Raw genomic sequence first — 228,937 nt, 5'->3', positions numbered from 1 at the left:
ATATCATATGGCTTCGTGCAAGAGCATGGACGTACAATCCTTGAAGTTAGATCTGGTGAAATATACAGTAGAAATGATAGTCTTTTAGACGAATTCAACAGATTGGTGGCTAGCTGAAAAATGAGATTTGCGGAGTTTTTTGCTGGGGTGGGATTAGTGCGGGAAGGGCTTGAGGGCTCTGGTTGGCAATGTGTATGGGCCAACGATATTTCTGCCGATAAAATGAGCACTTATGTGGAAAACTATGGTGATGATCATTTCCATCTGGAAGACATCTGGAAGGTAGCGGCTGAACCTGAAAAACTTCTTCCAGAAGACGTTTTCCTTTATACGGTTTCATTCCCTTGTACCGACTTATCCGTGGCTGGAGCCAGAGCCGGGCTTGCAGGGGAAGAGTCAGGAACGCTTCACGCTGTTTTAAAGATTCTTGAGCAAAAAAAGCTTGCGAACGATTTACCCAAAATGGTCATGTTAGAGAATGTATCAGGCTTCTTGACGTCGCATGGCGGGAAAGATGTTGTTGAGACAGTCAAGGCATTGTCAGAGCTTGGGTTCGTCGTTGATATCATTGAACTGGACGCTGTTCTTTTCACTCCGCAGAGTCGGCCTCGTGTTTTTTTGATTGCAGTAATAGACACTATTGCAACGAAATTTATGCATGTAAAAAATGCTGGGGGCCTTTTCAATTCCTGGTGGCAGAAGTTTGATGAACAGCCAAAGCTCCGCTCAGCCAGACTGAAAAAGATCATCGCTTCTCATGAAGATTTACATTGGGGATTATTTGATATTCCTCTTCCTGAGCCAAGGACAACAACACTGGGTGATATCATTGAACATGATATCCCGGATGATTCTTCCTTATGGTGGTCAGATGATCGTAAACATCATTTGTTTGCTCAGATGAGCCCTGCTCATCAGACAAAGTTACAGGCAATGATGGATAACAAATTCTTCTCATACGGTACTGTATTCAGAAGAATGAGAGCAGGAGCCTCTATGGCTGAACTGCGAACTGACGGTATCGCTGGATGTTTAAGAACTCCCCGAGGGGGCTCCAGCAAACAGATATTGATACGAGCCGGGAACGGCGGATGGAACGGGCGATTGCTTACTCCCAGAGAATATGCTCGTCTACAGGGGGTACGTGATAGCTTTGTGTTACCAGATAATGCTAACAAGGGATATTTCGCAATGGGAGATGCCGTTTGTGTGCCAGCGATTGAGCATCTTTCAAAATATGCACTTACTCCTGCCTATGATTTTTCACGGTAAAATCAACATCCTATCAAGACATTATTGGGGCAATGCAACGCCCCATTGGTGAGTACGTTCCGGTGTCGAAGAATCTGGCATCCGATAAAACCAGCTCCACCTGCTAACCGCCAGGTGGGCATGTTTTACTGAGCGACCCAGCCGCCATCCATATTCCAGGCTGCACCGCGCACGTGAATGGCATTCTCGCTGCATAAAAACAGCGCCAGTTCACCCAGCTGTTCAGGCGTAACAAACTCACCTGAGGGCTGTTTTTCCGCCAGCAACTGCTCGCGTGCGTTTTCCGGAGCTACGCCGTCCGCGATACGGCGGTCAATTTGCTGTTGCACCAGCGGTGTTAAAACCCAGCCAGGGCAGATAGCATTGCAGGTAATGCCGGTGCGGGCGGTTTCCAGCGCGAGGGATTTGGTGAATCCAATTACGCCATGCTTGGCGGCAACGTAGGCAGATTTCTCTTTTGACGCGACCAGTCCGTGAACGGAGGCGATATTGATAATTCTCCCCCAGTTTTTTTCGCGCATGCTGGGCAGCGCGAGCCGGCTGGTGTGAAACACGGACGAGAGGTTAATGGCAATAATGTCATTCCATTTGTCCACCGGGAAGGCATCGACAGGGGCGACGTGCTGTATCCCGGCGTTATTAATCAGAATATCCACGCCGCCAAAGTGAGCGTCGGCATAGCGCATCATGGCCTCGATTTGTAACACGTCCCGTAAATCCGCATCGTGATAGCCTGGTGTGACCCCTGACGTTGCTATTTCAGCTCTTGCATGCTCACTGTCACCAAAGCCATTGAGTATGAGTTGTGCGCCCGCCTTTGCCAGCACGCGGGCGATCCCCAGACCAATCCCGCTGGTGGAACCCGTCACAAGCGCCGTTTTACCGTTCAAATTCATTTTATTCTCCTTACACAATGCCGGTCAGATAGAACACGGCAATGACAAAAAGCACCGCCAGACTTTTAATGATCGTAATGGCAAAAATACCGCCATAGGCCTGGCGATGGCTAAGACCTGTAATTGCGAGCAGCGTAATCACGGCACCATTATGGGGCAGTGTATCCATACCGCCGCTGGCCATCGAAGCCACGCGGTGTAGCACCTCAAGAGGTATATTGGCGGCGTGCGCGGCGGCAATAAAGGCGTCAGACATTGCCGCGAGCGCAATACTCATCCCCCCGGAGGCGGAACCGGTGATCCCGGCGAGGACGGTTACACTGATCGCTTCGTTTAACAGCGGGTTTGGGATCGCGGCCAGCCCTTTGGACAGAACCAGAAAACCAGGCAGCGCGGCAATAACGGCCCCGAAACCATATTCAGACGCCGTATTCATGGCCGCCAGAATCGCGCCACTGACCGCCGTCCGACTGCCTTCGGCCAGGCGTCCGTGAATATTACGAAAGCCGAAGATCAGCACCAGCAGGATGCCGGAGAGCAGCGCGGCCTCCACCGCCCAGATGGCGGTGATTTTGCTGACTTCGGTCACAATCGGCTTCGCCAGACCCGGCAGCGTCAGTTCATGGCTCGTGCCGTACCAGCCGGGGATCCAACGGGTAAACAGCAGGTTCAGTATCCCGACGACCAGCAGTGGGGCAATCGCAATAAGTGGGTGGGGAAGGTTAATATTATCGGGTGTTTCAGGTTCGTTTTTCAGATCTGAACCATAGCCCTCATTGTTATTGAGTGCCTTACGACGCTGGCGCTCCAGCCATAGCAGACCAAAGCAGATAATAAACAGCGAGCCGATAACGCCAAGCCACGGAGCGGCCCAGGCGTTGGTGCCGAAAAAGCTGGTGGGAATAATATTCTGGATCTGCGGTGTGCCAGGCAGGGCGTCCATCGTAAACGAGAAAGCGCCCAGCGCGACGGTGGCGGGGATCAGTCGTTTCGGTATGCCACTCTGGCGGAACAACTCTGCGGCGAAAGGGTAAACCGCAAAGGCAACGACGAACAGCGACACACCGCCATAGGTGAGCAGAGCGCACACGACCACGATCACCGGGATCGCGTGGCGACGTCCCAGTATCTGAATGGCCGCAGCGACAATCGAACGGGAAAAGCCGGAGAGTTCAATCAGCTTGCCAAAGACCGCGCCCAGCAAGAACACCGGGAAGTAGAGCTTAACGAAGCCGACCATTTTTTCCATGAACAGGCCGGTAAATGTCGGGCCAACGGCACCCGGGTCGGTGAGTAGCACTGCCCCCAGTGCTGCGATGGGGGCAAACAAAATAACGCTGTATCCGCGATAGGCTGCCAGCATCAGCAATGCCAGCGCCGCCAGGGCAATCAACACACCCATTACGACTCCTCACTATCATTGTTATATTCGGGTACAAACGAGATGTCCGGGCAGGTTTAGCGCGCGATGGTCAACGCGATCCCTTGTCCGCCGCCTACGCACAGGGTGACGAGCCCTTTTTTGACGTTACGACGCTGCATTTCATACAGTAGCGTCACGAGGATCCGACAGCCGGACGCACCGATGGGATGCCCCAGCGCGATTGCGCCGCCGTTAACGTTCACTTTGCTGCTTTCCCAGCCGAGCGCTTTGCCGACTGCCAGCGACTGCGCGGCAAAGGCTTCATTGGCTTCAATTAATTCCACTTCTTCCAGTGACCAACCCGCTCGCGCCAGCGCCGTCTGACAGGCGCTGACGGGGCCAATGCCCATGACTGCCGGATCGACGCCCGTGACCGCATAGCTCACGATCCGGCCCAGCACCGGTAAGCCACTTTCCCGCGCTTTTTCACCGCTCATCAACAACACTGCCGCCGCACCATCATTCAGGGTTGAAGCATTGCCCGCTGTCACCGTGCCGGTGTCCTGACGAAAAGCCGGACGCAGTCGGGAGAGTTGATCGGGGGTTGTTCCGGGTCGGGGCTGTTCATCACGGTCGATAATCAATGGCGGTTTTTTACCCTGCGTCACCGTGACGGGGGAAATTTCAGCCGCAAACCGATCTGATTCGATAGCCGCCGCCGCTTTTTGCTGTGACAAAACGGCGAAAGCATCCTGCTCCTCGCGTGAAATGCCATACTGCCGGGCGACGTTTTCGGCAGTGATCCCCATGTGATAATCGTTAAATGCATCCCACAGGCCATCGACAATCATGCTGTCCTGCAGGCCTGCATGACCAAAGCGCAGCCCGGCCCGTGCGCCGTCCAGCAGGTAGGGGGCATTACTCATGCTTTCCTGGCCACCTGCGATAACAACGCTGGCATCACCGCAGCGGATCGCTTGTGCCGCCAGTTGCACGGCTTTTAACCCTGCGCCGCAAACCAGATTCACCGTGACCGCCGGGACGCTGGCAGGTAAACCGGATGTGATTGCTGTCTGTCGCGCCGGGTTTTGCCCACAGCCTGCCGTCAGCACCTGACCAAATATGAGTTCGTCAATTTCACCTGCGGGAAGCTGGCTCTCTTCAAGCAGGCGACGTACCGCGACAGCGCCCAACTCAACCGCTGAAAGGGGGGAGAGTGCACCGCGAAAACTGCCAATGGGGGTTCGCGTTGCCCCGACAATCATGACCTCTTTCATAGGGCGTTCTCCATGAAGCACATTTCGCGAACATCGTCCGCAACGATGATTTTCCCGGCCGTTTTGCGGACGATATCGTCAATGCTGACGCCCGGCGCATACTCCCGGAGAATGAACGCCCCGTTTTCTATCTCCAGCAGAGCCAGATCGGTTAAGACCCGGCGGATACAGCCCACGCCCGTAAGGGGCAGGGTGCAGCGCTGCAGCAATTTTGATTCGCCGTTTTTCGACGCGTGGGTCATCACCACAATGATGTTCTGCGCCCCGGCGACCAAATCCATCGCGCCACCCATGCCTTTCACCATTTTCCCGGGGATCATCCACGAGGCGATATTGCCTTCGATATCCACCTCAAACGCCCCCAGTACGGTCAAATCCACATGGCCACCGCGGATCATGGCAAACGACTGGGCCGAGTCGAAAATGGCGGCACCTGTTCGTGCGGTCACGGTCTGCTTCCCGGCGTTGATCATGTCGGCATCGAGGCTCTGCTCATCAGGAAACGCTCCCATCCCCAGCAGGCCATTTTCGGACTGAAGCATCACGTCCATCCCTGCCGGGATATAGTTCGCCACAAGCGTAGGGATGCCGATCCCCAGATTGACGTAGTAGCCATCGTGCAGTTCTCTGGCAACGCGCATAGCCATCTGTTCACGGGTTAACATAGTCAGACTCCCTCTGCGCGCAGCGTGCGCTGTTCAATGCGTTTTTCAAACTGGCCGACAATAATCCTGTCGACGTAAATCCCCGGGGTATGAATGGCAGACGGGGGCAGTTCGCCCGACGGGACAATTTCCTCCACCTCCACAACCGTTATCCGGCCTGCGGTTGCCATCAGGGGGTTAAAGTTTTGCGCGGTATGTCGGTAGATAACGTTGCCGTACCAGTCCGCTTTCCAGCCCTTGATGAGCGCGAAATCTCCGGTGATGGCCTCTTCCAGGATGTAGTGCTTACCTGCAAACTGGCGCACTTCTTTGCCAGCCGCGACGGGAGTGCCATATCCGGTTGCCGTGTAAAATGCCGGAATACCGGCTCCGCCTGCGCGCACCTTTTCTGCCAGTGTCCCCTGAGGTGTCAGCTCAATCTCCAGCTCACCGCTCAGCACCTGTTGCTCAAATAACGCATTCTCGCCCACGTACGACGCCACGACCTTGCGCACCTGGCGTGTTTCGAGCAGGATCCCGAGACCGAAACCATCCACACCACAATTGTTTGAAACTACAGTCAGACCCTGCACCTGACGGCGTCTGACTTCCGCGATCAGATTTTCAGGAATACCGCACAGGCCGAAGCCGCCCGCCAGCAAGGTCATCCCGTCCGTCAGCCCATCCAGCGCCTGCGCATAGCTACCGACGCGCTTATCCAGTCCCGCCATAGTTATCTCTCCCGTTATCTGTGTCGGTATCATTAGGGGCGGTGACTCATTTGTTAATTTTGAATTTGTGACCCATTCATTTGGTTTTTTTATTAATTTGTTGTTAACTAAATTTTTTCAATTAGTTAACAAGGTGAAAAATGAGAATGAGTGTCAAACAGTTACGCGCGTTTTTAGCGGTAGCTCACACTCTGAATTTCGCGCATGCCAGCGAACGGTTGAATCTTTCCCAGCCAGCATTGAGCCTGACGATTAAAGGGCTGGAGGATGCGCTGGGAGGTCCGCTGTTACAGCGGAGCACACGTAAAGTTGCTCTGACGCAGGAGGGGGAGACGTTTTTACCGATGGCGCGGCAGCTGCTTGCCGACTGGGATAATGTCGAAGAGGCCATGCACCAGTGTTTTACGCTACAGCGTGGCAAAATCTCGGTTGCGGCGATGCCGTCATTTGCGGCTAACGTGCTGCCCGAGGTTCTGAAAACCTTTCGCGATCGCTATACCGCGATCAACGTCACCGTGCACGATGTCATCAACGAGCAGGTGATCGAGATGGTGCGGGAGGGACGGGTGGAGATGGGGATCGCCTTTGAGCCAGCGCCGACCCACAACCTGCTGTTTACCCCGCTGGGTCTCGATCGTTTTGTGGCGATCGTGCCGAAAGAGTCGGTTCTGGCTGCCCGAAAAAGCCTGTCCTGGGAGGAGTTGCTGACGCTGGATTTCATTACTCTGCAGCGCCCCTCGGCGGTACGTCTGATGATGGAAGAGGAACTGGCCCGCAGCGGTCGCAGGCTGGATGTCGCGCTGGAAAGTCACCAGCTGGTGACGGTTGGTCGAATGGTTGCCAGTGGGCTTGGCGGCAGCGCCGTCCCGGCTCTGTGCGCGTCGCAGATGACGTCGCTGGGTGCGGTCTGTATTCCGCTGGAGAACCCGTCGATTGAAAAGTGCATCGGTGTTATCCACCCTGGGCATACGCAGCTGTCTAAAGCGGCACATGCCCTGCTTGAAACACTGAAACAGTTTTATTGACCCGTTTCTGTTGATTAATGCACGGTGGTGCTTTCTTTCCTGAGAGCGGATTTGAAGGATGAAAAATACCGGGCGATGGAAAAGGCAGGGTGGGGTGTTTGCGGTTTGTATGATCAGATATTTACCAGAACCCCAAAAGCAAAAAACCAGCCCGTAGGCTGGTTTCTCTAAATAGTGGTGCCCGGACTCGGAATCGAACCAAGGATTCGTTGTCATAGCAACGAAATCACCGAATAACAGTAAGTTACCTTTACGCTTCGATTCCGAATGTACCACTGTTTTGTACCATATTCAACGGCATGGATGTTGACGAGCTGGCAATTAATCCTTACTGGATTTAGCAGCTTTGAGCTTGTCGTAGATATCCTTGGCATCGAATATGGTCGAGGCATCCACCTTACCCATAACCTTTTCGGCTAAGGCATCAACATGCTTGTCTAACTCACCATCAAGCTTAAGATTGTCGTTAACCAGTTTCTTTGCTTCATGCTTGATGATTTTTTCTTTTGCAGTATCAGGCAGTAGCTTATTCGCTACCCTAGTCAAAAAGCTCATCGACCTTCTCCTTTGCTTTGCCTTTAACCGCATCGTCTATGCAATTTGCCACTGCTACAAGGGCAGCCGCTATTACAGCCATGTCATCTGTATACCCAAGGATCGGCGTTAAATCGGGGATAATATCTATCGGTGACACTAAGTAAGCCAGCGCCCCGTAAATGGTTGCTCTGTTTTTAGTTGTGCAGTTGTCACTTTCTAAGCCGTAATACAGACGGAATACCTGCTCAAGGGAATCTTTCCCGATAGCCTTGCAATATTTTTTAGTTTTTGACCAAAAACCGTCTTCGCTAAAGTCCTCAATCTCGATCTTGCCAGTCTCATCCATTAACATTTCCTCACATTAGTGTTTTCATATCACTTATCTAACAGCTCAGGACGTTCGTTCCGAACAATCCGGTAAATACTTGTGATCCCAATACCTAACTGCCGGGAAATCTCCGGTTTACTCAGTCCTTGGGCCAGCATGTCGATAACTTCTTGAGATTTGCTTCTGGCAGTCGCTTTCCGGCCTTTATACTTACCCTTGAGCTTTGCCAGTGCTATCCCTTCGGCCTGACGTTCCAGCATCATTTCACGTTCGAACGTGGCGATAGCCCCAATCATGGTGAGCATGAGCTTTCCCGTTGGGGTTGCCGTATTGATGCCGATGTTGAGTATATTCAATGCTACACCTTTATTCTGTAGATATTCAGACACTTCTAGCAGGTGGCGGGTGTTGCGAGCCAGCCTGTCCAGTTTCGTGACCTGCACGGTGTCGCCTTCACGGACGAATTCGAGCATCGCCAGCAGTTCTGGACGGTCGTCTTTTGCCCCACTGACTTTTTCCCTGAATATCTTCTCGCATCCGGCGAGGGTAGCGAGTTGTGCATCCAGACTTTGCCCGGAAGTTGAGACGCGAGCGTAGCCGACTGTAGCCATGTGAACTCCTTACCCTGCCAATAGACTCATCGCCCTTGTTAAACCTGCCAAAACGCCAAAACAACTCTTTGGCATGGCCTTAGCGGGCATTCCAGCGTTGCATTGATGGCAGATCTTTAGGACATGGGCTATTGGTATGGGTCTAGCGGTAGTAGGGGATTAGAGGAAATCTTCTTCTGAGGCGTAGCGTGCTGCCATTCCCCGGAAGAAGACGGTTGCAAAGGTTGTCAGAGCCATTATCAGGGCTTCAACAAGTAAGGATTTCCAGTTCATAGCCAGCCCCTTTCTGCGAATGAAACTGTTTGACCGCCGCCCACGACGATGTGATCTACCAGTCGGACTTCGATTAGCTCCATAACTTTCTGAATGTTGAGCGTTATCGCTTTATCCTGAACGGATGGCTCGGCGTTGCCAGATGGATGATTATGGGAACAGATAACAGCTGCGGCGTTGAGCTTAAGCGCCTGCCGGGCAATCTCGCGGGGGTAGACTGGCGTTGTTGCTATACTGCCGTGGAACATTTCCTGATAGTTCAGGACGTGATTCCGGTTGTCGAGGAATATCACGCTGAACACTTCCTGCTCCCGATCGCCAAGCTGTAAAGCCAGATAACTCGCAGTGTCCTTCGGTGATGCCAGTGTGTCGGTACGGTAGAGCCGTTGAGTGAGAATTTCGCGGGCCTGATTGATGATTTCATCATGCATGATTCATCCTCCTGTGGTGATCTGCATATTTCTTGTACCTGCGGAGCGGGGAATCTTGGAAAGGAGGTTTGGGCGAGTGGCTTTAGATGCCTGCCTGACGATCTGTACGGGCCTGTGAGCTGCGTTCAGGAGTGATTCATACCTAGAATGCAGAAAGGCCGTGAGAGGCCTACACGGCGTCTGGTGACTTCTGACGTGAAAAGAACTTTTGGGGAGTTGAGGCTACAAAATCATTAAGCTGTCGCTCAGTTCGACGTATTGATACGGCGGGAACTTTGCACTTTTGGTAAATGCGAGTTAGCGTTGATAGCTTAAGGATTATTATCTGTAGGATGCTATGAGTAAGATGAATTTGAGTAATAAAAATTGATAGAACCCTATAAATCTATATAAGTGTCTTGGGGTTAGGTTTCAAAGGTTGCAACGTTTGGACAGGTAGAAAAGCCTAATCCCTTAGGCTTTTGTTGTAACTTTTGATGCAACTTTTCGGTTTATATGCCGTATGACCTCAATTTCGCACGTTGGAAGTATATGTCCCTGCGTTTATCAAAGGGGATTGTCAGCCTGTCCAGCAGTTTACCCATCTCACTTAGAGGCTGCCGTGGGCTTTTTAGCAGGAAAATGCATTCGTTATGGGCTGCATCATAGGCTTTTCGGGCTGACTCGCTGCTTATCTTTAGCGTGGAGTCTGAAAGGCTGATACAGGCCATTCGCAGGCAGTGGGAATAGCAATCCTCCAGACTGACGAACCGCTTTAGCTGGCGGACCGCTTCCAGCCATACTTCCTGTTCTGCATGTCTGACCCTGATTAGCTTTGTACCGTGCAGATTTTTCCGTAACCACCGATCCCGTCGTTTATCGTTGAACTGATAACGTGTCGTTCTATGAGCCTCCTCATCAAATTCAATGATGAACTGGCGTTTAGCGGTTTTTCCTTTTGCCATATCGGTGTACCACTGCTCAGTGAGGAAGAAATCTACTCTGTAGGGACCGATCTGCTTTTGCCGTTCGAGTTCATAGCTTGTGAATCGTGGTTGTTGCCTTAGTTCGACGATCAAATCGTGTAATTTGACGCCAAATTGCCCTTCAAGACGGCTTTCACCGGACCTAACTGGCAGTTTCAAACCAGATTTAAGCTCAATTGCATCAATGAGAAGTCCGTTCTGGCTGGAGTGGATGCTGTAAGTCAGCAGGGCAAGGGCATCGCCAGCGGGAATCCAGCCGTTTTTGTCGGGAATTTCACCGTCAATCAGGCCGGATGTGCAGCACGACAGGACATTTTCGGGAGCCTTGAGCAATTTGGCATGTGTCCGCTGTGCCCATTGAGTAAATCTTGTTGCCTGAGGCGTCATTTTCCGCAAGAAAGCAACGGAAAGCTGGGGGACCCCGTCAACGGTCTGCCAGTCTGAGTCAGGAATTCTTAACATTTTGATAATCTCCAGTAAGTTACTGTGCCTTATACCGCTGAAAGTCAGTTTTCCAGCCGCTTTAGCTCCAGTCTGGGGATCCTCTCAATGAGCACCCGGCTTGTTTCAATCAGATAGCTGCCATAACGCCGTGGAACGGAGCCGGGAACATGTCCGAGAATGTTGTTCTGCGTGTCTTCGCGGACGTCCAGAGCACGGCATTGCGTAATGAAATAGTGACGGAAGCTGTGGGAGGGTTTAACTTCCTTACGGATGCCGTGCTTACGGATCAACCGGCCCCACCAGCGGCCATAGTTGTAGGCGTATTTATCGTTAACGACAGATTTCTCAGCAAAGAGCTGGCCTTCTCTGGTATTGACGAAATCCATAAAACCCAGCTCCAGTATATGGCTGTGTATCGGGACGTAACGCACGGAGCCAGCCGTTTTGACTGATTGCTCTTTCCCCATCTGGATTTTGAAGCAGGGAACACCGAAAGCATCCACGATATCGGCCCTGCGTAGCTGTCCGATTTCCTCAACGCGAGCCCCGGTGTAGTAAAGGATTATCGGCATCCAGTAGGCCATTTCGCCATAGAGAGATTGCTCCCCGTGGAACAGTGGTAGCCGGAACATCACCCTGATTTCGTCGTCGGTGAACGGGATATCCTCATTGATCGTCTGCACTTTTTTACGCATTTTGAAACTATCGAAGGGATGTTCATCCACGAGGTCGTCTTGGAGTGCAACAGTGAACATGGCCGAGAGGTGCATGAAGTTGTTTCGCACGGTGTTGGCGCTGAGTTTCTTGCCCTGAGCTTTGGCCTGATTCTCCAGCGACAGCAAGTTGACGGCCTTACTGCGGTTAGCCGGGGTCAGCTCCAGGAGCGTACGGAACGCCGCGAGGTCACTCTTCGAGATGTCCCGGATGGGTTTATCACCGATGAATTTGATGAATCGGTTAGCCGATGGTGTGTAATCCCGTATACGTGACTCAGCTCTGTCCTTGTCGGTTAGCCGGATATGTGCTTTGTAATGCTCGAAAAGACTGGCGAAAGTCATGCTTTTCTTTTGTTGCGTGGCGTTGATGGCGGTGTAGACAGGTAGTTCATCAATAATATACATTTCTGCCGTACTGAGCCTGTACTCCGCCAGACGCCATGCGAGCTTTTGTCTCCATGCGGGCGTCAGTACTGCTGGCGTCCACCGAAGAGCCTCTTCGAGTTCAGGCTGCATAAGTTGGGTGACAAGCTGCAAATCTGCCTCGTCTGCCTGCTCTCCCTTACGCAGACATTCGCTTAATTGCACGTTATCTGCGGTCAGGCCATAACCATAATCGTCTTGCCGTACATAACGTGCTTTGATGGTTTCTGGCTGCTGGAGGATTCTGGTCATCCATACCGAAGCGATCACCTCTGTATCGTCCTGCGTTACGGAGCGCTCTGCTTTGGCGTTCTGGATGATAGCGTTAATTTTTGCCAGAGCGACAGGGGCTTTGAGCTTGGCTTGTCCGAGGTCTTTCGTCTCAAGGGAACGTTTTAGTTCGCCTTTGCCGATGGCTGAACGCAGCTCCAGAGGAACCGCTTTGCGGATGTAGTAGGTGCCGTTTCGGTCTTTGGTAGGCTTTATCATAATGCCCATTTTGTACCACCTTTCTGTACCACCGGGAAGCGGGGCCGGAGGAAATTAAAAAGAGGTAACTACCGATAAACCAACAAGTTGTTGACTCAGAAAGCAAAAACCCCCGCCGAAGCGAGGGTTATAAATGAGTGGTGCCCGGACTCGGAATCGAACCAAGGACACGGGGATTTTCAATCCCCTGCTCTACCGACTGAGCTATCCGGGCAACGGGGCGCATTAAACCCGATTCACCCACCGCCGTCAACGAAATTTGTTGTTTTCGTTACAGACTGCACACTCTCTCACCAGTTCGCCGTAATCTTAAGCGAAAAGCGCGTCCAGTGTGCAGACAGCGGTATGGTGACCACGGCAAACCGCTTAATCCCGTAGATTTCAGCTCTGTTACCAGCATCAGGCTGCAGTCCAGTCATTAATAGCCAAAGAAACACCCTGTTATTTACTCACTGAGAATGCATTATTATTAAGTTTCGCTTCAGGCTGGTGCTAAGTCTGGGGTGGTTTAGTGCATACTGATTCCTTCTTGCACCCTAAAATAAAAGATGACATGATTGCGCGAATTTTCTCCTTTCAGTGTACGGAGCCGCCAATGATGATGATGTCTGTCGCTGCGCGAATGCTCACCCGTATCAACGTAATCTACTCCTGTCTCACCGTTCGGTGAGGGTAACTGCGCTTATGAAAACCATGAAAATCGCCGTCAGCCGCGAGCTGGTCTCTGCTGTGTCCACGCACCGGGAAAAGGTGACGCTGGACAATACCGATTTTACCGATGTGGCGGCTGTCGTCATTACGGTCGCTGAAAGCTGTAGCGGTATCCTTGCGTTGCTGAAACGTACAGGCTTTCAGTTACCGGTGTTTATATTCTCGCAAGAGCCGATGGATGTTCCTGAAGGTGCCACTGCCACGATTACTGGTAAAGCACAAGAGTTCCTGGAACTGGAGTCTGCCGCCAGCCGTTACGAAGAGAACCTGTTACCGCCATTTTTTGACACCCTGAGTCAGTATGTGGCGATGGGCAATAGCACCTTTGCCTGCCCGGGGCACCAGCACGGCGCATTTTTCAAAAAACACCCTGCGGGGCGGCAGTTCTTTGATTTCTTTGGTGAGAATGTTTTTCGCGCCGATATGTGCAATGCCGATGTGAAGCTGGGGGATCTGCTGATCCACGAAGGCTCAGCCAAGCATGCACAAAAATTCGCTGCAAAAGTGTTTAACGCAGATAAAACCTACTTCGTGCTGAACGGCACTTCCGCTGCCAATAAGGTCGTCACCAACGCGCTGCTGACCCGTGGTGATCTGGTGCTGTTCGACCGTAACAACCATAAGTCCAACCACCACGGGGCGTTAATCCAGGCGGGGGCAACGCCGGTCTACCTTGAAGCGGCGCGCAACCCGTTTGGTTTTATTGGTGGAATTGATGCGCACTGTTTTGATGATGCGTATCTCAGGAGCCTGATCCGCGACGTTGCACCGGAAAAAGCCGATGAGGCTCGCCCGTTCCGCCTGGCGGTTATCCAGCTTGGCACCTACGATGGCACGATCTACAACGCGCGTCAGGTGATCGACAAGATCGGCCATCTTTGCGACTACATTCTGTTTGATTCTGCGTGGGTGGGCTACGAACAATTTATCCCGATGATGGCGGAAACGTCCCCGCTGTTGCTGGAACTGACCGGGAACGATCCGGGCATTTTCGTGACCCAGTCGGTGCATAAGCAACAGGCCGGGTTCTCGCAAACCTCGCAGATCCATAAAAAGGATGACCACATTCGTGGTCAGGCGCGCTTCTGCCCGCACAAGCGGCTCAACAATGCATTTATGCTGCATGCCTCGACCAGCCCGTTCTATCCGCTGTTCGCGGCGCTGGACGTGAACGCCAAAATCCACGAAGGGGAAAGCGGGCGCAGGCTGTGGGCGGAATGCGTGGAGCTGGGCATAGAGGCGCGCAAGGCGATCATTGCCAACTGCCATATGATCAAACCGTTTATTCCACCAGTGGTGGCGGGGAGGCCGTGGCAGGATCACCCAACGCACGCCATCGCCAGCGAACTTCGTTTCTTCAGTTTTGAGCCGGGCGCAAAATGGCACGGTTTTGAGGGCTATGCCCACGAGCAGTATTTTGTCGATCCGTGCAAATTGCTGCTGACCACGCCGGGTATTGATGCACAAACCGGTAACTACACTGAGTTTGGTATACCGGCGACCATTCTCGCGCACTACCTGCGTGAAAATGGCATCGTGCCGGAGAAGTGCGATCTCAACTCGATCCTGTTCCTGCTGACACCAGCCGAAAGCCACGAGAAGCTGGCGCAACTGGTGGCGATGCTGGGTCAGTTTGAACAGCATATTGAAGACGACACGCCGCTTGCAGACGTGCTGCCGACCATCTACCAGAAATATCCGGTGCGCTACCGCGATTACACCCTCCGTCAGCTGTGCCAGGAGATGCACGATCTTTACGTCAGCTTTAACGTTAAAGATCTGCAGAAGGCGATGTTCCGCCAGGAGAGCCTGCCAGCTGTGGTAATGAACCCGCAGGATGCGAACCAGGAGTATATTCGCGGGAACGTGGAATTAGTGCGCATACGCGACGCGGAAGGTCGCATTGCCGCTGAGGGCGCGCTGCCGTATCCGCCTGGAGTGCTGTGCGTGGTTCCGGGTGAAATCTGGGGTGGGGCGGTGCAACGTTACTTCCTTGCGCTGGAGGAGGGTATCAACCTGCTGCCGGGCTTCTCGCCAGAGTTGCAGGGGGTTTACAGCGAGAAGGATGCGGACGGGATTAAGCGATTGTATGGGTATGTTTTAAGATAGTGCGGGCTGTTGCCCTCACCCTAACCCTCTCCCACAGGGAGAGGGAACGTTTCATCAAACCACACTACGCTTATACATCCTCCGCGGATGCCCAATCTTCCCGTACAGCATCTCCACGCTCAGAAACCCCACCTCTACGCAGTGCTCCAGATAGCGTCGGGTAGTGGTTTTACTTAAGCCTGTTTCGCTCACCACTTCATCCACCGAGAAGCAGTGCGTCGCGTTGTCATTAAACAGCATCTGCACCCGCGCCAGCGTGTTTTCCTCAATGCCTTTGCTGCCGTTATCCTGGCGGTAGTTTTTCGCCTGCAGTTGATACAGCGAATCCACGTTCTGCTGGTCGACAATCTTCCAGACGCGTTGCTGTTCGGCGAACTGCACAAAGCGTTCAAGCGACTGGCTGAGCCGCTTCCAGGAGACTGGCTTCAGAATGTAATCAAATGCGCCGTTGCGAATGGCCTGGCTGCAGGTATCCATGTCGCTGGCGGCAGTGATGAAAATCACCGAACAGTTGGCGCGGGCCAGCATCGGGTTACTGATCAGGGTGATCCCCTTGCCATCCGGCAGGTAGTTGTCCAGCAGCATGAGCTGCGGTTGTTTGCTTTCAAGCTGTGCCTGTGCGTCAGCCAGCGATGAGGCCACCCCCACCAGCCGTAGTCTGGGATGTTTACTGATAAGCTCCGCGTGAAGTTGCGCCAGTTCGTTCTCGTCTTCAACGATCAGTACGTCGATAAGTTCATGTTGCATAATCGGTATCTTCCAGTTCCTGTGCGGGACGTCGCGCGGCTCCCGTCGCGGGAATAAACAGTGAGAAAATGGCACCGCGGGGCGTGTTATCGGCAATTTCTATTGCTCCGCCAGCCTGCGTGACATAGCTTTCGATCAGATACAGGCCAATGCCATGATCGCCGCGTGTTTTGGTGGTGATGCCGCGCTCAAATATCCTTTCACGGATCTCCGGTTTGATGCCAACGCCCTGGTCGGCCACTTCAATGATGAGTTCCTGTTCGTTCAGTTTTATTAGCACATTGACCGGCTCGTGCGGAAGCGGTGCGCGCTGCGTCGCTTCGATGGCGTTATCCAGCAGGTTGCCAATAATTGAAATCAGTTCCGATTCGAGCAGAGGCTGGAAGGGTTTATCCATCCGGCAGGCCGGGTCGAAATTCAGCTCAACCCCTTTTTCGCGGGCACGCGCCGCTTTGCCCAACAGCAGGCCGCACAGCGTCGGGGAGCTAAAGCGCGATGAGATAAAGTCCAGCAGCTCCTGTGCGTGTTCCGATTGCGCCTGAATGTAACCTATTGCCTCTTCATAACGCCCCATATGCAGCAGACCGGACAGGGTCGTCATACGGTTGAGCTGTTCATGGCGCATAATGCGCAGGTTGTCGACGTAGCGTTTAACCTGGCTGAGCTGTGTGCTGAGAGTGTCGATTTCATTGCGGTCGCGGAAGGTGATGACCCAGCCCTGAAGTGAATCTTCCAGCATAATCCGCACACGGCTGGCAATGACCGTGAGATCGTTAAACCGGCAAATCTCATCATGGGTATCTTTCGCCAGCATAGCCGGTGTATTGAAAAACGGGACGGGGTCGATAACCTGGCTAATCAGTTGCCCTCGCAGCTCCCGCGCTGGCTGGCTTAACCCCAGTAATTTTCTGGCAGCCTGGTTGATGACCTCAATGCGCAGTTCATCATCAATGGCAATCACCCCTTCATAAATAGACTCCATCATCGCCTTTTGCTGGCGCACCAGCAGGCCGATTTCACGTGGCTCCAGAGAGAAGATCTGCTTTTTAATACTGCGGGTGAAAAACCACGAGAAGATGAACAGGGCGAACAGCAGCAGCACGGCGGCAATCAGAATGTTGACCACTTTATTGACGGTGATGGTGTCAAGATAGCTGGTGAGATACCCCACCGAGACAATCCCCACCACCTGCCCGGCATCGTTAAAGATGGGCGCTTTGCTGCGCAGCGAAATACCCAGGCCCCCTTTGCGGATGGTGGTGGTGCTTTTGCCGTGTAAGACCTCTTCGTTGTCCCCACCGACCAGCGTTGTACCCACTTTGTCAGCAAACACGGAATGAAACAGATGCAGCCCCTGATTATCGCCAATCACAATAAAACTGGCGTCGCTGTGGGCCGCTATTTTTTGCATAAAGGAATGGATTGCTTTGATATCTTTTTGTTCGACTTCATTACGTAAAGTCGGAATAATTGCAATTTCTTCCGCCTGTATTTTTGCGCGTGTGCTCATCTCCTGATAAAGCTGCCTGCCGACATCGACATAATAATATCCGCCCAGTAATGCAAACAGCACTGAGAAAAAGGCGACCAGCGAAACAAACAGTTTGATCTGAAACGATACTTTCATCACTATCACGCGAGGTATCAAGGAAGGACGCCAATATATCATCTTTTTTTGTACTGACGTCTGCTTTGCCGAAAACTTGTGATCCCTTGCACAGCACGGTCTGTAAAAGATTTATCTGAAAGGAACAGGCTCAGTTCAGAAATGTTATTTGTTTGTTCGGTTAAGAAAAGAAACCATAAAAACCACGGCAATAAATAAGGCGTAAATCACATTAAATAAAAGAAACCATTAAAACCATAGTGGCCATTAAAACTTCGCTTTTAATATGTCATTCCTCACATAAAGTAAGCCTTTGTGACTCTAAGCTGAACGCACAAAATAAATAAGGGGCTTATTATGAGCACAACTGACGATTCATTCTCTGTTACCCACGACCCGATTGATATTCAACGGCCATCACTCAAAGAGCGCTGGTGGCATATTATGGATACCTGGAAAATTGGGATTATTCCACTGCCGCTGTTCGTGCTGGCAGGCGCGCTGATTGCCATTGATTGCCTGGGCGGAAAGCTGCCGAGCGACATCGTGGTGATGGTAGCGACGCTGGCATTTTTCGGTTTTGCCTGCGGTGAATTCGGTAAACGTCTGCCGATTGTCGGCAAGCTCGGCGCGGCGGCGATTTGCGCCACCTTTATTCCCTCCGCGCTGGTCTATTATGGTCTGCTGCCGGATGTGGTGGTTGAATCCACCACCAAATTCTACAAATCCACCAACATTCTTTATCTCTACATCTGCTGCATTATTGTCGGCAGCATTATGAGTATGAACCGCACCGTGCTGATCCAGGGCTTCCTGCGCATCTTCTTCCCGATGCTGTGTGGTGAAATCGTCGGCATGATTGTCGGGATGGGCGTGGGCCTGGCGCTGGGTCTTGAACCGTTCCAGATCTTCTTCTTTATTATTCTGCCAATTATGGCCGGCGGCGTGGGCGAAGGGGCGATCCCGCTCTCCATCGGTTATGCCACATTGTTGCATATGGACCAGGGTGTGGCGCTCGGTCGCGTGTTGCCGATGGTGATGCTGGGTGGTCTGACGGCGATCATTATCTCCGGCTGTCTGAACCAGCTCGGTAAACGTTATCCGCACCTGACCGGTGAAGGCCAGCTGATGCCAAACCGCGCTAATGCCGATGCCACCGTCTCTCAACCTGCGTTTTCCGGTAAAGCGGACGTTACTACTATCGCCTCTGGCGCACTGCTGGCGGTACTGCTCTACATGCTGGGTATGCTCGGCCACAAGCTGATTGGCCTGCCTGCACCGGTTGGCATGCTGTTTATGGCGGTGCTGGTGAAGCTGTGCAACGGTGCTTCTCCGCGTCTGCTTGAAGGTTCTCAGGTGGTCTACAAATTCTTCCAGACCTCTGTGACCTACCCAATCCTCTTCGCCGTCGGCGTGGCGATCACCCCGTGGCACGAACTGGTCGCTGCATTCACCGTCAGCAACCTGCTGGTTATCGTCAGCACCGTTTCCGCACTGGTGGCAACCGGGTTCTTCGTGGGTAAAAAGATTGGTATGCACCCGATTGATGTCGCCATCGTTTCCTGCTGCCAGAGCGGCCAGGGCGGTACCGGTGACGTGGCGATCCTGACCGCAGGCAACCGCATGAGCCTGATGCCCTTCGCCCAGATAGCTACCCGTATTGGCGGCGCGATTAACGTCTCCGTCTCACTGCTGATACTGGGCAACTTCCTCGTTTAAGTTTTCAGGAAAGAACAATGAAACTCGCAAGCTTTTTATACCAGGGTAAACGCAGCTACGGCATCGTGCAGGCCGACGGCGTGATTGATTTAGGTCGCCGTCTGGGCGACCGCTACAGCGACCTGAAAGCGCTGTTGCAGGGCAACGGGCTGGTGCAGGCCACCCGTTATCTGAACGATGCAGTAGATGTGCCAATGAGCGCCATCACCTTCTTACCGGTGATTGAGCAGCCGGAAAAAATCCTCTGCGTGGGCATGAATTACGCCGACAAGCGCAAGGAGTTTGACCAGCACAACCCGGCACCGACGCTGTTTGTCCGCTTTCCGGATTCGCAGACCGGCCACAACGAACCGGTGCTTAAGCCGCGTCATTCCAGCGAGTTCGACTATGAAGGCGAGCTGGCGGTGATCATCGGCAAAGGCGGGGAGAACATCAGCCGCGACGATGCGTTGCATCACGTGGCGGGCTACAGCTGCTACATGGATGGTTCCGCCCGCGACTGGCAGCACACCTGGTTCACGGCAGGGAAAAACTGGCGTCAGACCGGGGCGTTTGGCCCGTGGATGGCGACGGCAGATGAGATCCCGGACCCGCACCAGCTGGCTATCCGCACCTGGCTGAATGGCCGCATGGTACAGGAAGACAACACCAGCAGCATGATCCACAAGGTGGCGGAGCTGATCGAATACATCAGCACCTTTACGCGCCTCAGCCCGGGGGATGTGATCATCACCGGATCCCCAGGCGGTGTGGGTAAAAAACGTAACCCGCCACTGTTTATGAAAGAGGGCGATCGTATTGAGGTGGAGATCGAGCATATCGGTCATCTGAGCAATGTGATCATGGAAGCGCCAGCCGCCGGGCTTGCGGCAGCACACTGAGTAAGGCGGCAGCATGCAATCACAACCCATTGATTTTCGTCACACCCTTGTGGCGAAACACCCGGAACGCTTAAGCCAGATCCGTTACCTGCTGGCAGACAGCGGTCTTGGCCTGGACAACGACATCACGCTGTTTGTCGAAGCCTGGGCTGGCACACAGCTGGTGGGTTGTGCCGGGCTTGCCGCCAACGTCATCAAATGTGTGGCGGTAAACGAGCAACTGCGCGGGGAAAACCTGAGCGCACGTTTGCTGGCAGAGGTGGAGAATGCGGCGCTGGAGCGCGGCCATTTTCACCTCTTCCTCTGCACCCGGCCTTGCAACAAGGTACGTTTTGGTCGCAGCGGTTTCTGGCCAATCGCCCAGAGCGGTGATAACGCGGTGTTAATGGAGAACACCCCGCAGGGAATTGAACGTTACTGCCGCTCACTCAGCACGATGCGCAAGCGTGGGGAGAAGATTGGCGCGATTGTGATGAACGCCAACCCGTTCACCCTCGGCCACCGGCATCTGGTGGAGCAGGCGGCACAACAGTGCGATGCGCTGCACCTGTTTGTGGTGCGTGAAGACGCCTCGTTCTTCCCGTTCAGCGCACGCCTGGAGATGGTGCGCGCGGGTGTGGCGCATCTGGCGAACGTGACCGTACATGAAGGATCGCAGTACATCATTTCCCGCGCCACGTTTCCGGCCTATTTCCTGAAGGAGAGCGGCAAAGTGCAGCAGGCGTGGAGTGAGATCGACGTGCTGATCTTCCGCGATTACATCGCCCCGGCGCTGGGGATCACCCATCGCTTTATCGGCTCGGAGCCATTTTGCGATATCACCCGCCAGTACAACCAGACGCTGCACGCCCTGCTTACCTCACATATTGAGGTGGTGGAAATGCCGCGCATTAAGGCCACCGGTAACGCTATTTCGGCATCGGAAGTGCGCCGTTTACTCAAGACACAGCAGTTTTCCCGGATCCGGGAGATTGTCCCGGACTCCACCTTCGCGCATCTCGAAACGCATTACCGCGCGAGTGCGGAAGTCGCATAACTATCAGGAATTTATCATGAAAATTGTAAGGGAGGCGCTGGCCGGTACGCAGGAGTCCAGCGACCTGATGGTGAAAATCGCCCCCGCTCACGACGAGCTGGAGATTGTCATCCACAGTGAAGTGATTAAGCAGTTTGGCGAGCAAATCCGCCAGGTCGTGAATGACACATTGCGCGCCATGAACGTGCACCAGGGATTAATCATTATTGAAGACAAAGGTGCGCTGGACTGTGTGATCCGCGCCCGCCTGCAAAGCGCGCTTCTGCGTGCCGCTGATGAACAGGCCATTAACTGGGGGGCGCTGAAATGAGCAAACTCCGCCGCAGTATGTTGTTCCTGCCGGGCGCGAATGCCGCCATGCTCTCAACGGCGTTTATCTACCGTCCTGACTCCATCATGTTCGACCTTGAAGATGCGGTTGCCCTGCGTGAGAAAGATACCGCGCGCATGCTGGTGTTCCACGCGCTGCAGCACCCGATGTATCAGGATATCGAAACCGTGGTGCGCATTAACCCGCTGAGCACGCCGTTTGGCTTGCTGGATCTGGAAGCTGCCGTGCGGGCCGGTGTGGATGTGATCCGTCTGCCGAAAACCGACACGCCGGATGACATCTATGAGCTGGAAGGCCATCTGGAACGCATCGAGCGTGAATGCGGACGCGAGCCAGGCTCAACCCGCGTAATGGCAGCGATTGAATCGGCGATTGGCGTGATCAACGCCGTGGCGATTGCCCGCAGCTCCCCGCGTTTAATCGGCATCGCACTGGCGGCTTTTGACTACGTAATGGACATGCAGACCGAGCGTGGTGATGGCACCGAACTGTTCTATGCCCGCTGTGCGGTGCTGCACGCCGCCCGCGCCGCAGGCATTGATGCCTTCGACGTGGTGTGGTCAGACGTTAACGATGAGGCCGGGTTCCTGCGCGAGGTCGACTTGATCCGCAAGATGGGCTTTAACGGCAAATCGCTGATTAACCCGCGCCAGATTGATCTGCTGCATAACGCCTATGCGCCAACCCAGCAGGAAGTGGATCACGCGAAACGGGTGATTGAAGCGGCAGAAGAGGGCGAACGTAACGGCCTGGGCGTCGTGTCGCTCAACGGCAAAATGGTCGACGCCCCGATTATTAACCACGCGCAGATGGTGCTGGAACGCGCGGCAGCTTCCGGCGTGCGTCGTTAAGGATTACACAATGAACCAGACAGAACTTCTCCATGTGAATTTTCCCCATCTGCGGGATTTAAAACCGTTTGATACCGCCCATAGCGCAACGCCGTGGCTGAATAGCCCTGACGAAAAACATACCCGCAAGCTGTGCGAGTCCGTTGAAGAGGCCGTGTTACGTAGCGGCCTGCAGGACGGGATGACCATTTCGTTTCACCATGCGTTTCGCGAAGGCGACCGGGTGATCAATAACGTTGTGGCGCTGTTGGCGAAGATGGGTTTCAAAAACCTGACGCTGGCCTCCAGCTCACTGATGACCTGCAACGACGCGCTGATCGAACATATTGAGAGCGGCGTTATCACCCGGATTTACACCTCGGGCATGCGCGGCAGGCTGGCGGATGCCATCTCTCACGGGCTGATGGACGAGCCAGTGCAAATTCACTCCCACGGTGGGCGCGTTAAGCTGTTGCAGGACGGTGAGCTGAATATCGACGTGGCGTTTCTCGGTGTACCGTGCAGTGACGAGTTTGGCAATGCCAACGGCACGCACGGCAAATCAAGCTGCGGCTCGCTGGGCTACGCGATGGTGGATGCTCACTTTGCCCGTAAGGTGGTGCTGCTGACCGAAGCGCTGGTGCCGTTCCCGAATATGCCTGCCAGCCTGGTGCAGGATCAGGTGGATTACATCGTGCAGGTGGAAAGCGTCGGCGATCCGGCGAAAATCAGCGTTGGCGCGGCACGCGTGACCAGTAACCCGCGTGAGCTGATGATTGCCCGCTATGCGGCAGACGTGATTGAACACTCAGGTTATTTCAAACCTGGCTTCTCTATGCAGACCGGCTCCGGTGCAGCGTCCACCGCCTGTACCCGCTTTATGGAAGAGAAGATGGAGCGCAGCGGCGTGAAGGCGCGATTTGCGCTTGGGGGGATCACCGGCAGTCTGGTGGATCTGCACGAAAAAGGGCTGATCGAAAAACTGCTCGATACCCAGTGCTTTGACGGCCAGGCGGCAGCCTCACTGGCGCGTAACCCGAACCATGTGGAGATCTCTACTAACGTCTACGCCAACCCTGGCAGCAAGGCGGCATGCTGCGACCAGCTCGATGTGGTGATCCTCAGCGCCCTGGAAATCGACGTCGATTTCAATGTCAACGTCATCACTGGATCTGATGGCGTGATGCGCGGTGCATCCGGCGGTCACTGTGATGTGGCAGCGGCTGCCAATCTGACCATTGTGGTTGCGCCGCTGTTGCGTAGCCGCATTCCCACGGTGGTGAAACGCGTGACCACACGCCTGACGCCGGGGGAGAGCATCGATGTGCTGGTGACCGATCACGGCATCGCGGTCAACCCGGCACGTCCGGAGATCCGCGAGCGCCTGCTTGCTGCGGGCCTCCGCATTGTGGATATCTACGCGCTCTTTGAGCGTGCAATTTCACTGACTGGTGTACCAAAACCCATTGAATTTACCGACAAAATCGTTGGTGTTATCCGCTACCGTGACGGCAGCGTGATAGACACCGTGCGACAGGTGAAGGAGTAACGATGACTATAGCGACACCCGTGCGGGCGGGTGTCAGCCTGGATGAACTGCTGGCGGCGAAAGAGCGCCGCGCAGCGCGCCAGACTGACTGGCTTACGCACTATCAACAACCAGTGATTTCTCTCACCCTGGTGACGCCAGGGGAAATTAAGGACAGCCTGCGCTATCGCAACACGATGGGCGTGGCATTACAGATGTGCGATCAACTGCTGTGGGAAAACCGCTGGCAGGTGCTGGACAGGCAGGTGCTGTGGCTGCCCACCGGGCCAGAAGCGTTGTGGTGTGTAGCGCATCAGGCTGCGGAAATGAAAGCGCACTGTGCGGCGCTGGAGCAGACGCATCCGCTTGGCCGGTTGTGGGATCTGGACGTGATCTGCTCTGAAAATGGTCATGTGGGGCGTCAGTCTCTGGGTTCGCATCTGCGTCGCTGCCTGATTTGTGACGAACCTGCTCACGCCTGTTCCCGCTCGCGAAATCATCCCGTTGAGCAGGTGGTGGCCCGGGTGGAGAAGATGATTGATGACTGGTTTGCTCGCGACTAAACCGCGTCCGGCGGATGTCCCCGGGCTTGCCGAAGAGGCGTTATGGCATGAACTGGAACTGACGCCAAAACCGGGGCTGGTGGATAAGCTTAACAACGGCGCGCATCGCGATATGGATCACACCCTGTTTGTTCGCAGCATCAGGGCGGTTACACCGTGGTTTTCCCGCTTTGCCGAGCTGGGGTCAGAACATGCGGGTAAACCGGTGGCTGAGCAACTGCGCCTCATCCGCCCAATGGGCATTGCCTGCGAGCAGGCAATGTATGCCGCGACGAACGGGGTGAACACCCATAAAGGGGGGATTTTTGCCCTCGGTTTGCTCTGTTTCGCCTCCGGGCGTGTGAACAATGTGTCCGCAGATAGCCTCTGTTGTGAAGTAAGTAACATCTGTCGTGGGATGGTGGCGCGTGAACTGGCCGGGCGCAGCGGGCAGGCAACCGCGGGCGAGCGGCAGTATCAGCAGTATGGTTTAACCGGCGCGCGCGGCGAGGCAGAAAGTGGTTTTAGCACCGTGCGTAAGGTGCTGGAGCAGTGGAGTGGACATTCGCTTCACGGTCTGCTGTTACGCCTGATGGCGGTGAATCAGGACAGCAATCTGGTGTCGCGCGGCGGTATGGAAGGGCTGCGTTACGTACAGGGGTATGCGCGGGAAATGTTGGCCAGCGGTTGGGATCGTGATGCGTTACTTAAGATGGATACCGCGTTGACTGAACGTAACTTAAGCCCCGGAGGCAGTGCGGATTTATTGTCGGTAGGATGGGTCATTTCGAAATGTAGGCCGGGTAAGCGTTAGCGCTACCCGGCACAACAACATCCGCTTATGTCGGCCCGGTAAGCGCAGCGCTACCGGGCGAAAAGGCATCAGGGATTAATGCGCGATTGGCTGTGTACCATGCGTTTCGCGAACGTGCTTGTACTTGAACAGCGCGATGAACGCGAAGAACAGTACCAGCGAGTAAGCGGCGAAGATGAGCCACACGGGATGCCAGTTGGTGATGCCGTTGGTGGTGTATATCTCGACCACTTTACCGCTCACTACGCCGCCCAGAATACAGCCGAAGCCGTTGGTCATCATCAGGAACATACCCTGCGCACTGGCGCGGATTTCAGGCTTCACTTCTTTTTCCACAAACACCGAACCGGAGATGTTGAAGAAGTCGAAGGCGCAGCCGTAAACAATCATCGACAGAACCAGCAGCACGGTGCCGAACGCGCTTGGATCACCGTAGGCGAACAAGCCGAAGCGCAGCATCCACGCCGCGATACTGATCAGCATGACGTTCTTGATGCCGTAGCGGCTCAGGAAGAACGGGATGGTCAGGATGAACAGTGTCTCAGAGATCTGAGAGATGGACATCATCACCGACGCGTGCTCAACGATAAAGCTACCGGAGAACAGTGGGTTGTTATCGAAGCTGTGCAGGAAGGTGTTGCCGAACATGTTAGTGATCTGCAGCTCTGCACCCAGCAGCATGGAGAAGATGAAGAAGATCGCCATGCGTTTGTTTTTAAACAGCGCGAACGCATCCAGGCCGAGCATGGTGCTCCAGCTCTGGTTTTTTTGCTGGTTAGAAACAGGAATATGCGGCAGCGTCAGGGTGAACAGCGCCAGTACGACAGAGAGTGTCGCCCCGATGTAAAGCTGCATATGGCTCAGTTCGAAGCCTGCGAAGCTCACGCCCCACATGGCCATGATAAAGCCGATGGTGCCCCAGATACGGATTGGCGGGAAGTCGGTGATGATCTCCATACCGGCTGATTTCAGGCGGTAGTAAGAGATGGTGTTGACCAGACCAAGCGTTGGCATATAGGCCAGCGAGTTAAACAGGATCACCATAAACATCGCCCCAGGCGTGGTCACCTGGGCCGCCATAAACAGCGTCCCCGCCCCCACCAGATGGCAAAGCATGTACAGCCATTTTGCGCTGAGCCATTTATCCGCCACGATACCCAGCAGCGTTGGCATAAAGACAGCCGCAATACCGAGCGAGCTGTATACGGCACCAATAGACGCACCATCGAACTTGAGCGTCACAAACATATAGGAACCGAGAGTAGTCAGCCAGCTACCCCACAGGCAGAACTGCAGAAACGACAATATTTTAAGCTGCAGCTTAAGGTTCATGTTACTTTCCTCACAAGTGAGCGGGAGATATGTTGTTATAGGAACATTCAGGGTTGTTATTTGATGCAATTCTATCAGCAGACGATGTTATGTTTTGTTACCTCCCGCAAAAAAATGCAATCCACATTAATTTGCAGTTTAGATTGTGATGCAAATAACATTTTCGTATGGGAAGGGTCTGTGAGGTCTACTCCCCTAACCTTCTCCTTTGGGGCTGAGGGTTCCCCAGTAATTTTGTTCTTCTTAAGCAATTAAACTATTTCATTGAAATATAAGACTTATAGCGACTCCATGGTCCGGCTGAAAATCGCCGAAGCGTTTCCGTAAGGCCGGGGCGAGGCGCAGGGATGCGCCGAGAGGGCATTGCCTGCAGGGATGCAGGCTAATGCCCGACCCGAAGCCTGAAGGAATAAGCTGAGGGTACCGCGCAGCGGCGATTTTCCTGCCGGGAGCCCGGGTTGCCAGGGCGGTGGCGGTGAACCGCCCTGGCACGTTCACCTGTATTGTCGTTACAGAGTAGCAATCAACATAAAGTGAACGGAATAACCACTACTGCTTTATGTTCCCCCTCACCCCAGCCCTCTCCCTCAAGGGAGAGGGGGTATTCTGTGCCAACCTGTAATTTGTGGGGATCCCTCAACCTTTGGGGAGAAGGGTGGGGCAGGGGCTAACGACGGCGATACCCTTTCTGTGCCGTATTTACCTTGTAAAGATAACGACGGGATTCTGCAGATGGGTGGCGGGTCGTCAGGGTTGAGTACACATCCCCTGGTGCCATGCTGTTGATGATACTGGCTGCCTGCACTTTGTCATTTGAGAAGACGCGCAGCACGCTGCCAGCCCCACCGTTGTACGCAGTGATAACGGCATAGCGGCGCGACGTTGGGTTATCAATTCCGCTCAGATAGACGTTATTCAGCATCGCCAGATACGCAGTGCCGGTATCAATATTACTCTGCGGGTCGAACAGATAGTTTCGGCTCGGCGTACCGGATTTACCCTGCGCGCGGAACACGTCTTTCCCGGCGCTGTGCTGGACAACCTGCATCAGCCCCAGCGCGTCAGAACGGCTCACCGCGTAAGGGTTAAAGGAGGATTCGGTCTGCATAATCGCCAGGATCAGTGACTCATCTACGCCATATTTACGCGAAGCCTGACGCACCATACCCACGTACTTATGCGCACGTTTGTCGAGGTGGTTTGGCACCAGGTTGATGGTGACGCTGTAGATAATGCGCAACCCGTTGCTGCGGCTCTTCAACCGGGTTTGCAGCAGGTAGTCGGCAAATTTAGTGGCGCGACCTTCCCAGCGGATCGCCTGGCCGGTCTGATCGACCACCTGACCGTACAGGAACGGCTCTTTGGAGATAGTGATGTCGTCGGCATCGGAATAGAGATCAATAGAACCCGGATCGTCACCCATCAGCAGGGTTTTCACGATCGCCTGACGTAAGCGTGCAGCAGGTTCGGTACCTGCGATGGTTTCAACGGTGATCGTACCGTCATCAAAGTTGATGTGGCTACGGGTCTGATAGGCGTCGGTGTACTTAACGTAGTCCTTAGGGCCAGCAATAAGAACTTCGTTAAATCCCCAAATATTTTCGATGTTATGGGCAAACTGCCCCATCAAAATGTCAAAACCGTTGGTGTCCTTGACCCAGGCTTCGTTGTACTCATCGCCTTTTTTTGAAGAACAAGACACAAGCAGCGGTGCAACAAGCGCGAGCGCTAAAAATTTTTTCATCATTCCGGGAGTGCGTGTTGTGTTTGCTTTAACGGCGGAGTTGCCCCCGCACGCTGTTATTTTTCCGGTGGCGTATAGCCTTCGATGTGTACGTCTTTGCCTTCGAACAGGAAATTCACCATCTCCTGCTCCAGCAGTTTGCGGTGTTCCGGGTTCATCATGCTGAGTTTTTTCTCGTTAATCAGCATGGTTTGCTTGTGCTGCCACTGCGCCCAGGCTTCTTTGGAGATCTCGTTATAGATACGCTTACCCAGGTCACCTGGGTAGAGCTGGAAGTCCTGGCCTTCAGCATCGCGCTGCAGGTAATTACAAAAAATAGTTCTGGCCATACTCATTCCTCTTTTTCAGGCCGATGCTAAACCATTGCACCGGCACGTAATTGCTGTAACAGGCGCTCCACTGGAGCTGCCAGCCCGACTGATGGCGGTTGCGCTAAGTTATACCAGAGAGCGGTTCCTTCATCCATGCAGGAGGTGAATGAGGACACGGGAAGCCACATTGGCACAATATCCAGATGGAAATGGCTGAAAGTATGACGAAACGCCGTCTGTTGCGTAAGGTTATCGGCAGCAATTCCGCGCTGTTTAAGCCATTCCCGAAGCGTGGTTTCATCTTCAAACTGTGGGAAGCAGTATAGCCCACCCCACAGACCGCTTGGTGGGCGCTGAGCCAGGAAAACCTCATCGCCGTGCTGCATCAGCAGCATATATCCGGTGCGCTCTGGCAGCGTCTGCTTCGGCTTTTTGCCTGGGTACTGCGTCCACGAGTGGTTGGCATACGCCACGCAGAGATTATTCACCGGGCAAAGTTCGCATTTCGGTTTTGAGCGCGTACACACCATCGCACCGAGATCCATCATTGCCTGATTAAAACGATCAACACCTTTGGCGGGCGTAACGTCTTCACTGATTTCCCACAGGCGCTTTTCAACCTCTTTTTTCCCGGGCCAGCCGTCAACTGCATAGCAACGGGCAAGCACGCGCTTCACGTTGCCGTCGAGGATCGGATAATGCTTGCCTAACGACAGAGAGAGGATAGCGCCTGCGGTTGAGCGCCCGACGCCGGGTAAATCCGCCACTTCGTCGAAGGTTTCCGGGAATGTGCCGTTGTGGCGGGTGGCAACGTGCTGTGCCGCTTTGTGCAGATTACGCGCGCGGGCGTAATAACCCAGGCCCGTCCACAGGTGTAATACTTCGTCCAGCGGTGCATTAGCCAGATCGGTCACCGTCGGGAAGCGCGCCATAAAACGCTCAAAGTAAGGAATGACCGTGGCAACCTGTGTTTGTTGCAACATCACTTCAGAGAGCCATACTTTGTAAGGCGTTTTTTCAATTTGCCAGGGCAGGGTTTTACGCCCGTATTTGTCGTACCAGTCCAGCACCTGGGCTGAAAATTGAGAGGCTTGCATGGTCATCGATTCGTATAATCAGGGACGCAGATTGCAGCACAGCGTCAATCTGCTGTAAACCGGATCTTTCCCATGCTTGCATAGAAGCCTTAACTTTGGATAATGCCCGTTTCCCGAACATTCTCACAAGCAGACAACTCTTTTATGAAAAACGACGTCATTTCACCGGAATTTGATGAAAACGGTCGCCCGCTGCGCCGTATTCGCAGCTTCGTCCGCCGTCAGGGCCGCCTGACAAAAGGGCAGCAACACGCGCTGGATAACTACTGGCCGGTGATGGGCGTTGAGTTTACTGAACAGCCTGTTGACTTCACCGAGCTGTTTGGCCGCGATGCGCCTGTTACGCTGGAGATCGGCTTTGGTATGGGGTCGTCACTGGTCACGATGGCGAAAGCCCGCCCGGAACAAAATTTTCTCGGCATTGAAGTACACTCACCAGGCGTAGGTGCCTGCCTGGCAACGGCCCATGAAGAGGGCGTTGAGAACCTGCGCGTGATGTGTCACGACGCGGTAGAAGTGCTGCACAAAATGATTCCTGACAATTCTTTGAACATGGTTCAGCTCTTTTTCCCTGACCCGTGGCATAAAGCACGTCATAATAAACGCCGTATCGTTCAGGCTCCATTTGCAGAGTTGCTGAAAAGTAAGTTAAAACTGGGCGGTGTCTTCCACATGGCGACCGACTGGGAACCTTATGCGGAACATATGCTGGAAGTGATGTCGTCTCTGGATGGTTATAAAAACCAGTCTGCAAGCAACGACTATGTACCGCGTCCGGATTCACGTCCGTTAACGAAATTTGAACAGCGTGGTCATCGTCTTGGCCACGGTGTATGGGACTTAATGTTCGAGAGGGTGAAATAATGGCAAAGAATCGTAGCCGTCGTCTGCGTAAAAAAATGCATATTGAAGAATTCCAGGAAGTGGGTTTCTCCGTTGCATGGCGTTTTCCGGAAGGTACCAGTGTAGAACAGATCGACCAGGAGGTTGATGCGTTCATCAACGACGTTATCGAGCCAAACAAACTGGCCTTTGACGGCAGTGGATATCTGGCGTGGGAAGGTCTGATCTGCACGCAGGAAGTCGGTAAATGCACCGAAGAACATCAGGCTCTTGTGCGCAAATGGCTTGAAGACCACAAACTGGAAGATGTCCGCATCAGCGAACTTTTTGATGTTTGGTGGGACTAATAAAGAAGTCATGGGCCAGCATTAGCTGGCCCATTTTGTCTGAGGGAATGTTTATGATGCGCAAAACGTTGCTGGCTGTTGCACTAATGGCAACCGGATTCACCGCCCATGCGGACTATCAATGTAGTGTCACCCCGCGTGACGATGTGGTGTTAAACCCGCAAACTGTGCAGGTCAAAGGCGAGAATGGCAATCTGGTGATTACGCCAGAAGGTAACGTCACGTTTAACGGTAAACCGCAAAACCTGACTGCCGCGCAGCGTGAACAAGCGAAGGATTACCAGGCCGATTTGCGTGCCTCGCTGCCGTGGATTGATGAAGGTGCGCTAACCCGCGTCGAGAAGGGGCGTGTGGCGCTGGACAAGATCATCACCAAAGAGGTGGGTGAGAGCAGCAATATGCGTACCCGCCTGACTAAGCTGGATAAACAGCTGAAAGAGCAGATGAACCGTATTATTGAGCATCGCACCGACGGCCTGACGTTCCATTACAAGGCTATCGATCAGGTGCGGGCCGACGGCCAACAGCTGGTGAACCAGGCGATGGGCGGCATCCTGCAGGACAGCATCAACGAGATGGGGGCTAAAGCCGTGCTGAAAGGCGGCGGTAACCCACTGCAGGGGATATTAGGTAGCCTGGGCGGGCTGCAGACCTCGATTCAGAGCGAGTGGAAGAATCAGGAAGATGATTTCCAGCAGTTCGGTAAAGACGTGTGTAAACGCGTGGTGACGCTGGAAGACAGCCGTAAGGCACTGGTGGGGACGCTTAAGTAAGATCTCCGCTCGCTGGGGCCCTCTCCCGTGGGAGAGGGTTAGGGTGAGGGCATCAGGCATCGCAGTCGTTGCAAAATAGCCATCAGCACGTTCTCTTCATTGGTCCTGAATTCATTATTCCAGAACCGCATAACTTCCCAGCCATTCACTTTCAGAAATTCAGAACGATGGGAATCATAGGCCTGTTTGTCCTGATGTTGTCCACCGTCCAGCTCAATGATTAGTTTCGCCTTAAAACAGGCAAAATCCACGATATACGCCCCAACTGGCATCTGGCGGCGAAACTTATATCCAAAGAAGCGGCGACCTCTGAGCAAATACCACAGACGTAATTCTTCGGGTGTCATTTCTTTGCGGAGTTGTTTTGATTTGTCCATCCCCACACTCTGCCAGCCTTTCCCTCAGCCGGCAGAACGGGATGCAAAATCCTGAAGCCGCCTTCAGAGATCTTCGGCGAGGAACAGCTCAAGAAGGGAGTTTAAGAACAGTTTGCCGTGCTCGGTGATCTGCCAGTATTCATCACACTCGGTGAGATATCCCTTCGCCAGCGCGTCGTCAATCTGTGGGCGAATCACTGACTCCGGCAGCCCGGTATACCGCGAGAACTCCGCACGCGGTGCGGCTTCAAGCAAACGAAAACGGTTCATAAAGAACTCAAACGGCTTATCCACCTCCTCGACATCATGCTGACGTTCAAGGTAGCGGCCTTCCATGTACCCACGCGGGTGGCGAGTTCTGGCGGTGCGCAGAATGCGCCCGTCCGGGAACGTTACTTTGCCGTGTGCGCCGCAGCCAATTCCCAGATAATCACCAAAGCGCCAGTAGTTCAGGTTGTGCTGACACTGGTACCCCGGCTTTGCATAGGCGGACGTTTCGTACTGCAGATAGCCTGCGGCGGTCAACAGCTGGTGACCTTGCTCAAAAATATCCCACAGCGCGTCGTCGTCCGGCAGTACCGGAGGGCGAGAACCAAACAGCGTGTTAGGCTCAATGGTCAGTTGGTACCAGGAGAGATGCGGCGGGTTTAGCTCAATCGCCTGGCGCAGGTCGTCCAGCGCCTCTTCCAGTGACTGATCCGGCAGGCCGTGCATCAAATCGAGGTTAAAGCTACGCAGGCCAAGCCCCGTAGCCAGGTTCGCTGCGCGCTTTGCCTCTTCCGGGCCGTGAATACGGCCCAGACGTTTTAACTTCGGCTCGCTAAAGCTTTGCACGCCGATGGAGATACGGTTCACCCCCGCACGCTGATACTCGACGAAACGGTCAGCCTCAACGGTGCCAGGGTTGGCTTCCATTGTAATTTCTGCATCTGCTGCAAGAGTAAGGCGCGCCCGCACGCCATCCAGCAGCGTTTGCATCGCCGGGCCTGAGAGCAGGCTCGGCGTACCGCCACCAATAAAAATGGTCTTAACTTCACGTCCCTGTGCGTAAGGTACATCAACATCCAGGTCGGCCAGCAGATGCGCAACGTAATCATCGTGCGGCACTTCACCTTTCAGCGCGTGCGAGTTGAAATCGCAGTACGGGCATTTCTGCACGCACCACGGGATGTGAATATAAAGACTCAGAGGTGGCAAATTAGCCATTACGTAATGCTTCCAGTAACAGTTTCAGCGCACGTCCACGGTGGGAAATCGCGCTTTTCTCTTCGCGGGTGAGTTCCGCAGCAGTTTTGCCCTCAGACGGGACAAAGAAAATAGGGTCGTAGCCAAAGCCGCCGTTGCCTGCTGCCTCACGGGCAATCACACCCGGCCAGCTACCGTGGCAGACGACTGGCGTTGGGTCTTCTGCATGACGCAGATAGACCAGCACGCAGTGGAACTGTGCGGTGCGCTGGTCGTCGGGGGCATCTTCCAACGCGACAAGCAGCTTTTCCAGATTCTGCTGGTCGGTGGCGTCTACGCCGGAATAGCGTGCGGAGTAGATCCCCGGCGCACCACCAAGAAAATCCACGGCCAGGCCGGAGTCATCGGCTATCGCGGGCAGACCCGTGATCTGCGCGGCATGGCGCGCTTTCAGGATCGCGTTTTCGATAAACGTCAGCCCTGTCTCTTCGGCGGGATCCACGCCAAGATCGGTCTGGGCAACCACATCCAGCCCAAAATCATTTAATAACGAGGCCAGCTCGCGCACTTTACCGGCGTTACCGGTCGCGAGAACAACTTTCTGCATGGGTTTAGTCCTGTTCTGTCAGAGCCGCGACTTCCGTCGGGATGGATTGCGGGTTGAGGATTTTTACCTGTTTATGCCGCCCAAGTTCACCTTTTTCAATGATGACCTGGCTTTTGGCGACGCGAAACTGTTTTGCCAGATATTTGGTCAGATGTGCATTCGCCTGGCCATCAACCGGTGGGGCAGTGATGGCGACTTTTAATTCGTCGCCATGCAATCCAACAATACTGTCGCGGCTGGCTTTCGGCTGAATATACAGCCGTAAAACCAGCCCGTCGGCGCAGGTGCTTACTGCACTCATAACGCCATCCACAGCCCCGGCAGTAACATATCGCCAGTGGACTGTAACAGCTCAGCGATCCCCATATTGACGACGTACAACAGCAGTACGAGGATCATCGGCGAGAAGTCGATACCGCCCATTGACGGGAGCAGGCTACGAATCGGGCGCAGCAGTGGTTCAGCTAACTGGATCAGCGCGTATTCCACCGGGCTACGACCCTGGCTAACCCAGCTCATCAGCGCCATGACCAGCAGCACCCAGAAAATCAGCGACCCGACGGTTTTAACCAGAATCAGGACGGCGGCGATCCAGATAATCGGCTGGAAGGTGATGACCATAAACAGCACGATCGCTTTGATAACGCTCAGAATAAATGCCACCAACAGAGACGAGCTATCAACAGGACCCATTGCCGGAATAATGCGACGCAGTGGTCCTACAACAGGTTGCGTGATTTTCACGACAAACTGTGAGAACGGATTGTAAAAATCACAACGAGCCCACTGCATCCAGACGCGCAGCAAAAGCGCCATCGTATACAGCTCAAGGACCGTTGAGAGCAGGAATGTCAACGTCTTCATGGCGTTCCTCAGGTTTCCTTATTATTTGGTGTAGTCGCGCGCACCGAAAATTGCCGTGCCGATGCGCACCATCGTGCTGCCTGCCGCGATTGCGGCTTCCATATCATCCGACATGCCCAGAGACAGTGTGTCTACCGTCGCATAGCGCGCTTTAAGCGCCTCAAATGCTACAGCCATTTGCTGTGCCACGGCAAACTGCCTTTCATAACTTGACTCAGGTGCCGGAATTGCCATTAAACCACGCAGGGTTAAACGTGGCAGCGCCGCCACGTCTGCCGCCAGCGCATCCAGTTCGCTCAGCGCAATACCGGATTTGCTGTTTTCGTCACTGATGTTGACCTGAATCAGCACGTTTAGAGCAGGTAATTCCGCTGGACGCTGTTCGTTCAGCCGTGTGGCAATACGCAGACGGTCAATGGTATGGCACCAGTCGAAGTGCTCTGCTACCAGACGGCTTTTGTTCGACTGCAATGGGCCAATAAAGTGCCATTGCAGACCGGTATTTCCCTGCTCCTGGAAGTGGCGAATTTTATCCACGCCTTCCTGCACGTAGTTTTCACCAAACGCACGATGGCCAGCGGCAATGGCTTCTGCGATGGCGCTCGCAGGCTTAGTTTTGCTGACTGCAAGTAACGTAATTTCTTCTGAAGCACGGCCGCAACGTGTTGCAGCGGCTGAGATTTTGTCCCGGACCTGTGCCAGGTTATGCGCAATGTCGTTCATTTTCCGAGGAGAGTTGTATGGTATTGGAAGAAATCGTGGCCCTTAGTGTAAAGCATAATGTCTCCGATCTACACCTGTGCAGTGATTCGCCACCGCGCTGGCGCAGGTTAGGTTACCTTGAACCCGCACCATTTTCTTCTCCTGACGTTGAAGCCTTATTAAAAACCTGGCTTAGCGATGAGCTGCAGGGGGTGTGGTGGGCGAACGGACAGGTGGATTTTGCCGTCACGCTTGCGGGAAATCAGCGTCTGCGCGGGAGCGCATTTACCCACATGAAAGGTATCTCGCTAACGCTGCGGTTGCTGCCGCTTGCCTGTCCACAACTTGCCTCACTGGGCGCGCCGAGAGCGATCCCGGAACTGTTGTCCAATGACAATGGGTTGATTCTGGTGACGGGCGCGACCGGAAGCGGAAAATCTACCACCCTCGCAGCGATGGTGGATTTTCTCAATCATCATACTGACGGGCACATTCTGACACTCGAAGATCCGGTGGAGCTTATTTACCAAAGCGAGCGCTGTCTGATCCATCAACGGGAGATAGGTAAGCACAGTCCGTCATTTGCCGAAGCACTACGCAGTGCATTACGTGAAGATCCGGATGTGATCCTGTTGGGTGAATTGCGTGACAGCGAAACGATCCGTCTGGCGCTGACGGCTGCAGAGACCGGGCATCTGGTGCTGGCAACGCTGCATACGCGTGGTGCATCGCAGGCCATCGAGCGGCGTGGATACCTTCCCGGCCCGGGAGAAAGAGCCAGTACGCAATCAGCTGGCAGGCAGCCTGCGGGCTGTACTGGCACAAAAACTCCGTCAGGATGCGCAGGGCGGGCGTGTGGCACTTTATGAGCTGCTGGTGAACACATCGGCGGCGGCAAATCTCATCCGCGAAGGGAAAACGTGGCAATTGCCCGGCATCATTCAAACCGGTCAACAGGCAGGTATGCAGAATTTTGAGCAGAGCCTGGCCGAGCGGCGGGCGCAGGGGCGGTTGTTATGACGCCGAAGTCGGGTAGCCGCCAATGGGCTACCGTCCGGTATCCGTCTGAAGAGGGTCAGTAACCCTGTTCGAAATAGCTTTCGAGGATAATAACGGCGGAGGCCGAGTCAATGCTGCCTTTATTAAGCGCCCTGAAACCACCGTGTTCAAACAGGCCTGCGCGTGCTTCTACAGTGCTCAGTCGTTCGTCGTGCAGTTTAACTGACACGCCAAAGCGGCCGTGGATTTTATTGGCAAACTTTCGCGCACGGGCGGTGAGCGGCTGTTCGGTGCCATCCATATTCAGCGGTAATCCAACGATTACGTCGTCCGGCTGCCACTCTTTGAGCAGGCGCTCTATCAGCGTCCAGTCTGGTGTGCCGTCGTTGGCTTTTAGTGCCGTGAGTGGGCGGGCGGTGCCGGTGATGCGTTGACCAACGGCGACGCCGATACTCTTCGTGCCAAAATCAAAGGCAAGCAGTGTTCCGCTCATTATGCGTGCCCCGCTACGCCAGGCATGGTCAGAATATCAATGCCAATCAGTTTCGCTGCCTCGCGCCAGCGTTCGGCGATAGGCGTTTTAAACAGGATGTTCATATCGGCAGGGGCCGTGAGCCAGGCATTATCCAGGATCTCTTGTTCGAGCTGGCCTTTTTCCCATGAGGAATAGCCCAGGGCAACCAGCACTTCAGAAGGCTGATTCGCGGTGCCCAGTGTTTCGAGTACGTCGCGAGACGTCGTGATAACGGTGTTATCAGAGATACGAATACTGGAAGAGAACGCCGGAGGCGTATGCAGGATAAAACCACGATCCTCTGCGAGTGGCCCGCCCAGCATCACCGGTTTATCAAGACGGATTTCCGGTAAACGCTCTTCAGCTTCGATTTTCAGCTTTTCCAGAATCCCTTCAACCTGCAGGTTTTCCAGAGGCTTGTTGATGATAATACCCATCGCGCCGTCTTCATTGTATTCACAGATATAAACTACGGAGCGACGGAAAATGGGATCCTGGAGAGCAGGCATGGCAATAAGAAAGTGATGCTGTAAATTCATTGTCAGAGGTTCTGTTTCCTGGTTTAAAAAGCGACAGCGTCCAGTATGCGTAGAAACGATAACGCTGTCACTCATTGGGAAGTTAATTCTGTAAACGTTTTTCGATGGCGTCCATCAGCATTCCGGTGATCGAGACCGGGAACTCCGCTTCGATTTCACGAATACAGGTTGGACTGGTGACGTTCACTTCAGTCAGACGATCGCCGATGATATCCAGGCCGACAAAGATCAAGCCTTTGGCTTTCAGGGTAGGGCCCACGCGGCGGGCAATTTCCCAGTCGCTTTCGGTTAATGGACGCGGTTCGCCACGGCCACCGGCCGCCAGGTTACCACGGGTTTCGCCACCCTGAGGGATACGCGCCAGACAATAAGGTACCGGCTCGCCATCCACGACCAGAACGCGTTTGTCACCGTCTTTAATGGCTGGCAGATAGTTTTGTGCCATGCAATAACGTGTACCCAGCCCGGTCAGCGTTTCGGCAATCACCCCGATGTTCGGATCGCTCTCTTTCACGCGGAAAATCGACGCGCCGCCCATACCGTCCAGCGGTTTCATAATGATATCGCCGTGCTTCTGCCAGAATGCTTTCAGCTGTGCCTTGTTGCGAGTCACCAGCGTTTCAGGCGTCAGGTCAGAGAACCATGCGGTGTAGAGCTTCTCGTTACAGTCGCGCAGGCTTTGCGGTTTGTTAACGATCAACGTTCCTTTCTCTTCTGCACGTTCAAGGATATAGGTGCAGTAGATGTATTCGGTGTCGAACGGCGGATCTTTACGCATCAGGACAACATTGAGGTCGGCAAGCGCGATATCCTGCTCGGTACCAAATTCATACCATTTGTCGTAGTTCTGCTCGACGTTAACGATGCGAGTGCGTGCGCGGGCTTCACCGTTGATCAGGTAGAGATCGTTCATCTCCATATAGTGAAGTTCATAGCCGCGACGCTGCGCTTCCAGCAGCATAGCGAAGCTGGAATCTTTCTTGATGTTAATGTTTGCGATGGGATCCATCACGATGCCGAGCTTGATCATGTTCTTCTCCGTTAATGGGTCAGGCTTTGCTTCAACCCAGATCGCCAAACCGTACCTGTAGCGCGGTAATGGCGGTGAGTGCCGTTGTCTCAGTGCGCAGAACGCGAGGTCCCAACAGAATATCAGTAAACGCATAACGTGCCGTCATGGCAATTTCGTCAGCTGACAGACCACCTTCCGGGCCAATCAGCAGGCGTACACGTTCAACGGGCAACGGTAGCGTATTGATGCTGGCACTGGCGCGCGGGTGAAGATTGAGCTTCAGCCCGGGTTCCTCTTCAGCACACCAGTCCTCCAGATCCATCGCCGGGCGGATCTCCGGAATACGGTTGCGGCCGCTCTGCTCACAGGCCGCAATGGCAATTTTCTGCCACTGCTGGATCTTTTTGTTCAGACGTTCCGCATCCAGTTTAACGCCACAACGTTCAGAAAAAAGTGGCGTAATGAGGCTTACACCCAGTTCAATGGATTTCTGAATCGTGAATTCCATCTTCTCACCGCGCGACATCACCTGGCCCAGATGAATGTGAAGGGGGGATTCACGATCATCGACTTCGCCACGCAGTATGTTCACGTGCACGCTTTTTTTATCGGCACGCGTAATTTCAGCGTCGAAAACCTGATTGGAGCCATCAAACAGCTGAATCGCCTGGCCTGCACCCATACGCAGAACGCGGCCTACATGGTTAGCGGCTTCATCAGACAGGGCGATTTCGCGGCCTGCGGTAATCAGTTCAGGGTGGTAGATGCGAGGAATGCGCATAGTCAGAAATTCCGTGTGTAATACGATGTAAGCGAATTGCCGCTAGTGTAGGTTAGCTCTTTTGCGCCTGGCAAGCCCGCTGGACATAAGGGTTATGATTCCCCTGTACTTTGGCGATGCGTTCGTCGCGTTGGCATTCCCACTCCGTCACCGGATACTGCTTGTCCCAGGCATTAAATAGCTGCGTTTGCTGGCGGGAAATAGTGAGCTCGTAACGGTCGCGCATATAGAAATAGGTGCGGGCAATGCTGCCCCGTGCGCGGGCTGGCGGTTCGGCGACTTTCTCTTTGAAATCCACCTTCATGGTACACTGACCATACTGTCCTTCGCCCCCGTTCCACTGGCTGTACATAAAATTGCCGCGATCGCCATTTACTTCGCCAACCGCCGGTTGCAGGTTGTGCATATCGCTTTCCATCTGGCGGTATACTGGATCTTTGGCACAGTTTTTACGGCCACCGTCCTGCCAGCACTGACGCTGGTGACCAAACTGCCATGCCGGAACCACGTGTTCCCATTCGATTCGGCTGGCGCGGTTCTCATTTTTGCGAACTTTATAACCGCAGGACTCGAGATCAACGACCCCTTTTTTGCCCTGCCAGTTAATTTTACAGCCGCAGTAGAAATCGCCCGGCACGTCAGCGTTAACCTTAACGCCTGCGGTTTTGGCCTGAGAGAAACTGTTGATACCGTCGGCCAGAGCATGGCCGGAGAATGCCGTCGTCAGAAAGGCGACCGCGAAAGAGAAATTACGGGACATCTTACACTCCGTGTCAAAACGAGCCCGCAACGTAACGAATGTTGTTCCCGTATGCAATCAGTCTGGTCAGGAAAGTTCTTGATAGTTCAGTTGATTATTCCGCAACCAGCGGTTCTCCGCATTTAACACAGCGGTAGGTCGCCTCGCCGCGCACCACCCGGTTATGACGGCGAACGGTCAGCTGATGTTGCTGGCACTGGCAGCGGTAGGGGAAGGTATTGCGGCGCACCGATTCCAGCTCGAACTGATGGGTTCTGCTCGCCGGAACGCCGAGCACCGCCTCCATCATCCACTTCCACTCTTTACCGTGCGGTGCCACGCGGCCAAAGTGTTTCCATACCAACAGATGTGCCAGTTCGTGTGGAACAACCTCGTCGATAAACGCCTGTTGGTTTTCCAGCATCAATACCGGGTTCAGGCGGATTTCATAGGATTCCAGCCAGGCCGTACCGGCAGCTGTGCCGCGCTGCTGATAGACCAGTTTAGGTTCTGGATAAGTTCGGCCAAGCTTCAGGTTTGCCTGGGCGAGTTTTTCCCGCAGGCTGCGCATAACGGCTTGTTGAATGGCGATAGGGAGACGGGGAGCTTTCATAAGGGCAGAGCATAAAACGCGAAGCGGGGAGGTGCAAGGGGCACCTCCCGTCAGAGGATTAGTCGTGCGCGCCAATCTCGCGCAGCGGACGACCTTTCATCAGGTTACGTTCAATGTGTTCCAGCGACACGTGTTTGGTTTCTGGAACCAGCCAGACGGTCAGAATAATAAAGAACAGGTTCAGACCGGAGTAAACCCAGAAGGTGTTGGCATTACCCAGGCTGTTGAGCATGGTCAGGAATGTTGCGCCGACAATCATGTTGGCAATCCAGTTGGTTGCGGTAGAGCAGGTGATACCGAAATCACGCCCTTTCAGCGGCTGGATCTCAGAGCACAACACCCAAATCAGTGGGCCGGCGCTCATCGCAAAACCAACGATAAAGATCAGCAGCATGGCCACGGCAAAGTACTGTGCGCCTGGTGAGTGAATGCCTACATGCATCATGGTGCCGAGTACGCCCATACCAACGGCCATGACCAGGAAGCCCAGCGTGAGTGTCGGTTTACGGCCCCAACGGTCTACCAGCCCGATGGCGATAAAGGTCGCCAGTACGTTGGTCAGTCCCACAATGACGGTGCCCCACATCTGCTCTGTGGTGTTGGTGTAACCGGCCAGTTCAAAGATTTTTGGTGCGTAGTACATGATGACGTTCATCCCGGTGAACTGCTGCATCACCTGCAGCAACACGCCCAGGAACACCGCACGGCGGAAGTTGCTGTTCTCTTTGAACAGTGCCCAGCCAGACTGTTTGACCTTCAGGCTTTCGCGGATCTCTTCCAGCTCGTTTTTTGCTTCTGCACGGGTATCACGCAGGCGCAGCAGCACGCGTTCGGCATCCACGAAGCGACGCTTCGCGGCAAACCAGCGCGGACTGTCTGGCAGGAAGAACACGCCAATCAACAGCAGAATGGCAGGGATGATGATGACGCCGAGCATCCAGCGCCATGCGCCGCTGTAGCTGAAAGCGGTATCGGAAAGATAAGCCCCCAGGATCCCGATGGTGATCATCAGTTGATACATCGAAATCATACTGCCGCGGATTTTCTCCGGCGCGATTTCGGAGAGGTAAAGCGGAGCGGTATAAGACGCAACACCGACGGCCAGACCGAGTAATACGCGAGACACCAGCAGTACTTCAACGTTGGGTGCCGCAGCAGAGAACAGTGAACCGGCAACGAACAGAATGGCACCAATCATCAGGCTCTTTTTGCGGCCCAGTTTGAAGGAGAGCCAGCCACTGCCGATAGCACCGACCGCCGCACCGAACATCATGGAGCTCACCACCCATTCCTGAGTGTGTGCGCTTATCTGAAACTCATCGGCGATGAAAGGTAATGCACCGGCAATCACGCCGATATCCAGACCAAAGAGTAATCCAGCCAGGGCGGCGAGGAAGCAGACGAAGAATGTCATCGCCTTGTTGGACGTACGCCCCTGTTTTTTATTGTCAGGCATTATGCCCTCCAGTTGGGTTATCAGTTTTATCAATGCAAAGGGTAGGTGAGTGAACCGTAAAAATATGAGATGCAAATCACATTAGTGTAATCGGTTACATTGATGTGTTGATGTAAATGAAATTAACATATTGAAAATATAGAGATAAAAAAGCTTACACGCATCCCTCTTGAGCTTATTTCAGACTTAACTCAAATTAAATGTAACGATGGGTGAGGTGGCGTTGCTGAAAGGGGAGAGGATGAAGTAGATGCTTATTTATTATGGTGTAATCGGTTTCAGTTGAGGTCATGCATTTTGCCGGGTGGCGGCTACACCTGACCAGGTCTACAAAACGGCAGAACCCGCAGGTTTTGCGCAAGCGAAGCAGCACTGGGCAACGTTGCGTGCAAAAATGCAAAAGGCCAGCGCTAAGGCTGGCCTTTTCAAATGCAGATGGCAGTCGGTTATTTCAGACCGGCAGCTTCACGCAACTGAGCGGCTTTGTCGGTTTTTTCCCACGGGAAATGTTCACGACCAAAGTGACCGTATGCAGCGGTTTCTTTGTAGATTGGGTGCAGCAGATCCAGCATCTGAATCAGGCCATATGGGCGCAGGTCGAAGAACTCACGTACCAGCAGAGTCAGCTGCTCGGAAGGCACTTTTTCAGTACCGAAAGTTTCAACCATGATGGAAGTCGGTTCAGCCACGCCGATGGCGTAAGAAACCTGGATCTCACAACGGTCAGCCAGACCCGCAGCAACGATGTTTTTCGCAACATAGCGTGCAGCATACGCAGCAGAACGGTCAACTTTAGACGGATCTTTACCGGAGAATGCACCACCACCGTGACGTGCCATGCCGCCGTAGGTATCAACGATGATTTTACGACCGGTCAGACCGCAGTCACCCATTGGCCCGCCGATAACAAAGCGTCCGGTTGGGTTGATGAAGTATTTGGTGGACGCACTCAGCCACTCTGCTGGCAGAACCGGTTTGATGATCTCTTCCATCACGGCTTCCTGCAGGGATTTCTGATCAATCTCTTCAGAATGCTGAGTGGACAGAACCACGGCATCAATGCCGGCGATTTTGCCTTCGTCGTACTGGAAGGTCACCTGGCTTTTGGCATCCGGACGCAGCCACGGCAGGGTGCCATTTTTACGTACTTCGGCCTGACGCTGCATCAGACGGTGCGCGTAGGTGACAGGTGCTGGCATCAGCACGTCGGTTTCGTTGGTTGCATAGCCGAACATCAGGCCCTGGTCGCCCGCACCCTGTTCCAGTGGATCGGCACGGTCAACGCCCTGGTTGATGTCCGGAGACTGTTTGCCAATTGCGCTCAGTACGGCGCAAGAGTTGGCATCAAAGCCCATATCAGAATGTACATAACCGATCTCACGAACCGTGTTACGGGTGATCTCTTCGATATCAACCCATGCGCTGGTGGTGATTTCACCGCCAACCAGAACCATGCCGGTTTTGACATAGGTTTCACACGCTACGCGCGCTTTTGGATCCTGGGTCAGGATCGCATCCAGCACCGCATCGGAGATTTGGTCAGCAATTTTATCAGGATGTCCTTCTGATACGGACTCGGACGTAAACAGGTGTTTTGCCATGTTTTATTTCACCTAAGGAGAATTTGGTTAGCTCGAACTGCTGTGTGGAATAGCCAAAGGAGAGTATTCTACCAAGGCCGGTTGCTTTTTGACACTGGCAGTCTGAGTGTTAATCGGTATGGATGGATTAACATCTGGATGGCTATTTTAGGTCACTTCTTCGCCCTATTTCCAGTTTTTTTTGACTAACCTCTCACTGCGTTGAATTCTCTGGTGGAAATTTTTCCTGACGGCGCTGGCAACGCGCGCATTTATCTTTTGCATTTTGGCTACCTTCTCGGTATAAAACGCGGCGCGCGGCTCATATAAAAAAGCGCTCGATGAACTCATCGTGTCGCCACTTCCAGCCGGGTTAAGCAGTGAACTATTAGCTTTGGCTTGTGGTCCGTTTCAGCAGGAGCGGCCGTGGAGGTGATACGAGATAATGAACCATCGTTTTCCGCTAATTCAGCGCAGCCGTTCTGGCGCGTATTTGATTCCCGCAACCCGCAAATCTAGTCTGCAAACCTGCCGATGTTATACCCATCTCGGCGCTTCTCAGGATCCCAGGGCTGGTCACGCCTTGTGAAAACTGAACAAGGGCGCTCTTGTTAATACAAGAGTTTTCTCGTGGTTTCGCCGAACCTTGTCATACAGAGTTCGGATACGTGTTTTACAATGATATGAATAAGAAACCGGTCGCACGGTCTGAATTTCAGCATACTCTGCTGGGAGACAGGGCCGTTTATGGGTTGTTATCGCCGTGTAACGCTGCGATAGTAGTCAACTGTTTTACACTTAATACAAAGAGTTGAGGTTCGCTATGTCTGACGACATGTCTTCGGTTTCGCCTTCGTCAGCAGGCGAACAGGGTGTACTACGTTCTATGCAGGAGGTTGCGATGAACTCCCAGGAAGCCAGCAAGATGCTGCGCACTTACAATATTGCCTGGTGGGGCAATAACTACTACGACGTCAACGAACTGGGCCACATCAGTGTTTGCCCGGATCCAGACGTTCCTGAAGCGCGCGTGGATCTCGCCAGACTGGTGAAAGCACGCGAAGCGCAGGGCCAGCGTTTACCTGCACTGTTCTGCTTCCCGCAGATCCTGCAACACCGCCTGCGTTCGATTAACGCCGCGTTCAAACGCGCACGTGAATCTTACGGTTATAAAGGCGACTATTTCCTGGTTTACCCCATCAAGGTGAACCAGCATCGCCGCGTGATTGAATCCCTGATCCACTCCGGCGAACCGCTGGGCCTGGAAGCAGGTTCGAAAGCGGAACTGATGGCCGTTCTGGCGCACGCGGGCATGACCCGGTCAGTGATCGTCTGTAACGGTTATAAAGACCGTGAATACATTCGTCTGGCGCTGATTGGCGAGAAGATGGGACACAAGGTCTATCTGGTTATCGAGAAGATGACCGAGATTGCTATCGTGCTGGAAGAGGCCGAGCGTCTGAACGTGGTACCGCGCCTCGGTGTGCGTGCGCGTCTGGCGTCGCAGGGTTCCGGTAAATGGCAGTCCTCCGGTGGCGAAAAATCTAAATTCGGCCTCGCGGCAAACCAGGTGCTGCAACTGGTAGAAATTCTGCGTGAGCGTGGTCGTCTGGACAGCATTCAGTTGCTGCACTTCCACCTCGGTTCACAGATGGCCAATATTCGCGATATCGCTACTGGCGTGCGTGAGTCGGCCCGTTTCTACGTTGAGCTGCACAAGCTGGGTGTCAACATTCAGTGCTTCGACGTGGGCGGTGGCCTGGGCGTGGACTATGAAGGCACGCGCTCGCAGTCTGACTGCTCCGTCAACTACGGCCTGAACGAGTATGCCAATAACATCATCTGGGCGATTGGTGATGCCTGTGAAGAAAACGGCCTGCCGCACCCAACGGTGATCACTGAATCCGGTCGCGCGGTGACCGCGCACCATACAGTGCTGGTTTCTAACATCATCGGCGTTGAGCGTAGCGAAAATACCGCAGCCACACCTCCGGCAGACGATGCCCCGCGCGCGCTGCAAAGCATGTGGGAAACCTGGCAGGAGATGCACGAGCCGGGTACGCGTCGTTCTCTGCGCGAATGGCTGCATGACAGCCAGATGGATCTGCATGACATTCACGTCGGTTATTCCTCAGGCACCTTCAGCCTGCAGGAGCGCGCGTGGGCAGAGCAGCTTTATCTGAACATGTGCCATGAAGTGCAGAAGCAGCTCGACCCGAGCAACCGGGCACACCGTCCGATTATCGACGAGCTGCAGGAACGTATGGCGGATAAGATTTACGTCAACTTCTCGCTGTTCCAGTCGATGCCGGATGCCTGGGGTATCGACCAGCTGTTCCCGGTACTGCCGCTGGAAGGGTTGAACCATGCTCCGGAACGTCGTGCGGTGTTGCTGGACATCACCTGTGACTCCGACGGTGCTATCGACCACTACGTTGATGGTGACGGCATCGCAACGACCATGCCAATGCCGGAATATGACCCGGAGAACCCGCCAATGTTGGGCTTCTTTATGGTCGGCGCGTACCAGGAGATCCTCGGTAACATGCACAACCTGTTCGGGGATACCGAAGCGGTTGATGTGTTTGTCTTCCCTGACGGCAGCGTGGAAGTGGAGTTGTCCGACGAAGGGGACACCGTGGCAGACATGCTGGAATACGTGCAGCTGGATCCGAAAACTCTTCTGACCCAGTTCCGCGACCAGGTGAAAAACACCGGTCTGGACGATGCCCTGCAGCAGCAGTTCCTGGAAGAGTTTGAAGCGGGTCTGTACGGTTACACCTACCTGGAAGATGAGTAATTCCTTTTCCCTCTCCCCTCTGGGGAGAGGGTTAGGGTGAGGGGCAAAGACCGCACAATCCCCTATACTCACTTGAACCCGTATGAATTAACGGCGATAATTCGTCCCAATTAGCGATTTACGAATCAATCCCTTCCTCGTCGGGTTTAACGACGCGGAGGGGATTTTTTTTCATCTGTTTTTAATGTATCGACTTTAAAAGAGGTCAGGACATGAGCACTTTAGGTCATCAGTACGATAACTCTCTGGTATCTAACGCGTTTGGTTTTTTACGTCTCCCGATGAACTTCCAGCCATACGACAGCAATGCTGACTGGGTGATCACTGGTGTTCCGTTTGACATGGCAACCTCCGGCCGTGCCGGTGGCCGTCATGGCCCGGCAGCGATCCGCCAGGTGTCGACTAACCTGGCCTGGGAGCATAACCGCTTCCCGTGGAACTTCGACATGCGTGAACGTCTGAACGTAGTGGACTGTGGTGACCTGGTTTACGCGTTTGGTGATGCGCGTGACATGAGCGAAAAACTGCAGGCCCATGCCGAGAAACTGCTGGCAGCAGGTAAGCGTATGCTCTCTTTCGGTGGTGACCACTTTGTCACTCTGCCGCTGTTGCGCGCCCACGCCAAACACTTCGGTAAAATGGCGTTGGTACACTTTGATGCGCATACCGACACTTACGCGAACGGCTGTGAATTTGACCACGGTACGATGTTCTTTACCGCACCGAACGAAGGCCTGATCGATCCAAACCATTCAGTACAGATTGGTATCCGTACAGAATTCGACAAAGACAACGGTTTTACCGTACTGGATGCAGGCCAGGTGAACGATCGCGGCGTGGACGATATTCTGGCTCAGGTTAAGCAGATCGTCGGTGATATGCCTGTGTACCTGACCTTCGACATTGACTGCCTGGATCCGGCGTTTGCACCGGGTACCGGAACTCCTGTGATCGGCGGCCTGACGTCCGATCGCGCCATCAAACTGGTTCGTGGTCTGAAAGATCTGAACATCGTTGGTATGGATGTGGTGGAAGTGGCTCCGGCTTATGATCAGTCAGAGATCACGGCGCTGGCAGCGGCTACTCTGGGGCTGGAAATGCTTTACCTCCAGGCCGCGAAAAAAGGCGAGTAAGTTGTCAGCCGGGTAGGGCGAAGCCGCCACCCGACTTTCGTCTATAAAAAAGGAGGCAAATATGCCTCCTTTTACATTATTTGATTCCGTCAGCGGCCATGCGATCGCGAATATGTTGCGCACGCTCTTCTGAGGCTGGGTGGTCGTCAAACATGGAGCTTTGGCGTCCTGCTTCCTGCTTTGCCAGTTTCTCGAAGCTGGTGGCTAAACCTGATGGGTTAATCCCGCGTTTGCGCAACAAATCGTAAGAGTAGTCATCCGCTTCAGATTCCTGGCGTTGGGAGAACTGGGAGTTGACCAGTTTTTCACCGACGTCGCCAAGCTGAGACTGGGAAAGGCTGCCTACGATCCCACCAGCAGAGGCTGCCGCCGCGCGGATCGCGTTAGTGCCCAGCGCAACCTGCATTCCTTTCTTCACGTGGCCCAGTGCAACGTGGCCCATTTCATGGCCGATCACCGCTTCGACTTCGTTGTCGTTCATCATGTCCATCAGCCCGCTATACACACGGATGCAGCCGTTTGCCATCGCGAAGGCGTTCACATCCTTCGCCATGTAGACCTTATAGTTTACCGGCTGTCCGTTGATGTTATCGCCCAGAGCGGACGCAATCTTATTCAGACGCTGCGTGTAGGTACTATTGTCCGGGGCAATGGTGGCTTTTCCATCCATATCTTTACAGGACTGGTCGCTCAGCGCTTTAACCTGTGCGTCGCTCAGGGAATACGCCTGAAAAGCTTCTGCGCCTGAGGTCATCAGACCGTTAGAGTCCATATTCTGACAGCCGCTCTGCAGGAGCGTTGTACCCAGGGCCAGCACTATTGCACGCATTTTCATGATGTTGCTTCCGTACTCGTTAATCTGAATAAAATCTTAAAAGTATACCGCCAGCGAAGCCGGGGGCTGGCTAAGTATAAGGAATATCAACAGGGCCGGGCGAGCAGATTGCGCAACATGCGAGCATGATCCAGAGATTTCTTAAGCTGCAAAAGAATGCTCCATGTACATGCCTTGCTGCTTGGGTTACATTGTTGGCACTTTTTTCCGGCGTAGCCCAAAACGCGCTGTCGTCAAGGGCATGGCCTTTAACAGTCCGATCTGGAGTTAAAATGTCCTCACGTAAAGAGCTTGCTAATGCTATTCGTGCGCTGAGCATGGACGCAGTACAGAAAGCCAAATCCGGCCACCCGGGAGCCCCTATGGGTATGGCTGATATTGCCGAAGTCTTGTGGCGTGATTTCCTGAACCACAACCCGCAGAACCCGGCATGGGCTGACCGCGACCGTTTCGTCCTGTCTAACGGCCACGGCTCTATGCTGATCTACAGCCTGTTGCACCTCACTGGCTATGATCTGCCAATTGAAGAGCTGAAAAACTTCCGTCAGCTGCACTCCAAAACTCCAGGTCACCCGGAAGTGGGTTACACCGCTGGCGTAGAAACGACCACCGGCCCACTGGGTCAGGGTATTGCTAACGCAGTGGGTATGGCGATTGCCGAGAAGACCATGGCGGCGCAGTTCAACCGTCCTGGCCACGATATTGTTGACCACTTCACTTACGCGTTCATGGGCGACGGCTGCATGATGGAAGGCATTTCTCACGAAGTGTGCTCCCTGGCAGGTACCCTGAAGCTGGGTAAACTGGTTGCGTTCTATGACGATAACGGTATCTCCATCGACGGTCATGTTGAAGGCTGGTTCACTGATGACACCGCTAAACGTTTTGAAGCCTACGGCTGGCACGTTGTGCGTGGTGTTGATGGCCACGATGCTGACTCGATTAAACGCGCAGTAGAAGAAGCACGCGCCGTGACGGACAAACCGTCCCTGCTGATGTGCAAAACCATCATCGGCTTCGGTTCTCCGAACAAAGCGGGTACGCACGATTCCCACGGTGCACCACTGGGTGACGCGGAAATTGCACTGACTCGTGAAGCTCTGGGCTGGAAACACCCTGCGTTCGAAATCCCATCTGACATCTACGCGCAGTGGGATGCAAAAGAAGCAGGTCAGGTTAAAGAAGCGGCCTGGAACGAGAAGTTCGCTGCCTATGCGAAAGCCTTCCCACAGGAAGCAGCTGAATTCACCCGTCGTATGAAAGGTGATATGCCATCTGATTTCGACGCGAAAGCGAATGAATTCATCGCTAAACTGCAGGCGAATCCATCTAAAATTGCCAGCCGTAAAGCATCTCAGAACGCTATCGAAGCGTTCGGTCCACTGCTTCCAGAATTCCTGGGTGGCTCTGCGGACCTCGCACCATCCAACCTGACCCTGTGGTCTGGTTCTAAAGCGATCAACGAAGATACCGCCGGTAACTACATCCATTACGGTGTACGTGAATTCGGTATGACTGCTATCGCGAACGGTATCTCCCTGCACGGTGGTTTCCTGCCGTACACCTCTACCTTCCTGATGTTCGTCGAGTATGCACGTAACGCCGTGCGTATGGCTGCGCTGATGAAACAGCGTCAGGTGATGGTCTACACCCACGACTCTATCGGTCTGGGTGAAGATGGCCCAACTCACCAGCCGGTAGAGCAGGTCGCATCTCTGCGCGTGACCCCGAACATGAGCACATGGCGTCCATGTGACCAGGTTGAATCCGCGGTAGCGTGGAAATACGGTGTTGAGCGTCAGGACGGCCCGACCGCGCTGATCCTCTCCCGTCAGAACCTGGCACAGCAGGAGCGTACTGCAGAGCAGCTGGCGAACATCGCTCGCGGTGGTTACGTACTGAAAGATTGCGCGGGTCAGCCTGAGCTTATCTTCATTGCAACCGGTTCTGAGGTTGAGCTGGCTGTTGCGGCATGGGACAAACTGTCTGCCGAAGGCGTTAAAGCGCGCGTGGTTTCCATGCCGTCTACCGATGCATTCGACAAGCAGGATGCAGCATACCGTGAATCCGTACTGCCGAAAGCTGTCTCTGCACGCGTTGCAGTGGAAGCAGGTATTGCAGACTACTGGTTCAAATACGTAGGTCTGAACGGCGCTATCGTCGGTATGACCACCTTCGGTGAATCTGCTCCGGCAGAACTGCTGTTCGAAGAGTTCGGCTTCACCGTTGAGAACGTTGTCGCGAAAGCGAAAGAACTGCTGTAATTGCTAGTTGGGTGCGGGCTGGTGCCCTCACCCCGGCCCTCTCCCACGGGAGAGGGTTCCAACACTAAAAACGGTAACCCTGGGGTTACCGTTTTGCTTTCACCACGCCACCCGGTTTTTTTGTATCTGCTATTCCTGATCCTTGTAACACCGCTGTAAATTATTCCATTGAAAATGTGACGCAAGTCATATAGCTGTCTTATTGCTCTGGACAGACATTCCTTTTATTCCCTGATTCGCTTATTCTAGCTGAAGCGTTTCAGTCGATTAAATGTTCGACAATTGACCAATCAGTCGCAGTTTGTGACAGGCAAGGATTCCCCTTCGGGCGTAGCTGGATTACTCTTTCAGCCACCTCAAATTCAGGGATAGCTTTGCAGGAGATCTATGACCGTACGCGTAGCGATTAATGGCTTCGGTCGCATCGGGCGTAACGTGGTTCGTGCTTTATATGAATCCGGGCGTCGTGCGGAAATGACCGTGGTGGCAATCAATGAACTGGCTGATGCTGAGGGCATGGCACATTTGTTGAAATATGACACCAGTCACGGGCGCTTTGCCTGGGATGTTCGCCAGGAAGGGGATCAGCTGTTTGTCGGTGATGATGCCATTCGCGTGCTGCACGAGAGAAGCATTGCCGGGTTGCCGTGGCGTGAACTGAGGGTGGATGTGGTGCTTGACTGTACCGGTGTGTACGGCAGCCGCGAACACGGTGAAGCGCATCTGGCGGCAGGTGCGAAAAAAGTCCTGTTCTCCCATCCCGGCAGTAACGACCTCGACGCCACCGTCGTCTTTGGCGTGAACCAGCATGAGCTGAAAGCCGAACATCGCATTGTTTCCAATGCTTCCTGCACCACCAACTGCATTATTCCGGTCATTAAACTGTTAGACGATGCATATGGCATTGAATCCGGCACCGTGACCACGATCCACTCAGCCATGCACGATCAGCAGGTGATCGATGCCTATCATCCGGATCTACGCCGCACGCGTGCGGCGAGTCAGTCAATCATTCCGGTTGATACAAAGCTTGCTGCAGGGATCACCCGTATTTTCCCGCAGTTTAACGACCGTTTTGAAGCGATTGCTGTACGTGTACCGACTATCAACGTTACGGCAATTGACCTCAGCGTCACGGTGAAAAAACCGGTAAAAGCCTGTGAAGTCAACCTGTTGCTGCAAAAAGCGGCACAGGGTACATTTCATGGTATAGTTGACTATACGGAATTACCGTTGGTCTCAGTAGATTTTAACCACGACCCGCACAGTGCCATCGTTGATGGTACACAAACGCGCGTCAGTGGTTCACACCTTATCAAGACGCTGGTCTGGTGCGATAACGAATGGGGCTTTGCTAACCGAATGCTCGACACCACGTTAGCAATGGCCGCTCAAGGTTTCAGGTAAGACGCATCGTGCGTCTGCAAAACTTTAAGAATCAACGAGAGGATTCACCATGTCTGTAATTAAGATGACCGATCTGGATCTGGCAGGTAAACGCGTTTTCATCCGTGCCGACCTGAACGTACCGGTTAAAGATGGCAAAGTGACCAGCGACGCGCGTATTCGTGCATCTCTGCCAACCATCGAGCTGGCCCTGAAGCAGGGTGCAAAAGTGATGGTAACCTCCCACCTGGGTCGTCCAACTGAAGGCGAGTACAACGAAGAGTTCTCTCTGCTGCCAGTTGTTAATTACCTGAAAGACAAACTGTCCAACCCGGTTCGTCTGGTTAAAGATTACCTGGACGGCGTTGAAGTTGCTGCCGGTGAACTGGTTGTTCTGGAAAACGTTCGCTTTAACAAAGGCGAAAAGAAAGACGACGAAGCGCTGTCCAAAAAATATGCTGCACTGTGCGACGTATTCGTAATGGATGCATTCGGTACTGCTCACCGTGCGCAGGCATCTACCCACGGTATCGGTAAATTCGCAGACGTAGCGTGTGCTGGTCCTCTGCTGGCTGACGAACTGGAAGCGCTGGGTAAAGCACTGAAAGAACCTGCTCGTCCAATGGTTGCTATCGTTGGCGGTTCTAAAGTGTCTACCAAACTGACTGTTCTGGATTCCCTGTCCAAAATCGCTGACCAGCTGATCGTTGGCGGTGGTATTGCGAACACCTTCGTTGCTGCTCAAGGCCACAACGTGGGTAAATCTCTGTACGAAGCAGACCTGGTTGACGAAGCTAAACGCCTGCTGACGACCTGCGATATCCCGGTTCCAACTGACGTTCGCGTAGCAACTGAGTTCTCCGAAACGGCGACCGCGACCCTGAAATCTGTAAACGACATCAAAGATGAAGAGCAGATCCTGGACCTGGGCGACGTTTCTGCACAGAAACTGGCTGAAATCCTGAAAAACGCAAAAACTATCCTGTGGAACGGCCCTGTTGGCGTGTTCGAATTCCCGAACTTCCGCAAAGGTACTGAAATCGTTGCTAACGCTATCGCAGACAGCGAAGCGTTCTCTATCGCAGGTGGCGGCGACACTCTGGCAGCTATCGACCTGTTCGGTATCGCTGACAAGATTTCCTACATCTCCACTGGTGGTGGCGCATTCCTCGAATTCGTGGAAGGCAAAGTGCTGCCAGCAGTAGCAATGCTCGAAGAGCGCGCTAAGAAGTAAGCCATTCAAGGGCAGGGAAACCTGCCCAATTTTCAGCGCGCTTTTAAGAGCTCGCACCTTTTCTAACGGCCGAAGATACAGGACTAAGCAACATGTCTAAAATTTTTGATTTCGTAAAACCTGGCGTGATCACTGGTGATGACGTACAGAAAGTGTTCCAGGTAGCTAAAGAAAACAACTTTGCTCTGCCAGCAGTTAACTGCGTGGGTACTGACTCCATTAACGCCGTACTGGAAACCGCTGCAAAAGTTAAAGCGCCGGTTATCGTACAGTTCTCTAACGGCGGCGCTGCGTTCATCGCAGGTAAAGGCGTGAAAACTGACGTTCCTCAGGGTGCTGCAATCCTGGGTGCTATCTCTGGTGCGCACCATGTACACCAGATGGCTGAACACTACGGTGTTCCTGTCATTCTGCACACTGACCACTGCGCGAAGAAACTGCTGCCGTGGATCGACGGTCTGCTGGACGCAGGTGAAAAACACTTCGCGGCTACCGGTAAACCACTGTTCTCTTCTCACATGATCGACCTGTCTGAAGAGTCTCTGCACGAAAACATCGAAATCTGCTCCAAATACCTGGCGCGTATGTCCAAAATGGACATGACCCTGGAAATCGAACTGGGTTGCACCGGTGGTGAAGAAGACGGCGTGGACAACAGCCACATGGACGCTTCTGCACTGTACACCCAGCCAGAAGACGTTGATTACGCGTTCACCGAGCTGAGCAAAATCAGCCCACGCTTCACCATTGCAGCGTCCTTCGGTAACGTACACGGCGTTTACAAACCAGGTAACGTTGTTCTGACCCCAACCATCCTGCGTGATTCTCAGGAATATGTTTCTAAGAAACACAACCTGCCGCACAACAGCCTGAACTTCGTCTTCCACGGCGGTTCCGGTTCTTCTGCTCAGGAAATCAAAGACTCCGTGAGCTACGGCGTAGTGAAAATGAACATCGATACCGACACCCAATGGGCAACCTGGGACGGTATCCTGCAATACTACAAAACCAACGAAGCTTACCTGCAGGGTCAGCTGGGCAACCCGAAAGGCGAAGACCAGCCGAACAAGAAATACTACGATCCACGCGTATGGCTGCGTGCAGCACAGACCTCTATGGTGACGCGTCTGGAGCAGGCATTCAAAGAACTGAACGCGATCGACGTTCTGTAATTTGAGCTGCTAACAGCATCGGAGGCCCGCAAATGCGGGCCTTTTTTTTGGGCTTTTCAACAGCCTGCCCATCACCGTTTTGTGATCTGTTTGGCAATATCTGCGCTTTTTGTTTACCCTTTACGGATCTGCCTGTTTCCACGGGGGATGGATTTTTGTGTTTGGGTTTATCAAAAGGAAGAGTAAATGGAACAGTTTGATGTCGTTGACAGCATCAATAACGCCGGTACCTGGCTTGAGCGCAACCAGGAATTATTGCTGAGTTATGCCGTAAACATCGTTGCGGCTATTGCCATCATCATTATCGGGATGATCGCGGCGCGAATCATATCGAATACCGTTAACCGGGTGATGCTGGCACGTCATATCGATGCCACGGTTGCGGACTTCCTTTCTGCGCTGGTGCGCTATGGCATCGTCGCCTTTACCTTGATTGCCGCACTGGGACGTGTAGGTGTACAGACCGCATCGGTGATCGCGGTGCTCGGTGCAGCCTGTCTGGCTATTGGTCTGGCGCTGCAGGGTTCGCTCTCGAACCTGGCGGCAGGTGTGCTGCTGGTCACCTTCCGTCCGTTCCGCTCAGGTGAGTATGTTGATCTGGGGGGCATTGCCGGAACTGTACTGCAGGTGCAGATTTTCTCAACGACCTTGCGTACCGTCGATGGCCGTATTGTGGTAGTGCCGAACGGGAAAATTATCGCGGGTAACATTATCAATTTTTCCCGCGAGCCAGCGCGCCGTAATGAGCTGATTATCAGCGTGGCATACGACTCCGACATCGATCAGGTAAAATCGCTTATCGCGGGTATCATCGCTTCTGACGATCGCATTCTGAAAGATAAAGAGCAGATCGTCCGTCTGAACGAACTGGGCGCGTCATCCATTAACTTTGTGGTGCGTATCTGGAGCAAAAGCAGCGATCTGCAAAACGTTTACTGGGACGTGCTGGAACGCATCAAACGTGAGTTCGATGCTAACGGCATCAGCTTCCCGTATCCACAGATGGATGTGAACGTCAAAAAGGTGAAAGAGACCGAGTAATCCTCTTTCGCCGTAGGCCCGGTAAGCGTTAACGCCACCGGGCTTTTTTATTAGCGTGACTAATCCCCGATTAATATTATCAATTTCCTCTAATGTCACTCTCGCAGTATAGTCAGCTCCCAGGACAACTCCGTGAGAATTTCGTCATGTTATCTTATTATTTTCAAGGTCTTGCGTTAGGCGCGGCCATGATCCTGCCCCTCGGCCCGCAGAATGCGTTTGTGATGAACCAGGGTATTCGCCGCCAGTATCACCTGATGATTGCGCTACTGTGCGCGGTCAGTGATTTGCTTCTGATTTGCGCCGGGATATTTGGCGGCAGTGCTTTACTGATGCAGTCTCCGTGGCTACTGATGCTGGTCACCTGGGGTGGGGTGGCATTCCTGTTGTGGTACGGCTTTGGCGCATTGAAAACGGCACTGAGCAGCAATCTTGAACTGGCGAGTGCGGAAGTGATGAAGCAGGGGCGCTGGAAGATTATCGTCACCATGCTGGCGGTTACCTGGCTTAATCCGCATGTCTATCTTGATACCTTTGTGGTGTTGGGTAGCCTGGGTGGACAACTGGATGTTGAACCGAAGCGCTGGTTCGCGCTGGGTACGGTTAGCGCTTCATTCCTTTGGTTCTTTGGTCTTGCCATGCTGGCGGCGTGGCTGGCACCGCGTTTGCGCACCGCCAAAGCACAACGCATCATCAATACGCTGGTGGGAATAGTGATGTGGTTTATCGCTTTTCAACTGGCGAAAGAGGGCGTTCATCACGTTCAGGGATTACTCAACTAAGTGTTGTCTTATGGACAACTGAGCAAGACCCGCTAAGCTTGCTGGCATGTGCTCTGTTGATGGGGCACTCTTCGCAACATGGAGGAATGACAGTGAAGTTTAAAGTGATGGCCCTGGCGGCATTAGTGAGTTTAGGTGCGGTGTCGGTACAGGCGAATGAGTTGCCTGCCGGTCCGCACATTGTCACCTCAGGCACGGCGAGCGTGGATGCGGTACCGGATGTCGCGACCCTGGCAATTGAAGTGAATGTGTCTGCAAAAGATGCTGCTTCAGCCAAGAAGCAGGCTGACGATCGTGTTGCGCAATATCTCTCTTTCCTGGAACAGAATGGTGTCGTTAAAAAAGATATCAATTCTGCCAACCTGCGTACCCAGCCGGATTATGACTACCAGAACGGCAAAAGTATCCTGAAAGGTTACCGTGCCGTGCGTACCGTCGAAGTGACTGTGCGCCAGCTTGATAAGCTGAATTCGCTGCTGGATGGCGCGCTGAAAGCGGGACTGAACGAAATTCGTTCCGTTTCACTGGGCGTTGCGCAACCGGAGAAATACAAAGACGAAGCACGTAAAGCGGCGATTAATGATGCCGTCCATCAGGCGCAACAACTGGCTTCCGGCTTTAACAGTAAGCTTGGCCCGGTGTATAGCGTGCGCTATCACGTCTCCAATTATCAGCCAGGCCCGATGGTTCGTATGATGAAGGCCGATGCTGCGCCAGTTTCCGCTCAGGAAACCTATGAGCAGCCGACGATCCAGTTTGACGATCAGGTTGATGTCGTGTTCCAGCTGGAGCCTGCTGCAGCAGAGCAGAAACCCGCTCAGTAACCTGTAGGCCGGGTAAGGCGTTGCCTTCACCCGGCTTATTTTTTAATCCTGTCTCAACACCTTATGCCCGTAAGCCAGCAGTGCGTCGGTGACGTTGCGCATCATACGGCTTTCCGGTGCAAAACGGTGCCAGTAGAGCATCCGGCGCTGATATAATCCCGGCGTCAGGTCAATCAGCTCACCGCTTTTCAACTCTTTTTCAAGCTGCAGATGCGGGATCATGCAGCAGGTGGTTCCCTGACGGGCAAGCTGCACAAAGGCTTCGGATGAGTTCACGATATGACACGGTACGCTGCCTGGCGGCAGGTCGAAGTTTTGCTGCAGGAAAGCCTGATGCATATCATCCAGATGGTCGAATGCGACGGCTGGGGCCTTAAGCAGCGCGGCGCGGGTAACGCCATTCGGGAAATAACGCTCAGCAAAGGCTTTTGAACCGACAAACAGATAATCCAGCGCGCCCAGCTGATCCACCAGGCAACTTGGCAGTGCCTGAGGCTGGATACTCACCGCCCCGACCACTTCACCACGACGCAGGCGCTCCTGGGTACGCGTTTCATCTTCAACCTGCAGATTCAGGCGGATAGGGGAGTCGGCAAGCACCGGCGCAAGCGCGGGCAGCAGCCAGGTTGCCAGACTGTCGGCGTTCACTGCCAGCGACAGCAACAGCGGCGTGGAACCTGTCTGTTCATCACCCAGCCACTCGTCTTCCAGCAGTTCAACCTGACGCAGCAGGGCAAGCAGTTTTTGTCCTTGCTCTGTGGGACGCGGTGGCACGGTACGCACCAGCAGTGGTTGCCCGAACATGTTTTCAAGCTGCTTGATACGCTGTGACACGGCGGACTGAGTAATGCACAACTTCTGCGCTGCGCGCTCAAAACCGCGTTCACGAATAACAGCATCAAGTGCCTGTAGTGTTCTGTAGTCCGGACGTTTCATTGCTATAGCTGGCTCCTGAATTTTGCTTATTCTGCACTATGACACAATTTTCCTTTTGTGGCAGACGAATTCCACCTGACGTGTTCTATAATGCGCCCTAAGTTTTCATACCACAGGCAAACGATCATGACGCAGGATGAACTGAAAAAAGCAGTAGGATGGGCCGCTCTCCAGTACGTGCAACCCGGTACCATTGTCGGTGTTGGCACCGGATCGACGGCGGCACACTTTATCGATGCGCTGGGCACGATGAAGGGGCAAATCGAGGGCGCGGTTTCCAGCTCTGATGCGTCCACGGAAAAGCTGAAAAGCCTCGGCATTACCGTTTTCGACCTGAACGAAGTGGACCGTCTGGGGATTTACGTTGATGGTGCGGATGAAATCAACGGCCATATGCAGATGATCAAGGGCGGTGGCGCAGCGCTGACGCGTGAAAAGATCATCGCCTCCGTTGCAGACAAATTTATCTGTATTGCCGATGCGTCCAAGCAGGTGGATATTCTGGGTAACTTCCCGCTGCCGGTCGAAGTGATCCCAATGGCACGTAGTGCCGTCGCACGTGAACTGGTGAAACTGGGTGGTCGTCCGGAATACCGCCAGGGTGTTGTGACCGACAATGGTAACGTGATCCTCGACGTTCACGGTCTGGAAATTCTGGACGCTATCGCGCTGGAAAATGCCATCAACGGCATTCCGGGCGTAGTGACAGTAGGGCTATTTGCCAACCGTGGCGCGGATGTGGCGCTGATCGGCACGGCTGACGGCGTGAAAACCATCGTAAAATGATCTGACGGGGGGAGACTCCCCCCGCTAAAAAATTTTTGAAAAGCTAAATTCGGTGACTTGTGTCACGTTTTTGTGCCTCTTTTGCCGATCCTGCCGTATTCGTAAAATTCCGTAGCATTTTCCTCTGTCATTTTGCTCTGTATGACTTTTCTTCAGGGAGCCGACGCAAACGTTCATATTGCTGCAATAGTTTTTTTTGATATGTTGACTACAGCGGATTTAAATCCAGCACAACATCAGTTCAGACAAAAACAGGGTCGGGTAAATGGCAAAGGTATCACTGGAGAAAGACAAGATTAAATTCCTGCTTGTAGAAGGCGTGCATCAGAAAGCACTCGATAACCTTCGTGCGGCAGGTTACACCAACATCGAATTTCACAAAGGCGCGCTGGACACAGAAGAGCTGAAAGCGTCCATCCGTGATGCCCACTTCATTGGCCTGCGATCCCGTACTCACCTGACTGAAGATGTTATTGCTGCGGCGGAAAAGTTGGTTGCTATTGGCTGTTTCTGCATCGGCACCAACCAGGTAGACCTGAGTGCAGCGGCAAAACGCGGTATTCCTGTCTTTAACGCCCCGTTCTCCAACACCCGTTCCGTGGCGGAGTTAGTGATTGGCGAACTGCTGCTGCTGCTGCGCGGTATTCCCGAGGCGAACGCCAAAGCGCACCGCGGTGTGTGGAACAAACTGGCTTCAGGTTCCTTTGAAGCGCGTGGCAAAAAACTGGGTATCATCGGTTACGGCCACATTGGTACACAGCTGGGTATTCTGGCTGAATCGCTGGGGATGCATGTTTTCTTCTACGACATTGAAAGCAAGCTACCGCTGGGTAACGCGACTCAGGTTCAACATTTGTCCGACCTGCTGAACATGAGTGACGTTGTCAGCCTGCACGTTCCGGAAAATGCGTCCACCAAAAACATGATGGGAGCGGGAGAGCTGGCGCTGATGAAGCCGGGTTCACTGCTGATCAACGCGGCACGCGGTACGGTTGTTGACATCCCGGCGCTGTGTGATGCGCTGAAGCGTAAACATCTGGCAGGTGCGGCCATTGACGTATTCCCGACTGAGCCGGCAACCAACAGCGATCCGTTTAACTCTCCGCTGTGCGAGTTTGACAACGTGATCCTGACGCCACACATCGGTGGTTCAACGCAGGAAGCGCAGGAGAACATCGGTCTGGAAGTTGCGGGTAAACTGAGCAAATATTCCGACAACGGTTCTACGCTTTCTGCGGTGAACTTCCCGGAAGTGTCTCTGCCGTTGCACGGTGGTCGTCGTCTGTTGCATATTCACGAAAACCGCCCGGGCGTGCTGACCGCCATCAACAAAATCTTTGCTGAGCAGGGCGTGAACATTGCCGCGCAGTACCTGCAAACGAACTCTCAGATGGGTTACGTGGTTATTGATATTGAAGCGGATGACGACGTTGCCGAGAAAGCGCTGCTGAGTATGAAGGCGCTTCCGGGGACGATTCGCGCGCGTCTGCTTTATTGAGATGATTGCCGCCTGATGCCCTCTCCCCTGTCGGTGAGGGGGCAAGCACTACAAACGGTAACGGCTGTTACCGTTTTTGCTTTTATCTCCACTCCCACAGTTTCGATGGCGTCACCACCGCAGGCAGTGGAATATCCCATTTCTCCACCGGCAGCGCTTCTACGCCCTGACAGTCATGCGCGTATCCTACCGGTTGTAGCCTGTGCTGCCGCCAGTTTTGCAGCGTTCTGTCGTAAAAACCGCCCCCCATTCCTAAGCGCTGACCTTGCTGGTCAAACGCCACGAGCGGCGTGATCAACACATCCAGCGTGGCAACCGGCAGTACGTCCCGGACGTCGAGTTTGGGTTCGGTGATTTTCAGTCGATTCACCACCAGCTCGCTGTGCGGATGGTAGTGCAGAAACAACAGGTTTCCTTCGCTAAACGGATGTAACACTGGCAGGTAAACTTTCTTCCCGGCGCGCCAGAGCTGTTCGATGAGCGGCTGAGTATCCAGCTCGCCATCAAACGAGAGAAACAGGGCGACCGTGTGCGCCATCACTACAGGCGGATACGCCATCATTCGGGCGGCGGCATGCTGCGCAAAATGCACTTGCTGTTCGGGGGTTAACGCGCGACGACGTTTACGGATTAACTGACGGATGTCCTGGCGTGAGGCAGAAACTTCAGAAAGTAGAGTCATGGTAGTTGGTAGAAGAAGAAAGAGGGAATCTCCGAGATGCCGCCGCAGGCTGTAACCCTTGAACCCTTGGTTCAAGGTGAATGTGTCGTCATAGTTTTAAGGCTTCTCGGACGAACCGAGCATGCTCACCAACCACGGAGCGCCACATTCTTGTGGTATGAAATATCGGCTCAGGGGACTGGCCCGCTTGCGAACATCTCAGAGAAATTTTGTCTTCACAGTTACTCTACCATAGTCAACTGCAAAGTGTTATTCAAACTTGGGTCCCGGTCTTTCGGGATTGCGACCTTGATCAAGCAATGCCTGTTCAATGGTCTGCTGAAGCATCTTAATGCGCTGCTCCATGCTTGCCGCGTAGTCGCGGGTTTTCGCCTTTTCCTGAGTCAGCTCATAGCTGATGTTCAACGCGGCAATAAAGACCAGCTGCTCAGTATTTGTGACTCTAGTGCGTTCTTTAAGATCTTGCAACCGCTGATTCAAATCGTCCGCAGCCTGATTCAAAGCATCCCTTTGTTCAGGTGGACAATTCACTCGCAGTGAACGGCCAAAAATCTGGAGATCGACGGGTTGTGCAGACATGCCACCTTCCTGCTGATTGACTGCGCTGCCTTCGCTTACTGCCCCGGGGGCTGCGAAGGGGCGACACTATAGCTACCCTGATGTGAAGATACAAGCCCTTTTCTGGTATCACCAGGGTCCAAAGTGGTAGCATATCATGAATATTCCTCCCTTTGATGACGAATGCGTATGTCTATACAGAACGAAATGCCTGGTTACAACGATTTAAACCAGTTACTGAACCAGCAGGGAGTGGGTTTAACCCCTGCCGAAATGCACGGTCTGATCAGTGGCATGCTGTGCGGCGGAAACAGCGACAGCTCCTGGCAGCCGCTGATCCACGACCTGACGAACGAGGGGCTGGCGTTTGGTCACGAACTGGCGGAAGCGCTGCGTAAAATGCACGCGGCAATCAGCGATTCGCTGGAAGATGATGGCTTCCTTTTTCAGCTTTATCTGCCTGAAGGGGACGACGTCAGCGTGTTCGATCGCGCCGATGCGCTCGCAGGTTGGGTAAACCACTACCTGCTGGGGCTGGGCGTGACTCAGCCTAAGCTCGATAAAGTGACCGGCGAAGCGGGTGAAGCAATCGACGATCTGCGTAACATTGCGCAGCTCGGCTACGACGAAGATGAAGATCAGGAAGAGCTGGAAATGTCCCTCGAAGAGATCATCGAGTACGTCCGCGTTGCCGCGCTGCTGTGCCACGACAACTTTACGCGCTCGCAGCCAACCGCGCCGGAAGTACGCAAGCCAACCTTACATTAAGAAAAACAACGCACAGGAGGGTGTCATGGTTATCTCGAATCAAGAGTATTCTCGCCGTCGTCAGGCGCTGCTGGCTAAAATGCAGCCGGGAAGCGCCGCGCTGATTTTTGCCGCCCCTGAGGTGACGCGCAGTGCCGACAGTGAATACCCCTATCGTCAGAGCAGCGATTTCTGGTATTTCACCGGGTTTAACGAGCCGGAAGCGGTACTGGTACTGATCAAGAGCAATGACACCCACAACCACAGCGTGATTTTCAACCGCGTACGCGATCTGGCTGCCGAAATCTGGTTTGGCCGCCGTCTGGGGCAAGAGGCCGCACCGGCGAAGCTGGGTGTTGACCGTGCGCTGGCGTTTAGCGAAATCAATCAGCAGCTCTATCAACTGCTCAACGGCCTTGATGTGCTTTATCACGCGCAGGGCGAATATGCGTATGCTGATGAGATTGTCTTTACCGCGCTGGATAAGCTGCGTAAAGGCTCGCGTCAGAACCTGTCTGCCCCCGCTACGCTGACGGACTGGCGTCCGGTGGTACACGAAATGCGTCTGTTCAAGTCCGAAGAAGAACTTAACACGATGCGTCGCGCGGGTGAAATCAGCGCACTGGCGCATACCCGTGCGATGGAAAAATGCCGTCCCGGTATCTTCGAATATCAACTTGAAGGCGAAATTCAGCATGAATTTAATCGCCACGGCGCGCGTTTTCCTTCCTATAACACCATTGTGGGCGGTGGGGAAAATGGCTGTATCCTGCATTACACCGAAAACGAAAGTGAACTGCGCGACGGCGATCTGGTACTGATTGACGCGGGTTGTGAATATCAGGGCTACGCGGGTGACATTACCCGTACGTTCCCGGTGAACGGTAAATTCTCCCCGGCTCAGCGCGCGGTCTATGACATTGTGCTCGAATCCCTGGAAACGGCGCTGACCCTGTATCGTCCGGGGATCTCCATTCAGGAAGTCACCGGTGAAGTCGTGCGCATCATGATTACCGGTCTGGTTAAACTTGGCATTCTGAAAGGCGATGTGGATACCCTGATTACGGAGAATGCCCATCGCCCGTACTTTATGCACGGCCTGAGCCACTGGCTGGGGCTGGATGTGCATGATGTGGGGGCTTATGGCCCTGAACGCTCACGTGTGCTGGAGCCGGGTATGGTTCTGACCGTCGAACCGGGGCTGTACATCGCACCGGATGCTGACGTGCCAGAAGCATACCGCGGGATTGGCATTCGTATTGAAGACGACATCGTCATCACTGAAACCGGTAACGAAAACCTGACCGCTAGCGTCGTGAAAAAAGCTGACGACATTGAGGCGCTGATGGCAGCGGCACGCGTATGAGCGTGATCATCGTTGGCGGTGGTATGACCGGGGCCACTCTGGCGCTGGCAATCTCGCATCTGACACAAGGGCAACTTCCGGTGCATCTGGTGGAGGCCGTTGCAGCACAGGCATCAGATCACCCCGGTTTTGATGCCCGCGCCATTGCGCTGGCGCAGGGAACATGTCAGCAGCTCTCGCGTATTGGCATCTGGCAGGCGATTGCAGACTGTGCGACGGCGATTAACACCGTGCATGTTAGCGATCGCGGCCATGCTGGTTTTGTGACCCTGGACGCGCATGATTACCGTATTGATGCCCTGGGTCATGTAGTTGAATTGCACGATGTTGGGTTACGTCTGTTCCGGTTGTTACAGGATGCCCCGGGCGTGACGTTGCACTGTCCGGCGCGTGTTGCCAGCTTTAGTCGCAGTGAAGATGCGGTTCGCGTCACGCTGGAAAATGGTACAACTCTTGACGGCCAGCTTCTGGTCGCGGCGGATGGTTCGCGCTCTGCACTGGGTACTCAGTGTGGCGTGGAGTGGCGGCAACAGTCTTATGGTCAGGTGGCGGTCATTGCGAATGTCTCAACGGCAGGCCCACACAATGGCCGGGCATTTGAGCGGTTTACGCAGTATGGCCCGCTGGCGATGTTACCGATGTCGAACGGGCGTTGCTCGCTGGTGTGGTGCCATCCACAGGAGAAGGCGGACGACGTGCTCTCCTGGTCCGACGAACGTTTTTGTACCGAGCTGCAAAAAGCCTTCGGCTGGCGGCTGGGGCGAATTACCTATGCGGGAAAACGGACGGTTTACCCGCTGTCACTGACGACGGCATCTCAGTCCATCTCTCATCGCGTGGCGCTGGTGGGCAACGCCGCGCAGACGCTACACCCCATTGCGGGGCAGGGGTTTAATCTTGGGCTGCGTGATGTCATGAGCCTGGCGGAAACGCTTTCTCAGGCATGGAACGAGCAAAAAGATTGTGGTGCGTATTCGGTGCTAAGCCATTACCAGAAACGACGCCAGGCTGATAAAGAGGCGACTATCGGTGTCACCGATGGTCTGGTGCATCTGTTTGCCAATCGCTGGGCTCCGTTGGTTGCGGGTCGCAACCTTGGGCTGATGGCGATGGAATTATTCATTCCGGCACGTGACGTGCTGGCGCAGCGGACTCTTGGTTGGGTCGCGCGTTAAGGAGTTATCACCGTGCAAAATGTTGATGTCGCCATTGTTGGCGGCGGAATGGTAGGACTGGCGCTGGCCTGTGGGTTACAGGGAAGCGGCCTGCGTGTGGCCGTGCTGGAACAAAAGCAGCCGCAGCCCGTAGCACCTGATGCGCCGCCGGAACTCCGTGTGTCGGCAATCAATGCTGCCAGCGAAAAGCTCCTGACGCGCATTGGCGTCTGGTCAGGTATCGTCGCGCAGCGTGCCAGCTGCTATCACGGTATGGAAGTGTGGGACAAAGACAGTTTTGGTCATATTGCGTTTGATGACGAAAGCATGGGCTATAGCCATCTGGGCCATATCATCGAAAATGCCGTGATCCACCATGCTTTGTGGCAAAAAGCACAGTCCTGCAGCGATGTTACGCTGGTGGCACCCGCGCAAATCCAGCAGGTGGCGTGGGGCGAAAACGAGGCGTTTATCACCCTGCAAAGTGGGGACATGTTGACCGCGCGTCTGGTGGTGGGTGCTGATGGCGCTAACTCCTGGCTGCGTAACAAGGCAGACATTCCGCTGACTTTCTGGGATTACCGCCACCATGCGCTGGTGGCGACGATCCGCACTGAAGAACCGCACGGCGGTGTCGCACGTCAGATTTTCCACAACGACGGCATTCTGGCGTTCCTGCCGTTGAGCGATCCGCATCTGTGCTCCATTGTCTGGTCTTTAGTGCCTGAAAAAGCGCAGCTCATGCAGGAAGCCACACCGGAGGCATTTAACCAGGCGCTGTGCATGGCGTTTGATAATCGCCTGGGCCTGTGTTCGCTTGAGAGCGAGCGCCAGGTATTTCCGCTAACCGGTCGTTACGCGCGTCAGTTCGCGGCGCACCGTCTGGCGCTGGTGGGGGATGCGGCGCATACCATTCATCCGCTGGCCGGACAGGGTGTTAATCTCGGCTTTATGGATGCGGCTGAACTGGTTGAAGAGCTGCGTCGTCTGCATCGTGAAGGCAAAGACATTGGTCAGCATCTCTATCTGCGTCGCTACGAGCGTAGCCGTAAGCACAGTGCGGCGATGATGCTGGCGGGCATGCAGGGTTTCCGCGAGCTGTTTGCCGGGGCTAACCCGGCGAAAAAACTGCTGCGCGATATCGGTCTGAAACTCGCCGACACCCTCCCTGGCGTCAAACCTCAACTCCTTCGTCAGGCGATGGGTCTTAACGATCTTCCTGACTGGTTACGTTAAACGCTAATATTGACCCCCATCACACTTTATTTTCCCGGCCTCTGTGCCGGGGAAATTCGCTCGTTTGAAATATTCTAATTTTACGTCATTTTTCGCATTAGATTATCTAATCTGGCTATTTTTCTGATACGGAAATTTTGTCCGTTTTTCCGCATGAAATATCACCATGTGCTAAATCCTGTTAGAGCAATGTTAATTTTATGCGGGTTTAATCGCATTTTCACAGTGAATAACTCTGTAGGCTTTTCAGCGTTTTTTGGTCATAAGCTAATGTGATGGCCTGTTTTACCTTATGGTTAATCGCCGGTTTCGGTGGTAAGTTCAGGTAAAAGAGAACGTTTGCGTCGATGCTCACAAGCGAGGTCGACGCCGGGTTTCGCGGCAGTTTTTATGCGTGCGAAATGCAAGATAGCCCTGCTTATTCAACGAGGAAAAGATGGCTCAACAGACTCCTTTGTACGAACAACACGTGTTATGCGGCGCACGCATGGTGGACTTCCACGGCTGGATGATGCCGCTGCACTACGGCTCACAAATTGATGAGCACCACGCGGTGCGCACCGATGCCGGTATGTTCGACGTGTCCCACATGACCATTGTCGATCTGCGCGGTAGCCGCACCCGGGAGTTTCTGCGTTATCTGCTGGCAAACGACGTCGCAAAGCTGAAAGTGCCAGGTAAAGCGCTCTACACCGGCATGCTAAATGCCTCCGCTGGCGTGATTGATGACCTTATCGTCTATTACTTCACTGAAGATTTCTTCCGCCTCGTTGTAAACTCCGCCACCCGCGAAAAAGACCTCTCCTGGATTTCCCAACACGCCGAACCGTTCTCTGTCGATATCACTGTCCGTGACGATCTGTCGTTGATCGCCGTACAGGGGCCGAACGCGCAGGCGAAAGCGGCCTCTCTGTTCAGCGATGAACAGCGTAAAGCCACTGCCGGGATGAAGCCATTCTTTGGCGTACAGGCAGGCGATCTGTTTATCGCGACCACGGGTTATACCGGTGAAGCGGGATATGAAATTGCCATGCCGAATGAGAAGGCGGCTGATTTCTGGCGTGCGCTGGTGGAAGCGGGCGTTAAGCCAGCCGGTCTGGGCGCACGCGATACGCTGCGTCTGGAAGCAGGCATGAACCTCTACGGTCAGGAGATGGATGAAAGCGTTTCTCCGCTGGCGGCCAACATGGGCTGGACCATCGCGTGGGAACCTGTTGACCGTAAATTTATTGGTCGTGAAGCGCTGGAAATGCAGCGTGAAAAAGGTACGGAACAGCTGGTTGGCCTGGTGATGACCGAGAAAGGCGTGCTGCGCGGTGAGCTGCCGGTGCGTTTTACGGATACCGACGGTAACCACCTCGAAGGCGTGATCACCAGCGGTACCTTCTCCCCGACGCTGGGTTACAGTATTGCACTGGCACGTGTTCCGGCAGGTATTGGCGAAACGGCAGTGGTGCAAATCCGCAATCGTGAAATGCCGGTCAACGTGACCAAACCTATTTTTGTTCGCGCCGGTAAGCCGGTCGCCTAATCATTTTTATCAGGAGAACTTCAATGAGCAATGTGCCAGCAGAACTGAAATACAGCAAAGAACACGAGTGGCTGCGCAAAGAGGCGGACGGCACTTACACCGTAGGGATCACCGAGCATGCGCAAGAGCTGCTGGGCGACATGGTGTTTGTTGACCTGCCTGAAGTGGGCACAACCGTAAGCGCGGGTGATGACTGTGCTGTGGCGGAGTCCGTAAAAGCGGCCTCTGACATCTATGCCCCGATTAGCGGTGAAGTTGTTGCCGTGAATGACGCGCTGAGCGACTCTCCGGAGCTGGTGAACAGCGAGCCATATGAAGGTGGCTGGATCTTCAAGATCAAAGCCAGCGACGAATCGCAGGTTGCCGCATTACTGGATGCAACCGCGTACGAAGCCCTGTTAGAAGACGAGTAAGCCATTATCCCTCTCCCCTTTGGGGAGAGGGTAGGGTGAGGGGAACAGACGACACCCTCACCCCAGCCCTCTCCCTAAGGGAGAGGGAGAAAACACATTCACTGCACGTTTCAGGAACCATCGCTCATGACACAGACTTTAAGCCAGCTTGAAAACCGTGGCGCTTTCATTGAACGTCACATTGGGCCGGATGCTCAGCAACAGCAGGAGATGCTGAATACAGTTGGCGCGGATTCACTCAATGCACTGATCGGCCAGATCGTGCCAAAAGACATCCAGCTTGCAACGCCACCTCAGGTTGGTGACGCGACCACTGAATTCGCCGCACTCGCGGAGCTGAAGGCGATTGCCAGCCTCAACAAGCGCTATAAGTCTTACATTGGCATGGGTTACACCAACGTGCAGTTACCGCCGGTGATCCTGCGCAATATGCTGGAAAACCCAGGCTGGTACACCGCGTATACCCCATATCAGCCGGAAGTATCTCAGGGCCGTCTGGAAGCGCTGCTGAACTTCCAGCAGGTGACGCTGGATCTGACCAGCATGGACATTGCTTCCGCCTCCCTGTTAGATGAAGCGACTGCTGCTGCCGAAGCGATGGCAATGGCGAAGCGTGTGAGCAAGCTGAAAAATGCTAACCGTTTCTTCGTGGCGGCAGATGTACACCCGCAGACGCTGGATGTGGTTCGCACCCGTGCAGAAACCTTCGGTTTTGAGGTGATTGTTGATGATGCCGATAAAGTGCTGGATCACCAGGATGTCTTTGGTGTGCTGCTGCAGCAGGTGGGCACTACCGGTGAAGTACACGACTACAGCGCACTGATTACCGAACTTAAATCCCGCAAAGTGGTTGTGAGCGTAGCCGCTGATTTTATGGCGCTGGTACTGCTGACCGCACCTGGCAAACAGGGTGCGGATATCGTCTTCGGCTCTGCACAACGCTTCGGCGTGCCAATGGGTTACGGCGGCCCACACGCTGCGTTTTTCGCTGCAAAAGATGAATTCAAGCGCTCTATGCCAGGCCGTATTATCGGTGTCTCAAAAGATGCCGCCGGTAACACCGCGCTGCGCATGGCGATGCAGACTCGTGAGCAGCATATCCGCCGCGAGAAAGCGAACTCCAACATCTGTACCTCACAGGTGCTGCTGGCGAACATCGCCAGCCTGTATGCTGTATTCCACGGCCCGGTCGGCCTGAAACGCATTGCCAGCCGCATTCACCGCCTGACCGATATTCTGGCCTGCGGTCTGCAACAGAAAGGTCTTAAGCTGCGTCACGCGCACTACTTCGATACCCTGTGTGTGGAAGTGGCTGATAAAGCGGCTGTTCTGGCTCGCGCCGATGCGGCAGAAATCAACCTGCGTAGCGATATCCACAATGCAGTGGGCATTACGCTGGATGAAAGCACCACCCGTGAAGACATCCTGCACCTGTTTAACGTGTTACTGGGCGATTCACATGGCCTGGGCATTGATACGCTCGACAAAGAAGTCGCGCTCGACAGCCGCTCCATTCAGGCAAGCATGCTGCGTGACGACGCGATTCTGACGCACCCGGTCTTCAACCGCTATCACAGCGAAACCGAGATGATGCGTTATATGCACTCTCTGGAACGTAAAGATTTGGCTCTGAACCAGGCGATGATCCCGCTGGGCTCCTGCACCATGAAGCTGAACGCCGCGGCAGAGATGATCCCAATCACCTGGCCTGAGTTTTCTGAACTGCACCCGTTCTGCCCGGCTGAGCAGGCGGAAGGTTATCACCTGATGATTAACCAGCTCTCCGACTGGCTGGTGAAACTGACCGGCTATGACGCGCTCTGCATGCAGCCAAACTCCGGCGCACAGGGTGAATACGCGGGCCTGCTGGCGATCCGCCATTATCACGAAAGCCGCAATGAAGGGCATCGTGATATCTGCCTGATCCCAAGCTCCGCGCACGGCACCAACCCGGCCTCTGCACAGATGGCGGGGATGGAAGTGGTGGTGGTTGCCTGCGATAAGAACGGAAACATCGATCTGGCCGATCTGCGTGCCAAAGCCGAACAGGCGGGCGATAAGCTCTCCTGCATCATGGTGACCTACCCGTCCACCCACGGTGTGTATGAAGAGACGATCCGTGAAGTGTGTGAAGTGGTGCATCAGTTCGGCGGCCAGGTGTATCTTGATGGCGCAAACATGAATGCTCAGGTGGGGATCACCTCTCCGGGCTTTATTGGCGCGGACGTTTCGCACCTGAACCTGCACAAAACCTTCTGCATTCCGCACGGCGGTGGCGGCCCGGGTATGGGGCCAATCGGCGTGAAAGCACACCTGGCACCGTTTGTTCCGGGTCACAGCGTGGTGCAGATTGAAGGGATGCTGACCCGTCAGGGTGCGGTTTCTGCGGCACCGTTTGGTAGTGCTTCTATCCTGCCAATCAGCTGGATGTATATCCGCATGATGGGTGCGGAAGGGCTGAAGCAGGCAAGCCAGGTGGCGATCCTGAACGCCAACTACATTGCTACCCGCCTGAAGTCTGCCTTCCCGGTGCTCTATACTGGCCGCGATGGTCGCGTGGCGCACGAGTGCATCCTCGATATTCGTCCGCTGAAAGAGCAAACTGGTATCAGTGAACTGGATATTGCCAAGCGCCTGATCGACTACGGTTTCCACGCGCCAACCATGTCATTCCCGGTCGCGGGTACGTTGATGGTGGAGCCAACGGAATCTGAGAGTAAAGCCGAGCTGGACCGCTTTATCGACGCGATGCTGGCCATTCGTATGGAGATCGATCGCGTGCAGGACGGCGAGTGGACGCTGGAAGATAACCCACTGGTCAATGCGCCACACACGCAGAACGAGCTGGCGGCAGAGTGGACTCACGGTTACTCCCGTGAACTGGCTGTCTTCCCGGCCGGTGTGGCAAACAAATACTGGCCGACGGTGAAGCGTCTTGATGACGTTTACGGTGACCGTAACCTGTTCTGCTCCTGTGTACCGATGAGCGAATACCAGTAAATATTCCGCTGTAGTAATGTAGGCCGGGTAGGCGTTAGCGCCACCCGGCTTTTTTATTGGGAGAATGCGATGGCAATTGCTCTTGTGACGGGTGCCAGCCGCGGTATTGGTAAAGCTACCGCACTGCAGCTGGCCCGGGAAGGTTACACTGTGGCGGTGAACTATCACCACAACATTAAGGCGGCAACGGACGTGATTAATCAGATCGTTGACGCAGGTGGTAAAGCGCTTGCCGTGCGCGCGGATATCAGCGATGAAGCGCAGGTACTGGCGATGTTCGACAGCATTGACCGCGAAGGTGAGCCACTCACCGCGCTGGTGAATAACGCCGGGATTTTGTTCGAACAATCCACCATTGAAAGCCTGTCAGCCGAGCGGATCAATCGTGTGTTGTCCACCAACGTGACGGGGTATTTCCTCTGCTGTCGTGAAGCGGTTAAACGGATGTCGTTTAAACACGGGGGTAAGGGTGGGGCGATTGTGAATGTTTCATCTGCAGCGGCACGCCTTGGCTCACCTGGTGAATACGTTGATTACGCGGCATCGAAAGGGGCTGTGGATACGTTGACCACCGGACTTTCTCTGGAAGTCGCGGCACAGGGTATTCGGGTAAATGGCGTGCGTCCTGGCTTTATCTATACCGATATGCATGCGTCTGGTGGTGAACCGGGTCGTGTCGATAGGGTTAAATCAATATTGCCGATGCAGCGCGGTGGCCAGCCGGAAGAGGTGGCCCAGGCGATTGCCTGGCTACTGAGTGAGAAAGCCTCATATGTGACGGGGAGTTTTCTTGAGTTAGCGGGCGGGAAGTAAACGCCCGGTAAGCACAGCGCCACCGGGCAAAAAATCACAGCGTCTCGCCGTTGCTGGCAATCACACCTTTATACCACTCGAAGCTCTTCTTACGGGAACGGGACATGTCACCGGTGCCGTCGTCGTGTTTGTTCACGTAGATAAAACCGTAGCGCTTGCTGTACTGGCCGGTAGTGAAAGAGACGCAGTCGATACAGCCCCACGGTGTGTAACCCATCAGATCCACGCCGTCATAGGTGACTGCTTTCATCATCTCTTCCACGTGGGCGCGCAGGTAGTCGATGCGGTAGTCATCATTGATACTGCCGTCGGCTTCCACTTTATCGTAAGCGCCAAAACCGTTTTCCACGATGAACAGCGGCTTCTGATAACGTTCGTATAGCTCACACAGAGAATAACGCAGACCCACCGGGTCAATCTGCCAGCCCCAGTCGGATGCTTTCACGTGTGGGTTTGGTACGCTGCCTTCAAAGCCAGAAATGGCATCGCCGGTACCGCCTTCCGCTTTTACCGCGTTGGTCATGTAGTAGCTGAAGCCTAAATAATCGCAGGTGCCTTCGCGCAGGATTTGCTCGTCACCGGCCTCCATTTTGATGGAGAAACCACGGCGTTCCCACTCGTTCAGCACATACGTTGGGTAGTAACCCCGCAGCTGAACGTCGGTAAACACATAGCGCTCGCGCATGGATTCCTGAGCGAACATTACGTCTTCTGGTTTGCAGGAGAATGGGTATAGCGCAACCATCGCCAGCATGCAGCCGACTTTCATGTCCGGGTTAATACGGCGTGCCGCTTTCACCGCCAGTGCGCTGGCCACGAACTGGTGGTGTAGCACCTGATACATGGTCTCTTCCGGGTTGTCATGCCCGGTATAAACCACGCCGGAGCAGCAGTAGCCAAACAGTGGCGCACGCCAGTTACGCTGGTTGTTGATTTCGTTGAAGGTCATCCAGTATTTGACCTTGCTCTTGTAGCGCTCGAAGACCACCTCTGAGAAGTGTACAAAGAAATCAACCACTTTGCGGTTGGTCCAGCCGCCGTATTCCTGCACCAGGTGCAGCGGCATTTCGAAGTGGGAGAGGGTGATCACTGGCTCGATGTTGTACTTCAGCAGTTCATCGAACATGTCGTCGTAGAACTTCAGCCCTTCTTCATTTGGCTGGGTTTCATCGCCTTTCGGGAAGATGCGGGTCCAGGCGATAGAGGTGCGAAAACATTTGAAGCCCATCTCAGCAAACAGCTTAATGTCTTCTTTGTAATGGCCGTGGAAGTCGATGGCTTCATGGTTCGGATAGTATTTACCCGGCACCACTTCCTGCGTGATTTCGCGTGGTACGCCGTGGGCTCCACCGGTCAACACGTCACAAATGCTCGGCCCTTTGCCGCCTTTGTTCCAGCCGCCTTCAACCTGGTGAGCGGCAACCGCGCCACCCCATAAAAAGTCTTTTGGTAAGGTGAGTTTTTTCATTATTGCTATTCCCAATAAATGGCTTATTGGTATCGAGTCTAGCAAAGCGAAATTAAATGTCACGATATAACAATTTACGGGAAATGTGATTTGTTACATCGAAAAAACAGGGTGTTTTATTCCGTTAATTTCTTCGCCAGCTTACGCCCCAGCGACTCCAGAATATAGATGACGGGGATCTGGGTGGTAATATCGTAAACACCCGCAATACGCATTTGTGGAACATGCCAGGAGAGGTTAAAGTCCGCCAGTTTTGCCAGACGGGAGTGTTCGTGGCTGGTAATGGAGAGCACCTTACAGTGGTGCAGGCTGAACTGGCTGGCGAAACGCAGGATCTCTTCCGTTTCACCGGAGACAGACAGTACAATCGCCAGCGCATTTTTAGCCATATCATTAGTGACCGGGAAATACGGGTCATCGATATGATTGCTGAATTTACCAATATTTGAAAAGAAGCGTGCGCCATATTTTGCCAGTGAACCAGACGTACCTGCGCCGACAAATATAATTCGTTCAGATGATAAAATAATATCTACCGCGTCATCCAGTAACGCATCGAACTCTTCATTGTTAACACTTTTAAAGAAGCTGATAATTTCACTGGCACCGAAATTCGCCTGCTGGGGTTCGTTCTGCTCTAAATAGAGTTTAAAGCGTACGCGGAATTCAGAGTAACCTTCACAGTTGAGCTTGCGGCAAAAGCGTAAGATCGTGGTGGTTGAGACGCCAGCCGCATCCGCCAGCTCGCGGATGGTCATGTACGTCACTTTGTCACGATTTTTAATGACATAGTTGTAGACCATCATCTCCAGGTTATTGAGACTGGCAACGGCGGAATGGGAGAACATGCTCACAATGGCTACACTCACTCATCAGACTTTTCTTCAGGGAATAATAACATGCAGTCAAACGACATCACTTTTTTTCAGCGTTTTCAGGATGACATTCTGGCCGGGCGTAAAACTATTACCATTCGGGACGCAAGCGAATCACATTTCAAAAAAGGTGATGTTTTGCGCGTCGGGCGTTATGAGGATGACGGTTATTTTTGCACCATTGAAGTGAGGGCAGTCTCCACCGTCACGCTGGATACACTCACGGAAAAACACGCTCAGCAGGAGAACATGCCCCTTGAGACACTCAGGAGTGTGATAGTTGAAATCTATCCAGATCAGACTCAGTTTTATGTGATTGATTTTAAATGCGTTTAATGTAATGTGGAACATGTGTTAGCTGAAATGAAAATGTAATCATATGATTGTAAATTGGAAATGTTACTTTTAACTTTATTTTAGCTAACAGGTGTTCACTGGAATCATTCTCAGTTAGCATAGTCAGGCGATGAATAATCATCTTTAGTTTTCCCGGAGTTACTTATGGTGAGCAAGCCATTAATCGCACAGGGATATTCGCTGGCTGAGGAAATAGCCAACAGCATTAGCCACGGCATTGGCCTGGTTTTTGGGATTGTCGGTTTAGTGTTACTACTGGTACAGGCTGTGGATACCAACGCCAGCGCGATGGCGATCACCAGTTACAGCCTGTATGGCGGGAGTATGATCCTGCTGTTTCTGGCGTCGACGCTGTACCACGCTATTCCGCATCAACGGGCTAAGATCTGGCTCAAGAAATTCGACCACTGCGCTATCTATCTTCTTATTGCAGGCACTTACACGCCTTTCCTGCTGGTGGGGTTAAACTCGCCGCTGTCGCGTGGCCTGATGATTGTAATCTGGAGCCTGGCCCTGCTGGGGATCCTGTTTAAGTTAACTATTGCACACCGGTTTAAGGTGCTGTCGCTGGTGACCTATCTGACGATGGGGTGGTTGTCGCTGATTGTGGTTTATCAGCTGGCGATTAAGCTGGCGGTAGGGGGCGTGACGCTTCTGGCGGTGGGGGGTGTGGTTTATTCGCTGGGCGTAATTTTCTACGTCTGCAAGCGTATTCCGTACAACCACGCCATCTGGCACGGCTTTGTGCTGGGCGGCAGCGTGTGCCACTTCCTGGCGATTTATTTGTACGTAGGGCAGGTGTAGTTTAATGCGGCCTGATACCCTTTCCCACGGGAAGAGGGTGCAAAAATAAAAAACGGTAACCTTTTGGTTACCGTTTTATTTTTATCTCACCACCGGGCGATACCGCATCACTCTTCCAGTGAATATGGCAGTGGCTCGATGCTCAGGGTATTGGCATCGTCACGCACGCGGAACACGCTGTCGGCTTCCATATCGTTATTCATCACGGCCTGAACCAGAAGACGGCCATCATCCAACTGCACTGCGGCTAAAACGGTGCCGGTACGACGCCAGTTGTCACCCATCTTCAGCTCTAAATCTTCGCCCGCTTCCGGGACGCGACTGGCGTGGCCCGCCAGCGTCCATAATGCACGCTTGTTTGCTCCGCGGAATTTCGCACGCGCCACCATCTCCTGACCGGTATAGCAGCCTTTCTTAAAGCTGATGCCTCCCAGCGCCTGCAGGTTGGTTGCTTGCGGAATAAACTGCGCGCTGTTCGCTGCGTCAATCACCGGTAATCCTGCTTCAATGTTCAGCGCCAGCCACTGCTGGCTGTTGTTGAACTGTGCTTCACCGCGAAGCGCCTCGGTGACGCGTTCGGCAGTGGCGGCATCCGTCACCAGCAGGAAACGCTCCGCCGGGTGTTCAAACCACAGGATGGATGTTGCGCCCTCGCTGACCAGCTGTTTTTCCGCATCCGGCAGCTCGCTGAACAGATTTTTCAGCGCCGCGCGTGCCTGGAAGCCTGCCACACCGAGCAGGACATGCTCATCGTCCGGTGCAATAGTGACTTTGGAAAAGACTGCGTATTTTTTCAGTTCGGTCAGTTGGGCATCGCGCAGGCTGCGGCGCTCAATAAAGGCAAACCCGTCCTGACGACGGAACAGACGCAGGTTGCTCCACATTTTGCCTTTTGGATCACAGTGCGCGGCCAGCAGATGCTGGTGTTCGTTCATCAGGCTGACGTCAGCGGTCACCTGGCCCTGCAGATACTTTTCGCTGTCGGCACCGGTGAGTGTCGCCAGCGCCCAGTCATCAAGAGAAATAAGCGTCAGCGGCAAACGCGCAGAGGCGGCGGGCTGGCGAGGAGAGAATGGAATAAAAGCCATAGTGATATCCTGAATTGCTTAACGCTTTGATAATGCCTAATGGTAAAAGAGACTGTAATCATTGCAAGCGCTTTCAGCAGGCCATTCGTGCCATAACGCAGATATGCGTAGCGCCACGCAAAACAGAGTAATCCACTATCCTGGTAGGGTTTTTTTCTGGAGTCCTGCTTCAGGTTCGTAATATTCCAGTAAAGAAACGGTCGAAAACACGTTACACTAGTTTGTGTCCCCGCAGAGAAATAAAGAACACTGGACGGGGTGCCAACTGTGCCAAACGTAATGCAGGAAACAGAACATGGATATTAACAACAAGGCCCGTATTCACTGGGCGTGTCGACGTGGTATGCGTGAACTTGATATTTCTATCATGCCTTTCTTCGAGTATGAGTATGACAGCCTGAGCGATGACGATAAGCGTCTGTTTGTACGCCTGCTTGAGTCTGACGATCCTGATTTATTCAACTGGCTGATGAATCACGGTCAACCCGCCGACACCGGGTTGCAACGGATGGTGGAATTAATTCAAACACGGAATCGGGAACGTGGTCCTGTGGCAATCTGATCTTCGCGTCTCGTGGCGCTCACAGTGGATGTCGTTATTACTTCACGGCCTGGTTGCGGCATTTATTTTACTGATGCCGTGGCCGCTTAGCTATACACCTTTGTGGCTGCTGTTGCTGTCATTTGTGGTTTTTGACAGCGTGCGCAGCCAACGCCGAATTAACGCCTGTCAGGGTGAAATCAAATTACTGATGGACTCTCGCCTGCGCTGGCAGGGTAAAGACTGGGATATTATTGGTATGCCCTGGATGCTCAATTCCGGCATGATGCTACGGTTGCGCAAGGTAGATGGCGGGCGTCGCCAACATCTGTGGTTGTCAGCAGACAGCATGGACACTGCAGAGTGGCGAGATCTGCGCCGGATGATATTGCAGCAGCCGACGCAGGAATAAATGCACGTCAGCTAAACTTTTCTGCCATCTCACCCAGAATCTGTTCGCACCAGTTTTGCAGGCGTTCGTCGCTAAGATCGTACTGGTTGGTTTCATCCAGCGCGAGCCCGACAAACAGCTGGCCGTCTGCGATAATCGGCTTTTTGCTGGTGAACTCGTACCCTTCGGTTGGCCAGTAGCCGATAAACGTAACGCCTTTCGGTGCCAGTTTGTCGTGCAGCATGCCGAGCGCATCCAGGAACCACTCACCGTAACCCAACTGATCGCCCATGCCGTACATGGCAATGATTTTGCCGTCGAGGCTGAACGTATCGAGCTGTTCCCAGATGGCTTCCCAGTCTTCTTGTATTTCGCCGAAGTCCCAGGTTGGGATACCGAGGATCAGTACGTCGTACTGTTCCATCAGCGTGAGTGCGTCATCTTTCAGGTTATGCAACGTCACCAGTTCCGGGCCAATGATGTCGCGAATTTTTTCTGCCGCCATTTCGGTGTAGCAGGTGCTGGAACCATAGAACAGACCAATATTCATCGCGTAACTATCTCAATTCTTGCGTTGACTTTGCGCGTAGTGTACCAGAAACCGGTAACAATCAGGCATAATGCCCGTATTGCTGAATTAAAGGGGCCGCTGTGGAAAAGGATCTCGCACTCATCGAACAGTTTCTCGATGCGCTTTGGCTGGAGAAAAACCTGGCCGAGAATACGCTCAGTGCCTACCGGCGCGATCTCACCATGCTGGTGGAATGGCTGGCACACAGGGAACTGTCGCTTGAGAGCGTACAACATGACGATCTGCAGACATTACTCGGCGAGCGTATGGACGGGGGCTACAAAGCAACCAGCTCCGCACGCCTGCTAAGCGCTATGCGTCGGCTGTTTCAGCACCTTTACCGTGAGAAAGTTCGCGCGGACGACCCCAGCGCACTTCTGGCCTCACCTAAACTCCCCCAGCGGTTGCCGAAAGATCTCAGCGAAGCACAAGTTGAGAGATTATTACAGTCGCCTGCAGTTGACCTGCCGCTGGAGTTACGCGATAAAGCCATGCTTGAACTATTGTATGCTACCGGCCTGCGTGTTTCTGAGTTAGTAGGGCTAACGATGAGCGACATCAGCCTGCGTCAGGGCGTGGTTCGCGTGATAGGTAAAGGGAACAAGGAACGGCTGGTACCGCTGGGCGAAGAGGCAGTCTACTGGCTGGAAACGTATCTGGAGCACGGTCGTCCGTGGCTGCTTAATGGCGTTTCGATTGATGTCTTGTTCCCCAGCCAGCGTGCGCAGCAGATGACGCGGCAAACGTTCTGGCATCGCATCAAGCATTACGCCACACTGGCTGGCATCGACAGTGAAAAACTGTCACCGCACGTTCTGCGTCATGCGTTTGCGACGCATCTGTTAAACCACGGCGCTGATTTACGCGTGGTACAGATGTTGCTGGGACACAGCGATCTTTCAACGACGCAGATTTACACCCATGTCGCGACGGAACGCCTGCGGCAGCTACACCAACAGCACCACCCACGTGCGTGAGTGCCGACGAATTGTAACAGGATCAACTATGAAAAAGTCTTTTGCGCTGTTCACCCTGCTGGCAGCTTCATTTACCGGTTTTGCCCATGCGGATGACGCCGCCATTAAACAGTCTCTGACGAAACTGGGTGTCACCAGCAGCGATGTTCAGGCTGCGCCAGTTGCAGGTATGAAAACCGTATTAACTGACAACGGCGTGCTGTACGTGACCGAAGACGGGAAGCACATTATTCAGGGGCCAATGTACGATGTGAGCGGCGCGCAGCCCGTGAACGTGACTAATCAGCTGCTGATGAAAAAACTGAACGCGCTCGACAAAGAGATGATCGTCTATAAAGCGGCGCAGGAAAAACACGTCATTACCGTCTTCACCGACATCACCTGCGGCTATTGCCACAAGCTGCATGAAGAGATGAAAGACTACAACGCGCTGGGGATCACAGTGCGTTACCTGGCCTTCCCGCGAGCGGGCGTACAGAGCCAGCCTGAGCAGGATATGAAAGCTATCTGGTGTGCGAAAGACCGTAACAAAGCCTTTGATGACGCGATGAACGGCAAAGGCGTACAGCCAGCTTCCTGTGATATCAATATTGCCAACCACTATGCGCTGGGCGTGCAGTTTGGTGTGAACGGTACACCCGCGATTGTGCTGAGCAATGGCTATGTTGTACCGGGTTATCAGGGACCAAAAGAGATGAAAGAGTTCCTCGACGCGCACCAGAAACAGTTTGGTGGTAAATAATCCGCGTGAAAGCCCCGATAAAACTGCGCCGCCGTGAAGCGGTTGAAACGGCTGATTTACCCGCCGATCTTTCTCCGCTGTTAAAGCGGCTCTACGCGAGCCGTGGTGTGCGTACGGCGGAAGATCTTGAACGTGGCGTCAAAGGGATGCTGCCCTGGCAGCAGCTTAACGGTGTCGAAAAAGCCACTGAAATGCTCTACAACGCGTTCCGTGATGGGACGCGGATTGTGGTGGTGGGGGATTTCGATGCCGATGGTGCAACCAGCACTGCGCTGAGTGTGCTCAGCCTGCGCGCACTGGGCTGCGATAACGTCACCTATCTGGTGCCAAACCGGTTTGAAGATGGCTACGGTCTTAGCCCGGAAGTGGTCGAGCAGGCACACGCGCGCGGTGCACAGATGATCATGACCGTGGATAACGGTATTTCCTCTCATGCGGGCGTTGAGCGTTCGCACCAGTTGGGGATCCCGGTGCTCGTGACCGATCATCACCTGCCGGGAGAGACTCTCCCTGCCGCCGAAGCCATTATTAACCCGAACCTGCGCGACTGCGATTTCCCGTCGAAATCGCTGGCGGGAGTAGGGGTAGCGTTTTATCTGATGCTGGCGCTACGCACGCTGCTGCGTGATAAGGGCTGGTTTGAATCCCGTGGGATCGCCGTGCCGAACCTGGCCGAGTACCTCGATTTGGTGGCGCTTGGTACCGTGGCAGACGTGGTGCCGCTGGATACCAACAACCGCATTTTGACCTGGCAGGGCTTAAGCCGTATTCGGGCGGGCAAGTGCCGTCCGGGAATTAAAGCGCTGCTGGAGATTTCCAACCGTGACCCGCTCAGGCTGGCGGCAAGTGATTTAGGTTTTGCCCTCGGGCCGCGTCTGAACGCTGCCGGAAGGCTGGACGATATGTCCGTTGGCGTTGCGTTGCTGCTGTGCGACAACATTGGTGAAGCGCGCGTGCTGGCCAACGAACTGGATGCGCTGAATCAAACCCGCAAAGAGATTGAGCAGGGAATGCAGGCTGAAGCGCTGACCCTGTGCGAAAAGCTGGAGCGTAGCGGTGATACGCTGCCGGGCGGCCTGGCAATGTATCATCCCGAGTGGCATCAGGGTGTGGTGGGCATTCTGGCGTCGCGCATTAAAGAGCGTTTCCACCGCCCGGTGATTGCTTTTGCCCCGGCGGGCGACGGCACGCTGAAAGGTTCTGGTCGCTCAATTCAGGGGCTGCACATGCGTGATGCGCTGGAGCGTCTGGATACGCTTTATCCTGGCCTGATGATCAAGTTCGGCGGCCACGCGATGGCAGCCGGTTTGTCGCTGGAGGAAGCGAAGTTTGATGAGTTCCAGCGCCTGTTCGGTGAGCTGGTGACCGACTGGATTGACCCGGCTCTGCTGCAGGGCGAAGTGGTTTCCGACGGCGCACTGTCAGCGGCAGAAATGACGATGGACGTGGCACAGATGCTGCGCGATGCAGGCCCATGGGGGCAGATGTTCCCTGAACCGTTGTTCGATGGCCGTTTCCGTCTGTTGCAACAGCGCATTGTGGGCGAACGCCATTTGAAAGTGATGGTTGAACCGGTTGGCGGAGGCCCACTGCTGGATGGCATTGCTTTTAACATCGATACCGCCATCTGGCCGGACAACGGCGTGCGCGAGGTGGAACTGGCCTACAAGCTTGATATTAACGAGTTTCGCGGTAACCGCTCCCTTCAGATCATCATCGACAATATCTGGCCAATTTAGCGTCAGTAAAGCTACAAAAAAGGGCGTGGATTCGGTACAATCCCGCTCTTATCACCGCATTTTGACAAGTCCATAAAAGAAAACAGACCATGTTTGAAATTAATCCGGTAAAAAACCGTATTCAGGACCTCACGGAGCGCTCTGACGTTCTTAGGGGGTATCTTTGACTACGATGCCAAGAAAGAGCGCCTTGAAGAAGTAAATGCCGAGCTGGAACAGCCGGACGTCTGGAACGAACCTGAACGCGCTCAGGCGCTGGGTAAAGAGCGTTCCTCTCTCGAAGCTATCGTTGATACCCTCGACCAAATGTCTCAGGGGCTGGAAGATGTTTCCGGTCTGCTGGAGCTGGCTGTAGAAGCCGACGACGAAGAAACCTTTAACGAAGCCGTGGCAGAACTCGACGGTCTGGAAGAGAAGCTGGCACAGCTTGAATTCCGTCGCATGTTCTCTGGCGAGTATGACAGCGCTGACTGCTATCTGGATATCCAGGCCGGTTCTGGCGGTACTGAAGCGCAGGACTGGGCAAGCATGCTGACGCGTATGTATCTGCGTTGGGCAGAAGCGCGCGGCTTCAAAACCGAAATCATCGAAGAGTCTGAAGGTGAAGTCGCGGGTCTGAAATCCGTCACCATCAAGATTATCGGCGATTACGCCTATGGCTGGTTGCGTACTGAAACTGGCGTTCACCGCCTGGTGCGTAAGAGCCCGTTCGACTCCGGTGGTCGTCGCCATACCTCCTTCAGCTCCGCGTTTGTCTACCCGGAAGTGGAAGACGATATCGATATCGACATCAACCCGGCCGATCTGCGTATTGACGTTTATCGCGCATCTGGTGCGGGTGGTCAGCACGTTAACCGTACGGAATCTGCGGTGCGTATTACCCACATTCCAACCGGGCTGGTAACGCAATGCCAGAACGACCGTTCCCAGCATAAGAACAAAGACCAGGCCATGAAGCAGATGAAAGCGAAGCTTTATGAGCTCGAAATGCAGAAGAAAAATGCTGAGAAACAGGCGATGGAAGATAACAAGTCTGACATTGGCTGGGGCAGCCAGATCCGTTCTTACGTCCTCGATGACTCCCGCATCAAAGACCTGCGTACCGGGGTTGAAACCCGTAATACGCAGGCGGTGCTGGACGGCAGCCTGGACCAATTTATCGAAGCAAGTTTGAAAGCAGGGTTATGAGGAACCAAAATGTCTGAACAACAAGCACAGGGCGCTGACGTAGTAGTTGATCTTAACAACGAACTGAAAACCCGCCGCGAGAAGCTGGCTGCACTGCGTGAGCAGGGCGTGCCGTTCCCGAACGATTTTCGTCGTGACCACACCTCAGACCAATTGCACGCAGATTTCGGCAGTAAAGAGAACGAAGAGCTGGAAGCACTGAACGTTGAAGTGTCCGTGGCTGGCCGTATGATGACCCGTCGTATCATGGGTAAAGCCTCTTTCGTCACGCTGCAGGACGTGGGTGGCCGTATTCAGCTGTACGTGTCCCGTGACGACCTGCCGGAAGGCGTCTACAACGAGCAGTTCAAGAAATGGGACCTGGGCGATATCCTGGGTGCGAAAGGTAAGCTGTTCAAAACCAAGACCGGTGAACTGTCTATCCACTGCACCGAGCTGCGTTTGCTGACCAAAGCGCTGCGCCCGCTGCCGGACAAATTCCACGGTCTGCAGGATCAGGAAGCACGCTACCGTCAGCGTTACCTGGATCTCATCTCTAACGATGAATCCCGCAAGACCTTCAAAATTCGCTCCCAGATTATGGCGGGTATCCGTCAGTTCATGGTTAACCGCGATTTTATGGAAGTAGAAACCCCGATGATGCAGGTGATCCCTGGCGGCGCGTCTGCGCGTCCGTTTATCACCCATCACAACGCCCTGGACCTGGACATGTACCTGCGTATCGCGCCGGAACTGTACCTGAAGCGTCTGGTTGTGGGTGGTTTCGACCGCGTATTTGAAATCAACCGTAACTTCCGTAACGAAGGCATCTCCGTTCGCCATAACCCAGAGTTCACCATGATGGAACTCTATATGGCGTATGCAGATTACAAAGATCTGATCGAGCTGACCGAATCCCTGTTCCGTACCCTGGCGCAGGACGTTCTGGGTACCACTGAAGTGCCTTACGGTGAAGAGGTCTTCGATTTCGGTAAGCCGTTCGTCAAACTGACCATGCGCGAAGCGATCAAGAAATACCGTCCAGAAACCGACATGGCTGACCTGGATAACTTCGGTTCTGCGAAAGCGATCGCCGAAAGCATCGGTATCAAAGTTGAGAAGAGCTGGGGTCTGGGCCGTATCGTGACCGAGATCTTCGAAGAAGTGGCAGAAGCACACCTGATTCAGCCAACCTTCATCACCGAATACCCGGCTGAAGTCTCTCCGCTGGCGCGTCGTAATGACGTGAACCCGGAAATTACCGATCGCTTTGAATTCTTCATCGGTGGCCGCGAAATCGGCAACGGCTTTAGCGAGCTGAACGATGCAGAAGATCAGGCGCAGCGTTTCCAGGACCAGGTTGATGCGAAAGCGGCAGGGGACGACGAAGCGATGTTCTTCGACGAAGACTACGTGACCGCGCTGGAGCACGGTCTGCCGCCAACAGCAGGTCTGGGTATTGGTATCGACCGTATGGTTATGCTGTTCACCAACAGCCATACCATTCGTGATGTGATCCTGTTCCCGGCGATGCGTCCGGTGAAATAAGTCGTTAAGATGTCAAAAAAGCCCCGAAAGGGGCTTTTTTATTGCGCCGCGAAGGCTCTGAGCGCCTCGCGGGCGGTTGTGGCTTCCATGACCATCCACGGGCTAAAGGCCCACGGAGTGGCATCCAGCGCGCGGAACAACGCTTCCAGCTCAACCCACTGATATTCCATCACCTCATCGCGATTTATTGTCACATTGTTCGTGATGCGGGCTGCGAATACCGGGCAAATCTCGTTTTCAACGATCCCGGATGGATCAGATTCCCGATAACGAAACTCCGGTGCGACGGGGGTGATATCTGTGATTTCTGCGCCCACTTCAAAGCGGCAGCGACGGATAACCGCCTGTGTTGTTTCTTCGCCGGACTGCGGGTGACCACAGACGGAGTTTGTCCAGACGCCCGGCCAGGCTTTCTTGCTTAATGCGCGGCGGGTGATCAGACATTCACCTTTGGCATTAAACAGCCAGGAGGAGAAAGCCAGATGCAGCGGGGTATGCGAGGTGTGTGCGGCGTATTTTTCCTGAGTGCCAAGCACCAGTCCCTGGTCATCTACCAAAATAACGTGTTCTTGAATACTCATTCTTGCTCCAGTACAAGGACCGCCGGGTAGTGCTGCACTTATTCAGACCCGCACTACCATCAGCGGCATTATTATACTGCATTCTTAATACGAACACTTTGACCCGCAGAGCGGAAAAGGGAATGACCCATATCAGTTTCGGCTGCTATCATAGTGCGCCATTCACGCTGACCGAGGATCTGTTTTGTTTGCAGGAAGCCTGACTCGAAACCCCATCACTGCCGTTTTCTGCCTGACGCTGGCGCTACTTCTGGCGGGATGCTCGGGAAGTAAATCTTCGGATATGGGCAGCTATTCCGGAGCGGTGTATACCGTGAAGCGTGGTGATACGCTGTACCGTATTTCGCGTATGACGGGCACCAGCGTGAAAGATATTGCGTGGATGAACAATATCCCGGCACCGTACACCCTCGAAGTGGGGCAACAGCTCAGGGTTAACGGTAGTTCTTCCTCTTCAGCCAAAAAATCAACCACCTCAAAAGGTAAGACCGCCAAAGTCACGCCATCCTATGCGGTACCGCAGTCCTCCTGGCCACCGGTCGGGCAGCGCTGCTGGATCTGGCCTGCCAGTGGCAAAGTGGTGGTGCCATACTCATTGTCTGAAGGTGGTAACAAAGGTATTGATATCGCGGCAGCGCGCGGCACGCCGGTCTACGCATCCGGCGCGGGAAAGGTGGTCTACGTTGGTAACCAGCTGCGCGGGTACGGTAATCTGATCATGATTAAACATGGTGAAGATTACATCACTGCTTATGCCCACAACGATACGATGCTGGTCAATAATGGGCAGAACGTGAAGGCAGGGCAGAAGATTGCGACAATGGGGAGTACCGGTACAGACTCGGTAAAGCTGCACTTCCAGATTCGCTATAAGGCGACGGCCATCGATCCACAGCGTTATCTTCCTGCGCCCGGCAGTAAACCGAAGTGCTAAGTGATTATTTAATCGCCACTTAGTTATGCAGAGGCTTGTCTGAAGACGCGTAAGGTCTATAATGCTTTACGCACCTCAAAGCGGGCGTAGTTCAATGGTAGAACGAGAGCTTCCCAAGCTCTATACGAGGGTTCGATTCCCTTCGCCCGCTCCAGAATCTCCCCAGGTGGAACCGTTCGAAAAACTCCGGTTCTTTCAGCATGTTACGCAGTAGTGCTTACTAACATGCTTAGGCGTTCTACCATAGTTCACTACTTTGAGACTTGTCACGAATGGTTACTCGGTGAAATGAGAGTGTAGCTAATCGTCGGCGGTGGTTTCAAGTTCTTACCGCGATAGTCCAACAATGAACGCAAAGCCTACACCAGGCAGCGACGGATCGCACTTCTCATAACCTTACAGTGAAGCGCATTTTTGCCGATGCTCCCACATGCCACACGTCGCGATGACGTTGCAGGGAATAAACAGGTTTTATGGTGGTGTTCGTACCTGCACACGAAATGCAGGCTCTGCCAGCGGTTCGGCCTCGCTCCTTCGGGTACATGGTCATCCTGATAAACTTCATTGTCTGACATATCCTGATGTTGTCGCCTAACGGCTCCGCACGTTGTCTTACCACCAACGGGCATTAAGGCTTGTATTGTCCAAAATCTGCGCTACGCTACCTTTGATTACCCACAGCAAAGGATAAATAAGATGGAAAAAGAACACTTTAAGGCTCATGTTCAGTATGACGACTGGAAGGGAAGCGTTGCAGCAGACAGCGCTGATCAGGAAGACTTTAGCGACTTTCTGAGAGGCAAAGGGGTATTAAAAGCAGGTGAGATTGTGAAAGGCATTTCCTTCTACTCAGCAGAGCGTTTCTTTGATGTTGAAGCATTTGTTTCAGACGATGAACATGGGTTAAGAAGGGAAAAAGTCAAAATGACGCTTGAGGAGTTTTTCAAAACCTTCAAACGTTTTTCAGTCAAGATTTCTCGCAATGGGGAACTTGATGATCAAGAAATCGAGTTCAAAGAGTAAGGAATCATTATGAGCATTTACTTTAATGAACATGGCAGCGCGATTGGATACCAGGTAGAGGGGCGTTGGACGATCAAGGGGGATTATTTGCAGGTGAACCATGGCCCCAACATTCCAGGCGGTTTATACAAAATCAACGATAACAAAGTGAAATTCCCATTCGATTACAAAGAAGCGGAAGGAGTGATCGACACAGAGAAACTCACTTTCACCGTGAATGGTCAAGCGTACCCAATGAGGAAAATGAAAACGAATCCGTGGGATGTATAGCGGTAAAGGGGGACTATGCCCCCTTATGTTATTTCTTTAAGTCACCAGTACATTGATACTCCATAGTGACCATTGTTTCCATACATCCGCTTGAGGATGGTTGAGAACAAACTGAGGTATAGCCACCGAATGGCTCAGCACCAGAATAGCCCCATGCAGCGCAACGCTGTGCTGCTGCTTGAGCGCCTTGCTGAACGTTCACTTTAGGGGATTCGAACATCCCGAAGGAATAGCTCATTTTTACAGTCCCATCGGCCTTACTACCACCAGTCGGAACCAATTGTTTCTGTACAGCACACCCAGAGAGAAGCAGAGTTGTAGCTACCAACACTAATAAACCTTTACGCATAGAAATCATCCCGATTGATTGTTTTATTTAAAAGCGCTTGCAATCTTAAAACATAATTTCATTAAGATTAAGTGGATTCTGATTGCTGTTTGTCACGAATTGGGGAGTTGCCTTAAGGTATTGAGCCATTGCATCAGTAATTTAAGTTGGCTTCCTGTCATAGCTGGTACTTTAACCGCTTGACCTCGTTCTACGTTGCACAGCGCGAGCGCTAACGCCATAATGCTGCTGTTCTGCATTTCCTTCTCTCCGTTGGGAATGTTGAATACGGCGGGGGCGGGCTTCTTGGTGGTTGGCTGCCCCTGCCACTTGTTGATCAACTGCTTTCCTAAGATTGGTTGGTAACAGGTGACGCTGTATTGTCGTCCCTGCAAACTTCACTACCCGCGTATAAACGCACACCGTAGCCCCGTTCCGCATAAAGCTAATGATCGGCTCTTCCTCTTTTTTCACTCTTCCGAATCCTCTGTATTGAAGGTTTTCGCATACGGACATTTCCCCTTAGTTACGAAAGTGAACAGGTAATTGCTGTTCTGGTATGTGCAGAACGTTTTCCCATTCTCCGTCTGTTCCTCCTCTGGGTGAGTCATCGTAATTTGTCCGGCATTCGCCAGGACTGGCATTACTGTTAGCGTCAGCACAAGCAAGCGTTTCATGCGTATCTCCTTATAAGTCCATCTCATTGATCACACGGCTAACGGCTTGCTTGTCTAAATCCAGATAGCGCCTGGTGTCGGTGATGTTGCTGTGATTAAGCACGGTCATAGCTAACGCGATGTTGTTTGCAGAGCGCTTGTAAATGGCATTGCCGCCAGCTTTGCGGAAGCTGTGCGCCGATACAGTGCCATGAATCCCGATAGCTTTCGCGGCTTCTGCGATTTGCTTGCTCACTTCTTCGCGTCGTACTGGTGCTTGCTTGTTCATCGAGCGGTTGCGCTGGCTCCTGAACACATGCACATCATGCGGAAACTCAGCACGGCGACGTGCGATCATCTGCACCACAGGAGCCGGAAGGGTGAGGGCTTTGCGCTTCCCTGTCTTCTGCTCTTCTATGTCAATCTCACCGTTGATCACTTCGTCGAAGCGTAACGCGACGGCATCCCCCACACGCAGTACGGCGGCTTGCATCATTAACGTAACGTCAGCTATCAGGCTCTTGTTATGTGCGTTGAGCCACTCCCTGATCGCTTTGGCTTGCTGTTCGTCTAACACTATTGCTCTGTTCAATTTACCCTCCTGTAAAGTCACACATCTAAACCGATGAAATAAACATTATGATCAATTTCAGTAAGTTGCAAGATAAATGATCAAAAGTTGATCTTTGTTGTGTGTGGTAAATGGCGCGGTTGTGTCCAGTGCTGAACGCAAAGAAGCACGGCCTCCTGTTCGAAATTCGAACCATTTTTAAATATCTTTAACAAAATCATGAGGTTGGCATTTATAAACATGTGTTTGAACATTGCCAAATCCTCAACTCTGCACGAAGAACGGCGGCAACAGCGGAACATCACACTACCAATGCTTGTGTGTGGTTATTGTCTATCTAATTGATTTAAAGATGATAAATGTAGATCCGTTAGGCGAGGGCGGCGCTAACCTGCCTTTATGCACTGATTATGCGGAGTTTATGCACTTGAAACTGATTGCGTAATAAAATGATTAGAATGCTAATCAATTGGCGGATTTTGGCATTGTAAATCAGCGGAGTAATCTTTCGAGAATACTCGTTCAGTACATTGCACCTACCATGAAAGTGTACATTGTGGACAATGATCGCTGTGAGCCGCACGGCGCAAGGCTTTCGTATAAGTGATGAAACATACTTTGAAAGTGAGAAAGGCGCTCAGAGAGCGTTACAGGCTGGTTATTTAGGATGGAATAAGCATTGCTATACCTGGTATTTAGAATGTATTTAGCGTGGGATTTTTCCGGCGCTATGGAGGCGAGTATTCGCGATTAACACGCAATCATGAGTGAAACGAGGGATGTAGGGTTAATTCTCCATAAAGTGAACTGTACAATTTGATATGCGCGTGATCAGCGCATGGAAGATAGCTACACAGGAGAGTTACCTTTGCATAGAGTTATTGTTGAGAAGTGTTTCTCCTGTTAAAGATAACTTGTCATGTTCGCTTCACTCACTGACAGAAACCAACTACTAACTACCCTTAATTAAATTAAGGTTATTAATTATCTCTCTTATGTTCTCGTATTCCTTGAACATACATCATTGTGCAAGATGATCATGAACAGATACTTTTTCATGCAACATTCACCCGCTGATCGCTGGTTCATTGTGAGCCTACACTTTCCGAAGGTATCAAAATAAATGTAAAAGGGTTTATCATTTAAAATGATACCCCCTCTTACGTGATACCCTCGTAATCAGCTTGATTGTGCAAATGGCGTAGCCATAAGATCGGCTCACTCGCATGAAGAGCCGGAAATGATACCCTCCCTTGAGTTGCCATCTTCTCAACTCACAAAAGTGATTGACATGAAATTTATTTTGTGATAGGGATTGACAGGTGGGTAGGAAAAATGTTATAGTACCCATATCGCATAAAACTTTATCCACATAATCCAATCAACGCACTTCGAAACCATCAGGTTTGCGAGGTGTTTTTGTTAATACACCTAACCAAGGAGACTCAATATTGAGATATTTCGACGTTGAAGACACACTTCAACAATTAAAAGATGGAACTACCACCCGTTACCACATCCAAGCATTACGTAATTCCTGCCGCGCTCGTGGATATCAGGAACGGGAAGATTTCTTCACCGAAGTATTGAAGCGATGGGATACAATCCGCGCTTCTACAACCGAACAGACCAAATAGAAGGAATAGAAAATGAAAATCAACTTCACCCCTGAGACTTATCAGGCGCTGATCGCGCGTGCCAATCGTGAAAATAAAGCCGCCGCCGCACTGGTGAGCGAATTAATAACAACAGTCCTTAACAAAGAGGAAACCAATGAACCAAAGAAGAAAAGTAATAACCTACGTTGATGCAATTTGCGGATCTGGAAAGTCCACCACGTTACAGCACTACATCAAGTCAAGTTTATTAACAAATTCCGAAGCAATTCCCCCTCGTTATCTTCTCGTGATGCCAACACATGAATTATGTGGACAGGTGAGGGAAGAACTCACAGGACGGCGGGTTAAGAGTTTCCATGTGGACACCGAAACAGAAGCGGTAAATCTCCTAATTTCCACCCTGGAATACGATTTCCAGCATTCGGTTATTATCTGCACACATCAATGCTTTATTCATTATTGTTATCGTGCAGCGCTTGAAACGGAACTTCAAAACCTTCTCCGTAATTTCAGTATATTTGTTGATGAAATCCCTGATGCAATGTTTGGCGCTTACATCAAAGTGCAGCATACAAATCGGACGGAACAAAATTTCCCATTCCTGGATTGGCTGGAAGAGCGCGACGGATTGTTATTCCTGAGTGAGGATAAGCGTGAAGATTTCTACGCATACTGGCATGAAAAACAGTCGAGTGGAGTTGAGTTAAAGCGCCTACTTTGGGCGATAATGCAGGGTGCAGGACTTCTCTACGAAGAGAATAAACACCTGTTTGCTTTCACTGCTTCACCAATTATCAGATCTGTAGAATGGGCTGAACAACTTACACTCTTAGGTGCTGGCTCTTCTCGGAGCTTGTTTGTCTGGGCTGCTGAACATCTGACGAAATACGAAGTTGAGGAAGCTGGTGAAGATTTACAGCCGCCACTTGAAAGACGTAAACATAAGCGTGTACTGATCTCCCTGGTCGCCGTATGTGAAAACAGATGCACCTTGACAGCATTACAGAAAGTGTTTCACGAACATCTCCAGGAAATCATCCAGCGCGTGCCTGGTGAATTCATCTTTGCCACTAACAGAGATAAATCCCTGTGTCAGTTTACTACGATAGGGGATGAAATTCTTACCGATGCTTCCCGTGGTATCCGTGTTTCAATGGCTTCCTATGGACTGAACCATTACCAGCACATACACAATGCTGTATTTCTCGGATGCAGTAATCTTGATCGAGATTTCCAGGGTAAATGGCGGCAGTATGCGGAGATTAACGGATGGGATGTGGAAGAATTTGAACAGAAGCAACGCGCCGCGATGAACTATGAACGGTGCTACCAGTTTATTAGCCGTACATCTATCCGTAATGCTGACACTGATCACCCTCTGGCGTTCGTAGTGCCGGATCTGGCAACTGCTGAATACATCAAAGAGCATTATTTCCCTGGTGCAAAGATTGAATGTCTGAAATTTGGGAAAGTGAGAAAGAGACGCGATACAAGTAAAGGCGACAACACCCGCGCCGAGGTGCAGAAACATAAAGCCAGTGGGCTTACTCAGAAAGAAACTCAAGAAGTTATGAATGTTGGAATAGCAACAATCAAACGAAACTGGAACTAATCAGGAGACCTAATTGATACAATATATAAAACTGAACAACACAAACCAGATACAGATCAACGATAGCGGGAAGGGTGTTTATTATGCGCTTATTTGGTTCTGGAAAGGAAGGAAAACCAAAATTTCCTACAGCGAGCTATCTGATAAATCCGGTGTAAGTGATAACGGGATCAGATTCTGGCTTCGTGCGCTGCGCAACATTGGTGTGATTGAGATAGACGATGAAAGCCATTATCTATCATTCACGCTGAAACACATCGAACGAGACAATGTAGAATTCATCTACACTAATTTCTGAAACACACAATCGGGAAACTTTATGATTACTGCTTTATGTTGGTTCACCATATTCTATGGCGTTTACGTTATAACCAGACAAGGAGTTTCCCTCTCTACGAGGAATGAATGGGACGAAAAGAACGAAATCCAATTAAACGGATAGAACAAGCAACACGCATCAGCAAACGTAAATACACCTCTTCTCTACAAGACCTCGCACGAGAGTCTATTCCTGATGAGATGGTGACAACTATTAAAGAATATCCCGCAGTAGTACCAACTGGATTAGAGTTTGAACTATTGCAGGATGTTCTATCGTCAACGGATGACGTTTATTACAAACCACGATGCAGACGCGAATATATTATAGATAGTAGCCATCTCAAGAAATGGCAAATAGCAGGATTTGAACATTACGCCGATTATATTGGGTATTGTCAAACCTGGGGACTATCCCAGCACACACAAGACTTTGATATTCTCTTTGACGACAAGGAAAACAATGAATAATAAAACTATGGACACCGTGAACACCCTAATTAACTCCTTCCACGACAACTGGCATTTACCAACCTTACAGCTTGTTAATGCAGCGTGGCGTGAGAGAACGCCCTCCGCGCTTCTGGAAGCGGTGCAATACACTGAACAGGCAATCACCGCCCTTGAACATCTGCAAACGTCTGTAGCTCGTTTGGTGCAGCGTGACGGCAGTACGATCACACCAGAAGATGCGTGGCGTGTAGCTAATGACCTTGAGGAGCTGGCTTGCTCTCTGCAATACATCACTGTTGAACTCGGAGAGCTTGCCATCCAGATCGCGGAAGAATGTGCCTTAACATAAAAGTTACGAAATGTCTTGACAATATGTGCTATATGTGTCATAATGAGTTATAGGGTAAGTATTCGAATCACTTCACCCTCGTATGTCAATACGCACTCCTTGAGAATGCCGTTCCCATAGCGGCATTCTCTCCCTCTGAATGCTATTTCTGAAAGTGTTGGTTCTTTCCTCTTTGTCTTGTTTAGTTCCGAAGGAATGCGCGGGATGTAATATCTCGTTGTGTTGGTATTGCATCGCAATCACCGCGCATCTCCGACTTTTTCAGAAAGGGCATTCGCTCTTTACTCATTCATTCCGTTAGGATGAATGTAGTAATCTCTTATTACTTTTCCAGTGGTGATATTGAGATTCCATTCCCACTTCTCGCCATGACAGAAGGGCTTCTGTTTTGAAGTGGGGCAATGACGGGCGATCCTACTTCTGTTATTCGTAACAGTTGCGCCCTTCATTTTTTCAAGAAACCATTCTTTAACATCATAATCCTCCGAAACGAAAATGATTTTAACAGAATGCTTTCTAACAAGGGCATATTCTCCAGGGGCTTAATCGCCCCTTTTTAACAATCTGCATGTAACACTTCCGTTATTAATGGAAGGATGAACGCAGTTATAACGCGAAGGAACAACACAATGTTTCTATTAAACAATCGCGACCGAATCCTAAAATACAAATCCGAAGTGATTCAAGTTAATCCTGAGTTAATAGCTAAAGTGGCTGAAATGGCAGGATGTACCGTTGAAGAAATTGAAAAAGCTGTAGACCAGTATTTCCCTTCTGAGGACACACCTCAACTTAGTATGCAGGAACGGATCGCAATCAAATCCAAGGAAATCAAACAACAATGATTGTAGACCTAACCGAACTTTTCCCAATTCGTAAGAGTTTCACTGACGTAGTGAGCTACGCCACTGATTCTTTTGCAGTCGTAGAAGGCCGTGTTTTCGACCTGCCAGCAGATATTGAATGCGGCGATGTTATCGGCGCTGATGGCGCTCTATACACCTCCGGCGATGATGCCTTTGTGGTGGTAAGTGATTTCGTGAGTGCTGGCGACGGTAAAACCGTGAATGTCCTACGTGCGCCTAATGTTGGTAGCTTCGTAGCACTGAAAGCCGACAACCTGCACGCAGCTAATCACGCCGCAGCTATCACCACGCTCGAATCCAAAGGGTTCGTATGCCGTCCATTCTTCACCTCTTAATCAAGGAAGATAAATAATGAGTAAAATCGCAATTGGGCGTGAGATGGTCGATTTAGCGCCAATCTTCCAGGCTCTGCCGGAACGTAACTATCTTATGAATGCCCTCGACCTATTTGATGGGGTAGGTGTTCAGAATCCGAAAGTGGTGGTGACACAGCTTCTGGATGATAACTACAGCCTGTTTAACACCCCGCAGAGCCGTTATTCATCAAACCACGACACTACCGCGCGTCAGAATGGGAAAGAATACCTTATCGAGATTCCTTGGTTTGCAAGGGAAGATGAGTTTAAACCTGTAGACGTACAAGGCCGCAGAGTGCAGGGAACGGACTACGAGCAAACCGTTACCGACCTGTACACCGAATACACTGGCAAACATAAGATTGCTTATCTGCGTACCCGTGAGTCTTACCTGGCCCGTGCTCTGTTCAAAGGTGAAGTTTATACGCCTGCAACTGATGACCTACTGATCTCTTATGCTGAACTGTTCGGTGTGGTGCCAATGACAGCCAGCGTGAGCACAGCGACAGCGGCACAGGATTTTGATGCGATCTTAGACAAAGTTCAGGCTGCCGCAGGTGGATTGGCTGGACAGATTGAACGAGTGATCGTATTCGCTAAACCTGCTGCATTTAGCCAGATTCGCTTCTCTGACAGTATGTCTAAGGCGTTCCAGTATGTAGCGCCATATGATGACCGTAACCTATTCTACCAGCGTCACGAGCTTCTCCCTGGTGTTAGTACGTTTAGTCTGCCTGGTGCGCCGATCGACATTGTTAAAGTGACAGATCCGCTGATCCTTGCACAGATGCCGGACGATGCCGACATGGTGGCGGTTCCGGTGTTCAGTAAAGGCACAAATGCTTATCAGAACATCTACGGCGCTGCCTCTGGTAACTTCGCGCTGATCGATGCAGCACCTGCTGAATACTACTCTTGGGGCTACCTGAGCGAGCGCGGCGATGCTTACCACGTTATGCACGAAAACAGCGCATTACCAGTGAACCATGCGTTAGGTATGCAGGTGAAGATCACCATCACTGCTTAATGAGCAAGCGGGAGCCTGACCCGCTGGAAATAATCAGGCTTTTGAATAGGGCGTGTGAACGTTGGGAACATCTCCCCAGTGTTCCCGCCCTTTTTTATTTCCAGAATGAGGAAAGATGAAATTGGAACTTATCCTAAAGAGTCGAGGCTTGCACTTACAACTAAATGATACAAGTGCAGAGCAACTACTCAATTTAGCAGCCGTATCGAGAGCACTTGATGTGAGCTATTCACATTTAAGACAACTTATTTTCAAAGGAATGAGTGTATCAGATGCACTTAATTATCTTGTGAACGAAAAGAAAGGGTGTGAATAATCATGCTTGAAATTCAGACCAGTAAAATTAATAACACCGTGACATTCAGCGTTGATCGTAATTCAATGAAGGAAGCTATGGACGCTTTCGACCAAATTCAGAAGAAAGCCAAAGGCATTAAAGACCCCACGTTGAATATGAAAAAATTCAGCCAGGGGCTAAAGTCTGCTGAAAGAGAATTAGATAAGCTGAATAAGAAAGCGTCAAAGCCACGTAATAGCGATGAACGAGAAAAGGCAAGGGCAGCTAAGGCGCAAGTCCGTGTAGAGGCTCAAGCAGCGAAAGAGGCCGCAAGAAACGCACAGCGCCGTGAACGGGCTTCGCTAAAATTGCTCGATACAGCTTCGAGTTTCAAAAATATGCAGCACCTTACCAATGTTGAACTTACACAGGCAGCGCTTGCAGCGTCACGGATCACCAAAGCCTATGCAGCAGGAACTATCTCTCTACAAAGACAGAACAGCGAGATCAAACGACTCCAGCAGAGCTACAGACGCATTAACGCAGAGCGTAGGGCAGCAGCGAAGGCGGGAGGGGCTAACGCTCCTGGTGGCGGTGGTAAGGCTACAGGGGCTATCTCTGGCTCTCTAATGGGCTTAGGCACTGGTGCGCTTGCTGGCGCTGGGATTGGTGCGGCGGCTTATGGCGCTTATTCATGGGGGAAAGAGGCTGTAACAGCACAGGAAGAGCGTAGCGAGATTGTGCAGCGTGCCAGATTAGGGAACGTTGATTACAACGCGCTACAAGCACAAAGCCAGTATGCGACGGCTAACGGGATCGACTCAGGAATGGGCATTCAGGGAATGAGGAAACTCCTTGATAATTATAAGGATATTCAAGATCGCATTGGTCAAACTCTCAATGAGGCTAAATACGATAAGAAATCTGGTCAATACAAAGGTGGAGATCAGGGGATTCTGTCAGCGGTGAACACTGCCGGATTCACTTTGAAAGATTTGCAATCCTACCAAAAGAACCCGATGGGCTTCGTCTCTGCCTATACCAATACGTTAGAGAAGCAGGGCAAATCACCAGAGCAAATCCTCGCATCGTTGGAACAGTTAGGTGATGACCTGGGCCTATACCATAAAGCGTTTATGAATGGTGGTAAGGCTCTCACTGATCAGGTGGACGTGCTCAAGCGTAACGGGCAATGGTTGAACCAGGAGCAGCAAGATCAGCTTGTAGCCTATCGCAAGTTTAATCAGGAAATGGACATTCTCAACGATAGCCAGAAGTTGGCCTTCTTTGAAGGTTTCATGGAGTCTCTCGACCCTGCGACGGTGAAAGAGTTTAAGGAAGCGATGCAGGAGGCGTTACCCTTCTTCAAGGGGGCAGGGGCAGCAGCCGGTGATCTTGTATCCGGCCTGATGAAGCTAACCAACTGGATCACAGGTAAGCTGAATCTCCTGAATGGGGATAACACCTCTAAAGAAGCTGTTAGCCAGCATTACGGCACTACGTCAGCACCTGTACAGGCTGGAAGTAACCCTGTGGCTAACGCCTATGGAGCCAGCCAACCGAATCAGGACGGCACACATCAGCCTAATGTGTTCGATACGTTCCATGATTGGTGGAACGGGACAAGCAACGCTAAAGACGTTAGCAGCTACGCGCAGAGCACCAACGGAAATTACTCTCCTGTTTCGATGTTGAAACAGAGTGCAGCAGCGCCAGCTAAGCCAGCCAGTGCTCCGATCATGCAGCCTGTGGTGTTGCAGAATCAGCTACCGGAAGGGCTTATTCATCTAACTATTTCCCCTGATCCAACGTTTGGAAACATGCTTAATGCTACCGTTGATCAGCGTATCAATGACAATAATCAGCGTATGGTGCTGGCTGTTTCATCTGGACAAGGGGCGGGGGGCTAATGTCCCTCTTTATAAGGAATAAAATAAAATGGCAACACCAGGAAGTTTAACAATCGGTGGCGATTCCTCCCGAATCAATTCAACTCAGAACAGTAATAACAGCAGTGCTACGCGTAATAAAGGTGAAAACGGATTCACTATTCTTGCTTCTGTTTATAATCCAGCTTCTGATAGCTACATTCAAAACTATCAGGCGATAGTGTTTGATGCCGTGACAGACACGGGAATACGCAGACAGGCGGAAATTACAAGCTATCCCGTTGAGAGCGGGGCAGAAGTGAGCGATCACGTTCAGATTAAGAATAATACATTCAAGCTATCTGGGATTATTACCGAAACTCCGGTAAGGCTTGAGAAAGATTTATTATACAGTGCTGGCGTTAATGGTACTCGTATTTCTCAGGCTATCCAGTATCTTGATAAAATATTTGATGGTCGTCAGCCTATTACATTAGTGACAGAGCACAAAGTGTACGAGAATGTTATTCTCTCGGGCATCTCCTACGATTATAAATCTGAATACGCGATGCAATTCGATCTTGAATTTGAACAGATCAGACTTGTTAGCACTGCTACAGTTAATGTAATTGCTACTAAAACGCAGGGGAATAAATCTGTAGGCGGTACGGTGAAACAAAGGGTGGTGAACAATGCACCTAAGAAAACCGAAGGTGATACGGTTACTACGGAGTTTAAGAAATAAGGGGCTTACGCCCCTTTTTTCGTTTCTGGAAAGATGATTTCTGGATAATCCACCATTTCCACATAGTCGGATAGCTCTTTCATGGAACACCCCGCGCTGTAGGTCTTGAATGCTTCTGTAGAAGCGGCTTGTGAAGAGTGCCCCGTGATGTAGCCTATACGCTGTTCGGGTACTCCGGCACGGTCAAGACACGTGATAAAATGCCCCCTCAAACTGTGAAAGCATTGGCGGTCTGTAGCCATAGGCACTACGCGACGCCGTAAGCGGGTGAATGCTTGGGAATAGAATGGTCCTTTCTTACCGTCTTTGCGTTCAATCTTGTTAGCCTGTGGTAACAAGAAATCTCCAGTGTTCAAACTCAGATAATAATCCACCATGCCGATCAGAAAAGCGTGGATAGGGATGTGTCTGATACCAGCTTTCGTCTTGGATTTGCTAATGTAGAAAGTACGTATCCCTTCCACCATAACGATCTCTTCTTTCTTCAAGCTGGCTATTTCGTCCAGCCTTGCACCAGAGAATAAACCGATCAGAATAACTGCACGTAGCTCTTCGTCTGCTTCGTTGAGTAGTGTAGATAGCTGATGCCATTCAAACGGCTGATAGCTTTCAATGGTGCGCCGGGCTTCAAGGTTGTGACCATGAAACGGATTTAGGGGGGCTATAGCGTCATAGCGGCGTTTGGCGAACTCGTAGAGGCTACCTAACGATGTAAGCCAGTTTTGCACCGTCTGGGGTGCTACATCGCGTTTCTGCTGTTCTTCTATGAAGTCTGTAACTAATCGGCGTCCAATCTGATCCAGACTGATATCAACTTTCCCAATACTCTGGAGAAACACTTCTACCGCTCGCGCCGATTTGCTCAATGTGGACAGTGAACGCCGATCTCGGTAAGCGGTGGCGTATTCGTCACGTAATAGGCATAAGTGAGGAATAGAACTTGCTCGTTCCTCAATCAGTGGCTTGTTTTTGTTCTTTCGGATCTGAGAGTGCAGGGAAGTGATCGCAAGCTGAATGCGCCTATCCTCCGTATCCGGCTTGAACTGTTCTTTCAGGTTGTTCCACTCTACCAGCATGTGATTGCGGAAGTGACGCGCCTTGTAAATGTCTCTCGTGCCTGTACTTTTCCTGTAAAGACGCTTACCGCCGAACATGTGGCGCATGTATGCCGGAACGTAGATCTGAAACTGCCAAACGCCGTCCGGTGAAAGATAAAGATACTCCTGGCCCTTGATTGTCATGAGACTGATCCTCTAAAATCTCGCAATCAAGTATCAATAATAGTTACTATGTTGATTCGATGATCGTCGCGTTGCGGAAATTATGAAACAGAGTTTCGATTCCCTTCGCCCGCTCCAGAATTCCCCTAACTTTATTTTCCCATTCGCCCAGGAACAAAAAACGATACAATTTCGGTGCAACTGGCGCGGTATCTTTGTTTCGCGAAAGAGCTTCCCGTCTGCTTTGCTCATAGCTTGAAATTATTGTATTTCGACCATTTTTAATCTTCCGCAGGCATTGGGCGAGCAGACCATGCTGATTCCATTGACAATCCTTTACTGGCGTTAATAGTTTTGCGTATCTTGCCCGCCGAAAATATTCGCGCGACTGGTTGAGGGCTTACCGTTGCTGTAGTGAGTATCCTGACCATTAAAAATATTGGCCCGACTGCTAGACTGGGTGCCGTCGTTGTAATGGGTATCCTGACCGCCAAAAATATTGGCTCTACTGCTGGATTTTTTGCCATCGCTGTAATTCGTATCCTGTCCACCAAAGATATTCGCTCTGCTGGTTGCCTTCCTTCCGTCGCTGTAAGTGATATCCTGTCCGCCGAAAATATTGGCCCGACTGCTGGATGTTGTGCCATCGTCATAGCGACAGTCCTGCCCATCAAAAATATTGGCTCGGCAACTATCCGCCATAGCAGTATTCAACGAACCCGCAAAAATAATAAATACTAAAACCCACTGTAAGTATCCCGGTAAAACGACCCATTCACTTTTAGAGATCTTCCGACATACTGATTATGTCCCCTGAGGAGGTCGCTATGCGCAAGATCCGATTCACTGAACACCAGATCATCGCCGTGCTGAAGTCCGTCGAAGCCGGACGAACCGTCAAAGATGTGTGCCGGGAGGCCGCGATATCCGAAGCCAGCTATTACAACTGGAAGGCGAAATATGGCGGGATGGAAGCGGCCGATATTAAAAAAATCAAAGATCTGGAAGATGAGAATCGAAGGCTTAAACAGATGTTTGCTGATCTTAGCCTTGAGTGCCGGGCACTTAAAGACGTCATCGAAAAAAAGCTTTAAAACCAGCGATAAAGCGTGAACTCGTCAGCTATCTGACGGCGCAATTTGCCATGAGTTTACGCCAGGCCTGCAGGACGTTATCGCTGAGCAGGACAGTGTATTTTTATCGGCCCGATACCCGGCGTGATGAACCGGTGATCCATGCACTGACTGAACTGGCTGAACGCTATCCGCGCTACGGTTTTAAGAAGCTGTTCCAGCTGCTGCGCAGGCAGGGCAATACCTGGAACCATAAGCGCGTTCACCGGATTTACTGCCTGCTGAAACTGAATTTTCGTCGCAAGGGAAAACAGCGGCTGCCAGTGCGTAATCCAGCACCACTGGCGACGCCGCAAGCGCTAAACCAGAGCTGGTCCATCGATTTTATGCATGACGCGCTGCTTTGCGGCAGACGCTTCCGGACCTTCAATGTGGTGGATGATTTTAACCGTGAAGCACTGGCGATAGAAATCGACCTGAATATCCCGGCTCAGCGAGTCATCCGGGTGTTGGACAGGATCGTAGCAAATCGCGGCTACCCGCTGAAGATGCGGATGGACAACGGGCCAGAACTGGTCTCACTGGCGCTGGCACAATGGGCCGAAGAACATGGCGTGCAGCTCGAATTTATCAAGCCGGGTAAACCAACACAGAATGCTTTTATCGAACGGTTCAACCGGACATACCGGACAGAAATTCTGGATTTTTACCTGTTCAGAACACTGAATGAAGCACGGGAAATTACCGAGCGCTGGCTGATGGAATATAACAACGAGCGGCCTCATGAATCCCTGAACAACCTTACTCCGGAAGAGTACCGGCTGATGGCTGAAAAACCGGAAATCTCAAAAAGTGCGTGGAACTAAAACAGGTGTGCTTACACCACGTCTTAGCGTTCATGGCTATTCTCTGAAAATGAATGGGAGCAACGGTAGCTATACTATGCCTGATAGTGTAACGCGGGAGGTTATGTTGTCCTAATTTTCGCAACAAAATGTGGGCACTACATCGGTGAGGCTTTGTTGAATAAATAAGATTCCGTGCGAACGTCCTTGTTGCGGGTCGGATTATCAGGCATCACGCACGCTTTCTGGCATACCTGCCTTCGTCATTTTGTTCAGTGCACGTACCATGGCCAGAGCCTCTGCAACCTGACCATCGTAGTCACGTAATGTCAGTGAACCTCCGAACAGCTGTGATACATGGCCGTTTCCGCTATAGCGCGACGGTAATATTCCGTTGTCCATTTCCACCGTGCATTGCTTCCGCTCAGCCGCTGATTAGTAACAGCACGGTTGCGGTCCGCATACTCATCTGGCCAACGCAGCGGAACGCCCATCAGGGTAAAAATGGAATCAATGAAGCCCTGTGCAGCCCGCAGGGTCAGCCGGAATACGCGTTTAATCACCAGAACGGTAGTGATGGCAAGGTCAGAATAGCGCTGAGGTCTTCCGCGTGCTGAAGGCGGGCGGTGTCATACCACGCCTTAATTGTTTCATCGTCCAGCCAGAAAGTCATGGAGCCACGGTTGATACGCGCTTTGTTATAGGTGTGCCAGTTGGTGATTCTGATCTTCTGCTTTGCCACGGGACTGCTTGCGTTGTCAGGGAATGCGTAATCGGATCCTTCAACTCAGCAAAAGTTTGATTTATTCAACAAAGCCCCTTCTGAGCCTGTTGTTTCTGGCTCAGATAGTTATTCTCAACAACAACCAAGCCCTATGATTTGTATTTTTTCATTTTCAAGAATAAATTCACAAAAAACATGAGCGTACCAAAAACAACCCCATTGAAAAAACTAAAGTTAAAGTCATCAAGGAAATTAGTAATCGAATAAGAAGGCCAATGTCCTTCTATCAGTAAAACAGGCAATCTGCTAAACACTGAAACTAAAACACATCCGGCTAAAATGGTGACGAAACCCATAAGTAAAAAAAGAAGAAAGTAAAAAAGTATTTTTTTCATTTCAGTTTCCCCTTGGCATAATCTTCGCCTGCTTTTCCCGCTCTCTCAGATAGATAGCCACCTGCTATTACTGGTAATTGGTTTACTTTAGGTGGCTCTATTATTGATGGCATTCTCGAATTTTGATAATCTTTAAATCCATTACTCCAAGGATTCCATACCTTATTATCAACCTTCTGAACACCCAACCCAAACAAATAACCTAACGTAGCCCCACCTGCAGCCCCGATCATAGGCACAGTTGGACTCTTACCATCAATAAGACTACTTATCCCTGCTCCTGCGGTGCTCACTGCTGTAGTTCCAACATATTTCATACCAGTTGTAGCTGCTCCAGTTATCATTGCTGTGATAAGACTATTCGGGCTAAATACCTCACTTGGATCATTATGGATATTGTACGCCTGAGACGTGGCGTTTGCGATTCCACTTGTAGCCGCTGAAACACCTCTTGTTGCTAATGTTGAACTGCCAATCAAGTCCGCAACAGCAGGAGCAACGGCACGACCAAGAATCGGTATTGAAAGAGAAATCGTTGCGATAGCTGCTTTAGGTATGTTGTTTGATCGCTGCATCTCGTCATAGTTATCAATCACTGGCGACAGCTGATTAATGCTGTACTGTGCCAGTTGCTTACAATCTGCATCACAACCCGGTGATTGCATTAGCTGGATAAGGTCATCCTGTTGTTTAACAAGATAATCCTTACTGATCTGTGTGTTCAGCGCTTTTTGCTGTTGAGCCGCATCCGCTTTGCTCGCAACATCCACCAGTTTCTTACGCTCTTCATCCGTTGATGCCGATTTATATTTCTCAAGCCATGAGGTGGTCTGGTCAGCGCTGAGATAATTATTCTCAACCGCATTCTTCCCGGCACTGGCCCCGGCCGCAGCACCCGCCGTATTTCCCCCGGCAATCCCGCCAGCCATGCCCGCTGAAACAGTCGCCAGCGTACTCACGGTTTGCTTCTGGTCTTCCGTCAGCTTCGACGGGTCTGTGTCCGGATAGAGCTGTCTGGCAATCGCTGTCGCTACCAGTTCTCCGGATGCCGCCCCCACTGCGCCCGCCGCGGCACTGTTGCCCTGAAGGGCTGCGGTTACGCCGCCGAGGATGGCATGGGCAATCGCTTTTGCCGCCGTGTTGTCATCGATGCCTGCATGGTGGCCGATGATGTTCGCCAGTTCCGGTGCTGAAGCGCCCGCCAGCGCGCCCCCGATATTGCCGCCCGCCAGTCCCTGCAGCGCTGCCGTGGCCGCCTGGATACCACGCTGCATGTTGCTGCCGGTTCCGTACGTCACCATCACCTCTTTGTATGCCTGCGTGTCACGCAACTCCGCAAGATAGTTCTGGCGTTCTTTTTCTGTCGCGTTTGCGGGGAGTGTTGTGCCGGATGCTTTCTGGGCCGCTTTCAGCCCGTTCAGGTCACCCTGAGTCCTGGCAATATCCGCCACCTGGCTGCCAATATCGCTGATCATCCCGACTGCTTTCAGGCGGTTCTGCTCTTTCTCCTTGTCGAAGATCGGGCTGATGCTGTCGTTGGCATGTTCGGTGTCGCGGCTCAAATCGGCCACGTCCTGCTTCTGGTTTACCTTGTCGCGGAGGGTGAGGGTGCCTTCTGCCACGGCGGCCTGTGTGGTACCTTCCGCATGGCCTTTGTTGCCAGCGGCGGAGATCATGCCACCCGGCAGGTTGCCCTTGAATTTATCCCCGAAGCTACCGCCGCCGCTCAGGCTGATACCGGAGTGCGAGGTTTTAAAGTCGGCTTCGTTGTGGATGTCGCTGAAGCCCAGCGTCCCGGTATCGAGGCTGTTTTTGTCCGGTGTGGCGGTGGAGGCGATAACCGCACCGTCAAGCTGGGTGTGATGACCCACGGTGATATCGAAGCCGCCGTCCCCGGCATACAGCCCGGTTTGTTCGGCAACGGAATCAAAGCGGCTCTTCATCTTGTCCTGGCTGGCGTTGATATAGCCTGAACCGGACATGGTGCCGAAGGTGAAGCTGCCACCCGCAGCAACGCTGGTCTGCTTGCCGTCATAGTCATTGTTGTTCTGCTGACTGCGCATCAGCAGATCGTGACCGACATCTGCCACGATTTTATTGCCGTTACCGGAACACCGGGAACAGGCACCGCAAACGTATTATTCTCAACAACTACAGCACCACAAGTGATGCTGTAGTCTGGGATTTATACATCAATTAAGAAGTTCCGTTGATACGTTGCCAATATCGAAGAACTCTTTAAAGACCCTGACAACAAGATCAAAATCTTTTGTCAGTTGTCGCTCAGGCCAGTAATCCCCATAAATCTGTATTTTTTTCTCCATACCAGATTTCGATTTATCCCAATAGGAACGAACCGTTAAATCAGATTCCGAGCACTCTAAATAGCTGCGCCTAATACCGCTACACTTTTGCCTGACCATGTTTTCCTCCGGGGAATGGGCTGGCGGTTTCCATAAAATGGCGGACCTTTTTCAGTAACTGCCACATTGAGCGGCACTGATGATTACGGGTTATCGTGTCATGAAGTGCCTGCCATAGCCGTTCCACATGATTCACCCACGGCGAGTAAACCGGCTGGTAAATTACCCTGAACTTGGGATTTGCTTTCAACCAGCGCTGTGTTTCGCGGCTTTTATGGATAATGTAGTTATCAACGATCAGCGTGATTGTTTTCGCCCGCCGGTAAGTGGCTTTCAGGTGCTTTAGCAGAGCGATAAACAGCGCTGAACTTTTGCTGTTGCCGCCCACGTAGCTGACTTTACCCGTGCCACTGTGCAGTGCGCCGGCCAGATAGTATTTTTCGTTCTGCCCCGGCGTCACTACCCGTTTCTGCTGTCCGCGCAACTGCCAGTCCGCACCGATTTTAGGATTAAGGTGGATATCCACTTCATCTTCATAAAATACCGGATGCTCTGCGCTGCATTCATCCAGCGCTTTGTGGATTACCGCCATCTTTTCATCTTTATGTGGGTCACGGATACGCAGAGTTGGCGCGGCCCTGCGCCATACAAGCCCCGCAGATGGCAACCAGCGGCGAACGGTTCCTGCATGTAACTGGCAACCGGTTATCTCATTGATTTTTATTGCCAGTAATTCGGTGCTCCAGCGTGAACGTTGATAACCAAAATCGCCGGGAGAATGCTTTATCAGCTCACGTAACAGGGTGCAGATATGTTCAAAAGGCCAGCGTCGGGAGCGCCCTGCGGGTAAGGATTTCAGGCCTTCAATACCTGAGTGCGTAAACCAGTTAATCCAGCGACCAACGGATGAACGGGCACAACAGAGAGTTCTGGCAACATCGCTGACCCGTTCACCCCGATGAAGCATTAGCATGGCCGTGAGTCTGCGGGCATGATTTTTATCACGCGTTTTATGAATAGCTTTCTGCATCAGGCGTCGTTCGCCACGGGGTATTGGTACTATGATCGGCATCGCTCAGTCCGGTTGGTGATTTTGGTTGGTTTGGCGATTGATCAGATCGCACAATCCGGGCTGAGTTCCCTTTCAGTGATCTACTATTCCGCGCAGCTATTTAGTAACGTCAAGAGATAGAAGCCATCATCTGTAGATACTTCTAAATTCATCGGCCCAATATCAGGTTCGGGGACAATGCGGAGTCTTACACCACCTGTATCCCCCCTCAATTTCATCAGGAATTCTTCTACATCATTCCACTTGGGGCCACGAACCCGTGAAAAAGAGTTTCTGGCGTACAGATAGAAATCGACTTCAAACTCATCTTTCATAAGTTTCTTTCCTGGTGAGTTTTTTCATCCCTTTTTCCCAATACAAAGTATCTCCGCTTTTCTCTTCAAAAATAGTAAGCGATTTCAAGCCAGATTTTTCAGCCATACTTTTTATATCGCTGAGACAGTAACCGCAAACTGGCTTACCAAATACTTTCATTTCCATGCTACGACCCGTTGTCATACCCTGCTCGTAGGCTTGTTGGATAGTACCAACTTCAGCATGAGCGGTAGCATCAGGCAACACAACTGGTCGATGTGTAAGTATCCCGGTAATAGCGCTATAAAAAAGGCTGCATTACGCAGCCTTTTTTGGGGAACCCATTCAGTTCTTCGGGAAAATCCAGACGTGTTTTGCTGGCAGTGATAAATGACAATGCTGCGGGTCGCGAACGTCGTGGCCATAGGCGCGGATCACAAAGTCATCGCCTGCCGTGCGGAACAAGTATTCCCAGCGGTCACCCAGATACATGCTGGTGAGCAGCGGCAGTTCAAGCTGATTTTCACCCGGGCCGTCCACCACCTCGACGCGCTCGACGCGGATCACCGCGGTGGCCTCCTGACCGTTTTGCACGCCTTCACCGGCCTGCCCCCACAATACCCAGTCTTTTCCCTCAATGCGTGCTTTGCCATCGCGCACCTCTGTCACTTTGCCGTGCAGGCGGTTATTGCTGCCCATAAATTCTGCCGTAAACAGGGTCTTTGGCGAACCGTACATCTCCTGCGGTGTGCCTTGCTGCTCAATCTTGCCGTTGTTGAGCAGCAGAATGCGGTCGGAAATGGACATCGCTTCATTCTGGTCGTGCGTCACCATCAGTGCGGATAAGCCCAGCTTGATAATTAACTCCCGCAGGAACACGCGGGCCTCTTCACGCAGCTTGGCGTCGAGGTTAGAGAGTGGTTCATCCAGCAGGATCACCGGTGGGTTGTAAACCAGGGCCCGGCCAATCGCCACGCGCTGCTGTTGTCCACCGGAAAGCTGGTGTGGGTGACGTTTACCAAGATGACCTAACCCAAGTTGATCCAGCACATCCTGTACCCGCTGGTTGATCTCTTTGGTTGCGACTTTACGCAGTTTTAACGGATAGGCCACGTTCTCAAAAACGGTTTTGTGCGGCCACAGCGCGTAGGACTGAAATACCAGCCCCAGATTACGCTCTTCCGCCGGAATTTCGCTGCGCGGCGTGCCGTCGTAAACTTTGTTTTTGCCAATCACAATTGATCCCTGAGTCGGCTTTTCCAGCCCTGCCACCGCGCGCAGCAGGGTGGTTTTCCCGCTGCCCGATGGCCCCAGCAGAGAGACCACTTCACCGCGCTTCAGGTTCATGGAAACGCCTTTCAGCACCGGGTTGTCGCCGTAGGTTAAGTGCAGGTTGTCGACCGCTAATTCAATCATGTAATTTGACTCCGAAACGAAGGGCAATGCCCAGACCTACCACGACCAGCAGGATATTAATAAAGGAGAGCGCTGCCACGATATCAATGGCACCAGCTGCCCACAGTGAAACCAGCATTGAACCAATGGTTTCCGTACCGGGAGAAAGCAGGTACACGCCCGTTGAGTATTCGCGTTCAAAGATCAGGAACATCAGCAGCCAGGAACCGATAAGACCGTAGCGGGACAGCGGAATGGTCACGTGGCGCGTAATTTGCCCGCGCGTTGCTCCTGTACTGCGGGCGGCCTCTTCAAGCTCTGGCCCTACCTGTAACAGCGTGGAGGAGATAAGCCTCAGTCCGTATGCCATCCACACCACGGTGTAGGCCAGCCAGACGCTGAAAATGGTGCTGCGTAATGAGCGCAGCCAGACGATCAGGTTTTCGCGCATCCAGTCAGACCAGACGAACCCGGAAAGCCAGCCTGATTTCAGCGAGTTATCCAGCCACATCGGCAGGAACAGGAAGACCCACAGGAAAGCCAGACCCGCGAGCAGGCCTGGAACCGCGCGCGGCACCAGTACGCTGTAATCAAGAAAGCGCGTGGTATTGTCCGGTTTGCGGTGCATTGCGATGCCAACAAACAGGTAGCACGCCACGGCCAGCGCGCCGCCAATCACGCCGATAGACATTGAGTTGACGATGGCGCGTAACAGGTTCGGTTGTGCCCAGATGGTGCGGAAGGTATCGAGTGAAAGCTCATCCCACAGCGAAACACCCACCCCCCAGTTAGAGATAAACGCGCGCAACACCACGCCAAGCAGGGGGACACCGATAGTCACGGTCAGCCAGGCGGCCACCACTGCGCCGGCCACCCAGCGCCATTTACCCAGCGGTAAGGCACGCGCCTGCGACGCTTTCCCTTTCATGGTCACGAAGCGGTTGGCGGTACGCATCAGACGACGCTGCAGCATAACCAGTGGAATAGTGATACAAATCAGCACCACGGCAACCGCTGCCATCAGGTGATAGGACGGGGTACCGAGCTTGTTGGTGAGCTGGTACAAATAGGTTGCCAGCACCATGTTGCCTTCCGGATCGCCGAGCACCAGCATCAGGCCGAAGACTTCCAGCCCAAGGAAGAACAACAGCACGATGGCATACAGAATCGACGGGCGCACCATCGGTAAGCTGACGGACATCATCACCTGTAAAGGTGATGCCCCCGCAGTGCGTGCGGCCTCTTCGACATCGGAACCTACGCTGCGCAGCGCGGAAGAGATATAGAGATAGGCGTGTGGAACATGCGTCAGGCCCGCAATGACCACGATGCTCGACATGTCGTAGATATTCCACGGGACAAAGCCAATCAGCGCTTGCGCCCACAGGGATAAGAAACCCACCGGACCTGCCGCCACCACATAGCCAAACCCCAGCACCATCGGTGAAACAAAAATCGGCACCAGGATCAGCGGCTCAATCAGACGACGGCCAGGTAAATCGGTACGTACCATCAGAAAGGCCAGCACACCGCCCAATGGGATGGCGATGACGACCAGGCCAAAGGCGAGAATAAAACCACTTTTCAGTGCCTTATAAAAATCAGGGTCGGTGAAAATAAAGCCAAATGACTCAAGGCTCCACTCTTTTGCCGGAGAAAAGAACGGGGCGGATAAAAAGCTCTGTATCACGATAAACGACAAAGGCACGTAGATAACCAGTGCGGTTATCAACACGACAATACCGCGCGGCAGGCTTTGCCATTTTCTGTGTAATGTATTCATGGGGATATCCCTGGTGTTGCAGCCCAGAAAAATGAACTCAGGTCGTTGAACAGGAGCGCGGCGACATGCGCCGCGCTCAGATGCTTATTTGGCGGCGGCTGCACGCCACTGTTTGATGTAATCCAGACGTTTTTTCGGCTGCAGATATTCCAGCAGGCTTTCATCAACCGGGATCGGTTTCAGCGCAGTGCCCAGAATTTTGGTCAGACCGTCGATATCATTTTTACCTTCAATATCGTTACGAATGGACGGGATATCCGCCTGGTTTGCCAGAATGCTTTGCCCTTTTTCTGACAGGACATAATCCAGCCACAGCTTAGCGGCATTGCTGTTCTGCGCCTGCTGGCTGATGAAGGAAACGCGCGACAGAACCAGGGTGTAATCTTTCGGGTAGGCGATCCCAAGTGACGGATCGTTCTTCGCCCGGGCTTCAGCGTAGGAGCCCAGAATGTTAAAGCCAATCAGGTTTTCGCCCGATGAGACCCTCTCCATCATGGTACCGGTGGAGGACTGCACCGCTAAGCCGCCTTTGGCGACGTCAGCCAGCGTTTTGAAGTAGTTGGGATCGGCCTTGTGATCCTGCACGGAGAGCATGAAACCCAGACCCGACTTTTCGATGTCGTAGGTGGTGACTTTGCTCTTAAATTTGTCCGTCTGGCTGGCAATCAGTTTCGCCAGGGCTGCATGGGAATCCGGTACGTCACCCGCCGGGATCAACCGTTTGTTGTAGATGAATACGACCGGCTCGTAGGTGGTGCCATAAGCTTTATCATGCCAGACCGCCCATTTTGGCAACTGGCTTTGTTCCGGAGATTTGTACTCCATCGCGTAGTCGGTTGCGAGCTTCAGCCCGGTATCCATTGATGAGCTCCAGACCACATCGCCGCTACCGCCACCGGAGGCCTGTTCGCTGATAAAACGGTTGTACAGCTCGGTGCTGTTCATGTCGTTGTATTCAACTTTAATGCCGGGGTAAGTCTTTTCGAAGCCCTCGATCAGCGGCCCGGCGGCTTTGGTATCGGTGGTGGAATAGATAACCACCTTGCCCTCTTTGGTCGCGGCATCCACGACTTTTTGATACTCAGCAGGGTAGCCCTGCGGCAAAGCAGACATTGCGGAGGTTGAAATCAGTACAGTAGCGGTAAGCAGAGAAATTCGGAAAGTGTTCGACATTATAATTAACCTTTTAGTTACATTTGAGGAACTAATGGTCAACATAGCTTATGGGTTAGGGCAAACAATAGGGTGATGAGGGTTCCGGTTCTGAAGTGTGATTGTCGGCGTTGTTTCGGCAATTAACACCATTAAATCCGCGAACATTCGCCAGCGAACGGTTTCGGTTTATGCCTTATCGGGGGCTTTACGATACAGCCTTCTGGGGTGACCAATGTTGCCATACAGCATTTCGATGCTGATAAATCCGCTTTCCACACAATATTCCAGATAGCGACGCCCCGTGGTTTTACTGATCCCAACGCTCTCCACCACCTCTTCCACCGACATCGTGCTTTCGGGGTTATCGGCGAAAAATCGCTTAATACGTTCCAGCGTGTTGGGTTCAATTCCCTTGGTGGAGGGGGCAAGGGAAGACTCTGCGGCGGGCAGATTAAACAGGCGATCCAGAGCATGCTGGTCGACAACCTTAACCTGTTGCACGGTGTGGATGAAGCGCATAAACCGCTCCAGAGAGGCGTGCAGGCGCTGGAAAAAGACGGGTTTAATCAGATAGTCAAACGCGCCGCTGCGCATGGCATGGCTACAGGTTTGCATGTCGCTGGCGGCGGTGATGAAAATGACTGAGCATTCAAAACTTTTCAGCAGCGGATGGTCGATTAACTCCACGCCCTTACCGTCCGGGAGATAGTTATCCAGCAGGATAAGCCGCGGCTGATGTTGGCGGATCAGGCTATGCGCCTGTTCAATCGACGTGGCTATGCCGACCACGCGCAGGTGAAAATTCTGCTCGATATACTCACGATGCAGTTCTGCAAGGTGCGGTTCATCCTCAACAATCACAACATCTAGTGGTCGGGTCGTGGTCATACGTTAGCCCTGCCGAACGGGTTGATAGTAGGGAATAAACACAGAGAAAACGGTGCCCTGCGGGGTGTTATCGGTGATTTCTATACTGCCGCCCGCCTTATCGACATATCCTGCCACCAGAAACAGACCGATACCATGCTCTGCGCCCACTAATTCGTTACTGCTTTCCGGTTTACTGCTGAATCCCTGCCTGAAGATATGGGGCTTCATGGCGTCATCCACTCCACAACCCCGATCGGCCACCTCTATCAGCAACTCCTGGTTCCTGTCGGAAATATAGAGTTCGACGGGGGCGGGAACCGGGGCTTTCAGGGTCGCATCCACGGCGTTATCCAGCAGGTTGCCAATCACGGACACCAGTTCCGTTTCGGTGAGGGTACCGGGCATTCGGGTGAGATGGCAGGCGGGGTCAAACAGCAGCTCAATGCCTTTTTCCCGTGCGCTGACGTACTTTCCCAGCAGCAGTCCGCACAACGTCGGGGAGGCGAAATGGGCAGAGACGAAGTCCAGCACTCTTTGTGCCCCTTCCGATTGTACCTGGATGTAACGGATCGCTTCGTCATAATGTTTCATCTGCAACAACCCGACGAGTGTTGCTGTCCAGTTCAGCTGTTCATGGCGCATGATGCGCAGGTTATCCGCATAGCGTTTGATCTGGCTTAGCTGACTACTGAGGGTGTTAATGTCGTTTTTGTCGCGAAAGCTATAGACCCAACCACTTTCGACACCCGGCTCCACCTCAATCGCCACGCGGTTGACGATCACCTCACGCTGGTTAAATACCGCAACCTGGTCGTGGCTGCCGCGGCTTACTGAGGCATAGCGTTGAGATAAAAAGCCCGGTGGCGTTTGCAGAACATCCTCCAGCGGTTTGCCAATAAGCTCTTCCTCGCTTTGATGAATGTCCAGCAGCTCTCTGGCAGCACGGTTAATTAACATCAGCTGCTTTTCATTGTTGACCGCAAATACCCCTTCATACATAGCCTCAAGCAACGCTTTTTGCTGCAACACCAACTGGGCGATATCTTTCGGCTCAAGCCGGAACATCTGCTTTTTAAGATTACGGGTGAACAGCCAGGAGAAAATAAACAGTAACAATAAAAGACCAATACCATATAACCCGGACTGCCAGAGAATATGGGCATTAATATTGGCAATATACGAGGTCAGATAACCGACCGAGACAATTCCAATCACCTGATGTTGGGCATTAAAAATAGGGGCCTTGCTGCGTAATGAAACCCCAATGCCTCCCTGGCGCACGGATATAATCGTTTTTCCCTTTAATACCTCGGCATTATCCCCACCAATCATGGGTAAATTCAGGCGTTCCGGCGATTCTGAGTGATACAGATGCTGCTCCTGGGTATCGCCAATGACAATATAACTGGCATCACTTTCAGCACGCAGCGGCTGAATTAAACGGGCAATACCGGGTATATCTCTGGCTGTGACTTTTTCAGCAAGACCTGGCATTAACGCTATTTCACTGGCCTGCACGCGGGCGCGCTGACCCAGATCGTGGTGCAACTGCCGGTCAATAAAATGAAACAGGATGGTTCCCAGCAAAGCCAATAGCAGGCAGGAAAAGCACACCAGCGCTAAAAAGAGCTTCACCTGAAAAGAGAATCTGCGTTTCATTACAACCTGCAAAAGCCATAGAAAAGGACAACGTTTATGGAGCCTAACATGCAGCCATGTCAGGTGTAATTGGGCAAAAGCAGAGTTGTGAGCTGGCTTTTCGTTTTCGGTGTTATAGCCATCGGGATCCCGTAAGGCTATGCTTCATTCAGCACGATAATAACGACAGAGGCAATGTTATGGATAAAGATTTACTGGAAGCAGGATACCGGGCCTATACCGGGGAGAAAATCGACGTCTATTTTAATACCGGGATCTGCAAACATTCAGGAAACTGCGTACGCGGCAGCGCGGCGTTGTTCAACCTGAAGCGTAAACCGTGGATTGTGCCTGATGAAGTGGATGTGGCAACCGTCATCCGCGTGATTGATACCTGCCCGAGTGGTGCGCTGAAGTACCGTCAAAAATAAGCGAGGAACCATGAATATTCTGGAAGGCCATAACAAGTTTTATGTGAACGATGCAGAAGGAAATCAGGTCGCGGAGATTGTCTTCGTACCGACCGGTGAGCACCTGAGTATCATCGAACATACCGATGTTGACCCGAGCCTGAAGGGGCAGGGAGTCGGTAAGCAACTGGTGGCGAAAGTGGTGGAAAAAATGCGCGGTGAGAACCGTAAAATCATCCCGCTGTGCCCGTTTGCTAAGCATGAGTTTGATAACACCCGGGAATATGACGATATTCGTGCGTAAAGCACGCGCCCGGCATGACGCCGGGCACAATGACGATTAACCCACAAACATCACCGACACGCACAATACGCCAACGATCAGCGTCAGCAGGTTGCCGATGGAGCGATACTGTCTCAGGGACGGGATCAGGTATGTCGACAACGTCGGCATGATAAACAGGATCAAGGCGATAAGCGGGCCGCTAATGGCGTAAATCATTGAGATAGCATTCGGGTTGATGCAACACACCGTAAAGGTGATCACCGATACGCCAAGAATCGACACGGCGCGGTTAAAGGCGCGGCTCTTCTTCACACCCACCTGATGTAGCGACGATTTCACTATCTCCGTTGCCCCTTCAATCACCCCAAAATAGGTGCCGAGGAATGATTTTGACATCGCAATAATCGCCACAATCACCCCGGAAATGCCCAGCCAGGCTGGAGAAGAGGGCATCATAGACAGCGCCGACAGGATCGTCACGCCTTCCTCTTTTGCTGCCACGATGTATGACGGCGGAATAGACAGCAGGCAGCTAAATACAAAGAACAGCACGCTCAGACAGATGATCAGGTATGCCACCTTCATGATTTTCTTGCATTTGCTGATGGCATCTTCGCCGTACTTCTCGCGACGGTCGACGACGAACGTCGAGATAATCGGGGTATGGCTAAAAGCGAAAACCATCACCGGGATCGAAATCCATACCTGATGCAGCGTATGTTGGTTGAACGCCATCTGGCTGGTGAGCAGCGAGGGTTGCCAGCTTCCCGTCAGGTACAGCGAAACAAACAGGAAATAGGCGATCAGCGGAAATACCAGGAACCCCATCACTTTTATCGTGATATGTCGTCCCATCAGGAAGATCAGGTTCAGGACCAGCACCACGCCAAAGCTGACCAGCACCCGCACGGGGGTATCCACCGTCATCCGTTTTGCCAGTTGCTCGGTTAGCGAGTTGGTTATTGCCACGGCGTAAATCAACACCACCACAAAGAAGGCGATGAAATAGAGTGTCGTGATCAGATTGCCGATTTTCTTGCCGTAGTAATGGGAAACGGCTCCGGTGATCCCTTCATTCCCTTTTGTTTTCGACGACAGGATAAATTGTGCCAGCGCTCTGTGTGGCCAGTAGGTTAATGGGTAGGCCACAAGGGCAGTGATAAGCAGGACAATCGCGCCTGCGGAGCCAAGCTGAATGGGCAAGAACAGCGTTCCCGCGCCCACGGCTGTACCATAGAGGGCGAAACTCCAGAGAGTCTCTTCTTTTGACCAAATTTTAGACATTAGAGCAACGCATCAACCAGAAAACCAACACAAAGGAGTGCAATTTACCATAATTATGAGCTGAGAGCGCAGTTGCTTCGAAGGTGTCTGGCCGGAGCGGGCGTCCGGCCAGAGAGGGATTAGCCTGCGAGGGCGCGTCGTTGCTGGCGACGCTTGAGAAATTTCTCGCGTAGGGTGTCGTAGGCCCAGTTATAGAACATGGTGTACGGCAGGAAGAACAGGAAGAAACCTATTTCCAGTGTGAATGCCTGAAGCAACGTGACGCCCAGAACGGCGGCAACAATGGACACACCGATCACAATAAACCCGCACTCAAACCCCAGCGCATGCAATGCGCGAACTTTTGCCGTACGTTTTACCCGCTGTACTGGCCAGAAACGGTCAAAACCGAAGTTATAGATAATGTTCCAGAGCATCGCCGTGGTTGCCAGAATAATGGTCAACCCTCCCATTTCGACAACGGAACGTTGCATTAACCACGCTGCCGTTGGGGCAAGGATCGCCGTGGCAATGCCTTCGAAACAGACGGCATGAAAGATCCGCTCTGGCAATTTACGTTGGAGTGCATCCTGATGCTGCATAGTGACCTCATTAATTCGCCAGTATGGGCGGTGTTGTGGCCTATTTTTATTGTTAAAGATGATATATAAAAGATAGTATCCATCGATAAAATAGATACATCATGCGCTATTCTCCCGAAGCCCTCATTGCGTTTGTCGAAACGGTTTCTGCTGGCTCTTTTTCCGCCGCCGCGCGCCGCCTGCGAAAAAGCCAGTCCACTATCAGTACCTCAATTGCGAACCTGGAAGCTGATCTGGGGTTTGAGCTGTTTGACCGCTCGGCGCGCCAGCCAGTCTTAACCGCTCAGGGTGAACAGGTGCTGGGCTATGTACAGTCGATCCTTGCCGCCAGTGCGCGGCTTGATGAGCTGGCGGTGTCGCTCACGGCACAAACGGAGGCTCGCCTGACGTTTGTGCTTTCCGATACGCTCAACCCGGACGTGCTGGAAGATCTCATGAACCAGTTCGATCGACGTTTTCCACATACGGAATTCGAATGCCTGATTGGTGAGGAAGAGGACGTTATCGATCTGCTGCAGAAGGAAAGGGCGCAGATTGGGCTGACGGAAGCACGAGACAGCTACCCTCCCGGGATTGGGGTCACACGGCTTCCGATGCAGACCCGGATGGCCATTTATGTCTCTACCACCCATCCCCTGGCAGAACAACACGAAACTCAGGCCGGTGAGCTGCACGGCTGGCGTGAACTGCGGCTGAATACCTACCTGGAGCGTGAACCCTCGCTGGCGCGAGGGCCTGTCTGGTCAGCACCGAATTACCTGTTACTCCTGAGTATGGCGGTGCAGGGATTTGGCTGGTGCGCGTTGCCGTGTGCGCTGGTGGATGAATTTGCCGCCGCGAAATCACTGGTGCAACTGAATGTTCCCGGCTGGCCGAGAACCATTGCCATCGATCTGCTGTGGAACAAGCGATCCCCGCCAGGCGTCGCCGGAAGCTGGTTGCGCCAGTATTTGCAGGATGCACGCTAATCCTGTGACTAAACTCACTTTTTATAAACAATTGCGTCAACTATCGATAACAATACTCTACTATCGTCATGTCATTTAACACAGAGGTCGTGATGAAAGATGTCGTTATAGTGGGTGCGCTGCGTACAGCTATCGGCTGTTTTCAGGGGTCGCTTGCGCGCCACTCGGCTGTTGATCTGGGTAGCGTGGTGGTTAAAGCGCTGGTGGAACGCAGTGGGATCGCAGCACATGAAATTGATGAGGTGATCCTGGGCCAGGTTCTGACTGCCGGAGCCGGGCAAAACCCTGCCCGACAGGCGGCGCTGAAAGGCGGCCTGCCCAATACCGTATCCGCGATTACCATCAACGACGTCTGTGGCTCTGGTTTAAAAGCGCTGCATCTTGCCACGCAGGCCATTCAGTGTGGCGAGGCAGATGTCGTGATTGCGGGCGGGCAGGAGAACATGAGCCGCGCACCGCACGTATTGACCGACAGCCGTACCGGCGCACAGCTGGGAAACAGCCAGCTACTCGACAGCCTGGTACATGACGGCCTGTGGGATGCATTCAATGACTACCATATGGGCGTGACGGCAGAGAACCTGGCGCGTGAGTACGGCATCAGCCGTGAACTCCAGGACGCCTGGGCGCTGAGTTCACAGCAAAAAGCCCGTGCCGCGATTGATTCCGGGCGTTTTCGCGATGAGATTGTCCCTGTCAGCACCCTGCGTCAGAATGGCGAAGCCGTTACGGTAGATACCGACGAGCAGCCTCGCACCGACGCCAGTGCCGAAGGGCTGGCAAGGCTTAACCCGGCATTTGAAACGCTCGGTTCGGTTACGGCGGGCAATGCCTCTTCCATTAATGACGGTGCAGCGGCCGTGATGATGATGAGCGAAAGTAAAGCCCTGGAACTGGATCTTCCTGTGCTGGCGCGCATTAAAGCGTTTGCCAGCGTGGGCGTTGATCCTGCGTTAATGGGGATCGCACCCGTTTATGCTACCCGCCGCTGTCTGGAGCGCGCAGGCTGGCAGCTTGAGGATGTGGATCTGCTGGAAGTCAACGAAGCCTTTGCCGCTCAGGCGATTTCGGTTGGCAAAATGCTGGAGTGGGATCCGCTGCGGGTGAATGTTAACGGTGGTGCGATCGCACTGGGTCACCCTATCGGCGCGTCTGGCTGCCGGATCCTGGTATCATTGGTTCACGAAATGAAAAAGCGTAACGCCCGCAAGGGGCTGGCGACGCTGTGTATCGGTGGCGGACAAGGCGTCGCGTTAGCCATCGAGCGTTAATTCCTCGCAACATCACTCTTCATGCCGGGTCAGCGTGAGCATCACCCGGCAAAAGCATGCCCAAAAACCAACAGCATCCTCCTTAATAACCGTGATCAAAATGCTATTTTCAGCATGTTTAAATGCAAAAATGAAACATTGTTTTAAATTGAGTTGAAAACATATTTTGCTGTGGATACTATGTGTTTACCAACAAAATGGAACGCTGTTTCGTTAATTTTTCTTTTGGTTACGATCGACTGGTGCTGAAAGAGTAAGGAGCCAACATGATTCTCGATGCATTTTCTCTGCACGGTAAAGTGGCGGTGGTTTCCGGTTGTGATACCGGCCTGGGTCAGGGGATGGCATTAGGTCTGGCGGAAGCGGGTTGCGATATCGTGGGTATCAACATTGTTGAGCCAACTGAAACCATCGGGCGCGTGATCGCGCTGGGTCGCCGTTTCCTGAGCCTGACCGCCGACCTGCGTAACATCGACGCGATCCCGGCACTGCTGGAACGTGCTGTCGCGGAATTCGGTCATATCGACATTCTGGTGAACAACGCTGGTTTAATTCGTCGTGAAGATGCGATCGACTTCAGCGAACGCGACTGGGACGACGTGATGAACCTGAACATCAAGAGCGTGTTCTTTTTGTCTCAGGCGGCAGCGAAGCACTTCATCGCTCAGGGGACAGGCGGCAAGATCATTAACATTGCTTCCATGCTCTCCTTCCAGGGCGGGATCCGTGTACCGTCTTACACCGCGTCAAAAAGCGCCGTCATGGGCGTGACCCGTTTGCTGGCGAATGAGTGGGCGAAGCACAACATTAACGTCAACGCGATTGCTCCGGGCTACATGGCAACCAACAACACCCGGCAGCTGCGGGCTGATGAGCAGCGTAACGCGGAAATCCTCGACCGTATTCCGGCTGGTCGCTGGGGTTTACCGGGCGATCTGATGGGGCCGGTTGTGTTCCTGGCATCTCCGGCATCTGACTATATCAACGGCTACACCGTGGCGGTTGACGGTGGATGGCTGGCACGCTAATTCCGTTTTCAGACAGAACCTCTGCCTCCGCGTGGAGGTTTTTTTTGCTCAAAAATCGTCATAGTCCATATCTGTAAAGATGAAAAATCCATACCAAAAAATCATATATGACGTAAATCACAAATTTAATTATTAAAAATAAACACGTTAATAAAAACAGGTGAATATTCATCATTAGTTGAAATTGTAATGTCCATCACAGAACGCTACATGGCAGTCAAATAATCCATGTTTTCACGAATTACGGCCTGACACTTTTTCTCGCTATCTCGTAATTTCAGTGGACAAATTTCGCTGTTCAGGCAGGAAACTATGACCTCTATAAATGACTCTACCCTCATGCCCGGCGTACTGCGTGATACCCGCCGCATGAATCAATTTGTCTCTATTGCGGCAGCCGTGGCCGGTTTACTGTTCGGTCTGGATATCGGCGTCATTGCCGGGGCGCTGCCGTTTATTACCGACCACTTTACGCTGAGCAGTCGCCTGCAGGAGTGGGTGGTGAGCAGTATGATGCTCGGTGCGGCTATTGGGGCGCTGTTTAACGGCTGGCTCTCGTTCCGTCTGGGGCGTAAATACAGCCTGATGGTAGGGGCGATCCTGTTTGTGGCTGGCTCTATTGGCTCCGCGTTTGCGGCAAGTATTGAAATATTGTTGCTTTCCCGCGTGTTGCTCGGCGTGGCGGTGGGGATTGCCTCCTATACCGCTCCTCTGTATCTCTCTGAAATGGCGAGTGAGAACGTGCGCGGCAAGATGATCAGTATGTATCAGCTGATGGTGACGCTTGGTATTGTGCTGGCATTTTTGTCCGACACCTACTTCAGCTACAGCGGTAACTGGCGTGCGATGCTGGGTGTACTGGCGCTGCCTGCACTGTTGCTGATTGTGTTAGTGGTTTTCCTGCCGAACAGCCCGCGCTGGCTGGCGCAAAAGGGCCGTCACGTGGAGGCAGAGGAGGTGCTGCGTATGCTGCGTGATACCTCTGAAAAAGCACGTGACGAGCTGAGTGAAATCCGCGAAAGCCTGAAGCTGAAACAGGGTGGCTGGGCGCTGTTTAAGATCAACCGCAATGTACGCCGTGCGGTGTTTCTCGGTATGTTGCTGCAGGCGATGCAGCAGTTTACCGGGATGAACATCATCATGTACTACGCGCCGCGTATTTTCAAAATGGCCGGTTTTACGACCACGGAACAGCAGATGATCGCCACGCTGGTGGTGGGGCTGACCTTTATGTTCGCGACTTTTATTGCGGTGTTCACCGTCGATAAGGCCGGGCGTAAACCGGCACTGAAAATTGGTTTCAGCGTGATGGCGATCGGCACGCTGATCCTCGGCTACTGCCTGATGCAGTTTGATAATGGCACTGCATCCAGCGGGCTTTCCTGGCTCTCCGTTGGTATGACCATGATGTGTATTGCCGGTTATGCAATGAGCGCCGCGCCGGTGGTGTGGATCCTGTGCTCTGAAATTCAGCCGCTGAAATGCCGTGACTTCGGCATCACGTGTTCCACCACCACTAACTGGGTGTCGAACATGATCATAGGTGCGACGTTCCTGACGCTGCTGGATGCAATTGGCGCGGCGGGTACCTTCTGGCTCTACACGGTGCTGAACGTGGCGTTTATCGGAATTACGTTCTGGCTGATCCCGGAAACCAAAGGCGTCACGCTGGAACATATCGAACGTAAGCTGATGGCAGGGGAAAGGTTGAGGAATATCGGCGTGTAATTTTATTGCCCGGCGAAGCAGCGCTCGCCGGGTTTTTTTTATCTCTGCAGCAGATGTGCCGTGCCCGTTTATTCTCCGCTGAACGTCAGTGTTACTTCATTTAACTTTATTTAATGACGTTATTTTTCCGTTATCCTGACGACATGCCATCAAGGGATTTACTACAAATTCTGATAGGTGGCACATAGTTAGACTTATCCGGCATTCAGATAATTCTTATTATCTTGTATTATTCTGATTCCATGAACCAGTCAGGCAGAAATTTACTGCACCCTCAAAAGTAGAACAGTTATGTCAGCTATGGATTTCAAAAAAAACACGGACCTCGATTTTCCCCACTATGCCATCCCGGCAGCCAATACTAAAGAGATAGATCTTCTGGGATTGTTGCACGTCCTGCTGGCGGCAAAAAAACGTATTATCGCCATTGCCTTTACCTTCGCGCTGGTAGGTCTGGTCATCACGTTTCTGATGCCGCAAAAATGGACCAGTAAAGCCGTGATCACCCCGGCAGAACAGACCCAGTGGAACCCGCTGCGCCAGATGATGGTTGAGCTACAGGTGCTCGGTGTAGACGCAAAAATTTCACGCCCGGATGTGTTTAATCTGTTCATCAAAAGGTTTCAGTCGCAGTCGCTGCTGGAAGAGTACATGAAGAACTCACCGTACGTGATGTCTCAGTTAAAAGGCACTGATATTGATCCGCTGGAGCTGCACCGTGCGGTGGTGAACATCGCAGAAAAAATGACAGCAACGGATAACGTCCAGGCAAAAGATGCTGATAAAGCACCTTATGTCTCCTGGACGCTGAGTTTCTCCGCTCCGACGGCGGGTGATGCTCAGACGGTTCTCGACGGCTACATTGACTATATCTCCCGCATGGTAGAGCAGGAGACGATGCAGAACATTCGTAATCAGATCGTGTTGAAAACGAAAGAGGTACAGCAGCAGCTGGAACTGGATCGTGTGCGCCTGACGAATATTCATAATACTAACCTGCAGCGTCTTAACTACTCGCTGGAAGTGGCCAACGCGGCGGGTATCAAGAAGCCGGTCTACAGCAATGGCCAGGCAGTCAAAGACGACCCGGATTACTCTGTTGCGCTCGGTGCTGACGGTATTGCGCAAAAGCTGCAGATTGAAAAAAATCTGAAGGATATCTCTGAACTGAATGCAGACTTCCAGAACCGTGAATACTATCTGACTCAGCTGCAAAAGCTCTCCTTTAAAGACATCACGCTTGAGCCGTTTAAATACCAGCTCTCTCCTTCCATGCCGGTGAAGAAAGATGGCCCGGGTAAGGCCTTAATTGTGCTGCTGGCGGGGATTCTGGGCGGTTTTTTTGCCTGTGGCAGCGTGCTGCTACGTGACGCCATGCGCTCACGCGATGCACTTCTGGAGCCAGTGGCAGAATAATTCTGTGGTGATGAAAAAAGGGCGCTGAATACAGCGCCTTTTTTTATCCGGGGAAGCGCCAGCCGGATAAATCAGGCGGGTTGCAAAAGCGGTGACGGGACAAAGAGCTGGAAACGCGATCGCAAGTTTGCTTCACTGGGATAAACGCATAAGGAGGGATGATGAAAACGATCGGCCTGTTAGGTGGGATGAGCTGGGAATCAACAATCCCTTATTACCGCCTGATTAATGAAGGGGTGAAGCAGCGTCTTGGTGGCCTGCACTCCGCCAGCCTGTTGCTGCACAGCGTGGATTTCCACGAAATTGAAGCCTGCCAGTCGAGTGGCGAGTGGGAAAAAGCCGGGGAGATCCTGGCGCAGGCGGCGCTTGGGCTGGAACGTGCCGGAGCCGAAGGCATTCTGCTCTGCACTAACACCATGCATAAAGTGGCGTCACAGATAGAAAACCGCTGCTCGCTGCCGTTCCTGCATATTGCCGATGCGACGGGACGCGCGATAAGCGCATCAGGGATATCACGCGTGGCGTTGTTGGGTACGCGCTACACGATGGAGCAGGATTTCTATCGTGGGCGGTTGAGCAGCCAGTTTGGTATCGAAAGCCTGATCCCGGAAGAAGCCGACAGAGAACGCATTAATCAGATTATTTTTGACGAACTTTGTCTGGGCACTTTCAGCGGATCTTCCCGTGCCTGTTATGTCCGCGTGATTGAGAAACTCGCACAACAGGGTGCAGAAGGGGTCATTTTCGGCTGTACGGAAATTGGTTTGCTCGTACCGGCTGAGCAAAGCCCGATTCCGGTATTTGATACCGCTGCCATTCATGCTGCCGACGCCGTCGAATTTATGCTCTCCTGAGCGGGCTTGCGCCGGGTATGTCCCGGCTCAGGCCTGCGCGTTGGCGGCGTCGTAAGCTGATTGCGCCGCGACAATCGCATCCATATTACTTTCCACCCAGTGCGCCAGTACGGTGACCGTTTCGGTTAAGGCCTGCCCGAGCGGTGTCAGGCTGTATTCCACTGTCACCGGCACCGTCGCGAAAACTTCCCGCGCAACCAGCCCGTCACGTTCCAGCTTGCGCAGAGACTGGGTCAGCACCTTCTTGGTGATCCGCTGAATATCGCGTTGCAGCTGATTAAAGCGCATCGGCCCGTTCTGGAGACGCGCAAGGATCAACAGCGCCCACTTATCGGCAATACGCGCCAGCACATCGCGTGTCGGGCAGCGTTCATCGAACACGTTATAAGGAGGCATCTCCTTTTTCAGTATTGCAGTATCAGTCATGGTGGTTCCCTCAAGGTAACCAGGTGAGGTAAAGGTGCCTTCTTACACCCGCGTTTGTTTGCGTGTATAAAACGACTTAAGGTTTCTATTTGATACCAGGGAACCGAAAATGGCAACTGACTCGCAGAGTAATGTCCGGACATATTTAATCGTTTGATTAACAAAGTAATATTGCATCAGGAGAGATACGATGAGCGTTGTAGTTATCTATTATTCTGGCTACGGCCACACCAAACGCGTTGCTGAAACGGTCGCAGAGGGTGCGCAGGCTGAACTGATCGCGATTGACAGCAATGGCGATATTCAGGAAAGCGACTGGCAAAAACTGAATGATGCGAAGGCAATCATTTTTGGCGCGCCAACCTACATGGGGAGCGTACCGTGGCAGTTTAAAAAGTTTGCTGATGCGACCTCTAAAGCCTGGTTCGTACGTAGCTGGCAGGACAAAGTCTTTGCTGGCTTCAGCAACAGCGCAAGCCTGAATGGTGATAAGCAAGTCTCGCTGCAATACCTGCAAACGCTGGCTTCTCAGCACGGCGGGATTTGGGTGAGCCTGGGTCTGCCACCGTCGAACACTCAGGCGGCAACCCGCCAGGATATCAATAACCTGGGCGGTTCTGTTGGACTGCTGGTACAGTCTCCGTCAGATGCAGACGCAGGTGCCATTGCGTCAGGCGATCTGGATACTGCAGTGAAATTTGGTGCGCGTGTGGCTGCGGTCGCAAAACGTTTTAACTGAGTCTTATGATGCCCGCCGTTTAGTCGGGCGTCTTTTCAAGCACCTTCTCCAGCTGTCCGGTCAGCGCAGATACTCCCCCTTGCAGATGCTCACTGAACGCGTCCACCAGCGCGGAAGCCGGGCGATGCAGCGGGCGGATCAGGCTCACGGTAAAAGGTACTGAAACGCTAAAACGGCGAACCACAATTCCGCTACCCGCGTAATCCAGCGCCGTGAGCGGATTGACCACCGCGACCCCAACCCCGGCGCGCACCATTGCGCAAATTGAGGCGGCACTGTGCGTTTCCACCACCATCCGCCGTTTCACCTGATGCTCGGCAAAGAGCGTGTCCAGCAGCTGTCGGTAGCTGTCGGTCTGGGAGAGGCTAATGTAGTTTTCACCGTGGAAATCAGCCGGCGTCAAAACGCGTTTGCGGGCAAGTGGATGCCCGGCAGGCAGTACGCAGACCTCATCTAACGCGAGCAGTTCTGCACGCTGTGTTCCCGCTGGTGTGGCGAGGGTCTCGGTCAGACCCAGATCGTGGCGCTGAGCGGAGAGCCACTCTTCAAGCAGCGGTGACTCCTGCGGCACGATGGTGAGGTTTACCTCAGGATAACGGGTCAGAAAAGGCTGTATCAGCATCGGCAAAAACGACTGCGAAAAGACGGGCAGGCAGACAATGGACAGCTCGCCCTGGCGAAACTCGCGCAGGCTTTCTGCCGCGCTGACGATCCGATCCAGCCCGTACCAGGATCGCTGAACTTCCTCGAACAAACGCAACCCTTGTACCGTCGGGTGCAGCCTGCCGCGCGTGCGTTCAAACAGCTTCAGCCCCAGCACCTTTTCGAAACGCGCCAGCTCGCGGCTGACTGTCGGCTGCGAAGTGTGCAGCATCTGTGCGGCCTCGGTGAGATTGCCGGTAGTCATCACGGCGTGAAAAATCTCGATATGGCGTAAGTTGACGGCTGGCATGGCGCACCTGAGGGTTGAGGGCTATCCATATCATTTTTGCATAGACTCACGATAAAACGATATTTTTTATTCTCTTTGTGCTGTGGCGTAATCAGTAAAAATTGTGACGACCCGGAGAAGACCATGCCACGCCCGCTTAACCAGACCGATACCGATTTGAACGCCGACAACCTGCTGCGTCTGCCTGCCGAATTTGGCTGCCCGGTGTGGGTCTATGACGCGCAGATCGTGCGCGAGAAGATTGCCGCGCTACATCAGTTTGACGTGGTGCGTTTTGCTCAGAAGGCATGTTCCAATATTCATATTCTGCGCCTGATGCGCGAGCAGGGTGTGAAGGTTGACTCCGTTTCGCTGGGAGAAATCGAGCGTGCGCTGGCGGCCGGGTTTGATCCGAAGACCGACAGCGATGCGATTGTCTTTACCGCCGACCTGATCGACGATGCAACGCTTGCGCGCGTACATGAGCTGCAGATCCCGGTTAACGCGGGTTCTGTGGATATGCTGGAACAGCTCGGACAGGTTTCGCCTGGCCATCGCGTCTGGCTGCGTGTCAACCCGGGTTTTGGTCACGGCCATAGTCAAAAAACCAATACCGGTGGCGAAAACAGCAAGCACGGGATCTGGTACAGCGATCTGCCAGCCGCCCTTGAGGTGTTGCAGCGTTACAACCTGACGCTGGTGGGTATTCATATGCACATTGGCTCCGGTGTGGATTACGGTCACCTTGAGCAGGTATGTGGCGCGATGGTACGCCAGGTTGTCGACTTTGGTCAGGATCTGGAGGCGATCTCTGCCGGTGGTGGTCTTTCTATTCCTTACCGCGAAGGTGAAGAGGCGATCGATACCGATCACTACTACGGATTGTGGAGCACCGCGCGCGATAAAATTGCCGCCCATCTGGGTCATGCAGTGAAGCTGGAGATTGAACCGGGCCGTTTCCTGGTGGCAGAGGCCGGTGTGCTGGTGGCGCAGGTACGCAGCGTGAAAGAGATGGGATCGCGCCATTTCGTTCTGATTGACGCAGGCTTCAATGATCTGATGCGTCCGTCCATGTACGGCAGCTATCACCACATTACAGCGCTGGCTGCCGATGGCCGTGATTTAACCCACGCGCCGCGCGTTGAGACGGTCGTCGCTGGCCCGCTGTGTGAATCTGGTGACGTGTTTACCCAGCAGGAAGGGGGCAAAGTGGAAACCCGCGCGCTGCCAGAAGTGAAGACGGGTGATTACCTGGTGCTGCACGATACTGGAGCTTACGGGGCGTCTATGTCGTCTAACTACAATAGCCGCCCGCTGCTGCCGGAAGTGCTGTTTGATAACGGTGTGGCGCGACTGATCCGTCGTCGCCAGACCATTCAGGAGTTGCTGGCGCTGGAACTCGTCTGATCAAAATACGGCCCCGTTGTGACCGAGTCGCGTAATACCAGCGTGCCGGTAAACGGTGGGATCGCTTCAACCGGCTGGTTTTTTGCCAGCCGGATAGCCTGATCGATGGCCGTGACAATCATATTGTCGATGGGCAGATAAACCGACGAGAGCGCAGGCTCCAGCCATTTGGCGCAAGGCGCATCATCGAAACCAAACAGCGAAATATCCTGTGGGATCCGCCGCCCGGCCTGGTGTAAGGCTTTGGACGCACCCAGCGCCATATCATCGTTACAGGCAAACAGGGCGCTAAACGGAACATTTTCGGCAATAAGCTCCTTGCACAGCTCATACCCCTGGGTCATACCCGCATCGCCGTATTTGATCAGCCGCTCGTCCAGACGAATGCCGTGCTTCTCCAGCGCTTTACGGTAGCCCATCAGACGCGCTTTCCCGGTTGGCGTGTGAATAGGAACGGTGATACAGGCGATCTCACGGTGGCCCTGGTTTATCAGATAATCCACGGCTTTAAAGGCCGCATCCTGCTGTTCGAAGAAGACGCAGCGATCGGCTGCCTGGCTGACTTCGCGGTTAATGACCACCAGCGGCGTCTGCACGGAATTCATCAGCTTCATGATCGTCTTTTCGCTCATGTACCGCGTGTAGAGCACGATGGCATCGCACTTGCGATCGGCCAGCATCTGCACCGCCTGTTCTTCCTGCTCGGGGGCGTCGTGACCGTCGGTGACGATCAACTGCTTTCCGTGCGTCTCGGTCTGCCGCGAAGCCTGCTGCAGCAGGCGACCAAAGTAAAAACCGTCGAAGGTGGAGACCACCAGACCAATGCTGTTGCTGGTCTGGTTGGCAAGCGACTGCGCGAGAAAATTCGGGCGGTAGCCCAGCTCTTCCATCGCCGCGAACACCTGCTGACGCGTACTCTCTTTAACCTGACCTGTGCCGTTCAGTACGCGCGATACCGTGGCTTTAGACACGCCCGCCCGTAGTGAGACATCCAGCATTGTTGCCATTAGAAATTCCTGCTTCCACGTAATGGTCTGCAGTTTAACACAGACCATCCGGCGCATAAGCGATGCGGGAAGGGCAAAATCCCCATCACGATCACGCTTTTCGGTAACGATCCGTCAGCCGGGAATAAATGACGGAATGTGGCATGCCAAAATGCTATAACTCATCGCCTGTAATCTCTCTGGCGGCGTTGGGTTCGTCGTCACAGAATCGCGCCTCTCTGAGGCCACCTTTTCAAACCAGCACCTGGTTTTCGGGGAAAAATGAAGTGAATATTCTGCCGTTGTACGCCGCACCACAGTATGCGGAACAGGTTATCGACTGGATCTGGCACGCCTTTGGTGACGGGCTGCCCCGGGAATTTTTCCAGAGTATTGTTGAGCACAGTCAGACGCCGGGCGCATTACCACTGACCTTTATTGCCGTTGAGGGCGAACAGCTTCTCGGTACCGTGGGGCTCTGGCGCTGCGATCTCATTACCCGTCAGGATCTTTATCCCTGGCTGGCGGCACTGTATGTGGATGAAACGGCGCGAGGAAAAGGGCTGGCGGGGCAACTTCAGCAGCATGTCATCGCCTGTGCCGCGCGTATCTGGTATACCGAGCTACACCTTTGGTCTGCCTGCCGTGACTTCTACGAACGTTACGGCTGGCAGTACATCGGCGATGGGCTGGAATACCCGGATAAAATGGTACACCTTTATCGCTATTCGTTAGATGTCTCAGCGGGTTGTACCACGGAGTGACGGCGTACTAAGGTTGGACTGAACAGATGCGTAATATCCGGCGGCTGGCGTTTTTCCGCCAGTGCCAGCGCCAGCTCCGCAGCCTGCGTTGCCATCGTGACAATCGGGTAGCGGACGGTGGTCAGGCGAGGGCGTACGTAGCGTGAAACCAGCACATCATCGAAGCCAATAAGGGAAATTTCCGCCGGAACCTCAATCCCGTTGTCATTTAACACCCCCATTGCGCCAGCGGCCATCGAGTCGTTATAGCTGGCAACTGCGGTAAAATTCCGCCCGCGCCCCAGCAGCTCCGTCATTGCCTGTTCGCCACCGCTTTCATCTGGTTCACCATACGCGACCAGGCGGTCATTGCATGGCAGACCGTTTTCACGCAGGGCATCGTAGTAGCCCCGCAGACGGTCTTCCGCGTCGGAAATAGAATGGTTAGAGCAGAGATAGCCGATACGGGTATGGCCTTGTTGAATCAGATGGCGGGTGGCAAGCCAGGCACCGTAGTGGTCGTCGAGTGCCACGCAGCGTTTCTCAAACCCGGGAATAATACGGTTGATTAATACCATACCGGGGATTTGTTTCATCAGATGAATCAGTTCGTCATCGGGGAGCATTTTGGCGTGGACAACCAGCGCAGCGCAGCGGTGGCGGATCAACTGCTCAATGGCCTGACGTTCTTTTTGTTCATTATGGTAGCCATTGCCGATCAGCAAAAAATTGCCTGTCTGATAAGAAACCTGTTCAACGGCCTTAACCATTGCGCCGAAAAAAGGGTCAGAGACATCGCCCACTACCAGCCCGATGGTGTCTGTCGACTGCTGAGCAAGCGCACGGGCGTTAGCATTGGGGTGGTAGTTCAGGGTTTCCATCGCGTTCTGTACTGCCTGGCGTGATGCGTCACTGGCTTTTGGGGAGTCGTTTATCACGCGTGAAACAGTCGCAACGGAAACACCAGCCAGACGAGCTACATCCTTAATTGTCGCCATTTAATACCTTCTTAGTAGGGGTAAGCGTTTACACACTCGCTAGTGTTGCGGAAAAGTAATGTGCATTCAAGGGGAGTGGGTTTTCACAATCGACAAACGTGACGCAGAACACCCCCGGCAGTGTAAGCGTTACACGGGTAACCATGTCAAAATAATGTCAATCCGAACCTTTAGTTACACTTTGCCTCAGGCTGTTGCGATTGTCTGATAGCGAGAATGACGACGGGATTGATAGAGTCGAGATCCCAGAGGTATTGATTGGTGAGAATTCTTAGTACGCATCTCGTACTCATCTCTTGCACCAACCTGCGCGGATGCGCAGGTTTTTTTTCGTCCTGTTTTAGCTATCGCTCCTGCTGCACTTCTCGTGTAATCTGCCACCATTTAACGTAGCCCTTCACACTGGTTGGCAAAGGGAGTTGAGATGCTTTTTGGGTTCTTCCGTATACTTTTCCGTATTCTCTTTCGTATCCGTGTCACTGGCGATGCTCAGACGCTTCGCGGCGAACGCATACTCATCACACCTAACCATGTTTCTTTTATCGACGGCATTTTACTGGCGCTGTTTCTGCCCGTGCGCCCGGTGTTTGCGGTCTATACCTCAATCAGCCAGCGGTGGTTTATGCGCTGGCTGGCACCGTTGGTTGATTTTGTGCCGCTCGACCCGACAAAACCGATGATGATCAAACATCTTGTGCGCCTGGTTGAGCAGGGGCGTCCGGTGGTGATTTTCCCGGAAGGGCGTATTTCGGTAAGCGGTTCGCTGATGAAAATCTACGACGGCGCGGGGTTTGTCGCGGCGAAGTCAAAGGCAACCGTCGTGCCACTGCGTATTGAAGGTGCGGAGCTTAGCCATTTCGGTCGCCTGAAAGGGCTGGTGAAACAGCGCCTGTTCCCGAAAATTACCCTGCATATTCTGCCGCCAACGTCACTGCCGATGCCTGAAGCGCCGCGTGCGCGCGATCGCCGTAAAATCGCCGGTGAAATGCTGCATCAGATTATGATGGAAGCGCGTATGGCCGTTCGCCCGCGTGAAACGCTGTATGAATCTCTGCTGTCGGCACAATATCGCTATGGCGCGAAGAAAAACTGTATTGAAGACATCAACTTTACGCCAGATACCTATCGCAAGCTGCTGGCCAAAACACTGTTTGTGGGCCGTATTCTTGAGAAATACAGCAAGAAGGGCGAAAAGATTGGCCTGATGCTGCCTAATGCGGGGATCAGCGCGGCAGTGATTTTCGGCGCGGTTTCTCGTGGCCGTATTCCGGCGATGATGAACTACACGGCAGGTGTTAAAGGGCTGACCAGCGCCATCACTGCGGCACAAATCAACACTGTCTTCACCTCCCGCCAGTTCCTGGACAAAGGCAAGCTGTGGCACTTGTCGGAGCAACTGACCCAGGTTCGCTGGGTCTTCCTTGAAGATCTGAAAGCGGACGTTACGACGGGTGACAAGCTGTGGATTTTTGCTCATCTGATGATGCCTCGTCTGGCACAGGTTAAACAGCAGCCGGAAGATGACGCGATTATCCTCTTTACCTCCGGCTCTGAAGGCAACCCAAAAGGGGTTGTTCACAGCCACAAGAGCATTCTGGCAAACGTAGAGCAGATCAAAACCATTGCTGACTTTACGGCGAATGACCGTTTTATGTCGGCGCTGCCGTTGTTCCACTCCTTTGGCCTGACGGTCGGTCTCTTTACTCCGCTCCTGACTGGCGCAGAAGTGTTCCTGTATCCAAGCCCGCTGCATTACCGCATTGTGCCGGAGCTGGTGTATGACCGTAACTGCACCGTGTTGTTCGGGACGTCAACCTTCCTCGGTAACTATGCTCGTTTTGCTAATCCGTATGACTTCTACCGCGTGCGGTATGTGGTGGCCGGAGCGGAAAAACTGCAGGACAGCACGCGTCAGATTTGGCAGGACAAGTTTGGCCTGCGTATTCTGGAAGGTTATGGCGTCACAGAGTGCGCACCCGTGGTATCCATTAACGTGCCGATGGCGGCGAAACCGGGCACGGTTGGCCGCATTCTGCCGGGGATGGACGCGCGCCTGCTGGCGGTACCGGGCATTGAGGATGGCGGGCGTCTGCAGTTGAAAGGGCCAAACGTGATGAACGGTTATCTGCGGGTGGAAAACCCGGGCGTGCTGGAAGCGCCGACGGCAGAAAACGTTAACGGGGAAATTGAGACAGGCTGGTATGACACGGGCGATATTGTTCGCTTCGACGAGCAGGGCTTCGTGCAAATCCAGGGGCGGGCAAAACGCTTCGCCAAAATTGCCGGTGAAATGGTTTCTCTGGAGATGGTTGAACTGCTGGCGACGGCGGTATCCGCCGACAAACTGCATGCGACGGTTGTGAAGAGCGATGCCAGCAAAGGTGAGGCACTGGTGCTTTTCACCACCGACAGCGAGCTTAAACGTGACAAGTTGCTGCAATATGCGCGCGAGCACGGCATCCCTGAGCTGGCGGTGCCGCGTGATATTCGCTACCTCAAACAGCTTCCGGTGTTGGGTAGCGGTAAGCCCGACTTTGTGACCCTGAAAGGCATGGTTGAACAGGCGGAACAGCAAAATGCGTGAGTCAGTACACACTAACACTTCACTCTGGTCAAAGGGCATGATGGCGGTGATTGCCGCCCAGTTTCTCTCTGCTTTTGGTGACAACGCCCTGCTGTTTGCTACCCTGGCGCTGTTGAAAGCCGAGTTTTACCCCGACTGGAGCCAGCCGATCCTCCAGATGGTGTTTGTGGGTGCTTACATTATTTTTGCGCCGTTTGTGGGGCAGGTGGCGGACAGCTTCCCGAAAGGCCGGGGGATGATGTTTGCTAACGGCCTGAAGCTGCTGGGCGCGGCCAGTATCTGTTTTGGCTTCAACCCGTTTATCGGCTACACGCTGGTGGGCGTTGGCGCTGCGGCTTACTCCCCGGCGAAGTATGGCATCCTGGGGGAGCTGACGACCGGTGATAAGCTGGTGAAAGCTAACGGTCTGATGGAGTCTTCCACTATCGCGGCGATCCTGCTCGGCTCTGTCGCGGGGGGCGTGCTGGCTGACTGGCACGTGCTGGTGGCGCTGGGCGTTTGTGCGGTGGTGTATGGCGGGGCGGTCATTGCCAACCTGTTTATCCCGAAACTACCGGTAGCACGTCCTGGTCAGTCCTGGCGTTTTACGCCGATGACCGGCAGCTTTTTCAACGCCTGCCGTGTATTGTGGCGTAACGGTGAAACGCGTTTCTCGCTGATGGGCACCAGTATGTTCTGGGGGGCGGGTGTCACGCTGCGCTTCCTGCTGGTACTGTGGGTGCCGGTGGCGCTGGGCATCACCGACAATGCCACACCGACCTATCTTAATGCGATGGTGGCTATTGGGATCGTCGTTGGTGCGGTAGCGGCGGCAAGGCTGGTGACGCTGGATACCGTTGCCCGCTGCATGCCGGCGGGGATCCTTATTGGAGTGGTGGTACTTCTTTTCTCGCTGCAACACGCACTACTGCCCACGTACGCACTGTTGATCCTGATTGGTATCCTGGGCGGTTTCTTCGTGGTGCCGCTGAATGCGCTGTTACAGGAGCGTGGAAAGCAGACCGTCGGGGCGGGTAATGCCATTGCTGTGCAGAACCTCGGCGAAAACATGGCCATGCTGTTGATGCTGGGGCTTTATTCTCTGGCAGTGAAAGTGGGTGTACCAGTGGTAGGCATTGGCGTCGGGTTCGGGGCGCTGTTTGCGCTGGCGATTGCCGGATTGTGGGTCTGGCAGCGTCGCCGTTGATATGTGCGGCCTGATGCCCTCACCCTAACCCTCTCCCCTGTACAGTCCGGGGACATAGTGAACACTTGTTCGGGGACATGGTAGACACTTACAACTAAGGCATAAGAACCCGTTTATGGAGTCACTTATGCCCTGGGATGCGAGAGATACCATGTCATTACGTACCGGGTTTGTTTTGTTTGCCTCGCAGGACGGGGCGAACATCCGTTCCCTGTGCCGTCACTACGGCATTTCGCCTGCCACTGGCTATAAGTGGCTTCAGCGCTGGGCTCAGGAAGGCGCATCCGGCCTTCTGGACCGGCCCCGTATACCTCATCATTCCCCGAACCGCTCATCTGATGACATCACAGCTCTGCTGCGCATGGCACATGACCGTCATGAACGCTGGGGCGCACGCAAGATTAAGCGCTGGCTGGAAGACCTGGGGCACTGCATGCCCGCTTTCAGCACCGTCCATAACCTGATGGCCCGCCACGGTCTGCTGCCGGGCGTTTCACCGGGCATTCCGGCCTCAGGGCGGTTCGAACATGATGCGCCCAATCGCCTCTGGCAGATGGATTTTAAGGGACACTTTCCCTTTGGTGGTGGCCGCTGTCATCCGCTCACCCTGCTGGATGACCACTCCCGCTTTTCCCTGTGCCTGGCACACTGCACCGATGAACGGCGTGAGACCGTACAGCAGCAGCTGGTCAGCGTGTTTGAACGCTACGGTCTGCCGGACAGGATGACGATGGATAACGGAGCGCCGTGGGGCGACACCACCGGCATCTGGACGGCACTGGAGCTGTGGCTGATGCGCCTGGGTATCCGGGTGGGGCACTCCCGGCCATATCATCCGCAGACACAGGGCAAGCTGGAGCGTTTTCACCGCAGCCTGAAGGCGGAAGTGTTGCAGGGGAAGTGGTTCGCGGACAGCGGTGAACTGCAGCGTGCATTTGAACACTGGCGCACCGTCTATAACCTTGAACGACCGCACGAGGCGCTGGGTATGAACGTTCCGGCCTCCCGGTATCAGCCGTCCGCACGACAGTACAACGGCAACACAATCCCACCGGAATACGATGAGGGGGTGATGGTCAGGAAAGTCGATATCAGCGGGAAGCTGAGCGTGAAAGGAGTCAGTCTGAGCGCAGGCAAGGCGTTCAGGGGGGAACGGGTAGGGCTGAGGGAAACACAGGAAGACGGCTGTTATGACGTGTGGTGGTACAGCACGAAAGTGGGGGTGATCGACCTGAAGAAAAAGTCGATCACCATAGGTAAAGGATGTTAAAAAGTGTTCACCATGTCCCCGAACACCTGTCTACCATGTCCCCGGACCGTACACCCCAAAGGGGCGAGGGAATGATGTGCTGCCACATTAATTTGTGGGGAACCCTCAGCAAAAACGGCAACAGAGTTGCCGTTTTTGCGTTTATTACGGGGCCGGATAGGTATAAACCTGATGCACCGCTTCAATCTCCGCTAACACCTCTTCGCTCAGGTTCAGATGGAAACTCTCGATGTTGGTTTTCAACTGTTCCATTGTTGTCGCACCCAGCAGGGTGCTGGCAACAAACGGCTGACGGCGCACGAAGGCCAGTGCCATCTGTGCGGGATCAAGACCGTGACGCTTCGCGATATCAACGTAGGCTGCAACGGCTTTCTGGGTCAGCTCACTGCTGTATCGGGTGAAGCGGCTGAAGAGGGTGTTACGCGCACCGGCAGGTTTCGCGCCGTTCAGGTATTTCCCCGTGAGCGTACCAAAGCCCAGGCATGAGTAAGCGAGCAACGGCACTTCTTCATACTGTGTCACTTCGGCCAGACCCACTTCGTAGCTGCGGTTCAGCAGACTATAGGGGTTCTGGATAGTGGCGATGCGCGGCAGATCGTGCTTATCTGCCAGGTGCAGATAACGCATCACGCCAAAGGCCGTTTCGTTAGAGACACCAATGTAGCGGATCTTACCCGCACGCTGGCACTCCGTCAGCGCTTCCAGTGTTTCCAGCAGGGTCACGACCGGTGCGCTCTCATTCCAGCTGTAGCCGAGCTTACCGAAGCAGTTGGTTGGACGCTGCGGCCAGTGAACCTGGTAGAGATCGAGATAATCGGTTTGCAGGCGCTTCAGGCTGGCATCCAGCGCGGCGCGGATATTCTTGCGATCGAGGATCTGATTTGGACGGATCCCGGCATCGTTGTTGCGCGCGGGGCCGCTGACTTTCGAGGCCACAATCAGCTTTTCGCGGTTACCGCGTTTTGCCAGCCAGTTACCCACGTAGGTTTCGGTTAACCCCTGCGTCTCCGGGCGTGGAGGTACGGGATACATCTCTGCAACATCAATCAGGTTAATCCCCTGGCTGACGGCATAATCGAGTTGTGCATGGGCATCGGCTTCGCTGTTTTGTTCACCAAATGTCATCGTGCCCAACCCCAGTTGACTTATCTCCAGAGCGCTGTGGGGGATACGGTGATAAAGCATAGTCGACTTCCTTCAATAGACATGTAGATACGTCATCCATCAAGCTGACTTGCTGTCCTGATGCAACTTGAATGATTTTGTGTACAGACCGCGTCAGGAACCTCCCGACAAAGGAATATAAACATGGCAGAGGGGAAGCAAAAGGGGAAGGAAAAAATCAAAAAGGCCAGCAAGCCACTGACCTTTATCTGTTTATCGCTCGATAATTTGCGAAACTTCGTCACGGTTGATTTGCATTTTATTTCCTTCCTGGTCGCGGTAGCTCACCAGTCCGGTATCATCGTCGACTTCGGGTTTGCCGTCGGTCAGGATCATCCTGCCATCCTTCGTCGCCATAACGTAATCGCTGCTACAGCCCGATACTGCAAACGCTAAACCGACTGCTGAAATTAACACTGCCCATTTTTTCATCGTTATCGTCCTCACCTGGCTTGTATCACATCATAGTGTAGTAATAACCCGATATTCCGACAGGAGGAAGCAGTAAAATCTTAAAAACCAGCTAATTGTGTTTAATAGCTCTCAAACTTCGTTAAAAACTATGTTTTTAGTAAAAAATGGCGTGCGAGCAGCGCACCGGTGAAATTCTTTTTAAGATAAAAGCCGCGTGGCAAGGTCAGTATCGGTTCGCCCTGTGCGCCTATCGCCTCGGTGAGCGCTTTACTGTTGGCCGCTTTCGGACGCAGCTGTAACACTTCACCGTGTCGGGCGGTGATGCGCTCTACATGACCCAGCACGATCATATCCATCAGCTCTTCCCAGTCCTGGCATAGCTGTCTCTCTTCGCTCTCATCCGGGCTCCAGAGCAGCGGTGTGCCCACGCGACGTTCAGCCAGTGGGATCTGGCGTTCACCTTCTACCGGTACCCATAGCACTCGCTTCAGCTTATGGCGAACGTGGCTGGTTTCCCACGTTACGCCGGTATTGCCGGTTAACGGTGCGACACAAACAAAGGTGGTTTCCAGCGGTTTCCCCTGGCTGTCGACAGGAATGGTTTTCAGCTCGACACCCAGAGCGGCAAAATCTTGCTCTGGCTTACTCCCCGCACTTGCACCCAGCCACAGCTCCAGCAACATGCCGATCCAGCCTTTATCCCGCTTCAGATCGTTAGGGATCGGCAAACCTGCCAGTGCCGCCAGGTCGCCGAGCGAAAAGCCAGCGAGACGCTGTGCCTGGTCCAGCAGTTGGGTTTCGCTGGAAGGGGGAGAAAGTAAGGGTGCAAGCGGGTGCATGAAGGTAACCTTTTGATTAAAAAATGAACTAAGAAATTATCCCCTGTGGATAGAGTTTAACTTTTTCTGTACGAATATGCCATGTGCATGATTTATAGGTTGTTTTGGATGGCGAAAATTCTTCCTGTACAGCCATAAAACAGGTTGTCCAAATCTGGTCACTGACAATAAACAGGATCTTACACCATGTTATCCACAGAAAAGTGGGATAACTGGGAATAACCCGTACTACTGTTTCAATTTACAGCCTTGACGTGCGATGAAAATCGAATTTTCAGACAATTTGTGCCTAACTTATTGGCACAATCTGTGGATAAAACCGACGCTGTTCGATCTTTCATCAGTATGACGATCGCTGATGTGATGATCATCACGTTATTACGTTTTATGGCGATGGGATTAAGGTTAACGTGATGAAAATAATAATATTATTTTTATGGGGATACGTGGCGTTCTGAACGGGGATTCAGGTTGTTCATCGGTAATTCCATACTTCTTCACAACTATATCCACAGAAAAGGTGAATAAAATTGCCCTTACGGCAACTCATCTGTTTATAACTCAGCGTATATTTGTGAGTTATTCAAATGTTATTAGGTTGCAGGCCTGTAAGAGAGTGGTTTACCGCCTCTCTGTAGTGTGAAACAATCGTTCATATATAAGGTTTAGTTTGGGGTAGTCCGGTGATTGATGACGATGGCTACCGCCCGAACGTAGGAATAGTAATTTGTAATCGTCAGGGCCAGGTCATGTGGGCCCGACGATATGGTCAGCACTCCTGGCAGTTCCCGCAAGGCGGGATCAACCCGGGAGAGTCCCCAGAACAAGCGATGTACCGGGAGCTGTTTGAAGAGGTCGGTTTAAGCCGAAAAGATGTTCGCATTCTGGCTTCGACCCGCAACTGGTTGCGTTACAAGTTACCGAAACGTTTGGTGCGTTGGGACACAAAGCCGGTTTGTATCGGCCAGAAACAAAAGTGGTTTCTATTGCAGTTGGTGGGCAACGATTCAGATATCAATATGCAAACCAGCAGTACGCCGGAGTTTGATGGCTGGCGTTGGGTGAGCTATTGGTATCCTGTTCGTCAGGTCGTGTCATTTAAGCGCGATGTTTACCGTAGGGTGATGAAAGAGTTCGCAAGTGTTGTTATGCAGCTTCAGGAGATCCCACCTAAGCCGCAAAGCGCACCTGCCTGGCGACGTAAAAGAGGTTAAGCTACGCAAATCATGCTCACCCGCTTGCGAGAAATAGTCGAGAAGGTGGCCAGTGCGCCTCGTTTGAACGAGGCGTTGAATATTCTGGTCACTGACATCTGTCTTGCGATGGAGACCGAAGTCTGTTCGGTGTATCTGGCCGACCATGACCGGCGCTGTTATTACCTGATGGCGACCCGTGGTTTGAAAAAACCTCGGGGCCGTACCGTTACGCTCGCGTTTGATGAAGGTATCGTGGGTCTGGTGGGGCGGCTTGCAGAGCCCATCAACCTTGCGGACGCGCAAAAACACCCCAGCTTTAAATACATCCCTTCCGTAAAAGAAGAGCGTTTCCGCGCATTCCTGGGCGTGCCGATCATTCAGCGTCGTCAGTTGCTGGGTGTTCTCGTTGTTCAGCAGCGAGAACTGCGTCAGTACGACGAAAGTGAAGAGTCTTTCCTCGTAACGCTGGCCACGCAGATGGCCGCGATCCTCTCCCAGTCTCAGTTGGCTGCACTCTTTGGTCAGTATCGTCATACGCGCATTCGCGCACTTCCGGCGTCTCCGGGCGTGGCGATTGCCGAAGGCTGGATGGATGCCACGCTGCCATTGATGGAGCAGGTTTACGAAGCCTCCACGCTTGATGAAGCGCTTGAGCGCGAGCGCCTTACCACCGCGCTGGAAGAGGCGGCGAACGAGTTTCGTCGTTACAGCAAGCGTTTTGCGGCGGGAGCGCAAAAAGAGACGGCGGCCATTTTTGACCTCTACTCGCACCTGCTTTCCGACGCGCGTCTGCGCCGTGAGCTTTTTGCTGAAGTTGATAAAGGCTTCGTAGCGGAATGGGCCGTTAAAAAGGTCATCGAAAAGTTTGCTGAGCAATTTGCCGCACTGACCGATGGTTACCTGAAAGAGCGTGCCGGGGATTTACGCACCCTGGGGCAGCGTCTGCTGTTCCACCTCGATGATACCATTCAGGGGGCGAATGCCTGGCCAAAACGGTTTATCCTGGTTGCCGATGAACTCTCGGCGACAACGCTGGCTGAGCTACCGCAGGATCGGCTGGCGGGCGTAGTGGTGCGTGATGGCGCAGCCAACTCCCATGCGGCCATTATGGTACGTGCTCTCGGTATTCCTACCGTGATGGGCGCTGATATCCAGCCGTCGGTGCTGCACCGACGCACCCTGGTGGTGGACGGGTATCGCGGTGAGCTGTTGGTCGATCCTGAGCCGGCTCTGCTCCAGGAATACCAGCGCCTGATCAGTGAAGAAAATGAATTAAGTAAGCTGGCGGAAGATGACGTCAACCTGCCCGCGCAGCTCAAAAGCGGCGAGCGGATCAAAGTTATGCTTAACGCCGGTTTAAGCCCCGAGCACGAAGAAAAACTCGGTAGCCGCATCGACGGTATCGGTTTATATCGCACAGAAATCCCGTTCATGCTGCAAAGCGGCTTCCCGTCAGAAGAAGAGCAGGTTGCGCAGTATCAGGGGATGCTGCAGATGTTTAACGACAAACCTGTCACGCTGCGTACTCTGGATGTCGGAGCCGATAAACAGCTGCCGTACATGCCTATCAGCGAAGAAAACCCGTGCCTGGGCTGGCGTGGGATCCGCATTACGCTCGATCAACCGGAGATCTTCCTGGTTCAGGTGCGTGCCATGATGCGCGCGAATGCGGCGACGGGCAATCTGAGCATCCTGCTGCCGATGGTCACCAGTATTGATGAGATCGATGAGGCTCGGCGGTTGATCGAACGTGCAGGGCGCGAAGTTGAAGAGATGATTGGCTATGCGATCCCTAAACCACGGATCGGCGTCATGCTCGAAGTGCCTTCAATGGTCTTTATGTTGCCGCAGCTGGCGAGCCGGGTCGATTTTATCTCTGTCGGGACTAACGACCTGACGCAGTATATGCTGGCTGTTGATCGTAACAACACACGCGTTGCCAGTATCTATGACAGCCTGCACCCGGCGATGCTTCGGGCATTAGCGATGATCGCTCGTGAAGCGGAACAGTGCGGTCTCGACCTGCGCCTGTGCGGTGAAATGGCCGGAGATTCAATGTGCGTTGCGATCCTGATTGGTCTGGGGTTCCGCCATTTATCCATGAACGGCCGTTCTGTTGCGCGAGTGAAATACCTGTTACGTCATATCGAATTTGACGATGCCCGCGAGCTGGCGGAGCGCAGTCTTGAAGCCCAGCTGGCTACTGAGGTTCGCCACCAGGTCGCTGCTTTTATGGAGCGACGCGGCATGGGTGGTTTGATCCGTGGCGGTCGTTAGTCTGTCCGTCTCCCTCTCGCTGTGGGAGAGGCAACACGCAGCACCATCCTCTATACACATCTTTTACATCTCAGGCGCATCCTCAGCGCCTGCCTTATGCTATGATTCGCAACTTTGGAGCTTCTGCTAACAACAGAAGCGCATGTCTACCGCTGTCCACTTTCAGCGGAATAACAACATCTTGTGGTGACAGATGAACAGTGGTTATCTGCATTTTCCGGAATTCGATCCGGTCATTTTTTCTGTTGGACCTGTAGCGCTTCACTGGTACGGCCTGATGTACCTGGTGGGTTTCATTTTTGCTATGTGGCTGGCTGGCCGTCGCGCTGGTCGTCCGGGTAGCGGCTGGACGAAAAACGAAGTAGAAAACCTGCTGTATGCGGGCTTCCTCGGCGTATTCCTCGGTGGCCGTATTGGGTACGTTTTGTTCTATAACTTCCCGGTGTTCCTGAGCGATCCGCTCTATCTGTTCCGCGTCTGGGATGGCGGTATGTCCTTCCACGGCGGCCTGATTGGCGTGATCCTGGTCATGGTGATTTTTGCCAAACGTACCAAACGCAACTTCTTCCAGGTCTCTGATTTTATTGCTCCGCTGATCCCATTTGGTCTTGGTGCGGGTCGTCTGGGCAACTTCATTAATGGCGAACTGTGGGGGCGTGTCGATCCGAGCGTTTCCTTCACTATGCTGTTCCCTGGCTCCCGCGCAGAGGACATGGCACTGTTACCGTCTCACCCTGAGTGGCAATCCATCTTCGATACCTACGGCGTTCTGCCGCGCCATATGTCCCAGCTTTATGAGCTGGTATTGGAAGGCGTGGTGCTGTTTATCATCCTGAATCTGTTTATCCGCAAACCGCGTCCAATGGGGGCTGTCTCCGGCCTGTTCCTGATTGGCTACGGTGCGTTCCGTATCATCGTCGAGTTCTTCCGCCAGCCGGATGCGCAGTTTACTGGCGAGTGGGTTCAGTACATCAGTATGGGGCAGATCCTCTCCATTCCGATGATCGTAGCGGGTGTCATTATGATGATTTGGGCGTATCGTCGTCGCTCACAGCAACAACTTTCCTGAGGAACCATGAAACAGTATCTTGAATTGATGAAAAAAGTGCTCGATGAGGGCACGCCGAAAAATGACCGTACCGGCACCGGCACGCTCTCCATTTTTGGCCACCAGATGCGCTTCAATCTGCAAGAAGGCTTCCCACTGGTGACGACAAAGCGCTGCCACCTGCGCTCGATCATTCATGAACTGCTCTGGTTCCTGCAAGGCGATACCAACGTTGCTTATCTGCATGAAAACAATGTCTCTATCTGGGACGAATGGGCAGATGAAAACGGCAACCTGGGCCCGGTTTACGGTAAGCAATGGCGTGCATGGCCAACGCCTGATGGCCGCCATATTGACCAGATCACCACCGTGATGAACCAGCTGAAAAACGACCCGGACTCGCGCCGTATTATCGTTTCTGCCTGGAACGTGGGTGAACTGGATAAAATGGCGCTGGCACCGTGCCATGCGTTCTTCCAGTTTTATGTGGCTGACGGCAAACTCTCTTGCCAGCTCTATCAGCGCTCCTGCGACGTGTTCCTCGGCCTGCCGTTTAACATTGCCAGCTATGCGTTGCTGGTTCATATGATGGCACAGCAGTGTGACCTGGAAGTGGGTGATTTTGTCTGGACGGGTGGCGATACCCACCTGTACAGCAACCACATGGAACAGACGCATCTTCAGCTGACCCGCGAACCGCGCGCACTGCCGAAGCTGGTTATCAAACGTAAGCCGGAATCGATCTTCGATTACCGCTTTGATGATTTTGAAATTGAAGGATACGACCCGCATCCTGGCATCAAAGCGCCCGTTGCTATCTGATACGGCAAATACTCACACAACCGGTGCTTTTTAGCGCCGGTTTTTTTTCGCCTCTGCTTTGTTTTTCGGGGCTGCATCCAGAAATAATGCAACGTCCTGCAACCGATAACATTCTCTGGATAACGGCTCGTAAAGCCCTGATTTACAACTCGTCACGTTTCCCGTCCTTCGCCACACTTCCGGCATGAAAAAAGAGAACGGCTTTACGCTTATCGAAACCCTGGTCGCCATCTCGCTGGTCGTTATTCTTAGTGCCTCAGGGCTGTATGGCTGGGACCGCTGGCAACGGCAGCAGCGGCTGTGGCAAACAGCCGGACAGGTACGTGATTACCTGGTATTCCTGCGCAACGATGCAAACCGGCATAACCGCGATCACCTGATCACACTTCAACAGGATGGGGAACGTATCTGTTTAATGAGTTCTGTCGTGCAGGGTTGCGAGAAAGGTAACCCTTTTGTGTTCAGAATGCTCTGGCCTGATATCACGGTAAGCGAGATAACACCCTCATTAGGATTTTATGGGTTAAGGGATACGGCCTGGGCGGGACGAGTACGGGTACAAAGCCGGGCGGGGGAATGGTTGATTACCGTCTCAAATGGGGGGCGTATCAGGATGTGCAGTAGTGCAGGAGAACGTTTATGTCGATGAGCCAACACGGTTTCTCGCTTACAGAAGTCCTGATTGCCACTGCAATCAGTAGCCTTTTGTTGTTAAGTGCATCGCGCTTTTTACCCGGATTACAGCGGGCTACATTACTGCAATCAGGCCAGCGGGATCTTGAAGAGGAGGTCTGGCAACGCCTTTTTTCCATCGGCAAACAGCTCCAGCGTGCGGGATATTGTGCGGGAAGCTGTGAGGGGCAAGCTCTGGTGATTGGAGAGCAGGGAAGTTGCGTGATTGTGCAGTGGGATGCAAACAGCAACGGTCACTGGGATACCTCTTCGTCGGAACCCGAGAGTACGGGGTTTCGTCTGGGATCCGGAGCGCTGGAAACTTTGCGTGGGGCAACCTCTTGCGAGGGGAAAGGATGGGAAAAATTGACGGATCCTGGCAGCGTTGTGATCCAGCAGTTTGCGGTGAGTCGCGTTGAACACTCCGGTTTTGCGCCGCAGCTGAATATTGAACTGGCCGCCATCCGCACAGGTAAGCAGGGTGTACCTTACCAGGTTAACTATAGCGTTACGGGGTTTAACTTATGAACCGTCAGCGTGGGATGTCGTCACTGGCGCTGGTTCTGCTTTTGCTGGTGCCTGGCACGTTGATCCTCTCCGGCTTTAATCAGCAACTGACATCCTTTAGCGCGCTGGTTGGCGGCGAAAGCCGCTCGATTCAACAGCAGGCTTCTGTGCAGTCAGCGCTGGAGTGGGGGCGCGTTCAACGCTGGGCGTTACAGCCAGAGGTCCAGTGCAAGCAGGTACAGACGTGGCGTGTCTGCCTGCGTTTGCTGAGCGAGGCGCGAGTTTTGCTTATTGCCGGAAGCAATGGCCTGCTGTTGTGGCGTGGAGGGGAGGTTGCTGAAGGACGTATACGTTTTGCAGTTCACGGCTGGAGTGATTTTTGCCCGCTCAAGGAAAAGGCGCTATGTCAGTTACCCTGAACAAAGAAAAGGGATTTAGCATGGTAGAAGTATTGCTGGCGATGATGCTGCTGGTGACGATTGTGACGGCACTGTCTGGTTATCACCGGGCGCTGGCAGCCCGGTTCACCATGTTTAATCAATATCGCCAGCTCTGGCACCACGCCTGGAACCAGACACAGTTGGGTACCACTGTTCTGCCAGGCGGCTGGCAGATAAACCGGGTGCAGACAATACAGTCCGGATGTGTCAGCATCACAGTTACACTTATTTCTCCTCTGGGACGACGCGGTGAGATGACGCGTCTGCATTGCCCGGTCAGCCAGTAGTCGGGAGCGTCTATGTTAAGGGTCTACCACTCAAATCGTCTGGATGTGCTGGAAGCGCTGATGGAATTTATCGTTGAGCGCGAGCGGCTTGACGATCCTTTTGAGCCAGAAATGGTGCTGGTGCAGAGCACCGGTATGGCGCAGTGGCTGCAGATGTCGCTTTCCCGGAAATTTGGCATTGCGGCGAACATTGATTTTCCGCTGCCAGCAAGCTTTATCTGGGAGATGTTCGTCCGTGTACTGCCGGACATTCCTGAGCAGAGTGCGTTCAACAAGCAAAGTATGAGCTGGAAGCTGATGGCTCTGCTGCCAGGTATGCTGACACGCGATGAATTCACCATGTTGCGCCACTATCTCAATGACGATACCGATAAGCGCAAGCTGTTCCAGCTGGCATCGCGTACCGCTGATCTCTATGACCAGTATTTAGTGTACCGCCCGGAATGGCTGACAAGCTGGGAAACGGGGGCGCTGGTGGAAGGATTACCAGACGCGCAAATCTGGCAGGCACCGTTGTGGAAAGCGCTGGTGGAATATACGGAGACGCTCGGCCAGCCAAAGTGGCACCGTGCCAACCTGTATCAACGGTTTATCTCAATACTGGAAAACGCATCTGAGCGGCCTGACAATCTCCCGTCACGCGTGTTTATCTGTGGTATTTCGGCTTTACCTCCGGTCTATCTGGACGCGCTAAAAGCGCTGGGTAAACATATTGATATCCATATTCTCTTTACCAATCCCTGCCGCCACTACTGGGGTGATATTCAGGATCAGCGCTGGTTTTCGCGGCTGGTGACCCGGCAGCGTCGACGGCTCTTTGAAGAACGTTCCGTCCCGCTGTTTAAAGACAGTGCGACCGCCGCGCAGCTTTTCGATGAAAACGGCATTCAGAACCTGCCGAACCCGCTGCTTGCCTCGTGGGGCAAACTGGGGCGCGACTATATTCATATGCTCTCTGACATTACCTCGTCAGGCGAAGGTGATGTGGACGCGTTTGTTGAGATCCCCCCGGACAGCCTGCTGCACAATATTCAGTTGGACATTCTGGATCTGGAAAACCGTGCGGTCATGGGCGTGACGGTCAAAGAATTTGAACACAGTGACGGTAAGCGGAAGCTGGATCCTGACGATCGCAGTATCACTGTGCATGTTTGCCATAGCCCGCAGCGTGAGGTTGAGATCCTGCACGACCAGTTGCTGGCCATGCTGCAGGACGATCCTGAGCTGACGCCGCGTGACATTGTGGTCATGGTGGCAGACATCGATAGCTACAGCCCCTTTATTCAGGCTGTTTTTGGCAGTGCGACAGGCGAGCGATATCTGCCTTACGCCATTTCTGACCGTCGTGCGCGTCAGTCTCACCCGGTACTGCAGGCATTTGTCAGCCTGCTGTCACTGCCGGACAGCCGGTTTATCTCTGAAGATGTGCTGGCTCTGCTGGATGTGCCTGTGCTGGCCGCACGCTTCAACATCAACGAAGAGGGGTTACGCTACCTTCGCCAGTGGGTGAATGAGTCTGGTGTACGCTGGGGGATAGATGACGATAACGTGCAGGAGTTTGAGCTTCCACCAACGGGTCAGCACACCTGGCACTTTGGTTTGACGCGAATGCTGCTGGGCTATGCGATGGAAAGCAGCCAGGGAGAGTGGAATGAAGTACTGCCATACGATGAGTCCAGCGGGTTAATCGCTGATCTGGTCGGCCATCTGGCGTCGTTGCTGATGCAGCTAAACCGTTGGCGGCGTGAGTTGATGCAGCCTCGTCAGCTTGAGGAGTGGCTCCCGGTTTGCAGGGATTTGCTCAATGATTTCTTCCTGCCGGACAGTGAAACTGAAGCGGCGATGGCGCTTATTGAAAAGCAGTGGCAGGCGATTGTTGATGAAGGTGTCAGTTCGTACTATACCGGGACCGTGCCTTTGTCACTGCTGCGCGACGAGCTGACCCAACGTCTCGACCAGGAGCGTATCAGCCAGAGTTTCCTTGCCGGGCCTGTCAATATTTGCACCCTGATGCCCATGCGTTCTATTCCGTTCAAAGTGGTGTGTTTGCTCGGTATGAATGACGGTGTTTATCCGCGAGCATTACCTCCGCTGGGCTTTGACCTGATGAGTCCAACACCAAAACGAGGTGACCGTAGCCGTCGTGATGATGACCGCTATCTCTTCCTTGAGGCGCTCATTTCCGCTCAGAACAAGCTGTATATCAGCTATATTGGCCATTCGATTCAGGACAACAGCGAACGTTTTCCGTCTGTTCTGGTACAGGAGCTGGTGGACTATATTGGGCAGAGCCACTATTTACCGGGCGATGAACAGCGTAACTGTGATGAAAGTGAGCAGCGGGTGAAAGCGCACATCACCTGTTGTCATACTCGTATGCCGTTTGATCCGACGAACTATGTAGCCAGTGAATATCAGAGCTATGCCAGCGAGTGGCTCCCGGCGGCGAAGAATGAGGGGAGGGCGCATAGCGATTTTATTCAGGAGCTTGAACCTCTCGTCATTGAAACGCTGACCTTTGAGCAACTGCAGCGTTTTTGGGCACACCCGGTACGTGCCTTCTTCCAGCAACGATTACAGGTCAGCTTCCGTTCTGAAGAGAGCGAAATTCCTGATGCAGAACCCTTCACCCTTGAAGGGCTGGAGCGTTATCAGTTAAACCTCCAGCTGCTGAATGCACTGGTTGAACAGGAAGATGCCGACAGGCTGTTTCGTCGCTATCGGGCAGCGGGGCAGTTGCCTTACGGCGCGTTCGGGGAAATTGCCTGGGATGTACAGTGGCAGGAGATGAAGGCGCTTGCTGACCGCGTGATTGAATGCCGACAGCCTGGAAAAAGCATTGAAATCGATCTCGACTGTAACGGTGTGCAGCTAACGGGCTGGCTGAGTCAGGTTCAGCCGGATGGGCTTTTGCGCTGGCGGCCCTCTATGCTCAGCGTTTCACAAGGTTTGCAACTCTGGCTCGAACATCTTGTCTACAGCGCTGGCGGCCATAAAGGTGAAAGCCGGATTTTTGTGCGTAAAGAGGGCGAATGGCGTTTCCCGCCGATGGAGCCTGAGCAGGCGTTACGCTATTTGTCACTGTATATAGAAGGTTACCGTCAGGGGATGAACAAACCTCTGCTGTTGCTGCCGGAAAGTGGTGGCGCGTGGATAAAAAACTGTTATGACGTGCAGAATGATGCCATGTTAACGGATGACGCTTCGCTGCAAAAAGCACGGAGTAAATTTGTGCAGGCCTATGAAGGCAACATGATGGTACGTGGTGAGGGGGAAGATGTCTGGTATCAACGTTTATGGCGAACGCTTGAGCCGGGATCCTTCAGAGCCATCACAGAAGAGGCACAACGTTACCTGTTACCGTTGTTTAAATTTAATCAGTCCTGAGTGCTGTATAAAAATTGCACAGTATGGGGTGTTCATTTATTATGCACTTCTTATCACGGACTGATGTACCCAAAGAAAGAGATGCTGGCGCGTCCAGCACGCAGTTTGTTAATGATGTAGCCGTGATAAAGAGGTCGTAATGCCAGGCAGCACCTTGTTGAAAGCGTTTGTTTTGTTTGTCGCCCTTTGGGCTCCCATCACTCAGGCAGACTCCGGTTGGCAACCCGTCCAGGAAACTATCCGTAAGAGCGAAAAAGATACCCGCCAGTATCAGGCTATTCGCCTTGATAACGGGATGACTGTGCTGTTGGTTTCCGATCCGCAGGCGGTAAAATCGCTCTCGGCGTTAGTTGTGCCGATTGGGTCCCTGGAAGATCCGGAAACCCATCCTGGGCTGGCGCACTATCTCGAACATATGACGCTGATGGGGTCAAAAAAATACCCACAGCCGGATAGCCTGTCCGAATTTCTGAAAATGCATGGCGGTAGCCACAACGCCAGTACGGCACCGTATCGCACGGCGTTTTACCTCGAAGTTGAAAATGATGCGCTGGAAGGTGCGGTTGACCGTCTGGCGGATTCTATTGCTGCGCCACTGCTGGATAAAAAATATGCTGACCGTGAACGCAATGCCGTCAATGCCGAGCTGACCCTGGCCCGCACGCGAGACGGTATGCGCATGGCGCAGGTCAGCGCTGAAACCATCAACCCGGCACACCCAGGCTCACGTTTTTCCGGTGGTAACCTCGATACCCTGAGCGATAAACCAAACAGCCCTGTGCTTGATGCTCTGCACGCATTCCGCGACAAATACTATTCCGCCAACCTGATGAAAGCGGTTATTTACAGCAACAAACCGTTGCCTGAGCTGGCCAGCATGGCGGCGCAGACATTTGGCCGGGTACCGAATAAAAACATAGACCAGCCGCAGATTAACGTGCCGGTGGTGACTGACGCGCAAAAAGGGATCGTTATCCACTACGTTCCGGCATTGCCGCGTAAAGTGTTGCGCGTTGAATTCCGCATTGATAACAACACGGCGAAATTTCGCAGTAAAACCGATGAACTGGTGACTTACCTTATTGGTAACCGGAGCCCGGGTACACTTTCTGACTGGCTGCAAAAACAGGGGCTGGTGGAAGGAATTCGTGCTGACTCCGATCCTGTCGTGAACGGCAACAGTGGTGTGCTGGCGATTTCCGCAACCCTGACGGATAAAGGGCTGGCGCACCGTGATGACGTGGTCGCGGCGATCTTCAGCTACCTCTCTTTGCTGCGCGATAAAGGTGTCGATAAACGTTATTTTGACGAGCTGGCACATGTGCTGGATCTCGATTTCCGTTACCCGTCTATCACGCGTGATATGGACTACGTGGAATGGCTGGCGGATACCATGATCCGTGTGCCGGTGGAACACACGCTGGACGCAGTTAATATTGCCGATCAGTATGACGCCGAGGCGGTGAAAGCGCGTCTGGCAATGATGACTCCACAGAACGCCCGTATCTGGTACATCAGTCCGAACGAGCCGCATAACAAAACGGCTTATTTCGTGGATGCCCCTTATCAGGTTGATAAAATCAGCCCACAAACCTTCGCGGACTGGCAGAAAAAAGCCGGAGAGATCGCGCTGAAGTTGCCGGAACTGAACCCCTACATCCCGGATGATTTCTCGCTGATCAAAACGACGAAAGACTATCCGCACCCGGAACTTATCATTGATGAGCCGACGCTGCGTGTGGTCTACACCCCAAGCCGTTATTTTGCGAGTGAGCCAAAGGCTGATGTCAGCGTCGTTCTGCGTAATCCAAAAGCGATGGACAGTGCCAAAAATCAGGTGATGTTTGCACTTAATGACTATCTGGCGGGTATCGCGCTCGATCAGCTCAGCAATCAGGCCTCCGTGGGGGGAATTAGTTTCTCGACCAACGCGAACAACGGTCTGATGGTCAATGCAAACGGTTATACCCAGCGTTTGCCGCAGCTCTTCCAGGCGTTGTTGAAAGGCTATTTTAGCTATACGCCGACAGAAGAGCAGCTTGAGCAGGCCAAGTCCTGGTATGCGCAGATGATGGACTCTGCGGAGAAGGGTAAAGCTTACGATCAGGCGATAATGCCGGTACAGATGCTGTCCCAAATTCCGTATTTCCAGCGCGAAGAACGCCGCGCGCTTCTGCCATCCATCTCGTTAAAAGATGTGCTGGATTACCGTGACTCGCTGAAAATCAATACCCGTCCTGAGTTCCTGATTGTCGGGAACATGAGTGAGGAACAGGCCAAAACGCTGGCGCAGAACGTGCGTGCGCAGCTGGGTTCAAAAGGTAAAGAGTGGTGCCGCAACCAGGACGTGCTGGTTGAGAAAAAACAGAATGTGATTTTTGAAAAAGCGGGAAACAGCACGGATTCGGCACTGGCGGTGGTGTTTGTGCCTAAAGGTTATGGTGAATTTGCCAGTTCAGCCCAGAGCGCTGTGCTGGGACAAATTGTTCAACCGTGGTTCTACAACCAGCTGCGCACGGAAGAGCAGCTTGGCTACGCGGTCTTTGCATTCTCTATAAACGTGGGTCGTCAGTGGGGGCTTGGTTTCCTGTTGCAAAGTAGCGATAAGCAGCCTGCTTATCTCTGGCAGCGTTACCAGGCTTTCTTCCCGAAAGCGGAGGAAAAACTGCGTGCCATGAAGCCAGAAGAGTTTGCTCAGATCCAGCAGGCCGTTATCGCACAGGTGATGCAGCCGCCACAGACGCTGGGTGAAGAAGCGTCCCAGCTGAGCAAAGATTTTGATCGCGGTAATCTGAATTTTGATTCGCGTGATAAAGTAGTGGCCGAGATAAAACAGCTGACGCCTCAGAAGGTTGCCGATTTCTTCCATCAGGCGGTGGTTAAACCGCAGGGAATGGCCATACTGTCTCAGGTTTCCGGTAGCCAGAGTGGGAAAACGGAATACGTTAACCCGAAAGGCTGGAAGATCTGGAAGAGCGTCAGTGCCTTGCAGCAATCTATGCCCTGGAGTAAGAAAGAATGACCGATACCGCTGAGTCCCTTGATCCCTTACGTTTACCTCTGCAGGGTGAACGATTGATTGAAGCCTCAGCGGGAACAGGAAAAACCTTCACCATTGCCGCGCTCTATCTGCGTCTGCTGTTAGGGCTCGGCGGTAATGCAGCGTTTCCGCGCCCGTTAAGCGTGGAAGAGCTGCTGGTGGTGACCTTTACCGAGGCCGCCACCGCCGAGCTACGCGGCCGTATTCGTACCAATATTCATGAGCTGCGCATCGCCTGTCTGCGCCAGAGTACGGATAACCCTCTTTACGCGAGCCTTCTGGAAGAGATTGCCGATAAGCAACAGGCAGCCCACTGGCTGCTACTGGCTGAGCGGCAAATGGACGAAGCGTCGGTCTTCACTATCCACGGCTTTTGTCAGCGCATGCTGAGCCTGAATGCGTTTGAATCCGGCATGCTGTTCGAACAACAGCTCATTGAAGATGAGTCTGAGCTTCGCTATCAGGCCTGCGCAGATTTCTGGCGTCGTCATTGCTATCCATTGCCTCGCGATATTGCCGAAGCGGTTCACGCGTTGTGGAAAGGCCCGGAAGATCTTTTACGCGCCATTGACCGTTATCTGCAGGGGGAAGCACCGGTTATTAAATCCCCGCCATCAGCGGATGAAACGCTGGCCTCACGCCATGAGAAGATCGTCGCGCAAATTGCCGCCTTAAAGCAAAAATGGAATGAGTCAGCCGGCGAGGTTGAGGCGATCATCGAAAATTCCGGGATCGACAGGCGCAAATTTAACCGCGGTAACCAGGGCAAATGGATCGACAAGATCAGCGCCTGGGCGCAGGAGGAGACGCGCGGCTATCAGCTCCCGGATGCACTGGAAAAATTCTCTCAGCGTTTTCTTCTTGAGCGTACCAAAACCGATGGCGTTGTCCCGGAGCATCCTCTGTTTGTTGCCATCGAGGCCTTGTTGTCAGCGCCATTAACCCTCAACGACCTGATGATCACCCGCGCCATGACGGAGATCCGCGAGGCTGTAGCGCGTGAGAAACGTCGCCGGGGAGAACTGGGCTTTGACGATATGCTGAGCCGTCTGGATACGGCGCTGTGCAGTGAAAATGGCGAAGCGCTTGCCGCCGCTATCCGTGCCCGTTTCCCGGTGGCGATGATTGACGAATTTCAGGACACCGATCCCCAACAGTACCGTATTTTCCGCCGTATCTGGCGGCAACAGCCCGACACCGCACTGTTGCTGATTGGCGATCCTAAGCAGGCCATCTATGCCTTCCGTGGTGCCGATATTTTCACCTATATGAAAGCCCGCAGTGAAGTTGATGCCCACTACACGCTGGACACTAACTGGCGCTCATCCCCGGGTATGGTTGAGAGCGTCAATGCGTTGTTCAGCCGCATGGATGCGGCATTTATGTTCCGGGAGATTCCTTTTCAGCCCGTGAAATCCGCCGCGAAAAATACCGCCCTGCGCTTTGAATTCAATGGAGTCGTGCAGCCTGCGATGAACTTCTGGTTGCTGGATGGCGAAGGTTTCGGTGTTGCTGACTATCAAAATGCGATGGCGCAGCACTGTGCCGCGCAAATCCGCGACTGGCTCAGTGCTGGCGCACGTGGCGATGCGGTTTTGTGGAAAGGGGATGACCCGACTCCTGTGAAAGCATCGGATATCACGGTGCTGGTGCGTAGCCGCCAGGAGGCAGCGCTGATCCGCGATGCACTGACGTTGCTGAACATCCCATCTGTTTATCTCTCAAACCGGGATAGCGTCTTTGAAACGCTGGAGGCCCAGGAGATGCTGTGGCTGCTCCAGGCCGTGCTGGCTCCTGAGCGTGAAAGTACACTTCGTAGCGCGCTGGCCAGCTCTGTGCTGGGGTTGAACGCGCGTGACATTGATGCGCTCAATAGCAATGAAACCGCCTGGGATGCCGTGGTGGAAGAGTTTGTCCACTACAGGGAGTGCTGGCAAAAACGTGGCGTAATGGCGATGCTACGCGAGCTGATAGCGCAGCGGCACATCGCGGAAAATATGCTCGCGACGGCAGGTGGTGAACGTCGTCTTACCGATATTTTGCATATCAGCGAACTGTTGCAGGAAGCGGGTACGCAGCTGGAGAGTGAACACGCTCTGGTGCGCTGGCTGTCGCAGCAAATCGCCGATCCAAACAGCAACGCGTCCAGCCAGCAGATGCGCCTGGAGAGCGATAAACACCTGGTGCAAATCGTCACAATTCACAAATCGAAAGGGCTGGAATATCCGCTGGTCTGGTTGCCGTTCATCGCCAATTATCGCGTACAGGATCAGGCGTTTTACCACGATCGTGATTCGTTTGAAGCGGTGCTCGATCTCAGTCAAGCCGACTCCAGCGTCGAACTGGCAGAAGCCGAACGCCTGGCAGAAGATTTACGCCTGCTCTATGTGGCGCTGACCCGCTCCGTCTGGCACTGCAGCCTGGGTATTGCGCCGTTGTTCCGCCGTCGTGGCGAGAAAGCAGGGGAGAGCGATTTTCATTTGAGTGCGTTGGGGCGGCTTATCCAGCTCGGCGAGCCAAAAGATGCCGCAGGGCTGCGTTTGTGCATTGAATCGCTTTGTGGCGACCATATTGCCCTGCAAATTCCATCGTCGCCAGATAATAGCCGCTGGCAGATGCCAGAGCAGTGTGGATCTGAGCTCAGTGCCCGGCAGATTGTGCGAACCATTGCTGATGACTGGCGCGTCACCAGCTACTCCGGTTTACAACAGCACGGACAGAGCATCGCGCAGGATCTGATGCCAAAACTGGATGTGGATGCCGCAGGTACCGGTAGCGTGCCTGATGAACCGGCACTGACACCCCATCAATTTCCGCGCGGTGCGTCGCCGGGAACATTTTTGCACAGCCTGTTTGAAGAACTGGATTTCACCCAGCCTCTCTCTGAGGAGTGGGTGCTGAAGATGCTGCAAAGTGGCGGTTATGATGCGCAATGGCAACCGGTTCTTACCGACTGGGTAAAGGCTATTTTGCAGGCACCGCTCACGGAGCAGGGCTTCTCTCTGAACCAACTGACGGCCAAAAATAAGCAGGTTGAGATGGAGTTTTATCTTCCTATAGCCAGTCCTCTTAAGGCCGATGTGCTTGATGAGCTGATCCGCGAACACGATCCGTTGTCAGCGGGTTGCCCGCCGCTCAATTTCCGCCAGGTTCAGGGAATGCTGAAAGGGTTTATCGACCTGGTGTTCCGCCACGAAGGGCGTTACTACCTGCTGGATTACAAATCGAACTGGCTTGGTGAAAACAGCGAGGCCTATACCCAACAGGCGATGGCATCAGCCATGCAAATGCATCGTTACGACCTGCAATACCAGCTATACACCCTGGCGCTGCATCGCTACCTGCGCCATCGCATTGCCGATTACCGCTACGAAGCGCATTTTGGTGGGGTGATCTACCTGTTCCTGCGCGGGGTAGATGCTGCTGATCCGGGTTCGGGTATTTTTCGTACGCGTCCGGATGTGGCATTGATTGAAAAGATGGATAGCGTATTTGCGGCAAACACGGAGGTGGTGGCATGACGATGCCGGAATTATTGCTGGAAGCAGTAGAGCAACGATTACTGCGTCCTCTTGACGCGCAGTTCGCCATGATGGTGGCAGGCGCGCAGCCTGCCGTGATGCTCGCAGCCGCAATCCTCAGTAAAGACGCGGGTGAGGGGCACGTTTGCCTGCCGCTTTCGCGTCTGGACATTGATGAAAAAACGCCTCCGGTGCTGCAATCCTGCTTCGCCCTGCTCGGTAATACGCTGGACTGGCAGGCGGTATTGCTGAGTTCACCTGCCGTGAGCAGGGGAGATACCCAGACGCCGCTCGTCCTGATTGATGAGCGTTTATACCTTAACCGGATGTGGCAATATGAACTGACGGTTGCCCGCTTCTTCAGCGAGAGCAATGCTCCACTTCCTTGTGATGAGGCGCATCTCCGGCAAACGCTGGATACTCTGTTTACTTCGCAGGAAGCCACTGACTGGCAGAAAGTGGCGGCCGCCGTGGCATTAACGCGGCGGATCTCGGTGATTTCTGGCGGCCCGGGGACGGGTAAAACGACCACTGTGGCAAAACTGCTCGCCGCGCTGATTCAGCTATCTGGTGAGCAAAAGTGTCGTATTCGTCTGGCCGCGCCGACCGGAAAAGCCGCAGCTCGTCTGACGGAGTCATTAGGTGGTGCGCTGCAAAAACTGCCGCTCACTGAGGCTCAGCTGGCGCTTTTCCCTGGTGAAGCCAGCACGTTGCATCGGTTGCTCGGCGCGCAGCCCGGTAGCCAGCGCCTGCGTTACCATGCCGGAAACCCGCTGCATCTGGATGTGCTGGTGGTGGATGAAGCCTCAATGATCGACCTGACAATGATGTCGCGATTGATTGACGCCCTGCCACCTCACGCTCGTGTCATTTTCCTCGGCGACCGCGACCAGCTTGCCTCCGTAGAGGCCGGTGCGGTGCTGGGGGATATCTGCACTTACGCAAGCCAGGGTTATACCGCTGAGCGGGCAAAAGAGTTATCGCGGTTAACAGGATGCGTGCTGGAAGGCGAGCGCAGCCCGCAGGCTGGTGCGCTGCGTGACAGCCTGTGCCTGCTACAAAAAAGCTACCGCTTCGGGAGTGACTCCGGGATTGGTCAACTGGCGGCGGCGGTAAACCGCGGCGATCGCCATGCCACGCGTGCGGTGTTTGACGGCACCTTCACCGATATCGAGAAAAAATCGCTGCAAACCGGGGAAGAGTATCAGGCGATGCTGGATGATGCCCTGCAGGGGTATCAGCATTTCCTGACGTGTGTCCAAAAGCACAATACACCTGAGCAGGTTATTGCCGCATTTGGTGAATACCAGCTTCTGTGCGCGCTAAGGGAAGGACCGTTTGGCGTAAGCGGCCTGAACGACAGGCTGGAGCAGCTGCTTACGCAGAAACGTAAAATCACCCGGGTGCCACACTCTCGCTGGTATGAAGGGCGGCCAGTAATGATTTCCCGCAACGACAGTGCACTGGGGTTGTTTAACGGGGATATCGGGATTGCGCTTGACCGTGGACAGGGGCTGCGCGTCTGGTTCCTGATGCCGGATGGCAGCGTGAAATCCGTTCAGCCAAGCCGCCTGCCTGAGCATGAAACAGCATGGACGATGACGGTACACAAATCTCAGGGCTCTGAATTCAACCACGCGGCGCTGATCCTACCGACCCAGCTCTCGCCAGTGATCACGCGTGAGCTGATTTATACCGCCATAACCCGCGCACGCCAGCGGTTATCGTTGTATACCGATGAACGCGTACTGGCACAGGCGATTGCCACCCGGACGGAGCGCCGGAGCGGCTTAAGCGCGATATTTGAAGCGGTTTAAGGGGAGGCCCTCACCGGACGGTGAGGGCCTCGTATTATCCCAGGTCAGCCATCAGCACTTTGGAACGGCGCTGATAGTTGTACATCTCTTTCTTACTTTCCGGCAGTGAATCAATATCCACCGGCGTGAAGCCGCGCTCCTGGAACCAGTGAATGCTGCGTGTGGTCAGCACGAACAGTTTACTCAGGCCAATCTGGCGCGCCTGGGCTGCAACACGCTCCAGCAGCATTTCGCCGCGTGAAGAGCTGCGGTAGTCAGGGTGTACGGCAACACAGGCCATTTCACCAATCTTCTCTTCCGGGAATGGGTAGAGCGCAGCACAGGCAATAGTCAGGTTATCGCGCTGGATGATGGTAAATTTGTCGATCTCCATTTCGAGCTGTTCACGGGAGCGGCGAACCAGAATACCTTGCTGTTCCAGCGGGCGGATCAGCTCCAGAATGCCACCGATATCGTTGATGGTGGCACGGCGGATCTGTTCGGCACTCTCCATGACGATCTGCGTACCGATACCATCACGGGAGAACAGTTCCTGTAACAGAGCGCCATCTTCCTGATAGCTAATCAGGTGGCTACGACGCACGCCGCTGCGACAGGCTTTTACTGCGCCACGCAAAAAACGGACGGTACCTGAGTGATAATCACCTTCTGTCTCCAGTTCTTCCACGCGGGCCTGGGCTTCATTGGGGAAGAGTTCCGGCACAATCACCCCTTCGTCGTTCACGACCCCTTGCGAAGAGCAGAAGCCAATCATTTTTTCGGCCTTTAGCTTGATAGCCAACTGGGTGGCGATCTCTTCTGACGTGAGGTTGAAGCTTTCACCCGTTACGGAAACGGCCACTGGCCCCATCAGGACAATGGCTCCGCTGTCCAACTGACGGTGGATCGCCTCTTCATCGATACGACGAATGCGACCACTGTGGCAATAGTCCACACCATCATCCACACCGAGTGGCTGAGCGATGATGAAGTTGCCGCTTACAACGTTAATATGTGCGCCCTGCAGCGGGGTATTGTTCAGGCTCATCGACAGGCGGGCAGTAATATCCAGCTGCAGCAGACCCGCAGCCTGTTTCACCAGCTCAAGGGTTTTGGTATCCGTGACGCGGGTATGCTTATGGTAAATCGGCTCATGGTGATGGGCCGCCAGGTTGGCATCAATTTGCGGGCGAGCACCATACACCACAACCAACCGGATGCCGAGGCTGTGCAGCAGGCCGATGTCATTGACAATGCTGGAAAAGTTTTCATGTTCTATCGCTTCGCCACCGAGCATGATGACAAACGTTTTTCCCCGATGGGCATTGATATAGGGAACAGAATGGCGAAATCCCTGAACCAGCTCGGTTCTACGTTCCTTTACCATGAGACAACCCTTAGTGAATGTTTATTCGCAATTTGTGTATTTTTATTCGATTGTGTTCGTGTGCGCAAGTCTAAATTTTCGGCGAAGCACAGAAATTTATAAGTAAAGCGTGCGTTAACGTATGAATGTTTACCCTTTTATAGATGACAGTTTATGCGCCATTCGTTAAAGTTTTCGGTCAATTTGGGCGTTTTGTGTATTTATAAGATTTCTTGCTCGGGAGAAGCATGTCGGGATCCAATTCAGCAATAAGCCGTCGCCGCCTGTTAAAAGGGGCAGGGGCGATGTGGTTGCTTAGCGTCAGCCAGGTAGGTCTTGCTGCCACAAGTCAGGTGGTGGCGGTGCGCGTCTGGCCGTCGTCAACCTATACGCGCGTAACGGTAGAATCTAATCGGGTGCTGAAATATAAGCAGTTTGCGCTCAGCAATCCGGAACGGATCGTGGTGGATCTCGAAGGCGTAAACCTGAATTCCGTCCTGAAAGGGATGGTGGCGCAGATCCGTGGTGATGATCCGTTTATCAAATCAGCGCGCGTTGGGCAGTTTGATCCGCAAACGGTGCGGATGGTGTTTGAGCTGAAGCAGAATGTGAAACCGCAGCTGTTTGCACTTGCGCCTGTCGCGGCGTTTAAAGAGCGGCTGGTGATGGATCTCTACCCGGCGAATGCAACGGATATTCAGGATCCGCTCCTCGCATTGCTGGAAGACTACAACAAAGGCGATCTTGAGAGTCAGGTTCCGCCAGCACAAAGCGGCCCGAAGCCGGGCAAAGCAGGGCGCGATCGCCCCATCGTGATCATGCTTGATCCTGGACACGGAGGGGAAGACTCCGGAGCGATCGGCAAATATCGTACCCGGGAAAAAGACGTAGTACTGCAAATTGCGCGTCGTCTGAAGGCGTTAATTGAGAAAGAAGGCAACATGCGGGCCTATATGACGCGCAATGAAGATATCTTTATTCCGCTGAAGGTTCGCGTGGCGAAAGCACAAAAGCAGCGTGCGGATCTGTTCGTCTCTATCCACGCAGATGCGTTTACCAGCCGTCAGCCAAGCGGCTCCTCGGTGTTTGCGCTCTCCACAAAAGGGGCGACCAGTACCGCAGCGAGATACCTGGCGGATACGCAGAACGCCTCGGATTTGATAGGTGGCGTGGGCAAAAGTGGTGACCGCTATGTTGATCACACCATGTTTGATATGGTGCAGTCGCTGACCATCAACGACAGCCTGAAGTTTGGCAAGGCGGTACTGGGTAAGCTTGGCAATATTAATAAGCTGCACAAAAACAGCGTCGAGCAGGCCGGGTTTGCGGTGCTCAAAGCCCCGGATATTCCGTCCATCCTGGTCGAGACTGCATTTATCAGTAACGTGGAAGAGGAGCGTAAGCTCAAGACCGCGACATTCCAGCAGGAAGTGGCAGAGTCAATACTGGCAGGGATACGGGCGTATTTCTCAGATGGGGCAACGCTGGCGCGACGCGGGTAGTTTCCTGGCCGGGTGGGATGCCCGGCAGATCCACAAACTGCAGATACAAAAAAACACCCTTGAGGGTGTTTATTGTTTTAAGAAGTGTTGGTTGCGGGGGCCGGATTTGAACCGACGACCTTCGGGTTATGAGCCCGACGAGCTACCAGGCTGCTCCACCCCGCGTCCGTCTTTCTGCTTTTGCAGAAACTTCTTCTTCAAATTTGATTGGTTGCGGGGGCCGGATTTGAACCGACGACCTTCGGGTTATGAGCCCGACGAGCTACCAGGCTGCTCCACCCCGCGTCACCGTACTGCTTGTACTTCATCAAATTTTAATTGGTTGCGGGGGCCGGATTTGAACCGACGACCTTCGGGTTATGAGCCCGACGAGCTACCAGGCTGCTCCACCCCGCGTCCGTGGATGCGCACTATACTCGGTTAGGTTTGTGATGCAACCCCTTTTTTACATAATTCATTAACTTTGTATGTAAATTGAACGACATCGATACGTGTGGACTATTTTTTGCGCAAAATTTGCCAAAGGGCATGTGATTCCATTCCTTTAGAACGGGGGGTTTGTTATCTTCATCACGCGGAAATGGGCAACTTAAAGACGAGATATAATGAAAGGATGTTGGGCGAAGTATCTGATGACGGGCGCAATGGTAGCCATTCTGGCGGCCTGTTCTTCCAAACCGACCGATCGCGGTCAACAGTATAAAGACGGGAAGTTATCCCAGCCTTTCTCTTTAGTTAACCAACCTGATGCCGTCGGCGCGCCGATCAACGCCGGAGATTTCTCCGAGCAGGTCTACCAGATCCGCAATGCGTCACCGCGTCTGTATGGCTCGCAGAATAATGTTTACAGCGCGGTACAGGAGTGGCTGCGCGCGGGGGGCGATACGCGTAATATGCGCCAGTTTGGTATTGATGCCTGGCAGATGGAAGGGGCTGATAACTATGGCAACGTCCAGTTTACCGGCTATTACACCCCCGTGATTCAGGCACGACACTCCCGCCAGGGTGAGTTCCAGTACCCGATTTACCGTATGCCGCCAAAACGCGGCCGCCTGCCGTCTCGTGCCGATATCTACTCGGGGGCGCTTAGCGAAAATTACGTTCTGGCCTACAGCAACTCGCTGATGGATAACTTCATCATGGATGTTCAGGGCAGTGGCTACATCGATTTTGGTGACGGTACACCGCTTAATTTCTTCAGCTATTCCGGTAAAAACGGTCATGCCTACCGCAGTATTGGTAAGGTGCTTATCGACAGAGGTGAAGTGAAGAAAGAAGATATGTCGATGCAGGCGATCCGCGAATGGGGTGAAAAACACAGTGAAGCCGAGGTGCGAGAGCTGCTGGAGCAAAACCCGTCGTTTGTCTTCTTCAAACCACAGAACTTTGCGCCGGTAAAAGGGGCAAGTGCCGTACCGCTGATTGGCCGTGCGTCGGTGGCGTCGGATCGTTCGATTATTCCGGCGGGCACTACGTTACTTGCGGAAGTTCCGTTGCTGGATCATAACGGCAAATTCAACGGCCAGTACGAGTTACGCCTGATGGTGGCACTGGATGTGGGCGGCGCAATCAAAGGCCAGCACTTCGATATTTATCAGGGTATTGGCCCGGATGCTGGTCACCGTGCAGGCTGGTATAACCATTACGGACGTGTATGGGTGCTGAAGACAACCGCTGGCGGTGGCAACGTATTCAGCGGCTGATTATGGTATTCTGAGCCGTATAGAGATTATTGAGCAGGGGTGAGGGAGAACCTCACCCTTTTTACATCTGAGGTCTTATGTCTGTGGTAATCAGCGACGCATGGCGTCAGCGTTTTGGCGGCACGGCTCGTTTATATGGTGAAAAAGCCCTGCAGCTGTTTGCGGATGCGCATGTCTGCGTTGTGGGTATTGGCGGCGTTGGTTCCTGGGCTGCAGAAGCGCTGGCGAGAACCGGTATTGGTGCGATCACGCTGATTGATATGGATGATGTCTGCGTGACCAATACTAACCGTCAAATCCACGCTCTGCGTGATAACGTTGGGCTGGCAAAATCTGAGGTGATGGCGGAGCGTATTCGTTTGATCAACCCGGAATGCCGCGTGACGGTGATTGATGACTTTGTAACGGCGGATAATGTTGCGGAGTACATGAGCAAAGGCTACAGCTACGTGATTGATGCCATCGACAGTGTGCGTCCAAAAGCGGCGCTGATCGCGTACTGCCGTCGCTACAAAGTTCCGCTGATCACCACCGGCGGTGCGGGTGGGCAAATCGATCCGACGCAGATCCAGGTGGCCGACCTGGCAAAAACCATCCAGGATCCCCTGGCAGCCAGGCTGCGCGAGCGCTTAAAAAGCGACTTTAACGTTGTGAAGAATAGCAAAGGCAAGCTGGGCGTAGACTGTGTGTTCTCCACCGAGGCGCTGGTCTACCCACAGGCGGATGGTTCGGCGTGTGCTATGAAAAGCACGGCAGAAGGACCAAAACGAATGGACTGCGCCTCAGGCTTTGGTGCGGCCACGATGGTGACCGCGTCCTTCGGTTTTGTCGCGGTTTCCCACGCCCTGAAGAAGATGATGGCGAAGGCGGAACGTCAGGCCTGAGCCTGACGTGCGGCATCCAGCACCGCTTCGCTGAGCGCGGTCAGCCCCTGGCTGCGTGAGGCGCTCAGCTGCGTGCGAAGCCCCAGTTCATCGAACAGCGCCAGCGGCGAACGCGCCTGCAGTTCTGCCGCGCTTTTACCTTCCACGGCAGTTAAGAGCACTGCCAGCAGGCCACGCACGATACGACCTTCGCTGTCGCCGAAGAAATGCAATTTCTCGCCAGATACGCTAAACCCCAACCAGACACGGTTCTCACAGCCTGCTATCTCTTTTGCCTGCGCTTTAAGCTCCTCAGACAGGGCGGGCAGCTGTTTACCCAGCAGGATCAGCTGACGGTACTTGTCTTCCCACTGTGTGAGCGGGGCGAAGGTCTGTTTTAACGTCTCTTCTGTGATGACGGAGCCAAACGGGTGTCCGGCTAAAGCAGAGCTAGTCATTAATCCACCAGTAATTCAAGGGCGCGGTCAACGGCCGCAACCAGCGCGTCTACATCGCTTTGTGTATTGTATGGCGCAAAGGAGGCGCGCAGCGTACCGCTGACGCCAAGTGCCGCCAGCAGCGGCTGTGCGCAGTGCTGCCCGGCGCGCAGGGCAATGCCATATCCGGCCAGCAGCGTTACCATGTCGCTATGATGAACGCCCGCAAAATCAAAGGCCAGCAGGCTGGAATCCTGCACGCGGAATGAACGGAAACCTGGACGTTTTTTTAGCGCTTCTTCTGCCAGCGTCGCCAGTCCCCGGCTCCAGCTTTCGGCCTGAACGACGTCCGTTTCAGCCAGCCACTCCAGTGCAGCGCTTAGGCCAATGACGCCTGCCACGTTTGGCGTACCGGCTTCCAGACGATAAGGCACGTCCTGCGTTCTGAAGCCGTCGAAGGTTACCTCGGTAATCATCTTGCCGCCACCGAGCCACGGCGTCATTTGCGCCAGCAGTTCAGGCTTGCCATACAACGCCCCGATACCGGTTGGCCCGTACAGCTTGTGGCCTGAGAAGGCGTAGAAATCAATATCCAGCGCGTTAACATCGGCCGGAAAATGCACAATTCCTTGTGCACCGTCGACCATGACCACCATACCGCTGGCGTGGGCGATTTCGATAGCCAGTGCCAGATCCGGACAGCCTCCGGTGACGTTGGACATTTGCCCCAGGGCCAATATCCGACTGCGGGACGTAATCAGCTCAGGTAAACGCGCCACGTCGGGCAGAAAATCTGACCCCAGCGGGAGCTTTACAATGCGTGCGCCTGTTTGCTCCGCAACCATCAGCCACGGCACCAGGTTCGCGTGATGTTCTGCCTCGCTGACGATGATCTCGTCCCCCGGTTGCAGCCGCGGGCGCGCATAGCACTGCGCCACCATATTGATGGCCTCGGTTGTACCTCGCGTCCAGACGATATTTTTCCCGCTTTCGGCATTAATCAGGCGTGCGACCTGGTCGCGCGCGGCTTCATAGCGTGCAGTTAAGCGCTGGGCCTCAGCAAACTGACTGCGATGCACATTACCTGCACTCAGGCTGTAAAACTGCGTAGTGGCGTCGATAACGGCCAGCGGCTTGAGCGCCGTTGCTGCGCTATCAAGGTATATACCGGCATCGGCCAGCGCCGGGAACTGTGCGCGAAAGTGTGCGGGACTGAAAGCGTTCATGGAATTCCTCATTTCGATCCGTAGATCGTCGCGCAAATTTGGAAGCAGGGCAAGGTGGTTAGATGAAACACGCTGGAGAGGGGAAAAAATGGACAAAAAAAAGCACCGCAAATTGGCGGTGCTACATTAATCACTATGGACAGACAGGGTAAATGTACAGGAAGTGAAAAATTGGTAGCGTTGCTACCGTGGTCTGAATCGCAGACCAATTGCAAACACAACAACACAACATCACAACCGTAAGCCAAAAGCCCTTCAGAACACGCATTCTAAAAAAAGCTTTTCGTTCCGGCTCAGGAAGTGCCGCCACTATAGGTATTTGCTGGTAGTTCCTCAACGGACAAATTATAATGGCTCAGATTAAAAAAACTAATAGGTTAAACGTTGTTTCCTATATGTTAAATCTCGTTAACATCTAAGCCAGATAACCATGTCGAAGCGATTGCCACCCCTTAATGCATTACGTGTTTTTGATGCAGCAGCACGCCACCTGAGCTTCACCCGCGCAGCAGATGAGCTTTTTGTGACACAGGCCGCAGTAAGTCACCAAATCAAGTCCCTGGAGGATTTTCTGGGCCTTAAGCTGTTCCGTCGCCGCAACCGTTCATTACTCCTGACTGAAGAAGGCCAGAGCTATTTTCAGGATATTAAAGAGATTTTTTCCCAGCTCACCGAAGCCACGCGTAAGCTGCAGGCGCGCAGTGCAAAAGGCGCACTCACGGTAAGCCTATTGCCAAGTTTTGCCATTCAATGGCTGGTGCCAAGACTTTCAAGCTTTAACTCAGCTTATCCGGGAATCGACGTCCGAATTCAGGCGGTGGATCGCCAGGAAGACAAACTGGCAGATGACGTGGATGTCGCCATTTTTTATGGTCGCGGTAACTGGCCGGGCTTGCGCGTCGAGAAATTATACGCAGAATATCTGTTGCCGGTTTGTTCACCGCTGCTTCTGACGGGGGACAAGGCGCTGAAGACGCCCGCTGATTTGGCGCAGCATACGCTTTTACATGATGCTTCTCGCCGTGACTGGCAAACTTATACCCGCCAATTAGGTCTTAATCATATAAACGTGCAGCAGGGCCCCATTTTTAGCCACAGTGCGATGGTGTTACAGGCTGCCATTCACGGGCAGGGCGTTGCGTTGGCGAACAACGTAATGGCACAGTCCGAAATTGAGGCAGGCCGCCTGGTTTGCCCTTTTAATGATGTTCTGGTCAGCAAGAATGCGTTTTATCTGGTTTGTCATGACAGTCAGGCAGAACTGGGTAAAATAGCCGCCTTCCGGCAGTGGATACTGTCCAGAGCGGCGAACGAGCAAGAAAAATTCCGCTTCAGGTATGATCAATAACTTTTGTGTGCTGAGCACGTATCACTTTAGGACTGAACCATGACCAGCCGATTCATGCTGATTTTTGCCGCGGTGAGTGGCTTTATTTTTGTCGCACTGGGTGCCTTTGGCGCGCATGTGTTAAGTAAATCTTTAGGGGTGGTAGAGATGGGCTGGATCCAGACCGGCCTTGAATATCAGGCGTTCCATACGCTGGCTATCTTTGGGCTGGCGGTAGCGATGCAGCGCCGTATCAGCATCTGGTTTTACTGGAGCAGCGTATTTCTGGCGCTGGGTACCGTGCTGTTTAGCGGTAGCCTGTACTGCCTTGCGCTCTCGCATTTGCGCCTGTGGGCGTTTGTTACACCTGTTGGTGGCGTCAGCTTCCTGGCAGGTTGGGTATTAATGTTTATCGGAGCTATCCGTCTGAAACGCAAGGGCGTTGTTCATGAATAAGGTTGTTTTATATTGTCGCCCGGGGTTTGAGAAAGAGTGCGCCGCGGAAATTACGGATAAAGCGGCGAAGCGCGAAGTCTTCGGTTTTGCACGCGTCAAAGAAAATGCGGGCTATGTGGTGTTCGAATGCTACCAGCCTGACGACGCGGATAAGCTGGTGCGTGAACTGCCGTTCAGCTCATTGATCTTCGCCCGCCAGATGTTTGTTGCAGGTGAACTGCTCAAAGATCTTCCGCCTGAAGACCGCATCACGCCGATTGTCGGGATGCTGCAGGGCGTGGTGGAGAAAGGGGGCGATCTGCGCGTTGAAGTGGCTGACACCAACGAAAGCAAAGAACTGATGAAGTTCTGCCGTAAGTTCACCGTACCACTGCGTGCAGCGCTGCGTGATGCGGGCGTGCTGACGAATTACGAGACGCCAAAACGTCCTGTTGTGCATATCTTCTTTATTGCACCTGGCTGTTGCTACACGGGCTACTCATACACGACCAACAACTCCCCGTTCTTTATGGGCATCCCGCGTTTGCGCTTCCCGGCAGATGCACCGAGCCGTTCAACGCTGAAGCTGGAAGAGGCATTTCACGTCTTTATCCCGGCTGATGAGTGGGACGAACGCCTGGCAAACGGCATGTACGCGGTCGATCTCGGTGCGTGTCCTGGCGGCTGGACGTATCAGCTGGTGAAACGCAACATGTGGGTTTCGTCTGTCGATAACGGCCCGATGGCACAAAGCCTGATGGATACCGGACAAGTGACCTGGCTGCGTGAAGATGGTTTCCGCTATCGTCCAAACCGCAACAATATCTCCTGGATGGTGTGCGATATGGTTGAGAAACCAGCGAAAGTGGCTGCACTGATGGCCTCCTGGCTGGTGAATGGCTGGTGTCGTGAGACTATCTTCAACCTTAAGTTGCCGATGAAAAAGCGTTATGAGGAAGTCTCTCAGAACCTGGCCTACATTCAGGCACAGATGGATGAACACGGTATTAACGTGGAAATTCAGGCACGTCAGCTTTATCACGACCGCGAAGAGGTGACGGTGCATATTCGTCGCTGGTGGGCTGCTGTCGGTGGGCGTCGCGACGAACGGTAGTTCCCCTTACCCCGGCCCTCTTCCCAAAAGGGTGAGGGAGAAAAGACAACACCGGGCAATTCCCTCTCCCCTATGGGGTGTACAGTCCGGGGACATAGTGAACACTTGTTCGGGGACATGGTAGACACTTACAACTAAGGCATAAGAACCCGTTTATGGAGTCACTTATGCCCTGGGATGCGAGAGATACCATGTCATTACGTACCGGGTTTGTTTTGTTTGCCTCGCAGGACGGGGCGAACATCCGTTCCCTGTGCCGTCACTACGGCATTTCGCCTGCCACCGGCTATAAGTGGCTTCAGCGCTGGGCTCAGGAAGGCGCATCCGGCCTTCTGGACCGGCCCCGTATACCTCATCATTCCCCGAACCGCTCATCTGATGACATCACTGCTCTGCTGCGCATGGCACATGACCGTCATGAACGCTGGGGCGCACGCAAGATTAAGCGCTGGCTGGAAGACCTGGGGCACTGCATGCCCGCTTTCAGCACCGTCCATAACCTGATGGCCCGCCACGGTCTGCTGCCGGGCATTTCACCGGGCATTCCGGCCTCAGGGCGGTTCGAACATGATGCGCCCAATCGCCTCTGGCAGATGGATTTTAAGGGACACTTTCCCTTTGGTGGTGGCCGCTGTCATCCGCTCACCCTGCTGGATGACCACTCCCGCTTTTCCCTGTGCCTGGCACACTGCACCGATGAACGGCGTGAGACCGTACAGCAGCTGCTGGTCAGCGTGTTTGAACGCTACGGTCTGCCGGACAGGATGACGATGGATAACGGAGCGCCGTGGGGCGACACCAGCGGCATCTGGACGGCACTGGAGCTGTGGCTGATGCGCCTGGGTATCCGGGTGGGGCACTCCCGGCCATATCATCCGCAGACACAGGGCAAGCTGGAGCGTTTTCACCGCAGCCTGAAGGCGGAAGTGTTGCAGGGGAAGTGGTTCGCGGACAGCGGTGAACTGCAGCGTGCATTTGAACACTGGCGCACCGTCTATAACCTTGAACGACCGCACGAGGCGCTGGGTATGAACGTTCCGGCCTCCCGGTATCAGCCGTCCGCACGGCAGTACAACGGCAACACAATCCCACCGGAATACGATGAGGGGGTGATGGTCAGGAAAGTCGATATCAGCGGGAAGCTGAGCGTGAAAGGAGTCAGTCTGAGCGCAGGCAAGGCGTTCAGGGGGGAACGGGTAGGGCTGAGGGAAACACAGGAAGACGGCTGTTATGACGTGTGGTGGTACAGCACGAAAGTGGGGGTGATCGACCTGAAGAAAAAGTCGATCACCATAGGTAAAGGATGTTAAAAAGTGTTCACCATGTCCCCGAACACCTGTCTACCATGTCCCCGGACCGTACATGGGGAGAGGGTGAGGGGCAACTAACGCTCTAACCTCAGTTGCTGCAAATTCCCGTCTAACTGTAAATCCGTCTGTAGTGTCGCCACATCCCGGCAGATAAACGCCATTTCTTTATGTGCCTCCAGCTTTTTGCGCCACTTTTCTGGTACGTCATCCAGCCGGGCATAAATTCCTTCCAGGCTCTGAAAATCCGTCAGAAGCTGTGCGGCACTCTTCGGCCCAATACCCGCCACCCCCGGAACCTTGGAGCTGCTTATCCCCGCAAGCCCCCAGTAATCGGGAAGTTGTTCAGGCGAGACGCCAAACTCACTGGCAATAAACGGTGCGTCCAGCCAGCGTTTTTGAAAGTAGTCGCGAATGCGGATAGTGGGTGAAAGTAGCTGGCAGTAGCCTTTATCGGTCGACACAATTGTGGCCTGATGCCCGGCGCTCGCCACCTTTACGGCAAGCGTAGCTGCCAGATCGTCGGCCTCATTGCCTTGAGCACCCCAGCAGGGGACACCGTGCTGTTCAAAGGCGGCGCGGATGGCGGGCATTTCAGCATGCAGATCGTCTGGCATGGGCGCGCGTCCGGCTTTGTAGTCGGGCAGGCGCTGGTGACGCCAGCCTGTATTGCGTGCTTCGTCGTCGAACACCGCGACGACATGGGTCGGTTCGCTATGGCGGATAAGCAGCTCCAGTGCGTGCAGGCAGGTATCCTTACACGGCGTACCTTGCACCGCATGAATTCGGCGAATCAGGTTGAGGGCATCGACGATAAGCAAATGAACGGCCACAGATAATCTCCCTTCTGTTAATGCAGGAAGGGTAACACTGTCAGCAGTATGAAACTATGCGCGGCGGGGAAAACAGGAAGAAGCCTCGCAAAACGAGGCTTCCTGAGAGGCTTAATCGCAGGTGACGATCTTCATCGCCAGGCCACCGCGAGAGGTTTCGCGGTATTTGGCGTTCATATCTTTACCGGTTTCGTACATGGTTTCGATAACTTTATCGAGGCAGACGCGCGGTTCACTGGTACGGCGCAGCGCCATACGTGCCGCGTTTACCGCCTTCACCGAGGCGATAGCGTTACGCTCGATGCAAGGCACCTGCACCTGTCCTGCAACCGGGTCACAGGTCAACCCCAGGTTGTGTTCCATGCCGATTTCCGCTGCAATGCACACCTGAGCCGGGCTTGCCCCCAGCAGTTCTGCCAGACCTGCCGCAGCCATTGAACAGGCCACGCCCACTTCACCCTGACAGCCCACTTCCGCCCCGGAAATGGATGCGTTCATTTTGTACAGTGAACCAATCGCACTGGCGACCAGCATGTAACGTGCCAGAGAGTTCGCATTTACTTCACGAATACACTTGTCGTAGTACGCCAGCACAGCCGGAACAATGCCGCAGGCACCGTTGGTTGGTGCTGTCACCACGCGGCCACCCGCAGCGTTCTCTTCGTTAACGGCCAGCGCGAACATGTTGATCCAGTCCACTACGGCCATCGGGTCAGTCGTCGTTTTGTCGGTGCTGACCAACATGCGGCGCAGTGCCGCCGCACGGCGTGGTACGCGAAGTTTACCCGGCAGAACACCCTCGGTGGTGATGCCGCGTTCAATACCGCTGCGCATCACTTCCCAGACGTTGGCAAAGTGCTGTTCAAGCTCTTCTTTGCTGTGCAATGCCAGTTCGTTTTTCATCATCAGGCCAGAGAGAGACAGACCTGTCTCCTGACAGTGATGCTGTAAATCCGCTGCGTTTTTATACGGATACGGTACCTCAACGGAGGAATTGTTCGTCTGACCAAAGTGGTCTTCGTCGACGATAAAACCGCCGCCGATGGAGTAGTAAGTCTGGCTGTAAATCGCCTTGTCGCCTGCCAGCGCGGTAATGCGCATGCCGTTTTCGTGCAGCGACAGGTTGTCGGCATGGAAATTCATGCACTGATCAACCGGGAACTCAACTTCATGCTCACCGTTTGCCAGCAGCAAACGACCATGCGTATTGACGTCCTGGATGAATCCCGGAATCGTATCAATATCAACGGTATCCGGCAGGTTTCCTGCCAGGCCCATGATAATGGCGATATCCGTATGGTGACCTTTACCGGTCAGGGAGAGAGAACCGTATACATCGACAACTACGCGGGTAACGTCGTGCAACATGCCGCGTGCAATCAAGTCATCCGTGAATTGTTTACCTGCTTTCATTGGTCCGACGGTGTGAGAGCTGGAAGGACCAATACCGATTTTGAAGATATCGAATACGCTAATCATGATGCGTCCATTGCTATCAGTCAGAGAGGAGGAGTGCGCCGCCCAGGGGCGGCGCAGGAGGTATTAGCTGAAGAGCGAGAAGAAAATGGCGGAGATGGCAATCAGACCCATAATCACAACGAATACGTTGCTGATATGGCCGCTGTATTTACGCATCGCAGGCACTTTCTGAATCGCGTACATCGGCATCAGGAACAGAATCATCGCGATAACCGGGCCGCCCAGGGTTTCAATCATACCCAGGATGCTTGGGTTCAGGGTGGCTACCGCCCAGGTGGTGACCAGCATGAACAGTGCAGTGATTTTGTTCAGTTTGTTGATTTCAATGCTCTTGCCTTTACCGCGCAGAGATTTAATCACCATACCGTTGAAACCTTCACGTGCGCCCAGGTAGTGGCCCAGGAAGGATTTGGTGATAGCGATAATCGCGATGATAGGTGCCATCCACGCAATCAACGGAGCGTTAAAGTGGTTTGCCAGGTAAGACAGAATAGAGATGTTCTGCTCTTTCGCCGCAACCAGATCTGTCGGGGAGAGGCTCAGTACGCAGCTGAAGACGAAGAACATCACGGTCAGCACCATCATGATGTGTGCACGTGCCAGGATGCTGGAACATTTCTTCTCTGCGCCATTGCCGTACTCTTCACGCTTCGCAACCGCGAAGGAGGAGATGATCGGGGAGTGGTTGAAGGAGAACACCATCACAGGGATTGCCAGCCACAGGGTCAACAGCAGGCCGTTACCGGTTGCGGATGCGCTGCTCAGGGACAGGGTTTCCAGTGCTGCACCGTTCCACTGCGGGATCAGGTAGCACGCCAGCACCATCAAGGCTGCCACAAACGGGAACACCAGAATGCTCATCGCTTTAACAATCATCTGCTCACCGAAGCGTACGATGGTCATCATACCGACGATCAGGATCAGAGACAGAATGGCACGCGGAGGTGGCGTCATGTGCAACTGGTGCAGCATGAAGCTCTCTACGGTGTTGGTGATTGCCACGCTATACACCAACAGGATTGGGTAAATTGCAAAGAAGTAGAGCAGGGTAATCAGTTTACCTGCGCCTACGCCAAAGTGTTCTTCAACAACTTCGGTGATGTCTTCACCCGGGTTTTTACCGGACAGCACGAAGCGGGTCAGACCGCGGTGTGCAAAGAAGGTCATCGGGAAGGCGATGATTGCCATGATGATCAGCGGAACCAAACCGCCGACACCTGCGTTAATAGGAAGGAATAGTACACCAGCGCCGATTGCTGTGCCGTAAAGGCCAAGCATCCACATGGTATCCGTTTTGCGCCAACCACTTCGGGATTCAATCGAAGCAACGGTGCTGGTTTGAGTGGTTTCCATCTGTATCTCCTGGAGGAAGCAAATTGTCAGGTTTCTAGTCTAATCCGATGAAAAAGGGCCTGACGGTAATATGAAATTCGTTCAGTGACGGTTTTTTAATAATTTTTGCCCGTAACTATTGGCGGGCGGAAAGATACATTTTAGTTATGAGTGTATCAGTGATCACGATCCCAAATGCAATAATCCACTTTTGATGTGGGCATCTTTAGACCATTTATCTATTAAAAAAACATCAAAGAGAATTTACGGGCGCGAAGGCTACCATTAACAACATGTGACCTGAAAGGCTGGCCAGTGAGATAGGCGTCTTACGCTGTAAAGAAATGGGATTTTAGGATTTTCTGGCAGATAATTTTGATTAAGGCTGATAATTTCCGGTTTGAAAAATGAGGTAATCGTTTGCGTATTGGCTGGTTTTGTAAATGACATAAGAGATATGCATCAGTTGTCAGGGAGTTATAAAGGAAATAAAAAAGCCGGATAGCGATCCGGCTTGAAAGGGTTTTGTGCTGATAGTCAGGTGCAGATTTCGTAGCAAGGAATATAGGCTGAACCCGGTAGCTTCATGCGGTGTTGGGCCACAAAGCCCTGCAGCATGTCATCCATGCGGCGCATCATCTCGCGATCGCCGTGAATTTTGTATGGGCCAAACTCCTCGATAGCGCGGATACCCATCTCTTTCACGTTACCTGCCACGATACCGGAGAAGGCGCGGCGCAGATCGGCTGCCAGAACCTCTACGGGTTGATCCGGATAGAGCTTCAGGTTGGCCATATTCTCGTGCGAAGGTTCGAACGGGATCTGCAGATCCGGCGCAATGCGGATTGACCAGTTAAAGCTGTAGGCATCGCCGGTGTCACGACGATTCTCTTTCACCAGTGGCATCGCTTTTTTCATCTGGCGTGCTACTTCTGCCGCATCGTCAATGATAATGCGATAGTGACGACGCGCAGCTTCACCCAGTGTATGCACGATAAACTCGTCCAGTACGCGGAAGTAGTCGGCACTCTCTTTCGGCCCGGTCAGGATCAGCGGCAGAACCTGATCTTTGTTGGCCGGGTTCATCAGGATCCCCAGCAGATAAAGCAGCTCTTCCGCTGTACCCACACCACCAGGGAAGATGATGATGCCGTGGGCGATACGGACAAACGCCTCAAGGCGTTTTTCGATATCCGGCATGATAATCAGCTCATTAACCAGTGGGTTAGGTGGTTCAGCTGCAATAATGGACGGTTCGGTCATACCGATAAAACGTCCCTCTTTATAGCGTTGCTGCGCGTGTCCCACCGCTGCACCTTTCATTGGCGCTTCCATCGCCCCCGGGCCGCAGCCGGTACAGATGTTCAGTTCGCGCAGACCAAGCTGAGTCCCCACCCGACGGGCATAGAGGTATTCTGTTTCATTAATGGAGTGACCACCCCAGCAGACAACCGTATTCGGCGCTTCGCCGACGTGCAGAGCGCGGGCATTACGTAAAATAGAGAACACCAGGTTGGTGATATGAACTGAGCTTTCCAGATCGAGATGCTGGAAGCGGTCGGCGTTGTGGATCTGCCCGTTAACAAACAGGATGTCACGCAGCACGGCAAACAGGTTGGCCTGCAGGGAACGAATAATGCGCCCGTCGACAAAGGCCTCTTCCGGCGGGTTGATGACCTCAAGTTTCACACCGCGCTCGCGGCGCAGCACGTTGATGTCAAAACTTTCGAAGCGGGACAGCAGTTCTTTACTGTTGTCCGTCAGACTACCGGAGTTCAGTACGGCAAGTGAACAGTTACGAAACAGTTGATAAAGATCGCTGCTGGCGGTGCGTTTAAGCATATCCACTTCCAGCTGCGACAACATATCCATTGAGCCAAGCGGGCTAATATGTGTAATCAAGTGAGCTCCTTACGGGACAATTTTCGTCTTTCCCTGTTGATTACAATAGCCCTGGCTTATGACGTTTCACAACCTAAAGCGCGGAATGAACCGCGCATATTTTCAAAAAAAATGTTACTGACGCACCAGACGTCCGGTAGCAGGCACAAAATCGGTATTGGTGCGCCACGGGTTGATATCCAGACCGCCACGGCGGGTGTAGCGCGCATAGACGCTCAGTTTTTCCGGGTGGCAGAAACGCTGAATGTCATTAAAGATGCGCTCCACGCACTGTTCGTGGAATTCGTTGTGATGGCGGAACGACACCAGGTAGCGCAGCAGCTTTTCCCGGTCAATTTTCGGGCCGCGATACTGAATCTGCACTGAGCCCCAGTCCGGCTGATGGGTGATCAGGCAGTTGGACTTCAACAGATGGCTGACCAGCGTCTCTTCGACCACTTTTCCGCTCGCTGCATTTTCGAGGTAATCGGCGCTGAATTCATAGTTAGCCACCTCTATGTCCTGATCGTCGATGCATGCACCGTTGAAGTGGGCAATAGGTTGCCCTTCCAGCTCATGCAGGCGATACAGTGAGACGGTCACCTTACCCTGCGCGCAGGTGCTTAAATCCCGCTCCAGCGTGTGCTGGACATCTTCCCAACTGCGGAATTTTGTCTGGTTAAAGCTGTTGAGGTACAGCTTAAAGCTTTTAGATTCCACCAGGTTAAGACTGGCGTAATCCAGCTCAACGTGACCCACAGCGACCTGCGGCAGGCCGCGATCGTTAAGCCAGGACAGTTCGTATAACGTCCAGATATCGCCGCCGACAAACGGCAGCGCGTCGGCGTGCAGACCCAGAGGATCGCGGTTCAGGCTGCGCGGTACGCCCTGCAACAGGCTTGCATCGTAGGTGTCGCGGTAATCGGTCGATTTACCCAGCGTTAAGCCCGTTAACGCCTGATGATTTTCGTAAGACATGTTTCATAGCCACTTTACAGGTACACTTATGGGCTGAGTTTATCCTGTCTTACAAGAAGAGAGAAATCGGTGGATATCGAAACTGCAAATGCCCTGACTACCTTCACGACCCGCTACTGCGATGTATGGCAAGAAAAGCAGGGGACGTGGCCGCAAAGTGCTGACTTATATGGTGTACCATCACCGTGCATTATCTCTTCTCTGGACGACCGCGTTATCTGGCAACCAAAACCCTTCACGGGCGAGCAAAATGTAAATGCGGTTGAACGCGCAATGGACATTGTGGTACAACCAGCGATTCATGCGTTTTACACCACGCAATTTGCAGGGGATATGGCCGCACGCTTTGCCGACATATCGCTGACCTTGCTGCAGACCTGGAGCGAAGACGATCTGCAGCGCGTTCAGGAAAACCTGATTGGCCATCTGGTCACGCAAAAACGCCTTAAGCTTTCTCCGACTCTCTTTATTGCCACGCTGGACAGTGAACTGGATGTTATCTCCGTCTGCAACCTGTCTGGTGAAGTGATCAAAGAGACTATCGGTACCCGCAACCGCGACACTCTTGCTCCTTCACTTGCGGATTTCCTCACCCGGCTTGAGCCTCTTCTGTAATCCATGATGCTACTGCGCGTGTGAGAGATCTCTTACAAGGTTTGTGAGAGATTGCCGCATTCTTCAGTATTGTCTCAGAGAATTAAGAAAGCTATTGTCATATTTTTCAATGAATTAATTGTTTTGTGAGGCGTCTGGAGAGGTTTCTTGTGGCTTACCACGCTTACAGGGTGGGTTGTAAGACGAAGCGGAATAGCGGATTCTATCTCTGTCGACAGGATGCCGACACGAGAAACGAACATCAGGATGATGGCGTTTCTCACAAAGGACTCGTCAGGATGACGCTGCAGGAAGGCTTCAGGATGAAGCAAAGAGGATAGCGCAGGATGCGTGATGCACACCTCCAGGAAGGAGAACGAGAGCCGGTCAGGATGGTCGGTGGGTCAGGACGGCCAGGACGTTTCAGGATGAAACAGCACATCAGGATGATGTGAGCAGGATGCAAAAGGTTTACGGATGACCATGCCTTCGGGCCTCAGGAAAAGTTGTCACGGATGAGCAGGGAGCACAAATTGTAGCTGGAATGCTGCGGAACGAACCGGGAGCACTGTTTTTACAGTGCTCCCTTTTTTTATTTCTGCGTCCTGCAATGCTATGCTGCGCGCCGTTCAGTTTTTCAGTTGAGGTTACTATGACGCAACACGATAGCGTTCGTGCCCGGTTGCACGCCATCGAAGCACTATTGCGCCAACATCAGCTGTGGCAGGAGACCGCGCCGCAGCCAGAAGCGTTCGCAAGCACCCAGCCGTTTTGCCTGGATACGCTGGCACCGTTTGAGTGGCTCCAGTGGGTGTTAATTCCGCGCATGCACGCGCTGCTCGAAGGTGGCCACCCGCTGCCGCAGACGTTTGCTGTTTCGCCCTATTATGAAATGGCACTTGAGGCGACGCATCCTGCGCGCGACGTGATGCTGCCTGAGTTAGAAAGGCTGGATGCACTGTTTGCCGGTGATGATGCATGATGCTTGAGATCCTCTATCAGGATGAGTGGCTGGTGGCGGTGAATAAACCGTCAGGCTGGCTGGTACACCGTAGCTGGCTGGATCGCGACGAGAAAGTGGTGGTGATGCAAACCGTGCGTGACCAGATTGGTCAGCATGTTTTTACCGCACACCGGCTGGACAGACCGACATCCGGCGTACTGTTGATGGGGCTTTCCAGCGAAGCGGGCCGCCTGTTGGCGCAGCAGTTTGAACAGCATCAGATCCAGAAACGCTACCACGCGATTGTGCGCGGCTGGCTGACGGAGACTGCCCGGCTTGATTATCCGCTGGTGGAAGAGCTGGACATAATTGCCGATAAATTTGCCCGTGATGACAAAGGCCCGCAGCCCGCCGTGACGGATTATCGCGGTATGGCAACAACAGAAATGCCGGTGGCTACCAGTAAATTCCCCACCACCCGCTATAGTCTGGTTGAGCTTTTGCCCAAAACCGGGCGCAAACATCAGCTCCGCCGTCACCTGAAACATCTTCGCCATCCGATTATTGGCGACAGCAAGCACGGCGATCTGCGCCAGAACCGTAGCGCGGCAGAGCATTTTGGCTGCGATCGTCTGATGCTGCATGCAAGCGAACTGAGCCTGACACACCCGTTTACCGGCGAACCCCTGACCATTCGGGCAGGGCTGGACGACATCTGGATGCAGGCACTGTCACAGTTTGGCTGGCTGGGGCAACTCCCCGAAAATGAAAGGGTTGAGTTTGTACCGGGCAGCGTTCAGGATGAACAGCAAGCGCAATAATTAAGGGAACATAACATGGCTGAAGTTGGTATTTTTGTCGGCACGATGTACGGCAACTCGCTGCTGGTTGCTGAGGAGGCGGAAGCCATCCTTGCGAACCAGGGCCATAAAGCCACGGTCTATGAAGACCCGGAGCTTGCTGACTGGGAAAAGTACAAAGACAAATACATTCTGGTTGTGACCTCCACAACAGGCCAGGGAGATTTACCTGACAGCATCGTACCGCTTTTCCAGGGGATTAAAGACCAGCTCGGTTATCAGCCGGACGTTCACTACGGCATTATCGCCCTCGGTGACAGCTCCTATGCCAATTTTTGTGGCGGCGGTAAGCAGTTTGACGCGCTTTTGCAGGAACAGAGTGCCCAGCGCGTTGGCGACATGTTGCTGATTGATGCCGGTGAACATCCGGAGCCAGAAAGTGAATCGAATCCGTGGGTTGAGCACTGGGCGACCTTGCTGAAATAACGCCCCGCATGAACCGTTGGCCGGGTCAGGTGTCGCCGCCGCCCGGCAACGAACCCCAATTCCATGAAGTCTCTTCCTGCGCGTTGGGCTTATGCCCTAAACAACCTCTCATCATCACCGCAATGTTGTGTTCCTGCACGGTGAGAACATCACTCCCTCCGACATATACTTTTCCCCTCCATGACCAAAAGGGCAGTGCAGATATATGCTTAATGCAGTGAGTATGCGTAAGGGTGACCTATGAAAATTGTGATCGCGCCGGACTCATATAAGGAAAGTTTGAGTGCTCCTGAGGTTGCGACGGCGATAGAACGCGGTTTTCGCGAGATTTTTCCTTCGGCGCACTACGTCAAACTGCCGGTTGCTGATGGTGGCGAAGGTACGGTAGAGGCGATGGTCGCGGCAACTCAGGGGCGAATAGTTCATGTTCCGGTGACCGGCCCGCTGGGTGAGCGCGTGGACGGGTTTTATGGGTTATCCGGCGACGGGCAGCGCGCATTTATTGAGATGGCGGCGGCGAGCGGCCTGGCGCTGGTCGCGCCTTCGCAACGTAACCCATTGAAAACCACCTCATGGGGAACCGGCGAGCTTATTTGTCATGCACTGGATGTTGGTGTGAAACATATCATTATCGGCATTGGTGGCAGTGCAACCAATGACGGTGGTGCGGGTATGGTGCAGGCGCTGGGGGCAAAACTGCTTGATGCCAAAGCGCAACGCATTGGGCCTGGTGGCGGCGAATTGTCACGGCTGACGCATATCGATCTGAGCGAGATGGACAACCGTCTGGCTGATTGCCGGATTGAGGTGGCCTGTGATGTGACCAATCCGCTCATCGGCGAAGAGGGCGCGTCAACGGTGTTTGGGCCACAGAAGGGAGCCACGCCGGAGATGGTCGTCACCCTGGACAACGCGCTTGCCCACTACGCGCGGGTTATTGCCCGGGATCTGAGTATTGATGTGACAAACCTCGCCGGTGGCGGGGCGGCTGGCGGAATGGGGGCGGCACTGTACGCCTTTTGTGGCGCTCAGTTGCGCCAGGGCATCGATATTGTCACGGATGCGTTGCACCTGGCGGATCAGGTCGCCGATGCGGATCTGGTTATCACGGGTGAAGGGCGTATTGACAGCCAGACTATCCACGGCAAAGTGCCTGTCGGCGTGGCGAGAGTCGCCAAACGCTACAACAAACCGGTTATTGGTATTGCGGGTAGTCTGACGGCGGATGTCGGCGTGGTGCATGAACACGGTATCGACGCGGTGTTTAGCGTGCTTTATACCATTTGTTCGCTGGAAGATGCGCTGGATAATGCCAGCGAGAATGTGCAGCTGGCGGCGAGGAATATTGCGGCGGTGCTGAAAGTGGGACAGGGGTTGAAACGCTGAATGCCGGGTCAGGCGACGTCGCCGCCCGGCAATGGTTCTAGTTTCCCAATAACTTCATCGCTTCCCGCGTCACATTATCCATCTCATCCAGCAGTTCCAGAAACTCCGGTTCAAGCTCCGATTCTGGCATGCCAGCTCGTAGCTGTTGCTCCAGCAACTGGCAGAGATTTTTCAGCCGTGGTACCCCGCTGTAGCCGCAGCTGCCGTGCAGCTTGTGGATGGCCTCCAGCAGATCCTCCGGGTTCTCTCCCACCAGTTGTTCTTCAATCTTATTCCGAATTTCCGGCAGGAACGCGACCAGCATTTGCAGCATTTCACGGGCTAAATCGGCCTTCCCGGCCGCCTGGCGTAGCGCAAGCTGCCAGTCAAAAGTGGCATTATGGTTGATGTTGATCTCAACCGGTTCGGCAGAAACGGTATACGTCCCGCTGATATGTCCCGGTTTATAGCGCAGCAACAGGTTGTGCAGCTTTTCTTCGTCAATCGGTTTTGCCAGATAATCATTCATTCCGGCGCTCAGAAGTTTCTCTTTCTGACCGGCCATCGCATGTGCTGTCACGGCAATGACCGGGGTTTGCTGCTGGTGCGGGAGCTGGTGTATCAGCTCACAGGCGCGAATACCGTCCATACCTGGCATCTGAATATCCATCAGAATTAAGTCGAACTGCATCTGTTTAGCCTGTTCGACCGCCTGAGCACCGCTGGCACACAGTTCAACGTGCTGAACCTGATCCTCAAGCAGTACACCTATCAGCTTCAGGTTGGCCGGATTATCATCCACCGCCATGACGCTCATCGGCAGTTTTTGTTCATCGTCAATCAGCGGTACGGCATGCTGGCTCAGGCGACAATACTCCGTGAGTGCTGGCAGCAAGCGTGTGGCGGTGAGTGGCTTAAGCAGGCAGGCGGCCGCTCCGTCATTTTTCAACTCTTCCGCGTTGATTTGGGCATGACACGGCAGGGCAAGCAGCAGGTAATCGGTCATTGATGCAGCTTTCGCCAGGCGCTCCTGTTGCATCGTGAGTTCGCCGGTAAAGGTGACCGGGACCCCCATCAGCAAAATATCGTAATGCTCGACGGCCAGTGCAGAGAACGTTGGGCTGTAGACAACCTCCAGCGGCGTGGTGCTTAAAATATCCAGCGTACACTGTGCCGCCGCTGCGTTAGGCTCAACATAGGCCAGACGCATTCCTTTCAGGCAATCCGTCACCGGGATATCTGTCAATACGTTCGGATTGAGGTCCAGGCTAATATGGAACCAGAAGGTTGACCCACGGTTTGGCTGACTGTGGAAAGAGATATCTCCGCCCATCTCTTTCACCAGTTTTTGCGTGATCACCAGCCCCAGACCCGTACCGCCGTGGCGGCGGGAAATGCTCGCATCTGCCTGACGGAACGCCTGGAACAGACGCGACTGGTCGCGCTCCGGAATACCGATACCCGTATCGCGGATCTGAACTTCAATCTGTACCTTGTTATTACTGAGCGCCCGTTTTTCGACCAGAATGTCGATGTTGCCGCTTTCAGTAAACTTGATGGCGTTACCCACCAGATTGGTGATGACCTGTTGCAGACGCAGCGGGTCACCAATGACGTTATCCGGCACGTCGTTCTTGATATTGAGCGTCAGCTCCAGCCCTTTGTCGTGTGATGAGTGGGCGAGCAGCGTCACCACTTCATCGAGCGTACTGCGCAGCGGGAAGGGAATGCTCTCCAGAAGCAGCTTACCGGCTTCCAGCTTGGAGAAGTCCAGCACGTCGTTGATGATAGCCAGCAGGTTATTGGCCGAGCGTTCAATGGTGTGCAGGTGATCGCGCTGGGTTGGGTTAAGCTCGCTTTTCAGCGTCAGGCGGGTAAAGCCGATCACGCCATTTAGCGGCGTGCGCAGCTCGTGCGACATATTTGCCAGGAATTCAGATTTAATGCGCGCCGCTTCCTGGGCGCGTTTTTTCGCCAGATCCAGCTCGACGTTCTGAATCTCCATCTGCTCCAGCGTTTCACGCAGATCGGAGGTGGCCTGGTCGACGTTATGCTGCATCTCCTCGTGGTATGCCGCCAGCGACATCGCCATCGAGTTAATGCCGTTTTTCAGCATATCCAGTTCGCCCAGCATAAATCCTTCCACACGACTGTCGAGCTGGCCCCGCCGGATGCGGTCAACGGTGTTGACCATATTACGGATTGGCCCCGTGACGTCGCGCATCAGTCGCCAGCCAAAGATTAGCGCAATACCGATACAGAACAGCATCATCACACCGGAGATAAAAATCTCTTTGTACTGCTGCAGCCGTACAGACTTGAGATCCAGCTCCAGCGCCACATATCCCAGCATATTATTGGTGGATTTGGCGTCGGACTGGGCAGACTCATCAGGGGAGTAACTTTCCGAGATAATAGGCGTGCGCAGGATCATGATATCGCCATGCCGCATTACGCTGAGATTGCGCGGGAACGGCGTACCGTCCGGGATTTTCAGTTCCGCAGGGTCGAGATGAAAATTCGAGGTTACGAACAGGCGGTTATGCTCGTCGTAAACGGAAATGGCGCGCACGATCTCCGAGTGTCGACGATGCAACACACTGATTAACTGACCAATAGATTCGCGGTTTTGCAGGTTCATCCCGTACTCACTGGAGACGGCCAGCGGTTCAATAATGCTGGCTCCGGCATCTTCCAGTTGTCGCTGCAAATCGTTATAGCGATGCACCACAAAGAAGATACTCAGCAGCAAACCGATAAGTACGGTGGGGGCGAGGATCAAAATCATCATGCGTGCACGCAGGCTGTAGTTGGTCATGGCGTTCCGTTATGGGACAATTAGGGTCACTAAATTTATTTGAGAACAATCTCAGCGATGGCGCAATTCTACTCTGCAAAGCGACGCGTGACGACGCGTCAGATCATAACTGTTGAAGCCACAGACCTCGATCCCTTTGGTCAGGGGGTTGCGCGTCATAATGGTAAAGCATTGTTTATAACAGGTTTGCTGCCAACAGAACGAGCAGAAATTACGCTGACGGAAGATAAGCGCCAGTACGCGCGTGGCCAGGTGAAGCGCCGACTGAGTGATAGCCCTGAACGCGTGGTGCCGCGCTGCCCGCATTTTGGCGTCTGTGGCGGCTGTCAGCAACAGCATGCCAGCGTAGGTTTACAGCAAAAAAGTAAAAGTAGCGCACTGGCGCGCCTGCTTAAGCATGAGGTTAACGAGATTATCGCCGACCAGCCCTGGGGTTACCGTCGTCGCGCCCGTCTGAGCCTCAGCTATCAGCCAAAAACCGGGCGGCTGGAGATGGGGTTTCGCAAGGCCAGCTCCAGCGATATCGTCGATATCAGGCAGTGCCCCATTTTGGTGCCCCATCTTGAGGCATTGCTCCCGGAAGTGCGCACCTGTCTGTCTGAGCTGGATGGGGTTCGTCACCTCGGACACGTTGAACTGGTTCAGGCAAACAATGGCCCGCTGATGGTGCTGCGCCATACCGCGCCACTGTCGAAAAAAGACCGTGAAAAACTGGAACGCTTTTCGCATTCCCACGAGCTGGCGCTTTTCCTCGCCCCACAAAGCGAGATACTAGAACAGGTTACAGGAGATGCGCCCTGGTATGCGTCAAACGGGCTACGCTTAACGTTCAGCCCGCGGGATTTCATCCAGGTAAATGATGGCGTGAATCAGAAGATGATTGAACAGGCGTTGTCATGGCTGGATGTACAAAAGAGTGACCGGGTGCTCGATCTGTTCTGCGGTATGGGGAATTTCACGCTGCCATTGGCTCAGAAAGCGGCAAGTGTGGTGGGGGTAGAAGGTGTTGAGGCGCTGGTTGCCAAAGGGCAAGAAAATGCCCGACAGAACGGTTTGCAAAATGTGACATTTTTTCACCAAAATCTTGAGGAAGATGTCACTCAGCAGCCGTGGGCAACACAGGGCTTCGACAAAATTCTGCTCGACCCGGCCCGGGCAGGCGCACCTGGCGTGATGCAACATATTATTAAACTCGCGCCGAAGCGTGTGGTCTATGTTTCCTGTAACCCGGCAACGCTTGCGCGGGATAGTGAGGCATTAATCAGCGCGGGTTACCAGATTCAGCGTCTGGCAATGCTGGACATGTTCCCGCACACTGGGCATCTGGAATCAATGGTGTTGTTTGAGCATATAGATACACTAAATAATTCGAGTTGCAGGACAAAACGCTCTGGCGTTTTGAACAGCGCTTGCGCTGGCCCCGAAGGGGCGAGGCCGCAGGCCGAGTAACGCGGCAAACGAATGAATCACCAGGAGCTTACATAAGTAAGTGACTGGGGTGAGTGAGTGCAGCCAACGCACATGCAGCTTGAAGTATGACGGGTATAATTAGTTTGGCTTGTCGACTTCGACAGGCCCAGGTCCCTAAAGGAGAGGACAATGGTTGCGGTAAGAAGTGCACATCTCAATAAAGCTGGGGAGTTTGACCCACAAAAATGGATCGCAAGTCTGGGGATTTCCAGCCAGCAGTCGTGTGAACGCTTAACCGAAACCTGGGCCTATTGTCTACGCACCACACAGGGGCATCCGGACGCTGATTTGCTGTTGTGGCGCGGCGTGGAGATGGTCGAAATTTTATCCATGCTGAACATGGATATCGAAACGCTGCAGGCCGCGCTTCTGTTCCCATTAGCCGATGCTGATGTGGTCACTGAAGATGTACTGCGAGAAAGCGTCGGTAAATCTGTCGTCGCGTTGATCCACGGCGTGCGCGATATGGCAGCCATCCGCCAGCTTAAGGCTGCGCACACTGATTCCGTCTCTTCAGAACAGGTCGATAACGTTCGCCGCATGCTGCTGGCAATGGTGGATGACTTCCGCTGCGTGGTTATCAAGCTTGCCGAGCGAATTGCGCACCTGCGTGAAGTGAAGGATGCACCTGAAGACGAGCGCGTACTGGCTGCCAAAGAGTGTACAAACATCTATGCGCCACTGGCGAACCGCTTAGGGATCGGGCAGCTGAAATGGGAGCTGGAAGATTACTGTTTCCGCTACCTGCACCCGGCAGAATATAAGCGCATTGCTAAACTGCTGCATGAACGCCGTATTGACCGCGAACACTATATCGATGAGTTTGTCGGCGGACTGCGTCTGGCGATGAAAGAAGAGAATGTGCGCGCCGAAGTCTATGGTCGACCAAAACACATCTACAGTATCTGGCGCAAAATGCAGAAGAAACATCTCGCCTTCGACGAGCTGTTCGACGTGCGTGCGGTGCGCATCGTGGCGGAACGTCTGCAGGACTGCTACGCCGCGCTGGGGATAGTGCATACTCACTTCCGCCACCTGCCGGATGAGTTCGATGACTATGTCGCGAACCCGAAACCTAACGGCTACCAGTCTATTCATACCGTTGTGCTCGGCCCTGGTGGCAAAACGGTTGAAATTCAGATCCGCACCAAACAGATGCACGAAGACGCCGAGCTGGGCGTGGCCGCGCACTGGAAATACAAAGAGGGTACCTCTGGCGGGGCACGCTCTGGTCATGAAGATCGTATTGCATGGCTGCGTAAGCTGATTGCGTGGCAGGAAGAGATGGCCGATTCTGGCGAGATGCTCGACGAAGTGCGTAGCCAGGTCTTCGATGACCGGGTATACGTCTTTACGCCGAAAGGTGATGTTGTCGACCTGCCTGCTGGTTCAACGCCGCTCGACTTTGCCTACCACATTCACAGTGATGTGGGGCACCGCTGCATTGGCGCGAAGATTGGCGGGCGAATTGTGCCGTTCACCTATCAGCTGCAGATGGGCGACCAGATTGAAATCATCACCCAGAAACAGCCAAACCCAAGCCGGGACTGGCTGAACCCGAACCTGGGTTATGTCACCACCAGCCGTGGGCGCTCCAAAATTCATGCCTGGTTCCGCAAGCAGGATCGTGACAAGAATATCCTTGCCGGTCGCCAGATCCTGGACGACGAGCTGGAACATATCGGGATTAGCCTCAAAGAAGCCGAAAAACATCTGCTGCCGCGCTACAACTTCAATGAGCTTGATGAGCTGTTAGCGGCCATTGGTGGCGGTGATATCCGTCTGAATCAGATGGTGAATTTCCTGCAGGCGCAGTTTAACAAGCCAAGTGCGGCAGAACAGGATGCGGCCGCGCTGAAACAGCTTCAGCAAAAAAACTATGCACCGCAGCAGCGCAGCAAAGACAACGGTCGCGTGGTTGTGGAAGGCGTGGGCAATCTGATGCACCACATTGCCCGCTGCTGCCAGCCGATTCCGGGAGACGATATCGTCGGCTTTATCACGCAGGGGCGTGGGATCTCAATTCACCGTTCTGACTGTGACCAGCTTGCTGAGCTGCAGTCGCATGCGCCGGAGCGTATCGTGGAAGCGGTCTGGGGGGAAAGCTACTCCTCCGGTTACTCGCTGGTGGTGCGCGTTACCGCTAACGACCGTAGCGGCTTGCTGCGCGATATCACGACCATTCTTGCCAACGAGAAAGTTAACGTGCTGGGCGTTGCCAGCCGCAGCGATACCCGCGAACAGCTTGCCACCATCGATATGACCATCGAAATCTATAACCTGCAGGTGCTGGGCCGCGTGCTTGGCAAACTGAACCAGGTGCCGGATGTGATTGACGCACGTCGCCTGCACGGCGGTTAATCGCCCTCTTCGACAGGCCGGGTCAGGCGCAGCCGCCACCCGGCATTTCTTTTTTTCATCAGGACAGAATTATGACTCAAATCGACCGCCTGCTCGGCATCATGCAACGCCTGCGCGACCCGGAAAACGGCTGTCCGTGGGACAAAGAGCAGACTTTTGCCACCATCGCCCCATACACCCTCGAAGAGACCTATGAAGTGCTGGACGCCATTTCACGCGAGGATTTTGACGACCTGCGCGGCGAGCTGGGTGACCTGCTTTTCCAGGTCGTATTCTATGCGCAGATGGCACAGGAAGAGGGACGTTTTGATTTTGACGACATCTGCGCGGCCATCAGTTCCAAACTGGAACGCCGCCATCCGCATATCTTTGGTGATGCTACTGCAGACAACAGCGCCGAAGTGCTGGCCCGCTGGGAGCAGATTAAAAGCGCCGAGCGTGCTGAAAAATCCCAGCACTCTGCGCTGGACGACATCCCGCTGAGCCTGCCTGCACTGATGCGTGCGCAAAAAATGCAGAAACGCTGCTCCACCGTGGGGTTTGACTGGACATCTCTTGGCCCGGTACTGGAAAAAGTGCATGAAGAGATAGACGAAGTGATGCACGAAGCGCAGCAGGCCGTCGTGGATGAAGCAAAGCTGGAAGAGGAGATGGGTGACCTGCTGTTTGCCACGGTCAATCTTTCCCGCCATCTGGGAGTAAAAGCGGAAACCGCGCTGCAAAAAGCCAGCATTAAGTTTGAACGTCGTTTTCGCGAAGTTGAGCGAATTGTGGCTTCGCGCGGCCTGGAAATGACCGGAATTGACCTCGAAGAGATGGAAGAAGTCTGGCAGGAAGTAAAACGCCAGGAATCTGATCTCTAACGGAATTTTGCGATCAAGCGCAATTTGTGTGATTTTTTAAATGACAAGCGCTTGATTTGCGTCAAAAACATTTACCCAAAACGGGCTATTTTCTCACTCCTTATGTTTGTCATCGCCTGGAAAGGAGACGGAGAATGAAAGTTTGTGGCGCTCGCCGTGTTCGGGTATACTACTTTCCCGTCCTGGTTATTCCATCGTTTCACCCTAACTTCTCAGGTTCAGCATGACAACGAACTATATTTTTGTGACCGGCGGGGTCGTATCCTCTCTGGGTAAAGGCATTGCCGCAGCCTCCCTCGCAGCCATTCTTGAAGCCCGTGGCCTCAATGTGACCATGATGAAACTGGATCCGTACATCAACGTCGATCCTGGCACCATGAGCCCAATCCAACACGGGGAAGTGTTCGTTACTGAAGACGGCGCTGAAACCGATCTGGATCTTGGCCACTACGAGCGTTTCATCCGTACCAAAATGACCCGTCGTAATAACTTCACGACTGGCCGTATCTACTCCGACGTTCTGCGTAAAGAGCGCCGTGGTGACTATCTGGGTGCTACCGTTCAGGTTATCCCGCACATCACTAACGCAATCAAAGAACGCATTATTGCGGGTGGCGAAGGCCATGACGTTGTGCTGGTTGAAATCGGCGGTACTGTAGGTGATATCGAATCCCTGCCGTTCCTGGAAGCGATTCGCCAGCTGGCGGTCGATATTGGTCGTGAACATGCGCTGTTCATGCACCTGACGCTGGTGCCTTACCTGGCGGCGGCTGGTGAAGTGAAAACCAAGCCGACTCAGCACTCTGTGAAAGAACTGCTCTCCATCGGTATTCAGCCTGACATCCTGGTTTGCCGTTCCGATCGCGCTGTTCCGGCGAACGAACGTGCGAAAATTGCATTGTTCTGTAACGTGCCTGAAAAAGCCGTTATTTCAATGAAAGATGTCGATTCCATTTATAAAATCCCGGGCCTGTTGAAATCACAGGGTCTGGACGATTATATTTGTAAACGATTCAGCCTGAACTGTCCGGAAGCTAACCTGTCTGAATGGGAACAGGTTATTTACGAAGAAGCTAATCCGGCAGGTGAAGTGACTATCGGTATGGTCGGCAAGTACATTGAGCTGCCGGATGCCTATAAGTCCGTTATCGAAGCGCTGAAACACGGCGGTCTGAAGAACCGCGTCTCCGTTAACATCAAGCTGATTGATTCGCAGGATGTTGAAACGCGTGGCGTAGAAATTCTGAAAGGTCTGGATGCGATTCTGATCCCTGGTGGCTTTGGCTACCGTGGTGTGGAAGGCAAGATCGCCACTGCACGCTATGCGCGTGAAAACAATATTCCATACCTCGGCATCTGCCTGGGTATGCAGGTTGCGCTGATCGAATTTGCGCGCAACGTAGCAGGAATGGAAAACGCGAACTCTACGGAATTTGTGCCAGACTGTAAGTACCCTGTCGTGGCGCTTATCACTGAATGGCGTGACGAAGACGGTAACGTTGAAGTCCGTACAGAGAAGAGCGATCTGGGTGGCACAATGCGTCTTGGCGCACAGGCCTGCCAGTTGTCCGACGATAGCGTGGTTCGCAAGCTGTATGGCGAGCCAACCATTACTGAGCGCCATCGTCACCGCTACGAAGTCAACAACATGTTGTTGAAACAAATTGAAGCTGCGGGTCTGCGTGTTGCGGGCCGTTCCGGGGATGATCAGTTAGTCGAGATCATTGAGGTGCCTAACCATCCGTGGTTCGTTGCCTGCCAATTCCACCCGGAATTTACTTCTACGCCGCGTGATGGACATCCGCTGTTTGCAGGCTTTGTGAAGGCCGCCAGCGATTACCAGAAGCGTCAGGCGAAGTAAAAAAAGTTAGAACGGCAACGCGTACCTTTGGTACGCGTTGTTTGTCTGGAGTTTTAGTTTAACTTGTACTGAGGAAAATCTAATGTCCAAAATCGTTAAAGTCATCGGTCGTGAAATCATCGACTCCCGTGGTAACCCGACCGTTGAAGCTGAAGTTCACCTGGAAGGTGGTTTCGTCGGTATGGCAGCTGCTCCATCAGGTGCTTCTACTGGTTCCCGCGAAGCGCTGGAACTGCGCGATGGCGACAAATCCCGTTTCATGGGCAAAGGCGTACTGAAAGCTGTTGGCGCTGTAAACGGTCCTATTGCTCAGGCAATCCTTGGCAAAGACGCCAAAGACCAGGCTGGCATCGACAAGATCATGATCGATCTGGACGGTACTGAAAACAAATCTAACTTCGGTGCGAACGCCATCCTGGCCGTTTCTCTGGCGAACGCCAAAGCGGCAGCTGCTGCGAAAGGTATGCCTCTGTTCGAGCACATCGCTGAACTGAACGGCACCCCAGGCAAATACTCCATGCCAGTACCAATGATGAACATCATCAACGGTGGTGAGCACGCAGATAACAACGTTGATATTCAGGAATTCATGATTCAGCCAGTTGGCGCGAAATCCCTGAAAGAAGCGGTACGTATGGGTTCTGAAGTGTTCCACAACCTGGCTAAAGTTCTGAAAGCTAAAGGTATGAACACTGCTGTTGGTGACGAAGGTGGCTATGCGCCAAACCTGGGTTCTAACGCCGAAGCACTGGCTGTAATCGCTGAAGCGGTTAAAGCAGCTGGCTATGAGCTGGGCAAAGACATCACCCTGGCAATGGACTGTGCAGCATCTGAATTCTACAAAGACGGTAAATACGTTCTGGCTGGCGAAGGCAACAAAGCGTTCACCTCTGAAGAGTTCACTCACTTCCTGGAAGACCTGACCAAACAGTACCCAATCGTTTCTATCGAAGACGGTCTGGACGAGTCTGACTGGGCTGGTTTCGCATACCAGACTAAAGTACTGGGCGACAAAATCCAGCTGGTTGGTGACGATCTGTTCGTAACCAACACCAAGATCCTGAAAGAAGGTATCGATAAAGGCATCGTTAACTCCATCCTGATCAAATTCAACCAGATCGGTTCTCTGACCGAGACTCTGGCTGCGATCAAAATGGCGAAAGACGCTGGCTACACTGCAGTTATCTCTCACCGTTCTGGCGAAACTGAAGATGCTACCATCGCTGACCTGGCTGTTGGTACCGCTGCAGGCCAGATCAAAACAGGTTCTATGAGCCGTTCTGACCGTGTTGCTAAATACAACCAGCTGATTCGTATCGAAGAAGCTCTGGGCGAAAAAGCACCATACAACGGTCGTAAAGAGATCAAAGGCCAGTAATAGCCTTTAATCCCTTGAAATGAAAATGCCAGTCGAATGACTGGCATTTTTTTTGGCTATTTAAAATCGACTTCCATTTGCTCCGGAATAGTCAGCCCCCGGGTGGTCTGAACGCAGCGGGCAATGTAGTCCGTAAAGCGAGGGGGTTTTGGCATCCCCATGCTCAGCAGCTTATCATTGCTGAAGCGCACGTTCAGCGTGGCAAAGGCACCGTATAAACGCATCGCTTTCAACATCAGACGCTCATTGCACGGGCCAAAAATATCCTTCAGCTCGCGACGCATTCTGACCAGCGTTTCGTAGCTCACCTGAGCGTACTTATCACCGACAGGCGCTTTCTCCAGTGCCAGCGCCATTGCGTTATCAATATCCGCAAAACGAACGCTGTTCTCTTCCCCGGCAGAAATATGCACAACTTCCCCTGGACGAGCATTGCTGTAGAGGAGCATTAACAGTGCATCGGCGCAGTAGTCCACCGGCACAACATCGATCTTGTCTTCCATCGAACACATAAATTTTTGCAGCATCAGTCCCATGCTGAAGACCCAGAAAATGCTGCTTGAAGGCGCACAGCCGTGACGGGTATGGCCGACGACGATGGATGGACGGGCAATAAGCAGTGGAAGATTTGGGCAATGCTGACGCATCATCTGCTCAATAGTGGATTTCGAGTACGTATATTCCACCAGGTGCTCGGCGCTCTCTCTGAATTCCGCGCTTTCGGCTACCAGTGAATCCTGCTCCGGCGTACAGGACATGGCTGTACCCACGTGCAGGAAACGCTCTAATGTGGCCACTTGCTCCATGCGGCGAGCCAACGCCAGCGTGCCCTCAACGTTAACTTTCCAGATCAGCGGGTTATTACCAAATGACGCAACGGCTGCGCAGTTAAGAACATGCGTCACCTGTTCCAGACGAGGATCGTCCAGGAAACTCTCAGGCTGGCTGAGATCGCCGATGAGGATATCCTCCGCTTTCAGCGAGGCCAGTTTATCCTCATGGACGTTGAATTTACGCATGTTCTCTTTCACGCGCTCCAGCCCTTTTTGTTGGTCGCTGGCACGCGCGAGCAGGAGTAACCTTACGGGTTCGTTGCTATTAAGGATTTTTTCAAGTGCTGCACCGCCCAGAAATCCGGTCACGCCTGTAATCAATAACGTCTTCATGGATACCGTCTCATTATGATAGATGAGGCGGATTGTAGGCGGGTAAAAGTAAACGGCATTTAAATAAAAAAAAGCCCTGTCGAGTGACATCTTAAGCTTATTTTAAGGTAATGAAATTGGCCGTAGTTTTTTTGACAACAACAGGGGGTGAAAAATTCATTATTTAAACTTAAAATAACTAATTAACTGTTTTAAAAGATTTTTATCTTATGGAGTTAGTTACGTCTAACTGTAAAAACTAAAATAATTTGTTACATTATGAATTCATGTGATGAATAAATAAAAGAGCCTCAGGCGGCACAGTTAAACCGGAAAATAAAAATAGCAGACAAAAATGAAATAATCGGTTTACCGCTTTTTCACATCAATTTTTCCTCAAAGCACCGATGGAGCATGATCCTCAGGCGGGGATCTGCGATACTTATCGTTTATCCCCTTAACTGAGATGACTATGCAGTACCCGATTAACGAGATGTTCCAGACCCTGCAAGGCGAGGGTTACTTTACCGGCGTTCCCGCTATCTTTATCCGCTTGCAGGGATGCCCGGTTGGCTGTGCCTGGTGTGATACCAAACATACGTGGGATAAACTCGCAGATCGGGAAGTGTCGCTGTTTAGCATTCTGGCCAAAACCAAAGAGAGCGATAAGTGGGGCGCGGGAAGTTCGGAAGATCTGCTGGCTATCATTGGTCGCCAGGGCTGGACGGCCCGCCATGTGGTGATCACCGGCGGTGAACCCTGCATCCACGACCTGACGCCGCTGACTGAGTTGCTCGAAAAGAACGGCTATAGCTGCCAGATTGAAACCAGCGGTACCCATGAAGTGCGCTGCTCACATGCCACCTGGGTGACGGTATCGCCAAAAGTAAGTATGCGCGGTGGATATGAGGTGCTGTCTCAGGCGCTGGAACGTGCCGATGAGATCAAACATCCGGTTGGTCGCGTGCGTGATATTGAAGCGCTGGATGAACTGCTGGCAACGCTCATCGATGAAAAGCAGCGGGTCATTGCCCTGCAGCCGATCAGTCAGAAAGACGATGCCACGCGTCTGTGCATTGAAACATGTATCGCCCGCAACTGGCGGTTGTCGATGCAGACGCACAAGTATTTGAACATTGCATAAAAAAGCCGGTCTGACCGTAATGCTGGTCACTTAAGATGACCAGCAGTTTTTCTCGTCGGGTATTTCTGGGATTTTTCTCTTAACTCCCGAGGGTAACTTCGCTCTCTTCTTCCGGGTAATACCAGCCATTTTGCTTTCTCATACAACGTTCTTAACTCGCCCGGCATCTTACCCGGTGAAGCCCATGGCAACGTTATCATCAGTCGGGTGATTTCACTTATTGAGCCGCTAAAGCTCAGTTGATAAGGCAGATAATCTCCTTTCAGTTCGAACGCCATCCTTACCATCTGGTATCTCACCAGGTTGTAAGTCAGCAGCACACCCCATAACTCCTGTCGCACCCGTTCTGGCAGTTTGCTGCGTAACGTCCAGCGATTGTCCAGCATCCCTTGCTTCGCTTCCCGATAACCCAGTTCAATTTCCCATCTGTGACGATATAACTCGCTGATATCATTGCCAGGATAACGATTCTGGTCTGTCAGGGATGTCAGGGATGTCAGGGATGTCAGGACCCGCCTTTCTTTACCATTAATCGTTCGGGTCAGCAGTCTGGCTGTGAACCGCTCGGGGAGTGCAGGCCACTGTTTTCGGGCCTGTGGGCTGGTTGTCAGTTCAACAAACTCATCGCCGCGCTCCAGTTTATGCACGACTTCATATTGGGTGTGTTTTTTCAGCGGTAGCAGCCAGTGCCGTTTTTCTCCGCACGTTTGCCAGTGATGAAGCAGTCCCGGTGAGTAAAATCCTTTATCGAACAAAGTGATACTCTCATCCGGTGTTCTCTCTGCCAGCTGCGCTGCCAGTCGCATTTCGCTGACGTTCTCGCTGTCAAAGACGCTGGCATTGATCAGATGACTGCTCAGCTCCATCAGGCAGACCATCCGGACCTGCGGATAGCCACCGATACCATTCCGTCCGGCAGGTCTGCTGAAGGCTTCGCTGTTTTCCGGCGCTGAATGACTGAGCTGCGGGCGGTAAAAGGCTCACCGGTCCTGTCAGTGATATCCATCAGATTCACAATCTCAGTCATGGGGCGATTGCAGAAAATGGACATGCCAACGACAAGCCAGATCATGGATTCAAGAGGAAGTTTGCGTTTGCGAAGCGTGACAGTATCCGTCAGCGTTAGCGCCTTCTGAATGAATTCAGGGGGAATGAGGTCAGAAAGGCTACGGGCGTGCTCAGGGGAGGTGACATTGATAATGCCGGGAGCTTGTGAAAGTTCCATTTAAAAAGGGTCCATGATGAACATGAACCCTTTTTACACCGCCCACCGGATCGGCATTAGGTCTGACCGGGCTTTTTTTACTCTCCGCGATATACGCAGCCTGCCGTACAGGTTTCTTTGATCATCACCGCGCTCAGCAGTGGTACCAGCGGTTTCATCTGATCCCAGACCCATTTTGCCAGCACTTCGCTGGTCGGGTTTTCAAGGCCCGGGATGTCATTCAGATAGTAGTGATCCAGACGATCGTAGGTTGGTTTGAAGGCGGCCTTCAGTTCGGCAAAGTCCATGATCCAACCCGTATGCGGATCGACTTCACCGGTGATCTCAAGACGCACCATAAACGAGTGCCCGTGCAGGCGGCCACATTTATGCCCTTCAGGGACATGCGGAAGGCGGTGGGCGGCTTCGAAGGTGAAATCTTTAAACAGTGTGGTGGACATCATCGCTCTCAGTAATGCGGAAAAAACCGCCGCATAGTACCGGAAAGCACAATTTTTATCATTAACTAAAACGGCTTTAAGGTGTGAACCCTGCCTGTCAGACACTTTTCCTGTTTTTTATCTTTTAATTTCAATCTGTTAAATAATCGGTTTTATCGTTAAGAACGATAACTAAAACAGGTTAGTCCATTTGGTTATTTATTATTTCCATCCCTTCTTTAATTGTTATTATCCCCGCCGTTAACCTTATCCCTAGTTTGGTCTTTTTGCATAAATTCCGCTTTGCTACTGGAACATAACGACGCATGACAACACAGGCCCCACCTTCAAACTTGCTTCCCCTGAACCCGGAGCAACTGGCGCGCCTTCAGGCTGCCACCACTGATTTTTCACCCACTCAGCTTGCCTGGGTGTCCGGCTATTTCTGGGGAATGCTTAACCAACAGGCAGGAGCCGTTGTTGCTGCTCCTGCGACTGCCGTTGAGACCCCGGCCATTACGCTTATCTCCGCCTCGCAGACGGGCAATGCCCGCCGTGTTGCCGAAGCGCTACGTGATGATCTGCTCGCAGCCAAACTGCACGTGAACCTGGTGAACGCCGGGGATTATAAATTCAAACAAATCGCGTCAGAAAAACTGCTGGTGGTTGTGGCTTCAACGCAGGGTGAGGGTGAGCCTGCTGAAGAAGCGGTGGCATTGCATAAGTTCCTGTTCTCGAAAAAAGCGCCAAAACTGGCGGGCACTGCCTTTGCCGTGTTCGGCCTGGGCGATACCTCCTATGAATTCTTCTGCCAGTCAGGTAAAGATTTTGACAGCAAACTGGCGGAACTGGGCGCAGAGCGCCTGCTGGACAGAGTCGACGCCGATGTGGAATACCAGACTGCGGCAGCTGAATGGCGCTCGCGTATTGTTGAGGTGCTGAAAGCCCGTGTTCCGAAAGAGACATCGGCGCAGGCAACACTCACGGCGACGGGGGCCGTCAATGATATTCACTCCACGCCATACACCAAAGAGACTCCGCTGACGGCGACGCTTTCCGTTAACCAAAAAATTACTGGCCGTGACTCTGAAAAAGATGTGCGTCATATCGAAATCGATCTTGGTGACTCGGGTCTGCGTTATCAACCCGGTGATGCGCTGGGGGTCTGGTATCAGAACGATCCTGCGCTGGTGAAAGAGCTGGTTGAATTGCTGTGGTTGAAAGGTAACGAACCTGTCACCGTGGAAGGTAAAACACTGCCGCTCAGCGAAGCGCTGCAGTGGCATTTCGAGCTGACGGTAAACACCATCAATATCGTTGAGAACTATGCCACCTTAACGCGCAGCGAATCACTGCTGCCGCTGGTTGGCGACAAGGCGAAATTGCAGCATTACGCGGCAACTACCCCGATTGTCGATATGGTGCGTTTCTCTCCTGCTCAACTGGATGCCGATGCGCTGATTAGCCTGCTGCGTCCACTGACGCCGCGCCTGTACTCCATCGCCTCTTCGCAGGCAGAAGTGGAGAGCGAAGTGCATGTCACCGTGGGCGTGGTGCGTTATGACATCGAAGGCCGTGCGCGTACGGGGGGAGCATCAGGCTTCCTGGCTGACCGTGTAGAAGAAGAGGGCGAAGTCCGGATCTTTATCGAGCACAACGATAACTTCCGTCTGCCAGCAAACCCGGAGACGCCGGTCATTATGATTGGCCCGGGCACCGGTATTGCACCGTTCCGTTCATTTATGCAGCAGCGCGCAGCAAATGAAGCGCCGGGCAAAAACTGGCTGTTCTTCGGCAACCCGCACTTTACCGACGATTTCCTCTACCAGGTTGAATGGCAGCGCTACGTCAAAGAAGGCGTACTCTCGCGCATCGATCTGGCCTGGTCTCGCGACCAAAAAGAAAAAGTCTACGTACAAGACAAACTGCGCGAACAGGGTGCAGAGCTGTGGCGCTGGATCAATGACGGTGCCCATATTTATGTCTGCGGCGACGCCAATCGCATGGCGAAAGACGTTGAGCAGACGTTACTGGACGTGATTGCCGAATTCGGCGGTATGGATGCCGAAACGGCGGATGAATTTTTAAGTGAGCTGCGCGTTGAGCGCCGTTATCAGCGAGATGTCTACTAATGAGTGAAAAACATCCTGGCCCACTGGTGGTCGAAGGCAAACTGTCTGATGCCGAGCGCATGAAGGTTGAGAGTAACTACCTGCGCGGCACCATTGCCGAAGATTTAAATGACGGTCTGACCGGCGGTTTCAAAGGCGATAACTTCCTGTTGATCCGTTTCCACGGTATGTACCAGCAGGACGACCGTGACATCCGCGCCGAGCGTGCTGAACAAAAGCTGGAGCCGCGTCATGCGATGCTGCTGCGCTGTCGTCTGCCGGGTGGGGTTATCACCACCAAACAGTGGCAGGCGATCGACAAATTTGCCCATGACAATACTATTTACGGTAGCATTCGTCTGACCAACCGTCAGACCTTCCAGTTCCACGGTATTCTGAAGAAGAACGTGAAGCCGGTACACCAGATGCTGCACTCTGTTGGCCTGGACGCGCTGGCGACCGCCAACGATATGAACCGTAACGTGCTGTGCACCTCGAACCCGTTTGAGTCCGAACTGCATGCAGAAGCGTATGAGTGGGCGAAGAAAATTTCTGAGCATCTGTTGCCACGTACCCGCGCTTATGCGGAGATCTGGCTCGATCAGGAAAAAGTCGCCACCACCGACGAAGAACCGATCCTCGGCCAGACCTACCTGCCGCGTAAGTTCAAAACCACGGTGGTGATCCCGCCGCAGAACGATATCGATCTGCACGCCAACGACATGAACTTTGTGGCGATTGCCGAAAACGGCAAGCTGGTGGGCTTTAATCTGCTGGTGGGCGGCGGTTTGTCCATTGAACACGGTAACAAGAAGACCTATGCCCGCACCGCGAGCGAGTTCGGCTTCCTGCCGCTGGAGCACACGCTGGCCGTGGCGGAAGCGGTAGTCACCACTCAGCGTGACTGGGGTAACCGTACCGATCGTAAAAACGCGAAAACCAAATACACCCTGGAGCGCGTAGGCGTCGAGACGTTCAAAGAGGAAGTAGAGCGTCGAGCGGGTATTAAGTTTGAGCCGATCCGTCCATACGAATTCACCGGTCGTGGCGATCGCATCGGCTGGGTAAAAGGTATCGACAATAAATGGCACCTGACGCTGTTTATCGAAAACGGTCGTATTCTGGATTATCCAGGTCGTCCGCTGAAAACCGGTCTGCTGGAAATTGCTAAGATCCACAAAGGTGAGTTCCGCATTACCGCCAACCAGAACCTGATCATTGCCGGTGTGCCGGATAGCCAAAAGGCGAAGATCGAGAAGCTGGCACGCGATCACGGGTTGATGAATGCGGTCAAACCGCAGCGTGAAAACTCGATGGCCTGCGTGTCATTCCCGACCTGTCCGCTGGCGATGGCGGAAGCCGAACGCTTCCTGCCGTCGTTCACCGATAAAGTGGAAGCGATTCTGGAAAAGCACGGTATTCCTGAAGAGCACATTGTGATGCGTGTGACCGGTTGTCCGAACGGTTGTGGCCGCGCGATGCTGGCCGAACTTGGGCTGGTCGGTAAAGCACCGGGCCGCTACAACGTGCATCTCGGCGGCAACCGGATGGGTACACGCATTCCGCGTATGTATCGCGAAAATATTACGGAACCGGAAATTCTCGATTCCATTGACGAGCTTGTCGGGCGCTGGGCGAAAGAGCGCGAAGCGGGTGAAGGCTTCGGTGACTTTACGGTGCGTGCGGGCATCATTCGCCCGGTGCTCGATCCCGCACGGGATTTCTGGGAGTAACCACGAGAGGTAATTATGTCCGTACTCGATCTAAACGCCCTTAACGAACTGCCAAAAGTTGAACGTATTCTGGCACTGGCGGAAACCAACGCAGAGCTGGAAAAACTGGACGCCGAAGGGCGAGTGGCGTGGGCGCTGGAAAACCTGCCGGGTGACTATGTTCTCTCGTCGAGTTTTGGTATCCAGGCGGCGGTCAGCCTGCATCTGGTGAATCAAATTCGACCGGACATTCCGGTGATCCTCACCGATACCGGCTACCTGTTCCCGGAAACCTACCAGTTTATTGATGAGCTGACGGACACGCTCAAACTGAACCTGAAAGTCTACCGTGCAGAGCAGAGCGCGGCCTGGCAGGAGGCGCGTTACGGCAAGCTGTGGGAGCAGGGTGTTGATGGCATTGAGAAATACAATGAGATCAACAAAGTCGAGCCGATGAACTGTGCGCTGAAAGAGCTCAACGCGCAGACCTGGTTTGCGGGCCTGCGCCGCGAGCAGTCCGGTAGCCGGGCGACATTGCCGGTGCTGGCTGTTCAGCGCGGTGTGTTCAAAGTGCTGCCGATTATTGACTGGGATAACCGTACGGTTTACCAGTACCTGCAAAAACACGGGCTGAAGTACCATCCGCTGTGGGATCAGGGCTATCTGTCAGTCGGCGATACCCACACCACGCGTAAATGGGAGCCGGGAATGGCGGAAGAAGAGACGCGATTCTTTGGGCTGAAGCGCGAGTGCGGGTTGCACGAAGGGTGATCCCATGTCCCCGGACCGTACATGGGAGAGGGGCGGGGTGATCCCATATCCTCCCTCTCCCTGTGGGAGAGGGGCGGGGTGATCCTATATCCTCCCTCTCCCTGTGGGAGAGGGTCGGGGTGAGGGCATCAGGCAGCACTAAGCCTTATTTGCTTTCGCCAGTTCTTTCACCAGCGGCAACATCACTTTCACCACATCGCGACTGCGGTGTTCAATTCTTTGCGGTAGCGCGCTATCAATGTGCTGCTGATTATCCAGTCTGATGTCATGCCAGCTTGTCCCGTCCGGGAAGGCTTTCGATTTGGCACGCTGTTGATAGCCATCTTTCTTGCCCAGCGTCCAGTTAGTGGCCTCAACGTACAGTACCGGAATACCCGCTTTGTCGAATACTTCACCGTCGGAACAACAGGCGGTTCCTTTTGGATGCGCCGGGTTGCCGCCAGGATTGCTGGTAGCATACACACCCTGATTACGGGCAATGGCCAGCGCCCGGTCTCGCGTGAGTTTACGCACGGTGCCAGGGGTACTTTGTCCGCTGTTGAAATAGAGCTTATCGCCCACGATCAGGTTATCGAGGTTAATCACCAGCAGCGTATTTTTCTTCTCTTCTGCACTCATGCGCTTAAGGATATTCTCAGCGCCGAGTTTTCCTTCTTCTTCACCGCTGGTCGCGACAAAGCGAATTCCGTATTTTGTCGGGACATTCTTCATGCGCTCGGCCAGTTCGAGCATGACGCCCAGACCGGCCGCGTTATCATCCATTCCCTGCAGCGTCAGCCCGCCGAGGTTATTATCGATATCGGCATCGCTCATCGGCGCGTAGGTATCGAGATGCGCCATAATAATAATCTGCTGGGCGGCGTGACCCTCGTGTGCAGCAATGACGGTGCTGCCGGTCACGTTATGCCAGTTTTTCGTTTTGTTGCGTGAGGTATAGATGTAGCGGCTGTGGAACGACCGGATATCACTTTGGTAACCCATATCCGCAAACTGCTGGCGAATATAGTCTGCAGAGAGCATCTCTGCTGGCGTGCCGGTCATGCGACCAGGAAAGACCGTTGCAATGTGCCGCGCCTGCATATTGGCGATTTCACCATACGGTTGATTTTTTGCCTGAGCCGGAAGGATAAAGCAAACGCCGAGCGCCAGGGCAGCCATACGGTGGCGCGTTGCGGATAACATAGTGAGTCCTTAAAAACAGAGCAAATTTTTAACCTGCTTAGTATGAAACTGTGATCCCGTATGCACAATTTGAAATGCTCTTAAATGCCCGATATTTCGCATGTTAAGCACTTTTTGATATTTGTATTTCTGTGTCGTTATTCCATTGAGTAACTACTCATTCCAATTCGTAATTTCATTCGATCTAAGCCGCCCCCTATAGTCCCACTATTCCCGGTTGTTAGTTGCACAGCACGTTCAACATACAACAGACGCAGAGAACTTCCGTTCTTCTGCGGTGATTCTGGCTTAAGGAACGGTTATGGACCAAAAACGACTTACTCACCTGCGGCAACTCGAAGCGGAAAGTATCCATATTATCCGCGAAGTGGCAGCTGAGTTCTCTAACCCGGTGATGATGTACTCCATCGGCAAAGATTCCAGCGTGATGCTGCACCTGGCGCGTAAAGCGTTTTATCCGGGCACGCTGCCGTTCCCGCTGCTGCACGTTGATACCGGCTGGAAATTCCGCGAGATGTATGAATTCCGCGACCGTACTGCGAAAGCCTACGGCTGTGAGCTGTTGGTGCATAAAAACCCGGAAGGGGTGGCGATGGGCATTAACCCGTTTGTACACGGCAGCGCCAAACATACCGATATCATGAAAACCGAAGGCTTGAAGCAGGCGCTGAATAAATACGGTTTTGATGCCGTCTTTGGCGGTGCACGCCGTGATGAAGAGAAATCCCGTGCCAAAGAGCGTATTTACTCCTTCCGCGACCGTTTCCACCGCTGGGACCCGAAAAATCAGCGTCCGGAGCTGTGGCACAACTACAACGGCCAGATTAACAAAGGCGAAAGCATTCGCGTCTTCCCGCTTTCTAACTGGACCGAGCTGGATATCTGGCAGTATATCTATCTGGAAAATATTGAAATCGTTCCACTGTATCTGGCGGCAGAACGTCCGGTTCTGGAACGCGATGGCATGCTGATGATGATCGACGACGATCGCATTGACCTGCAGCCGGGTGAAGTGATCAAAAAACAGATGGTGCGTTTCCGTACTCTCGGCTGCTGGCCGCTGACCGGCGCGGTGGAATCTCACGCGCAGACGCTGCCGGAGATCATCGAGGAGATGCTGGTGTCGACCACCAGTGAGCGACAGGGCCGCGTGATTGACCGCGACCAGGCAGGCTCGATGGAGCTGAAGAAACGTCAGGGTTATTTCTAAGGAGCCGCCATGAACACCACAATTGCCCAACAAATTGCTGATGAAGGCGGCGTAGAAGCTTACCTGCACGCACAGCAGCACAAAAGCCTGCTGCGTTTTCTGACCTGTGGCAGCGTCGATGACGGGAAAAGTACCCTGATTGGCCGTCTGCTGCACGACACGCGCCAGATTTATGAAGATCAGCTCTCGTCCCTGCACAATGACAGCAAGCGTCACGGCACCCAGGGTGAAAAACTCGACCTGGCGCTGCTGGTTGATGGTCTGCAGGCGGAACGCGAGCAGGGCATCACCATTGATGTGGCCTACCGCTATTTCTCCACAGAGAAGCGCAAATTTATTATTGCCGACACCCCGGGGCATGAGCAGTACACCCGTAACATGGCGACCGGTGCGTCCACCTGTGAGCTGGCGATCCTGCTGATCGACGCCCGTAAAGGCGTGCTGGATCAAACCCGTCGCCATAGCTTTATCTCCACGCTGTTGGGGATCAAACACCTGGTGGTGGCGGTGAACAAAATGGATCTGGTGAACTTCAGCGAAGAGAAGTTCGGGGAGATCCGCCAGAGCTACCTGACCTTTGCCGAACAACTGCCGGGTAATCTGGATATTCGCTTTGTGCCGCTCTCTGCACTGGAAGGCGATAATGTCGCGTCCCAGAGCGAAAACATGCCGTGGTACAGTGGCCCGACGCTGCTGGAAGTGCTGGAAACCGTAGAGATTCAGCGCGTGGTTGACACTCAGCCTATGCGCTTCCCGGTGCAGTACGTTAACCGTCCGAACCTTGATTTCCGCGGCTTCTCCGGCACGCTTGCTTCCGGTAGCGTGAAGGTTGGCCAGCGTGTGAAAGTGCTGCCGTCGGGTGTGGAATCGGCCATTGCCCGCATCGTGACCTTTGATGGCGATCTGTCGGAAGCCGGTGCAGGTGAAGCGGTGACGCTGGTGCTGAAAGATGAGATTGATATCAGCCGGGGTGACCTGCTGGTAGATGCTCACGAAACGCTGGCGGCGGTGCAGGGCGCTGCCGTTGATGTGGTGTGGATGGCTGAACAGCCGCTGGCCGCTGGCCAAAGCTACGACATTAAAATTGCGGGTAAGAAAACCCGTGCCCGCGTGGACGGCATTCAGTTCCAGGTGGACATCAACAATCTGACCCAGCGCGAAGTCACCGGGCTGCCGCTGAACGGGATTGGGCTGGTGGATCTGACCTTTGATGAACCGCTGGTGCTGGATAAATACCAGCATAACCCGGTCACCGGTGGGCTGATCTTTATCGACAGGATTTCTAACGTCACCGTCGGGGCCGGTATGGTGCGCGAGCCCAACGGCCAGGCCGCCGTGCCATCCGAATTCAGCGCCTTTGAGCTGGAGCTGAACGCGCTGGTGCGTAAGCACTTCCCGCACTGGGGCGCACGCGATCTGCTGGGAGGCAAATAATGGCCGATCATGATGAGAACGTCGTCTGGCATCCTCATCCGGTTACCGTCGCAGCGCGCGAGCAACTCCACGGTCACCGTGGGGTTGTGCTGTGGTTTACCGGGCTGTCTGGTTCCGGTAAATCCACGGTAGCGGGCGCGCTGGAAGAGGCGTTACACCAGCAAGGGGTGAGTACTTACCTGCTGGATGGTGACAACGTGCGCCACGGCCTGTGCAGTGATTTAGGGTTTAGCGACGAAGACCGCAAAGAAAATATCCGTCGGGTGGGGGAGGTTGCCAGCCTGATGGCGGATGCCGGGCTGGTAGTGCTGACCGCGTTTATCTCACCTCATCGCGCCGAGCGCCAGATGGTGCGCGAGCGCGTAGGTCAGGATCGCTTTATCGAGGTGTTTGTTGATACCCCGCTGGCGGTTTGCGAAGCGCGCGATCCCAAAGGGCTTTATAAGAAAGCCCGCGCGGGCGAGCTGCGGAACTTCACCGGTATTGATGCGGTATACGAAGCGCCTGAATCGCCTGAAATTCACCTGGAAGGTCAACAATTGGTAACAAATTTAGTAAGCCAATTATTAGATCTGCTCAAACGGGACGATATTATCAGATCCTGAGGCGGTATCGTTCGGGGGCAGTTTTCCCGAGCGGTGAGTCATGGTCACAGGATTAGCTATGCGCAACAGCGAAAACTACATTATCACCACCGGGTCGGAGCCGTTATCGACCGACGACGAGACGACCTGGTCATTTCCTGGGGCCATCGTCGGCTTCGCCTCGTGGTTACTGGCGCTGGGTATCCCTTTTCTGATCTACGGCGGTAACACGCTGTTTTTCTTCCTCTACACCTGGCCTTTTTTCCTGGCGCTGATGCCCGTGGCGGTTGTCGTTGGCATTGCGCTGCATTCGCTACTCAATGGCAAACTCCTGTACAGTACCGTGGTCACGATTGTGACGGTGGTTCTGATGTTTGGGCTGTTATTTTTGTGGCTCATGGGCTAAGTTCAGCCATAATTCAAACCGTAACCAACTGTGTGACAATATTGTGCAGGGCGATTCTGCGGAAAAAATGTGGTACATTTGCCCGCGATGTTGCGGCATCTCTGTTACCCCGGCGTAGAGTCCTGGGGGCGTTTTGGGATGATGATGCCGTTTTTCAGGGGGCAGGATGGGTAAACTAACGCTGCTGTTGCTGGCTTTGCTGGTCTGGCTGCAATATTCGCTGTGGTTCGGTAAGAACGGGCTGCACGACTATAGCCGGGTGAGCGATGACGTCGCGGCTCAGCAGGCAACAAACGCCAAACTTAAGGCGCGAAACGATCAACTCTTTGCTGAAATTGATGACCTCAATGGCGGGCAAGAGGCGATTGAGGAACGCGCACGTAATGAACTCAGTATGACTAAGCCGGGCGAAACCTTTTATCGTCTGGTTCCGGATGCGTCTAAACGCAATCAGGGCTCAGCACAGAATAATCGATAATCAGGCCCAGGATTACGACATGGCAGTAACTTTTTCGGACGTATGCGCCGTGGTGCCGGCTGCGGGTTTTGGCCGGCGCATGCAGACAGAATGTCCCAAGCAATACCTTTCTATTGGTGATAAAACGATCCTTGAGCACTCCGTGGCGGCGCTGCTGGCGCATCCGCGGGTGACGCGCGTGGTCATCGCCATCAGCCCGGGTGATGCCCGTTTCGCGCAACTGCCGCTGGCAAATCATCCTCAGATAACGGTTGTTGATGGTGGTGCCGAGCGCGCCGACTCCGTGCTGGCGGGCATTCAGGCTGCCAAAGATGCGCAGTGGGTTCTGGTGCACGATGCCGCACGTCCGTGCCTGCACCAGGATGACCTGGCGCGCCTGTTGGCAATTAGCGAAACCAGCAAGGTGGGCGGCATTCTGGCTGCACCCGTGCGCGACACCATGAAGCGTGCCGAACCGGGCAAACTGGCCATTGCTCATACCGTTGAGCGCGTCGATTTATGGCACGCGCTGACGCCACAATTTTTCCCCCGCGAGTTACTCCACAACTGCTTAACGCGTGCGCTTAAAGAAGGTGCGACCATTACGGACGAAGCCTCGGCGCTGGAGTATTGCGGTTTTCATCCTGACCTTGTTGAAGGGCGCGCTGATAATATAAAAGTGACGCGCCCGGAAGATTTACAGCTTGCGGAATTCTATCTTACCCGTTCGACCCATCAGGAGAAGGCATAATGCGAATTGGACACGGTTTTGATGTACACGCCTTTGGCGGAGAAGGCCCAATTATCATTGGCGGCGTACGCATTCCTTATGAAAAAGGTCTGCTGGCGCATTCTGATGGCGACGTGGCGCTGCATGCCTTAACCGACGCGCTGCTCGGAGCTGCCGCGCTGGGTGATATCGGCAAGCTGTTCCCGGACACCGACCCGGCGTTTAAAGGGGTTGACAGCCGTGCGCTGCTGCGCGAAGCCTGGCGTCGTATTCAGGCTAAAGGTTACACCCTGGGCAACGTTGACGTGACGATCATCGCCCAGGCTCCCAAAATGCTGCCCCATATTCCACAGATGCGCGTGTTTATTGCCGAAGATCTGGGTTGCCACATGGATGACGTCAACGTCAAAGCGACCACCACTGAGAAACTTGGGTTTACTGGCCGTGGCGAAGGCATTGCCTGTGAAGCCGTGGCGCTGCTGCTGAAGGCGGCCAAATGACCGATTTCGATGACCTGACGTACCTGCATGGTAAACCGCAGGGGAACGGCCTGCTGAAAGCCAGTCCTGAAGATTTCGTCGTAGTGGAAGATTTAGGTTTTGAGCCGGACGGCGAAGGCGAGCACATTCTGGTACGCGTTCTGAAAAACGGCTGCAACACCCGGTTTGTAGCCGACGCGCTGGCGAAATTCCTGAAAATTCACGCCCGCGAAGTGAGTTTCGCCGGGCAGAAAGACAAACACGCGGTCACTGAACAGTGGCTTTGCGCGCGCGTGCCGGGCAATGCGATGCCTGATTTAAGCCAATTTGAGCTCGAAGGCTGTAAGGTGCTGGAGTATGCCCGCCATAAGCGCAAACTGCGTCTGGGGGCGTTGAAAGGTAACGACTTTACACTGGTGCTGCGCGAAGTCACTAATCGTGATGACGTCGAAAAACGCCTGAACGCCATCAGCGAGCAGGGCGTGCCGAACTACTTTGGCGCACAGCGCTTTGGGATCGGCGGCAGTAACCTGCAGGGCGCACTGCGCTGGGCGCAAAGCGATGCACCGGTTCGTGACAGGAATAAACGCAGTTTTTGGTTGTCGGCGGCCCGCAGTGCGTTGTTTAATCAGATTGTGAGCGAACGACTGAAAAAACCAGACGCGAATCAAGTTGTTGTCGGCGATGCGCTACAATTAGCGGGACGCGGAAGCTGGTTTGTGGCGACGGCTGAAGAGATGGCTGACGTACAGGCTCGCGTGGACGCCAAAGCGCTGATGATTACCGCAGCGCTGCCCGGTACGGGCGAGTGGGGCCCTCAGGGCGCTGCGCTGGCCGCTGAGCAGTCAGCCGTGGCAGATGCACAAGAATTACAATCATTGCTGGTGCGGGAAAAAGTCGAAGCGGCACGCCGTGCGATGCTGCTCTACCCGCAACAGTTGAGCTGGAACTGGTGGGATGACGTGACCGTTGAGTTACGCTTCTGGCTGCCGGCAGGTAGCTTTGCCACCAGTGTTGTCAGGGAACTTATCAACACGTCGGGTGATTATGCGAATATTGCTGAGTAACGATGACGGGATCCATGCGCCAGGTATTCAGACGCTGGCGAAACATCTTCGCGAATTTGCAGAAGTGCAGGTAGTGGCTCCCGATCGTAACCGCAGTGGGGCGTCTAACTCATTGACGCTGGAGTCGTCGCTTCGCACCTTTACCTTTGATAATGGTGATATTTCCGTGCAGATGGGCACACCGACCGACTGTGTGTTCCTGGGCGTGAATACGCTGATGCGCCCGCGTCCGGATATTGTTGTGTCCGGTATCAATGCCGGGCCAAATCTCGGCGATGACGTTATCTACTCGGGTACCGTGGCGGCCGCGATGGAAGGGCGTCATCTGGGGTTCCCGGCGCTGGCGGTATCGCTTAACGGTCATAAGCATTACGACACAGCGGCGGCAGTCACCTGTTCGATTCTTCGGGCGCTGAGCCGTGAACCGCTGCGTACCGGCCGCATTCTTAACATCAATGTTCCCGATCTACCGCTGAATGAAATCAAAGGCATTCGTGTGACGCGCTGTGGCAGTCGTCATCCGGCTGACCAGGTGATCCCGCAGCAGGATCCGCGTGGCAATACGCTCTACTGGATTGGCCCACCGGGTGAAAAATGCGATGCCGGGCCGGATACGGATTTTGCCGCCGTAGATGAAGGATACGTTTCCGTTACGCCGTTGCACGTAGATTTAACCGCCTATAGCGCGCATGATGTCGTGTCGGGTTGGCTGGATCGCGTTGGAGTGAACACGCAATGGTAAGCAAACGTGTACAAACTCTTCTGGAACAATTACGCGCTCAGGGGATCACTGACGAGCATGTGTTGGATGCGCTTGCCCAGGTTCCCCGCGAGAAGTTTGTTGACGAGGCGTTTGAACACAAAGCATGGGAAAACGTGGCGTTGCCTATCGGGCAGGGCCAGACGATTTCACAGCCCTACATGGTGGCACGCATGACGGAACTTCTGGAATTAACGCCGGAGTCCCGCGTGCTGGAGATTGGCACCGGGTCGGGGTATCAAACGGCGATCCTGGCGCATCTGGTTCACCATGTTTGCTCAGTCGAGCGAATTAAAGGTTTACAGTGGCAGGCGCGTCGTCGCCTGAAACAACTGGATTTACATAATGTTTCGACACGGCACGGTGATGGATGGCAGGGTTGGCAGGCACGAGCCCCATTCGATGCCATCATCGTGACGGCCGCTCCGCCTGAGATCCCTGCGGCACTGTTGTCGCAGCTTGATGAAGGGGGCATTCTGGTTCTGCCCGTGGGGGACGAGCAGCAGCTTTTGAAGCGCGTTCGTCGACGCGGCGGCGAATTTATTATCGATACCGTGGAAGCCGTGCGCTTCGTCCCACTCGTTAAGGGTGAGCTGGCCTGAGACTCGGAATTATCCAGGGTTATTAAGGCAAATTCAGCGTATGGTGTGGCGCGAAAGGTTCGAGCCATCACGGTTATTTTTAAGTCACTGGTAGTTAACACATTCCTGGGGGATAAATGAGCGCGGGAAGCCCTAAATTCACCATCAGCCGTGTTGCGGCATTATCACTGGTTTCGCTATGGCTGGCAGGTTGTTCAAATTCTGGTAACGCACCTGCGTCTGTGAGTTCCGTAGGCGGAAACAGCGGATCGGGTAACACGTCCAGCGGAATGTTGATCACCCCTCCGCCAAAAATGGGTTCCACGACACAGCAGACGAAGCAGATTCAACCGGTTAAGCAACCGGTATCGCAGCCAACACAGATTCAGCCAGTGCAACAGCCTGTGCAGACCCAAAATGGGCGCATAGTTTATAACCGTCAGTATGGGAACATTCCAAAAGGGAGCTATACCGGCGGCAGTACGTACACCGTGAAGCGTGGTGACACGCTGTTCTACATTGCGTGGATCACCGGGAACGATTTCCGCGACCTGGCTCAGCGTAATAATGTCCAGGCTCCGTATGGACTGGAAGTCGGTCAGACGCTCCAGGTCGGCAACGCCACGGGCACACCGCTCACGCCGGGCAATACCGTTTCAGCGGCAGATGTCACGGCGCAAAATAACAGCGTTAAACCTGAACAAAAAACCACCACGGTGGTTGCTTCGCAACCTGTAATTACGTATTCTGAAGATTCAGGTGATCAGAGTGCTAACAAAATGTTGCCGAATAATAAAGGGACTGCGACTGCTGTCACAGCACCGACTACGGCACCTGTGGTTAGCTCTATCGAACCGACTGCCAGCAGTTCATCTACCAGTGCGCCTATCTCTGCATGGCGCTGGCCAACTGACGGCAAGGTTATCGAGAACTTCTCTTCTACCGAAGGTGGGAACAAAGGGATCGATATCGCAGGAAGTAAGGGACAGGCTATCATCGCGACCGCAGATGGGCGCGTTGTGTATGCCGGTAACGCGCTGCGCGGTTACGGTAATCTTATTATCATCAAACATAACGATGATTACCTGAGTGCCTACGCCCATAACGACACAATGCTGCTCCGGGAACAACAAGAAGTTAAGGCGGGGCAAAAAATCGCTACTATGGGTAGCACCGGTACCAGTTCTACACGCTTGCATTTTGAAATTCGTTACAAGGGGAAATCCGTAAACCCGCTGCAGTATCTACCGCAGCGATAATTTGACGGGGCATGCCAACCTGGGTGTCTTGTTCAGGGATCACGGGTAGGAGCCACCTTATGAGTCAGAATACGCTGAAAGTTCATGATTTAAATGAAGATGCGGAATTTGATGAGAACGGAGCAGAGGCTTTTGACGAAAAAGCCTTAGTAGAAGAGGAACCCAGTGATAACGATTTGGCTGAAGAAGAGCTGTTATCGCAGGGAGCCACACAGCGTGTACTGGACGCGACTCAGCTTTACCTTGGGGAGATTGGTTACTCCCCACTGTTAACGGCCGAAGAAGAAGTCTATTTCGCACGTCGTGCTTTGCGTGGTGATGTTGCCTCGCGCCGTCGCATGATTGAAAGTAACTTGCGTCTGGTCGTGAAAATTGCCCGTCGTTACGGTAATCGTGGTCTGGCTCTGCTGGATCTGATTGAAGAGGGCAACTTAGGTCTCATCCGCGCAGTAGAGAAGTTTGACCCGGAACGTGGGTTCCGCTTCTCCACTTACGCTACCTGGTGGATTCGTCAGACTATCGAACGGGCAATTATGAACCAGACCCGTACGATCCGCCTGCCAATCCACATCGTCAAAGAGTTGAATGTCTATCTGCGTACCGCGCGCGAGTTGTCCCATAAGCTGGACCACGAGCCAAGTGCGGAAGAGATTGCCGAACAACTCGATAAACCGGTTGATGACGTAAGCCGTATGCTGCGTCTCAACGAGCGCATTACCTCAGTTGACACCCCGTTGGGTGGCGACTCCGAAAAAGCGCTGCTGGACATCCTGGCCGATGAAAAAGACAACGGCCCGGAAGACACCACGCAGGACGATGACATGAAACAGAGCATCGTCAAATGGCTGTTCGAACTGAACGCCAAACAGCGTGAAGTGCTGGCACGTCGTTTCGGTTTACTGGGGTATGAAGCTGCGACACTGGAAGACGTCGGCCGTGAGATTGGCCTGACCCGTGAACGTGTCCGCCAGATTCAGGTTGAAGGTCTGCGTCGCCTGCGTGAAATCCTGCAGGGGCAAGGGCTGAATATCGAAGCGCTGTTCCGCGAGTAAGCAACCATTCGTCAAAAAAGGCTCGTCGTGAGACGAGCCTTTTTCTTTTGTGTTACGGCTGCGCGGTTTCGTGCAGCAAACGCCACGTTATCCGATCGCCTTCCTGATTGAGCACCGCGGTTGACCAGCGAACGTTGAGTGGCTGCTCCGGGCGGGTTTGCGTCTCCCGATAGTGAAGCACTGCGCCGTTGTTCCAGGTTTGTAGCGTCGTTAATTCATCAATGACGATCTTCAGACCGGGACGGCTTCCGCGCTGACTGTCCAGGAAACTGGCAAGGGCTTGATAGTCGAAATGTGCCCCACCCGGTGGGATCATCAGAAAATCTGGCCGGAAACGGGTGAGCAGGGCGCTGGGATCGCCTTCGCCTTTGCCTAACCAGTTTTCAAGCGCAATGTGGAGGTCGATAATTTCGTGTTCGAAAGGCGTCATGAATTCTCCTGTCGCAGCTGGGTTAGCACCTGCGTATTGTTAAGACGAAAAACATACAGTACAGGCAGTAAGGTGATGCCTGCAGCAAAAATAAACATCCCGTGCCACGCGGCGAGCGGTGTCAGCCAGGCCAGCGCCAGGTTCAGCGCCTGCGCCAGCAACAGGGCTCCTGCAAAAAAGCTTAACTGTCGATTAAGATTCCACAGCGCGCTGGCATCCGGCATATCTTCCTGGTGCGTCGTCAAAAAAGCGCTACTCTGAGCCGTACTGCTGCAAAGGCTTCCGCCTGCGCCCATCAAGGTAAACGCAACGGCAGGTAACAGCATTGCCGAACTGGCGTTAATCAAAAGCAGAATGCCCGTTGCCTGCAAAAGGCAACCGAGGACAATCAGCGGCCGGGGTCCGATACGGTTAAAATAGCGTCCTGTCGCCGTGATGGCCATAAACGATGCCACAGACCACGGCAACATAAGTATCCCCGTTGCGGCTGGTGTCATATTGGCCTCGCTCTGAAGATAAAACATGCCCGTGACGTTTACCCCGATAAACATGCCGGGGACACATAAATAGACCAGCATGGAAAAACGTAAAAGCGGGTCCGTCAGCAAAGGCAGGTTTAGCAGCCTGGTTGCTTTCATCGGTGGCATTTCGTGTTTAAGCCACAGGCAGGCCAAAGCAAAGGTCACGATGGCAACCGGGAGCGTGGCGAAAAATATCCAGCGCCAGCTTAATGCCTGAACCAGCAGTCCCCCAATAGCGGGTGAGCAAGCGGGGGCAAGCAACGCAACCAGCATGACCGCTGAAGAGAGTCTGGCGCGCTCGTGGGGCTTAAATTGTTGCCATGTCAGTGCCTGTCCAACCGGGATCAGCAAACCACCCCCAATCCCCTGCAGCACTCGCCAGACAATCAGGCTCTCCAGCGAGGATGACAGGCCCGCTGCAGCAGAGGCTGCGCTGAACAGAAAAAGTGAAAGCAGGATAACGCGCTTTGGCCCGATGCGGCGCGTCAGCACGGTGCTGAAGGGGATCACCAGTGTCAGACCGGCAATGTACCCGTTACTGACCCAGGAAAGTGCTGAAGGCGTGGTGTTAAAGGCGTGAGCCATTGCCGGAAAAGCGACGCTGGCGATAAACATATTAATCAGATCAAGAAAAAAGCCCAGCAGATAGACAACTGCGACTTTGCTGCGATACGTCATGGTAGATCCTCCGGTGAGGAGGCGGATCGTAGCGTTCCTTAATGTGCTGATAAACACGACAAACTGAGATATTCTGTCAAAATTATTTTGACAGTTCTCAAGGCTGATAATGATTAATTTACAGCGTACGGCGATGTTTGTTGCGGTAGCGGACACAGGCAGTTTCACCGCCGCAGCAGATGCGATGGGGCTGACAAAAGCTGTCGTCAGTTTCAATATTCGCCAGCTTGAAGATGAGCTGGGCGTAACGTTGTTGCTGCGATCTACCCGTCGCCTGAGGTTAACCGAGGCAGGGGCGCTTTTTCATCAACGTAGCGTGGCGCTTTTAAAGGATGCAGAGCGATTGCGGGATGATGTCCGCGCAAACCATGCCGGGCTTACGGGGGAATTGCGGATCACCACTACGCCCGAGTACGGTTCGCAGATCGTGATACCTTTGCTGGCCGGGTTCAGCCAGCTACACCCGAGCCTGCGCATACGTCATGTCTCGTCGTCTCTGCATGCCGACCTTATCTCAGAACGCTTTGATGTCGCCATCAGACTGGGAACCCTCGCAGATTCACGTTATCACGCCGCATTGATTACCCACTTTTCCATCCTGCCCGTTGCGACGCCTCGTTGGCTGCTTGACCATCCGGTTGAATCGCTGGAACAGCTGGCTGAAGCAGACTGGATTATTCACGAGCGCCTGGCCTCGCCGCTGCACTGGCAGGTGAAAGATGCACGGGGGGCGTCAGCCACCCTGGAGATAAAAAAAGCACCGCGTTTGTTTGCGGACAGTGCTCAGGCGCTGATGGCCTTTGCTCTGGCAGGAAGCGGTGTGGCGCTACTTCCGGAGTGGCTGGTTCGAAATGCTCTTGATGCGGGAAAACTGGTATCGGTTTTACCGGGATACCGTTTTGCACGGCAGGGTATCTACGCGGTGTATCCTGATGCCCAGCATGTGCCTGCGAAAGTGCGGACATTTATCGATTTTATGCGCATGAGGGTTAATTAATCGGGGCGCATCTTTTTGATAAGTGCCGAAAACTCGCACCTGCTTTACTTTGTTAAGGCGTCCTGAAAATACCTCATCAACCTGATTGCTGAAGCGCTGAAAAAAGCCCGGTAAGCGTGAGCGCCACCGGGCCCAGACGACAAAGGACTAAACCAAACTCTTCAGCCGGTAAATCCACTCCAGCGCCTGACGCGGTGTCAGTGAATCCGGGTCGAGATTCTCCAGCGCTTCGACTGCGGGAGAGGTTTCTTCTGCAGGAGCCAGCAATGACATCTGTGTACCGTCAATCTGTGTGGCTGCGGCATTGGGTGACAAACTTTCCAGCTCACGCAATTTCTGCCGCGCGCGCTTGATCACCTCTTTCGGCACGCCCGCCAGCGCTGCGACGGCCAGGCCATAGCTCTTGCTTGCCGCACCGTCCTGCACCGTGTGCATAAAGGCGATGGTATCACCGTGTTCCAGTGCATCAAGATGAACGTTTGCCACGCCTTCCATCTTCTCTGGCAACTGTGTCAGTTCGAAATAGTGGGTTGCAAACAGCGTCATGGCCTTGATTTTATTCGCCAGGCTTTCGGCACATGCCCACGCCAGCGACAGTCCGTCATAGGTTGACGTTCCGCGTCCAACTTCGTCCATCAACACCAGACTGTACTCGGTTGCGTTATGCAGGATGTTGGCGGTTTCGGTCATTTCCACCATAAAGGTTGAACGCCCGCTTGCCAGATCGTCTGCAGCGCCCACACGGGTGAAGATACGATCGATTGGGCCAATCTCCACTTTTTGCGCTGGAACGTAGCTACCGATCCCGGCGAGCAGGGCGATGAGCGCAGTCTGGCGCATATAGGTACTTTTACCGCCCATGTTTGGACCGGTGATGATCAGCATTCTTCTTTGCGGTGACAGGCTTAGTGGGTTAGCAATGAACGGCTCGTTCAGCACGCGCTCGACCACTGGATGTCGACCCTCGGTAATGCGAATACCGGGTTTATCGGTAAAGGTTGGGCAGGTGTAGTTCAGCGTCTCTGCGCGTTCTGCCAGGTTTACCAGCACATCCAGTTCAGCCAGCGCACCGGCGCTTAATTGCAGCTCAGCAAGGTGTGGCATCAGCATGTCGAACAGCTCGTCATAAAGCTGTTTTTCCAGCGCCAGGGCTTTGCCTTTCGAGGTGAGAACTTTGTCCTCATACTCTTTCAGCTCAGGAATGATATAGCGCTCGGCATTTTTCAGCGTTTGTCGACGAACATAGTGGATAGGTGCCAGATGGCTTTGTCCACGGCTGATCTGAATGTAGTAACCGTGTATCGCGTTATAACCTACCTTCAGGGTGTCCAGCCCCAGACGTTCACGCTCGCGGATTTCCAGCTTATCAAGGTAGTCTGTTGCACCGTCTGCCAGCGCGCGCCATTCATCCAGCTCTTCGTTGTAGCCTGGTGCAATTACGCCGCCATCACGAACCAGAACCGGAGGCGTATCAATGATGGCGCGCTCCAGCAATTCGCGAAGCCCGGTAAACTCTCCCATTGTTTCGCGCAGCTTCTGTACTGGCGCGCTGGCTACGTCACCAAGCTGGGCACGCAGTTCCGGTAGCTGCTGGAAGGCATGACGCATACGCGCGAGATCGCGTGGGCGAGCCGTACGCAGTGCCAGACGAGCAAGAATACGTTCCAGATCGCCGACCTGGCGCAGCACGGGCTGCAGCTCAGTATAGCGATCCTGCAAAGCGGCAATGGTCTGCTGGCGGCTGGTCAGTGTATCGGTATCGCGAATCGGCATATGCAGCCAACGCTTAAGCATGCGGCTGCCCATTGGGGTAACCGTGTTATCGAGCACCGAGGCGAGGGTATTTTCCACACCACCAGCCAGATTCTGGGTGATCTCCAGGTTACGGCGCGTCGCAGCATCCATGATGATGCTGTCCTGCTGACGTTCCATTGTAATCGAGCGGATATGCGGCAGCGCCGTGCGTTGGGTATCTTTCACATACTGTAGCAGGCAGCCAGCTGCACACAGCCCGCGTGGGGCATTTTCCACGCCAAAGCCAATCAGATCGCGCGTGCCAAACTGCAGGTTCAACTGCTGGCGCGCGGTATCAATTTCGAATTCCCATAGCGGGCGGCGACGCAGGCCACGGCGGCCTTCAATGAGTGCCATTTCGGCGAAATCTTCGGCATAGAGCAGCTCTGCCGGGTTTGTGCGTTGCAATTCGGCCGCCATGGTTTCGCGGTCAGCCGGTTCGCTCAGGCGAAAACGTCCGGAGCTGATATCCAGCGTGGCGTAGCCAAATCCTTTACTATCCTGCCACAGCGCTGCCAGCAGGTTATCCTGGCGCTCCTGCAGCAGGGCTTCGTCACTGATGGTGCCTGGCGTGACAATGCGCACAACTTTGCGTTCAACCGGGCCTTTTGAGGTGGCTGGATCGCCAATCTGCTCGCAGATCGCCACGGATTCGCCCTGGTTCACCAGCTTTGCCAGGTAGTTTTCTACCGCGTGATGGGGGATTCCCGCCATCGGGATAGGCTCACCTGCCGATGCGCCACGTTTGGTCAGGGAGATATCGAGCAACTGCGACGCGCGTCTGGCATCGTCATAAAAGAGCTCGTAAAAATCGCCCATACGGTAAAACAGCAAGATTTCCGGGTGTTGTGCTTTCAGCTTCAGATACTGCTGCATCATTGGGGTGTGAGAGTCTAGATTTTCTATTGTACTCATCGGTTTGTGATGTCCGTTTTCTTAATTTTTAATGAGTTAGTGGTTTTTGTGGTTATCGTTAGGTTTCACTATGTCTCATCGAATATCATGAAATCCTACATTTAAATGTAGGTTAAAGTGTAGCTTGCCAACCTGTGACTTGGTAAAATATGGGCACACACAGTGCAACCTACATTTATGTTCATGACTGCATAAGGTGCATGATAACGGAGTCTTTATGGTAGGAAAACAAGAGGGAAAGCCACTTTCGTTTAAAGCGGTAGAAATGATGAAGCCTGGCGACAAAGATAAGGCTGATGTAGGCGAAAATCGTGGCTTACGTGTCTCCTGCGGTGCAACTGGGGTTAAGTCTTTTTTCTACCGTTACACAAGTCCTCTGACTGGCAAGCTTGCTCAGGTTAAAATTGGTAACTTTCCGCAGACTTCTCTAGCTGCTGCACGTCTCAAACTCCACGAATTAAAGCTCCTCCGACAGGAAGGTCGGTGCCCTGCGACTGAACTCAAACAAGATAAGCTCCAGCGTGCGATTGAAGCTGAACAGGCTAAGATCCCTGAATTGACCGTACAGGGATTGGTTGAACTGTATCTTACCGAACGTATTGAGGATCGTAAAACGAAGGACGGGAAGGTCATTCCCGGTGCCAGAAAGCCGAAAGGGCAGGCTGAGGTTCGTCGTACTCTCTATGGTGACGCTGTTAAAAGCTTAGGAACCCGGAATGCTGCTGAGATTACGCGCCAGGATGTCATTAATTTAATCAATAACATTGTAGCTCGAGGTGCAACCGTACAGGCTGGGAATGTACTGAGGGAGCTTTCACTCGCATATGAATTTGCAATCGGCCTTGGGCGATTTGATGATAATTTCGCGAATCCGGCGCTGTTAGCAAAATCCAGCTTACGACAGACCAGAATCAAGCTCACAAACGGACGTGGAACACGAGTACTGAGCGAGGACGAGCTTGCAAAATTCCTTAAATGGCTTCCGGGTTCGGCTTACACGCCAACGATCAAAAACGTGTTACGTCTGACTCTCTGGACCGGGTGTCGTACCGGTGAAGTCTGCAATATGGCATGGAAGGATGTTGACCTTGAAAAGGGGACAATACACCTACGTGAAACAAAAACAGGCATTGAACGCTATGTGCAGCTACCTAATCAGGCCATTGATTTTTTAAAGGTTTTACGACTCAATTCCGATGCTTATTTGTTCCCTTCATCCCGTACGAAGTTGCCAATACAGCAGAAATATCTCACTGAGAATGCTTGGCGTATGCGGGAATCAGGAAAAATGCTAGATATACCCGGTTGGAGGCCACATGATTTAAGGCGGACGGTACGAACAGGGTTATCACGGTTACAATGCCCTAATGAAGTCGCTGAGGCTGTTCTTGGGCATACCAAAGGCGGGGTAGAAGGTATTTATAATCTATATAAATATGATGCTGAGTGTAAAAAATGGTTGCAGATATGGGCTGATTATTTAGATACCCTTCTGGATTAATTACATCAGGGGGCTGTGGCGTATTTGCCACGTTGTAACTGGTGTTGCCATCCGCTTGGTATAATCACTCACAGATTGCGATTGTGATGATAACTATTTGCACAAAGGAAATGATATAACCGAAGGCCCACTTCTCGCTCAAAGCGGATCTCCAACCCAGTTAACAAGTCCGCTTCGTGCCAAAAGCAGAACTTGCTTACATTGTGCTATGTTAATTTGTTGGGAGCAGGTCACAAAATCCAGCCAGGACGAAAATAAATAATTGCCATACATTTAGTGTTGATTATTTCGGGATTGTTCATCTATTCTGATTGTATCAGCGAGCAGGCCGGAGTCACTCTTCGTAGATCATCCCATACTTCAGAAAACAATCGTTCTCTTTATTCTTGCCCTATGGGTAATTGATCCATTCAGGACAAAGAGAAGAAAGCATACTGAATCCACCATTGAAGAAGCCGATGCCAGAGAACGTCATAAATGGCGATATCTCAGATGGGGAGTGCGAACAATACAAATTGCAGCGACAGTATATATGTTTGCTATGCTGATTCAGTTTTTACTGAAGTAGACGGCTCAGGCAGGTACGACCGGACGGAATTGGCAGCCAATTCAGCGGAGGCCGGACGGGGTTAAACGTCCCCTCTGTGCCAGTGACCTGCTCCTCGTTGATTCACACGGAAGGCTGTTAGAAATGTGCAATTTTTGCTCACAGCAGACTGTAAGAGTTGATTGTGTGTTGCACTGTGAGATCAAATCAAAACCAATATATTCAGGCATCTTCCCACAGCGCACCCCATTCAACAGGCAATTGCTCCTTATCAAATCCCTCAAACCAGTAAACACTACTTTTTGCCCAACAATAGGCACTTCTCCCCAACCCTAATGAAACAATGCGCGACTCCAGTCCGGCTTGAGACGACCATGCCGTTTAAGGCGCACACCATTACAAGCAGTTGCTCATATTGAGGGAAAGTTAATAAAGAAACTTAACGGCATTTCCTCTTTTGCGCACGTTTCAATTGCCTTGATATCCAGTCTTGGTTACGTTTGCGAATTTTTTGTTTCATTGGCTACTGTTCTGATTCGACTCACTTATTAATCAATGATCTTACTGTATTCCAACGCCATGCTTTGTACAGGAATGTCCGCTTTTCGCTCATAGCAGACGGTTTATAATAATTGTGCCCTGCTGGAGGGCACATCGCTATGTGAAATTTCAATTGATGCAGATTGGTTTTGCCAACTTAAGTTAAGCTTGGTTTCTCAATCCTTTTTCCCATCCAGCATGTCAATCATCATGGGATAAATTCTGTCGCAACTTATCTCTGGATTTTGTACAGCAAAATTCCATCCTTCATCCATCGCAGCAGCAACTTCAGTTGTTGAAGCTATGGGCCAGTCGCTTACGGTGCCATAGACTTTACGGATGGCCTGGTTCTTGTCCATACCCGAACGCTGCTGCTGGCACATACTGACCATCACTTCTGCGGCCTGAGCAGGCTGGCTTACCGGGTACGCTGCCAGCGCCGGAGCGGATACTGTTGTGATGAGCAGTGCGGTAATAATATGCTTCTTCATTGTGTTACCCCTCACTGAACCGGAATACCCTGGACCGGGCTGTTGTCCCATGTCATCGGTCGGTCTTCCGGAATTGCCGGGGCACTGTCAGTGGCCGGTTTGTCAAAAACAGGTTTTGCGCTGGCGGGAAGGTCATCCGGTGAAATAACTCGAGTTTTCACACCCAGCTTCCCACCAACAGCGGCGTTCATCTGGTCGCAGAGGGTTTTTATCTGGAGCCGGATACCGCTCTGGTTTATTCCTTCGCTTTTGAATTGCTGCTCAAGAATAAAGCGGTCCTGAAGGGAATGGTAATAGTTAATATTGTCCTTCGTTAATGTCATGATGTTGCCGGTATTATCCTGATAGCGATTGCTGCGGATAAGTTTGTCCAGTGCGGTTAAGGCCTCATCGCCAGTGTAACCATACTGGTGGCAGGTATTCAGGGTGGCATAAGCCTCATACAGCCCCTGCAAATTTTCTGCGGGGAGTGTTTTTGCCCCGGCACAACCTGAAAATGCCAGAAGCAACATGGCAGCGGTTTTCCTCATCTTCGGTGATCTCCTTTCATTGACGTTTTCATTATCCGTTATGCGCGCTACCGTTAACGGATGCGGATATTTCTGGTGATTTTCCTGGGTGTCAGCGGGCTGCGTTTTTCCACAAAGAAATACGCAACATTGAACGCTGATTTACGATGGTTGCCTCGGCCCAGGGAGGGCCAGTTTCTGAAGGACTCAATCTGTTCTTCGGTATAGGGCGTGTCAGAAAAATCGAACAGTACCAGCAGGGCTTTGCCGTCATACTTCATCAGTTTCTTTACCTCCGTGCTGTTGACTGAGGCTGACAGTGCAGAACGGGCGGCTCCTGGCTTACGGACGGCGAACTCCACCGCCACATCGTCAATGACGAAATCAATATAGCCATGCCCGGAGATACTGCCGGGCAGTTTCCCCCGGACTTCCGGTGAGACGCTGTCGGCAAACCAACCCAGCAGGTAGCAGCGTACCAGCGGTAGCAACTCCCGTTCACTGCATTCGTTAAGGCGCAGGGTTTTGACAAATGCTTTCCGGTAAAGGGAACTAAAAAGGTACTCAAAGCATTCCGTTACTTCAGTAATGGTGGTCGACATACCCTGCTTCCTTCAGCTTTCGTTTTTGACAGACCTACCTGCATAGCGCTCAGGCCAGATGGTTTCGGGCGTAGTGTTCAGTGCCTCCGCAATAATCTTTTCCGCCCGCGGATAGTGGCGCTCAAAAGCGTTATTCAGCGTCCTGGAAGCCAGCCCGTGTTGCCGGGAGAGAGCTGACAGGGAAAGTCCCCGCTTATGCAGGGCGGCGACAATATCTGCCCGGTGCCAGTTAACAGCACTTCCCTTACTTCGCTTTTTTTGCGAATCTGTTGAGTTACTCAATGTATTCACTCCGGGTTGTTAGTACCGGAGATATTAAAAGCGAACAAAAGGAAGTTATCAAGTTCCTTTTATGGTTATTTGCGCTCATTTAACTAACGCTTTGATAAGAGGTGAAATTTTATGAGCAGTGAACAGATGACTGAGCCCTGTGATGCCGGAATGACGGACAGGGGGGAGTGGCTTACAGCAGAGCAGTTTGCCGGAATGGAAGGAATGCCGGGCACAGCGAAAGGGGCGCGGCTACGTCTGGAAAAGCTCACAGCCCTACATCCGGAAATCCGCCGCAAACGCACCAGTGGGAAGGGGTTTCTGTACCATATCAGCGCGGCAGGGATGGCGTTGAAAAGTGAGCGGGATGCGGCAGATACCTCAGCAGACGAGCAGCTTAACCTGTGGATACAGTTGTTCCGTACCATGAAACCGGCCTCTAGGGATAAACTTTTGCAGCAGGCTCTGGCTCAGGTTGCAAGGGACCTGTCTGAAGGAGACGTTAACCAGTAACAAGTGAAGGAGTCGCTGGATAAGTGATAACAAGAATCACTTGCATTAATATATTGATTTTGTTATAATTTATACAGTGGCAGCCATCATGCGCTCAGCCACTGTATCACCACCATTCCGGCTGGTTCACAGCCATCACTTATCCCGGAAATTTACAATGACACTTCCTCGAGACGTTCATGCGTCCCGCCAGGGACAGCATGACTATTTGTGTGGCATCTACAGCCTGATTAATACCCTGAGTTACCTCTATGACGGCAGAGTAAGGCGGGAAAAATTAATGTACCGCCTGCTAAGCAGCTATAAGCGACGATGGGACTTATTTGATCTCCTGACGCTTGGCCTGGATGAAGAGCAGATGGACCACCTGATAGCAGATGTTCTGCTGAGAGGGCATTACGCCCAACATTATCCCCTCTATTTTCATACTCCCTTCCGTTATCGAACCTTGAGAACTCACCGAATATTTCATGATATCAGCGACTGGCTGGCTTCACCGGAGAATCAAGCGCAGCGCGTGGTGATTATGGGGACCACATGGCACTGGTCAGTGGTGGTTCGTACCGATGCTACCCGGTTGTTTTTGTTTGATAGCCTGGGGATACGCAGCCAGCGAAAGGACACGTTTTCAGTACAACCTGAGCTGAAGCGCCATACGTTGCTGCCGGATGCCATTTACTTTGTTGAACGTGAATTCTGAACTAAAAGGTAAGGAGTACATCATGACGTTTATCGCAAGTGATCGTAGCGGTCATTATCAGACGCTGGAGCCGGTTACCCGCGAACAGATTATCCGGTTTGCCCATTCTTTGCTGACCCGCCAGTTTCGCAATCGCCGAAAAATCACCTCATCTGAAGATGTACGTCAGTGGCTGGTGATGAAGCTGGCGCTTGAAAACCGTGAATCTTTTGGTGTGATAATGCTTTCACAGCAACATCATATTCTCGGCTACCAGACATTGTTTACCGGTACGCTGAGCCAGACGATGGTTTATCCCCGCGAAATAGTCAGCCTGGCACTGACGCACAACGCTGCTGCTGTGATACTGGTGCATAACCATCCCAGTGGTGAGCCTGAACCGAGCCAGGCCGATAAACTCATTACCCAAAAAATTACAGACGCACTGGCGTTGCTGGATATCCGCGTGACCGACCATCTCATTGTGGGAGGCGACAAAGCCTGGTCTTTCGCTGAACACGGGTTACTGTGAGTTACCTGGTTTAATACACATTAACCACGGTAATCCACGTTCGCCTTATCCCTTCATTTTTAAACTGTAAATACTGAGGTTTTACCCATGAACATCAATGCCGTTATTCAACCGGCAGGCTTTGTGCTGCCTGTCAGTCTGCAGCTGTTCGACATGTTGATGGCAGAGGCGGGCGAAATACCTGCCAGTAAACATCGCGTCACCGCCGTTACGCTCAACTTCCGGGACCCGGACTACAGCGTGGAGCGGGGCGGTTATCACCCGGTGGAAATCCGGCTAGTTCACCAGGGGGACGAGTGGTGTCTGGACTACGCCACCGATTTTGGCTATGTCGGCAACGTTTATCCCGAGCTTGAGAAAATCATCGATATCAGCTGGTCGCAGGGCTATGTCTGGCACTGCCGTACAGGGGATTTGTCCCCGTCTGAGGCCCGGGCGCTATACACCCTGTGGGAGCGCAACTTCCTGAGCTATCACGCCAGCGGGGTCTACACCACCCGCGTGATGTGGGAAAGCTGAACTGAAGATAATAAAGCCCTGCCGGAGGCGTATCTCACTGGCTGGAATATGGAGACACAAATATGACCCATTCAACACATACACCGTCGCCAGCAACCCCCTGGTGGGGGCTCTGGCGTGATGTGACGCCGCTGTTTGGTGCACGACTGGTACAGGAAGGCCACAACCTACATTTTCTGGCCGACCGGGCCGGGTTTAGCGGTGTGTTCAGCGAAAGCGATGCACGCCATCTGGACCAGGCCTTTCCGCTGTTCATGAAGCAGATGGAAGGCATGCTGTTGTCTGGTGAGCTGGAGCCGCGCAGGGCGAAGGGCATCACACTGCAGGCGAAGGAACTGACTTGTGAGGCTGATACGCTTGGCTCCTGCGGCTATGTATATATCGCCATTTATCCCACTCCTGTCCCGGTTCCAGCAACACAGGACTGAACATATCCGTTCTCTCTTCTGCCGGGCGGATTTCCATAAGCGCGGGCCGGGTTGCCGTTCATGTTCGCGCCTTTTTCAATACTACCCACATTATCACGAGAATACTGTCATGAAAAAACAACCTGTCTCACCGACACGGGTGGCATCGTGCTGCCTGTCGCCTGCTGAAGTCTGGCGCACCCTGCTGACTCACCTGTTGGCACAGCACTACGGGCTTACCCTCAGCGATACGCCGTTTGGCGAGGAAGACACCATTCAGGCGCATATTGAAGCCGGTGTTCCCATGGCGGAGGCCCTGAATGCTGTCGTTGAGATGTATGATCTGGTACGCACAGACCGGGACAATGCGGGCTTTATCCTTGGCTCCCCATTGATTACTACTATTGATGTTCTCCGGGCGCGAAAAGCCACCGGGCTTCTGAATCGGGGAACGTATAAGGCCGTCAGCCATATCACGCAGGGGCGCAGGTCTGCCCCGGACCGCGCCACAATCGCTGAACCCGGAGCGCCGTTGCCGTTGCTGCCATCGGACACGTTCACCCGACAGGATGCGGAGCGTGTTGTGTCAGCGTATGACCGTGTCGCTATTGAGGATGACCAGCATACCCACTTTCGGCTGGCAATACGCGATGCTGAAGGTCAGCTTATCTGGCGGGTCTGGAACTTTGAGCCCGGAGCCGGGCAGGGTCTTAACCACTATCTGCAACGCTATGGCGTGAAAAAATGACCACGCAGGGCTGAATGACATTACCAGATGAATTGACTGCTTCCCCGGCCTGCATGGCCGGGATACTCCATTTTTCAGTATTAAGGATGATGTTATGACCTCGAACCACAAGGGCAGGCGCGCGGAAACTGTACGCCTGCAAAACGTCTCCACCACCAATCCGGCACAGCTTTGGCTGGCAGGTCTGGCGCCTGCCGGGCGCAAGGGGATGCAAAGCCAGCTTCGGCGCTGTGCCGGTATCCTGCTTCCGGGCTCGGATATCGACAGTTACCCCTGGCAGATGCTGAACTACACGGGGGTGATGCTGGTGCGCTCGGCGCTGCTGAATGAGGGCTATGCTGTTGCTACCGTGAACATGGCGCTGTCGGCGCTGAAGTCAGTTGCCGGAGTGGCCTTCAGTATGGGGATACTGGATGCTGATATGCTGGAGCGGATACGCAACGTCAGGCGGGTCAGTGGTGACGGTTGTCGGCAGGGGCGTGCGCTGGCCCGCCATGAAATCCGGTCAATGCTGACGGCGGCAGCGACGTATTCCTCCGTGCGCTGTCAGCGCGAGCGGGCCATTTTATTGCTTCTGTGTGGTGCCGGGCTGCGTGCGGGTGAGCTGGTTGCCCTTAATGTTGAGGATATTGACGTCTCCACGGGGATCGTTTGGGTCAGGGAGGGGAAAGGGCGCAAAAGTCGTGATATTCACCTTGCCGTAAAGGTTTGGACACAGCTGCGGCGCTGGCTAAAGTGCCGGGGAGGGCATGAGGGGCCGTTATTCAGTCGTATCAGCTTGGCAGACCGGCTTGGGCCACGTAGGCTTACCACTACCGGATTGACGGGGCTGTTGGCACAGCTACGCCAGGCCGCTGGCGTGGACTATTTTACCCCGCACGACCTCAGACGAACGTTCATTACACAACTATTGGAACAGGGAACCGACCTCAACGTGGTACGCCAACTGGCAGGTCATGCCGATATCGCCACAACCACCCGCTATGACTACAGGGGCCGAGGTATGCTGGACAGGGCCTCCCGAGCGTTCTGTTGCTGGTAAATCGTAATGGGGGGGATGGCCTTCGTCACCTGCTGGCTAAACAATCAAACGGGGCCAGGGACTATTTTTGATGACTCACAGGCACGTCCAGGGCGGGCTTAGTGCTATGGGGAAGCCGGGAAAGTACGACCAACTCACCACTCCTGATGAATGACACTATCGTACTTCGCGGCCTGGGTATTCCAGAGATACTTGCAGTGTACAGTCTTACCGCCTGGCGCCTCTGCTGAGGCATCATTTTTCCAGTTGTATGTCATTATTTACATACTGACTAATATCATTTTCACTCCATTCCCCTTTCTTCCTATTCGGCGCTCTGTAGCTGCTTTCATTCATGATTTCAGCAACCTCTGCAAGTCTGCGTCTATGTGTATTACGCTGACCTTTCTCGTAAAGCTTGTTAATCATCGTCCGGAGAAAGAACTTATGAGGATTGTCTGTCGCTTCGCTGGCTCTGCACTCAGTGCCCAGATTTTTAGCCACAATGTCTGATACCACTTTTTCCCCTAAGCATGCTTCTGCCTGACTGTGGATACCGGCAGTGACAGCTATACTGCGGAACATATTGATTTCATCGCCCTTCATTTTACCTTCTGACAAGTTTTCCTGAAGTAACGCCAGTAATTCCAGTGTGGTTTCGTCAAGATAAACTTTCACCTGGGTCAGTCCCGCATCTGTCCGCATCTTTGTCGACCGCTGCTGGCGGCTCATCTGTTTTTTCCCTGCCATGTGTGGCTCCCTTCTTTAGCCATTTTAACCACTCTAGCATCTCCCATGTCTGGCCGACATTGATCATACACAAGTGTCGGCCCGACAATGAAACGTCTAACGTGCTTGCAGACGTCCCAAAACGTAGCCGCAGCTTCCGAATTTCGATCTTGTGAATAAGGCACTCCTTGAACTGCTCAAGAGTGCAGAAATATGAACGAGATGAAACTGGTGAAAATTCGGGTCGTACTGGAGCGCTGTGCGGTGAGCCGCGCCACGTTGTACCGGATGATTGAGAAAGGCACTTTTCCACGCCCTAAATCCCTGACTGGAGGGCGAGCGGTAGCCTGGCTGGAAAGTGACGTCAGTGAATGGATTGCTTCCCGCGTCACTACAGGAGGCTGCTGATATGTTTGGTGCAAAAGACCGCATTGCGCGATCAGTATACGTATCGCTGACAGAAGAAGAGCGCCAACTGGAAAAGCTGGCTCTCACCATTCCAGGGTTTGAAACCCGGGATCGGATGGAGAAAGAGCGCCAGTACCGTATAAGAGCAATACAAAAAGCTGTCCAGCAGGACAGGAATGATAACGAGAATGAAAGCAAAGAAGTCAGAAAAGCACACAAAAAGTGGCGAGGAAAGGCTCTTCGGCTAAAGAGGAAACTTAAAGCCTGTATGTTAGATAAGCCATGTGGCAGTGCTGCGTGCCCACAGTGCTTCCGCCTGCACAGGTTACGTAAACTGGCTGAACTGGCCCCGCTGCGGGGGTGTATGAGCGCGTACAGAGTGGTTACGCTGGTTTATTACGATGCCATGCTGGAAGAAGAGCAGATCAGTTGCTGGGACCATAAGAAATTCCGGGAACGGGTCTACAAGATGGTAAAAAGAGCCGGATTTACGGACAAAATAGTGGGGGGCTATGAGCTGGATTTTCACACCGATATTCAGCGCTGGATGCCTCATTTGCATCTGCTGATGCCAAGAGAGCCTGGCGCGCTCAAAACGCTAAGGAAGGCGATGAAAAGAGACAAAAATATACGGGCCAGAGCAGGGATAATTAGTCGACCAATGAAAAGCCAAAAACTAAGGGATTTTGATGCGCAGGTAACTTACTGTTTCAAGGGGATGTGGCAGGAAGTAAGACCCTACCCTGATGAGGTTGGCAAAAGGAGGACCCGCAAGCACAGGCTGCCACCTGTTCTACTGGCACGGGCGCTATGTAAGCAGGATGAGATGGGGTTTACTGGACTGACATTTACTTCTGGGGTGAGAACCCGTAAGTAGTTTGTCCATAAGACAGGATGTCCATAAGCGTTTAGACGCATGTAAGCCATCAGTTGATACACTCAATGGGTATGTATATCTATATGGGTGTATCAACACTATTCAGTGAATATCGTCGGTCATGGTGTCAGATTACATCTGGCTTAAATGTTTCACAGCCCAGATGTGTCCTCCAATAATAAGTAATGTTTCCATCAGTATCTGGTCCCATCCATACCTTTTGATTGAGAAAAAGCATTAGCACTTCTGTTCATGTGGGCGATTCCAGTAATCCACGACACGTCACCCGTATGTAGCCTTACAAGAGAAAAGACTTCGCAGTTTTCACTTCTTCTTGTCCTCTCCGCTTTTACGTGGACAATAGGGCAAAATCAAGAGGTAATAAAATGACTAATTTTTCTTCAATGGCGGCTTTCTTATGGTCCGTCGCTGACTTACTACGTGGTGATTTCAAGCAATCTCAGTATGGCAGAGTGATTCTGCCATTTACCGTTCTTCGTCGTCTTGAGTGCGTGCTTGCGCCTACCAAACAGGCTGTACTTGATAAGTTACCTGTGGTTGAAAAGCTTGATGAGAACGCTGCCGATGCAATTCTTCGCCACGCTTCCGGGCAACACTTTTACAATACTTCGCCGTTGGACCTCAGTAAGTTGGGGGAAACACAGCCACGACTTAATCTTGAACGTTACATTCGCTCATTCAGCTATGACGCGCGTGAGATCTTCGAACACTTTAAATTCTATGAGTTTATACAGCAGCTTGATGATGCCAATTTACTCTACAAAGTAGCCAAAAAATTTGCCGAGGCTGATTTGAGCCCTTCTTCTGTCAGTAACCACGATATGGGGCTGATATTTGAGGACTTGATCCGCCGGTTTGCAGAAGGTTCTAACGAAACGGCGGGTGAGCACTTTACGCCACGGGATATCGTGCGACTGACAACCTCTCTGGTGTTTGCGGACGACGATGCAGCGTTGACTAAACCGGGACTGATCCGCCGCATCTACGATCCTACTGCCGGGACAGGCGGCTTCCTTTCCAGTGGTATGGAATACCTGCATGGAATAAATCCCAGTGCCAGCCTTCGGGCCTATGGTCAGGAGCTAAACCCAGAGTCTTACGCTATCTGTAAAGCGGACATGCTGATCAAGGGACAAGATATCAGCAATATCAAGCTGGGTAATACCCTCTCTGACGATCAGCTCTGGAATGAGCGTTTTGATTACTGCCTGTCCAACCCACCGTTTGGCGTTGACTGGAAAAAGATTGATACCGTTATCCGCAAAGAACATAAAAAGGGCTACGATGGGCGTTTTGGACCCGGTTTGCCGAGAGTATCCGATGGTTCTTTGCTGTTCTTGCTGCACCTGATTAGTAAGATGAACGATAACAGCCGTATCGGGATCATTCTTAATGGTTCGCCACTCTTTACCGGAGGTGCGGGCAGTGGTGAAAGCGAGATCCGCCGCTTTGTGCTGGAACAGGATCTGCTGGATGCTATTGTCGCGTTGCCGACCGATATGTTCTACAACACCGGGATTGCGACTTACATCTGGGTACTCAGCAATCATAAACCGAAAGAACGTAAGGGCAAGGTGCTGCTGATTAATGCCACGGAGCAATTTGCGCCGATGCGGAAATCTCTTGGTAGTAAGCGTAAAGAGTTAACGGAAGCGCAGATTGACGAGATTGTGAATCAGTATACGCGCTATCAACCTTCGGCTAATGTTAAGCTGTTTAAAACCTCTGATTTTGGCTATCGCCGTATTACGGTGGAAAGACCGCTTAAGCTGGCATTTTATCCACGCGATCTTGATCGTCGCGTAGCGTTGCTGGCGGATAAAGACTGGTCCAAATATGGTGATTTAGAGTTATTAGCCGCTCTGGATGCAATGGATGATAAATATTTAAGCCGGGAAAAATTCAAAAAAGCATTGCCGAAAGTTTCTGCTGCTCAGTTTAAGTTGTTGATAAAACACTTAAGTGAAACAGATGAGAATGCTGAAGTTTGTAAAACTAAGGGTAAGCCAGAACCTGACGCCAGTTTGCGTGATTATGAAAATGTGCCGTTGAGTGAATCTGTTGAAACGTATTTCACACGCGAGGTATTACCCTATATACCTGATGCGTGGATCGATATCGAAAAAACCGATCCTTATGATGGACAGGTCGGTTTAGTGGGTTATGAAATTCCTTTTAACCGCTATTTTTATCAGTATCAGTCGCCACGTTCCTTGGAAGAGATTGATCGCGACTTGGATGAAGTGAGCAGAGAAATTATGGTCTTGCTGGCGGAGGTCCATTCGTGAAGTACAGAGCATATTCAGAATATAAAGACTCTTGTGTGGAATGGCTTGGAGAGATCCCTGCTAGATGGACACTTGAGAAATTCAAATACTTGTTCCAAGTAAGTAATGAAAAAAATGGTGTGGAGCCTGTTGGGCAGATGTTATCTGTATCCGGTTATAGGGGAGTAGAAGTAAAAGAGTACAATGATGAGGCAAAGAAAAGAACGCTTGAAGAAGTAGCAGAATACCGTGTTGTGAGAAAAGGGCAGTTAGTTGTTAATACAATGTGGCTTAACTATTCTGGCCTAGGTGTTTCCGATTATGAAGGATATGTTAGTCCTGCATATAGGGCATATAGGTTTACAAAAAATGTTAATAAGAAATATATACATTATTTGTTGCGTTCAAATCCATACGTCATGGCTTATACTTCGCAAATGCAAGGTATAAGACCAAATTCATTACAAATTAAAACAGATGATTTTCAATCATTGCCTGTACTTTTGCCTTCAGTAGTTGAGCAGGAGTGTATTGCGAAATTTTTAGATTACGAATTGGATAAGATTGACCTATTAATCGACAAACAAGTTCGACTCATTGAACTTCTGAAAGAAAAACGGCAAGCGGTGATTTCTGATGTCGTAAGAAGAGGGTTAAATCATCGTGTTAAGCTCAAAGTTTCAGGAAATGAGTGGTTAGGTGAAGTGCCTGAGCACTGGGGGGTATCCCAGATAGGTTGGCTTTGTAAAGTTGGTAATGGCAGTACTCCTAATAGAGATAATCAATCCTACTGGCTTTCAGGTGATTACCCATGGCTTAATAGCTCTAAAGTAAACGATGATATTGTTACTAATGCAGAGCAATTTGTCACTTCAAAAGCATTGTTGGAGTGCAGTTTACCTTTAGTAAAAAAAGGTAGCGTCATCATTGCAATTACAGGGGAAGGGAAAACGAGAGGTACCTCCGCGTTATTGATGATGGATGCCACTATTAATCAGCATATTGCTTATATGACTCCTTTGTCAAAAAATAAAATATTACCAGAATATCTTCATTTATGGCTTCAAAGTAAATATGATCAGATTCGTTTTGAATCATCTGGTGGGGGCAGTACAAAGGCCGCAATAACTTGTTCTGACGTGAAAAAATATATTATCCCGCTACCGCCATTAAATGAGCAGAAAGTTATTGTTGCTGATGTTGAAGAAAAAAAACGATGTTTCAATACCCTTGTGATGCATTGTGAACAGCAAATATCTTTGCTAAAGGAGCGTCGTTCCGCCCTAATTTCCGCTGCCGTAACAGGTAAAATCGATGTACGCAACTGGCAACCCGCTGCTAAGGACGCTGCATGAGTGATATCCAGCTCTTTCGTTATGGTAAAAACGGTGTCTCTGAACTTCCGGGAAAATCAGCAGCCATTGAAAAAGATCTTCAGAAACTGATCGAGTCTCATATGGAGGCTTTCCTTGGGGTACGTTTTTTGGCGACAGAATACAGCACAGGCAAGACCCATAAGGGGCGCATTGACTCATTGGGGCTGGATGAAAACAACACGCCAGTGATTATCGAATATAAACGTCAGAGTAACGAGAACGTCATTAATCAGGGGTTGTTCTATCTGGACTGGCTATTAGATCATCAGGCCGAGTTCCGTTGGCTGGTGATGGATAAGTTTGGCAAACAGGTTGCTGACGATATCGATTGGTCCAATGCCCGTGTGATTTGCATTGCGGCAGATTTTACCAAATATGACGAGCATGCCGTTGCGCAGATTAACCGCAATATCAATCTTATCCGCTATAAGCTGTTTAACCCTGATCTCCTGATGTTTGAGCTGGTGAATGCTGCTACCGAGACTCACAAGCCTCAGCCTGTTGCAATAGAGAATCAGGTGCCGAAGCAGAAGAAAAATGCTCAACGCTATCGTCTGGATAAGTCTTCCCCTGAACTGGTTGCGCTTTATCAGAATATCTGTGATTTTGCTGATAGCTTGGGTGATGAGGTTCAGCGCAAAGAGTTACTGCTTTATACTGCGTTTCAGAAGATAAAGAATTTTCTAAGCGTCGTGATATGGCCCACAGCCAAAGAACCACACGTCAAGCTTTACCTGAAACTAAAACCGGAGCAGGTGATCATCTCTGATATCGTCAGAGATGTTACTAATTTGGGACACTGGGGAACCGGTGATATTGAGGTGGTTGTCCATAATCAGGCAGATTTAGCAAAAGCTAAGTTACTGATTGAGCAAGCGTATCAAGAGAACTGATATGGTATCTAAATCCGCAGAACTATTATTCCAGAATCACATTATTGAGCAACTATCATCCAGTGGTTGGTTATTTGGAAGCTCATCCGGCTATGATCGTGAAAGGGCGATTTATCCAGAAGATGCGCTTGCTTATGTACAGGAAACCCAGCCGGAAGTCTGGGACAAGTTTTGCGGAATTTATCCAAAAGATACAGATGTACATTTTCTCAACGCGGTTGAGAGACATCTTTCGGCTAAAGGAACCTTGTGGACGCTGAGACATACCTTAGCGGATCGCGGTGCTCGTTTTCAGCTTTGCACCTTTAAACCCGATCATGACCTTAATCCAGACTTGCTGGTTCGCTATTGCGCTAACCGTTT

217 protein-coding genes, 5 tRNA genes, 1 other RNA gene and 5 pseudogenes (2 of these 228 running past the window's edge) are annotated in these 228,937 nt (G+C 53.0%); 137 read left to right on the top strand and 91 right to left on the bottom strand.

All coding sequences use genetic code 11. The annotated features are described in order from the left end of the window. Together HV318_RS09915 and dcm are read left to right on the top strand one after the other, a co-directional pair. Positions 1 to 117, top strand: partial view of a hypothetical protein gene (locus tag HV318_RS09915; RefSeq protein ID WP_182272617.1) — the 3' end only. The gene continues 450 nt to the left of window position 1, outside the view; 117 of the gene's 567 nt are visible here — the last part of the coding sequence; the start codon falls outside the window, past its left edge; it ends in the stop codon at positions 115 to 117. 3 nt (positions 118 to 120) lie between these two features. Then, on the top strand, positions 121 to 1,272 hold the full coding sequence (gene dcm, locus HV318_RS09910; protein ID WP_182272616.1) for a DNA cytosine methyltransferase: 1,152 nt from the start codon (positions 121 to 123) through the stop codon (positions 1,270 to 1,272). Positions 1,273 to 1,397: 125 nt separating this feature from the next. On the opposite strand, the gene HV318_RS09905 is transcribed toward dcm, so the two are convergent. Genes HV318_RS09905 through HV318_RS09885 form a run of 5 tightly spaced genes read right to left on the bottom strand, consistent with a single transcriptional unit; the run spans position 1,398 to position 6,183 of the window. Beyond that, on the bottom strand, positions 1,398 to 2,168 hold the full coding sequence (locus HV318_RS09905; protein ID WP_182272615.1) for a 3-hydroxybutyrate dehydrogenase: 771 nt from the start codon (positions 2,166 to 2,168) through the stop codon (positions 1,398 to 1,400). Between the two features lie 10 nt (positions 2,169 to 2,178). Next, positions 2,179 to 3,570 (bottom strand): GntP family permease, encoded by a 1,392-nt coding sequence (locus HV318_RS09900; RefSeq protein WP_182272614.1) that lies wholly within the window; start codon positions 3,568 to 3,570, stop codon positions 2,179 to 2,181. A 56-nt stretch (positions 3,571 to 3,626) separates the two neighbouring features. Further along, on the bottom strand, positions 3,627 to 4,808 hold the full coding sequence (locus HV318_RS09895; protein WP_182272613.1) for an acetyl-CoA C-acetyltransferase: 1,182 nt from the start codon (positions 4,806 to 4,808) through the stop codon (positions 3,627 to 3,629). Next, complete coding sequence (locus HV318_RS09890; RefSeq protein WP_182272612.1) at positions 4,805 to 5,473, bottom strand: CoA transferase subunit B; 669 nt, start codon at positions 5,471 to 5,473, stop codon at positions 4,805 to 4,807. Before HV318_RS09890 ends, HV318_RS09895 begins: the two co-directional genes overlap by 4 nt. Before the next feature lie 2 nt (positions 5,474 to 5,475). After that, positions 5,476 to 6,183, bottom strand: a complete 708-nt coding sequence (locus HV318_RS09885; RefSeq protein ID WP_182272611.1) for a CoA transferase subunit A — start codon at positions 6,181 to 6,183, stop codon at positions 5,476 to 5,478. Positions 6,184 to 6,323: 140 nt separating this feature from the next. On the opposite strand from HV318_RS09885, the gene HV318_RS09880 reads away from it, so the two are divergent. Further along, entirely contained in the window at positions 6,324 to 7,208 is an 885-nt protein-coding gene (locus tag HV318_RS09880) for a LysR family transcriptional regulator (protein WP_182272610.1), read from the top strand. A 321-nt stretch (positions 7,209 to 7,529) separates the two neighbouring features. On the opposite strand, the gene HV318_RS09875 is transcribed toward HV318_RS09880, so the two are convergent. The 7 genes from HV318_RS09875 to HV318_RS09845 all read right to left on the bottom strand — a co-directional run bounded on the left by HV318_RS09875 (position 7,530) and on the right by HV318_RS09845 (position 12,639). Next, positions 7,530 to 7,763: a hypothetical protein gene (locus HV318_RS09875; protein ID WP_182272609.1), complete on the bottom strand. Its 234-nt coding sequence runs from the start codon at positions 7,761 to 7,763 to the stop codon at positions 7,530 to 7,532. Continuing rightward, positions 7,747 to 8,091, bottom strand: coding sequence for a YkvA family protein (locus HV318_RS09870; RefSeq protein ID WP_052733170.1), 345 nt, complete (start codon positions 8,089 to 8,091; stop codon positions 7,747 to 7,749). Before HV318_RS09870 ends, HV318_RS09875 begins: the two co-directional genes overlap by 17 nt. A gap of 29 nt (positions 8,092 to 8,120) precedes the next feature. Next, positions 8,121 to 8,684, bottom strand: coding sequence for a recombinase family protein (locus HV318_RS09865; RefSeq protein WP_046275187.1), 564 nt, complete (start codon positions 8,682 to 8,684; stop codon positions 8,121 to 8,123). A gap of 269 nt (positions 8,685 to 8,953) precedes the next feature. Beyond that, on the bottom strand, positions 8,954 to 9,388 hold the full coding sequence (locus HV318_RS09860; protein WP_063448577.1) for a RadC family protein: 435 nt from the start codon (positions 9,386 to 9,388) through the stop codon (positions 8,954 to 8,956). Positions 9,389 to 9,879: 491 nt separating this feature from the next. After that, positions 9,880 to 10,815 (bottom strand): putative endonuclease domain-containing protein, encoded by a 936-nt coding sequence (locus tag HV318_RS09855; RefSeq protein ID WP_057060400.1) that lies wholly within the window; start codon positions 10,813 to 10,815, stop codon positions 9,880 to 9,882. Positions 10,816 to 10,859: 44 nt separating this feature from the next. Then, positions 10,860 to 12,434 carry a site-specific integrase gene (locus HV318_RS09850; RefSeq protein WP_063448579.1) on the bottom strand — a complete coding sequence of 525 codons (1,575 nt, stop codon included), beginning with the start codon at positions 12,432 to 12,434 and terminating at the stop codon, positions 10,860 to 10,862. Between the two features lie 129 nt (positions 12,435 to 12,563). After that, a tRNA-Phe gene (locus HV318_RS09845) sits at positions 12,564 to 12,639 on the bottom strand. Between the two features lie 470 nt (positions 12,640 to 13,109). Here HV318_RS09845 and speC point away from each other — a divergent pair. After that, the gene (speC, locus tag HV318_RS09840; RefSeq protein ID WP_182272608.1) at positions 13,110 to 15,245 is read left to right on the top strand and encodes an ornithine decarboxylase; all 2,136 of its coding nucleotides are present in this window, start codon (positions 13,110 to 13,112) and stop codon (positions 15,243 to 15,245) included. A gap of 54 nt (positions 15,246 to 15,299) precedes the next feature. Here the strand turns inward: speC and HV318_RS09835 are convergent, their stop codons facing one another. Continuing rightward, positions 15,300 to 15,992 carry a response regulator gene (locus HV318_RS09835; protein ID WP_182272607.1) on the bottom strand — a complete coding sequence of 231 codons (693 nt, stop codon included), beginning with the start codon at positions 15,990 to 15,992 and terminating at the stop codon, positions 15,300 to 15,302. Continuing rightward, a complete protein-coding gene (locus HV318_RS09830; protein WP_182272606.1) occupies positions 15,982 to 17,619 on the bottom strand; it encodes an ATP-binding protein in 1,638 nt (545 codons plus the stop codon). The genes HV318_RS09835 and HV318_RS09830 overlap by 11 nt, the downstream gene beginning before the upstream one ends. Before the next feature lie 336 nt (positions 17,620 to 17,955). On the opposite strand from HV318_RS09830, the gene HV318_RS09825 reads away from it, so the two are divergent. The 8 genes from HV318_RS09825 to citG are packed head-to-tail and all read left to right on the top strand — an operon-like array spanning position 17,956 to position 25,279. After that, on the top strand, positions 17,956 to 19,317 hold the full coding sequence (locus HV318_RS09825; RefSeq protein WP_015571852.1) for a 2-hydroxycarboxylate transporter family protein: 1,362 nt from the start codon (positions 17,956 to 17,958) through the stop codon (positions 19,315 to 19,317). Between the two features lie 17 nt (positions 19,318 to 19,334). After that, complete coding sequence (locus HV318_RS09820) at positions 19,335 to 20,198, top strand: fumarylacetoacetate hydrolase family protein (RefSeq protein WP_182272605.1); 864 nt, start codon at positions 19,335 to 19,337, stop codon at positions 20,196 to 20,198. A 13-nt stretch (positions 20,199 to 20,211) separates the two neighbouring features. Then, positions 20,212 to 21,234: a [citrate (pro-3S)-lyase] ligase gene (gene citC / locus HV318_RS09815; protein WP_182272604.1), complete on the top strand. Its 1,023-nt coding sequence runs from the start codon at positions 20,212 to 20,214 to the stop codon at positions 21,232 to 21,234. 16 nt (positions 21,235 to 21,250) lie between these two features. Next, positions 21,251 to 21,544 (top strand): citrate lyase acyl carrier protein, encoded by a 294-nt coding sequence (gene citD, locus HV318_RS09810; protein ID WP_182272603.1) that lies wholly within the window; start codon positions 21,251 to 21,253, stop codon positions 21,542 to 21,544. Continuing rightward, a complete protein-coding gene (gene citE, locus HV318_RS09805; RefSeq protein ID WP_182272602.1) occupies positions 21,541 to 22,416 on the top strand; it encodes a citrate (pro-3S)-lyase subunit beta in 876 nt (291 codons plus the stop codon). The genes citD and citE overlap by 4 nt, the downstream gene beginning before the upstream one ends. A gap of 10 nt (positions 22,417 to 22,426) precedes the next feature. Further along, a complete protein-coding gene (gene citF, locus HV318_RS09800; RefSeq protein ID WP_182272601.1) occupies positions 22,427 to 23,944 on the top strand; it encodes a citrate lyase subunit alpha in 1,518 nt (505 codons plus the stop codon). A gap of 2 nt (positions 23,945 to 23,946) precedes the next feature. After that, complete coding sequence (citX, locus tag HV318_RS09795; protein ID WP_182272600.1) at positions 23,947 to 24,486, top strand: citrate lyase holo-[acyl-carrier protein] synthase; 540 nt, start codon at positions 23,947 to 23,949, stop codon at positions 24,484 to 24,486. Next, positions 24,464 to 25,279, top strand: a complete 816-nt coding sequence (gene citG / locus HV318_RS09790; protein WP_182272599.1) for a triphosphoribosyl-dephospho-CoA synthase CitG — start codon at positions 24,464 to 24,466, stop codon at positions 25,277 to 25,279. Before citX ends, citG begins: the two co-directional genes overlap by 23 nt. A 75-nt stretch (positions 25,280 to 25,354) precedes the next feature. Here citG and HV318_RS09785 read toward each other — a convergent pair whose 3' ends face one another. The 4 genes from HV318_RS09785 to mutY all read right to left on the bottom strand — a co-directional run bounded on the left by HV318_RS09785 (position 25,355) and on the right by mutY (position 29,769). Beyond that, the gene (locus HV318_RS09785) at positions 25,355 to 26,611 is read right to left on the bottom strand and encodes a nucleoside permease (RefSeq protein WP_182272598.1); all 1,257 of its coding nucleotides are present in this window, start codon (positions 26,609 to 26,611) and stop codon (positions 25,355 to 25,357) included. Positions 26,612 to 27,278: 667 nt separating this feature from the next. Continuing rightward, positions 27,279 to 28,355 carry a membrane-bound lytic murein transglycosylase MltC gene (mltC, locus tag HV318_RS09780; protein ID WP_182274572.1) on the bottom strand — a complete coding sequence of 359 codons (1,077 nt, stop codon included), beginning with the start codon at positions 28,353 to 28,355 and terminating at the stop codon, positions 27,279 to 27,281. 56 nt (positions 28,356 to 28,411) lie between these two features. Next, positions 28,412 to 28,684, bottom strand: coding sequence for an oxidative damage protection protein (locus HV318_RS09775; protein ID WP_182272597.1), 273 nt, complete (start codon positions 28,682 to 28,684; stop codon positions 28,412 to 28,414). Between the two features lie 26 nt (positions 28,685 to 28,710). Next, entirely contained in the window at positions 28,711 to 29,769 is a 1,059-nt protein-coding gene (gene mutY, locus HV318_RS09770) for an A/G-specific adenine glycosylase (protein ID WP_182272596.1), read from the bottom strand. Positions 29,770 to 29,907: 138 nt separating this feature from the next. Here mutY and trmB point away from each other — a divergent pair, with 138 nt between their 5' ends. The 3 genes from trmB to HV318_RS09755 are packed head-to-tail and all read left to right on the top strand — an operon-like array spanning position 29,908 to position 31,726. Continuing rightward, a complete protein-coding gene (gene trmB / locus HV318_RS09765) occupies positions 29,908 to 30,627 on the top strand; it encodes a tRNA (guanosine(46)-N7)-methyltransferase TrmB (RefSeq protein WP_182272595.1) in 720 nt (239 codons plus the stop codon). After that, positions 30,627 to 30,953, top strand: coding sequence for a YggL family protein (locus tag HV318_RS09760; RefSeq protein ID WP_182272594.1), 327 nt, complete (start codon positions 30,627 to 30,629; stop codon positions 30,951 to 30,953). The genes trmB and HV318_RS09760 overlap by 1 nt, the downstream gene beginning before the upstream one ends. Before the next feature lie 53 nt (positions 30,954 to 31,006). Further along, positions 31,007 to 31,726, top strand: coding sequence for a YggN family protein (locus HV318_RS09755; RefSeq protein WP_182272593.1), 720 nt, complete (start codon positions 31,007 to 31,009; stop codon positions 31,724 to 31,726). A 38-nt stretch (positions 31,727 to 31,764) separates the two neighbouring features. On the opposite strand, the gene HV318_RS09750 is transcribed toward HV318_RS09755, so the two are convergent. The 6 genes from HV318_RS09750 to HV318_RS09725 all read right to left on the bottom strand — a co-directional run bounded on the left by HV318_RS09750 (position 31,765) and on the right by HV318_RS09725 (position 35,482). Continuing rightward, complete coding sequence (locus HV318_RS09750; RefSeq protein WP_182272592.1) at positions 31,765 to 32,103, bottom strand: endonuclease domain-containing protein; 339 nt, start codon at positions 32,101 to 32,103, stop codon at positions 31,765 to 31,767. Positions 32,104 to 32,166: 63 nt separating this feature from the next. Beyond that, positions 32,167 to 33,309 carry a radical SAM family heme chaperone HemW gene (gene hemW, locus HV318_RS09745; protein ID WP_182272591.1) on the bottom strand — a complete coding sequence of 381 codons (1,143 nt, stop codon included), beginning with the start codon at positions 33,307 to 33,309 and terminating at the stop codon, positions 32,167 to 32,169. After that, a complete protein-coding gene (locus tag HV318_RS09740; protein ID WP_182272590.1) occupies positions 33,302 to 33,895 on the bottom strand; it encodes an XTP/dITP diphosphatase in 594 nt (197 codons plus the stop codon). The genes hemW and HV318_RS09740 overlap by 8 nt, the downstream gene beginning before the upstream one ends. Positions 33,896 to 33,899: 4 nt before the next feature. Next, positions 33,900 to 34,196 carry a DUF167 family protein YggU gene (yggU, locus tag HV318_RS09735; RefSeq protein WP_014885193.1) on the bottom strand — a complete coding sequence of 99 codons (297 nt, stop codon included), beginning with the start codon at positions 34,194 to 34,196 and terminating at the stop codon, positions 33,900 to 33,902. Then, on the bottom strand, positions 34,193 to 34,759 hold the full coding sequence (locus HV318_RS09730; protein WP_182272589.1) for a YggT family protein: 567 nt from the start codon (positions 34,757 to 34,759) through the stop codon (positions 34,193 to 34,195). Before HV318_RS09730 ends, yggU begins: the two co-directional genes overlap by 4 nt. Positions 34,760 to 34,780: 21 nt before the next feature. After that, positions 34,781 to 35,482 (bottom strand): YggS family pyridoxal phosphate-dependent enzyme, encoded by a 702-nt coding sequence (locus tag HV318_RS09725; protein ID WP_182272588.1) that lies wholly within the window; start codon positions 35,480 to 35,482, stop codon positions 34,781 to 34,783. A gap of 17 nt (positions 35,483 to 35,499) precedes the next feature. Between HV318_RS09725 and HV318_RS09720 the strand changes: the two are divergent. Then, a pseudogene (locus HV318_RS09720) lies at positions 35,500 to 36,481 on the top strand (PilT/PilU family type 4a pilus ATPase). Positions 36,482 to 36,536: 55 nt separating this feature from the next. Here the strand turns inward: HV318_RS09720 and ruvX are convergent. From ruvX to metK, 8 genes are all read right to left on the bottom strand, one after another. Next, positions 36,537 to 36,953 (bottom strand): Holliday junction resolvase RuvX, encoded by a 417-nt coding sequence (gene ruvX, locus HV318_RS09715; protein WP_182272587.1) that lies wholly within the window; start codon positions 36,951 to 36,953, stop codon positions 36,537 to 36,539. Beyond that, the gene (locus HV318_RS09710; protein ID WP_182272586.1) at positions 36,953 to 37,513 is read right to left on the bottom strand and encodes a YqgE/AlgH family protein; all 561 of its coding nucleotides are present in this window, start codon (positions 37,511 to 37,513) and stop codon (positions 36,953 to 36,955) included. The genes ruvX and HV318_RS09710 overlap by 1 nt, the downstream gene beginning before the upstream one ends. Positions 37,514 to 37,595: 82 nt before the next feature. Next, positions 37,596 to 38,543 (bottom strand): glutathione synthase, encoded by a 948-nt coding sequence (gshB, locus tag HV318_RS09705; protein ID WP_182272585.1) that lies wholly within the window; start codon positions 38,541 to 38,543, stop codon positions 37,596 to 37,598. 31 nt (positions 38,544 to 38,574) lie between these two features. Next, complete coding sequence (gene rsmE, locus HV318_RS09700) at positions 38,575 to 39,306, bottom strand: 16S rRNA (uracil(1498)-N(3))-methyltransferase (protein WP_182272584.1); 732 nt, start codon at positions 39,304 to 39,306, stop codon at positions 38,575 to 38,577. Positions 39,307 to 39,358: 52 nt separating this feature from the next. Further along, the gene (endA, locus tag HV318_RS09695) at positions 39,359 to 40,066 is read right to left on the bottom strand and encodes a deoxyribonuclease I (RefSeq protein WP_182272583.1); all 708 of its coding nucleotides are present in this window, start codon (positions 40,064 to 40,066) and stop codon (positions 39,359 to 39,361) included. 94 nt (positions 40,067 to 40,160) lie between these two features. Beyond that, positions 40,161 to 40,658: a SprT family zinc-dependent metalloprotease gene (locus HV318_RS09690; RefSeq protein WP_182272582.1), complete on the bottom strand. Its 498-nt coding sequence runs from the start codon at positions 40,656 to 40,658 to the stop codon at positions 40,161 to 40,163. Between the two features lie 58 nt (positions 40,659 to 40,716). Then, complete coding sequence (gene galP, locus HV318_RS09685; RefSeq protein ID WP_182272581.1) at positions 40,717 to 42,114, bottom strand: galactose/proton symporter; 1,398 nt, start codon at positions 42,112 to 42,114, stop codon at positions 40,717 to 40,719. Between the two features lie 446 nt (positions 42,115 to 42,560). Continuing rightward, positions 42,561 to 43,715: a methionine adenosyltransferase gene (gene metK / locus HV318_RS09680; RefSeq protein ID WP_182272580.1), complete on the bottom strand. Its 1,155-nt coding sequence runs from the start codon at positions 43,713 to 43,715 to the stop codon at positions 42,561 to 42,563. Positions 43,716 to 44,139: 424 nt separating this feature from the next. Between metK and yqgG the strand changes: the two genes are divergently transcribed. From yqgG to speB, 4 genes are all read left to right on the top strand, one after another. Further along, positions 44,140 to 44,283: a small protein YqgG gene (gene yqgG / locus HV318_RS24510; protein WP_419195703.1), complete on the top strand. Its 144-nt coding sequence runs from the start codon at positions 44,140 to 44,142 to the stop codon at positions 44,281 to 44,283. A gap of 94 nt (positions 44,284 to 44,377) precedes the next feature. Then, entirely contained in the window at positions 44,378 to 44,509 is a 132-nt protein-coding gene (gene yqgB / locus HV318_RS09670; protein WP_182272578.1) for an acid stress response protein YqgB, read from the top strand. 8 nt (positions 44,510 to 44,517) lie between these two features. Next, entirely contained in the window at positions 44,518 to 46,494 is a 1,977-nt protein-coding gene (gene speA / locus HV318_RS09665; protein ID WP_182272577.1) for a biosynthetic arginine decarboxylase, read from the top strand. A 212-nt stretch (positions 46,495 to 46,706) separates the two neighbouring features. Beyond that, complete coding sequence (gene speB, locus HV318_RS09660) at positions 46,707 to 47,627, top strand: agmatinase (protein WP_104950152.1); 921 nt, start codon at positions 46,707 to 46,709, stop codon at positions 47,625 to 47,627. Between the two features lie 76 nt (positions 47,628 to 47,703). Here speB and loiP read toward each other — a convergent pair whose 3' ends face one another. After that, positions 47,704 to 48,462, bottom strand: coding sequence for a metalloprotease LoiP (gene loiP, locus HV318_RS09655; RefSeq protein ID WP_182272576.1), 759 nt, complete (start codon positions 48,460 to 48,462; stop codon positions 47,704 to 47,706). 272 nt (positions 48,463 to 48,734) lie between these two features. On the opposite strand from loiP, the gene tkt reads away from it, so the two are divergent. The 7 genes from tkt to HV318_RS09620 all read left to right on the top strand — a co-directional run bounded on the left by tkt (position 48,735) and on the right by HV318_RS09620 (position 57,165). Next, positions 48,735 to 50,726, top strand: coding sequence for a transketolase (tkt, locus tag HV318_RS09650; RefSeq protein ID WP_182272575.1), 1,992 nt, complete (start codon positions 48,735 to 48,737; stop codon positions 50,724 to 50,726). A 387-nt stretch (positions 50,727 to 51,113) separates the two neighbouring features. Then, the gene (epd, locus tag HV318_RS09645) at positions 51,114 to 52,133 is read left to right on the top strand and encodes an erythrose-4-phosphate dehydrogenase (RefSeq protein ID WP_182272574.1); all 1,020 of its coding nucleotides are present in this window, start codon (positions 51,114 to 51,116) and stop codon (positions 52,131 to 52,133) included. A 49-nt stretch (positions 52,134 to 52,182) separates the two neighbouring features. Further along, positions 52,183 to 53,346 carry a phosphoglycerate kinase gene (gene pgk, locus HV318_RS09640; RefSeq protein ID WP_134348805.1) on the top strand — a complete coding sequence of 388 codons (1,164 nt, stop codon included), beginning with the start codon at positions 52,183 to 52,185 and terminating at the stop codon, positions 53,344 to 53,346. A gap of 92 nt (positions 53,347 to 53,438) precedes the next feature. Continuing rightward, a complete protein-coding gene (gene fbaA / locus HV318_RS09635) occupies positions 53,439 to 54,518 on the top strand; it encodes a class II fructose-bisphosphate aldolase (protein ID WP_182272573.1) in 1,080 nt (359 codons plus the stop codon). Positions 54,519 to 54,704: 186 nt separating this feature from the next. Then, positions 54,705 to 55,559, top strand: a complete 855-nt coding sequence (locus HV318_RS09630) for a small-conductance mechanosensitive channel MscS (protein ID WP_182272572.1) — start codon at positions 54,705 to 54,707, stop codon at positions 55,557 to 55,559. Positions 55,560 to 55,705: 146 nt separating this feature from the next. Continuing rightward, the gene (gene argO / locus HV318_RS09625) at positions 55,706 to 56,341 is read left to right on the top strand and encodes an arginine exporter ArgO (RefSeq protein WP_182272571.1); all 636 of its coding nucleotides are present in this window, start codon (positions 55,706 to 55,708) and stop codon (positions 56,339 to 56,341) included. A gap of 92 nt (positions 56,342 to 56,433) precedes the next feature. Beyond that, positions 56,434 to 57,165, top strand: a complete 732-nt coding sequence (locus HV318_RS09620) for an oxidative stress defense protein (protein ID WP_182272570.1) — start codon at positions 56,434 to 56,436, stop codon at positions 57,163 to 57,165. A gap of 42 nt (positions 57,166 to 57,207) precedes the next feature. Here HV318_RS09620 and argP read toward each other — a convergent pair whose 3' ends face one another. Continuing rightward, a complete protein-coding gene (argP, locus tag HV318_RS09615; protein ID WP_182272569.1) occupies positions 57,208 to 58,101 on the bottom strand; it encodes a DNA-binding transcriptional regulator ArgP in 894 nt (297 codons plus the stop codon). 126 nt (positions 58,102 to 58,227) lie between these two features. Between argP and rpiA the strand changes: the two genes are divergently transcribed. Both rpiA and serA read left to right on the top strand, forming a co-directional pair. Continuing rightward, a complete protein-coding gene (gene rpiA, locus HV318_RS09610) occupies positions 58,228 to 58,887 on the top strand; it encodes a ribose-5-phosphate isomerase RpiA (RefSeq protein ID WP_047347933.1) in 660 nt (219 codons plus the stop codon). A 265-nt stretch (positions 58,888 to 59,152) separates the two neighbouring features. Next, positions 59,153 to 60,385, top strand: a complete 1,233-nt coding sequence (serA, locus tag HV318_RS09605; RefSeq protein WP_182272568.1) for a phosphoglycerate dehydrogenase — start codon at positions 59,153 to 59,155, stop codon at positions 60,383 to 60,385. An 82-nt stretch (positions 60,386 to 60,467) separates the two neighbouring features. Here the strand turns inward: serA and HV318_RS09600 are convergent, their stop codons facing one another. From HV318_RS09600 to zapA, 3 genes are all read right to left on the bottom strand, one after another. Then, the gene (locus tag HV318_RS09600; RefSeq protein ID WP_182272567.1) at positions 60,468 to 61,067 is read right to left on the bottom strand and encodes a 5-formyltetrahydrofolate cyclo-ligase; all 600 of its coding nucleotides are present in this window, start codon (positions 61,065 to 61,067) and stop codon (positions 60,468 to 60,470) included. Between the two features lie 24 nt (positions 61,068 to 61,091). Beyond that, positions 61,092 to 61,275: non-coding RNA, 6S RNA (gene ssrS, locus HV318_RS09595), on the bottom strand. A 41-nt stretch (positions 61,276 to 61,316) separates the two neighbouring features. Continuing rightward, on the bottom strand, positions 61,317 to 61,646 hold the full coding sequence (gene zapA, locus HV318_RS09590; protein ID WP_006811891.1) for a cell division protein ZapA: 330 nt from the start codon (positions 61,644 to 61,646) through the stop codon (positions 61,317 to 61,319). A 168-nt stretch (positions 61,647 to 61,814) separates the two neighbouring features. Here zapA and HV318_RS09585 point away from each other — a divergent pair, with 168 nt between their 5' ends. The 8 genes from HV318_RS09585 to HV318_RS09550 all read left to right on the top strand — a co-directional run bounded on the left by HV318_RS09585 (position 61,815) and on the right by HV318_RS09550 (position 71,885). After that, positions 61,815 to 62,393 (top strand): YecA/YgfB family protein, encoded by a 579-nt coding sequence (locus HV318_RS09585; protein ID WP_028016963.1) that lies wholly within the window; start codon positions 61,815 to 61,817, stop codon positions 62,391 to 62,393. Positions 62,394 to 62,424: 31 nt separating this feature from the next. Then, complete coding sequence (gene pepP, locus HV318_RS09580) at positions 62,425 to 63,738, top strand: Xaa-Pro aminopeptidase (protein ID WP_182274571.1); 1,314 nt, start codon at positions 62,425 to 62,427, stop codon at positions 63,736 to 63,738. Beyond that, a complete protein-coding gene (ubiH, locus tag HV318_RS09575; protein ID WP_182272566.1) occupies positions 63,735 to 64,913 on the top strand; it encodes a 2-octaprenyl-6-methoxyphenyl hydroxylase in 1,179 nt (392 codons plus the stop codon). Before pepP ends, ubiH begins: the two co-directional genes overlap by 4 nt. A 12-nt stretch (positions 64,914 to 64,925) precedes the next feature. Further along, complete coding sequence (gene ubiI, locus HV318_RS09570) at positions 64,926 to 66,128, top strand: FAD-dependent 2-octaprenylphenol hydroxylase (RefSeq protein WP_182272565.1); 1,203 nt, start codon at positions 64,926 to 64,928, stop codon at positions 66,126 to 66,128. Positions 66,129 to 66,564: 436 nt separating this feature from the next. Next, a complete protein-coding gene (gene gcvT, locus HV318_RS09565) occupies positions 66,565 to 67,659 on the top strand; it encodes a glycine cleavage system aminomethyltransferase GcvT (protein ID WP_182272564.1) in 1,095 nt (364 codons plus the stop codon). A 23-nt stretch (positions 67,660 to 67,682) separates the two neighbouring features. Beyond that, the gene (gene gcvH, locus HV318_RS09560; protein WP_182272563.1) at positions 67,683 to 68,072 is read left to right on the top strand and encodes a glycine cleavage system protein GcvH; all 390 of its coding nucleotides are present in this window, start codon (positions 67,683 to 67,685) and stop codon (positions 68,070 to 68,072) included. Positions 68,073 to 68,198: 126 nt separating this feature from the next. Then, complete coding sequence (gene gcvP, locus HV318_RS09555) at positions 68,199 to 71,072, top strand: aminomethyl-transferring glycine dehydrogenase (protein WP_182272562.1); 2,874 nt, start codon at positions 68,199 to 68,201, stop codon at positions 71,070 to 71,072. A 69-nt stretch (positions 71,073 to 71,141) separates the two neighbouring features. Next, complete coding sequence (locus tag HV318_RS09550) at positions 71,142 to 71,885, top strand: SDR family oxidoreductase (protein WP_182272561.1); 744 nt, start codon at positions 71,142 to 71,144, stop codon at positions 71,883 to 71,885. A 34-nt stretch (positions 71,886 to 71,919) separates the two neighbouring features. On the opposite strand, the gene HV318_RS09545 is transcribed toward HV318_RS09550, so the two are convergent. Both HV318_RS09545 and HV318_RS09540 read right to left on the bottom strand, forming a co-directional pair. Further along, entirely contained in the window at positions 71,920 to 73,353 is a 1,434-nt protein-coding gene (locus tag HV318_RS09545; protein WP_182272560.1) for a 6-phospho-beta-glucosidase, read from the bottom strand. A 116-nt stretch (positions 73,354 to 73,469) separates the two neighbouring features. After that, positions 73,470 to 74,201, bottom strand: coding sequence for a MurR/RpiR family transcriptional regulator (locus HV318_RS09540; protein ID WP_182274570.1), 732 nt, complete (start codon positions 74,199 to 74,201; stop codon positions 73,470 to 73,472). Between the two features lie 51 nt (positions 74,202 to 74,252). Between HV318_RS09540 and yqfB the strand changes: the two genes are divergently transcribed. Both yqfB and trhA read left to right on the top strand, forming a co-directional pair. After that, positions 74,253 to 74,564 carry a N(4)-acetylcytidine aminohydrolase gene (gene yqfB, locus HV318_RS09535; RefSeq protein WP_182272559.1) on the top strand — a complete coding sequence of 104 codons (312 nt, stop codon included), beginning with the start codon at positions 74,253 to 74,255 and terminating at the stop codon, positions 74,562 to 74,564. Positions 74,565 to 74,729: 165 nt separating this feature from the next. Then, positions 74,730 to 75,389, top strand: coding sequence for a PAQR family membrane homeostasis protein TrhA (trhA, locus tag HV318_RS09530; protein WP_182272558.1), 660 nt, complete (start codon positions 74,730 to 74,732; stop codon positions 75,387 to 75,389). A 107-nt stretch (positions 75,390 to 75,496) separates the two neighbouring features. Here the strand turns inward: trhA and ygfZ are convergent, their stop codons facing one another. Next, on the bottom strand, positions 75,497 to 76,477 hold the full coding sequence (gene ygfZ, locus HV318_RS09525; protein ID WP_182272557.1) for a tRNA-modifying protein YgfZ: 981 nt from the start codon (positions 76,475 to 76,477) through the stop codon (positions 75,497 to 75,499). A gap of 295 nt (positions 76,478 to 76,772) precedes the next feature. Between ygfZ and sdhE the strand changes: the two genes are divergently transcribed. Together sdhE and HV318_RS09515 are read left to right on the top strand one after the other, a co-directional pair. Continuing rightward, positions 76,773 to 77,039, top strand: a complete 267-nt coding sequence (sdhE, locus tag HV318_RS09520; protein WP_182272556.1) for an FAD assembly factor SdhE — start codon at positions 76,773 to 76,775, stop codon at positions 77,037 to 77,039. Continuing rightward, a complete protein-coding gene (locus HV318_RS09515; protein ID WP_182272555.1) occupies positions 77,020 to 77,430 on the top strand; it encodes a protein YgfX in 411 nt (136 codons plus the stop codon). The genes sdhE and HV318_RS09515 overlap by 20 nt, the downstream gene beginning before the upstream one ends. A gap of 7 nt (positions 77,431 to 77,437) precedes the next feature. Here HV318_RS09515 and fldB read toward each other — a convergent pair whose 3' ends face one another. Continuing rightward, a complete protein-coding gene (fldB, locus tag HV318_RS09510; protein WP_182272554.1) occupies positions 77,438 to 77,959 on the bottom strand; it encodes a flavodoxin FldB in 522 nt (173 codons plus the stop codon). 101 nt (positions 77,960 to 78,060) lie between these two features. Between fldB and xerD the strand changes: the two genes are divergently transcribed. The 5 genes from xerD (at position 78,061) to lysS (ending at position 84,153) form a co-directional block, all read left to right on the top strand. After that, positions 78,061 to 78,957 carry a site-specific tyrosine recombinase XerD gene (gene xerD / locus HV318_RS09505; RefSeq protein ID WP_182272553.1) on the top strand — a complete coding sequence of 299 codons (897 nt, stop codon included), beginning with the start codon at positions 78,061 to 78,063 and terminating at the stop codon, positions 78,955 to 78,957. Between the two features lie 28 nt (positions 78,958 to 78,985). Further along, the gene (gene dsbC / locus HV318_RS09500; RefSeq protein ID WP_182272552.1) at positions 78,986 to 79,699 is read left to right on the top strand and encodes a bifunctional protein-disulfide isomerase/oxidoreductase DsbC; all 714 of its coding nucleotides are present in this window, start codon (positions 78,986 to 78,988) and stop codon (positions 79,697 to 79,699) included. Positions 79,700 to 79,704: 5 nt separating this feature from the next. Next, complete coding sequence (gene recJ, locus HV318_RS09495; protein ID WP_182272551.1) at positions 79,705 to 81,438, top strand: single-stranded-DNA-specific exonuclease RecJ; 1,734 nt, start codon at positions 79,705 to 79,707, stop codon at positions 81,436 to 81,438. An 89-nt stretch (positions 81,439 to 81,527) separates the two neighbouring features. Further along, positions 81,528 to 82,626, top strand: a protein-coding gene (gene prfB / locus HV318_RS09490; protein ID WP_182272550.1) for a peptide chain release factor 2 whose coding sequence is annotated in 2 segments (ribosomal slippage) — positions 81,528 to 81,602 and positions 81,604 to 82,626 — 1,098 coding nt in all. Because the reading frame shifts where the segments join, the coding sequence is not laid out codon by codon here. Positions 82,627 to 82,635: 9 nt separating this feature from the next. Next, positions 82,636 to 84,153 carry a lysine--tRNA ligase gene (gene lysS / locus HV318_RS09485; RefSeq protein WP_182272549.1) on the top strand — a complete coding sequence of 506 codons (1,518 nt, stop codon included), beginning with the start codon at positions 82,636 to 82,638 and terminating at the stop codon, positions 84,151 to 84,153. Positions 84,154 to 84,191: 38 nt separating this feature from the next. On the opposite strand, the gene idi is transcribed toward lysS, so the two are convergent. Beyond that, positions 84,192 to 84,734 (bottom strand): isopentenyl-diphosphate Delta-isomerase, encoded by a 543-nt coding sequence (idi, locus tag HV318_RS09480; RefSeq protein ID WP_182272548.1) that lies wholly within the window; start codon positions 84,732 to 84,734, stop codon positions 84,192 to 84,194. A gap of 184 nt (positions 84,735 to 84,918) precedes the next feature. On the opposite strand from idi, the gene actS reads away from it, so the two are divergent. From actS to HV318_RS09460, 4 genes are all read left to right on the top strand, one after another. After that, positions 84,919 to 85,668, top strand: a complete 750-nt coding sequence (gene actS, locus HV318_RS09475; RefSeq protein ID WP_182272547.1) for an amidase activator ActS — start codon at positions 84,919 to 84,921, stop codon at positions 85,666 to 85,668. Positions 85,669 to 85,748: 80 nt separating this feature from the next. Then, positions 85,749 to 85,822, top strand: a tRNA-Gly gene (locus tag HV318_RS09470). Positions 85,823 to 86,364: 542 nt separating this feature from the next. Further along, a complete protein-coding gene (locus HV318_RS09465; protein WP_182272546.1) occupies positions 86,365 to 86,691 on the top strand; it encodes a hypothetical protein in 327 nt (108 codons plus the stop codon). A 9-nt stretch (positions 86,692 to 86,700) separates the two neighbouring features. Beyond that, a complete protein-coding gene (locus HV318_RS09460) occupies positions 86,701 to 86,961 on the top strand; it encodes a hypothetical protein (RefSeq protein WP_182272545.1) in 261 nt (86 codons plus the stop codon). 28 nt (positions 86,962 to 86,989) lie between these two features. Here HV318_RS09460 and yecR read toward each other — a convergent pair whose 3' ends face one another. The 4 genes from yecR to HV318_RS09440 form a co-directional block, all read right to left on the bottom strand. Then, complete coding sequence (yecR, locus tag HV318_RS09455) at positions 86,990 to 87,310, bottom strand: YecR family lipoprotein (protein WP_072034176.1); 321 nt, start codon at positions 87,308 to 87,310, stop codon at positions 86,990 to 86,992. 92 nt (positions 87,311 to 87,402) lie between these two features. Further along, on the bottom strand, positions 87,403 to 87,630 hold the full coding sequence (locus tag HV318_RS09450; protein ID WP_249421799.1) for a hypothetical protein: 228 nt from the start codon (positions 87,628 to 87,630) through the stop codon (positions 87,403 to 87,405). A 129-nt stretch (positions 87,631 to 87,759) separates the two neighbouring features. Beyond that, positions 87,760 to 87,966, bottom strand: coding sequence for a hypothetical protein (locus HV318_RS09445; RefSeq protein WP_182272543.1), 207 nt, complete (start codon positions 87,964 to 87,966; stop codon positions 87,760 to 87,762). A gap of 10 nt (positions 87,967 to 87,976) precedes the next feature. Continuing rightward, positions 87,977 to 88,537, bottom strand: a complete 561-nt coding sequence (locus tag HV318_RS09440) for a tyrosine-type recombinase/integrase (protein WP_182272542.1) — start codon at positions 88,535 to 88,537, stop codon at positions 87,977 to 87,979. A gap of 1,628 nt (positions 88,538 to 90,165) precedes the next feature. Here HV318_RS09440 and HV318_RS09435 point away from each other — a divergent pair. The 10 genes from HV318_RS09435 (at position 90,166) to HV318_RS09390 (ending at position 98,006) form a co-directional block, all read left to right on the top strand. Then, positions 90,166 to 90,324 (top strand): hypothetical protein, encoded by a 159-nt coding sequence (locus tag HV318_RS09435; RefSeq protein ID WP_039271878.1) that lies wholly within the window; start codon positions 90,166 to 90,168, stop codon positions 90,322 to 90,324. Continuing rightward, positions 90,290 to 91,747: a DEAD/DEAH box helicase family protein gene (locus HV318_RS09430; protein ID WP_182272541.1), complete on the top strand. Its 1,458-nt coding sequence runs from the start codon at positions 90,290 to 90,292 to the stop codon at positions 91,745 to 91,747. The genes HV318_RS09435 and HV318_RS09430 overlap by 35 nt, the downstream gene beginning before the upstream one ends. 405 nt (positions 91,748 to 92,152) lie before the next feature. Continuing rightward, entirely contained in the window at positions 92,153 to 92,536 is a 384-nt protein-coding gene (locus HV318_RS09425) for a hypothetical protein (RefSeq protein ID WP_249421798.1), read from the top strand. Then, positions 92,529 to 92,867 (top strand): hypothetical protein, encoded by a 339-nt coding sequence (locus tag HV318_RS09420; protein ID WP_182272540.1) that lies wholly within the window; start codon positions 92,529 to 92,531, stop codon positions 92,865 to 92,867. Before HV318_RS09425 ends, HV318_RS09420 begins: the two co-directional genes overlap by 8 nt. A 629-nt stretch (positions 92,868 to 93,496) precedes the next feature. Next, the gene (locus tag HV318_RS09415; protein WP_063134504.1) at positions 93,497 to 93,712 is read left to right on the top strand and encodes a hypothetical protein; all 216 of its coding nucleotides are present in this window, start codon (positions 93,497 to 93,499) and stop codon (positions 93,710 to 93,712) included. After that, the gene (locus HV318_RS09410) at positions 93,709 to 94,068 is read left to right on the top strand and encodes a hypothetical protein (RefSeq protein WP_033801631.1); all 360 of its coding nucleotides are present in this window, start codon (positions 93,709 to 93,711) and stop codon (positions 94,066 to 94,068) included. The genes HV318_RS09415 and HV318_RS09410 overlap by 4 nt, the downstream gene beginning before the upstream one ends. A gap of 16 nt (positions 94,069 to 94,084) precedes the next feature. Further along, positions 94,085 to 95,116 (top strand): major capsid protein, encoded by a 1,032-nt coding sequence (locus HV318_RS09405; protein ID WP_060614978.1) that lies wholly within the window; start codon positions 94,085 to 94,087, stop codon positions 95,114 to 95,116. A gap of 115 nt (positions 95,117 to 95,231) precedes the next feature. Then, a complete protein-coding gene (locus HV318_RS09400; RefSeq protein ID WP_249421797.1) occupies positions 95,232 to 95,432 on the top strand; it encodes an uL22 family ribosomal protein in 201 nt (66 codons plus the stop codon). Between the two features lie 2 nt (positions 95,433 to 95,434). Beyond that, positions 95,435 to 97,303 (top strand): hypothetical protein, encoded by a 1,869-nt coding sequence (locus HV318_RS09395; protein ID WP_182272539.1) that lies wholly within the window; start codon positions 95,435 to 95,437, stop codon positions 97,301 to 97,303. 28 nt (positions 97,304 to 97,331) lie between these two features. Beyond that, complete coding sequence (locus tag HV318_RS09390) at positions 97,332 to 98,006, top strand: phage baseplate protein (protein WP_182272538.1); 675 nt, start codon at positions 97,332 to 97,334, stop codon at positions 98,004 to 98,006. A 5-nt stretch (positions 98,007 to 98,011) separates the two neighbouring features. Here the strand turns inward: HV318_RS09390 and HV318_RS09385 are convergent, their stop codons facing one another. Further along, on the bottom strand, positions 98,012 to 99,247 hold the full coding sequence (locus HV318_RS09385) for a tyrosine-type recombinase/integrase (RefSeq protein ID WP_182272537.1): 1,236 nt from the start codon (positions 99,245 to 99,247) through the stop codon (positions 98,012 to 98,014). A gap of 393 nt (positions 99,248 to 99,640) precedes the next feature. Between HV318_RS09385 and HV318_RS09380 the strand changes: the two genes are divergently transcribed. Both HV318_RS09380 and HV318_RS09375 read left to right on the top strand, forming a co-directional pair. Beyond that, positions 99,641 to 99,967 (top strand): hypothetical protein, encoded by a 327-nt coding sequence (locus HV318_RS09380; protein ID WP_182272536.1) that lies wholly within the window; start codon positions 99,641 to 99,643, stop codon positions 99,965 to 99,967. Positions 99,968 to 100,053: 86 nt separating this feature from the next. Further along, positions 100,054 to 101,165, top strand: a protein-coding gene (locus HV318_RS09375; RefSeq protein ID WP_524537203.1) for an IS3 family transposase whose coding sequence is annotated in 2 segments (ribosomal slippage) — positions 100,054 to 100,315 and positions 100,315 to 101,165 — 1,113 coding nt in all. Because the reading frame shifts where the segments join, the coding sequence is not laid out codon by codon here. A gap of 204 nt (positions 101,166 to 101,369) precedes the next feature. Here HV318_RS09375 and HV318_RS09370 read toward each other — a convergent pair. The 11 genes and pseudogenes from HV318_RS09370 to HV318_RS09325 form a co-directional block, all read right to left on the bottom strand. Then, a pseudogene (locus HV318_RS09370) lies at positions 101,370 to 101,930 on the bottom strand (transposase). Positions 101,931 to 103,102: 1,172 nt separating this feature from the next. Continuing rightward, positions 103,103 to 104,368, bottom strand: a pseudogene (locus HV318_RS24505) (VENN motif pre-toxin domain-containing protein); the annotation flags it as partial. 87 nt (positions 104,369 to 104,455) lie between these two features. Further along, a complete protein-coding gene (locus HV318_RS24500; protein WP_524537202.1) occupies positions 104,456 to 104,686 on the bottom strand; it encodes a DUF6911 family protein in 231 nt (76 codons plus the stop codon). After that, positions 104,667 to 105,698, bottom strand: a complete 1,032-nt coding sequence (locus HV318_RS09360; RefSeq protein WP_001395480.1) for an IS630-like element ISEc33 family transposase — start codon at positions 105,696 to 105,698, stop codon at positions 104,667 to 104,669. The genes HV318_RS24500 and HV318_RS09360 overlap by 20 nt, the downstream gene beginning before the upstream one ends. An 83-nt stretch (positions 105,699 to 105,781) precedes the next feature. After that, positions 105,782 to 106,012 (bottom strand): DUF6911 family protein, encoded by a 231-nt coding sequence (locus HV318_RS09355; protein WP_182272534.1) that lies wholly within the window; start codon positions 106,010 to 106,012, stop codon positions 105,782 to 105,784. Further along, entirely contained in the window at positions 106,002 to 106,259 is a 258-nt protein-coding gene (locus HV318_RS09350) for a cytidine deaminase-like fold-containing protein (protein ID WP_182272533.1), read from the bottom strand. Before HV318_RS09350 ends, HV318_RS09355 begins: the two co-directional genes overlap by 11 nt. Before the next feature lie 78 nt (positions 106,260 to 106,337). Beyond that, a complete protein-coding gene (locus tag HV318_RS09345) occupies positions 106,338 to 107,408 on the bottom strand; it encodes an ABC transporter ATP-binding protein (RefSeq protein ID WP_182272532.1) in 1,071 nt (356 codons plus the stop codon). After that, positions 107,401 to 109,170, bottom strand: coding sequence for an ABC transporter permease (locus tag HV318_RS09340; protein WP_182272531.1), 1,770 nt, complete (start codon positions 109,168 to 109,170; stop codon positions 107,401 to 107,403). The genes HV318_RS09345 and HV318_RS09340 overlap by 8 nt, the downstream gene beginning before the upstream one ends. A gap of 84 nt (positions 109,171 to 109,254) precedes the next feature. Next, the gene (locus HV318_RS09335) at positions 109,255 to 110,343 is read right to left on the bottom strand and encodes an ABC transporter substrate-binding protein (RefSeq protein WP_182272530.1); all 1,089 of its coding nucleotides are present in this window, start codon (positions 110,341 to 110,343) and stop codon (positions 109,255 to 109,257) included. 168 nt (positions 110,344 to 110,511) lie between these two features. Further along, positions 110,512 to 111,213: a response regulator gene (locus tag HV318_RS09330; RefSeq protein ID WP_182272529.1), complete on the bottom strand. Its 702-nt coding sequence runs from the start codon at positions 111,211 to 111,213 to the stop codon at positions 110,512 to 110,514. A 3-nt stretch (positions 111,214 to 111,216) separates the two neighbouring features. Next, a complete protein-coding gene (locus tag HV318_RS09325) occupies positions 111,217 to 112,854 on the bottom strand; it encodes an ATP-binding protein (protein ID WP_182272528.1) in 1,638 nt (545 codons plus the stop codon). A 179-nt stretch (positions 112,855 to 113,033) separates the two neighbouring features. Here HV318_RS09325 and yjdI point away from each other — a divergent pair, with 179 nt between their 5' ends. Further along, positions 113,034 to 113,264: a 4Fe-4S mono-cluster protein YjdI gene (gene yjdI / locus HV318_RS09320; RefSeq protein WP_182272527.1), complete on the top strand. Its 231-nt coding sequence runs from the start codon at positions 113,034 to 113,036 to the stop codon at positions 113,262 to 113,264. 10 nt (positions 113,265 to 113,274) lie between these two features. After that, positions 113,275 to 113,547 carry a GNAT family N-acetyltransferase gene (locus HV318_RS09315; protein ID WP_108367787.1) on the top strand — a complete coding sequence of 91 codons (273 nt, stop codon included), beginning with the start codon at positions 113,275 to 113,277 and terminating at the stop codon, positions 113,545 to 113,547. 36 nt (positions 113,548 to 113,583) lie between these two features. Here the strand turns inward: HV318_RS09315 and HV318_RS09310 are convergent, their stop codons facing one another. Then, positions 113,584 to 114,813 carry an amino acid permease gene (locus HV318_RS09310; protein ID WP_182272526.1) on the bottom strand — a complete coding sequence of 410 codons (1,230 nt, stop codon included), beginning with the start codon at positions 114,811 to 114,813 and terminating at the stop codon, positions 113,584 to 113,586. Positions 114,814 to 114,932: 119 nt separating this feature from the next. Next, on the bottom strand, positions 114,933 to 115,394 hold the full coding sequence (locus tag HV318_RS09305; protein WP_020687112.1) for a multidrug/biocide efflux PACE transporter: 462 nt from the start codon (positions 115,392 to 115,394) through the stop codon (positions 114,933 to 114,935). 101 nt (positions 115,395 to 115,495) lie between these two features. Between HV318_RS09305 and HV318_RS09300 the strand changes: the two genes are divergently transcribed. The 6 genes from HV318_RS09300 (at position 115,496) to HV318_RS09275 (ending at position 122,659) form a co-directional block, all read left to right on the top strand. Continuing rightward, positions 115,496 to 116,362, top strand: a complete 867-nt coding sequence (locus tag HV318_RS09300; RefSeq protein WP_182272525.1) for a LysR family transcriptional regulator — start codon at positions 115,496 to 115,498, stop codon at positions 116,360 to 116,362. 92 nt (positions 116,363 to 116,454) lie between these two features. Beyond that, the gene (locus tag HV318_RS09295; protein WP_182272524.1) at positions 116,455 to 117,633 is read left to right on the top strand and encodes an acetyl-CoA C-acetyltransferase; all 1,179 of its coding nucleotides are present in this window, start codon (positions 116,455 to 116,457) and stop codon (positions 117,631 to 117,633) included. A 266-nt stretch (positions 117,634 to 117,899) separates the two neighbouring features. Beyond that, positions 117,900 to 118,661, top strand: coding sequence for a 2-dehydro-3-deoxy-D-gluconate 5-dehydrogenase KduD (kduD, locus tag HV318_RS09290; protein WP_182272523.1), 762 nt, complete (start codon positions 117,900 to 117,902; stop codon positions 118,659 to 118,661). A gap of 294 nt (positions 118,662 to 118,955) precedes the next feature. Then, positions 118,956 to 120,389, top strand: a complete 1,434-nt coding sequence (gene araE / locus HV318_RS09285) for an arabinose-proton symporter AraE (RefSeq protein ID WP_275943688.1) — start codon at positions 118,956 to 118,958, stop codon at positions 120,387 to 120,389. 291 nt (positions 120,390 to 120,680) lie between these two features. After that, entirely contained in the window at positions 120,681 to 121,805 is a 1,125-nt protein-coding gene (gene wzz(fepE) / locus HV318_RS09280; protein ID WP_182272521.1) for an LPS O-antigen length regulator Wzz(fepE), read from the top strand. Between the two features lie 161 nt (positions 121,806 to 121,966). Beyond that, positions 121,967 to 122,659: an aspartate/glutamate racemase gene (locus HV318_RS09275; protein ID WP_182274567.1), complete on the top strand. Its 693-nt coding sequence runs from the start codon at positions 121,967 to 121,969 to the stop codon at positions 122,657 to 122,659. Positions 122,660 to 122,686: 27 nt separating this feature from the next. Here HV318_RS09275 and HV318_RS09270 read toward each other — a convergent pair whose 3' ends face one another. Continuing rightward, entirely contained in the window at positions 122,687 to 123,085 is a 399-nt protein-coding gene (locus HV318_RS09270) for a winged helix-turn-helix transcriptional regulator (RefSeq protein WP_182272520.1), read from the bottom strand. 190 nt (positions 123,086 to 123,275) lie between these two features. Here HV318_RS09270 and HV318_RS09265 point away from each other — a divergent pair, with 190 nt between their 5' ends. Next, positions 123,276 to 123,824, top strand: coding sequence for a flavodoxin family protein (locus HV318_RS09265; protein ID WP_182272519.1), 549 nt, complete (start codon positions 123,276 to 123,278; stop codon positions 123,822 to 123,824). A gap of 19 nt (positions 123,825 to 123,843) precedes the next feature. Here HV318_RS09265 and HV318_RS09260 read toward each other — a convergent pair whose 3' ends face one another. After that, complete coding sequence (locus HV318_RS09260; RefSeq protein WP_182272518.1) at positions 123,844 to 124,776, bottom strand: LysR family transcriptional regulator; 933 nt, start codon at positions 124,774 to 124,776, stop codon at positions 123,844 to 123,846. A gap of 123 nt (positions 124,777 to 124,899) precedes the next feature. Here HV318_RS09260 and lysA point away from each other — a divergent pair, with 123 nt between their 5' ends. After that, positions 124,900 to 126,162, top strand: coding sequence for a diaminopimelate decarboxylase (gene lysA, locus HV318_RS09255; RefSeq protein ID WP_182272517.1), 1,263 nt, complete (start codon positions 124,900 to 124,902; stop codon positions 126,160 to 126,162). Here the strand turns inward: lysA and HV318_RS09250 are convergent. After that, positions 126,132 to 127,169, bottom strand: coding sequence for a LacI family DNA-binding transcriptional regulator (locus HV318_RS09250; RefSeq protein ID WP_182272516.1), 1,038 nt, complete (start codon positions 127,167 to 127,169; stop codon positions 126,132 to 126,134). The genes lysA and HV318_RS09250 overlap by 31 nt on opposite strands. Before the next feature lie 266 nt (positions 127,170 to 127,435). On the opposite strand from HV318_RS09250, the gene HV318_RS09245 reads away from it, so the two are divergent. Then, a complete protein-coding gene (locus HV318_RS09245) occupies positions 127,436 to 127,912 on the top strand; it encodes a GNAT family N-acetyltransferase (RefSeq protein WP_182274566.1) in 477 nt (158 codons plus the stop codon). On the opposite strand, the gene galR is transcribed toward HV318_RS09245, so the two are convergent. Next, a complete protein-coding gene (galR, locus tag HV318_RS09240; protein ID WP_182272515.1) occupies positions 127,873 to 128,889 on the bottom strand; it encodes an HTH-type transcriptional regulator GalR in 1,017 nt (338 codons plus the stop codon). The two genes, HV318_RS09245 and galR, sit on opposite strands and share 40 nt — an antisense overlap. A gap of 424 nt (positions 128,890 to 129,313) precedes the next feature. Between galR and aas the strand changes: the two genes are divergently transcribed. The 3 genes from aas (at position 129,314) to HV318_RS09225 (ending at position 133,929) form a co-directional block, all read left to right on the top strand. Then, the gene (aas, locus tag HV318_RS09235) at positions 129,314 to 131,473 is read left to right on the top strand and encodes a bifunctional acyl-ACP--phospholipid O-acyltransferase/long-chain-fatty-acid--ACP ligase (RefSeq protein ID WP_182272514.1); all 2,160 of its coding nucleotides are present in this window, start codon (positions 129,314 to 129,316) and stop codon (positions 131,471 to 131,473) included. Further along, positions 131,466 to 132,659 (top strand): lysophospholipid transporter LplT, encoded by a 1,194-nt coding sequence (gene lplT / locus HV318_RS09230; protein WP_182272513.1) that lies wholly within the window; start codon positions 131,466 to 131,468, stop codon positions 132,657 to 132,659. Before aas ends, lplT begins: the two co-directional genes overlap by 8 nt. Positions 132,660 to 132,786: 127 nt before the next feature. Beyond that, complete coding sequence (locus HV318_RS09225) at positions 132,787 to 133,929, top strand: IS481 family transposase (RefSeq protein WP_524537210.1); 1,143 nt, start codon at positions 132,787 to 132,789, stop codon at positions 133,927 to 133,929. 144 nt (positions 133,930 to 134,073) lie between these two features. Here HV318_RS09225 and HV318_RS09220 read toward each other — a convergent pair whose 3' ends face one another. From HV318_RS09220 to mutH, 3 genes are all read right to left on the bottom strand, one after another. Continuing rightward, positions 134,074 to 135,114, bottom strand: a complete 1,041-nt coding sequence (locus HV318_RS09220) for an NADP(H)-dependent aldo-keto reductase (protein ID WP_182272512.1) — start codon at positions 135,112 to 135,114, stop codon at positions 134,074 to 134,076. A gap of 192 nt (positions 135,115 to 135,306) precedes the next feature. Then, positions 135,307 to 135,525 carry a YgdI/YgdR family lipoprotein gene (locus HV318_RS09215; RefSeq protein ID WP_114978579.1) on the bottom strand — a complete coding sequence of 73 codons (219 nt, stop codon included), beginning with the start codon at positions 135,523 to 135,525 and terminating at the stop codon, positions 135,307 to 135,309. A gap of 128 nt (positions 135,526 to 135,653) precedes the next feature. After that, on the bottom strand, positions 135,654 to 136,346 hold the full coding sequence (mutH, locus tag HV318_RS09210) for a DNA mismatch repair endonuclease MutH (RefSeq protein WP_182272511.1): 693 nt from the start codon (positions 136,344 to 136,346) through the stop codon (positions 135,654 to 135,656). Positions 136,347 to 137,029: 683 nt separating this feature from the next. On the opposite strand from mutH, the gene rppH reads away from it, so the two are divergent. The 12 genes from rppH to recD all read left to right on the top strand — a co-directional run bounded on the left by rppH (position 137,030) and on the right by recD (position 155,360). Then, the gene (gene rppH / locus HV318_RS09205; protein ID WP_013098553.1) at positions 137,030 to 137,560 is read left to right on the top strand and encodes an RNA pyrophosphohydrolase; all 531 of its coding nucleotides are present in this window, start codon (positions 137,030 to 137,032) and stop codon (positions 137,558 to 137,560) included. A 12-nt stretch (positions 137,561 to 137,572) separates the two neighbouring features. Next, positions 137,573 to 139,819, top strand: a complete 2,247-nt coding sequence (ptsP, locus tag HV318_RS09200; RefSeq protein ID WP_182272510.1) for a phosphoenolpyruvate--protein phosphotransferase — start codon at positions 137,573 to 137,575, stop codon at positions 139,817 to 139,819. Positions 139,820 to 140,012: 193 nt separating this feature from the next. After that, the gene (gene lgt / locus HV318_RS09195; RefSeq protein ID WP_182272509.1) at positions 140,013 to 140,888 is read left to right on the top strand and encodes a prolipoprotein diacylglyceryl transferase; all 876 of its coding nucleotides are present in this window, start codon (positions 140,013 to 140,015) and stop codon (positions 140,886 to 140,888) included. Positions 140,889 to 140,894: 6 nt separating this feature from the next. After that, positions 140,895 to 141,689: a thymidylate synthase gene (thyA, locus tag HV318_RS09190; RefSeq protein ID WP_061097204.1), complete on the top strand. Its 795-nt coding sequence runs from the start codon at positions 140,895 to 140,897 to the stop codon at positions 141,687 to 141,689. A gap of 184 nt (positions 141,690 to 141,873) precedes the next feature. Further along, positions 141,874 to 142,338, top strand: coding sequence for a prepilin peptidase-dependent protein (locus HV318_RS09185; protein ID WP_182272508.1), 465 nt, complete (start codon positions 141,874 to 141,876; stop codon positions 142,336 to 142,338). After that, positions 142,329 to 142,889 (top strand): prepilin peptidase-dependent protein, encoded by a 561-nt coding sequence (locus HV318_RS09180; RefSeq protein WP_182272507.1) that lies wholly within the window; start codon positions 142,329 to 142,331, stop codon positions 142,887 to 142,889. The genes HV318_RS09185 and HV318_RS09180 overlap by 10 nt, the downstream gene beginning before the upstream one ends. Further along, a complete protein-coding gene (locus HV318_RS09175; RefSeq protein WP_182272506.1) occupies positions 142,886 to 143,287 on the top strand; it encodes a DUF2509 family protein in 402 nt (133 codons plus the stop codon). The genes HV318_RS09180 and HV318_RS09175 overlap by 4 nt, the downstream gene beginning before the upstream one ends. Further along, positions 143,272 to 143,595, top strand: a complete 324-nt coding sequence (locus HV318_RS09170; protein ID WP_182272505.1) for a prepilin-type N-terminal cleavage/methylation domain-containing protein — start codon at positions 143,272 to 143,274, stop codon at positions 143,593 to 143,595. The genes HV318_RS09175 and HV318_RS09170 overlap by 16 nt, the downstream gene beginning before the upstream one ends. 12 nt (positions 143,596 to 143,607) lie before the next feature. Then, on the top strand, positions 143,608 to 146,982 hold the full coding sequence (gene recC, locus HV318_RS09165; protein WP_182272504.1) for an exodeoxyribonuclease V subunit gamma: 3,375 nt from the start codon (positions 143,608 to 143,610) through the stop codon (positions 146,980 to 146,982). 139 nt (positions 146,983 to 147,121) lie between these two features. Further along, complete coding sequence (ptrA, locus tag HV318_RS09160; RefSeq protein ID WP_182272503.1) at positions 147,122 to 150,004, top strand: pitrilysin; 2,883 nt, start codon at positions 147,122 to 147,124, stop codon at positions 150,002 to 150,004. After that, positions 150,001 to 153,543 carry an exodeoxyribonuclease V subunit beta gene (recB, locus tag HV318_RS09155; protein WP_182272502.1) on the top strand — a complete coding sequence of 1,181 codons (3,543 nt, stop codon included), beginning with the start codon at positions 150,001 to 150,003 and terminating at the stop codon, positions 153,541 to 153,543. Before ptrA ends, recB begins: the two co-directional genes overlap by 4 nt. Beyond that, positions 153,540 to 155,360, top strand: a complete 1,821-nt coding sequence (recD, locus tag HV318_RS09150) for an exodeoxyribonuclease V subunit alpha (protein ID WP_182272501.1) — start codon at positions 153,540 to 153,542, stop codon at positions 155,358 to 155,360. Before recB ends, recD begins: the two co-directional genes overlap by 4 nt. A gap of 34 nt (positions 155,361 to 155,394) precedes the next feature. On the opposite strand, the gene argA is transcribed toward recD, so the two are convergent. Beyond that, positions 155,395 to 156,726, bottom strand: coding sequence for an amino-acid N-acetyltransferase (argA, locus tag HV318_RS09145; protein WP_182272500.1), 1,332 nt, complete (start codon positions 156,724 to 156,726; stop codon positions 155,395 to 155,397). 227 nt (positions 156,727 to 156,953) lie between these two features. Between argA and amiC the strand changes: the two genes are divergently transcribed. Further along, positions 156,954 to 158,207: an N-acetylmuramoyl-L-alanine amidase AmiC gene (gene amiC / locus HV318_RS09140; RefSeq protein ID WP_182272499.1), complete on the top strand. Its 1,254-nt coding sequence runs from the start codon at positions 156,954 to 156,956 to the stop codon at positions 158,205 to 158,207. Between the two features lie 88 nt (positions 158,208 to 158,295). Here amiC and HV318_RS09135 read toward each other — a convergent pair. The 3 genes from HV318_RS09135 to HV318_RS09125 all read right to left on the bottom strand — a co-directional run bounded on the left by HV318_RS09135 (position 158,296) and on the right by HV318_RS09125 (position 158,603). Continuing rightward, positions 158,296 to 158,372: transfer RNA gene (locus HV318_RS09135), tRNA-Met, on the bottom strand. A 43-nt stretch (positions 158,373 to 158,415) separates the two neighbouring features. Then, a tRNA-Met gene (locus HV318_RS09130) sits at positions 158,416 to 158,492 on the bottom strand. A gap of 34 nt (positions 158,493 to 158,526) precedes the next feature. Further along, positions 158,527 to 158,603: transfer RNA gene (locus HV318_RS09125), tRNA-Met, on the bottom strand. 209 nt (positions 158,604 to 158,812) lie between these two features. Between HV318_RS09125 and mltA the strand changes: the two genes are divergently transcribed. After that, the gene (mltA, locus tag HV318_RS09120) at positions 158,813 to 159,910 is read left to right on the top strand and encodes a murein transglycosylase A (RefSeq protein ID WP_182272498.1); all 1,098 of its coding nucleotides are present in this window, start codon (positions 158,813 to 158,815) and stop codon (positions 159,908 to 159,910) included. 77 nt (positions 159,911 to 159,987) lie between these two features. Next, on the top strand, positions 159,988 to 160,794 hold the full coding sequence (gene tcdA / locus HV318_RS09115) for a tRNA cyclic N6-threonylcarbamoyladenosine(37) synthase TcdA (protein WP_182272497.1): 807 nt from the start codon (positions 159,988 to 159,990) through the stop codon (positions 160,792 to 160,794). On the opposite strand, the gene csdE is transcribed toward tcdA, so the two are convergent. Both csdE and csdA read right to left on the bottom strand, forming a co-directional pair. Further along, positions 160,785 to 161,231: a cysteine desulfurase sulfur acceptor subunit CsdE gene (gene csdE, locus HV318_RS09110; protein WP_182272496.1), complete on the bottom strand. Its 447-nt coding sequence runs from the start codon at positions 161,229 to 161,231 to the stop codon at positions 160,785 to 160,787. The genes tcdA and csdE overlap by 10 nt on opposite strands. Beyond that, the gene (gene csdA / locus HV318_RS09105; protein WP_182272495.1) at positions 161,231 to 162,436 is read right to left on the bottom strand and encodes a cysteine desulfurase CsdA; all 1,206 of its coding nucleotides are present in this window, start codon (positions 162,434 to 162,436) and stop codon (positions 161,231 to 161,233) included. Before csdA ends, csdE begins: the two co-directional genes overlap by 1 nt. A gap of 430 nt (positions 162,437 to 162,866) precedes the next feature. Here csdA and gcvA point away from each other — a divergent pair, with 430 nt between their 5' ends. The 4 genes from gcvA (at position 162,867) to HV318_RS09085 (ending at position 166,622) form a co-directional block, all read left to right on the top strand. Next, positions 162,867 to 163,784 (top strand): glycine cleavage system transcriptional regulator GcvA, encoded by a 918-nt coding sequence (gene gcvA, locus HV318_RS09100; protein ID WP_182272494.1) that lies wholly within the window; start codon positions 162,867 to 162,869, stop codon positions 163,782 to 163,784. Positions 163,785 to 163,823: 39 nt separating this feature from the next. Continuing rightward, positions 163,824 to 164,219, top strand: a complete 396-nt coding sequence (locus tag HV318_RS09095) for a DUF423 domain-containing protein (protein ID WP_003862756.1) — start codon at positions 163,824 to 163,826, stop codon at positions 164,217 to 164,219. Continuing rightward, positions 164,212 to 165,312 carry a 23S rRNA (cytidine(2498)-2'-O)-methyltransferase RlmM gene (rlmM, locus tag HV318_RS09090; RefSeq protein ID WP_182272493.1) on the top strand — a complete coding sequence of 367 codons (1,101 nt, stop codon included), beginning with the start codon at positions 164,212 to 164,214 and terminating at the stop codon, positions 165,310 to 165,312. The genes HV318_RS09095 and rlmM overlap by 8 nt, the downstream gene beginning before the upstream one ends. Positions 165,313 to 165,479: 167 nt before the next feature. Beyond that, on the top strand, positions 165,480 to 166,622 hold the full coding sequence (locus HV318_RS09085; protein ID WP_524537211.1) for an IS481 family transposase: 1,143 nt from the start codon (positions 165,480 to 165,482) through the stop codon (positions 166,620 to 166,622). Between the two features lie 74 nt (positions 166,623 to 166,696). On the opposite strand, the gene xni is transcribed toward HV318_RS09085, so the two are convergent. The 5 genes from xni to queF all read right to left on the bottom strand — a co-directional run bounded on the left by xni (position 166,697) and on the right by queF (position 173,122). Continuing rightward, positions 166,697 to 167,452: a flap endonuclease Xni gene (gene xni / locus HV318_RS09080; RefSeq protein WP_182272491.1), complete on the bottom strand. Its 756-nt coding sequence runs from the start codon at positions 167,450 to 167,452 to the stop codon at positions 166,697 to 166,699. A gap of 111 nt (positions 167,453 to 167,563) precedes the next feature. Continuing rightward, on the bottom strand, positions 167,564 to 168,931 hold the full coding sequence (locus HV318_RS09075; protein WP_182272490.1) for an L-serine ammonia-lyase: 1,368 nt from the start codon (positions 168,929 to 168,931) through the stop codon (positions 167,564 to 167,566). A 63-nt stretch (positions 168,932 to 168,994) separates the two neighbouring features. After that, the gene (locus HV318_RS09070) at positions 168,995 to 170,284 is read right to left on the bottom strand and encodes an HAAAP family serine/threonine permease (RefSeq protein ID WP_182272489.1); all 1,290 of its coding nucleotides are present in this window, start codon (positions 170,282 to 170,284) and stop codon (positions 168,995 to 168,997) included. A 516-nt stretch (positions 170,285 to 170,800) separates the two neighbouring features. Next, on the bottom strand, positions 170,801 to 172,165 hold the full coding sequence (gene ppnN, locus HV318_RS09065) for a nucleotide 5'-monophosphate nucleosidase PpnN (RefSeq protein ID WP_182272488.1): 1,365 nt from the start codon (positions 172,163 to 172,165) through the stop codon (positions 170,801 to 170,803). A 114-nt stretch (positions 172,166 to 172,279) separates the two neighbouring features. Beyond that, the gene (gene queF / locus HV318_RS09060; protein WP_182272487.1) at positions 172,280 to 173,122 is read right to left on the bottom strand and encodes an NADPH-dependent 7-cyano-7-deazaguanine reductase QueF; all 843 of its coding nucleotides are present in this window, start codon (positions 173,120 to 173,122) and stop codon (positions 172,280 to 172,282) included. A 69-nt stretch (positions 173,123 to 173,191) separates the two neighbouring features. Between queF and syd the strand changes: the two genes are divergently transcribed. The 5 genes from syd to HV318_RS09035 all read left to right on the top strand — a co-directional run bounded on the left by syd (position 173,192) and on the right by HV318_RS09035 (position 177,331). Next, complete coding sequence (gene syd / locus HV318_RS09055; protein WP_182272486.1) at positions 173,192 to 173,737, top strand: SecY-interacting protein; 546 nt, start codon at positions 173,192 to 173,194, stop codon at positions 173,735 to 173,737. Positions 173,738 to 174,368: 631 nt separating this feature from the next. After that, on the top strand, positions 174,369 to 174,698 hold the full coding sequence (locus tag HV318_RS09050) for a YqcC family protein (protein ID WP_182272485.1): 330 nt from the start codon (positions 174,369 to 174,371) through the stop codon (positions 174,696 to 174,698). Beyond that, the gene (truC, locus tag HV318_RS09045) at positions 174,698 to 175,480 is read left to right on the top strand and encodes a tRNA pseudouridine(65) synthase TruC (RefSeq protein ID WP_182274565.1); all 783 of its coding nucleotides are present in this window, start codon (positions 174,698 to 174,700) and stop codon (positions 175,478 to 175,480) included. Before HV318_RS09050 ends, truC begins: the two co-directional genes overlap by 1 nt. Before the next feature lie 15 nt (positions 175,481 to 175,495). Then, complete coding sequence (locus tag HV318_RS09040) at positions 175,496 to 175,945, top strand: flavodoxin (protein ID WP_182272484.1); 450 nt, start codon at positions 175,496 to 175,498, stop codon at positions 175,943 to 175,945. Positions 175,946 to 176,185: 240 nt separating this feature from the next. Continuing rightward, the gene (locus HV318_RS09035) at positions 176,186 to 177,331 is read left to right on the top strand and encodes a glycerate kinase (RefSeq protein ID WP_182272483.1); all 1,146 of its coding nucleotides are present in this window, start codon (positions 176,186 to 176,188) and stop codon (positions 177,329 to 177,331) included. A 37-nt stretch (positions 177,332 to 177,368) separates the two neighbouring features. Here HV318_RS09035 and barA read toward each other — a convergent pair whose 3' ends face one another. Beyond that, the gene (barA, locus tag HV318_RS09030) at positions 177,369 to 180,128 is read right to left on the bottom strand and encodes a two-component sensor histidine kinase BarA (RefSeq protein ID WP_182272482.1); all 2,760 of its coding nucleotides are present in this window, start codon (positions 180,126 to 180,128) and stop codon (positions 177,369 to 177,371) included. A 57-nt stretch (positions 180,129 to 180,185) separates the two neighbouring features. Between barA and rlmD the strand changes: the two genes are divergently transcribed. From rlmD to eno, 5 genes are all read left to right on the top strand, one after another. Continuing rightward, on the top strand, positions 180,186 to 181,577 hold the full coding sequence (gene rlmD / locus HV318_RS09025) for a 23S rRNA (uracil(1939)-C(5))-methyltransferase RlmD (protein WP_230857819.1): 1,392 nt from the start codon (positions 180,186 to 180,188) through the stop codon (positions 181,575 to 181,577). A 150-nt stretch (positions 181,578 to 181,727) separates the two neighbouring features. After that, the gene (gene relA / locus HV318_RS09020) at positions 181,728 to 183,959 is read left to right on the top strand and encodes a GTP diphosphokinase (protein ID WP_182272481.1); all 2,232 of its coding nucleotides are present in this window, start codon (positions 181,728 to 181,730) and stop codon (positions 183,957 to 183,959) included. A 71-nt stretch (positions 183,960 to 184,030) separates the two neighbouring features. Then, positions 184,031 to 184,822 (top strand): nucleoside triphosphate pyrophosphohydrolase, encoded by a 792-nt coding sequence (gene mazG / locus HV318_RS09015; protein WP_182272480.1) that lies wholly within the window; start codon positions 184,031 to 184,033, stop codon positions 184,820 to 184,822. Positions 184,823 to 185,045: 223 nt separating this feature from the next. Then, positions 185,046 to 186,683, top strand: a complete 1,638-nt coding sequence (pyrG, locus tag HV318_RS09010) for a glutamine hydrolyzing CTP synthase (RefSeq protein WP_182272479.1) — start codon at positions 185,046 to 185,048, stop codon at positions 186,681 to 186,683. Between the two features lie 82 nt (positions 186,684 to 186,765). Further along, entirely contained in the window at positions 186,766 to 188,061 is a 1,296-nt protein-coding gene (gene eno, locus HV318_RS09005; protein ID WP_182272478.1) for a phosphopyruvate hydratase, read from the top strand. Positions 188,062 to 188,117: 56 nt separating this feature from the next. Here eno and HV318_RS09000 read toward each other — a convergent pair whose 3' ends face one another. Further along, positions 188,118 to 189,227, bottom strand: coding sequence for an SDR family oxidoreductase (locus tag HV318_RS09000; protein ID WP_182272477.1), 1,110 nt, complete (start codon positions 189,225 to 189,227; stop codon positions 188,118 to 188,120). A 451-nt stretch (positions 189,228 to 189,678) separates the two neighbouring features. On the opposite strand from HV318_RS09000, the gene queE reads away from it, so the two are divergent. Further along, entirely contained in the window at positions 189,679 to 190,350 is a 672-nt protein-coding gene (gene queE / locus HV318_RS08995; RefSeq protein ID WP_182272476.1) for a 7-carboxy-7-deazaguanine synthase QueE, read from the top strand. Positions 190,351 to 190,376: 26 nt separating this feature from the next. Here queE and HV318_RS08990 read toward each other — a convergent pair. Together HV318_RS08990 and queD are read right to left on the bottom strand one after the other, a co-directional pair. Further along, a pseudogene (locus tag HV318_RS08990) lies at positions 190,377 to 191,575 on the bottom strand (IS4 family transposase). Between the two features lie 77 nt (positions 191,576 to 191,652). Further along, the gene (gene queD / locus HV318_RS08985; RefSeq protein ID WP_182272475.1) at positions 191,653 to 192,018 is read right to left on the bottom strand and encodes a 6-carboxytetrahydropterin synthase QueD; all 366 of its coding nucleotides are present in this window, start codon (positions 192,016 to 192,018) and stop codon (positions 191,653 to 191,655) included. A gap of 302 nt (positions 192,019 to 192,320) precedes the next feature. Here queD and cysJ point away from each other — a divergent pair, with 302 nt between their 5' ends. Genes cysJ through cysH form a run of 3 tightly spaced genes read left to right on the top strand, consistent with a single transcriptional unit; the run spans position 192,321 to position 196,588 of the window. Beyond that, positions 192,321 to 194,126, top strand: coding sequence for an NADPH-dependent assimilatory sulfite reductase flavoprotein subunit (gene cysJ, locus HV318_RS08980; protein ID WP_182272474.1), 1,806 nt, complete (start codon positions 192,321 to 192,323; stop codon positions 194,124 to 194,126). Further along, entirely contained in the window at positions 194,126 to 195,838 is a 1,713-nt protein-coding gene (gene cysI, locus HV318_RS08975) for an assimilatory sulfite reductase (NADPH) hemoprotein subunit (protein ID WP_182272473.1), read from the top strand. Before cysJ ends, cysI begins: the two co-directional genes overlap by 1 nt. 15 nt (positions 195,839 to 195,853) lie before the next feature. Beyond that, positions 195,854 to 196,588, top strand: a complete 735-nt coding sequence (gene cysH / locus HV318_RS08970; RefSeq protein WP_182272472.1) for a phosphoadenosine phosphosulfate reductase — start codon at positions 195,854 to 195,856, stop codon at positions 196,586 to 196,588. A gap of 138 nt (positions 196,589 to 196,726) precedes the next feature. Here cysH and HV318_RS08965 read toward each other — a convergent pair whose 3' ends face one another. Next, on the bottom strand, positions 196,727 to 197,770 hold the full coding sequence (locus tag HV318_RS08965; protein WP_182272471.1) for an aminopeptidase: 1,044 nt from the start codon (positions 197,768 to 197,770) through the stop codon (positions 196,727 to 196,729). Positions 197,771 to 198,071: 301 nt separating this feature from the next. On the opposite strand from HV318_RS08965, the gene cysD reads away from it, so the two are divergent. The 12 genes from cysD (at position 198,072) to rpoS (ending at position 207,789) form a co-directional block, all read left to right on the top strand. Then, positions 198,072 to 198,980, top strand: coding sequence for a sulfate adenylyltransferase subunit CysD (gene cysD / locus HV318_RS08960; RefSeq protein WP_182272470.1), 909 nt, complete (start codon positions 198,072 to 198,074; stop codon positions 198,978 to 198,980). Positions 198,981 to 198,989: 9 nt separating this feature from the next. Next, positions 198,990 to 200,414: a sulfate adenylyltransferase subunit CysN gene (gene cysN / locus HV318_RS08955; RefSeq protein WP_182272469.1), complete on the top strand. Its 1,425-nt coding sequence runs from the start codon at positions 198,990 to 198,992 to the stop codon at positions 200,412 to 200,414. Next, the gene (gene cysC, locus HV318_RS08950) at positions 200,414 to 201,019 is read left to right on the top strand and encodes an adenylyl-sulfate kinase (RefSeq protein ID WP_182272468.1); all 606 of its coding nucleotides are present in this window, start codon (positions 200,414 to 200,416) and stop codon (positions 201,017 to 201,019) included. Before cysN ends, cysC begins: the two co-directional genes overlap by 1 nt. 58 nt (positions 201,020 to 201,077) lie before the next feature. Beyond that, positions 201,078 to 201,404: a DUF3561 family protein gene (locus HV318_RS08945; protein WP_182272467.1), complete on the top strand. Its 327-nt coding sequence runs from the start codon at positions 201,078 to 201,080 to the stop codon at positions 201,402 to 201,404. A 166-nt stretch (positions 201,405 to 201,570) separates the two neighbouring features. Continuing rightward, a complete protein-coding gene (gene ftsB, locus HV318_RS08940) occupies positions 201,571 to 201,882 on the top strand; it encodes a cell division protein FtsB (protein WP_003862095.1) in 312 nt (103 codons plus the stop codon). A gap of 19 nt (positions 201,883 to 201,901) precedes the next feature. Further along, entirely contained in the window at positions 201,902 to 202,612 is a 711-nt protein-coding gene (ispD, locus tag HV318_RS08935; protein ID WP_182272466.1) for a 2-C-methyl-D-erythritol 4-phosphate cytidylyltransferase, read from the top strand. Further along, positions 202,612 to 203,091 carry a 2-C-methyl-D-erythritol 2,4-cyclodiphosphate synthase gene (ispF, locus tag HV318_RS08930; RefSeq protein ID WP_182272465.1) on the top strand — a complete coding sequence of 160 codons (480 nt, stop codon included), beginning with the start codon at positions 202,612 to 202,614 and terminating at the stop codon, positions 203,089 to 203,091. The genes ispD and ispF overlap by 1 nt, the downstream gene beginning before the upstream one ends. Then, positions 203,088 to 204,137, top strand: a complete 1,050-nt coding sequence (truD, locus tag HV318_RS08925; protein WP_182272464.1) for a tRNA pseudouridine(13) synthase TruD — start codon at positions 203,088 to 203,090, stop codon at positions 204,135 to 204,137. The genes ispF and truD overlap by 4 nt, the downstream gene beginning before the upstream one ends. Continuing rightward, on the top strand, positions 204,118 to 204,879 hold the full coding sequence (surE, locus tag HV318_RS08920; protein WP_182272463.1) for a 5'/3'-nucleotidase SurE: 762 nt from the start codon (positions 204,118 to 204,120) through the stop codon (positions 204,877 to 204,879). The genes truD and surE overlap by 20 nt, the downstream gene beginning before the upstream one ends. Continuing rightward, entirely contained in the window at positions 204,873 to 205,499 is a 627-nt protein-coding gene (locus tag HV318_RS08915; RefSeq protein ID WP_182272462.1) for a protein-L-isoaspartate(D-aspartate) O-methyltransferase, read from the top strand. The genes surE and HV318_RS08915 overlap by 7 nt, the downstream gene beginning before the upstream one ends. Before the next feature lie 116 nt (positions 205,500 to 205,615). Continuing rightward, the gene (gene nlpD / locus HV318_RS08910; protein ID WP_182272461.1) at positions 205,616 to 206,737 is read left to right on the top strand and encodes a murein hydrolase activator NlpD; all 1,122 of its coding nucleotides are present in this window, start codon (positions 205,616 to 205,618) and stop codon (positions 206,735 to 206,737) included. A 59-nt stretch (positions 206,738 to 206,796) separates the two neighbouring features. Then, on the top strand, positions 206,797 to 207,789 hold the full coding sequence (gene rpoS / locus HV318_RS08905) for an RNA polymerase sigma factor RpoS (RefSeq protein WP_013098493.1): 993 nt from the start codon (positions 206,797 to 206,799) through the stop codon (positions 207,787 to 207,789). A 52-nt stretch (positions 207,790 to 207,841) separates the two neighbouring features. Here the strand turns inward: rpoS and HV318_RS08900 are convergent, their stop codons facing one another. After that, the gene (locus HV318_RS08900; RefSeq protein ID WP_182272460.1) at positions 207,842 to 208,219 is read right to left on the bottom strand and encodes a DUF4440 domain-containing protein; all 378 of its coding nucleotides are present in this window, start codon (positions 208,217 to 208,219) and stop codon (positions 207,842 to 207,844) included. Beyond that, positions 208,216 to 209,418: an MFS transporter gene (locus HV318_RS08895; RefSeq protein ID WP_182272459.1), complete on the bottom strand. Its 1,203-nt coding sequence runs from the start codon at positions 209,416 to 209,418 to the stop codon at positions 208,216 to 208,218. Before HV318_RS08895 ends, HV318_RS08900 begins: the two co-directional genes overlap by 4 nt. Positions 209,419 to 209,527: 109 nt before the next feature. Here HV318_RS08895 and HV318_RS08890 point away from each other — a divergent pair, with 109 nt between their 5' ends. Next, on the top strand, positions 209,528 to 210,415 hold the full coding sequence (locus HV318_RS08890; protein WP_182272458.1) for a LysR family transcriptional regulator: 888 nt from the start codon (positions 209,528 to 209,530) through the stop codon (positions 210,413 to 210,415). A gap of 147 nt (positions 210,416 to 210,562) precedes the next feature. Here HV318_RS08890 and mutS read toward each other — a convergent pair whose 3' ends face one another. Beyond that, positions 210,563 to 213,124 carry a DNA mismatch repair protein MutS gene (gene mutS / locus HV318_RS08885; RefSeq protein WP_182272457.1) on the bottom strand — a complete coding sequence of 854 codons (2,562 nt, stop codon included), beginning with the start codon at positions 213,122 to 213,124 and terminating at the stop codon, positions 210,563 to 210,565. A gap of 217 nt (positions 213,125 to 213,341) precedes the next feature. Here mutS and HV318_RS08880 point away from each other — a divergent pair, with 217 nt between their 5' ends. Then, positions 213,342 to 214,625 carry a tyrosine-type recombinase/integrase gene (locus HV318_RS08880; protein WP_032333284.1) on the top strand — a complete coding sequence of 428 codons (1,284 nt, stop codon included), beginning with the start codon at positions 213,342 to 213,344 and terminating at the stop codon, positions 214,623 to 214,625. A 1,263-nt stretch (positions 214,626 to 215,888) separates the two neighbouring features. On the opposite strand, the gene HV318_RS08875 is transcribed toward HV318_RS08880, so the two are convergent. From HV318_RS08875 to HV318_RS08860, 4 genes are read right to left on the bottom strand one after another with little or no spacing between them, the layout of a single operon-like run. Beyond that, complete coding sequence (locus HV318_RS08875; protein WP_032333283.1) at positions 215,889 to 216,203, bottom strand: hypothetical protein; 315 nt, start codon at positions 216,201 to 216,203, stop codon at positions 215,889 to 215,891. Between the two features lie 11 nt (positions 216,204 to 216,214). Continuing rightward, a complete protein-coding gene (locus HV318_RS08870; RefSeq protein WP_032333282.1) occupies positions 216,215 to 216,733 on the bottom strand; it encodes a hypothetical protein in 519 nt (172 codons plus the stop codon). A gap of 53 nt (positions 216,734 to 216,786) precedes the next feature. Continuing rightward, positions 216,787 to 217,314, bottom strand: a complete 528-nt coding sequence (locus HV318_RS08865) for a hypothetical protein (RefSeq protein WP_000108266.1) — start codon at positions 217,312 to 217,314, stop codon at positions 216,787 to 216,789. A gap of 12 nt (positions 217,315 to 217,326) precedes the next feature. After that, positions 217,327 to 217,596, bottom strand: coding sequence for a helix-turn-helix domain-containing protein (locus HV318_RS08860; protein WP_001442951.1), 270 nt, complete (start codon positions 217,594 to 217,596; stop codon positions 217,327 to 217,329). Between the two features lie 120 nt (positions 217,597 to 217,716). Between HV318_RS08860 and HV318_RS08855 the strand changes: the two genes are divergently transcribed. The 8 genes and pseudogenes from HV318_RS08855 (at position 217,717) to HV318_RS08825 (ending at position 222,024) form a co-directional block, all read left to right on the top strand. Further along, positions 217,717 to 218,097, top strand: a complete 381-nt coding sequence (locus HV318_RS08855) for a hypothetical protein (RefSeq protein WP_032333280.1) — start codon at positions 217,717 to 217,719, stop codon at positions 218,095 to 218,097. A 157-nt stretch (positions 218,098 to 218,254) separates the two neighbouring features. Further along, positions 218,255 to 218,797 (top strand): hypothetical protein, encoded by a 543-nt coding sequence (locus HV318_RS08850; RefSeq protein ID WP_000174655.1) that lies wholly within the window; start codon positions 218,255 to 218,257, stop codon positions 218,795 to 218,797. 22 nt (positions 218,798 to 218,819) lie between these two features. After that, positions 218,820 to 219,308 (top strand): JAB domain-containing protein, encoded by a 489-nt coding sequence (locus HV318_RS08845; RefSeq protein WP_045146589.1) that lies wholly within the window; start codon positions 218,820 to 218,822, stop codon positions 219,306 to 219,308. A gap of 87 nt (positions 219,309 to 219,395) precedes the next feature. Next, on the top strand, positions 219,396 to 219,827 hold the full coding sequence (locus tag HV318_RS08840) for a DUF2787 family protein (RefSeq protein ID WP_032333279.1): 432 nt from the start codon (positions 219,396 to 219,398) through the stop codon (positions 219,825 to 219,827). Between the two features lie 62 nt (positions 219,828 to 219,889). Next, a complete protein-coding gene (locus HV318_RS08835; RefSeq protein ID WP_032333278.1) occupies positions 219,890 to 220,255 on the top strand; it encodes a type IV toxin-antitoxin system YeeU family antitoxin in 366 nt (121 codons plus the stop codon). Between the two features lie 109 nt (positions 220,256 to 220,364). Beyond that, positions 220,365 to 220,721, top strand: a pseudogene (locus HV318_RS24185) (TA system toxin CbtA family protein); the annotation flags it as partial. 45 nt (positions 220,722 to 220,766) lie between these two features. Then, positions 220,767 to 220,982 (top strand): DUF905 family protein, encoded by a 216-nt coding sequence (locus HV318_RS24180; protein WP_063857560.1) that lies wholly within the window; start codon positions 220,767 to 220,769, stop codon positions 220,980 to 220,982. Between the two features lie 94 nt (positions 220,983 to 221,076). Then, entirely contained in the window at positions 221,077 to 222,024 is a 948-nt protein-coding gene (locus tag HV318_RS08825; protein WP_032333276.1) for a tyrosine-type recombinase/integrase, read from the top strand. 234 nt (positions 222,025 to 222,258) lie between these two features. Here the strand turns inward: HV318_RS08825 and HV318_RS08820 are convergent, their stop codons facing one another. Further along, the gene (locus HV318_RS08820; protein WP_063857557.1) at positions 222,259 to 222,753 is read right to left on the bottom strand and encodes a hypothetical protein; all 495 of its coding nucleotides are present in this window, start codon (positions 222,751 to 222,753) and stop codon (positions 222,259 to 222,261) included. Between the two features lie 192 nt (positions 222,754 to 222,945). Here HV318_RS08820 and HV318_RS08815 point away from each other — a divergent pair, with 192 nt between their 5' ends. From HV318_RS08815 to HV318_RS08790, 6 genes are all read left to right on the top strand, one after another. Continuing rightward, the gene (locus HV318_RS08815) at positions 222,946 to 223,140 is read left to right on the top strand and encodes a helix-turn-helix transcriptional regulator (RefSeq protein WP_032333275.1); all 195 of its coding nucleotides are present in this window, start codon (positions 222,946 to 222,948) and stop codon (positions 223,138 to 223,140) included. A 1-nt stretch (position 223,141) separates the two neighbouring features. Beyond that, positions 223,142 to 224,017 carry a hypothetical protein gene (locus HV318_RS08810; RefSeq protein WP_032333274.1) on the top strand — a complete coding sequence of 292 codons (876 nt, stop codon included), beginning with the start codon at positions 223,142 to 223,144 and terminating at the stop codon, positions 224,015 to 224,017. Positions 224,018 to 224,403: 386 nt separating this feature from the next. Continuing rightward, positions 224,404 to 226,326: a type I restriction-modification system subunit M gene (locus tag HV318_RS08805; RefSeq protein ID WP_032333273.1), complete on the top strand. Its 1,923-nt coding sequence runs from the start codon at positions 224,404 to 224,406 to the stop codon at positions 226,324 to 226,326. Then, positions 226,323 to 227,660 carry a restriction endonuclease subunit S gene (locus tag HV318_RS08800; RefSeq protein ID WP_032333272.1) on the top strand — a complete coding sequence of 446 codons (1,338 nt, stop codon included), beginning with the start codon at positions 226,323 to 226,325 and terminating at the stop codon, positions 227,658 to 227,660. Before HV318_RS08805 ends, HV318_RS08800 begins: the two co-directional genes overlap by 4 nt. Continuing rightward, entirely contained in the window at positions 227,657 to 228,574 is a 918-nt protein-coding gene (locus HV318_RS08795) for a DUF5655 domain-containing protein (RefSeq protein ID WP_023063267.1), read from the top strand. Before HV318_RS08800 ends, HV318_RS08795 begins: the two co-directional genes overlap by 4 nt. 1 nt (position 228,575) lies before the next feature. Beyond that, positions 228,576 to 228,937, top strand: partial view of a type I restriction endonuclease subunit R gene (locus tag HV318_RS08790; RefSeq protein WP_032333271.1) — the beginning only. The gene runs 2,743 nt beyond the window's last position; only the first 362 of its 3,105 coding nucleotides appear in the window; it begins with the start codon at positions 228,576 to 228,578; the stop codon falls past the right edge of the window.

Origin of the sequence: Enterobacter sp. RHBSTW-00901, from assembly GCF_014103115.1 — a bacterium.
Classification (GTDB): Bacteria; Pseudomonadota; Gammaproteobacteria; order Enterobacterales; family Enterobacteriaceae; genus Enterobacter; species Enterobacter cloacae_P.
Note: the sequence above shows the minus strand (reverse complement) of the source record. Positions and strands in the feature narration are given on the sequence as shown.

What these genes read in the sequence shown, in the direction of transcription:
- dcm (WP_182272616.1), top strand. Translation starts at nt 121, where the DNA reads ATGAGATTTGCGGAGTTTTTTGCTGGGGTGGGATTAGTGCGGGAAGGG.
- HV318_RS09905 (WP_182272615.1), bottom strand. Translation starts at nt 2,168, where the DNA reads ATGAATTTGAACGGTAAAACGGCGCTTGTGACGGGTTCCACCAGCGGG.
- HV318_RS09900 (WP_182272614.1), bottom strand. Translation starts at nt 3,570, where the DNA reads ATGGGTGTGTTGATTGCCCTGGCGGCGCTGGCATTGCTGATGCTGGCA.
- HV318_RS09895 (WP_182272613.1), bottom strand. Translation starts at nt 4,808, where the DNA reads ATGAAAGAGGTCATGATTGTCGGGGCAACGCGAACCCCCATTGGCAGT.
- HV318_RS09890 (WP_182272612.1), bottom strand. Translation starts at nt 5,473, where the DNA reads ATGTTAACCCGTGAACAGATGGCTATGCGCGTTGCCAGAGAACTGCAC.
- HV318_RS09885 (WP_182272611.1), bottom strand. Translation starts at nt 6,183, where the DNA reads ATGGCGGGACTGGATAAGCGCGTCGGTAGCTATGCGCAGGCGCTGGAT.
- HV318_RS09880 (WP_182272610.1), top strand. Translation starts at nt 6,324, where the DNA reads ATGAGAATGAGTGTCAAACAGTTACGCGCGTTTTTAGCGGTAGCTCAC.
- HV318_RS09875 (WP_182272609.1), bottom strand. Translation starts at nt 7,763, where the DNA reads ATGAGCTTTTTGACTAGGGTAGCGAATAAGCTACTGCCTGATACTGCA.
- HV318_RS09870 (WP_052733170.1), bottom strand. Translation starts at nt 8,091, where the DNA reads ATGGATGAGACTGGCAAGATCGAGATTGAGGACTTTAGCGAAGACGGT.
- HV318_RS09865 (WP_046275187.1), bottom strand. Translation starts at nt 8,684, where the DNA reads ATGGCTACAGTCGGCTACGCTCGCGTCTCAACTTCCGGGCAAAGTCTG.
- HV318_RS09860 (WP_063448577.1), bottom strand. Translation starts at nt 9,388, where the DNA reads ATGCATGATGAAATCATCAATCAGGCCCGCGAAATTCTCACTCAACGG.
- HV318_RS09855 (WP_057060400.1), bottom strand. Translation starts at nt 10,815, where the DNA reads ATGTTAAGAATTCCTGACTCAGACTGGCAGACCGTTGACGGGGTCCCC.
- HV318_RS09850 (WP_063448579.1), bottom strand. Translation starts at nt 12,434, where the DNA reads ATGGGCATTATGATAAAGCCTACCAAAGACCGAAACGGCACCTACTAC.
- speC (WP_182272608.1), top strand. Translation starts at nt 13,110, where the DNA reads ATGAAAACCATGAAAATCGCCGTCAGCCGCGAGCTGGTCTCTGCTGTG.
- HV318_RS09835 (WP_182272607.1), bottom strand. Translation starts at nt 15,992, where the DNA reads ATGCAACATGAACTTATCGACGTACTGATCGTTGAAGACGAGAACGAA.
- HV318_RS09830 (WP_182272606.1), bottom strand. Translation starts at nt 17,619, where the DNA reads ATGAAAGTATCGTTTCAGATCAAACTGTTTGTTTCGCTGGTCGCCTTT.
- HV318_RS09825 (WP_015571852.1), top strand. Translation starts at nt 17,956, where the DNA reads ATGAGCACAACTGACGATTCATTCTCTGTTACCCACGACCCGATTGAT.
- HV318_RS09820 (WP_182272605.1), top strand. Translation starts at nt 19,335, where the DNA reads ATGAAACTCGCAAGCTTTTTATACCAGGGTAAACGCAGCTACGGCATC.
- citC (WP_182272604.1), top strand. Translation starts at nt 20,212, where the DNA reads ATGCAATCACAACCCATTGATTTTCGTCACACCCTTGTGGCGAAACAC.
- citD (WP_182272603.1), top strand. Translation starts at nt 21,251, where the DNA reads ATGAAAATTGTAAGGGAGGCGCTGGCCGGTACGCAGGAGTCCAGCGAC.
- citE (WP_182272602.1), top strand. Translation starts at nt 21,541, where the DNA reads ATGAGCAAACTCCGCCGCAGTATGTTGTTCCTGCCGGGCGCGAATGCC.
- citF (WP_182272601.1), top strand. Translation starts at nt 22,427, where the DNA reads ATGAACCAGACAGAACTTCTCCATGTGAATTTTCCCCATCTGCGGGAT.
- citX (WP_182272600.1), top strand. Translation starts at nt 23,947, where the DNA reads ATGACTATAGCGACACCCGTGCGGGCGGGTGTCAGCCTGGATGAACTG.
- citG (WP_182272599.1), top strand. Translation starts at nt 24,464, where the DNA reads ATGACTGGTTTGCTCGCGACTAAACCGCGTCCGGCGGATGTCCCCGGG.
- HV318_RS09785 (WP_182272598.1), bottom strand. Translation starts at nt 26,611, where the DNA reads ATGAACCTTAAGCTGCAGCTTAAAATATTGTCGTTTCTGCAGTTCTGC.
- mltC (WP_182274572.1), bottom strand. Translation starts at nt 28,355, where the DNA reads ATGAAAAAATTTTTAGCGCTCGCGCTTGTTGCACCGCTGCTTGTGTCT.
- HV318_RS09775 (WP_182272597.1), bottom strand. Translation starts at nt 28,684, where the DNA reads ATGGCCAGAACTATTTTTTGTAATTACCTGCAGCGCGATGCTGAAGGC.
- mutY (WP_182272596.1), bottom strand. Translation starts at nt 29,769, where the DNA reads ATGACCATGCAAGCCTCTCAATTTTCAGCCCAGGTGCTGGACTGGTAC.
- trmB (WP_182272595.1), top strand. Translation starts at nt 29,908, where the DNA reads ATGAAAAACGACGTCATTTCACCGGAATTTGATGAAAACGGTCGCCCG.
- HV318_RS09760 (WP_182272594.1), top strand. Translation starts at nt 30,627, where the DNA reads ATGGCAAAGAATCGTAGCCGTCGTCTGCGTAAAAAAATGCATATTGAA.
- HV318_RS09755 (WP_182272593.1), top strand. Translation starts at nt 31,007, where the DNA reads ATGATGCGCAAAACGTTGCTGGCTGTTGCACTAATGGCAACCGGATTC.
- HV318_RS09750 (WP_182272592.1), bottom strand. Translation starts at nt 32,103, where the DNA reads ATGGACAAATCAAAACAACTCCGCAAAGAAATGACACCCGAAGAATTA.
- hemW (WP_182272591.1), bottom strand. Translation starts at nt 33,309, where the DNA reads ATGGCTAATTTGCCACCTCTGAGTCTTTATATTCACATCCCGTGGTGC.
- HV318_RS09740 (WP_182272590.1), bottom strand. Translation starts at nt 33,895, where the DNA reads ATGCAGAAAGTTGTTCTCGCGACCGGTAACGCCGGTAAAGTGCGCGAG.
- yggU (WP_014885193.1), bottom strand. Translation starts at nt 34,196, where the DNA reads ATGAGTGCAGTAAGCACCTGCGCCGACGGGCTGGTTTTACGGCTGTAT.
- HV318_RS09730 (WP_182272589.1), bottom strand. Translation starts at nt 34,759, where the DNA reads ATGAAGACGTTGACATTCCTGCTCTCAACGGTCCTTGAGCTGTATACG.
- HV318_RS09725 (WP_182272588.1), bottom strand. Translation starts at nt 35,482, where the DNA reads ATGAACGACATTGCGCATAACCTGGCACAGGTCCGGGACAAAATCTCA.
- ruvX (WP_182272587.1), bottom strand. Translation starts at nt 36,953, where the DNA reads ATGAGCGGAACACTGCTTGCCTTTGATTTTGGCACGAAGAGTATCGGC.
- HV318_RS09710 (WP_182272586.1), bottom strand. Translation starts at nt 37,513, where the DNA reads ATGAATTTACAGCATCACTTTCTTATTGCCATGCCTGCTCTCCAGGAT.
- gshB (WP_182272585.1), bottom strand. Translation starts at nt 38,543, where the DNA reads ATGATCAAGCTCGGCATCGTGATGGATCCCATCGCAAACATTAACATC.
- rsmE (WP_182272584.1), bottom strand. Translation starts at nt 39,306, where the DNA reads ATGCGCATTCCTCGCATCTACCACCCTGAACTGATTACCGCAGGCCGC.
- endA (WP_182272583.1), bottom strand. Translation starts at nt 40,066, where the DNA reads ATGTCCCGTAATTTCTCTTTCGCGGTCGCCTTTCTGACGACGGCATTC.
- HV318_RS09690 (WP_182272582.1), bottom strand. Translation starts at nt 40,658, where the DNA reads ATGAAAGCTCCCCGTCTCCCTATCGCCATTCAACAAGCCGTTATGCGC.
- galP (WP_182272581.1), bottom strand. Translation starts at nt 42,114, where the DNA reads ATGCCTGACAATAAAAAACAGGGGCGTACGTCCAACAAGGCGATGACA.
- metK (WP_182272580.1), bottom strand. Translation starts at nt 43,715, where the DNA reads ATGGCAAAACACCTGTTTACGTCCGAGTCCGTATCAGAAGGACATCCT.
- yqgG (WP_419195703.1), top strand. Translation starts at nt 44,140, where the DNA reads ATGAACCATCGTTTTCCGCTAATTCAGCGCAGCCGTTCTGGCGCGTAT.
- yqgB (WP_182272578.1), top strand. Translation starts at nt 44,378, where the DNA reads ATGAATAAGAAACCGGTCGCACGGTCTGAATTTCAGCATACTCTGCTG.
- speA (WP_182272577.1), top strand. Translation starts at nt 44,518, where the DNA reads ATGTCTGACGACATGTCTTCGGTTTCGCCTTCGTCAGCAGGCGAACAG.
- speB (WP_104950152.1), top strand. Translation starts at nt 46,707, where the DNA reads ATGAGCACTTTAGGTCATCAGTACGATAACTCTCTGGTATCTAACGCG.
- loiP (WP_182272576.1), bottom strand. Translation starts at nt 48,462, where the DNA reads ATGAAAATGCGTGCAATAGTGCTGGCCCTGGGTACAACGCTCCTGCAG.
- tkt (WP_182272575.1), top strand. Translation starts at nt 48,735, where the DNA reads ATGTCCTCACGTAAAGAGCTTGCTAATGCTATTCGTGCGCTGAGCATG.
- epd (WP_182272574.1), top strand. Translation starts at nt 51,114, where the DNA reads ATGACCGTACGCGTAGCGATTAATGGCTTCGGTCGCATCGGGCGTAAC.
- pgk (WP_134348805.1), top strand. Translation starts at nt 52,183, where the DNA reads ATGTCTGTAATTAAGATGACCGATCTGGATCTGGCAGGTAAACGCGTT.
- fbaA (WP_182272573.1), top strand. Translation starts at nt 53,439, where the DNA reads ATGTCTAAAATTTTTGATTTCGTAAAACCTGGCGTGATCACTGGTGAT.
- HV318_RS09630 (WP_182272572.1), top strand. Translation starts at nt 54,705, where the DNA reads ATGGAACAGTTTGATGTCGTTGACAGCATCAATAACGCCGGTACCTGG.
- argO (WP_182272571.1), top strand. Translation starts at nt 55,706, where the DNA reads ATGTTATCTTATTATTTTCAAGGTCTTGCGTTAGGCGCGGCCATGATC.
- argP (WP_182272569.1), bottom strand. Translation starts at nt 58,101, where the DNA reads ATGAAACGTCCGGACTACAGAACACTACAGGCACTTGATGCTGTTATT.
- rpiA (WP_047347933.1), top strand. Translation starts at nt 58,228, where the DNA reads ATGACGCAGGATGAACTGAAAAAAGCAGTAGGATGGGCCGCTCTCCAG.
- serA (WP_182272568.1), top strand. Translation starts at nt 59,153, where the DNA reads ATGGCAAAGGTATCACTGGAGAAAGACAAGATTAAATTCCTGCTTGTA.
- HV318_RS09600 (WP_182272567.1), bottom strand. Translation starts at nt 61,067, where the DNA reads ATGACTCTACTTTCTGAAGTTTCTGCCTCACGCCAGGACATCCGTCAG.
- zapA (WP_006811891.1), bottom strand. Translation starts at nt 61,646, where the DNA reads ATGTCTGCACAACCCGTCGATCTCCAGATTTTTGGCCGTTCACTGCGA.
- HV318_RS09585 (WP_028016963.1), top strand. Translation starts at nt 61,815, where the DNA reads ATGTCTATACAGAACGAAATGCCTGGTTACAACGATTTAAACCAGTTA.
- ubiH (WP_182272566.1), top strand. Translation starts at nt 63,735, where the DNA reads ATGAGCGTGATCATCGTTGGCGGTGGTATGACCGGGGCCACTCTGGCG.
- gcvT (WP_182272564.1), top strand. Translation starts at nt 66,565, where the DNA reads ATGGCTCAACAGACTCCTTTGTACGAACAACACGTGTTATGCGGCGCA.
- gcvH (WP_182272563.1), top strand. Translation starts at nt 67,683, where the DNA reads ATGAGCAATGTGCCAGCAGAACTGAAATACAGCAAAGAACACGAGTGG.
- gcvP (WP_182272562.1), top strand. Translation starts at nt 68,199, where the DNA reads ATGACACAGACTTTAAGCCAGCTTGAAAACCGTGGCGCTTTCATTGAA.
- HV318_RS09550 (WP_182272561.1), top strand. Translation starts at nt 71,142, where the DNA reads ATGGCAATTGCTCTTGTGACGGGTGCCAGCCGCGGTATTGGTAAAGCT.
- HV318_RS09545 (WP_182272560.1), bottom strand. Translation starts at nt 73,353, where the DNA reads ATGAAAAAACTCACCTTACCAAAAGACTTTTTATGGGGTGGCGCGGTT.
- HV318_RS09540 (WP_182274570.1), bottom strand. Translation starts at nt 74,201, where the DNA reads ATGTTCTCCCATTCCGCCGTTGCCAGTCTCAATAACCTGGAGATGATG.
- yqfB (WP_182272559.1), top strand. Translation starts at nt 74,253, where the DNA reads ATGCAGTCAAACGACATCACTTTTTTTCAGCGTTTTCAGGATGACATT.
- trhA (WP_182272558.1), top strand. Translation starts at nt 74,730, where the DNA reads ATGGTGAGCAAGCCATTAATCGCACAGGGATATTCGCTGGCTGAGGAA.
- ygfZ (WP_182272557.1), bottom strand. Translation starts at nt 76,477, where the DNA reads ATGGCTTTTATTCCATTCTCTCCTCGCCAGCCCGCCGCCTCTGCGCGT.
- sdhE (WP_182272556.1), top strand. Translation starts at nt 76,773, where the DNA reads ATGGATATTAACAACAAGGCCCGTATTCACTGGGCGTGTCGACGTGGT.
- fldB (WP_182272554.1), bottom strand. Translation starts at nt 77,959, where the DNA reads ATGAATATTGGTCTGTTCTATGGTTCCAGCACCTGCTACACCGAAATG.
- dsbC (WP_182272552.1), top strand. Translation starts at nt 78,986, where the DNA reads ATGAAAAAGTCTTTTGCGCTGTTCACCCTGCTGGCAGCTTCATTTACC.
- lysS (WP_182272549.1), top strand. Translation starts at nt 82,636, where the DNA reads ATGTCTGAACAACAAGCACAGGGCGCTGACGTAGTAGTTGATCTTAAC.
- idi (WP_182272548.1), bottom strand. Translation starts at nt 84,734, where the DNA reads ATGAGTATTCAAGAACACGTTATTTTGGTAGATGACCAGGGACTGGTG.
- HV318_RS09465 (WP_182272546.1), top strand. Translation starts at nt 86,365, where the DNA reads ATGGAAAAAGAACACTTTAAGGCTCATGTTCAGTATGACGACTGGAAG.
- HV318_RS09460 (WP_182272545.1), top strand. Translation starts at nt 86,701, where the DNA reads ATGAGCATTTACTTTAATGAACATGGCAGCGCGATTGGATACCAGGTA.
- yecR (WP_072034176.1), bottom strand. Translation starts at nt 87,310, where the DNA reads ATGCGTAAAGGTTTATTAGTGTTGGTAGCTACAACTCTGCTTCTCTCT.
- HV318_RS09445 (WP_182272543.1), bottom strand. Translation starts at nt 87,966, where the DNA reads ATGAAACGCTTGCTTGTGCTGACGCTAACAGTAATGCCAGTCCTGGCG.
- HV318_RS09435 (WP_039271878.1), top strand. Translation starts at nt 90,166, where the DNA reads ATGAAAATCAACTTCACCCCTGAGACTTATCAGGCGCTGATCGCGCGT.
- HV318_RS09430 (WP_182272541.1), top strand. Translation starts at nt 90,290, where the DNA reads ATGAACCAAAGAAGAAAAGTAATAACCTACGTTGATGCAATTTGCGGA.
- HV318_RS09425 (WP_249421798.1), top strand. Translation starts at nt 92,153, where the DNA reads ATGGGACGAAAAGAACGAAATCCAATTAAACGGATAGAACAAGCAACA.
- HV318_RS09420 (WP_182272540.1), top strand. Translation starts at nt 92,529, where the DNA reads ATGAATAATAAAACTATGGACACCGTGAACACCCTAATTAACTCCTTC.
- HV318_RS09415 (WP_063134504.1), top strand. Translation starts at nt 93,497, where the DNA reads ATGTTTCTATTAAACAATCGCGACCGAATCCTAAAATACAAATCCGAA.
- HV318_RS09410 (WP_033801631.1), top strand. Translation starts at nt 93,709, where the DNA reads ATGATTGTAGACCTAACCGAACTTTTCCCAATTCGTAAGAGTTTCACT.
- HV318_RS09405 (WP_060614978.1), top strand. Translation starts at nt 94,085, where the DNA reads ATGAGTAAAATCGCAATTGGGCGTGAGATGGTCGATTTAGCGCCAATC.
- HV318_RS09400 (WP_249421797.1), top strand. Translation starts at nt 95,232, where the DNA reads ATGAAATTGGAACTTATCCTAAAGAGTCGAGGCTTGCACTTACAACTA.
- HV318_RS09395 (WP_182272539.1), top strand. Translation starts at nt 95,435, where the DNA reads ATGCTTGAAATTCAGACCAGTAAAATTAATAACACCGTGACATTCAGC.
- HV318_RS09390 (WP_182272538.1), top strand. Translation starts at nt 97,332, where the DNA reads ATGGCAACACCAGGAAGTTTAACAATCGGTGGCGATTCCTCCCGAATC.
- HV318_RS09385 (WP_182272537.1), bottom strand. Translation starts at nt 99,247, where the DNA reads ATGACAATCAAGGGCCAGGAGTATCTTTATCTTTCACCGGACGGCGTT.
- HV318_RS24500 (WP_524537202.1), bottom strand. Translation starts at nt 104,686, where the DNA reads ATGGTCAGGCAAAAGTGTAGCGGTATTAGGCGCAGCTATTTAGAGTGC.
- HV318_RS09360 (WP_001395480.1), bottom strand. Translation starts at nt 105,698, where the DNA reads ATGCCGATCATAGTACCAATACCCCGTGGCGAACGACGCCTGATGCAG.
- HV318_RS09355 (WP_182272534.1), bottom strand. Translation starts at nt 106,012, where the DNA reads ATGAAAGATGAGTTTGAAGTCGATTTCTATCTGTACGCCAGAAACTCT.
- HV318_RS09345 (WP_182272532.1), bottom strand. Translation starts at nt 107,408, where the DNA reads ATGATTGAATTAGCGGTCGACAACCTGCACTTAACCTACGGCGACAAC.
- HV318_RS09340 (WP_182272531.1), bottom strand. Translation starts at nt 109,170, where the DNA reads ATGAATACATTACACAGAAAATGGCAAAGCCTGCCGCGCGGTATTGTC.
- HV318_RS09335 (WP_182272530.1), bottom strand. Translation starts at nt 110,343, where the DNA reads ATGTCGAACACTTTCCGAATTTCTCTGCTTACCGCTACTGTACTGATT.
- HV318_RS09330 (WP_182272529.1), bottom strand. Translation starts at nt 111,213, where the DNA reads ATGACCACGACCCGACCACTAGATGTTGTGATTGTTGAGGATGAACCG.
- HV318_RS09325 (WP_182272528.1), bottom strand. Translation starts at nt 112,854, where the DNA reads ATGAAACGCAGATTCTCTTTTCAGGTGAAGCTCTTTTTAGCGCTGGTG.
- yjdI (WP_182272527.1), top strand. Translation starts at nt 113,034, where the DNA reads ATGGATAAAGATTTACTGGAAGCAGGATACCGGGCCTATACCGGGGAG.
- HV318_RS09315 (WP_108367787.1), top strand. Translation starts at nt 113,275, where the DNA reads ATGAATATTCTGGAAGGCCATAACAAGTTTTATGTGAACGATGCAGAA.
- HV318_RS09310 (WP_182272526.1), bottom strand. Translation starts at nt 114,813, where the DNA reads ATGTCTAAAATTTGGTCAAAAGAAGAGACTCTCTGGAGTTTCGCCCTC.
- HV318_RS09305 (WP_020687112.1), bottom strand. Translation starts at nt 115,394, where the DNA reads ATGCAGCATCAGGATGCACTCCAACGTAAATTGCCAGAGCGGATCTTT.
- HV318_RS09300 (WP_182272525.1), top strand. Translation starts at nt 115,496, where the DNA reads ATGCGCTATTCTCCCGAAGCCCTCATTGCGTTTGTCGAAACGGTTTCT.
- HV318_RS09295 (WP_182272524.1), top strand. Translation starts at nt 116,455, where the DNA reads ATGAAAGATGTCGTTATAGTGGGTGCGCTGCGTACAGCTATCGGCTGT.
- kduD (WP_182272523.1), top strand. Translation starts at nt 117,900, where the DNA reads ATGATTCTCGATGCATTTTCTCTGCACGGTAAAGTGGCGGTGGTTTCC.
- HV318_RS09275 (WP_182274567.1), top strand. Translation starts at nt 121,967, where the DNA reads ATGAAAACGATCGGCCTGTTAGGTGGGATGAGCTGGGAATCAACAATC.
- HV318_RS09270 (WP_182272520.1), bottom strand. Translation starts at nt 123,085, where the DNA reads ATGACTGATACTGCAATACTGAAAAAGGAGATGCCTCCTTATAACGTG.
- HV318_RS09265 (WP_182272519.1), top strand. Translation starts at nt 123,276, where the DNA reads ATGAGCGTTGTAGTTATCTATTATTCTGGCTACGGCCACACCAAACGC.
- HV318_RS09260 (WP_182272518.1), bottom strand. Translation starts at nt 124,776, where the DNA reads ATGCCAGCCGTCAACTTACGCCATATCGAGATTTTTCACGCCGTGATG.
- lysA (WP_182272517.1), top strand. Translation starts at nt 124,900, where the DNA reads ATGCCACGCCCGCTTAACCAGACCGATACCGATTTGAACGCCGACAAC.
- HV318_RS09250 (WP_182272516.1), bottom strand. Translation starts at nt 127,169, where the DNA reads ATGGCAACAATGCTGGATGTCTCACTACGGGCGGGCGTGTCTAAAGCC.
- galR (WP_182272515.1), bottom strand. Translation starts at nt 128,889, where the DNA reads ATGGCGACAATTAAGGATGTAGCTCGTCTGGCTGGTGTTTCCGTTGCG.
- aas (WP_182272514.1), top strand. Translation starts at nt 129,314, where the DNA reads ATGCTTTTTGGGTTCTTCCGTATACTTTTCCGTATTCTCTTTCGTATC.
- lplT (WP_182272513.1), top strand. Translation starts at nt 131,466, where the DNA reads ATGCGTGAGTCAGTACACACTAACACTTCACTCTGGTCAAAGGGCATG.
- HV318_RS09225 (WP_524537210.1), top strand. Translation starts at nt 132,787, where the DNA reads ATGCCCTGGGATGCGAGAGATACCATGTCATTACGTACCGGGTTTGTT.
- HV318_RS09220 (WP_182272512.1), bottom strand. Translation starts at nt 135,114, where the DNA reads ATGCTTTATCACCGTATCCCCCACAGCGCTCTGGAGATAAGTCAACTG.
- HV318_RS09215 (WP_114978579.1), bottom strand. Translation starts at nt 135,525, where the DNA reads ATGAAAAAATGGGCAGTGTTAATTTCAGCAGTCGGTTTAGCGTTTGCA.
- mutH (WP_182272511.1), bottom strand. Translation starts at nt 136,346, where the DNA reads ATGCACCCGCTTGCACCCTTACTTTCTCCCCCTTCCAGCGAAACCCAA.
- ptsP (WP_182272510.1), top strand. Translation starts at nt 137,573, where the DNA reads ATGCTCACCCGCTTGCGAGAAATAGTCGAGAAGGTGGCCAGTGCGCCT.
- lgt (WP_182272509.1), top strand. Translation starts at nt 140,013, where the DNA reads ATGAACAGTGGTTATCTGCATTTTCCGGAATTCGATCCGGTCATTTTT.
- thyA (WP_061097204.1), top strand. Translation starts at nt 140,895, where the DNA reads ATGAAACAGTATCTTGAATTGATGAAAAAAGTGCTCGATGAGGGCACG.
- HV318_RS09185 (WP_182272508.1), top strand. Translation starts at nt 141,874, where the DNA reads ATGAAAAAAGAGAACGGCTTTACGCTTATCGAAACCCTGGTCGCCATC.
- HV318_RS09180 (WP_182272507.1), top strand. Translation starts at nt 142,329, where the DNA reads ATGTCGATGAGCCAACACGGTTTCTCGCTTACAGAAGTCCTGATTGCC.
- HV318_RS09175 (WP_182272506.1), top strand. Translation starts at nt 142,886, where the DNA reads ATGAACCGTCAGCGTGGGATGTCGTCACTGGCGCTGGTTCTGCTTTTG.
- HV318_RS09170 (WP_182272505.1), top strand. Translation starts at nt 143,272, where the DNA reads ATGTCAGTTACCCTGAACAAAGAAAAGGGATTTAGCATGGTAGAAGTA.
- recC (WP_182272504.1), top strand. Translation starts at nt 143,608, where the DNA reads ATGTTAAGGGTCTACCACTCAAATCGTCTGGATGTGCTGGAAGCGCTG.
- ptrA (WP_182272503.1), top strand. Translation starts at nt 147,122, where the DNA reads ATGCCAGGCAGCACCTTGTTGAAAGCGTTTGTTTTGTTTGTCGCCCTT.
- recB (WP_182272502.1), top strand. Translation starts at nt 150,001, where the DNA reads ATGACCGATACCGCTGAGTCCCTTGATCCCTTACGTTTACCTCTGCAG.
- recD (WP_182272501.1), top strand. Translation starts at nt 153,540, where the DNA reads ATGACGATGCCGGAATTATTGCTGGAAGCAGTAGAGCAACGATTACTG.
- argA (WP_182272500.1), bottom strand. Translation starts at nt 156,726, where the DNA reads ATGGTAAAGGAACGTAGAACCGAGCTGGTTCAGGGATTTCGCCATTCT.
- amiC (WP_182272499.1), top strand. Translation starts at nt 156,954, where the DNA reads ATGTCGGGATCCAATTCAGCAATAAGCCGTCGCCGCCTGTTAAAAGGG.
- mltA (WP_182272498.1), top strand. Translation starts at nt 158,813, where the DNA reads ATGAAAGGATGTTGGGCGAAGTATCTGATGACGGGCGCAATGGTAGCC.
- tcdA (WP_182272497.1), top strand. Translation starts at nt 159,988, where the DNA reads ATGTCTGTGGTAATCAGCGACGCATGGCGTCAGCGTTTTGGCGGCACG.
- csdE (WP_182272496.1), bottom strand. Translation starts at nt 161,231, where the DNA reads ATGACTAGCTCTGCTTTAGCCGGACACCCGTTTGGCTCCGTCATCACA.
- csdA (WP_182272495.1), bottom strand. Translation starts at nt 162,436, where the DNA reads ATGAACGCTTTCAGTCCCGCACACTTTCGCGCACAGTTCCCGGCGCTG.
- gcvA (WP_182272494.1), top strand. Translation starts at nt 162,867, where the DNA reads ATGTCGAAGCGATTGCCACCCCTTAATGCATTACGTGTTTTTGATGCA.
- HV318_RS09095 (WP_003862756.1), top strand. Translation starts at nt 163,824, where the DNA reads ATGACCAGCCGATTCATGCTGATTTTTGCCGCGGTGAGTGGCTTTATT.
- rlmM (WP_182272493.1), top strand. Translation starts at nt 164,212, where the DNA reads ATGAATAAGGTTGTTTTATATTGTCGCCCGGGGTTTGAGAAAGAGTGC.
- HV318_RS09085 (WP_524537211.1), top strand. Translation starts at nt 165,480, where the DNA reads ATGCCCTGGGATGCGAGAGATACCATGTCATTACGTACCGGGTTTGTT.
- HV318_RS09075 (WP_182272490.1), bottom strand. Translation starts at nt 168,931, where the DNA reads ATGATTAGCGTATTCGATATCTTCAAAATCGGTATTGGTCCTTCCAGC.
- HV318_RS09070 (WP_182272489.1), bottom strand. Translation starts at nt 170,284, where the DNA reads ATGGAAACCACTCAAACCAGCACCGTTGCTTCGATTGAATCCCGAAGT.
- queF (WP_182272487.1), bottom strand. Translation starts at nt 173,122, where the DNA reads ATGTCTTACGAAAATCATCAGGCGTTAACGGGCTTAACGCTGGGTAAA.
- HV318_RS09050 (WP_182272485.1), top strand. Translation starts at nt 174,369, where the DNA reads ATGACGCAACACGATAGCGTTCGTGCCCGGTTGCACGCCATCGAAGCA.
- truC (WP_182274565.1), top strand. Translation starts at nt 174,698, where the DNA reads ATGCTTGAGATCCTCTATCAGGATGAGTGGCTGGTGGCGGTGAATAAA.
- HV318_RS09040 (WP_182272484.1), top strand. Translation starts at nt 175,496, where the DNA reads ATGGCTGAAGTTGGTATTTTTGTCGGCACGATGTACGGCAACTCGCTG.
- HV318_RS09035 (WP_182272483.1), top strand. Translation starts at nt 176,186, where the DNA reads ATGAAAATTGTGATCGCGCCGGACTCATATAAGGAAAGTTTGAGTGCT.
- barA (WP_182272482.1), bottom strand. Translation starts at nt 180,128, where the DNA reads ATGACCAACTACAGCCTGCGTGCACGCATGATGATTTTGATCCTCGCC.
- rlmD (WP_230857819.1), top strand. Translation starts at nt 180,186, where the DNA reads ATGGCGCAATTCTACTCTGCAAAGCGACGCGTGACGACGCGTCAGATC.
- relA (WP_182272481.1), top strand. Translation starts at nt 181,728, where the DNA reads ATGGTTGCGGTAAGAAGTGCACATCTCAATAAAGCTGGGGAGTTTGAC.
- mazG (WP_182272480.1), top strand. Translation starts at nt 184,031, where the DNA reads ATGACTCAAATCGACCGCCTGCTCGGCATCATGCAACGCCTGCGCGAC.
- pyrG (WP_182272479.1), top strand. Translation starts at nt 185,046, where the DNA reads ATGACAACGAACTATATTTTTGTGACCGGCGGGGTCGTATCCTCTCTG.
- eno (WP_182272478.1), top strand. Translation starts at nt 186,766, where the DNA reads ATGTCCAAAATCGTTAAAGTCATCGGTCGTGAAATCATCGACTCCCGT.
- HV318_RS09000 (WP_182272477.1), bottom strand. Translation starts at nt 189,227, where the DNA reads ATGAAGACGTTATTGATTACAGGCGTGACCGGATTTCTGGGCGGTGCA.
- queE (WP_182272476.1), top strand. Translation starts at nt 189,679, where the DNA reads ATGCAGTACCCGATTAACGAGATGTTCCAGACCCTGCAAGGCGAGGGT.
- queD (WP_182272475.1), bottom strand. Translation starts at nt 192,018, where the DNA reads ATGATGTCCACCACACTGTTTAAAGATTTCACCTTCGAAGCCGCCCAC.
- cysJ (WP_182272474.1), top strand. Translation starts at nt 192,321, where the DNA reads ATGACAACACAGGCCCCACCTTCAAACTTGCTTCCCCTGAACCCGGAG.
- cysI (WP_182272473.1), top strand. Translation starts at nt 194,126, where the DNA reads ATGAGTGAAAAACATCCTGGCCCACTGGTGGTCGAAGGCAAACTGTCT.
- cysH (WP_182272472.1), top strand. Translation starts at nt 195,854, where the DNA reads ATGTCCGTACTCGATCTAAACGCCCTTAACGAACTGCCAAAAGTTGAA.
- HV318_RS08965 (WP_182272471.1), bottom strand. Translation starts at nt 197,770, where the DNA reads ATGTTATCCGCAACGCGCCACCGTATGGCTGCCCTGGCGCTCGGCGTT.
- cysD (WP_182272470.1), top strand. Translation starts at nt 198,072, where the DNA reads ATGGACCAAAAACGACTTACTCACCTGCGGCAACTCGAAGCGGAAAGT.
- cysN (WP_182272469.1), top strand. Translation starts at nt 198,990, where the DNA reads ATGAACACCACAATTGCCCAACAAATTGCTGATGAAGGCGGCGTAGAA.
- cysC (WP_182272468.1), top strand. Translation starts at nt 200,414, where the DNA reads ATGGCCGATCATGATGAGAACGTCGTCTGGCATCCTCATCCGGTTACC.
- HV318_RS08945 (WP_182272467.1), top strand. Translation starts at nt 201,078, where the DNA reads ATGCGCAACAGCGAAAACTACATTATCACCACCGGGTCGGAGCCGTTA.
- ftsB (WP_003862095.1), top strand. Translation starts at nt 201,571, where the DNA reads ATGGGTAAACTAACGCTGCTGTTGCTGGCTTTGCTGGTCTGGCTGCAA.
- ispD (WP_182272466.1), top strand. Translation starts at nt 201,902, where the DNA reads ATGGCAGTAACTTTTTCGGACGTATGCGCCGTGGTGCCGGCTGCGGGT.
- ispF (WP_182272465.1), top strand. Translation starts at nt 202,612, where the DNA reads ATGCGAATTGGACACGGTTTTGATGTACACGCCTTTGGCGGAGAAGGC.
- truD (WP_182272464.1), top strand. Translation starts at nt 203,088, where the DNA reads ATGACCGATTTCGATGACCTGACGTACCTGCATGGTAAACCGCAGGGG.
- surE (WP_182272463.1), top strand. Translation starts at nt 204,118, where the DNA reads ATGCGAATATTGCTGAGTAACGATGACGGGATCCATGCGCCAGGTATT.
- HV318_RS08915 (WP_182272462.1), top strand. Translation starts at nt 204,873, where the DNA reads ATGGTAAGCAAACGTGTACAAACTCTTCTGGAACAATTACGCGCTCAG.
- nlpD (WP_182272461.1), top strand. Translation starts at nt 205,616, where the DNA reads ATGAGCGCGGGAAGCCCTAAATTCACCATCAGCCGTGTTGCGGCATTA.
- rpoS (WP_013098493.1), top strand. Translation starts at nt 206,797, where the DNA reads ATGAGTCAGAATACGCTGAAAGTTCATGATTTAAATGAAGATGCGGAA.
- HV318_RS08900 (WP_182272460.1), bottom strand. Translation starts at nt 208,219, where the DNA reads ATGACGCCTTTCGAACACGAAATTATCGACCTCCACATTGCGCTTGAA.
- HV318_RS08895 (WP_182272459.1), bottom strand. Translation starts at nt 209,418, where the DNA reads ATGACGTATCGCAGCAAAGTCGCAGTTGTCTATCTGCTGGGCTTTTTT.
- HV318_RS08890 (WP_182272458.1), top strand. Translation starts at nt 209,528, where the DNA reads ATGATTAATTTACAGCGTACGGCGATGTTTGTTGCGGTAGCGGACACA.
- mutS (WP_182272457.1), bottom strand. Translation starts at nt 213,124, where the DNA reads ATGAGTACAATAGAAAATCTAGACTCTCACACCCCAATGATGCAGCAG.
- HV318_RS08880 (WP_032333284.1), top strand. Translation starts at nt 213,342, where the DNA reads ATGGTAGGAAAACAAGAGGGAAAGCCACTTTCGTTTAAAGCGGTAGAA.
- HV318_RS08875 (WP_032333283.1), bottom strand. Translation starts at nt 216,203, where the DNA reads ATGAAGAAGCATATTATTACCGCACTGCTCATCACAACAGTATCCGCT.
- HV318_RS08870 (WP_032333282.1), bottom strand. Translation starts at nt 216,733, where the DNA reads ATGAGGAAAACCGCTGCCATGTTGCTTCTGGCATTTTCAGGTTGTGCC.
- HV318_RS08865 (WP_000108266.1), bottom strand. Translation starts at nt 217,314, where the DNA reads ATGTCGACCACCATTACTGAAGTAACGGAATGCTTTGAGTACCTTTTT.
- HV318_RS08855 (WP_032333280.1), top strand. Translation starts at nt 217,717, where the DNA reads ATGAGCAGTGAACAGATGACTGAGCCCTGTGATGCCGGAATGACGGAC.
- HV318_RS08850 (WP_000174655.1), top strand. Translation starts at nt 218,255, where the DNA reads ATGACACTTCCTCGAGACGTTCATGCGTCCCGCCAGGGACAGCATGAC.
- HV318_RS08845 (WP_045146589.1), top strand. Translation starts at nt 218,820, where the DNA reads ATGACGTTTATCGCAAGTGATCGTAGCGGTCATTATCAGACGCTGGAG.
- HV318_RS08840 (WP_032333279.1), top strand. Translation starts at nt 219,396, where the DNA reads ATGAACATCAATGCCGTTATTCAACCGGCAGGCTTTGTGCTGCCTGTC.
- HV318_RS08835 (WP_032333278.1), top strand. Translation starts at nt 219,890, where the DNA reads ATGACCCATTCAACACATACACCGTCGCCAGCAACCCCCTGGTGGGGG.
- HV318_RS08825 (WP_032333276.1), top strand. Translation starts at nt 221,077, where the DNA reads ATGACCTCGAACCACAAGGGCAGGCGCGCGGAAACTGTACGCCTGCAA.
- HV318_RS08820 (WP_063857557.1), bottom strand. Translation starts at nt 222,753, where the DNA reads ATGGCAGGGAAAAAACAGATGAGCCGCCAGCAGCGGTCGACAAAGATG.
- HV318_RS08815 (WP_032333275.1), top strand. Translation starts at nt 222,946, where the DNA reads ATGAACGAGATGAAACTGGTGAAAATTCGGGTCGTACTGGAGCGCTGT.
- HV318_RS08810 (WP_032333274.1), top strand. Translation starts at nt 223,142, where the DNA reads ATGTTTGGTGCAAAAGACCGCATTGCGCGATCAGTATACGTATCGCTG.
- HV318_RS08805 (WP_032333273.1), top strand. Translation starts at nt 224,404, where the DNA reads ATGACTAATTTTTCTTCAATGGCGGCTTTCTTATGGTCCGTCGCTGAC.
- HV318_RS08795 (WP_023063267.1), top strand. Translation starts at nt 227,657, where the DNA reads ATGAGTGATATCCAGCTCTTTCGTTATGGTAAAAACGGTGTCTCTGAA.